Source organism: Kitasatospora sp. Xyl93 (assembly GCF_055383135.1).
Genome location: NZ_AP029185.1, coordinates 7,440,956 through 7,669,255 on the forward strand (window position 1 = coordinate 7,440,956; position 228,300 = coordinate 7,669,255).

185 protein-coding genes and 3 pseudogenes (2 of these 188 only partly in view) are annotated in these 228,300 nt (G+C 74.9%); 97 read left to right on the forward strand and 91 right to left on the reverse strand.

All coding sequences use genetic code 11. From position 1 onward, the window contains the following. Window positions 1-1,035, reverse strand: partial view of a cytochrome P450 gene (locus tag ACZ5GH_RS32345; RefSeq protein ID WP_387753825.1) — the 5' portion only. It extends 180 nt beyond the left edge of the window; 1,035 of the gene's 1,215 nt are visible here — the first part of the coding sequence; its start codon is at window positions 1,033-1,035; its stop codon lies off the left edge, out of view. Between the two features lie 518 nt (window positions 1,036-1,553). Between ACZ5GH_RS32345 and ACZ5GH_RS32350 the strand changes: the two genes are divergently transcribed. From ACZ5GH_RS32350 to ACZ5GH_RS32360, 3 genes are read left to right on the forward strand one after another with little or no spacing between them, the layout of a single operon-like run. After that, window positions 1,554-2,639 (forward strand): S-(hydroxymethyl)mycothiol dehydrogenase, encoded by a 1,086-nt coding sequence (locus tag ACZ5GH_RS32350; protein WP_387753823.1) that lies wholly within the window; start codon window positions 1,554-1,556, stop codon window positions 2,637-2,639. Beyond that, window positions 2,636-3,271, forward strand: a complete 636-nt coding sequence (locus ACZ5GH_RS32355) for an MBL fold metallo-hydrolase (protein ID WP_387753821.1) — start codon at window positions 2,636-2,638, stop codon at window positions 3,269-3,271. The genes ACZ5GH_RS32350 and ACZ5GH_RS32355 overlap by 4 nt, the downstream gene beginning before the upstream one ends. A gap of 59 nt (window positions 3,272-3,330) precedes the next feature. Next, complete coding sequence (locus ACZ5GH_RS32360) at window positions 3,331-3,732, forward strand: pyridoxamine 5'-phosphate oxidase family protein (RefSeq protein WP_387753819.1); 402 nt, start codon at window positions 3,331-3,333, stop codon at window positions 3,730-3,732. 43 nt (window positions 3,733-3,775) lie between these two features. On the opposite strand, the gene ACZ5GH_RS32365 is transcribed toward ACZ5GH_RS32360, so the two are convergent. From ACZ5GH_RS32365 to ACZ5GH_RS32385, 5 genes are all read right to left on the reverse strand, one after another. Continuing rightward, window positions 3,776-4,528, reverse strand: a complete 753-nt coding sequence (locus ACZ5GH_RS32365) for an SDR family oxidoreductase (protein WP_464336052.1) — start codon at window positions 4,526-4,528, stop codon at window positions 3,776-3,778. Between the two features lie 125 nt (window positions 4,529-4,653). Further along, window positions 4,654-5,979 carry an MFS transporter gene (locus ACZ5GH_RS32370; protein ID WP_464336053.1) on the reverse strand — a complete coding sequence of 442 codons (1,326 nt, stop codon included), beginning with the start codon at window positions 5,977-5,979 and terminating at the stop codon, window positions 4,654-4,656. A gap of 3 nt (window positions 5,980-5,982) precedes the next feature. Beyond that, window positions 5,983-6,618, reverse strand: a complete 636-nt coding sequence (locus ACZ5GH_RS32375) for a DUF5825 family protein (RefSeq protein WP_387753812.1) — start codon at window positions 6,616-6,618, stop codon at window positions 5,983-5,985. After that, entirely contained in the window at window positions 6,618-8,525 is a 1,908-nt protein-coding gene (locus tag ACZ5GH_RS32380; RefSeq protein WP_464336054.1) for a RiPP maturation radical SAM C-methyltransferase, read from the reverse strand. The genes ACZ5GH_RS32375 and ACZ5GH_RS32380 overlap by 1 nt, the downstream gene beginning before the upstream one ends. A gap of 164 nt (window positions 8,526-8,689) precedes the next feature. After that, on the reverse strand, window positions 8,690-9,535 hold the full coding sequence (locus ACZ5GH_RS32385; protein WP_387753808.1) for a ferritin-like domain-containing protein: 846 nt from the start codon (window positions 9,533-9,535) through the stop codon (window positions 8,690-8,692). Between the two features lie 385 nt (window positions 9,536-9,920). Between ACZ5GH_RS32385 and ACZ5GH_RS32390 the strand changes: the two genes are divergently transcribed. Next, the gene (locus ACZ5GH_RS32390; protein ID WP_464336055.1) at window positions 9,921-11,315 is read left to right on the forward strand and encodes an FAD-binding oxidoreductase; all 1,395 of its coding nucleotides are present in this window, start codon (window positions 9,921-9,923) and stop codon (window positions 11,313-11,315) included. Between the two features lie 15 nt (window positions 11,316-11,330). Here ACZ5GH_RS32390 and ACZ5GH_RS32395 read toward each other — a convergent pair whose 3' ends face one another. The 6 genes from ACZ5GH_RS32395 to ACZ5GH_RS32420 form a co-directional block, all read right to left on the reverse strand. Further along, window positions 11,331-12,068, reverse strand: coding sequence for a methyltransferase domain-containing protein (locus ACZ5GH_RS32395; RefSeq protein ID WP_387753804.1), 738 nt, complete (start codon window positions 12,066-12,068; stop codon window positions 11,331-11,333). A 140-nt stretch (window positions 12,069-12,208) separates the two neighbouring features. Then, window positions 12,209-13,411 carry an MFS transporter gene (locus tag ACZ5GH_RS32400; RefSeq protein WP_464336056.1) on the reverse strand — a complete coding sequence of 401 codons (1,203 nt, stop codon included), beginning with the start codon at window positions 13,409-13,411 and terminating at the stop codon, window positions 12,209-12,211. Between the two features lie 141 nt (window positions 13,412-13,552). After that, on the reverse strand, window positions 13,553-13,798 hold the full coding sequence (locus ACZ5GH_RS32405; RefSeq protein ID WP_464336057.1) for a hypothetical protein: 246 nt from the start codon (window positions 13,796-13,798) through the stop codon (window positions 13,553-13,555). Between the two features lie 151 nt (window positions 13,799-13,949). Beyond that, on the reverse strand, window positions 13,950-15,407 hold the full coding sequence (locus ACZ5GH_RS32410; protein ID WP_387753798.1) for a glutamate-cysteine ligase family protein: 1,458 nt from the start codon (window positions 15,405-15,407) through the stop codon (window positions 13,950-13,952). Then, entirely contained in the window at window positions 15,404-16,936 is a 1,533-nt protein-coding gene (locus tag ACZ5GH_RS32415; RefSeq protein WP_387753796.1) for a flavin monoamine oxidase family protein, read from the reverse strand. The genes ACZ5GH_RS32410 and ACZ5GH_RS32415 overlap by 4 nt, the downstream gene beginning before the upstream one ends. 101 nt (window positions 16,937-17,037) lie before the next feature. Then, window positions 17,038-17,505 (reverse strand): DUF6308 family protein, encoded by a 468-nt coding sequence (locus tag ACZ5GH_RS32420; RefSeq protein ID WP_464336058.1) that lies wholly within the window; start codon window positions 17,503-17,505, stop codon window positions 17,038-17,040. On the opposite strand from ACZ5GH_RS32420, the gene eccB reads away from it, so the two are divergent. From eccB to ACZ5GH_RS32460, 8 genes are all read left to right on the forward strand, one after another. Continuing rightward, complete coding sequence (gene eccB / locus ACZ5GH_RS32425; RefSeq protein WP_387753791.1) at window positions 17,441-18,934, forward strand: type VII secretion protein EccB; 1,494 nt, start codon at window positions 17,441-17,443, stop codon at window positions 18,932-18,934. The genes ACZ5GH_RS32420 and eccB overlap by 65 nt on opposite strands. A gap of 85 nt (window positions 18,935-19,019) precedes the next feature. Further along, window positions 19,020-19,346 (forward strand): hypothetical protein, encoded by a 327-nt coding sequence (locus ACZ5GH_RS32430; protein WP_464336059.1) that lies wholly within the window; start codon window positions 19,020-19,022, stop codon window positions 19,344-19,346. A 32-nt stretch (window positions 19,347-19,378) separates the two neighbouring features. Further along, a complete protein-coding gene (locus ACZ5GH_RS32435; protein WP_387753785.1) occupies window positions 19,379-19,678 on the forward strand; it encodes a WXG100 family type VII secretion target in 300 nt (99 codons plus the stop codon). 19 nt (window positions 19,679-19,697) lie between these two features. After that, entirely contained in the window at window positions 19,698-20,063 is a 366-nt protein-coding gene (locus ACZ5GH_RS32440) for a hypothetical protein (RefSeq protein ID WP_387753782.1), read from the forward strand. Between the two features lie 100 nt (window positions 20,064-20,163). Further along, a complete protein-coding gene (locus ACZ5GH_RS32445; protein WP_387753779.1) occupies window positions 20,164-22,536 on the forward strand; it encodes a hypothetical protein in 2,373 nt (790 codons plus the stop codon). A gap of 177 nt (window positions 22,537-22,713) precedes the next feature. Continuing rightward, window positions 22,714-23,163 (forward strand): YbaB/EbfC family nucleoid-associated protein, encoded by a 450-nt coding sequence (locus tag ACZ5GH_RS32450; protein ID WP_387753776.1) that lies wholly within the window; start codon window positions 22,714-22,716, stop codon window positions 23,161-23,163. Then, window positions 23,156-23,455 (forward strand): hypothetical protein, encoded by a 300-nt coding sequence (locus ACZ5GH_RS32455; RefSeq protein WP_387753773.1) that lies wholly within the window; start codon window positions 23,156-23,158, stop codon window positions 23,453-23,455. The genes ACZ5GH_RS32450 and ACZ5GH_RS32455 overlap by 8 nt, the downstream gene beginning before the upstream one ends. A 124-nt stretch (window positions 23,456-23,579) precedes the next feature. Then, window positions 23,580-40,802 carry a WXG100-like domain-containing protein gene (locus ACZ5GH_RS32460; protein ID WP_464336910.1) on the forward strand — a complete coding sequence of 5,741 codons (17,223 nt, stop codon included), beginning with the start codon at window positions 23,580-23,582 and terminating at the stop codon, window positions 40,800-40,802. Between the two features lie 69 nt (window positions 40,803-40,871). Here the strand turns inward: ACZ5GH_RS32460 and eccD are convergent, their stop codons facing one another. Beyond that, window positions 40,872-42,221 carry a type VII secretion integral membrane protein EccD gene (eccD, locus tag ACZ5GH_RS32465; protein WP_387753767.1) on the reverse strand — a complete coding sequence of 450 codons (1,350 nt, stop codon included), beginning with the start codon at window positions 42,219-42,221 and terminating at the stop codon, window positions 40,872-40,874. Between the two features lie 246 nt (window positions 42,222-42,467). On the opposite strand from eccD, the gene eccCa reads away from it, so the two are divergent. From eccCa to ACZ5GH_RS32500, 7 genes are all read left to right on the forward strand, one after another. Continuing rightward, on the forward strand, window positions 42,468-46,430 hold the full coding sequence (eccCa, locus tag ACZ5GH_RS32470) for a type VII secretion protein EccCa (protein ID WP_464336060.1): 3,963 nt from the start codon (window positions 42,468-42,470) through the stop codon (window positions 46,428-46,430). Then, the gene (locus ACZ5GH_RS32475; RefSeq protein WP_464336061.1) at window positions 46,430-48,850 is read left to right on the forward strand and encodes a hypothetical protein; all 2,421 of its coding nucleotides are present in this window, start codon (window positions 46,430-46,432) and stop codon (window positions 48,848-48,850) included. The genes eccCa and ACZ5GH_RS32475 overlap by 1 nt, the downstream gene beginning before the upstream one ends. Before the next feature lie 223 nt (window positions 48,851-49,073). Beyond that, the gene (locus ACZ5GH_RS32480; protein ID WP_464336062.1) at window positions 49,074-50,153 is read left to right on the forward strand and encodes a PLL family lectin; all 1,080 of its coding nucleotides are present in this window, start codon (window positions 49,074-49,076) and stop codon (window positions 50,151-50,153) included. A gap of 172 nt (window positions 50,154-50,325) precedes the next feature. After that, window positions 50,326-50,763, forward strand: coding sequence for a hypothetical protein (locus tag ACZ5GH_RS32485; RefSeq protein WP_464336063.1), 438 nt, complete (start codon window positions 50,326-50,328; stop codon window positions 50,761-50,763). A gap of 79 nt (window positions 50,764-50,842) precedes the next feature. Beyond that, a complete protein-coding gene (locus ACZ5GH_RS32490) occupies window positions 50,843-52,327 on the forward strand; it encodes a hypothetical protein (protein WP_464336064.1) in 1,485 nt (494 codons plus the stop codon). Between the two features lie 134 nt (window positions 52,328-52,461). Further along, on the forward strand, window positions 52,462-55,827 hold the full coding sequence (locus tag ACZ5GH_RS32495; RefSeq protein ID WP_387753751.1) for a right-handed parallel beta-helix repeat-containing protein: 3,366 nt from the start codon (window positions 52,462-52,464) through the stop codon (window positions 55,825-55,827). After that, complete coding sequence (locus tag ACZ5GH_RS32500) at window positions 55,824-57,170, forward strand: S8 family serine peptidase (RefSeq protein ID WP_387753749.1); 1,347 nt, start codon at window positions 55,824-55,826, stop codon at window positions 57,168-57,170. Before ACZ5GH_RS32495 ends, ACZ5GH_RS32500 begins: the two co-directional genes overlap by 4 nt. A gap of 112 nt (window positions 57,171-57,282) precedes the next feature. On the opposite strand, the gene ACZ5GH_RS32505 is transcribed toward ACZ5GH_RS32500, so the two are convergent. Next, entirely contained in the window at window positions 57,283-57,789 is a 507-nt protein-coding gene (locus ACZ5GH_RS32505) for an ArsR/SmtB family transcription factor (protein WP_387753747.1), read from the reverse strand. A 57-nt stretch (window positions 57,790-57,846) separates the two neighbouring features. Between ACZ5GH_RS32505 and ACZ5GH_RS32510 the strand changes: the two genes are divergently transcribed. Then, entirely contained in the window at window positions 57,847-58,758 is a 912-nt protein-coding gene (locus ACZ5GH_RS32510; protein WP_464336065.1) for a S41 family peptidase, read from the forward strand. A 39-nt stretch (window positions 58,759-58,797) separates the two neighbouring features. Here the strand turns inward: ACZ5GH_RS32510 and ACZ5GH_RS32515 are convergent, their stop codons facing one another. Further along, window positions 58,798-59,889 carry a vWA domain-containing protein gene (locus ACZ5GH_RS32515; RefSeq protein WP_387753741.1) on the reverse strand — a complete coding sequence of 364 codons (1,092 nt, stop codon included), beginning with the start codon at window positions 59,887-59,889 and terminating at the stop codon, window positions 58,798-58,800. Between the two features lie 234 nt (window positions 59,890-60,123). On the opposite strand from ACZ5GH_RS32515, the gene ACZ5GH_RS32520 reads away from it, so the two are divergent. From ACZ5GH_RS32520 to ACZ5GH_RS32535, 4 genes are all read left to right on the forward strand, one after another. Further along, window positions 60,124-60,702: a TetR/AcrR family transcriptional regulator gene (locus ACZ5GH_RS32520; protein ID WP_387753738.1), complete on the forward strand. Its 579-nt coding sequence runs from the start codon at window positions 60,124-60,126 to the stop codon at window positions 60,700-60,702. A gap of 161 nt (window positions 60,703-60,863) precedes the next feature. Continuing rightward, window positions 60,864-61,391 (forward strand): dihydrofolate reductase family protein, encoded by a 528-nt coding sequence (locus ACZ5GH_RS32525; protein ID WP_464336066.1) that lies wholly within the window; start codon window positions 60,864-60,866, stop codon window positions 61,389-61,391. 210 nt (window positions 61,392-61,601) lie between these two features. After that, window positions 61,602-62,345: a GNAT family N-acetyltransferase gene (locus ACZ5GH_RS32530; protein ID WP_464336911.1), complete on the forward strand. Its 744-nt coding sequence runs from the start codon at window positions 61,602-61,604 to the stop codon at window positions 62,343-62,345. A gap of 99 nt (window positions 62,346-62,444) precedes the next feature. Continuing rightward, entirely contained in the window at window positions 62,445-62,927 is a 483-nt protein-coding gene (locus tag ACZ5GH_RS32535) for a nitroreductase family deazaflavin-dependent oxidoreductase (RefSeq protein WP_464336912.1), read from the forward strand. Window positions 62,928-63,308: 381 nt separating this feature from the next. Here ACZ5GH_RS32535 and ACZ5GH_RS32540 read toward each other — a convergent pair whose 3' ends face one another. After that, window positions 63,309-64,835: a S8 family serine peptidase gene (locus tag ACZ5GH_RS32540; protein ID WP_464336067.1), complete on the reverse strand. Its 1,527-nt coding sequence runs from the start codon at window positions 64,833-64,835 to the stop codon at window positions 63,309-63,311. 135 nt (window positions 64,836-64,970) lie between these two features. After that, entirely contained in the window at window positions 64,971-65,861 is an 891-nt protein-coding gene (locus tag ACZ5GH_RS32545) for a helix-turn-helix transcriptional regulator (protein ID WP_464336068.1), read from the reverse strand. A 167-nt stretch (window positions 65,862-66,028) separates the two neighbouring features. On the opposite strand from ACZ5GH_RS32545, the gene ACZ5GH_RS32550 reads away from it, so the two are divergent. Continuing rightward, a complete protein-coding gene (locus ACZ5GH_RS32550; RefSeq protein WP_464336069.1) occupies window positions 66,029-66,808 on the forward strand; it encodes an NAD(P)H-dependent oxidoreductase in 780 nt (259 codons plus the stop codon). Between the two features lie 77 nt (window positions 66,809-66,885). On the opposite strand, the gene ACZ5GH_RS32555 is transcribed toward ACZ5GH_RS32550, so the two are convergent. Next, window positions 66,886-67,971 (reverse strand): hypothetical protein, encoded by a 1,086-nt coding sequence (locus tag ACZ5GH_RS32555; RefSeq protein ID WP_464336070.1) that lies wholly within the window; start codon window positions 67,969-67,971, stop codon window positions 66,886-66,888. A 272-nt stretch (window positions 67,972-68,243) separates the two neighbouring features. Here ACZ5GH_RS32555 and ACZ5GH_RS32560 point away from each other — a divergent pair, with 272 nt between their 5' ends. Continuing rightward, a complete protein-coding gene (locus ACZ5GH_RS32560) occupies window positions 68,244-68,621 on the forward strand; it encodes a hypothetical protein (RefSeq protein ID WP_387753720.1) in 378 nt (125 codons plus the stop codon). A 293-nt stretch (window positions 68,622-68,914) separates the two neighbouring features. Further along, window positions 68,915-69,544 (forward strand): sigma-70 family RNA polymerase sigma factor, encoded by a 630-nt coding sequence (locus ACZ5GH_RS32565; protein ID WP_464336913.1) that lies wholly within the window; start codon window positions 68,915-68,917, stop codon window positions 69,542-69,544. Between the two features lie 145 nt (window positions 69,545-69,689). Here the strand turns inward: ACZ5GH_RS32565 and ACZ5GH_RS32570 are convergent, their stop codons facing one another. After that, entirely contained in the window at window positions 69,690-72,572 is a 2,883-nt protein-coding gene (locus ACZ5GH_RS32570) for an AfsR/SARP family transcriptional regulator (protein WP_464336071.1), read from the reverse strand. A 363-nt stretch (window positions 72,573-72,935) separates the two neighbouring features. Here ACZ5GH_RS32570 and ACZ5GH_RS32575 point away from each other — a divergent pair, with 363 nt between their 5' ends. Continuing rightward, window positions 72,936-75,575 carry an AfsR/SARP family transcriptional regulator gene (locus ACZ5GH_RS32575; RefSeq protein WP_387753714.1) on the forward strand — a complete coding sequence of 880 codons (2,640 nt, stop codon included), beginning with the start codon at window positions 72,936-72,938 and terminating at the stop codon, window positions 75,573-75,575. Window positions 75,576-75,842: 267 nt separating this feature from the next. Then, on the forward strand, window positions 75,843-78,299 hold the full coding sequence (locus tag ACZ5GH_RS32580) for an ATP-binding protein (RefSeq protein WP_464336072.1): 2,457 nt from the start codon (window positions 75,843-75,845) through the stop codon (window positions 78,297-78,299). A 108-nt stretch (window positions 78,300-78,407) separates the two neighbouring features. Here the strand turns inward: ACZ5GH_RS32580 and ACZ5GH_RS32585 are convergent, their stop codons facing one another. Then, the gene (locus ACZ5GH_RS32585) at window positions 78,408-79,700 is read right to left on the reverse strand and encodes a serine hydrolase domain-containing protein (RefSeq protein ID WP_464336073.1); all 1,293 of its coding nucleotides are present in this window, start codon (window positions 79,698-79,700) and stop codon (window positions 78,408-78,410) included. Window positions 79,701-80,052: 352 nt separating this feature from the next. Between ACZ5GH_RS32585 and ACZ5GH_RS32590 the strand changes: the two genes are divergently transcribed. Next, a complete protein-coding gene (locus tag ACZ5GH_RS32590; RefSeq protein WP_387753706.1) occupies window positions 80,053-80,949 on the forward strand; it encodes an alkaline phosphatase family protein in 897 nt (298 codons plus the stop codon). A gap of 10 nt (window positions 80,950-80,959) precedes the next feature. Here ACZ5GH_RS32590 and ACZ5GH_RS32595 read toward each other — a convergent pair whose 3' ends face one another. Further along, window positions 80,960-82,333, reverse strand: coding sequence for an MFS transporter (locus ACZ5GH_RS32595; RefSeq protein WP_464336074.1), 1,374 nt, complete (start codon window positions 82,331-82,333; stop codon window positions 80,960-80,962). 85 nt (window positions 82,334-82,418) lie between these two features. Here ACZ5GH_RS32595 and ACZ5GH_RS32600 point away from each other — a divergent pair, with 85 nt between their 5' ends. Then, on the forward strand, window positions 82,419-83,030 hold the full coding sequence (locus ACZ5GH_RS32600; protein ID WP_464336075.1) for a MarR family winged helix-turn-helix transcriptional regulator: 612 nt from the start codon (window positions 82,419-82,421) through the stop codon (window positions 83,028-83,030). Here the strand turns inward: ACZ5GH_RS32600 and ACZ5GH_RS32605 are convergent. The 4 genes from ACZ5GH_RS32605 to ACZ5GH_RS32620 form a co-directional block, all read right to left on the reverse strand. After that, a complete protein-coding gene (locus tag ACZ5GH_RS32605) occupies window positions 83,012-83,374 on the reverse strand; it encodes a hypothetical protein (protein WP_464336076.1) in 363 nt (120 codons plus the stop codon). The two genes, ACZ5GH_RS32600 and ACZ5GH_RS32605, sit on opposite strands and share 19 nt — an antisense overlap. Before the next feature lie 30 nt (window positions 83,375-83,404). Further along, entirely contained in the window at window positions 83,405-83,566 is a 162-nt protein-coding gene (locus ACZ5GH_RS32610; RefSeq protein ID WP_464336077.1) for a hypothetical protein, read from the reverse strand. A gap of 220 nt (window positions 83,567-83,786) precedes the next feature. Further along, window positions 83,787-84,854 (reverse strand): trypsin-like serine peptidase, encoded by a 1,068-nt coding sequence (locus tag ACZ5GH_RS32615; RefSeq protein ID WP_464336078.1) that lies wholly within the window; start codon window positions 84,852-84,854, stop codon window positions 83,787-83,789. Between the two features lie 145 nt (window positions 84,855-84,999). Then, window positions 85,000-85,482: a nuclear transport factor 2 family protein gene (locus tag ACZ5GH_RS32620; RefSeq protein WP_387753696.1), complete on the reverse strand. Its 483-nt coding sequence runs from the start codon at window positions 85,480-85,482 to the stop codon at window positions 85,000-85,002. Window positions 85,483-85,582: 100 nt separating this feature from the next. Between ACZ5GH_RS32620 and ACZ5GH_RS32625 the strand changes: the two genes are divergently transcribed. The 3 genes from ACZ5GH_RS32625 (at window position 85,583) to ACZ5GH_RS32635 (ending at window position 86,786) form a co-directional block, all read left to right on the forward strand. After that, window positions 85,583-86,146, forward strand: a complete 564-nt coding sequence (locus ACZ5GH_RS32625) for a TetR/AcrR family transcriptional regulator (RefSeq protein WP_464336079.1) — start codon at window positions 85,583-85,585, stop codon at window positions 86,144-86,146. Between the two features lie 288 nt (window positions 86,147-86,434). Continuing rightward, a complete protein-coding gene (locus tag ACZ5GH_RS32630; protein WP_387753690.1) occupies window positions 86,435-86,578 on the forward strand; it encodes a hypothetical protein in 144 nt (47 codons plus the stop codon). Further along, the gene (locus tag ACZ5GH_RS32635) at window positions 86,571-86,786 is read left to right on the forward strand and encodes a hypothetical protein (RefSeq protein ID WP_464336080.1); all 216 of its coding nucleotides are present in this window, start codon (window positions 86,571-86,573) and stop codon (window positions 86,784-86,786) included. The genes ACZ5GH_RS32630 and ACZ5GH_RS32635 overlap by 8 nt, the downstream gene beginning before the upstream one ends. 4 nt (window positions 86,787-86,790) lie before the next feature. On the opposite strand, the gene ACZ5GH_RS32640 is transcribed toward ACZ5GH_RS32635, so the two are convergent. Then, on the reverse strand, window positions 86,791-88,056 hold the full coding sequence (locus ACZ5GH_RS32640; RefSeq protein WP_464336081.1) for a DUF5685 family protein: 1,266 nt from the start codon (window positions 88,054-88,056) through the stop codon (window positions 86,791-86,793). A gap of 250 nt (window positions 88,057-88,306) precedes the next feature. Between ACZ5GH_RS32640 and ACZ5GH_RS32645 the strand changes: the two genes are divergently transcribed. From ACZ5GH_RS32645 to ACZ5GH_RS32655, 3 genes are read left to right on the forward strand one after another with little or no spacing between them, the layout of a single operon-like run. Further along, window positions 88,307-88,870, forward strand: a complete 564-nt coding sequence (locus tag ACZ5GH_RS32645; RefSeq protein ID WP_387753682.1) for a helix-turn-helix domain-containing protein — start codon at window positions 88,307-88,309, stop codon at window positions 88,868-88,870. Then, window positions 88,867-90,411 (forward strand): MFS transporter, encoded by a 1,545-nt coding sequence (locus ACZ5GH_RS32650; RefSeq protein WP_464336082.1) that lies wholly within the window; start codon window positions 88,867-88,869, stop codon window positions 90,409-90,411. The genes ACZ5GH_RS32645 and ACZ5GH_RS32650 overlap by 4 nt, the downstream gene beginning before the upstream one ends. 28 nt (window positions 90,412-90,439) lie before the next feature. After that, window positions 90,440-91,135: an alpha/beta fold hydrolase gene (locus tag ACZ5GH_RS32655; protein WP_387753677.1), complete on the forward strand. Its 696-nt coding sequence runs from the start codon at window positions 90,440-90,442 to the stop codon at window positions 91,133-91,135. A 19-nt stretch (window positions 91,136-91,154) separates the two neighbouring features. Here the strand turns inward: ACZ5GH_RS32655 and ACZ5GH_RS32660 are convergent, their stop codons facing one another. After that, entirely contained in the window at window positions 91,155-92,660 is a 1,506-nt protein-coding gene (locus tag ACZ5GH_RS32660) for a DUF2252 domain-containing protein (protein ID WP_387753674.1), read from the reverse strand. Between the two features lie 138 nt (window positions 92,661-92,798). Between ACZ5GH_RS32660 and ACZ5GH_RS32665 the strand changes: the two genes are divergently transcribed. Then, a complete protein-coding gene (locus tag ACZ5GH_RS32665; protein WP_387753672.1) occupies window positions 92,799-93,242 on the forward strand; it encodes a ribosomal maturation YjgA family protein in 444 nt (147 codons plus the stop codon). Window positions 93,243-93,249: 7 nt separating this feature from the next. Here ACZ5GH_RS32665 and ACZ5GH_RS32670 read toward each other — a convergent pair whose 3' ends face one another. Then, window positions 93,250-94,032, reverse strand: a complete 783-nt coding sequence (locus ACZ5GH_RS32670) for an SGNH/GDSL hydrolase family protein (RefSeq protein ID WP_464336083.1) — start codon at window positions 94,030-94,032, stop codon at window positions 93,250-93,252. A gap of 215 nt (window positions 94,033-94,247) precedes the next feature. Here ACZ5GH_RS32670 and ACZ5GH_RS32675 point away from each other — a divergent pair, with 215 nt between their 5' ends. Next, on the forward strand, window positions 94,248-95,141 hold the full coding sequence (locus tag ACZ5GH_RS32675) for a 4Fe-4S domain-containing protein (protein WP_464336084.1): 894 nt from the start codon (window positions 94,248-94,250) through the stop codon (window positions 95,139-95,141). Between the two features lie 219 nt (window positions 95,142-95,360). After that, window positions 95,361-96,188, forward strand: coding sequence for a dimethylargininase (gene ddaH, locus ACZ5GH_RS32680; protein ID WP_387753663.1), 828 nt, complete (start codon window positions 95,361-95,363; stop codon window positions 96,186-96,188). On the opposite strand, the gene ACZ5GH_RS32685 is transcribed toward ddaH, so the two are convergent. From ACZ5GH_RS32685 to ACZ5GH_RS32705, 5 genes are all read right to left on the reverse strand, one after another. Further along, window positions 96,175-96,894: a LutC/YkgG family protein gene (locus ACZ5GH_RS32685; protein ID WP_464336085.1), complete on the reverse strand. Its 720-nt coding sequence runs from the start codon at window positions 96,892-96,894 to the stop codon at window positions 96,175-96,177. The two genes, ddaH and ACZ5GH_RS32685, sit on opposite strands and share 14 nt — an antisense overlap. After that, a complete protein-coding gene (locus ACZ5GH_RS32690; RefSeq protein ID WP_464336086.1) occupies window positions 96,891-98,336 on the reverse strand; it encodes a lactate utilization protein B in 1,446 nt (481 codons plus the stop codon). The genes ACZ5GH_RS32685 and ACZ5GH_RS32690 overlap by 4 nt, the downstream gene beginning before the upstream one ends. Beyond that, window positions 98,333-99,097 carry a (Fe-S)-binding protein gene (locus ACZ5GH_RS32695; protein WP_387753654.1) on the reverse strand — a complete coding sequence of 255 codons (765 nt, stop codon included), beginning with the start codon at window positions 99,095-99,097 and terminating at the stop codon, window positions 98,333-98,335. The genes ACZ5GH_RS32690 and ACZ5GH_RS32695 overlap by 4 nt, the downstream gene beginning before the upstream one ends. 215 nt (window positions 99,098-99,312) lie before the next feature. Next, on the reverse strand, window positions 99,313-100,494 hold the full coding sequence (locus ACZ5GH_RS32700) for a globin domain-containing protein (protein ID WP_464336087.1): 1,182 nt from the start codon (window positions 100,492-100,494) through the stop codon (window positions 99,313-99,315). A 74-nt stretch (window positions 100,495-100,568) separates the two neighbouring features. Next, window positions 100,569-101,066, reverse strand: a complete 498-nt coding sequence (locus ACZ5GH_RS32705; protein WP_387753649.1) for an RrF2 family transcriptional regulator — start codon at window positions 101,064-101,066, stop codon at window positions 100,569-100,571. Window positions 101,067-101,374: 308 nt separating this feature from the next. Here ACZ5GH_RS32705 and ACZ5GH_RS32710 point away from each other — a divergent pair, with 308 nt between their 5' ends. Beyond that, the gene (locus tag ACZ5GH_RS32710; RefSeq protein ID WP_464336088.1) at window positions 101,375-103,024 is read left to right on the forward strand and encodes a YVTN family beta-propeller repeat protein; all 1,650 of its coding nucleotides are present in this window, start codon (window positions 101,375-101,377) and stop codon (window positions 103,022-103,024) included. A 169-nt stretch (window positions 103,025-103,193) separates the two neighbouring features. Here the strand turns inward: ACZ5GH_RS32710 and nagB are convergent, their stop codons facing one another. Continuing rightward, entirely contained in the window at window positions 103,194-103,976 is a 783-nt protein-coding gene (gene nagB / locus ACZ5GH_RS32715; RefSeq protein WP_387753645.1) for a glucosamine-6-phosphate deaminase, read from the reverse strand. A 300-nt stretch (window positions 103,977-104,276) separates the two neighbouring features. Further along, complete coding sequence (locus ACZ5GH_RS32720) at window positions 104,277-104,684, reverse strand: hypothetical protein (protein WP_387753642.1); 408 nt, start codon at window positions 104,682-104,684, stop codon at window positions 104,277-104,279. A gap of 375 nt (window positions 104,685-105,059) precedes the next feature. On the opposite strand from ACZ5GH_RS32720, the gene ACZ5GH_RS32725 reads away from it, so the two are divergent. The 3 genes from ACZ5GH_RS32725 (at window position 105,060) to ACZ5GH_RS32735 (ending at window position 108,577) form a co-directional block, all read left to right on the forward strand. After that, window positions 105,060-105,821 (forward strand): serine/threonine protein kinase, encoded by a 762-nt coding sequence (locus ACZ5GH_RS32725; RefSeq protein ID WP_464336089.1) that lies wholly within the window; start codon window positions 105,060-105,062, stop codon window positions 105,819-105,821. After that, complete coding sequence (locus tag ACZ5GH_RS32730) at window positions 105,818-107,386, forward strand: serine/threonine-protein kinase (protein WP_387753637.1); 1,569 nt, start codon at window positions 105,818-105,820, stop codon at window positions 107,384-107,386. The genes ACZ5GH_RS32725 and ACZ5GH_RS32730 overlap by 4 nt, the downstream gene beginning before the upstream one ends. A gap of 90 nt (window positions 107,387-107,476) precedes the next feature. After that, window positions 107,477-108,577: a calcium:cation antiporter gene (locus tag ACZ5GH_RS32735; protein ID WP_387753634.1), complete on the forward strand. Its 1,101-nt coding sequence runs from the start codon at window positions 107,477-107,479 to the stop codon at window positions 108,575-108,577. Window positions 108,578-108,935: 358 nt separating this feature from the next. On the opposite strand, the gene ACZ5GH_RS32740 is transcribed toward ACZ5GH_RS32735, so the two are convergent. Continuing rightward, window positions 108,936-109,967 (reverse strand): LPXTG cell wall anchor domain-containing protein, encoded by a 1,032-nt coding sequence (locus tag ACZ5GH_RS32740; RefSeq protein ID WP_387753632.1) that lies wholly within the window; start codon window positions 109,965-109,967, stop codon window positions 108,936-108,938. Window positions 109,968-110,400: 433 nt separating this feature from the next. On the opposite strand from ACZ5GH_RS32740, the gene ACZ5GH_RS32745 reads away from it, so the two are divergent. From ACZ5GH_RS32745 to ACZ5GH_RS32775, 7 genes are all read left to right on the forward strand, one after another. Beyond that, window positions 110,401-111,744, forward strand: a complete 1,344-nt coding sequence (locus ACZ5GH_RS32745; RefSeq protein WP_464336090.1) for a geranylgeranyl reductase family protein — start codon at window positions 110,401-110,403, stop codon at window positions 111,742-111,744. A gap of 212 nt (window positions 111,745-111,956) precedes the next feature. After that, on the forward strand, window positions 111,957-112,613 hold the full coding sequence (locus ACZ5GH_RS32750) for a TNT domain-containing protein (RefSeq protein ID WP_387753627.1): 657 nt from the start codon (window positions 111,957-111,959) through the stop codon (window positions 112,611-112,613). 175 nt (window positions 112,614-112,788) lie between these two features. Then, window positions 112,789-113,388 carry a GNAT family N-acetyltransferase gene (locus tag ACZ5GH_RS32755; protein WP_387753624.1) on the forward strand — a complete coding sequence of 200 codons (600 nt, stop codon included), beginning with the start codon at window positions 112,789-112,791 and terminating at the stop codon, window positions 113,386-113,388. Between the two features lie 169 nt (window positions 113,389-113,557). Then, window positions 113,558-114,004, forward strand: coding sequence for an HAD family hydrolase (locus tag ACZ5GH_RS32760; RefSeq protein ID WP_387753621.1), 447 nt, complete (start codon window positions 113,558-113,560; stop codon window positions 114,002-114,004). Between the two features lie 65 nt (window positions 114,005-114,069). Beyond that, entirely contained in the window at window positions 114,070-114,483 is a 414-nt protein-coding gene (locus tag ACZ5GH_RS32765) for a DUF3040 domain-containing protein (RefSeq protein ID WP_387754067.1), read from the forward strand. A gap of 4 nt (window positions 114,484-114,487) precedes the next feature. Next, entirely contained in the window at window positions 114,488-114,784 is a 297-nt protein-coding gene (locus ACZ5GH_RS32770; RefSeq protein WP_387753618.1) for a PRC-barrel domain containing protein, read from the forward strand. Between the two features lie 11 nt (window positions 114,785-114,795). Further along, window positions 114,796-115,380, forward strand: coding sequence for a type 1 glutamine amidotransferase domain-containing protein (locus tag ACZ5GH_RS32775; protein ID WP_387753616.1), 585 nt, complete (start codon window positions 114,796-114,798; stop codon window positions 115,378-115,380). A gap of 35 nt (window positions 115,381-115,415) precedes the next feature. Here the strand turns inward: ACZ5GH_RS32775 and ACZ5GH_RS32780 are convergent, their stop codons facing one another. Next, window positions 115,416-116,270 (reverse strand): ATP-dependent DNA ligase, encoded by an 855-nt coding sequence (locus tag ACZ5GH_RS32780; protein WP_464336914.1) that lies wholly within the window; start codon window positions 116,268-116,270, stop codon window positions 115,416-115,418. A gap of 99 nt (window positions 116,271-116,369) precedes the next feature. Next, window positions 116,370-117,242 (reverse strand): annotated as a pseudogene (gene ligD, locus ACZ5GH_RS32785) (non-homologous end-joining DNA ligase); the annotation flags it as partial. Window positions 117,243-117,502: 260 nt separating this feature from the next. Between ligD and ACZ5GH_RS32790 the strand changes: the two are divergent. Continuing rightward, window positions 117,503-117,937, forward strand: a complete 435-nt coding sequence (locus tag ACZ5GH_RS32790) for a CBS domain-containing protein (RefSeq protein ID WP_387753613.1) — start codon at window positions 117,503-117,505, stop codon at window positions 117,935-117,937. Between the two features lie 181 nt (window positions 117,938-118,118). Next, window positions 118,119-118,703, forward strand: coding sequence for a pyridoxamine 5'-phosphate oxidase family protein (locus tag ACZ5GH_RS32795; RefSeq protein WP_401104264.1), 585 nt, complete (start codon window positions 118,119-118,121; stop codon window positions 118,701-118,703). A gap of 73 nt (window positions 118,704-118,776) precedes the next feature. Here ACZ5GH_RS32795 and ACZ5GH_RS32800 read toward each other — a convergent pair. Further along, a pseudogene (locus ACZ5GH_RS32800) lies at window positions 118,777-119,100 on the reverse strand (transglycosylase family protein); the annotation flags it as partial. Window positions 119,101-119,651: 551 nt separating this feature from the next. Between ACZ5GH_RS32800 and ACZ5GH_RS32805 the strand changes: the two are divergent. The 4 genes from ACZ5GH_RS32805 (at window position 119,652) to ACZ5GH_RS32820 (ending at window position 124,517) form a co-directional block, all read left to right on the forward strand. Then, window positions 119,652-120,245: a universal stress protein gene (locus tag ACZ5GH_RS32805; RefSeq protein ID WP_387753608.1), complete on the forward strand. Its 594-nt coding sequence runs from the start codon at window positions 119,652-119,654 to the stop codon at window positions 120,243-120,245. A gap of 179 nt (window positions 120,246-120,424) precedes the next feature. Next, window positions 120,425-121,879 (forward strand): MocR-like pyridoxine biosynthesis transcription factor PdxR, encoded by a 1,455-nt coding sequence (gene pdxR / locus ACZ5GH_RS32810; RefSeq protein ID WP_464336091.1) that lies wholly within the window; start codon window positions 120,425-120,427, stop codon window positions 121,877-121,879. A 170-nt stretch (window positions 121,880-122,049) separates the two neighbouring features. Continuing rightward, window positions 122,050-122,565: a hypothetical protein gene (locus ACZ5GH_RS32815; protein WP_387753603.1), complete on the forward strand. Its 516-nt coding sequence runs from the start codon at window positions 122,050-122,052 to the stop codon at window positions 122,563-122,565. A gap of 545 nt (window positions 122,566-123,110) precedes the next feature. Next, entirely contained in the window at window positions 123,111-124,517 is a 1,407-nt protein-coding gene (locus ACZ5GH_RS32820) for a family 2B encapsulin nanocompartment shell protein (RefSeq protein WP_387753601.1), read from the forward strand. Window positions 124,518-125,544: 1,027 nt separating this feature from the next. Here ACZ5GH_RS32820 and ACZ5GH_RS32825 read toward each other — a convergent pair. After that, window positions 125,545-126,186: a hypothetical protein gene (locus tag ACZ5GH_RS32825; RefSeq protein WP_464336092.1), complete on the reverse strand. Its 642-nt coding sequence runs from the start codon at window positions 126,184-126,186 to the stop codon at window positions 125,545-125,547. Window positions 126,187-126,399: 213 nt separating this feature from the next. Here ACZ5GH_RS32825 and ACZ5GH_RS32830 point away from each other — a divergent pair, with 213 nt between their 5' ends. After that, window positions 126,400-127,167 (forward strand): bestrophin-like domain, encoded by a 768-nt coding sequence (locus tag ACZ5GH_RS32830; protein WP_387753595.1) that lies wholly within the window; start codon window positions 126,400-126,402, stop codon window positions 127,165-127,167. Between the two features lie 170 nt (window positions 127,168-127,337). Beyond that, on the forward strand, window positions 127,338-127,895 hold the full coding sequence (yidD, locus tag ACZ5GH_RS32835) for a membrane protein insertion efficiency factor YidD (protein WP_387753592.1): 558 nt from the start codon (window positions 127,338-127,340) through the stop codon (window positions 127,893-127,895). Between the two features lie 57 nt (window positions 127,896-127,952). On the opposite strand, the gene ACZ5GH_RS32840 is transcribed toward yidD, so the two are convergent. Next, the gene (locus ACZ5GH_RS32840; protein ID WP_464336093.1) at window positions 127,953-130,277 is read right to left on the reverse strand and encodes a glycosyl hydrolase family 18 protein; all 2,325 of its coding nucleotides are present in this window, start codon (window positions 130,275-130,277) and stop codon (window positions 127,953-127,955) included. A 284-nt stretch (window positions 130,278-130,561) separates the two neighbouring features. On the opposite strand from ACZ5GH_RS32840, the gene ACZ5GH_RS32845 reads away from it, so the two are divergent. Together ACZ5GH_RS32845 and ACZ5GH_RS32850 are read left to right on the forward strand one after the other, a co-directional pair. Beyond that, window positions 130,562-131,239, forward strand: coding sequence for a class I SAM-dependent methyltransferase (locus tag ACZ5GH_RS32845; protein WP_464336094.1), 678 nt, complete (start codon window positions 130,562-130,564; stop codon window positions 131,237-131,239). A 102-nt stretch (window positions 131,240-131,341) separates the two neighbouring features. Next, on the forward strand, window positions 131,342-132,421 hold the full coding sequence (locus tag ACZ5GH_RS32850; protein ID WP_464336095.1) for a TolB family protein: 1,080 nt from the start codon (window positions 131,342-131,344) through the stop codon (window positions 132,419-132,421). Here the strand turns inward: ACZ5GH_RS32850 and ACZ5GH_RS32855 are convergent. Further along, a complete protein-coding gene (locus tag ACZ5GH_RS32855; RefSeq protein ID WP_464336096.1) occupies window positions 132,418-134,655 on the reverse strand; it encodes a hypothetical protein in 2,238 nt (745 codons plus the stop codon). The two genes, ACZ5GH_RS32850 and ACZ5GH_RS32855, sit on opposite strands and share 4 nt — an antisense overlap. A gap of 378 nt (window positions 134,656-135,033) precedes the next feature. Between ACZ5GH_RS32855 and ACZ5GH_RS32860 the strand changes: the two genes are divergently transcribed. Beyond that, a complete protein-coding gene (locus tag ACZ5GH_RS32860; RefSeq protein ID WP_387753578.1) occupies window positions 135,034-135,621 on the forward strand; it encodes a TerD family protein in 588 nt (195 codons plus the stop codon). A 126-nt stretch (window positions 135,622-135,747) separates the two neighbouring features. Here the strand turns inward: ACZ5GH_RS32860 and ACZ5GH_RS32865 are convergent, their stop codons facing one another. Continuing rightward, window positions 135,748-137,406: an ABC transporter permease gene (locus tag ACZ5GH_RS32865; protein WP_464336097.1), complete on the reverse strand. Its 1,659-nt coding sequence runs from the start codon at window positions 137,404-137,406 to the stop codon at window positions 135,748-135,750. After that, complete coding sequence (locus ACZ5GH_RS32870; protein WP_464336098.1) at window positions 137,403-138,329, reverse strand: ABC transporter ATP-binding protein; 927 nt, start codon at window positions 138,327-138,329, stop codon at window positions 137,403-137,405. The genes ACZ5GH_RS32865 and ACZ5GH_RS32870 overlap by 4 nt, the downstream gene beginning before the upstream one ends. Window positions 138,330-138,425: 96 nt before the next feature. Between ACZ5GH_RS32870 and ACZ5GH_RS32875 the strand changes: the two genes are divergently transcribed. Continuing rightward, window positions 138,426-138,935: a GbsR/MarR family transcriptional regulator gene (locus ACZ5GH_RS32875; RefSeq protein WP_464336099.1), complete on the forward strand. Its 510-nt coding sequence runs from the start codon at window positions 138,426-138,428 to the stop codon at window positions 138,933-138,935. Window positions 138,936-139,061: 126 nt separating this feature from the next. Here ACZ5GH_RS32875 and ACZ5GH_RS32880 read toward each other — a convergent pair whose 3' ends face one another. Further along, a complete protein-coding gene (locus ACZ5GH_RS32880) occupies window positions 139,062-140,465 on the reverse strand; it encodes a lytic transglycosylase domain-containing protein (protein WP_464336100.1) in 1,404 nt (467 codons plus the stop codon). Between the two features lie 545 nt (window positions 140,466-141,010). On the opposite strand from ACZ5GH_RS32880, the gene ACZ5GH_RS32885 reads away from it, so the two are divergent. Continuing rightward, window positions 141,011-141,421 (forward strand): hypothetical protein, encoded by a 411-nt coding sequence (locus ACZ5GH_RS32885; RefSeq protein ID WP_387753569.1) that lies wholly within the window; start codon window positions 141,011-141,013, stop codon window positions 141,419-141,421. A gap of 18 nt (window positions 141,422-141,439) precedes the next feature. Beyond that, the gene (locus ACZ5GH_RS32890; RefSeq protein ID WP_464336101.1) at window positions 141,440-141,745 is read left to right on the forward strand and encodes a hypothetical protein; all 306 of its coding nucleotides are present in this window, start codon (window positions 141,440-141,442) and stop codon (window positions 141,743-141,745) included. 12 nt (window positions 141,746-141,757) lie between these two features. Here ACZ5GH_RS32890 and ACZ5GH_RS32895 read toward each other — a convergent pair whose 3' ends face one another. From ACZ5GH_RS32895 to ACZ5GH_RS32905, 3 genes are all read right to left on the reverse strand, one after another. Beyond that, window positions 141,758-143,371 carry an alpha/beta fold hydrolase gene (locus tag ACZ5GH_RS32895; protein ID WP_464336102.1) on the reverse strand — a complete coding sequence of 538 codons (1,614 nt, stop codon included), beginning with the start codon at window positions 143,369-143,371 and terminating at the stop codon, window positions 141,758-141,760. A gap of 106 nt (window positions 143,372-143,477) precedes the next feature. Next, complete coding sequence (locus ACZ5GH_RS32900; RefSeq protein WP_464336103.1) at window positions 143,478-144,119, reverse strand: NAD(P)-dependent oxidoreductase; 642 nt, start codon at window positions 144,117-144,119, stop codon at window positions 143,478-143,480. Between the two features lie 44 nt (window positions 144,120-144,163). Continuing rightward, complete coding sequence (locus ACZ5GH_RS32905) at window positions 144,164-145,123, reverse strand: EamA family transporter (protein WP_387753557.1); 960 nt, start codon at window positions 145,121-145,123, stop codon at window positions 144,164-144,166. Between the two features lie 111 nt (window positions 145,124-145,234). Between ACZ5GH_RS32905 and ACZ5GH_RS32910 the strand changes: the two genes are divergently transcribed. After that, on the forward strand, window positions 145,235-145,732 hold the full coding sequence (locus tag ACZ5GH_RS32910; protein WP_387753554.1) for a MarR family winged helix-turn-helix transcriptional regulator: 498 nt from the start codon (window positions 145,235-145,237) through the stop codon (window positions 145,730-145,732). Between the two features lie 138 nt (window positions 145,733-145,870). Here ACZ5GH_RS32910 and ACZ5GH_RS32915 read toward each other — a convergent pair whose 3' ends face one another. Further along, a complete protein-coding gene (locus ACZ5GH_RS32915) occupies window positions 145,871-146,725 on the reverse strand; it encodes a methyltransferase domain-containing protein (RefSeq protein ID WP_387753551.1) in 855 nt (284 codons plus the stop codon). Window positions 146,726-146,754: 29 nt separating this feature from the next. Here ACZ5GH_RS32915 and pdxR (ACZ5GH_RS32920) point away from each other — a divergent pair, with 29 nt between their 5' ends. The 5 genes from pdxR (ACZ5GH_RS32920) (at window position 146,755) to ACZ5GH_RS32940 (ending at window position 151,178) form a co-directional block, all read left to right on the forward strand. Then, window positions 146,755-148,323, forward strand: a complete 1,569-nt coding sequence (gene pdxR, locus ACZ5GH_RS32920) for a MocR-like pyridoxine biosynthesis transcription factor PdxR (protein WP_464336104.1) — start codon at window positions 146,755-146,757, stop codon at window positions 148,321-148,323. A gap of 104 nt (window positions 148,324-148,427) precedes the next feature. Further along, entirely contained in the window at window positions 148,428-149,648 is a 1,221-nt protein-coding gene (locus tag ACZ5GH_RS32925) for a glycoside hydrolase family 3 N-terminal domain-containing protein (protein WP_464336105.1), read from the forward strand. Between the two features lie 302 nt (window positions 149,649-149,950). Then, window positions 149,951-150,409: a hypothetical protein gene (locus ACZ5GH_RS32930; protein ID WP_387753544.1), complete on the forward strand. Its 459-nt coding sequence runs from the start codon at window positions 149,951-149,953 to the stop codon at window positions 150,407-150,409. A gap of 237 nt (window positions 150,410-150,646) precedes the next feature. Beyond that, window positions 150,647-150,988, forward strand: a complete 342-nt coding sequence (locus ACZ5GH_RS32935; protein WP_049656769.1) for an ArsR/SmtB family transcription factor — start codon at window positions 150,647-150,649, stop codon at window positions 150,986-150,988. Between the two features lie 43 nt (window positions 150,989-151,031). Continuing rightward, on the forward strand, window positions 151,032-151,178 hold the full coding sequence (locus ACZ5GH_RS32940; RefSeq protein WP_387753541.1) for a DUF6126 family protein: 147 nt from the start codon (window positions 151,032-151,034) through the stop codon (window positions 151,176-151,178). Between the two features lie 31 nt (window positions 151,179-151,209). On the opposite strand, the gene ACZ5GH_RS32945 is transcribed toward ACZ5GH_RS32940, so the two are convergent. After that, window positions 151,210-153,786: a cytochrome P450 gene (locus ACZ5GH_RS32945; RefSeq protein WP_464336106.1), complete on the reverse strand. Its 2,577-nt coding sequence runs from the start codon at window positions 153,784-153,786 to the stop codon at window positions 151,210-151,212. Window positions 153,787-154,128: 342 nt separating this feature from the next. Between ACZ5GH_RS32945 and ACZ5GH_RS32950 the strand changes: the two genes are divergently transcribed. From ACZ5GH_RS32950 to galE, 5 genes are all read left to right on the forward strand, one after another. Then, window positions 154,129-154,893: a sigma 54 modulation/S30EA ribosomal C-terminal domain-containing protein gene (locus ACZ5GH_RS32950; protein ID WP_464336107.1), complete on the forward strand. Its 765-nt coding sequence runs from the start codon at window positions 154,129-154,131 to the stop codon at window positions 154,891-154,893. 52 nt (window positions 154,894-154,945) lie between these two features. Beyond that, on the forward strand, window positions 154,946-155,407 hold the full coding sequence (locus ACZ5GH_RS32955) for a hypothetical protein (RefSeq protein ID WP_387753532.1): 462 nt from the start codon (window positions 154,946-154,948) through the stop codon (window positions 155,405-155,407). A 391-nt stretch (window positions 155,408-155,798) separates the two neighbouring features. Further along, window positions 155,799-158,000 (forward strand): RICIN domain-containing protein, encoded by a 2,202-nt coding sequence (locus ACZ5GH_RS32960; RefSeq protein ID WP_464336108.1) that lies wholly within the window; start codon window positions 155,799-155,801, stop codon window positions 157,998-158,000. Between the two features lie 206 nt (window positions 158,001-158,206). After that, window positions 158,207-158,839, forward strand: coding sequence for a hypothetical protein (locus ACZ5GH_RS32965; protein WP_464336109.1), 633 nt, complete (start codon window positions 158,207-158,209; stop codon window positions 158,837-158,839). 129 nt (window positions 158,840-158,968) lie between these two features. Continuing rightward, a complete protein-coding gene (gene galE / locus ACZ5GH_RS32970) occupies window positions 158,969-159,985 on the forward strand; it encodes a UDP-glucose 4-epimerase GalE (RefSeq protein ID WP_387753525.1) in 1,017 nt (338 codons plus the stop codon). Between the two features lie 13 nt (window positions 159,986-159,998). On the opposite strand, the gene ACZ5GH_RS32975 is transcribed toward galE, so the two are convergent. Together ACZ5GH_RS32975 and ACZ5GH_RS32980 are read right to left on the reverse strand one after the other, a co-directional pair. Beyond that, the gene (locus tag ACZ5GH_RS32975; RefSeq protein WP_464336110.1) at window positions 159,999-160,706 is read right to left on the reverse strand and encodes a lysozyme family protein; all 708 of its coding nucleotides are present in this window, start codon (window positions 160,704-160,706) and stop codon (window positions 159,999-160,001) included. Between the two features lie 71 nt (window positions 160,707-160,777). Next, the gene (locus ACZ5GH_RS32980) at window positions 160,778-160,984 is read right to left on the reverse strand and encodes an antitoxin (RefSeq protein ID WP_464336111.1); all 207 of its coding nucleotides are present in this window, start codon (window positions 160,982-160,984) and stop codon (window positions 160,778-160,780) included. Window positions 160,985-161,174: 190 nt separating this feature from the next. On the opposite strand from ACZ5GH_RS32980, the gene ACZ5GH_RS32985 reads away from it, so the two are divergent. The 3 genes from ACZ5GH_RS32985 to ACZ5GH_RS32995 all read left to right on the forward strand — a co-directional run bounded on the left by ACZ5GH_RS32985 (window position 161,175) and on the right by ACZ5GH_RS32995 (window position 164,504). Next, window positions 161,175-161,870 carry a DUF6542 domain-containing protein gene (locus tag ACZ5GH_RS32985; RefSeq protein ID WP_464336112.1) on the forward strand — a complete coding sequence of 232 codons (696 nt, stop codon included), beginning with the start codon at window positions 161,175-161,177 and terminating at the stop codon, window positions 161,868-161,870. Continuing rightward, a complete protein-coding gene (locus ACZ5GH_RS32990) occupies window positions 161,863-163,509 on the forward strand; it encodes an LCP family protein (RefSeq protein WP_464336113.1) in 1,647 nt (548 codons plus the stop codon). The genes ACZ5GH_RS32985 and ACZ5GH_RS32990 overlap by 8 nt, the downstream gene beginning before the upstream one ends. A gap of 128 nt (window positions 163,510-163,637) precedes the next feature. After that, a complete protein-coding gene (locus tag ACZ5GH_RS32995) occupies window positions 163,638-164,504 on the forward strand; it encodes a GNAT family N-acetyltransferase (RefSeq protein WP_464336114.1) in 867 nt (288 codons plus the stop codon). 172 nt (window positions 164,505-164,676) lie between these two features. Here the strand turns inward: ACZ5GH_RS32995 and ACZ5GH_RS33000 are convergent, their stop codons facing one another. Then, a complete protein-coding gene (locus ACZ5GH_RS33000; RefSeq protein ID WP_464336115.1) occupies window positions 164,677-165,666 on the reverse strand; it encodes a zinc metalloprotease in 990 nt (329 codons plus the stop codon). A 453-nt stretch (window positions 165,667-166,119) separates the two neighbouring features. Here ACZ5GH_RS33000 and ACZ5GH_RS33005 point away from each other — a divergent pair, with 453 nt between their 5' ends. After that, complete coding sequence (locus ACZ5GH_RS33005) at window positions 166,120-168,306, forward strand: SdrD B-like domain-containing protein (RefSeq protein WP_464336116.1); 2,187 nt, start codon at window positions 166,120-166,122, stop codon at window positions 168,304-168,306. Between the two features lie 66 nt (window positions 168,307-168,372). Here ACZ5GH_RS33005 and ACZ5GH_RS33010 read toward each other — a convergent pair whose 3' ends face one another. The 5 genes from ACZ5GH_RS33010 to ACZ5GH_RS33030 form a co-directional block, all read right to left on the reverse strand. Continuing rightward, window positions 168,373-170,109, reverse strand: a complete 1,737-nt coding sequence (locus tag ACZ5GH_RS33010) for a leucine-rich repeat domain-containing protein (protein WP_464336117.1) — start codon at window positions 170,107-170,109, stop codon at window positions 168,373-168,375. Between the two features lie 269 nt (window positions 170,110-170,378). After that, a complete protein-coding gene (locus ACZ5GH_RS33015; protein WP_464336118.1) occupies window positions 170,379-171,011 on the reverse strand; it encodes an HAD family hydrolase in 633 nt (210 codons plus the stop codon). Between the two features lie 277 nt (window positions 171,012-171,288). Next, entirely contained in the window at window positions 171,289-172,512 is a 1,224-nt protein-coding gene (locus ACZ5GH_RS33020) for an FAD-dependent monooxygenase (RefSeq protein ID WP_464336119.1), read from the reverse strand. Beyond that, entirely contained in the window at window positions 172,509-175,574 is a 3,066-nt protein-coding gene (locus tag ACZ5GH_RS33025; RefSeq protein ID WP_464336120.1) for a LodA/GoxA family CTQ-dependent oxidase, read from the reverse strand. The genes ACZ5GH_RS33020 and ACZ5GH_RS33025 overlap by 4 nt, the downstream gene beginning before the upstream one ends. Window positions 175,575-175,870: 296 nt before the next feature. Further along, window positions 175,871-176,536: a DUF4232 domain-containing protein gene (locus ACZ5GH_RS33030; RefSeq protein WP_464336121.1), complete on the reverse strand. Its 666-nt coding sequence runs from the start codon at window positions 176,534-176,536 to the stop codon at window positions 175,871-175,873. 570 nt (window positions 176,537-177,106) lie between these two features. Here ACZ5GH_RS33030 and ACZ5GH_RS33035 point away from each other — a divergent pair. Together ACZ5GH_RS33035 and ACZ5GH_RS33040 are read left to right on the forward strand one after the other, a co-directional pair. Then, complete coding sequence (locus ACZ5GH_RS33035; protein WP_464336122.1) at window positions 177,107-178,486, forward strand: erythromycin esterase family protein; 1,380 nt, start codon at window positions 177,107-177,109, stop codon at window positions 178,484-178,486. Between the two features lie 187 nt (window positions 178,487-178,673). Next, on the forward strand, window positions 178,674-179,567 hold the full coding sequence (locus ACZ5GH_RS33040; RefSeq protein WP_387753489.1) for an SDR family oxidoreductase: 894 nt from the start codon (window positions 178,674-178,676) through the stop codon (window positions 179,565-179,567). A gap of 97 nt (window positions 179,568-179,664) precedes the next feature. Here ACZ5GH_RS33040 and ACZ5GH_RS33045 read toward each other — a convergent pair whose 3' ends face one another. From ACZ5GH_RS33045 to ACZ5GH_RS33055, 3 genes and pseudogenes are all read right to left on the reverse strand, one after another. Next, window positions 179,665-180,501: an ABC-2 transporter permease gene (locus ACZ5GH_RS33045; RefSeq protein WP_464336123.1), complete on the reverse strand. Its 837-nt coding sequence runs from the start codon at window positions 180,499-180,501 to the stop codon at window positions 179,665-179,667. Continuing rightward, a complete protein-coding gene (locus ACZ5GH_RS33050; RefSeq protein WP_464336124.1) occupies window positions 180,498-182,060 on the reverse strand; it encodes an ABC transporter permease subunit in 1,563 nt (520 codons plus the stop codon). The genes ACZ5GH_RS33045 and ACZ5GH_RS33050 overlap by 4 nt, the downstream gene beginning before the upstream one ends. Continuing rightward, a pseudogene (locus tag ACZ5GH_RS33055) lies at window positions 182,057-183,004 on the reverse strand (ABC transporter ATP-binding protein). The gene ACZ5GH_RS33050 and the pseudogene ACZ5GH_RS33055 overlap by 4 nt, the downstream one beginning before the upstream one ends. 124 nt (window positions 183,005-183,128) lie before the next feature. Here ACZ5GH_RS33055 and ACZ5GH_RS33060 point away from each other — a divergent pair. The 4 genes from ACZ5GH_RS33060 (at window position 183,129) to ACZ5GH_RS33075 (ending at window position 186,546) form a co-directional block, all read left to right on the forward strand. After that, a complete protein-coding gene (locus ACZ5GH_RS33060) occupies window positions 183,129-184,436 on the forward strand; it encodes a sensor histidine kinase (protein WP_464336125.1) in 1,308 nt (435 codons plus the stop codon). Beyond that, complete coding sequence (locus ACZ5GH_RS33065) at window positions 184,433-185,110, forward strand: response regulator transcription factor (protein WP_387753478.1); 678 nt, start codon at window positions 184,433-184,435, stop codon at window positions 185,108-185,110. The genes ACZ5GH_RS33060 and ACZ5GH_RS33065 overlap by 4 nt, the downstream gene beginning before the upstream one ends. Window positions 185,111-185,308: 198 nt before the next feature. Then, window positions 185,309-186,001, forward strand: coding sequence for a VOC family protein (locus ACZ5GH_RS33070; protein ID WP_464336915.1), 693 nt, complete (start codon window positions 185,309-185,311; stop codon window positions 185,999-186,001). 59 nt (window positions 186,002-186,060) lie between these two features. Then, window positions 186,061-186,546 carry an iron chaperone gene (locus ACZ5GH_RS33075; protein ID WP_387753475.1) on the forward strand — a complete coding sequence of 162 codons (486 nt, stop codon included), beginning with the start codon at window positions 186,061-186,063 and terminating at the stop codon, window positions 186,544-186,546. Window positions 186,547-186,643: 97 nt separating this feature from the next. On the opposite strand, the gene ACZ5GH_RS33080 is transcribed toward ACZ5GH_RS33075, so the two are convergent. The 8 genes from ACZ5GH_RS33080 to ACZ5GH_RS33115 form a co-directional block, all read right to left on the reverse strand. Further along, the gene (locus ACZ5GH_RS33080) at window positions 186,644-186,865 is read right to left on the reverse strand and encodes a helix-turn-helix domain-containing protein (RefSeq protein WP_387753472.1); all 222 of its coding nucleotides are present in this window, start codon (window positions 186,863-186,865) and stop codon (window positions 186,644-186,646) included. Beyond that, on the reverse strand, window positions 186,865-187,356 hold the full coding sequence (locus ACZ5GH_RS33085) for a DUF2975 domain-containing protein (protein WP_464336126.1): 492 nt from the start codon (window positions 187,354-187,356) through the stop codon (window positions 186,865-186,867). The genes ACZ5GH_RS33080 and ACZ5GH_RS33085 overlap by 1 nt, the downstream gene beginning before the upstream one ends. 145 nt (window positions 187,357-187,501) lie before the next feature. Further along, window positions 187,502-187,891, reverse strand: coding sequence for a D-ribose pyranase (gene rbsD / locus ACZ5GH_RS33090; protein WP_464336127.1), 390 nt, complete (start codon window positions 187,889-187,891; stop codon window positions 187,502-187,504). Continuing rightward, window positions 187,888-188,793, reverse strand: coding sequence for a ribokinase (locus tag ACZ5GH_RS33095; RefSeq protein WP_464336128.1), 906 nt, complete (start codon window positions 188,791-188,793; stop codon window positions 187,888-187,890). Before ACZ5GH_RS33095 ends, rbsD begins: the two co-directional genes overlap by 4 nt. A gap of 81 nt (window positions 188,794-188,874) precedes the next feature. Further along, window positions 188,875-190,821 (reverse strand): ABC transporter permease/substrate-binding protein, encoded by a 1,947-nt coding sequence (locus tag ACZ5GH_RS33100; RefSeq protein WP_387753458.1) that lies wholly within the window; start codon window positions 190,819-190,821, stop codon window positions 188,875-188,877. After that, window positions 190,811-192,331 carry a sugar ABC transporter ATP-binding protein gene (locus ACZ5GH_RS33105; RefSeq protein ID WP_387753456.1) on the reverse strand — a complete coding sequence of 507 codons (1,521 nt, stop codon included), beginning with the start codon at window positions 192,329-192,331 and terminating at the stop codon, window positions 190,811-190,813. Before ACZ5GH_RS33105 ends, ACZ5GH_RS33100 begins: the two co-directional genes overlap by 11 nt. Continuing rightward, window positions 192,328-193,344, reverse strand: a complete 1,017-nt coding sequence (locus ACZ5GH_RS33110) for a LacI family DNA-binding transcriptional regulator (RefSeq protein ID WP_387753453.1) — start codon at window positions 193,342-193,344, stop codon at window positions 192,328-192,330. Before ACZ5GH_RS33110 ends, ACZ5GH_RS33105 begins: the two co-directional genes overlap by 4 nt. 175 nt (window positions 193,345-193,519) lie before the next feature. Beyond that, a complete protein-coding gene (locus tag ACZ5GH_RS33115) occupies window positions 193,520-194,329 on the reverse strand; it encodes a nucleotidyltransferase domain-containing protein (protein ID WP_387753450.1) in 810 nt (269 codons plus the stop codon). Window positions 194,330-194,450: 121 nt separating this feature from the next. Here ACZ5GH_RS33115 and ACZ5GH_RS33120 point away from each other — a divergent pair, with 121 nt between their 5' ends. Next, window positions 194,451-194,873: a DUF4259 domain-containing protein gene (locus ACZ5GH_RS33120; RefSeq protein WP_387753447.1), complete on the forward strand. Its 423-nt coding sequence runs from the start codon at window positions 194,451-194,453 to the stop codon at window positions 194,871-194,873. A 22-nt stretch (window positions 194,874-194,895) separates the two neighbouring features. On the opposite strand, the gene ACZ5GH_RS33125 is transcribed toward ACZ5GH_RS33120, so the two are convergent. Next, window positions 194,896-196,182, reverse strand: a complete 1,287-nt coding sequence (locus ACZ5GH_RS33125; RefSeq protein WP_464336129.1) for an MFS transporter — start codon at window positions 196,180-196,182, stop codon at window positions 194,896-194,898. 142 nt (window positions 196,183-196,324) lie between these two features. Between ACZ5GH_RS33125 and ACZ5GH_RS33130 the strand changes: the two genes are divergently transcribed. Beyond that, complete coding sequence (locus ACZ5GH_RS33130) at window positions 196,325-196,768, forward strand: winged helix-turn-helix transcriptional regulator (protein WP_387753441.1); 444 nt, start codon at window positions 196,325-196,327, stop codon at window positions 196,766-196,768. A gap of 98 nt (window positions 196,769-196,866) precedes the next feature. On the opposite strand, the gene ACZ5GH_RS33135 is transcribed toward ACZ5GH_RS33130, so the two are convergent. Further along, the gene (locus ACZ5GH_RS33135; RefSeq protein ID WP_387753439.1) at window positions 196,867-198,132 is read right to left on the reverse strand and encodes a DUF6777 domain-containing protein; all 1,266 of its coding nucleotides are present in this window, start codon (window positions 198,130-198,132) and stop codon (window positions 196,867-196,869) included. A 530-nt stretch (window positions 198,133-198,662) separates the two neighbouring features. Here ACZ5GH_RS33135 and ACZ5GH_RS33140 point away from each other — a divergent pair. Continuing rightward, window positions 198,663-200,033, forward strand: a complete 1,371-nt coding sequence (locus ACZ5GH_RS33140) for a streptophobe family protein (RefSeq protein WP_464336130.1) — start codon at window positions 198,663-198,665, stop codon at window positions 200,031-200,033. 77 nt (window positions 200,034-200,110) lie between these two features. Here ACZ5GH_RS33140 and ACZ5GH_RS33145 read toward each other — a convergent pair whose 3' ends face one another. The 5 genes from ACZ5GH_RS33145 to ACZ5GH_RS33165 all read right to left on the reverse strand — a co-directional run bounded on the left by ACZ5GH_RS33145 (window position 200,111) and on the right by ACZ5GH_RS33165 (window position 205,171). Next, window positions 200,111-200,557: a hypothetical protein gene (locus ACZ5GH_RS33145; protein ID WP_464336131.1), complete on the reverse strand. Its 447-nt coding sequence runs from the start codon at window positions 200,555-200,557 to the stop codon at window positions 200,111-200,113. A 139-nt stretch (window positions 200,558-200,696) separates the two neighbouring features. Continuing rightward, window positions 200,697-201,071, reverse strand: a complete 375-nt coding sequence (locus ACZ5GH_RS33150; protein WP_387753431.1) for a DUF1304 domain-containing protein — start codon at window positions 201,069-201,071, stop codon at window positions 200,697-200,699. Then, a complete protein-coding gene (locus tag ACZ5GH_RS33155) occupies window positions 201,068-202,066 on the reverse strand; it encodes a serine/threonine-protein kinase (protein ID WP_464336916.1) in 999 nt (332 codons plus the stop codon). Before ACZ5GH_RS33155 ends, ACZ5GH_RS33150 begins: the two co-directional genes overlap by 4 nt. Window positions 202,067-202,152: 86 nt before the next feature. Continuing rightward, window positions 202,153-202,713 (reverse strand): hypothetical protein, encoded by a 561-nt coding sequence (locus ACZ5GH_RS33160; RefSeq protein ID WP_387753429.1) that lies wholly within the window; start codon window positions 202,711-202,713, stop codon window positions 202,153-202,155. 7 nt (window positions 202,714-202,720) lie between these two features. Continuing rightward, window positions 202,721-205,171, reverse strand: coding sequence for an ABC transporter ATP-binding protein/permease (locus ACZ5GH_RS33165; protein WP_464336132.1), 2,451 nt, complete (start codon window positions 205,169-205,171; stop codon window positions 202,721-202,723). Window positions 205,172-205,329: 158 nt separating this feature from the next. Here ACZ5GH_RS33165 and ACZ5GH_RS33170 point away from each other — a divergent pair, with 158 nt between their 5' ends. Beyond that, window positions 205,330-206,679, forward strand: coding sequence for an acyltransferase (locus ACZ5GH_RS33170; protein WP_464336133.1), 1,350 nt, complete (start codon window positions 205,330-205,332; stop codon window positions 206,677-206,679). Between the two features lie 70 nt (window positions 206,680-206,749). On the opposite strand, the gene ACZ5GH_RS33175 is transcribed toward ACZ5GH_RS33170, so the two are convergent. From ACZ5GH_RS33175 to ACZ5GH_RS33225, 11 genes are all read right to left on the reverse strand, one after another. Continuing rightward, the gene (locus tag ACZ5GH_RS33175; protein WP_464336134.1) at window positions 206,750-207,535 is read right to left on the reverse strand and encodes a DUF3050 domain-containing protein; all 786 of its coding nucleotides are present in this window, start codon (window positions 207,533-207,535) and stop codon (window positions 206,750-206,752) included. 61 nt (window positions 207,536-207,596) lie between these two features. After that, window positions 207,597-208,565 carry an alpha-ketoacid dehydrogenase subunit beta gene (locus ACZ5GH_RS33180; RefSeq protein ID WP_464336135.1) on the reverse strand — a complete coding sequence of 323 codons (969 nt, stop codon included), beginning with the start codon at window positions 208,563-208,565 and terminating at the stop codon, window positions 207,597-207,599. Continuing rightward, entirely contained in the window at window positions 208,562-209,674 is a 1,113-nt protein-coding gene (locus tag ACZ5GH_RS33185; RefSeq protein WP_387753415.1) for a thiamine pyrophosphate-dependent dehydrogenase E1 component subunit alpha, read from the reverse strand. The genes ACZ5GH_RS33180 and ACZ5GH_RS33185 overlap by 4 nt, the downstream gene beginning before the upstream one ends. Then, the gene (hppD, locus tag ACZ5GH_RS33190; RefSeq protein WP_464336136.1) at window positions 209,671-211,677 is read right to left on the reverse strand and encodes a 4-hydroxyphenylpyruvate dioxygenase; all 2,007 of its coding nucleotides are present in this window, start codon (window positions 211,675-211,677) and stop codon (window positions 209,671-209,673) included. The genes ACZ5GH_RS33185 and hppD overlap by 4 nt, the downstream gene beginning before the upstream one ends. Before the next feature lie 82 nt (window positions 211,678-211,759). Next, window positions 211,760-213,016, reverse strand: coding sequence for a beta-ketoacyl-[acyl-carrier-protein] synthase family protein (locus ACZ5GH_RS33195; protein WP_464336137.1), 1,257 nt, complete (start codon window positions 213,014-213,016; stop codon window positions 211,760-211,762). 73 nt (window positions 213,017-213,089) lie between these two features. Next, entirely contained in the window at window positions 213,090-214,706 is a 1,617-nt protein-coding gene (locus ACZ5GH_RS33200; protein WP_464336138.1) for a class I adenylate-forming enzyme family protein, read from the reverse strand. Window positions 214,707-214,914: 208 nt separating this feature from the next. After that, window positions 214,915-215,484 carry a beta-ketoacyl synthase N-terminal-like domain-containing protein gene (locus ACZ5GH_RS33205; RefSeq protein WP_387753406.1) on the reverse strand — a complete coding sequence of 190 codons (570 nt, stop codon included), beginning with the start codon at window positions 215,482-215,484 and terminating at the stop codon, window positions 214,915-214,917. Between the two features lie 11 nt (window positions 215,485-215,495). After that, window positions 215,496-216,653 (reverse strand): beta-ketoacyl synthase N-terminal-like domain-containing protein, encoded by a 1,158-nt coding sequence (locus ACZ5GH_RS33210; RefSeq protein ID WP_387753403.1) that lies wholly within the window; start codon window positions 216,651-216,653, stop codon window positions 215,496-215,498. Further along, on the reverse strand, window positions 216,650-216,916 hold the full coding sequence (locus ACZ5GH_RS33215) for an acyl carrier protein (protein WP_387753400.1): 267 nt from the start codon (window positions 216,914-216,916) through the stop codon (window positions 216,650-216,652). Before ACZ5GH_RS33215 ends, ACZ5GH_RS33210 begins: the two co-directional genes overlap by 4 nt. Then, entirely contained in the window at window positions 216,913-217,188 is a 276-nt protein-coding gene (locus ACZ5GH_RS33220; RefSeq protein WP_380449672.1) for a phosphopantetheine-binding protein, read from the reverse strand. The genes ACZ5GH_RS33215 and ACZ5GH_RS33220 overlap by 4 nt, the downstream gene beginning before the upstream one ends. Window positions 217,189-217,273: 85 nt before the next feature. Then, on the reverse strand, window positions 217,274-218,701 hold the full coding sequence (locus tag ACZ5GH_RS33225; RefSeq protein ID WP_464336139.1) for a class I adenylate-forming enzyme family protein: 1,428 nt from the start codon (window positions 218,699-218,701) through the stop codon (window positions 217,274-217,276). Between the two features lie 180 nt (window positions 218,702-218,881). Here ACZ5GH_RS33225 and ACZ5GH_RS33230 point away from each other — a divergent pair, with 180 nt between their 5' ends. From ACZ5GH_RS33230 to ACZ5GH_RS33245, 4 genes are all read left to right on the forward strand, one after another. Then, window positions 218,882-219,982 carry an alpha-hydroxy acid oxidase gene (locus tag ACZ5GH_RS33230; protein WP_464336140.1) on the forward strand — a complete coding sequence of 367 codons (1,101 nt, stop codon included), beginning with the start codon at window positions 218,882-218,884 and terminating at the stop codon, window positions 219,980-219,982. Window positions 219,983-220,091: 109 nt separating this feature from the next. Then, window positions 220,092-220,868 carry a class I SAM-dependent methyltransferase gene (locus tag ACZ5GH_RS33235; protein ID WP_464336141.1) on the forward strand — a complete coding sequence of 259 codons (777 nt, stop codon included), beginning with the start codon at window positions 220,092-220,094 and terminating at the stop codon, window positions 220,866-220,868. Between the two features lie 26 nt (window positions 220,869-220,894). Next, entirely contained in the window at window positions 220,895-221,830 is a 936-nt protein-coding gene (locus ACZ5GH_RS33240) for an alpha/beta hydrolase (RefSeq protein WP_464336142.1), read from the forward strand. Next, entirely contained in the window at window positions 221,827-223,113 is a 1,287-nt protein-coding gene (locus ACZ5GH_RS33245; RefSeq protein WP_464336143.1) for an aminotransferase-like domain-containing protein, read from the forward strand. The genes ACZ5GH_RS33240 and ACZ5GH_RS33245 overlap by 4 nt, the downstream gene beginning before the upstream one ends. 102 nt (window positions 223,114-223,215) lie before the next feature. Here ACZ5GH_RS33245 and ACZ5GH_RS33250 read toward each other — a convergent pair whose 3' ends face one another. The 4 genes from ACZ5GH_RS33250 to ACZ5GH_RS33265 form a co-directional block, all read right to left on the reverse strand. Then, the gene (locus tag ACZ5GH_RS33250; RefSeq protein WP_464336144.1) at window positions 223,216-223,980 is read right to left on the reverse strand and encodes an ABC transporter permease; all 765 of its coding nucleotides are present in this window, start codon (window positions 223,978-223,980) and stop codon (window positions 223,216-223,218) included. 43 nt (window positions 223,981-224,023) lie between these two features. Further along, a complete protein-coding gene (locus ACZ5GH_RS33255) occupies window positions 224,024-224,998 on the reverse strand; it encodes an ATP-binding cassette domain-containing protein (RefSeq protein WP_387753382.1) in 975 nt (324 codons plus the stop codon). Between the two features lie 227 nt (window positions 224,999-225,225). Further along, window positions 225,226-226,371, reverse strand: coding sequence for a glycosyltransferase (locus ACZ5GH_RS33260; protein ID WP_464336145.1), 1,146 nt, complete (start codon window positions 226,369-226,371; stop codon window positions 225,226-225,228). Further along, window positions 226,368-226,667: a hypothetical protein gene (locus ACZ5GH_RS33265; protein WP_464336146.1), complete on the reverse strand. Its 300-nt coding sequence runs from the start codon at window positions 226,665-226,667 to the stop codon at window positions 226,368-226,370. Before ACZ5GH_RS33265 ends, ACZ5GH_RS33260 begins: the two co-directional genes overlap by 4 nt. A 142-nt stretch (window positions 226,668-226,809) precedes the next feature. Between ACZ5GH_RS33265 and ACZ5GH_RS33270 the strand changes: the two genes are divergently transcribed. The 3 genes from ACZ5GH_RS33270 to ACZ5GH_RS33280 all read left to right on the forward strand — a co-directional run. Further along, window positions 226,810-227,742: a 3-oxoacyl-[acyl-carrier-protein] synthase III C-terminal domain-containing protein gene (locus ACZ5GH_RS33270; RefSeq protein WP_387753375.1), complete on the forward strand. Its 933-nt coding sequence runs from the start codon at window positions 226,810-226,812 to the stop codon at window positions 227,740-227,742. 127 nt (window positions 227,743-227,869) lie between these two features. Continuing rightward, window positions 227,870-228,160, forward strand: a complete 291-nt coding sequence (locus tag ACZ5GH_RS33275) for a phosphopantetheine-binding protein (protein WP_387753373.1) — start codon at window positions 227,870-227,872, stop codon at window positions 228,158-228,160. 4 nt (window positions 228,161-228,164) lie between these two features. Then, window positions 228,165-228,300, forward strand: the 5' end (the start) of a protein-coding gene (locus ACZ5GH_RS33280) for a hypothetical protein (protein WP_387753370.1). It continues 650 nt past the right edge of the window; the window shows 136 of its 786 coding nt (coding positions 1-136); its start codon is at window positions 228,165-228,167; its stop codon lies beyond the right edge, outside the window.

The following is a 228,300-nucleotide window of genomic DNA, read 5'->3' on the forward strand; positions in this document are numbered from 1 at the left end:
GGTGAGCGTGGGCGCGGCCAGCGGGGAGAACAGCTCGGTGCGCAGGTCCTGGGTGAAGACCGACGGGTCGTGGTTGGCGGCGGCGGCGTCGGCGGCGACCACGCTGCCGGCCGGGATGACCACGCCGCCGATCTCGACGTCCTCGACGGTGCGGCGCATCAGTCCGGGCATGTGCTCCTGGGCGTCGCCGAGCGGGACGGCGCGCAGCAGCTGCTCGGTCGCGGCGGCGGCGCCGGCCTCGTCGGCCGCGAGCCGCTGCCAGGCCTCGCGGCCGTCCTGGAGCAGGTAGACCAGGGCGTTGCCGAGGCTGGTCATGGTGGTCTCGTGCCCGGCCACGACCAGGCCGATGACCAGCGCGACCAGCTGGCCCTCGGTGATCGAGCCGTCCTCGGCGGCGGCCGCGAGCAGACTGCTCACCAGGTCCTCGCCGGGGGCGGCGCGGCGTTCGGCGATCACCTCGGCGCCGAAGGCGGCGAACTCGGTCATCGCGGTGACGATCTCGTCGGCGCTGTGGGCGGTGATGGAGAGCGCGTGGTCGCTCCAGTGCGCGAGCCGGTTGCCGTCCAGGTTGTCCAGGCCCATCAGCCGGCTGATCACCGCCACCGGCAGTGGGCGGGAGTAGCCGGCGATGATGTCGGCGGGGGAGCCGTGGTCGATCAGCTCGTCGATCAGCGACTCGACCACCGAGGCCACCCAGGGCCGCCAGCGTTCGATCGCGCGCGGGGTGAAGGCCCGCTGCACGGTGCGGCGCAGCCGCTGGTGCTCGGTGCCGTCGATGTTCAGCATTCCCTGCGGGTCGTCCAGGATGTTGGGCGTGACCGTGATCGGCGGGGCGTCCGGCGCGTAGAGCGGGGCGCGGCCCAGCCGCGGGTCGGTCAGCACCTGGCGCACGTCGGCGTGCCGGCTGACCAGCCAGACCGGCGTGCCGGTGGGCAGCGCGGCGAGGCGGGGCGGACCGGGTTCGAGCCGGCGCATGCAGTGCAGCGGGGGGAGCGGGGCGGTACCGGCGCTGGTCGCACTGTTCTCGGTGGACATCCGTACTCCAGACTCCAGAGCGGTGGGCCGCGGGGTGCGGCCCGACGGGGGGTGGATCCGGGGATGGTGCAGGGGGACGGGTGGTGCGGCCGGCTGGCGGCTCGACACGGGCCGGGTGCGGTCGGGCTCCTACGGGGGGTGGCGCGAAATGTGCGGGGGCGTACGGTCGGAACGCCCGCGGCGCGGTCGGCGCGCGGTCGCGCGCCGACGGGTGGGGCGGGTGTGCTGAGCGTGGTCGCGTGGACCGTCTCAGCTACGACCGTACGTGGGCGGCGGGTCGCCCGTCTGCGGCACTTCCAGCCAACGCCGGTGCTTTCCGGGCACTTCGAGGCGCACTGACAGGCGCTCATCGCCACCCGCGCGCCCCCACTCGTACGGCCGCGCCGGACCTTCGGCGGGTACGCCCCGCCGGAGCCCGGCCCGGGCGGGCGATACGCTTCGTGGGCAGTAGGTCTCGCAGTCTTTTGTCGCAGGTCACGCCGGTGCAGAGCCGCACCGGCCGACGGAGGTGGAATCGGATGCCCCAGCAGGTCAAGGCAGTCATCGCGCGCGCCAAGGGCGCGCCCGTGGAGGTGACCACGATCGTGGTGCCGGACCCTGGCCCGGGCGAGGCGGTGGTCCGGATCCAGGCGTGCGGCGTCTGCCACACCGACCTCCACTACCGGGAGGGCGGCATCAACGACGAGTTCCCGTTCCTGCTCGGCCACGAGGCCGCGGGCATCGTGGAGTCGGTCGGCGAGGGCGTCACCGAGGTCGAGCCCGGCGACTTCGTGGTCCTCAACTGGCGCGCGGTGTGCGGCCAGTGCCGCGCGTGCGAGCGGGGCCGCCCGCAGTACTGCTTCAACACCCACAACGCCGAGCAGCGGATGACGCTGCTGGACGGCACCGAGCTGTCCCCGGCGCTGGGCATCGGCGCGTTCGCCGAGAAGACCCTGGTCGCGGCCGGCCAGTGCACCAAGGTGGACCCGGCCGCCGAGCCGGCCGTCGCCGGCCTGCTGGGCTGCGGCGTGATGGCGGGCCTCGGCGCGGCGATCAACACCGGCAACGTCGGCCGGGGCGACTCGGTCGCGGTGATCGGCTGCGGCGGCGTCGGCGGCGCGGCCGTGATGGGCTCCCGGCTGGCGGGCGCCGCGAAGATCATCGCGGTGGACATCGACGACCGCAAGCTGGAGACCGCCCGCCGGCTGGGCGCCACCCACACCGTCAACTCCCGCACCACCGACCCGGTCGAGGCGATCCGCGAGCTGACCGGCGGCCACGGCGCGGACGTCGTGGTCGAGGCGGTCGGCCGGCCGGAGACCTACAAGCAGGCCTTCTACGCCCGCGACCTGGCCGGCACCGTCGTCCTGGTCGGCGTGCCGACCCCGGAGATGACGCTGGAGCTGCCGCTGCTCGACGTCTTCGGGCGCGGCGGTGCGCTGAAGTCCTCCTGGTACGGCGACTGCCTGCCCTCGCGGGACTTCCCGATGCTGATCGACCTCCACCTCCAGGGCCGCCTGGACCTCGGCGCCTTCGTCACCGAGACCATCGAGCTCGACCAGGTGGAGCAGGCCTTCGAGCGGATGCACCAGGGCGACGTCCTGCGTTCGGTGGTGGTCCTGTGAGCGAGGGGACGCGCATCGACCGGCTGGTGACGGCCGGCACCTTCGAACTCGACGGCGGCAGCTGGGAGGTGGAGAACAACGTCTGGATCGTCGGCAACGACGAGGAGGCGGTGGTGATCGACGCCGCGCACGACGCCGAGGCCATCGAGGCCGCGCTCGGCGGGCGCCGGCTGCTGGCGATCGTCTCCACCCACGCGCACAACGACCACATCGACGCGGCCCCGGCGCTCGCCGCCCGCACCGGTGCGCCGATCCTGCTGCACCCGGACGACCTGCCGCTGTGGAAGCTCACCCACCCCGAGCGGCTGCCGGACGGCGAACTGGCCGACGGCCAGCGGATCGAGGTGGCCGGCACCGAGCTGACGGTGCTGCACACCCCGGGCCACGCGCCGGGCGCGGTCTGCCTGTACGCGCCCGCGCTGGGCACCGTCTTCACCGGCGACACCCTGTTCCAGGGCGGCCCGGGCGCCACCGGCCGGTCGTTCTCGCACTTCCCGACGATCGTCGACTCGATCCGCGGGCGGCTGCTGACGCTCCCGGCCGAGACCGTGGTGCGCACCGGCCACGGCGACCCGACGACCATCGGCGCCGAGGCCCCGGCCCTGCCGGAGTGGATCGCCCGCGGGCACTGACGCTCCACCGGTACGGCCCCCGGGGAACGACCGTTCCCCGGGGGCCGTACCATCCGATCATGGCCCATGACCCGCGCGACCTCGACGAACCGTTCCTCGCCTTCTGGCGGGAGCGGCACATCTCCACGCTGACCACCACCCGCCCGGACGGCACGCCGCACGTGGTGCCGGTCGGGGTGACGTACCAGCCGGAGACGGGGACCGCCCGGGTGATCACCAGCCGCACCAGCCGCAAGGCCCGCAACGTGGCGGAGGCCGGGCCCGAGGGCCTGCGGGTCGCGGTCTGCCAGGTGGACCGGGCCCGCTGGTCGACCCTGGAGGGCGTGGCCGTCGTCCGCGACGAGCCCGAGCAGGTCGCCGAGGCGGAGCGCCGCTACGCCGAGCGCTACCGCGAGCCGCGGGTCAACCCCGACCGGGTGGTCATCGAGATCACCGTCGACCGCGTCCTCGGCCGGGCCTGAGAGCGCCCGGGCGGGACGGGATCGCCCGCGGCCGCCGGGCCGCTCAGTACCGGGCGTCGGTGGGGTCGATGGTGAGCTCGGTGACCCGGGCGTGTCCGGGCCGGCTCATCGCCCACTCGACGGCGGCCGCCACGTCCTCGGCGAGCAGCGGGTGGTACGGCCAGTCGGTGACGTCGTGGACGCGCGGGGCCGCGGCCCCGGAGAGCACCGAGGCGAACTCGGTGTTGGTGGCGCCGGGGGAGACCAGGCAGATCCGGCAGCCGCCGGCCGGCCGTTCCTCCTCGGCGAGCGAGCGGACGAAGCCGGCCAGGCCGTGCTTGGTCGCGGCGTAGGCCGCGTAGCCGGGCGAGGGCCGGGTGCCGAACAGGGAGCCGATCAGGACCAGGTCCCCGCCGGTGGCGTCCAGTTCGGGCAGCAGCCGGCGCGTGACGACCATCGGGGCCAGCAGGTTGACGCGCAGCTGGGACTCCCAGGGCGCGCAGTCGGCCTCCCGTACCGGGCCGTAGCCGCGGCCGTGCCCGGCCGCCAGCACCGCGCCGGCCAGCGGACTCGGCAGGGCCGCGAGGACGTTTGTCAGCGCGTCGGACAGCTCGTCGGTGCGCTCCAGGTCGAGGGGCACCGCCACGGCGGCGGTGCCGTGCCCGGCGGACAGCTCCGTGGCCAGCGCCTTCAGGCGGTCCTCGCGCCGGGCGATCAGCACCAGGTCGTGTCCGCGGGCGGCGAGCCGGCGCGCGGTGGCCGCTCCGATGCCGCTGCTCGCTCCGGTGACGAGCACGGTTCCCGTTGTGCCGGGCATGCGTCCTCCTGCTTCTTCGGTGACGGACTCGGGGGGCTTCGGCGCAGGCCCCGGGACTCGGGCCCGGGGCCTCGCACCTCAGGACTCGCGTCAGGCCTCACGCCTCACGCCTCAGGCCTCAGGACTCAGGACTTCTTCGCCTCGGCCGCCCGCTCGATCCCGGCGAGCATGTCGCGCGGGAACCAGAGGCTGCTCGCGCCCGCCAGGGCGACGGCCGCGGCGCCGACCAGCACCGGCACGATGCCGACCCGGGAGGCGAGCCACCCGCCGACGAAGGCGCCGACCGGCAGGGTGGCGGTCAGCACGGCCCCCAGGAAGGCGTTGACCCGGCCCAACAGGTGCGCGGGGGTGACGAGTTGGCGTCCGGTGGTCATGGCGATCGACCAGACGGTGGCCAGCAGCCCGAACAGCAACTGGTACAGGACCAGCACCGGGAACGGCAGCCCGAGGGAGGCCGCCGGGATGAGGAAGAGGGCCGCCCCGGCGCCGACGGCGCACAGCCGGATGGCCCGGGCCATGCCCAGCGCCCGGGTGACGGAGGTCGCGGCCAGCACCCCGGTGCCCATGCCGACGGCGTACGCGGCGTAGACCGTGCCGAGCTGCCACGGGGGCAGCTGCAGCTCCCGGTCGGCGTACAGGATGAACAGCCCGCCGCCGGCCCCGCCGCCGAGGTTGAGCCCGGCCGCGGCCAGCGCCTGGCGGCGCAGCAGGGTCTCGCGCCGGATGACCGCGAAGCCCTCCTTCAGCGCCTCGACGCGGGAGCGCGCACCGCTGCCCGCCTCCTGCGCGGACCGGTTCAGCGAGGCGGGCAGCGCGAGGAACAGGGCCCCGCCGACGAGGTAGGCGGCGCACTCCACCAGCAGCGCCGGGGCCGGGTCGATCACGCCGATCAGGATGCCGCCGAGCGCCGGCCCGCCGATCAGGCCGATGGTCCGGGCCCCGGTGAGCGAGGAGTTGGCCGGCAGCAGGCGTTCCGTGGGCACCACGCGGGGCAGACAGGACTGCAGCGCGACGCTCTGGGCGGAGCTCAGCGCCCCGGAGGCGGCGGCCGCGGCGAACAGGTGCGGCCAGGTCAGGCCGTCCAGCGCGGCCGCGAGCGGCACGCTGCCGATGGCGGGGACCTGCAGCCAGGAGACCGCGACCAGCATCCGCCGCAGCCGGGCCCGGTCGACGGCGACGCCGATCAGCGGGCTGAGCAGGACACCGGGCAGGTAGGTCATCGCCATCAGCGCCGAGGAGCCCAGCGGGCCGGCGTGCAGGTGGGCGATGGCCAGCAGCGGCAGCGCCAGCGCGGTGACCTGCCGCCCCACCGAGCTGGTCATCTGCTCGGTGACCAGCAGCAGCAGCGGCCGGTGCCGGCGCAGCGGTACGGATTCCGGGGCCGGGGGCGGCGTCGCGGGCGGGCCGGACTCCGCGGGTACGGACGACTCCTCGGCCGTGGAAGATCCCATGTATCAGACTCCTGTGTCGGGCACGGTCCAGTGGCGGATGCGCGGAGGCAGTGTCACCGCCCAGCCCCGGGTGACGAGCACCAGGCCCTCGGACGCCAGTACGGACACCGCCTCACGGCCCGTACCGCTGAGGTCGTCCAGGGCGGTGGGGGTCAGGCAGGTCCGGAAGGTGGCCACCAGGTCGGGGTGGTCCAGGGCGAAGCGGGCCGAGGCGTCCGGGTCCCGGCGGTCCCTGACCTGGAGGAAGCCCGGGCCCTGCCGGTAGTAGAACCGCCCGTACCCGTACGTGGCGCGCCAGTCGGCCAGCGCCCGTCCGGCCGCCGGGCCCGCCGGGGCCGCGTCCCCGGTACCCCCGGACGCGTCGGCGGGCGGCGGCAGGTGGTGCAGGTGGTGGAGGGCGAAGTCGGCGGCCGCCGGCTCGCGCAGCACCGGGTCCCCCGGCGCCAGGGACCAGTGCACCGGGAGGACGTGGCTCTGGCACTCGCGCAGCAGCCGGACGGCCTCGGCGGCGGGCCGCCCGCCCGCGCCGAGCGGGACCGGCTCGGTGAGGACGACCAGCCGGCCGTCCATCCGGTACGGCAGCGCGTCCGGCAGCTCCGGCCGGTCGGGCGCGGCCAGGGAGGGCTTGGCGATCGGCATCACGCCACCTCCTCGGGGGTCGGTACGGCGGCGAGGAGCGGGGCGTCCTGGCCGAGGGCGCGGACCGGAACCGCCCGGGTGGGCAGCGCGAGCAGGGTGTCGCCGTCCTTGAACACCAGTCCGTGCGCGAGGAGTTCACGACCCCAGGAGGTGAGCTCGGCCAGTGGGACGTGGTGCCCGGCCTCGGCCAGGCGGCGGTGCAGGGCGGGGATCGTCCGGCCGTGGTCCAGTTCGCGGAACGCGGCGGCCCGCCAGTGGGTCAGCCGGTGGGTGCGCCGCGGCCAGCCCTCGCGTTCGTCGTGGACGAGCAGGTCGCCGTCCTCGCCGCCGTCGCCGTCCGCGGCCGGTTCGAGCAGGAGCCGGGAGGACGGGTAGGCCTCCGTCCAGCGGTCGATCTCCTCCACCAGCCGTCGTTCCAGCTCGCCCTGGATGCCGGTGGCCGGGGCGTCGAACAGGTAGACCAGTTCCTCCAGTTCCTCCCGCGGCAGCTGGTAGACGTGCTGGTAGATGTCGGCCGGGCGGCGCTCGGTGAAGCCCAGCGCGGGGTTGGTGAAGTGCGGGCTGAACCGCTCCAGGGCGATGCGGGTGGCACCGCCCGGCGGCTGGAGGTGACGCAGCGCCGGCATCTGGTCGATGATCTCCGTGTAGTCCTCGTCGCGCTCGCCCGGGAACCCGTAGAGGTAGTTCCAGACGCAGGTGAGCGCGTGGTTCTCGCACTCCCGCATGGTACGGACGTTGCGGGCGCCGGTGACCCCCTTGTCCATCAGGCCGAGCACCCGGCTGTTCAGGCTCTCGATGCCGGGCTGGACGTGGGTGACCCGGGCGCGGCCCAGCAGGGCGATCTGCTCCTGGCTGAGGTTCGACTTCACCTCGTAGTGGATGCGCAGGTCCCACTCGCTCTCGGCGGCCCGTGGCAGGAAGTCACGGAAGTAGTCCATGCTGATGATGTTGTCGACCGTGATGACGTCGAGCAACTTGTGCCGGTGGACGAGCCGTTCGATCTCGGACCAGAGCTGCTCGCCGCTCTTGGAGCGGAACTCCATCAGGCTGCCGTTGAGCCCGCAGAAGGTGCAGTGGTGCTTCTCGCCCCACCAGCAGCCCCGGGCGCCCTCCACCACGAGCTTGGGTTCGACGAACTCGGCCACCGGGGAGGCGTCGAAGGACTCCTGCCAGGCGTCGAAGTCGGGGCTGGGCAGCAGCCCGACGGGCACGGTGCCCTTGGCCTCCCGGTTGGCGCGCGAGGTGTCGCCGTCCCACCAGCAGACCCCGGGGACGTCCGCGGGGGCGGTGCCGCGCTCCAGGTGGGCGAGCAGCGCCGGGAACGCCCTCTCGGCCTCGCCGCGCACGACGTGGTCCAGGAAGCGGTGGTTGCGGTGCAGGGCGTGGCCCATGACGCTGTCGCAGTTGCTGCCGCCCAGCACGGTGACGACCTCGGGCCGCAGCCGCTTGATCTCCCGGGCGAGGGCCAGCGAGGGCACGTTCTGCAGGAAGGTGGTGGTCATGCCGACCACGTCGGGGTCGCCGGCGAGCACCTCACGGGCGGCCTCCGCGATGAACCGGGCGGCGTGCGGCCGCATCCGCAGCAGGCTGTCGATCGACGACCCGGTGCGCTCCGCGTAGGCGGTCAGCTGCTCGGTGCCCCAGTGCTCGTCGTCGTACAGGCAGCCCGAGAAGACCCAGTCGCCGAAGCCGTCGAACACCTGGTCGTCGGCGACGGTCATGTACTCCATCGGGGTCAGTTCGCCGTCGCTGTGCTCCAGCAGGAACTCGGCCCAGCGCAGCCACCCGTGGTACTCGGTGACCTCGTCCGCCGGCCGTTCCCGGGTGACGAGCGCGTGCAGGAGACCGACCTGGAGCGACGGCATCTCCAGGGCCTGCCACGGCATGGAGACGAGCGCGATACGCATTCCCTGGCCTTTCGGACTCGCGGAACAGTGGAGAGGCGGCCGTACCACCGGGGGTACGGCCGCCTCGGTACAGATGCGCGCTTACTTGGCGGCGCGGCGTGTGCTCACGCTGTACTTGTTGGCCGCCTTGGTCTCAGCGCGGACGGCAACCTTCTTGATCTCCATCACACCTCCATGTGTTCTCGCGGGGATTTGCGGCGCCGGGACAGTTCTTGCCGGTCGTCCCGGACGTTCAGGAGCACCCGCATGCGGGTGGCGTGCCGCGCCCGGAGCCAGGCGGCGACACGGGGTGCCGGCGTACCGGGCAGCAGCCGGTGCACCAGCTCGGACAGCTTGTCCACGTCGTTGTGCCTCAGCACCACCTGTTCGGCGGCGAGCAGCAACTCGGCGGGCAGGCGGCGCAGTCGGTCCGCACCGGGTCCGTGGGTGAGGTAGGCCATGCCGAGCGCGACGTGGCGGGACTCGTCCCGGCGCACCAGCCGGTACACCTCGCCCAGGCCGTCCCCGCGCAGGCCCTCGTCGAACCAGCGGAACTCGTCGGCGGCGAAGCCCTCGGCCAGGGTGTGGGCCAGGAAGCGGGCGGTGTAGTCGTCCAGCGACCACAGGTCGTGCGACAGCTCCTCGACGGCGTCCCCCGGGTCCTTGACCGACCCGGCGACGGCGTGCGCGTAGCGGTGGAAGACGGCCGAGTGCTTGGCCTCGTCGGCGACCGCGGTGGCGAGCACCAGCTTCATGTCGCCCTCCGGGCAGGCGTGCAGCAGACCGGCCGCCACGTCCATGCCGACCTGCTCGGCGTAGGTGCTGCCGCTGGCGATCAGCCAGGAGAGCTCGGAGGGCGGGGCCGGGTCGGTGCGGTCCCGCAGGGCCCGGTGGACCACCTCGGCCGGCTCCCAGTCGTGCGAGCGGGCGTCACGGATGAAGCGGTGGTGCAGGTCGGGGACGCCGCGGGTGCGGTAACGGGCCACGCCCGACGGACGCGGCCCGCCCGGAGCACCTTCGGTCCCTGCCATCCCTCACCCCGTCGCCGCCGCGCCGACCGATGTCATGTCCGGGGAAGCAAAACACGGCGACCCCGATTGTTCGAACGCTTTCGTCGCTCCGTCCCCGCAAACGCGCCAAGATCCAGCGGGCGGACGCTCCTTGCGCGGCGCGCCGGGAGATCCACGGATGACCAGCGGAGATCACCGGCGGGCGGACCGACGGAACGGTCGGTCCCGGCGGGTTCAGGTCGGCCCGGAGGATGGCCGAAACCCGACCTGTGGCCAGGAATTCACCCCCCTGCGGCCGGTGGTCCACCTATCGTGTGTGCGCCATGCATCGGTCACGGGGGGCGGCGCACCGGCTGACGGAGCCCCTCGCCCGGCCGTGACGCCGTGAGGGAGAGGGGCCGCCACCATGCCGCAGGACACTCCGGAGGACGTCGCGCCGCAGGCGGCACCGCCCGGGCACTGGCTGAGCCCCGGCGACGCCGGGTACGACGAGGCCCGCGCCGTGTGGAACGGCATGCACGACCGCCGCCCCGCCCACATCGCCCGCTGCCGCAGCGCGGCGGACGTCGGCGAGGCGCTGCGCTTCGCGGCGGCCCACGGCCTCGACGTCACCGTCCGCGGCGGCGGCCACAACGTCGGCGGCAGCGCCGTCGCCGACGGCGCCCTGATGATCGACCTGTCGCCGATGCGCGCCGTCACCGTCGACCCGCGGGCCCGCACCGCCGAGGCCCAGGGCGGCTGCCTGCTGCGCGACCTCGACCAGGCCACGGCGCCGTACGGACTGGCCTGCCCCGCGGGCGTGATCTCCCACACCGGTCTGGGCGGGCTCGCCCTCGGCGGCGGGTACGGCTGGCTCGCCCGGCGCTGGGGCCTGACCTGTGACCACATCCTCGCCGCCGAGGTCGTCCTCGCCGACGGCTCGGTCGTCGAGGCCACCGAGGAGAGCCACCCCGAACTGCTGTGGGCGCTGCGCGGCGGAGGCGGGAACTTCGGCGTGGTCACCCGCTTCACCCTGCGGCTGCGCCCGGTCGGGCCGGCCCTGTTCAGCATGGGCGTCTACGCCCTGGACGACGTCCCGGACGCCCTGGCCGCCTACCGCGAGTACACCGGGCGGCAGCCCGTGGGCCTGCACACCGTCGGCGGGCTGAAGCGCGCGGGCGAGCAGGAGTGGATACCGGAGCACCTGCGCGGGCGGCCCGCGCTGCTGCTCCTGGCGGTGTGGACCGGGGACGAGGAGGAGGGCCGGGCGCGGACCGAGGAGCTCTACCGGGAGGTCGCGCCCGCGGCCCGGATCAGCATCCCGATGTCGTACCCGCAGCTGCAGGCGCTCGGCGACAGCAGCGAGCCCAGGGGCGACCGCTACTTCGTCAAGTCCTGCTACGTCGAGGACCTCTCGCCCGAGGCCGTCTCCCGGCTCGTCGAGGCGACCAGGGCCAACCCGTCCGCGCTCTGCTCGATCGACTTCGAGTTCCTGCGCGGGGCCATCGCCGACGTCCCCGAGGAGGACTCCGCATTCCCCGGCCGCGCCGCGCCCTTCCAGGTGACGGCGGAGGCGCACTGGACCGACCCGGAGCAGGACCCGGAGCACATCGCCTGGTCGCGCGCGACGGTGGAGGCCCTGCGGCCCTTCGGCACCGGCGGGGCGTACGCCAACTACGTGCAGGGCGAGGGCGACCGCAGGGCGCGGGAGATCTACGGCCCGGAGCGCTACGCCCGGCTCGCGGCCGTGAAGAAGGCGTACGACCCGGCGAACGTCCTGCGCGGCAACCTGAACATCCGCCCCGAGGGTGCGGCGGAGTAGCCGGCGGCCCCTCGCTCAGCGCGGCGCGCAGCCGCCCGGCCCGGCGACCAGCCAGTGCGCGGGCAGCTCGATCCGGGCGCCGTCGGGCGTGGACTCGGTGGTGGCCAGCGGCAGTTCGCCGGTGGCCAGGACGTCGAGGCCGGCCGCGCGGAACAGCTCGGGGAACACCGAGTCGGCGACCTCGGCGGGGGTGAGCCCGTGGGCGAACACGGGGCGCAGCTTCGGGGGCGGGCCGGCCGGGCCGCGGGCGAGCTCGCCCAGCACGCCCTTGGCCGCCTCGGCGAGCTCGAACACGAAGGCCCGGCCGCGTGCCCCGAGCAGGACGCCGATGGCCTCGACCACCCGTGGGCGGTCGGCCGGCTCGCTCTGGTGGATCACCCCGCGCACGTACACGTTGGCGTCGCCGAGGCGGCGGTGGAGCGCCCGGACGGCCTCGGCGTCGGTGGCGTCCAGCCGGGTGAACTCGGCCCGCCCGGCCGGGTCCCCGCGTCGGGCGCGGTCCAGCGCCGCCCCGGACAGGTCGACGCCGAGGGCGAGCGGGAAGCGTTCGGCGAGGAAGCGGGTCTGGGTGCCGTTGCCGCAGCCCAGGTCGACGACGGGCAGCGCCGGGTCCGCCAGGTGGGGGCGGAACAGCGTGAGGTGGCGTTCGGCGCTGAGGGCCGGGTCGGCGTCCCAGATCACCGAGCCGGGTTCCTCGGGCGCGTCGCGCCAGAAGCCCTCCCAGGCGTCCAGGTACCGACTCGTCACGCTCATGGCGGAGACCTCCGGGTTTCACTCAGGGTGTCTGGCTCGTGTCTATCGGTACCCGGCCGGGGCGGCAAGCGCGGCCGGGCGGCCGGTGGTCGGCGCGCGCGGGGCGGCGCGCGGCGGGCGCGCACGGCGGCGCGCGGGGGTCAGGCCTCCGGGCGCGGCAGGCGCAGCAGGTAGAGGCCGGAGGCGGCGGCGAGCGCGGCCATGCAGGCGGCGAAGACCAGGCCCGCGTGCGCCAGGCCGAGCGGCCCGGTGAGCAGGCCCACCCCGATGACCGGGATCGAGATGCCGAAGTAGGCGACCACGAACAGGGCCGAGAGCGCGCCGCCGCGGTGCGCGGCGGGAGCGGCGGCGGCCACCTCGCCGACCGCCCCGCGCAGGCCCATGCCCTGCCCGGCGCCGCCCACCAGGGCGCTGAGCACCAGCGGCGGCAGGCTCTTCCAGGCGAGCGAGGCGGCCAGCAGGGCCATTCCGGCGATCAGCACCAGGCAGCCCAGCGGGATCGCCCGGGCGGTGCCGAGCCGGGGCACCAGGAGCTGGCCGACGGTGGAGGCGAGGAAGGCCGTGAAGACCACCAGGCCGACCAGCGCGCGGTTGTGGACGCCCAGGCCGGAGCCGAGGAAGGCGGGGCTGACCGAGGTGAACAGGCCCAGCAGGGAGAAGCCGGCGAAGGCGGCGACCCCGGCCGGCACGAACACCCGGCGGACCTCCGGCGGCAGGGTCGGCCGGGCGGCCCGGGCGGTGCGCAGCGGGCGGGCCCCGGAGACCGTCTCCGGCAGCAGCAGGGTGAGCGCGAACGAGACGGCGAGCAGCCCCAGGTGCACGGCGAACGGCAGCACCAGCGGGTGCGGCGCGTACTGCGAGAGCAGGCCCGACAGCAGCGGTCCGCAGCCGAGCCCGCCCATGTTGGCGGCGGTCGCGACGAAGCTCGCGCGGGCCCGGTGCCCGGGCGGGGCGAGCTCCAGCACGTACGCCGTCCCGGTGCCGGTGAACAGGCCCGCCGAGAAGCCGGACAGCAGCCGGCCCAGGCAGAGCAGGGCGACGCTGTCCGCGGCCAGGAAGACCACCGCGCTGGCGGCCGAGCAGGCCAGCCCGCAGAGCAGCACGGGCCGGCGCCCGACGGTGTCCGAGACGTTGCCGACCAGCAGCAGGACGCCGATGACGCCGACGGCGTACACGGCGAACACGACCGTCACCGTCAGCTCGGAGAAGCCGAGCTCCTCCTGGTACAGCCCGTAGAGCGGGGTGGGCAGCGTGGTGCCCGCCATGCAGACGGCGAAAGCGGCGGCGGCGACGAGGTGGCCCACCCGGGCGACACCAGGCCGGGCAGTCCGACGATCGGTCATTCGCCCACCATAGGCGCGCGGCCCGGGGCCGGCCCGCGCGTCCGGGGGAGCGCTGCGCCGAATGGCCGTCCGCGGGCGGCCCGTTGGCGGTCGGGCCGCGTCCGGGCGTCGGGGCGTTCGGGTGTCCGGTGTCCGGGCGGCTCAGCGCTCCGGGTGCCGGCCGGCTTCGAGGGCGGGGGTGCCGTCCCGCTGGGGCGCGGGCCGGCACCGGGCGCGCGGTCCGGCCGGGCGGGTGTCCGGGCGGGGCGTGCCCAGGGCGCCGAGCACGGTGTTGTCGAGCGGGCCGGCGGCGAGGCGGTCCAGGACCCGCGCGCAGGCGGTGCGCAGTCCGTGGCCGTGGCGGCGCACGTCGGGGACGACGGAACGGAACGCAGCGAGGACGGACATGCGGCTCACCTCCGGGGCGACCTGCCGGTCTTGCAGGTGCGGTCCGTTCAGCTTCCACCCGCCCGCCGGTGCCGGGGCCCGGATTGACGGGCTGCTGACACCCCGCTGACGAACTGCTGACGCGGGGTGGTGCGTGTCCCCCCGGCCGGCCTCAGACCCGGTGCGCGGCGACGTAGCGGGCCGGGTCGCCGCGCAGGTCGCCGTGCCAGCGTTCCCGGCACTGCTCGGCGAAGGTCCGGCCGGTGGCGAGGACCTCGTCCAGCGGGTCCAGGTATCCGAGGACGTGCGGCGGTTCGAGGCCGGCCGCGATCCGGGCGGCGAGCCCGGCCCGGGCCAGCCGCAGCAGTTCGGCGGCGAGCGGGCGGACCGGGTCGCCGCCGAGGCGGGTGGCCAGGCCGAGGGCGGGCAGTTCGGCGAGTGCGGCCCGGTGGTCGCGCAGGGTGTAGCGGCCGAGCAACTCCCAGGCGGCGGAGAGGGATTCGGGGTGGTAGCTGAGCCCGGCCCAGAGCGCCGGGACGGCCGGGATGTGCGGGTACGGCGGGCCGTCCGAGGCGCGTAGCTCCAGGGTGTTGCGGACCCTGGTGTTGGTCCAGAGCTGGTTGAGGTGGGCGGCCCAGTGCGCCGGGGTCGGCCGCGACCCGTCCGGGTAGCCGTGCCGGAGCAGGTCGGCGAAGGTGCGGTCGGGGGGTGCCGGGTGGTAGCGGCCGTCCGGGGTGCGGTAGTGGATCAGCGGGATGCCGAGCGCCCAGTCGACGACCTCCTCGACGGTGACGCCGGGGCGCAGCGCGGGCGGCAGCACCCCGCCCCGGCGCGGGTCCATCCGCAGCCAGGCCCAGCACCGGTGGGACAGCAGGCCGCTGTCTGAACTCCCCGCCTGAAGAGGCGAGTTGACGAGCATGGCGGAGACCACCGGGGCGGCGGCCATCTGCATCCGCAGCTTCCGGGTGAAGTCGTCGGGGGAGAGGTAGTCCAGGGTGACCTGGGTGGAGAGCGACAGCGCCATCACGTACCGGGCGCGGCCGCCCGGCTCGCCCAGCCCGGCGAAGTAGTCCCGCATGATGGCGCCCCGGGTCATCGGCACCCACTGCATGTCGGCGAGCCGGTCGAACGGCAGGTACGCGCCGGGCAGCAGGGCCAGGCCGAACCGCCCGACCAGCTCCGCGAGTCGCTCCAGTGCGGCGCGCATGTCGTCCACCGCCTTGGCGACGGACGGGACGGGCGTCGAGGAGTACTCCAGCTGGCCGCCGTGCTCCAGGGTGATCTGGCTGCCGTCCGGGAGCAGGATCCCGGTCAGCCGACCGGCGTCCTCCAGGCGTTCGCCGCCCCACCGGGCCAGCACCGCCTCCAGCACGGCCAGCACGCCGCGCTCGCCGAAGTAGCGGGCGGCCAGCCCGGTGACCGGGTCCACCAGGCCGCACTCGACCTCGATGCCGACCAGTTCGCTGCGGCCGGGGCGGAACGGGGCCAGCAGCGCGGCCCGGTCGAGTGCGGGCGCGGGGTCGGTCGCCGGGGCGGAGTCGGGTGGGGGGTCAGCGGCGGGCGCCGGCGCGGGGTCGGGCTCAGGGGCGGGCGCCGGGCCGGGCGCACGGTTGGGATCGGCGACCGTCACACCGCCCCCACCCGGGTGCTGACCCGGGGGTGCCCGGCCCGGTCGAGCAGCGCGCCCACCGCGCCCAGGGCGGACTGCGCCGCGCCCTGGCACCAGGCGTGGGCGCCGGACAGGTGCTCGCCGGCGAAGAACACCCGCGGCCGCTCCGCCGGGAACGGGGAGCCGAGCACGGTCAGGTAGCGGGTGTGCTCGCCGGGCGTCAGATGGGCGAAGGCGCCGCCGCCCATGCCGGTCTGCACGTCCCAGTTGCAGTGCACGATGTCGTCCACGTCCCCGGTGATACCCGGGTGGAGCCGTTCCAGGCAGTCCAGCACCAGGGCGTCCCGGTCGGCCTGCTCCAGTGCGGCGAAGCGGCGGGCGTTGGCGCCCCACAGGTAGGCGCCGAGCAGCGCCGTCGGCTCGGCCGAGCGCAGCGGGTCGCGCACCGCCCAGCGCGGGCGGGAGCTGCCGTTGACGCCGTCCTTCACCCGCACCGCGTTGTCCGAGGGGTACCAGCACTGCTGGATCGGCAGGTCGGTGAAGCTGCCGCCGCCGTGGATGCCGTCCTCCAGCTCCCAGCGGCGGCGGGTGAGGTGCAGGACGGTCTTGATGCTGCTCGCGTAGCTGATGCCGCGGATGGCGTGCCGCTGGGCGTGCGGCAGGCCCGGGGTGACGGTGATCCGGTCGAGCGCGGGCGCCGGGACGCAGCACACCACGTAGTCGACGTCCTCGCGCAGCGGGGCGCCGATCCGCCGGCCGCGGAGCCGGACGCCGTCCGTGGTCAGCGCGAGTTCGTCGATCTGGGTGGAGAGTTGGAGGGTTCCGGGGCGCAGCGCGGCGACGAAGGCGTGGATCAGCGCGTCCAGCCCGTCGACCAGCTCGACCTGCCCGCGGTGGAACAGGCCGAAGTAGTCGACCAGCACCTCCAGCAGCGAGGACTGCTCGTAGTGGGCGAGGCCGGTGGCGTGGCCGACCAGGTCCCAGGCGTCCTGCGACAGGTGCTCGTGGACGAACTGCCACAGCGACACCGAGGCCGCCCGCTCCAGCGCCGGGTCGTCCCAGTGGCCCTCCAGGGTGCGGCGCTGCTGCTCCACGGTCAGGGTGCGCCACACCGAGCCGAGCAGGTGGTCCAGCAGTGGGGCCGGGGCCCGCCGTTCGGTCGGGCGCAGCTCGTACGCGGGGAACAGCGCCGCCACGTCCTGCACCCGGACCCGGCGGCCGCGCAGGTGGTAGTAGGCGCGCGGGTTGGCGTTGACGAACGGGCGGGTGGCCAGCCGGAAGCGGGAGACGTAGTGCAGCACGCAGTGGTGGTTGCCGGGGATGCGCATGGCGCCGAGGTCCACGTGGGTGCCGTCCCAGAACCGGTGGGTGCGCACCCGGCCGCCGGGCCGGTTCGCCCGCTCGTACACGACGACGTCGAACCCGCGGCGCTGCAGCTCGTAGGCGCACACCAGGCCGGCCACGCCCGCCCCGACCACCGCCACCCGGCCGCGGGCACCGGCCACCGGCTCCTCCAGCGAACGCGGGAACGCAAAGCTCGTCTCGAACATCGGCACCGTACCCCTCTGAGGCGGGACCCCCGCCCCAGCCTCGGCCAGACACCCCGCGCCTGCCACTTCGCCGCACCGATGCGGGTGACGGGCGCGGGGCCTCAGCCCGCCGCGGTCCGCCCGGCCTCGCCCTGGTGCATCCAGGCGATGACGTCCAGCACCCGCAGCACGCCGATGTCCTCGCCGATCCCGGCCTCGGCACGCAGCCGCGCCAGCCGGGCGCGGAACGCCCCGCCGTCGGCGCGCAGCGCGTCGGCCGGCGCGGACCAGAAGGTGGTGTCGACCTTCGGCCGCCGGAACACGGCCTTCACCCGGACGTCGTAGACGGGCGCCAGGTGCGGCCGCTTGCGGGCCAGCAGCTTGCCCGCGACCACGGGGCCGGCGCCGCGGGCGGGCCGGGGCGGTGAACCGGGCCGGTGGTGGGGGCCGTAGGTCCGTAGTGGGCGCGCCGCGGTGCGGCCGCGTGGCAGCGGGTGGGTCCGCGAGGAACCGGGGAGGAACTGGATGCAGTCCCGACGCGACCAGGTGCAGGCGCACCTGTTCGTGATGAGCAGGGTGGCCTCGGGCATGCTGCGGGCGGAGCCCGACGCGCCGGACACCCCGACCGGGCGGACCACCCGGGGCACCTTGACGGGCCTCGCGGTGGGGGTGCTGATCGGGCTGGGCGTCACGGTGTACGGGGTGATCCGGCCCGGCGGCGGCGACGGCTGGGCCAAGCCCGGCACGCTGGTGGTGGTCGAGGAGACCGGCGCCAGGTACCTGTCGGTCGGCGGGCAGCTGCACCCGGTGCTGAACGACACCAGCGCCAGGCTGCTGGCCGGTGAGCAGATGACGGTGCGCCAGGTGAGCCGGGCGTCGATCGCGGACGCGCCGCGCGGCACGCCGGTCGGGATCGTCGGCGCCCCGGACGGGCTGCCGCCCGCCGCGGACCTGGCCGGCGGCACCTGGCTGGTCTGCGGCACCGTCCGGCCGGGCCCGACCGGCGCCCCGGCGCCCCGGCTCGGACTGCTGGTGGACCCGGCGGCCGAGGGACGGGCGCTGACCCCGGGCCAGGGCCTGCTGGTCACCGTCCCGGACGGCTCGACGCACCTGCTCTGGCAGGGCCAGCGGCTGCGCGTCGACACCGCCAACCAGGCGCTCCAGGCGCTCGGTTACGGCGGTACGGCCCCCTTCCCGGTGCCGGCCGGCGTGCTGAACGCGCTGCCCGCCGGGCCCGACCTCGCCTCGCCCGCCGTCCCCGGGCGCGGCGAGGCCGGCCCGGCGCTGGGCGGGAAGCCGACCCGGATCGGCCAGCTCTTCGAGGCCCCGGGCGGCGCCCACTACCTGCTCACCAAGGGCGGTCTCGCGCCGCTCACCCCGACGCTGTACAAGCTGCTGCTCGGCGACCCGCGCACCCAGAAGGACGCGTACGGCGGCGCCGCCCCGGTGCCCGCGTCGATCGGCGCGATGGACCTCGCGGGGCACACCGCGCCCGGCGGCCCGCCCTCCGCGGGGCTGCCCGAGGCGCCGCCGGCGCTGGTCGCCCCGCTGCCCGGCGAGGGCGTCTGCGCCGACCTGCACACCGCGGGCGCCGCCCCGACCACCGCCGTCACCGTGCTGCCCGCCGCCCAGGCGGAGGCGGGCGGCCCCCCGGCGGTGCCGGCCGGAGCGCCGGGCGGGGCCTGCGCGGTCGCCGACCGGATCGCCGTGCGGCCGGGGCGCGGCGCCCTGGTGCGGGCGCTGTCGGGCGCCGGGGCGGGAGGCACGGAGTACCTGGTGACCGAGGGCGGGGTGCGCTACCCGCTGCCCTCGGCGGCGGCCGCCAAGCAGCTCGGGTACGGCGGGGCCACACCGGTCTCCGTCCCGGCCGCGGTGGTCGCCCTGCTGCCGTCCGGGCCGAGCCTGGACCCGGCGGCGCTGGCCGACACCGCGGCGCCGACCGCGGGCGGAACCGCCGCGCCGGCCCCGGCGGCCCCGAGCAGCGCGGCCCCGGCGGCGGGTCCGTCGGCGTGCGGCTGAACCACCGTCCGCAGCAGGGCCGTTGGTCCGATCAGACGTCTCGGCCGGGCAGTCCGTCCGGCGAGCGCAGGGAAGGGAGCAGAACATGACCACACCGGGCATGTTGACCAAGGAAGACGAAGCGATCCGCCAGGTCCTGGCGAGCCTGGAGCAGCAGATCGAGCACATGGTGACCGCCGGCCGCACGGTCGAGCGGATCAAGGAGGAGATCGCCGGCGGCTACATCTCCGGCGCGAGCACCGTCTTCCAGGAGAAGGTCGCGGACTGGATGACGCGTTACCAGCAGGTCATCGGGGCCTTCGAGCGCTTCGTGCAGTCCACCCAGGGTGCCAACGCGATCCTCACCCAGGCCGAGGACGACGCGCGCGCCCACGCCGCCGACGGCATCTACAACGGCCTGCAAGGCGCCTGACGGACCACCACCAGTAGAGGACGGGTACCCCCATGGACTTCGGCAACATCCAGCTCCACCACGAGACCGTGTCGCAGGCGGCGGGTGAGCTGCGCCAGGCCGGCAACATGATGCGCAGCAACCTGGACGAACTCATGAGCAAGCTGCGGGGCGTGATCGACGGCGGGCACTTCCAGGGTGTCGCGGCCGGCGCCTTCGAGGAGCTCTCGCGGGTGGTCGCGGCCAACGAGTCCGCCATGGACGACGACATCACGGCGGCCGCGAACACCCTCAGCACGATGCACGACATCATGCGCGAGTCGGACACCCAGGCGGGGAAGCAGTTCGCCTGACGAGGAGGGGGGTCCGCGCATGAGCGGCGACACCACCAAGATCACGATCGCCTACCTGGAGGGCCGCCTCGCCGAGCTGCGGAACTTCCAGACGTCCGTGAACGACCAGACGGTGGCCTGGCTGAAGGCGCCGGCGGCGCTGAAGGCGGGCCAGGACGCGTTCCCGTCCGCCAAGGCGCTGAAGCAGGCCTACCTCGCCTACGCGAAGAGCGTGGGAGACGGCATCGCGGCCGTCGAGAAGACGATCGGCGACATCGTCAACGACCTGCTGAAGGCCGGACGGACGCTGCACGAGGGAAACGACGAGGCCCTCACGGAGGCCCAGCTGCTGGAGGTCCTCCACGACGTGCTCACCGGCGTCGCCCCGACCACCAAGGTCCCCTGACGCCAGGAGCCCGCCGTCGGCGCCGCAGGGCCACCCGGCCTTCCGGCGCCGGCGGCACACCGCTGCCCGACAACCGTTCCACCCCGCCCGGAGGATGACCATGGCCGACCAGACGAGCTACACCTGGGAATACATGCTGAAGGTGTTCGCCGCGACGGACCACATGGACGGCGTCGTGCAGCGCACCGACGTGACCAGCCCCCAGTGGATCCAGGCCCGCTACCTGATCACGGACACCAAGGGCAACAACGACAAGCGCAAGGTCCAGAACGGCATCGCCAAGGGCGACGCCGGGTACGACATGTGGGCCGAGTGGGTGTACCAGGTCGAGGGCGGCGGCACCTACAGCACGATCCTGGGCGTGACCTGCAACTGGCCCTCCTGGGACGGCAAGAGCGGGGAGCCGAGCCAGTGGACCAAGTTCAAGGCCGCCCCCGGGGACATCCTCGGTCCGTCGATCTGGGGCAGCTGCACCGGCAACGAGGCCACGGCGCCCCCGACGTTGTGGGACGCCAGCCGGATCATCGGCGAGATCGACACCTTCTTCGTGGACCAGCGGAAGCAGGTGAACACCTGGTTCAACGACGTGGGCGGCTCGGACAGCGACTTCCAGGGCAGCGCGGCGGGCCGGTTCAAGGAAGTGCTGTACGGCCTGGAGAACGAGTTCATCGCCATGCACTACGGGCTCAGCGGCGATCTCGGTGCGTACAAGGACCTGCCCAAGGAGCCGCCCACGAACCCGCCCAAGGCCGACGCCGGTGGCAACCCCATCGTCACCAAGCTGAAGGAGGCCGGGGACGCCCTGAAGCAACAGCAGTCGGACATGTACTACAAGGGCTACGAGGCCTGGATAGGGAACTCCACGCTGGAGAGCTCCGGCGCGAGCAACGAGCACGGCGAGCACTGGCAGTACACCGACGGCTCGGCGGGCGGCAGCTTCGCCTCGCCGTACACGTGCGTGCACTTCGCGTTCACGGAGCTGGTCAAGGACCTCACCGCCGTCCTCACCCTCACCACGCTCAACTACGAGGACGGGAGCGTCTCGGCCGACGCCACGGTCTCGGGCGGCGGGACCGTCCTGGCGACCACCAAGGACGGCGTGGACAAGGGCGCCCTGGACGCCTTCGTCACGAAGCTGGAGGCCAAGGCGAAGGAGAAGTGGAACAGCTGGGCCGCCGAGAAGCTCGACAAGGCCGCGGCCGATGCCGGGAAGGCCCTGGCCGCCGCCTACGACGCCGCCAGCAGGCTGTTGATACCGATCAGGCCGGTGACTCTCGACCTGCCCAAGGACAAGGTCGACCCCCCGAACACTCCTGATGGCAAGGACGGCACGGGCGGCGACGGGTCGAAGACCGACGTCAAGGGGCCGCCGAACATCGGCGGCACGGGCGGGGGCGGCGCCGGCGGCGGTGGCACCGGCGGGATCGGGGGCATCGGCGGCGGGACCGGCGGCAAGGGCGGCGGGAAGACCGGCGGCATCGGGGGCATCGGCGGAACCGGTGGCGGCGGACCCACCGGCCTGGTGCCGCTGCTGGACAAGGACGGCAAGCCGCTGCTCGGCAAGGACGGCAAGCCGCAGATGGTCCCGCCCGGCACCCGGGTCAACGACAAGGGCCAGCTGGTCGACAAGGACGGCAAGCCGCTGCTCGACAAGGACGGCAAGCCCCGGACCGTGCCGCCGGGCACCGTCGTGGGCCAGCCCGGGTCGGGCAACTCCACCACCGGGTCGGGCAGTACGGGCACCGGCTCGGGCACGCCGTTCAAGGTGCCGCCGGGCTCGAAGAAGAACGACGACGGGACGGTCACCGCCCCCGACGGCACGCTGGTGAGGGACTCCAACGGCAACCCGGTGGTGCTCGGCAAGGACCGGACCATCGCCGAGGACGGCACCGTCCGGGACGCCAACGGACGGCCGGTCTCGCAGTTCGAGCAGCTGCTCACCGACGAGGAGCATGCCCTCGCCGGGCGCGTCGGGGACGTCCGCACCGGCGGGGGCGGCAGCTGGAGCGGGCTGCCGGGCTCGATCGGCGGTGGTGGCATCTCCTTCGGCTCGGGCGGTTCCGGCGGGGCCGGCTCCGATCTGTTCGGCGAGCCGCGCGGCGGTGCGGCCCCGAAGACCGTCGGCGGCGTCTCCTCCGGCCCGGCGGGCCTCGGTGTCGGCGGCCGGCTGGCCGAGACCATGGGCGTCAGGCCGACGGCCGAGCTGGCCGCCGAGGAGGCCGCCCTGAACCGCGCCACGGCGGCCGGCCGGACCGTGGCCGCCACCGCCGCCGAGGAGGCCCAGCTGATGGGCCGGGGCATGCCCACGATGGGCGGCATGGGCGGCCCGATGATGCCGCCGATGGGCGCCGGCGCCGGAGCCGGCGCGCCCGGCCAGGGCGAGAAGGAGCGGCAGCGCACCACCTGGCTGTCCGAGGACGAGGAGGTCTGGGGCACCGACTCGGGCGCGGTCACCGGCGTCATCGGCCGCTGACGGACCGACCGTTCCGCCCTGGCCCCGCCACCCCGGCCGGCCCGATCCGGCCCGGCGTCGAACCTCCGGCCGTGCCCTGTCCGTAGAGAGAACCGTACGACCCACAGCCGGTGCGTCCCGGGCCAGACCTCCTGGACCCGGGACGCACCACCGGGAAGAGACGGGAGACGCGGGCGGATGACGTTCTCGTACGCCGAACAGATCGACCAGGCGATGGCCGCCCTGGCGGAACAGCAGGCCAAGATGGCCGATACGGTCAAGGAGTTGCAGGCGGCCACCGCCTCGGCGACCAGCAAGGACCGGATGGTGACCGCCACGGTCGGCGCGCAGGGCCAGGTGGTGTCGCTGGTCTTCCACACCACCGCGTACCGGACGATGGCTCCGGCCCAGCTCGGGACGGCGATCGCCGACGTGCTGAACACCGCCCGGGCCGACCTCGGCGAGCGGCTGGCCGAGGCCATGGGGTCGTTCAGCGGCCTGGGCGAGACCCTGCGGGCCTCGATGACCGGCGGCAGCGAACTGGACGAACTCTTCGCCCCGCTGCGGGAGATGCGCCCTGGGTACGCCGAGGCGGAAGCCGCGGAGGAGCGGCGCAAGCGCGACCGGCAGGAGGAGTTCCGTGGGTGACCGGCTGAACGTGGGCGCGGACCTGGACGCCAAGTTCAAGAAGTTCGAGCCGCTATCGGAGATCCTCGGCGACATCGGCGCCCGGTGCGACGAGATCAACCTCTTCAACAAGGAGTCGGCCGGGAACGACGAGATCGGCAAGACGTACCACGAGAACGTGGACGGGGCGACCGCCGACCTGGTCAAGCTGTTCAAGACGGTGAGCACCGAGGTGGAGAAGCTCGGCCTCAAGGGCCGGCGGACCTCCGTGATGCTCCACAACGCGGACGAGGACGCCAGGCGCCACGCCTGACGGGCCCGCCCGGCCTCCCCGCCCGACCCCCTTCCGCCCCGCTTCCCGTCCCCACCGGCTCCCGCCCGCGGCCGTTGCGCCGCCCGAGCTTCCCGAACGCCAGGAGTGCGCCCCCGTGTCGATCATGCTGCCGCCGGGCTTGGCGAAGTTCTTCAGCATCGTGACCGGTATGAAGTGGCCGGAGGCGGACGAGGACCGGCTGCGCGCGGCCGGGGACGACTACCTGGCCATCCACGCGGAGATCCCCGAACTCCGGGAGTGGCTGCGGCGGTTGCTGGCCACCGTCCACGACAACGACGACTTCGCGGGCGAGGCGGCCGACCGCTTCTACCAGCGGGTGCTGCCGCTCATCGGTGGCACCGGCGGTACCGACTACGTGACCGCGGCGGGCCTGATGGCCAAGCAGTTGGGGGACTTCGCCCACAAGGTCGCCAACCAGGTCGAGTACGCCAAGTGGATGATCATCGCCCAGCTCATCCAGCTGGTGGCCCAGATCGCCTGGGCGATCGCCATGTCGCCGATCACCTTCGGCGGCTCGCTCGCGGAGATCTTCGTCGCCTACGAGACCGCGGGGGCGGTGATCAAGCAGGTCTTCATCTGGCTGTTCAAGCAGCTCCTCCTGCACGAGTTCCTCTCCATCACCACCGCCATGGTGATGGACGGGATCATCCAGGGCATCCAGATCGGCAAGGGCCACAAGGACGAGTGGGAGAAGGAGTCCTTCATCCAGGCCGTCGAGATGGGAGCGATCAACGGGCTGCTCACCGGCCCGCTGGAGCTGCTCACCTTCGGTCTCGGCAAGATGTTCGGACGGATCTTCGGGCGCGGCCTCAGCAAGGACCTCCAGGCCGACCTCAAGGCGCTGGCCGGCTCCGAGTTCAAGAAGCTGTCCGAGAACGAGCTCAAGTCGCTGAGCGGATCCGAGCTGAGGGAGGTCGTCGCCCTCCTGCGGAAGAACGAGACGAACCTCACCATCAAGGAGGCCATCGCCCAGGTCAAGCAGAACGTCGCGAAGGACCTCGGGAAGAGCGCCGCGAAGGCCGGCGAGAAGAAGGTGCAGAACAACGCCCTCAAGGAACTCGCGGACGGTGTCCGGAAGGACGTCGTCCGGGAAGGCGGGGAGAGCGCCTTCAAGGGCGCCGGCAAGGACGCCGTCGAGAACGTCGCGCAGAAGCTCAGCAAGGTCGAGAAGCTCACCCAGCAGATGGGGGACGCCTTCGAGCAGCACCTCGTCAAGCAGGGCGTCGACGCCGAACTCGCCAACGCCGCAGGGAGGTTGGTCGGATCGCGGCTCGCCAGCGAGGGTGCCCGGCACGCCATCGACCTCGGCGCCTTCACCAAGCTGACGACGACGCTGGTCGAGGCCAGCGGGAAGCTGGAGTCCGGCACGCTCAGGACCGAGCTGCGGGGCGTCACCCAGCAGATCGGCCAGCTGCAGAACGAGTTGAAGCACCTCAGCGGCAGCTCGCTGGACAGCGGGATGAGGGACCTGGGCTTCCTCCGGGCGGAGCAGCAGCACCTCACGGAGACCGTCCAGGCCGCCCGGGACCTCGCCGGGCGGGCGGTGGGCCTGATGGACGGCCTGCACCCGCAGACCGCCGGGCAGTTCCTGTACAAGCTCGGCGAGGGCGTCGGCAACTACCTCAAGGGCGGCGTCCAGAACGTCGTCTCCGAGGGCGCCTACAACCTGACCTTCGGGGAGAACCACGAGTTCACCGTCAGCGTCGAGAGCTTCTACGGCGGCGTCGCCATGGGGGCGCTCGGCCACCTCGGGCACATCGCCGGCGGCCCGCTGCGGCTGAAGCTCGCCGACCTGCACCTGCCCAACTACGCGCGCTTCCCGCTCGCCGTGGTGTCCACCCTGATGGGCCACCCGACCTCGCTGTGGACCTCCCACCCGGGGGCGCCGGCGAGCGCGGGCGGGCCGCCGAAGGGGATCTTCGTCGGCGACGAGCCGCATGTGAACGGTCCGCTGGACGGCTCGCGGCCGGAGAACCTGAAGACCGACTCCGACGGCTCCTCGCAGCCGTCCCGGGAGAGCGCGGCGAAGTCCCCGGCGACCACCCCGACGAGGACGACCGGCGGGGACGACGCGGCGAAGGCGCCCGCCGGCTCGTCCAGGACCACCGACACCTCCACGCCGGAGCCGCCGAAGCGGAGCACCACGGTCGGCGGCCCGAAGGAGGAGCCGGGGCGCACGCCGCAGGAGGAGCACACCGCGACGGTGCCGGCCCCGGCGCACGCCACGGCGTCCTCGACCGACGTCCCGCGGCCCGCCCACGTGCCGACCGACACGTCCTCGACGGACGTCCCGCCGCCGGCGCACGTGCCGACCACCGGCAGGCACGAGGAGCAGCCGCAGCAGCAGCACGTCGACGGAGGAGACCGGACCGTCCACGAGCCGCGGAGGCCGGACCCCCGGCCGACCGAGCCGCAGCCGCAGCCGGACCTCCGGCCGGAGCCGAAGCCGACCGGGCACCAGGAACCGGCCGGGACGGGCGGCACCGAACGCCTGCAGTACCTCGACGTCGGCGACGACTCCCACATCCCGCCGACCGTCGGCCACTTCCTGCCCCGCACCGGACCGGAGCGGCAGCCCGGATGGGTCGCGGGCGACGCCGAGCCGAGCCCCCACCTGCTGGAGACGCTGGAGAAGCTGCCGGTCGACCCCGCCCGCTACACCGTCGTGATCCACACCGACGGCAGCGGCGAGCCGATGCCGGCCGGGGAACTCGCCTCCGTCATCCGGGGACTGGCCGATCTCGGACACCTGTCGGGCGGCCGCCGCACGATCGAGTTCGTCGCCTGCAACCTCGACAGCGGCCCCAACCCCGGCTACGTCAGGCAGGTGATGGAGCAGGTCTGGTCGAACCCGAAGCTCGCCGACCTGAAGGCGGTCGCGGCCGACGGCCCGGTCTGGGTGGCGCCCGGCTTCCAGGGCAAGACCGCTGTGACGGGACCCGGTACCGGCCACGTGATCGTCGCGGACAAGGTCGGCTTCAACACGGACGGCCGCCCGACCGTCGTCGGCGGCGGTGAGTGGCACACGTACTCCAAGGGGCCCGACGGCGGCGAGCCGACCGTGACCAGGACCGCATCGCAGCGGCCCGCGGAGTACGAGCACCAGCCCGCGGGCGACGTGAGCCCGATGGACACCGCCGTGCGCTTCGGTACGGACCCGGAACCGGCCGCGTACCACTACACGGACGCCCCCGAGCACATCCGGGCCGAGGCGGACGGGGTGCGGGCCGAACAGTGGCGCCGGACCCAACGGGACCTCCAGGACCAGTACGAGGCCAAGCTCTCCGAGGCGGCCGAGGAGCTGCGGACGGACCCGGACGGCAGCGGCCACCGGCGCGAGGACGAGGCCGAGCGGCTGCTGGAGGAGGCCCTGGACGCCCCGGGCCGGTTCCCGGAGGACGCGCCGGCCGACCTGCGCGGAGCGGTCCACGAGCGGGCCCGCACGATGATGTACGAGTCCCTGGCCGCCCGGCCGGAGGACCGGCAGCGGATCCTCGGCGACCTCGACGGCCTGGTGCGGGTCGCCGCCGTCCGCGAGGCCGCCGTCCGGGTGGCGGTGCAGCACTTCGACCGGGCGCTGGCCGCCCGGAACGCCCCGCGGATCACCGACGGCGGGACCGGCGTCGCCCACACCCCCGACCACGCCCCCGCGTCCGTCGTGGAGCTCGTCCGGCAGGACTTCCGGGCGCGCGCGGACGCGGAGGCCGCCCGGATCTACGCGGACGCGGACAGCCTCACCACCGAGGCCAACACCCTGGCCGGCCAGGCCCTGCGACGGCTCACCGAGCACGCGCGCGCCGAACTCCTCCTGGAGACCGACCGGGCGAAGGCGCTGGCCGAGGTCGAGGCTCGGGTCGGGCGGGCCGCCGGCGACTGGTACGAGCGACTCTCGCCGACCGACCGGGAGATGCTCGCCGCCGTCGGCGTGACGGAACGCGTCGACCTGTCGCCGAGCAGCGTGCAGGCGATCCGGGAGCGGCTGCACGAACGCGTCGTCGCCGACTTCGAGCAGGCGGCGGGCCCGCGTGACGAGGCGACCGGCAGGCGCCGGGGCCACGACGAGGTCAGGGAGCTGTACGCCCGATCGCAGGCCGAGAATCCGTCCGCCCTGCCGCACGAGTTCGCCGTGCAGGCGGTCCGCGAGGCCGCGATCAACCGGGCCGTCGCGGAGGCGGAGAGGGCGGCCGACAGCTGGGCCGAGGACCTCGCGCGCAAGGAGTTCGCCGAGAAGTTCGGCGCCGACGAGTCCGACGTGCTGCGGGCCAAGGACACGGTGCTCCGCGAACTCGCCGGGGAGATGGACCGGGCCGCCACCGAGCGCGTCGGCGAGCCCGCCGCGCTCCGCGCCGCCCTCGACCGGCTCGTCGACCCCGCCGCCCTGCACGACCGGCTCACCCACCAGGCCGCCCGCCTCGCCGTCCGCCGGCAGGCCACGGCCGAGGCCCAGGCGGCCGCCCGCGAGCACGGCCTGACCCCGCACGCCGCCGACCGCCTGACCGAGGGCCACGGCGACCGGATCGCGCGCGCCTTCGACGAGTCCTTCCGCTCGCACGAGGACCTCGCCGGCCGCCAGGAGCACTGGCAGAACACCCGCGACGAACTCGTCAGGGAACTGCGGGAGCACGCGGCCTTCGAGCGGGAGGCCGCCCCCGCCCTGCGTGAGGCCGCTAGGGGCTTCGACGGGCTCGCGGCGCGCCACACCCTCAACGAGGCCCTGACCGACCACCTCAAGCGCGAGTACGGTGACGACTTCGTCGCCCGCTACCGCGAACTCTGGACCCTCGACCACTTCGACGCGGCCGGGTGGAACGCCCACCAGCGCGCCCACGAGGACGCCTTCGGCCGCCGGACGACGGAGTCGGAGACCGGGAGGAGCGACGACCAGCCGGTGGAGGCCGGCGCCCTCACCGTGGTGAACCGCCCGGGGGAGGAGCAGGGGAGCAGCTCGGGGGACCGGGCCGGGGACCGGCCGGTCGAGCGGGACGACCACGGGGCCGCCGACCTGATCGCCGACGCGCTGACCTCCCGGAACACCACGCCCGAGCCGACCGACCTCCTGGTGCCCGCCCAGGCCCCGCCGGCCCCGCCGGTGGCCCTCCCGCCGACACCCCTCGGCCCCGAGGCGCGGACCGAGGTCCTCGCCCGGGCCAACCGGCTGATGGGCGGGGTCGACGGTCGCCCGGGCCTGTACATGTCCTCGGGCCGGCAGGTCGGCTTCGACGAGGCCGGCCACAACATGCTGGCCGACGTCAAGGCCCTGGCGGACCGGCTGTTCGACCTCGGCGCCCTCGGCGCGGAGGCGAAGGGCCTGGTGGACCAGCGGTACCAGAAGGCGGAGGTTTCGGCATCGCGGCGCCGGAACGCGCCCGGGCAGTCCGTCCAACCGGTCGGTCACGGCACGAGGTTGCTGAGGGACGACCTGGCGCTGGTGGGTCCCGTCGTGGACGCGGCGGCCGACCTTCTCGGTGGCCCGCTCCGCCCCTTCCACGCGGACCGGCTGGGCCTGCGGATCGGAGACGAGGTCGGTCCCGGGGCGGCCAACCGGCCGGAGGACATCACCGCCCTCGCCACGAGCCTGCACGGCCGGGGCCGACTCGACCGGGCCACGTACGAGCGGCTGACGGAGACCCCGACCGACGCGGAGGCCCTCACCCGACTGCACGGGGAGACGTCGAGGCTGGTCGCCGACCACCTGGCCGGGCGCCTCGATCTGCCGGCCCCGGAGAGCGGCCACCGGCTGGTGGCCGCGATGGGCCGACCGGGCCAGCGGATGACCTGGCAGGTCGACGGTACGGGCAGCGACTTCCAGAAGTGGGCGACCAACGGCGGGAAGGTGCCGCTGCTCACCGAGGACACCACGCTCAACTGCTGGGAGTCGATCCTGCTGACGGCCCACCACGCCGGACTGCTGTCCGAGGAGTGGATCCGGGCCGCCTACGCCGACCACGACGCGCCGGACTGGCACAGCCGTCTGCGCGACGCGCTGTTCCCGCGCGGCCGCGTCCGGTACCAGGAGCCCGTCACCGAGAACGGCGACGACCGCACGAGCCCGGTTCCGCGCGCAGGCGACATCGTGGTCTCCGCCATCAGCGAGGACCTCGATCACGTGGCGCTCGCCACCGGTCGCGTCGATGACCAGGGCAGTCCCCTGGTGTGGAGCTTCGGCGTGGCCAGCGAGCCTGCCGGGGCGTTCGGCGCGGACGACGTCGTGCTCGTCGCCGTCGACGCGGTCGGCCTGAGCCGGGCCGACTTCGGACCCGGCCCGTGGTTCCTGGAGAACAGGGAGCCGGCGGCCTCCGTGCCGCCCCCGCAGCCGCCCACCCCGGTCCGCACGGTCGGCCACAGCACCCCGGACCCGGAGCCCCCGGTGCCCCGGCCGGGGGAGGGCCGCAGGGCGCCGCGCTTCGTCGTGGAGTCGTCCTTCGACGTGCGGCGGTTCGAGCACGACGGCGGCCCGGTCACCGACCTGACGGTGCGGATCGCCTTCCGCGACGGCGGGCACGATTCGGCCGGGGTGTGGAACAAGCTCGTCCAGGGTGTGGAGGAGTACCTCAACAAGCCCGGCTACACGCTGTCCAACGGCGACCGGATGCACGTCACGGTGCTGCCGGCCGAGCAGGGGCAGAAGGCGCACCTGACCGTGGACCTGATCGGGCGCGGGCGGCCGATGGACCAGAAGTCGTGGTGGCCGGACGCCGCCCCGATCGACTACGCCCACGAGGTCGGCCACCAGCTCGGACTGCGCGACGAGTACCGCGCGCCCGGCCTCACCCACCGCCCCGACGTCAAGGGAAGCCTCCTCGGCAACCACCACGCCCCGGCCCCCGACGGCCTGAGCCAGGGCGGCCTGCGCGAGCGCCACCTGTCGCTGATCTCCAGGATCGTCGGCGAGGTGGAGCGGCCCCCGACCTCCGGCCCGAAGGACCTGACCTGGCAGCAGGCCCGCGACGCGGCGGCGCCGCAGGAGCGCAGCCACGTCTGGGTGGACCCGGTGTCGCTTCCGAGGGCGACCGACGCGGCCGCCGTCTCCCCGCAGGTGCTCGACAGCCGCCTCCAGCTGGACCAGCGCAGGCTCATCAAGCAGCCCGGGTACGCCTCCGGCGACCAGTTCGCCCTGGTGGTGGCGCTGCGTCAGGACCGGAACCTGCACGTGATGATCGCGCGCGGACCGGAGCCGGGGGAGCCGGGGCACGACAGCAAGGACAAGTCCCGGGAGATCGAAGCGCTCTACCGCGACAGCGGCGTCCTCCCGGAACAGATCCACATCGTGCGCGTGCCGAACATGATCACGCGGGACCTCTACCCGGTCCTGGAGGCCCACGCCTACCAGCTCGTGACGGAGGAGTGGAACTTCCAGCCCCACCACGTCGACGAGGTGGTCAGGAACATCACCCACGGCACCCACCGCGTCGCCGAGTCGTTCTCGGTGGAGGCCCGGGACGACCTCCGTACGGCGTGGGGGATGGACACCGCCCACGACGGGGAGATCGTCAGGTGGCTGGACCACCGGCAGATCCGGCTTCCCGAGCCCGGCACGGGCGGACGCGTGCTGGTGCTCTGGTCCCGTTTCACCGGCAAGAAGAGCCAGTGGGCGGACGTGCAGGGCCGGATGGAGCACGACACCAGCTTCCAGGGCACGCGGCAGCTCCTGCGCTCCCTCGGCCACGACTTCGCGACGGTGATCATCACGGGGGACCCCCATCCCACCCGCAGTGGGAAGTGGGACGAACTCGTCGATCAGATGCGGACGGAACTCCCGAACACGGCCCTCCACCAGGTCACCGGCTTCTGGAACGAGAGGGGTGAGCACACCGGCTGGATGGGGGCGAACCGGGCGGCACAGCTGAGGCTGTACGACTACCTGAACCGCAACTACGACCTCGAACACCTCGGGGCCCGCTCCGGGAACCTGGAGGCCGCGGCCCTGATCGGCCATCGCGTCACCTACCTGGAGGAGGAGGGCGCCAGCGGGTCCGTTCGCATGGAGAACTGGCACGCGCTGTACCCGCGGACGCCCGGGAGCAGCAACAGGTTGGGCGGGTTGGCACCGGGCTACGAGCGTGCGCTGATCCCCGATCCCCCGACGGCGTCCGGCCGGTACAGCATCCCGTTCGACCAGAAGCGCCCGCAATTCGAGGGCATGAAGGTCGACCGCTACGCGTCGCCGGGCCGGAACGCCTGGTCGCGCAAGCCCGCCGACGTCTACGCGGAGGAGCGGGGCTTCGACTTCACCGCGCTCGAGTCCATCCGGGGGTCGCTGGGCCTCTGGAGCCATGACACGGCGGAGGCGCGGGAGTGGCACGCCTACTACCGTGTCGCCCACCTGACCGGGCGGTACGCGAAGCTGCGCGCGTGGGTCACCTCGTTCCACGGAGCGGAAGCGGAGCGGCACGCGGCAGAACTCCAGCCGTACCGTTCCGAGGCGGAGGGTCTGCTGGGCGAACTGGACGGTCTCTTCCACGCTGAGGGGGCAGGGAGCCACCAGGAGCAGTACGACCACCTCGTCGAGCACGCACTGCCCCGCCTGCCGGACCTCTGGCGACTCGCCCGGGACCAGGCCAACACCTGGGCCGTGGCCGAGGAGGGCTACCGGATCGTCGACGTGGAGCGTGACGGCGACTGCCTGTACCACGCGGTCGGCCGGGCGCTGAACCTGCCGGACGACCCGAGGCAGCTCCGTCAGCGGGTCACCGGGTGGGTCGACGCCAACCAGGAACTCGTCCGGTCGTTCGCGGGGCCCTTCGGATCAACCCTCGGAGACCTCAGGTGGACGGTCCGGACCCCCGGGGCGTGGGCGGGGGCGGCCGGCGACCTGGTCCCCCGGGTCGTCGCCTCGGCCCTGGGCGTACGCCTGAGGATCTTCGACGGGTACCAGTGGCACAACCTGGATCCGCTCGACGGCCATGTGCCCGCGGGGGGTCCGGAGACGATGCCCGTGGTCGAGCTCTTCCTGGGCGAGAACCACTACTCGGTCATGGAGCGGATCACCGCGGAGCCGGAGGGCACCGGCGACCACTCGGCCATGGACCTCGACCGGAAGCGCGGCCACGAGAGCGGTTCGGACGACGAGCGCCCGGACGCGCGGAGGGTCAAGTCGGCTCCCCCGACCGGGCAGGACGGGCTGGTCGTCGCGGCGCACCCGCCGGTGGGGCTGGGCGGCGGGGAGATGCCGGTGCCCGGGCCGCTGCACGAGCGGGTGCAGGCGCTGGAGCACCTGTCGTCGGAGGAACGGCGTCTCTTGGCGGAGGACGGCGCCTTCCTGGAGAGCCTGCGCGAGCTCGCACCGGAGGACTACGCGCAGGCGGCGGCGAGGCTGCTCGTCGACGTCGATCCCCGGACCCAGCAGCCGGTCGCCGCACGCCGGACGGCCGAGGAACTGGTCGCGCGGATGCTGGCGGACAAGGAGGTCGCGGAGCGGCTGGTGGCGTCGGGCGTGCGGATCGGTGTGGTGCCGCGCGACGTTCCGATCACGGAGATGCCCGGCTTCACGGCGTCCGAGCACGGCACCGCCGACGGCCGTGACTGGTCGCTGGTCCGGGGATCGAGCGGTGACGGGCTGGTGCTGATCACCGAGGAGAACCTGCTGGGCGCGCGGACGACGATCGGGCCGCACCTGGAGCACGCCGAGGGGTACTCCGTCTCCGCCCACGAACTCGCCCACGCGATCCACGAGTACGGGCTGACGGACGGGCAGAAGGAGCTGATCGGGAAGGCGTACCGGGAGCGGAGCGTCTCGGACGCCCTCGCGGAGCTGTTCGGTGAGCAGCCCCTCACGGCCTGGCCGGACGGCGACGTGGCCGGCAACTACTCGGCGCGCGACGAGCACGAGTTCTTCGCCCAGCTGGTCACCGCGTACTTCGGGCACAACCACGGCAACGACCCGGCCACCGGGCAGGCCCGCAACAACGGCGCCGCGTGGGTGCGCGAGCACGCGCCCGAGCTGGTGCCGCTGCTGGAGCACCTCTTCGGGGCCGACCCGCGGGCGGACCGTCCGGAGCCGGCCAACCAGATCGGCCGGACGGAAGCGGAGGAGGAACTGTTCGGAGGCTTCCGGGAGTTCATGGAGTCCGTGACGGAGAACGTCGTCACCGAGCACGTGGTGACGGAGAACGTCGTCACCGAGCACGTGGTGACCGAGCCCGTCGTCACCGAGCACGACACCGTCCCCGTCCACCTGGTGGACGAGATCCAGCAGATCCTCAACCCGACCGCCCCCGTGCACCCGCCGGTGGCCGAGCAGCCGCCCCTCGTGGTCGCCCCCGCGACCGTCGTCACGCAACCGGCGCCGCCGCCCGTGCCCGCCCCGCCCGCCCGCTTCGGTGACCGCGGGCTGGCCGCGTACGACGTGCTGGTGCACCTGGAGAGCCCCCGGCCGGCGGACTTCGACGCCCTCGTGGGCCGGTTCACCGAGGCGCTGCACGGCGACCGGGAGGCCGCGCGCACGCTGGCCCGGAGCCTGCTCGGCGGCGAGACGCTGCGCTCGGCGGTGTCCGCGCTGTCCCGGGGGGACGTGCGGGAGGTGTCGTTCCAGGCGGGCCGGTGGTCCGGGGAGGTCAGGATCACCGCCGAGGTCGGCCGGGGCCGGCACCTCAAGGCGTTGAACAGCTTCGAGTTCGAGTACGGTTCGGAGCAGCAGAGCACGGTCGGCACCGTCGCGGACCGGCTCAAGCAGGCGAACCTGGGCGCGCAGTTCAAGGCGAAGTTCGGCAGCTCGGGGGACGTCACCGCGACCTTCGGCTACCAGCGCGGCTGGATGGACGGCACCACCACCACCGACGCCAGCCGGACGCTGGCCCGGGGCAAGACCACCGAGGCGGCGGAGCTCTTCGAGACTCCCTTCACGCTGAGGGTGGAGTTCCTGGACGCCCGTCTGGAGGGCGCGCCGGGGACCTGGCGGGCACCGGAGCCGATCGACTTCCCGCTGACCGGCCACGTCGCCGTGCCGAAGCGCGAGACGGCCGACGCCGAGCAGGCGGTCGAGGCCCACTTCGCGGTGCCGGTGGAGGTGTCCAGGCACCGGCGGCTGGCCGGCTCGCACATCGTCACCGACGTCTGGCCCCTCGACCCGCCCCGGCGCACCCCCCAGGTGGACGAACAGGGCCAGGTGCCGCTGCAGGACCTGAACGCGCGGACGAACGCCCGGGCCATGGAGAAGTTCGTGGCCGCCTTCGAGGGTGCGGCCGAGCGCTACTTCGGCGGCCGCTGGCCGGAGTTGCGGAACAGGCTGCTGTCCGAACTCGACCTCGGAACGCTGCACCAGGAGCTCAAGGGGACGATGTCCGGCCAGAAGCTGACCATCGTGGACGAGAGCCTGACCGGGGCGGCCGCGGTGATCACCATCGGTGGCGGGGCGGTCGCCAGGATGCGGCAGGTCCACACCCTGCCGTCCACCGAGTTCAACATCGCCACCGCCACCACCCGTTCGCACGTCGAGCAGACGACCACGAGCAGCGAGCGGCAGGTGCTGCCGTCCATGGCCGGCAACGGGACGGCCAAGGACGGCGGCGGCGGTGCCGGGCTGGGCGTCAAGACCGGACGGGACGGCGTCGGGCTGCAGGGCTCCGGCTCCGACCTGGGGAACGGCACCAAGACGAAGCGGCCCGCGGTCCTGTTCGAGGGGACGGCCGACCTGACCGTCACCTTCGGCTGGCGCGGCGGGTCCTCCGCGACGGCGGACCGGGAAGCCCACGTCCAGCTGGGCTTCCGCACCGTGATCGACCAGGACGAGGCCGTCCTGGTCACGGCGGCCGACCAGACCGTGGCCGGCACCCGGCCGCCCGAGTTCGTCGCCGAGGGCCCGCTCGCCCCGCCCACCGGCCCCGTCCAGCTGCCGCAGGGACCGCTGCGGGCCCCGACGGACGAGGTCTGGTCGGGCCTGCCCGACACCACCGTCGTGCGGGACCTGCGCGACGTCGCCCCGCTGCACGCCGAACTCGACCGCGTCGGTGCGGTGCTGCTCGGCGCCAAGACCTGGCGGCAGGTGCGCGAGGACGTCCTGCAGTCCCACTCGCACGCCGCCGTCAGCGCCCACCTCGTCGGCATGTCGCGCGGCTCCGCGCTGCGCGGTCCCGAGGTCACCGCGGGCCCGCTGAAGGACCTGCACCTGGCCACCACCGTTCGGCTGCGCCGGATGACCCACCTGCGCGGGCAGGCGGGCGCCGAGCTCAACCCGATCCGCGAGAACAGCACCTTCGACTCGTCCCGCCACCTGCGCTCCGACACCGTCAACGGCCAGCTCCAGGGCGCCGGCAAGGGAGTGCTGCACACCGACGAGAATCTGCTGACCTCCTCGGGCAAGCCCTTCGACTACACCCTGCAGGGCGGCGTCACGCCCTCCGTGGAGTCCCGGGTCCGCGACGGCTGGCGCGGCGGGGAGTCGGGCAAGAGCTACGCCAACGGCAAGTACGGCAGCCCGCAGGAGCTGTTCCGGGCCGAGTTCGAGGTGCTGCTGAAGGTCAACGGCAGGGACTACGGGCCGGTCCCGCTGGTCGCCGAGCTGAGCCTGGAGCAGGCGCACACCCTGCCGCGCGAGCTGGACGGCAACCGGCTGCGGAGCTTCACGGCGCCGGAGGTCCTGCCGGTCCCGGAGGGGCAGCAGCACCTCACGCACCAGGGCGACGGCCGGACACCGCCGCTGCGCCTCGGCCAGTCGGACGTGGTGCTCAGCCTCGGCCGGGGCGACACCGCGGTGCTGCGGACCGTCCTGGACGCGCTGCGGGAGCACACCGGCCGGCCGGTGCCCGCGAACGTCGAGGCGCTGCTGGCCCGCTCCATCGACGCGGACGGCCTCAAGTCCGCGCTGTCCGGGCTCAGCCGCGGCGGCGAGATCCGGGTGCCGGTCGACGTCAAGGGCTGGAAGGGCACCATCGTGGTCGAGGGCGACCTGCTGCGCCCCCGGGCGCGGGAGGACCTGGTCAACGGGTTCGAGTTCGAGTCGGGCAGCCAGCAGCGCACCTCCACCGGCATCACCACGGACTCGCGCACCCGGGTGCGGGTGCGCGGCCGGCTCACGGCCGCCGTTCCGCACGCGGACCTCGCCGTGGAGGTCTCGCACTCCCGCGACTTCGTCAAGGGCGTCTCGATCGACCGGATGGGCGGCACCAACAGCCGGAGCAAGAGCACCGAACCGGCGCGACTCACCGACGCGGACGCCGTGTTCAGGATCACCTTCGAGCCGTCCAGGTGGTCGGACGCGATCACCGCGCCGGACCCGGTCACGGTGCCGGCCGTGGTGGCGGCGCCCCACCGCGCCGCCGAGCAGGTGCCGCGGATGCTGCCGAGCCACCGCTTCGGCTCCTCCGACGTGGTCACCGCCGTCCACCTGAACGCGGACCGCAGCGGGACGGTGCGGCAGTTGGTGGACGCCCTGGGCGAGCGTCCCGTCGGCGACGGGCGCACCGCCGCGGCCTTCCTGGGCAAGGACTGGTCGGGCATGGCGAAGAAGCTGGCCTCCGCGCTGGACTTCGACCGGCTGCAGATCGACCTCAAGCCGGTGATGGCCGGCCACCCCCTCGTGGTGGAGCACGGCAGGAGCAGGGCGCTGATCACCGCGGAGGTGAGCGCCCTCACCCCCACCGGGCGGCCGCCGGTGGTCGAGTTCAACATCGGGAGCGGCCACCAGACCTCGCTCACCAGCGCGGACGGCGGGACCAACACCGGCGGCGGCCGCGGCACCGCGTTCACCCTCAGCGCACTCGGCACCACCAGCGTGCTGCCGGGCGGGGCCGTGGCGGTCGTCGGTCTCAGCGGCACGGGCGCGAAGGGCGTGGACCGGCTGCAGCACGGCAGCGACTCCTCGGCGAGCGGGACGGCCGTCAAGAGCAAGGTCGCCGCGGTGGCCCACCAGGCCGCGGTGGTGCTGAAGGTCCGCTTCGAGCACAAGCCGTTCGTCCTGCTGCACCCGGCGGACGCGATCCGTCCCGGCGGCACTCCGCCGCCCTCCGGGCCCGCCCGTTCGGTGCTCGGGACGGTCCAGCGGAGCCTGAGCCGCTTCGGCGACCGGATCACCGGGCTGGGCCGCTACCGGCGCACCCTCGTCGAGGCCACCGTCCACGCCGACGTGCTGATGGAGACCGGCCGGGACCAGGCCGTCGTGCCGTCGCGCTACGGGGCCCCCAAGGAGGGGTTCCCGCCGCTGCGCGCGGCCGAGCCGGTCACCGCCCAGGTGCTGCGGCGGCCGCCCGCGGACCTGTTCACCCAGGGGCCGCGCGACATCGGGGTGCTGCGTTGGGTCGACGACACCTCCGGGATGCGGGACCTGCTGTCCGTGTTCGGGTCGAGCTTCTTCAAGGGGAGCACCTGGTCCTGGCTGGAGTCCGTCGCCCGCAACACCCACAGCCACGCCCAGCTGTCCGCGCTCTTCGGCTCGGTCGCCCGGGGACGGGAGGTCCCGGTGCTCCCCGACGCCGACGGAGAGCGCCGCGACGTGGTGGCGCAGGACGGCGGGAGCATCGTCACCCCGTCGGCCGGCAAGCGCCTGTTCGTCGACGACGCCGACGTCACGGCCACCGTCTCGATCGTCCAGCTGGAGTACCAGCGCGACAACACGGCCGCCGCGCTCAGCCCCGCCAACGACGCGGGCGGCGGCGGGCGCCGCACCCGGCTGGACTGGTCGCTGTGGAACGTCCAGGGCCAGGCCGGGGCGAAGGCGGGCACGGGCGGTGCCGACCTCACCGGCAGCGGGATCCTCGGCGGGGGCATGCGGTGGCGCGAGGGGCCGTCCACGGGCGCCTCGGGCAAGACCGTCGCCGGGGCCAAGTTCCCCACGCCGACGGCCCGGTACACCGGCTACGCCGAGGTCCAGCTCACCTTCCGCGACGGGGACCGGACCCTCACCGAGAAGGGTCTGGTGCCGATCGAGATGGAGGTCCCGCTCGACCGGACCGGCGAGCTGGCCTCGGACAGCAGCCGGCGGGTGCTCTTCACGGCGCTGCACCCCGAGGGCGAGGCGATCACCCGGGGCTCCGTCCCCGACGCCGTCGCCGACGTGCTCGCCACCCCGCTGGACGGGGCGGGGAACGGGGTGCACTGGCTGGCGGACCCGGCCGAGCGCGAGGCCTCGGCGGACCTGCGGGCGGCGCTGGCCGGCCTGCCGCACGACGACCCGTACTTCACCGTGGTCTTCCACGGGCGGCCGGAGGACGGCGCCCCGACCTGGCGCGGCGGGGAGCTGACTCCGGAGCAGTTCGCGGGGGCGCTGCTGCGGCTCGCCGAGGGGGGCCAGTGGCAGGGCGAGCCGCTGCGCTTCCTGTCCTGCAACAGCGCGGTCGGCGGGGCGGGCTCCTTCGCGGGCCGGACCGTGCAGGCCCTGCACGAGCAGCTGGACGCCCGTCGCACCGAGGCCGCCCTCACCGGGCAGCCGCTCAGCGGGAACCTGGCCCGGCTCACCGAGCTGACGGCCTACGCCGGCAACGGCTCCGTCTACCTCACCGGTGGCAGCGACCCCCGGGCCGTGGTGGCCCGCAACGTCGGCTTCACGGCCGACGGCCGCCCCCTGGTGGACGGCCCCGGCGACTGGCTGCGCCTGCGCGTCGAGAACGACGAGGTCCGCACCACCCCGCTGGGCCAGGAACTCCTCCACGAGGGCCAGGAGCCCGTCCCCCGCACCACCGGGGACGACCCGATCGACCCGGACCGGCCCGGCCCGGTGAAGCTGGTCGGCGGGCCGAACGCCGCGCCGTCCCCGGCGCAGGCCCAGCCGGCGGCCCACCTCCAGGGCGTAACCAAACACGCCGCCCCGACCGGGCAACTGCTACGCCTGGTCAACCCCGCCGACCCGGGCGGGGCCGCTCCGACCCTCGGGCAGAGCGTCTCGGCGACGTTCGCGCTCTACCAGTCGTTCCGCGGCAACGCGGCGGTGGCGGATCTGGCGAAGTTCACGGCCCTGCCCGCGCAGATCTCCGACCACCTCCGGACGTACGGCACGGGGGATGAGGCCCTGGGGACGCTGGAACGGCAGCTCCGGGTCGCGGGGCCGGGGAGCTTCGGGTTCGTCGTGCTCGGGAACGACCGGGTCGTCGCCCTGCTCCACGACAAGAGCGGTGGCCTCCACTGGGCCGATGCGTACCGGCGGGAGCTGTGGGTCCCCGGTGACGGGCGGCCCGACGGATTCCGTGCCGACACCCTGGTCCGGGCGACCACCTACGACAGCTACGGCGACGCCCTCGTGGGGGAGGTCCGCCTCAAGGAGAGGATCAGGGAGCTGGTCGCGAACCTCGACACCTCGCAGCAGGGCGTGACCTTCGCCATGGCCGGGCTGAAGGTGAAGTCACCGTTCACGGAGCAGGGGAAGACCACCCTGCAGGATCGGTCGCACATCTTCGCTCCCGTCATGAACGGGTCCGCCGTCGTGCGGTCGAATGACGGGGCCAACCCGCTGAAATCGGCGTCCGGGGACGCGGCGAACAAGTGGCGGACGGACATGACGGCGAAGGTGCTCACCCCGGTGGTCACGGGCTACGGCGAGGCCGGGAGGCTGCTGAGGGAGGCCGCGGCCCTGTGCGAGGAGGTGGACACCGGGCTGGGATGGGGAGCGGTCGGCAAGGACGAGCTCCCGTCCTGGGGCGAGAAGCTCGACCTCGTCGGGCGGACGGTGACGGCGGCCGTCGAGGCGGCCGAACGGGCCAACGCCGGGACGGTGGCCAGCAAGACCGGAAGCTACGGCCAGAAGGTCGATCCGAAGCCGTTCGAGGAGGCCGTGGAGAACGCGGAGGCGGTTCGTACGGCCATGGCGAACCTGGCCGGGGCGAGTCGGAGTCTGATGCGGCTCGCCGGATCCGACGCGGCACCCGAGGCGGTCGGCACGGCCACCGGCGAGGTGGCCCTGACGGCCAAGAAGGTCATGGAGGCGGTGAACAAGCTCGGGACGAACCAGAGGTCGATGGCGAGGCTGATCCAGTCCGTGATCGACCAGTCGTCCCGGCAGAGCACGATGGGCCACCAGCTGAACGACGCCGAGGTCATCCTGATGGAGGGCGTCTACGACAAGCTGCTGTCCTGGGGATTCGACCGCAAGCTCGGCGTCCACGCACGCGGGACGCTGATCGTCGCCTCCTCGAAGGGGACCTGTGACAGCTGCAAGTTCGTGGTGGAGTCCTTCAACACGCACCTGCCGCACGTCGAGGTCGTGGTCGTCTACGCCAAGCCCGAGGAGAGCAAGTACTCGGACAACGGTCGGCAGCTGGTGGGCCGTGACCTGTCCATGGGATGGCGCTCGGTGCCGGTCAGCATCTGGTACGGCTACGGCAAGGACCGCGAGACCGTGATCACCCTCGCCGACGGCAGGAAGTTCTACTACCTCCTGCCCGCCCTGGCCGGGACCAACTGAGCGGGGAGCACAAGTCGGCCCCGGCCGGAAGGACTCCGGCCGGGGCCCGTCGGGGCGGTGCGGGGCGGCTCAGCCGGCCAGGCCGCGCAGGCGGTGGTAGACGCCGCAGGCCTGGAGGGCGAGCGGCAGCAGGGACAGCGCGCTGAGGGTGTGCAGGATGTCGGCGGCGCGGCCCCAGTAGGGGAGCAGGCGGCGGCCGGGGACGGTCCAGGCGGCGACGAGGAGGGCGGCGGTGAGGGTCAGCAGGACGGCCACGAGCAGCAGCCGGTCCGCGGTGGTGGCGCCGGTGGCGGCGCGGGCGAGCAGCACCAGGCCGCCGAGGACGCCGGGCAGCAGGACGGCCAGGCGCTGGCGGATGCTGCCGACGGCCCGTCCGTGCAGCAGGAGCAGCAGGCTCAGCGCGCCGGCCTCGGCGGGGCCGGCCCAGCCGTCGGCGAACGGCAGGGCCACCAGGCAGACGGCGCTGACGGCGCCGATCGCGGTGTGCAGGGCCATCAGGTAGTCGTCGGCGACCAGGGCGCGGGGGAGCACGGTGGCGGCCGGTACCGGGTCGATGTTCTCCTGGAGCTCCTCCGCGTTGCGCGGCAGCATCGGCAGCCGCAGTCCGGACAGCCGGAAGGCCAGCGAGGGCACGAAGGCGCCGACCAGGACGGCCGCCACCGCGACGACCGCGACCAGCTGGGCGAGCGTCAGCCCGGCGAGCACCAGCACCCCCGACAGCACCCCGAGCACCGCCACCAGCGCCACCCCGAGGAACAGCGGCGCCGCCGCGCCGACCGCCGCCAGGGCCAGCACCGCCGCCCCGGCCCCGGCCGAGGAGGCCGACAGGATCCGGGCACCGAGCAGCTCGCCGTCGTCCGGCCCGTTCGGCAGCAGCAGGGCGGCGAGCGCCAGGTACGGCACGGCGGCGGCGCCCAGCGCGGCCCCCGCGCCCGCGTCGGACATCGCCCGGGAGGCGCTGGCCGCGCCGAGCAGCAGCAGGACGGCGACCGCCGCGGCGGCGGCCTGGCGCGGGGCGGCCGCGCCGGGCAGCGCCAGCAGCACCCAGCCGGCTGCCAGCGCGGCCAGCGCCAGGGCCACCGCGAGGACGCGGGTGAGTGCGGGGCGCCAGGTATCGCCGCGCTCCTCCATGCCGGTGGCGACGCCGTCCACCAGGTCGTCGAAGTGCACGGTCGGCAGTGCCTCGTGACGGGCCCGCAGGTACAGCGCGTCGCCGTCGTGCAGGCCGAGCGCCTCGGGGGTGCGCTCCTCGTCCAGCGGCTCCTCGCCGAGCCGCTGGAGCACCCAGCCGCCGTGCTCCAGGCCCTCCTCGGCCAGCTCGGGGCCGGCGTGCCCGAGGACGGCGGGCAGCAGGTCGGCCAGCGGCACGTCGGCGGGGACGGCCAGTTCGAAGGCCGTCCCCGGCGCGTGGAACCTCAATCGGCACAGTCCTGCCACGACACTGCTGCTCACGCCGGTCCTCCGGTTCGGTGGGGTGGTGCTTTCTCCGCCCGGATGAACGGCCTGCCCGGCGCGCCGCGTTCAACCGCCGACGTGAACCCGGGGACCGGCGCTGTCCGTGGGTGTGAACGGGACGGGCGCCGCGGTGGGGAGCCGCAGGTGCGGCGCCCGTCCTCCCCGAGCAGCCCGGGACGGTGAGCAGCCCGTCCCAGTGAGGAGCCCTGTGTGAGCGTGGAGCTGATCAACCGGACGCCCCGGCGTCCGGGGCCCGAGATGCCGGACGGCGAGATCCAGCTCCAGGAGCCGCCCGGCCTGCCGGAGAAGCAGAGCGGCATGGCCAGCGTGATCGCCATGGCCCCGATGGCACTCGGCTCGCTGTCGATGGTGTTCATGTTCCTGCACCCCGGCGGGGGCGACGGCCGCAGCGGGATGCTCAGCTACGTCGCGATGGGCATGATGGCGCTGTCCGCCGTCGGCATGCTGGTCACCCAGCTGATCCGCGGCTCCAGCGACCGCAAGCAGCAGCTGCGCGCCGAGCGCCGCGACTACCTGCGCTACCTCTCCCAGATGCGCCGCCAGGTGCGCCGCTCGATCGACGCCCAGCGCAAGGCCCTGGCCTGGCGGCACCCGGAGCCGACCGAACTGGGCGCACTGGTCGGCACCACCCGGCTGTGGGAGCGGCGGGCCGCCCACCCCGACTTCAGCGACGTCCGGATCGCGCTCGGCGCCCAGCGCCTGGCCACCCCGCTCGCACCGCTGGCCACCAAGCCGGTGGAGGACCTGGAGCCGCTCTGCGCCCACGCGCTGCGCCGCTTCATCCACGCCTACGGCACCCTCGCCGACCAGCCGATGGCGATCCACCTGCGCGGCTTCGCCCACCTGCTGCTGCGCTCCGACGACCCCGAGGCCGCCCGCGCGCTGGTGCGGGCGGTGCTGGCCCAGCTCGCCGTGGTGCACGGCCCGGACGAGCTGCGGGTCGCCGTGGTCACCGACACCGAGCGGCGGGCCGCGTGGGAGTGGGCCAAGTGGCTGCCGCACGCCCTGCACCCCACCGACACCGACGGCGCGGGCCCGGTCCGGCTGGTCGCCGGAAGCCTCGGCGAGGTCGAGCAGCTGCTCGGCGAGGAGTTCACCGGCCGCCCCGGCTTCGAACCGGACGCCGTACCCGACCGGGACGAGCCGTTCACCGTCCTGGTCCTGGACGGCCCCGGCGCGCACACCGGCAGCCGCGCCGCACTGACCGGCTACCGCAACGCCGTCCTGATCGACCTCTCCGACTCCCTGGAGTGGCGCGCGGCCCGCACCACCCTGCGGCTGCGGATCGAGGAGGGCCGGCTCGCCATGGTCGGCTCCGACCGCAACCGCAAGGACGTCGTCACCGAGCTCGGCCGGCCCGACGCGCTCCCGCTGCCCGCGACGACCCGGCTGGCCGCCCGGCTCGCCCGCTACCGGATCGCCGACGGCGTCGACGCCGCCGAGCCGCTCGCCACCGACTTCGACCTCACCGCCCTGCTCGGCATCCCCGACCTGCACGCCCACGACGTCGAGGCGCTCTGGGCCCAGCGCGGCATCCCCCAGCGGCTGCGCGTGCCGCTCGGCCTCGGCCCGGACGGCCGGCCCGTCGATCTGGACCTCAAGGAGTCCGCCCAGGGCGGCATGGGCCCGCACGGCATGCTGATCGGCGCCACCGGCTCTGGCAAGTCCGAGCTGCTGCGCACCCTGGTGCTGGCGCTCGCCGTCACCCACTCCTCCGAGGTGCTCAACTTCGTCCTGGTCGACTTCAAGGGCGGCGCGACCTTCCTCGGCCTGGACACCCTGCCGCACACCTCCGCCGTGATCACCAACCTGGCCGACGAGGCCGCCCTGGTCGACCGGATGCGCGACGCCCTGCACGGCGAACTCGTCCGCCGCCAGGAGGTGCTGCGCGAGGCCGGCTACGCCTCGCTGCTGGACTACGAGACCGCGCGCGCCGCCGGCACCGCGCTGCGCCCGCTGCCCACGCTCTTCGTGGTGGTCGACGAGTTCTCCGAACTGCTGTCCGCGCACCGGGACTTCATGGAGCTCTTCGTGATGATCGGCCGGCTCGGCCGCTCCCTCGGGGTGCACCTGCTGCTCGCCTCGCAGCGCCTCGACGAGGGCCGGATGAGCGCACTGGAGTCCCACCTGTCCTACCGGATCGGCCTGCGGACCTTCTCCGCCATGGAGAGCCGCGGCGTGCTCGGCGTCCCGGACGCCTACCAGCTGCCCTCCCAACCCGGCAACGGCTTCCTGCGCAGCGACATCTCCACCCTCACCCGGTTCAAGGCCGCCTACGTCTCCGGCCCGTACCGCCCCAAGCGGCGCGCCGCCCAGCAGGCCGCCATCGCCGGGCAGGTCGTCGCGTACGGCACCGACTACGTGATGCCCCGGCAGCGGCCGGTGGCGGAGACCGAGACGGAGGAGGAGCCGACCTCGGCCGGCTCGCTGCTGGAGGTCGCGGCCGGCCGGCTGCGCGACGCAGGACCGCCCGCCCACCGGGTCTGGCTGCCGCCGCTGGACGTCCCGCCCACCCTCGACGAGCTGCTGCCGCCGCTCGTCCCGCACCCCGAGCGCGGCCTCACCACCGAGGACGAGGCCCGCCACGGCGCCCTCGGCCTGCCGGTCGGCGTGGTCGACCGCCCCTTCCACCAGCTGCGCGACCTGCTCACCGCCGACCTCTCCGGCGCCGGCGGCCACATCGGCATCGCCGGCGCCCCGCAGAGCGGCAAGAGCACCCTGCTGCGCACCCTGATCACCGGCCTGGCGCTCACCCACACCCCGCGCGAAGTCCAGTTCTACTGCCTGGACTTCGGCGGCGGCACGCTGTCCGCGCTGCGCGGCCTGCCGCACGTCGGCGGGGTCACCGGCCGGCACGACGGCGAGCGGGTGCTGCGCACGGTGGCCGAGGTCAACGGGATCATCTCCCGCCGGGAGCAGTACTTCGCCGAGCTGGGCATCGACTCCGTCGCGGCCTTCCGCCGCCGCCGGGCCGCGGGCGGACTGCCCGACGAGGCGCACGGCGACGTCTTCCTGGTGATCGACGGCTGGAACACCCTGCGCCAGGAGTTCAACGACCTCGTCCAGTTGCTCACCCTGATCTCCCAGCGCGGCCTCAACTACGGCGTCCACCTGGTCATCGCCACCACCCGCTGGGGCGAGGTCAGCAGCGGTCTGCGCGACCAGCTCCAGACCCGCTTCGAGCTGCGCCTCGGCGACTCCGTCGACTCCGTGATCAACATGCGGGCCGCCGCCAAGGTGCCCAAGCTGCCCGGCCGCGGCCTCACCGACGAGCAGCTGCACTTCCTCACCGCACTGCCCCGGATCGACGGCTCCGGGCGCACCGACGACCTCGGCGAGGGTGTCGCCGACCTGGTCGACGCGGTCGCCGCGCACTGGACCGGGCCGCGCGCCCCCGAGGTCCGGATGCTCCCGCTCACCCTGGACGCGGCCCGGCTGCCCGCCCCCGAGGGCCGGCTGCGGGTGCCGATCGGCCTGGAGGAGACCGAGGTCTCGCCGCTCTGGCACGACTTCGAGGAGAACCCGCACCTGCTGGTCGTCGGCGACAGCGAAGCCGGCAAGACCAACCTGCTGCGGCTGATGATCAAGGCCATCACCACCGCCTACACCCCGGCCGAGGCGAGGATCATGCTCGTCGACTACCGGCGCGGCCTGTACGACGCGGTTCCGGAGGAGTACCGGCTCGGCTACGCGGTGGCCGTCGACAAGCTCCGCCAGATCGTGGACGGCGCGTCCCGGGCGATGAAGAACCGCATCCCGCCCGCCGATATCACCCCCGCCCGGCTCCGGCTGCGCGACTGGTGGACCGGCCCCGAGCTCTTCGTCCTCGTCGACGACTACGACCTGGTCGGCTCCAGCAGCGGTGCCCACCCCTTCGCAGCCCTGCTGGAGGACCTCTCCCAGGGCGCCGAGATCGGCCTCCACCTGGTCGTCGCCCGCGGCGCCAACGGCATCGGCCGGTCGCTCGGCGACCCGCTGATCCGCAAGCTCCAGGAGGTCAACTCGCCCACCCTGCTGATGTCCTGCCCGCCGTCCGAGGGCTACCTGTTCGGCAACCTCAAGCCCCGCCAGTACCCGGCCGGCCGCGGCCTGTACATCACGCGGCGGCGGTCCGTGCTGGTGCAGACCGGGCAGCTGGCGGAGGAGGAGTGATGGGCACCACGACCCTGCGGGCGCTCGGCCCGCACTACGTGATCGCCCCGCCCGGCGCGGAGGCGGACGGACTGGCCGAGGCGCTGGCGCCGGTGCGGGCGGAGCCGCGGGCGCTGCTGCTGCTCGCCGCCGCCGCGGACGCGGCGCCCGTCCTGCTCGGCTCGCTGGACGAACTCGCCCGAGCGGCGCGTGAGCGGGACGCCGAGGTGCTGGTGCTGGCCGCCTCCGGGCTGGCGGCGGTCGGCCCGGACGGCCGGCGGCCCGCCGAACTGCTCGCCCGGCGCGCCGGGTTGACGGTCGTCGCGCCGGACACCGTGGTCAGCGTCGAGGCGGACGGCACCCTGCCCGCCGTGGACGGGACGTGGTGGCGCTGCCGTCCCGGCGGGGGAGCGGAGCCGCTCGGCGGCCGCTGGCCCGCCGCCGCGACCGTCACCCCGCTGGCCGACGGGGCGTACTGGGTGACCGAGGCGGCGGTCGGGCCGGTCCGGCCCGCCGTGCTGGACCGGGCCGTCGCGCCGGCGGACGGACTGCTGCTGGTTATCGGCGAGCCGGCCGGGCCGCTGCCCAGTGGAGCCCAACTTGCCGACGCGGCTTCGCTGTTGCAGGAGAAGGCCGGGCGGGGGGAGCGCCTCGTGCTGAGCGCGCCGTGGGCCGCTCCGGTCGAACTCATCGAACTGGCGGCGGTGCTGGCGGCCTCGCTCGGCCAGGAGGTGCGGGCCGCGGTCGGCGTGCCGGTCGGCACGGCGGGGGCGTCCGGGTTCGGCGCGCGGCACGTCCACCCGACGGCGGACGGCGGCGAGGGCTGGGAGCCGTACCTCACCGAGCTGGCCGCCCGCCCGCGCGAGCGCACCGTCACCGCCGTCGGCTGGCGCACTCGCCCCGACCTGCCCGCCGCCCCCGGGGCGGCGCGCTACCCGGCTTTCCCCGGCTGGGAGTTGGAGGCGGTGGCGGCCGGCCTGTGGCTGCGCCCGGCCGCCACCCCGGACCGCGGGCCCCGGCTGCGCCGACCGGACCCGGCGCAGCCGGTGCTGGTCGTGGGCACGCCGGGGCGGCCGGTTCCGGAGACGGTCTGGGACCACCTCGGTGCGGTGCTGGGCTCGCTGCCGCCCGGGCCGGTACGGCTCGCGCTCTCGGTGGCGGGGGCGCTGGACGTGGGGTCGGCGGCGGTGGGGCGGTTCTGCGCGCGGCTGTACGGGCTGGACTGGGTCGGGGCGGAGGCGGGGGGCGAGGTTGCGTCGGTGGCCGAGGCTGTGGTGGGGCCGGAGGCGGTGGTGGTTTCCGAGTCCGAGCCCGAGCCGATGGTCGTACCCGAGCCCGTACGCGAGCCCGAGGCTGAGCCGGTGGCGGCTCCGGAGGCCGAGCCCGAGCCCGAACCCGTGACGGTTCCGGAGCCCGCCGCGATGGTGGCGACGTCGGGCGGTGCGTTCGTGGCGGAGACTCCACGGGAGGTCGACGAAGGGCCAATGTTGGCCCCTGAGGCCGTTCCGGAGGAGCCCGCGGCTGAGGAGCCGGTCAACGAGCCCGACCCGGTTCCTGAACCTGAGCCCGAGCCCGAGCCGGTACCCGCGGCCGAGCCCGAGCCTGCGCCGGTCCCCGAGCCCATGGTGCCCGCCGTCACGCCCCCGCCGCCGCCCCCGTCCCCGCCCCCGTCCCCGTCCCCGTCCCCGGCACCGCCGGTGCCCTCCACGCCCTCCACCCCCGCCGCGGACGGCGCGGCCCTGGCCGCCCAGCTCGGCCCCGCCTACCAGCGCCTGGCGCGGCGGGCCGAGGACGTCGCCACCCGGCTGCCCGCCCTGCGCGCCCGGGCGGAGGACGGTGAGCAGGGCGCCGAACTGGTCGCCGTCCTGCTGCAGCACGGTGATCCCGGCCCGCTGGCCCCGCGGGCCGAGCTGCTCGCGGCGGCCCGGTCCGGCGCGCCCGGCCCCTACGGTCCGTACCTGCGCTGCCTGGCCGCCGGGCTGCGGCGGCTGCCCAGCCACTACGGCGGCGTGCTGGTCGCCGGCCCGGCGCGGGCCTGCGACCTCGCCGCGTACGCCCCGGGCACGGTGCTGACCGAGCCGGCCCCGGTGACCGGCCTGGCGGCGCCCGGGGTGGACCTGGGGGAGGACGTCGGGATCGAGTTCGCCATCTGGTCCGTCGGCGGCCGCCGCAGCTCGGCCTTCGGCGAGCCGGGCGACCAGCCGACGGTGATCTTCGCCCCGGGCACGGCGTTCGAGGTGGTCGAGGTCGAGCCGGCGGACCCGGACGAGGGCCGCCCGCCCCGGGTGCTGCTCCATGAGATCGGCGGCGTCCGCCCGGGCCCCGACCGGCTGCGCACCTGGCTCGCCCGCCGCGACGCCGTCGCCCCCGCCGACCGCGTCCGCCCCGCCGACCCCTCCCGCTACGCCCTCGCCCTCGGCGCCGACTCCGGCACCGGGTGACCGTCGGGACGACGGATCCCGACGCCTCGTCGGTCGGTGCGCGCGCCGCGGCGAGGAGGCGGCGCGGCCCGGTGCGCTGGGGGGCATCCGCCAGTGCGCGCACTGGCAACCACCGTGACCACGACGGACGAGACTCCTCACGCGAACGCTCCGTACGGAACGTCGAACGCCACGTACGGAACGTCGGACGTCGTAGGTAAACGGCAGGGAGGTCGTTGTGTCCTTGGTTCGTCAGCGTATGGTCCGCGGTTGGCGCGCGGTGCTGGCCGCGTTCGCCGGGGTGGTGCTGGTCCTGGCCGGCACGCCCGGTCCGGCGCAGGCCGCGGAGACGGAGTGGATCAGTCTCGACGGAAACCAGTCACGGGTGCTGTCGGCGGTGTACTCGGTGACGATCGGCGGTGCCACGTACGACGTCGCCCGGGGCACGGACAACAACATCTGGTTCCGCTACAACGGCGGGAGCTGGCACCCGCTCGGCGGGAACAACGCGTCCCGGACCACGTCGCCGCCGCGCATCGTCGAGTACCCGCCGGGGCGCGCGATGGTCGTCATCCGGGGCACGGACGGGGAGATCTGGTACAGCCAGGCGAACAGCGGGTCCCTGAACTCCTGGACGGACTGGGTGCGGCTCCCGGCCGGTGCCAACGCGATCGGCAGCCCGATCCTCACCATCAGCTCGGCCACCCGGGACCTCATGATCGAGGCACCGAACTCCTACCGGCGCATCAACACCACGTTCCTGCGGAACTACAACGGAACGCTGACGTCCAGCGGCTGGCGGGTGGACTCGCACGCGCTCCTCGGCACCAACGCCACGGACATCGAGGGTGACAGCCAGATCGCCGTCTACGGCACCCATTACTACGAATCGGTGCTGCGCAGCTTCTTCACGGGAACCGACCACCGGGTGTGGCGCGAGACGACGAATCCCACGACCGGCGCGGTCCGGGACCTGTCCGAGGTGAACGGTGGTGCCGAGTGCGCCAGCGGCGTGGGGGCGGCGCGGCTCGGGAACCAGACCACCGTGGTCGGCCCCGGTCAGCCGGGCTACGCCGAGCAGCAGCGCGTCATGATCTCCTGCATCGGGAACGACGGGTACGTGTGGGAGAGCACCTCGAACGACGGCGGCAACACCTTCGACGGCTGGCGCCGCCCGGCCGGTGCGCTCGCCCCGTCGAACTCGACACCGGCGGTGTTCCCGACGCCCCTGGGGTACCTCTCGTGGACGATCACGATCAGGTGGAACGGCGCCAGGAGCAGCCTGTTCCCCGACAACGCGGCGGTCTCGAAGCGCATCTGGTAGCTCTGCCGGAAGTCCCGCGCGAAGCACGGCCGGAAGTCCCGTGCTTCGCGCCGTGCGGTGGATCCTCCCGGCGACCGCCGACGGGTGGCACCCGGGTGTTCCGGTGAACCGCGGGGAGGTGGTCGTCCGTCGGAGGGAGCGTAGGGATGTGGCCGGCGGGAGGAGTACGGGGATGGGCGAGACGGTGCGGGGCGGGTTCCGGCTCGCGGCGGTGTTCGACGCGGTGGATCCGGTGACCGGGCCCGGGTTCGCGCCGGACCGGCCGCGACTGGCGGTCGGTCCGGAGCGCGAGTCCGTCGCCCGGTACCTGCGGGCCGGGGCGGCGGTGTTGCTGACGCCGATGCTGATGGACGACGTGGTCGACCCGGGCCGGCGCGGTGTCGTGCCGATGGGTTTCCGCACCGACGGCCGGTGGGTCTGGACCGACACCGTCACGTACTACCTGGAGGAGTACGGGCTGGCGCCCGACCCGGAGCTGCTCGCGCACGTGCGCGAGCAGGGGGACGGGCCGTGGGCGGAGCCGTCGGCGGAGCTGCTGGAGCAGGCCGTGTCCTTCGTGCTGACCCCGCCGGAGGCGGCCGAGGGGCCGGTCTGGACGGTCGGGTCCTGAACCGCCTCGACGCGGCTGAACCGGTTCGGGCACGCCGTCCGTACCTCCCCACAGGAGTGTCGTCGAACGCAGGGGATGCATGGTGGGCGAGGAGCAGCGCGGCGAGCCGGAGCGGAGGTCGGGCGGCTTCCGGCTCCCGGCGGTGAACTGGGCGTTGGCGGCCGAGGCGGCGCCCGAGGAGGAGTCCGCGAGCGCCGCGACCGCGGTGCTGCCCGCGCCGCCGGCCGCCGGGGCGGGCTCCGGGGCCACGGGCGGCGCGACGACGGGTTCGCGGACCGCGCCGCGGCCCGAGGCCGGGCCGGAGACCGAGTCCGAGTCCGAGTCCGAGTCCGAGTCCGGGGCGAAGCCGGAGGCCGGGGCCGGGATCGGCCCGGCGACCGTCCCGTCCCCCGCCGCGAACCGGGCCGCCTCGGCCCCCGCTGGGCCCGAGGCGGTGGCGCTCGCCGCCGCCGCGGCCGCCGAGCCCGGCGGTGAGGGCGCCGCGGACCCGGGGCCGCGTCCGGGCAAGGTCTCCCGTCCGATGATCGCCGCGGCCGTCGCCGTCGGCCTGGTGCTGGTCGGCGCCTCCGTGGTGGTGACCCAGCTCGGCGGCAACGACCCCAAGCACGGGCCCGCGCAGGCCGACGTCCCGCCCGGTTACGGGCAGGGCGGCGACGGCGGCAGCGGCTACGTCCCCGGATTCGACGCGCACGGCGGCAGCATCGATCCGGTGAACCCCACGCCCGACGGTCAGCCGGGCGCGGTGGTCCCGCCGGTCGACGGTTCCAGTTCACCGCCTCCGGGCGACCAGCCGGCCGCGGCCCCGAACGGGACCGGCGGCGCGGGCGCCGTCGTCCGGCCCGGTGGCGTGGCCGCCCCCGGCGGCGCGGCCAACCCCGGTGGCGGCGGTTCCGCCGGCGGGACGGACCGCTCCCAGGGCGGATCGGGCTCCGCCTCGGGCGGTTCGGGCGGCTCCGCCGCGAACCCGGCCCCGAACCAACCGGCCCCGAACCAGCCGGCGCCCCAGCAGCCCGCGCCGAACCAGCCGGCGCCCCAGCAGCCCGCGCCCCCCGCCGCCAAGCCGCCCGCACCGGTCACCGTGATCGCGGGTCCGTACTGCAAGTCCGGCGGCCAGTACAAGGCCAACGGCTGGTACGACCAGGGCAGCAGCGGCTGGAACACCAACTCCGGCGGCTACGGCGGTGACGGCTGCACCGGCAACTACGTCTCGATGCCGATGTCCGGGGACGCCAACAAGGACGACAGCGGCAACTCGGTGGTCTGGACCTTCACCGTGGACAAGGTCACCAGCTGCACCCTGTCCGTCTACATCCCGGCCAGCGGCGACGTGAAGCAGGTCGGCGGCAGCCCGAGCACCTACACGGTGCAGAGCGGCGGCGGCCAGGTCGGCGCGTTCTCCATCAACCAGACCGGCAGCAGGGGCAGTTGGGTGAACCAGGGGCCGTTCACCTACCGCGGCCCGATCTCCCTGACGCTGCACAGCCGCGGCCTGGACTGGTCGGGCAGCACCAAGACCTACGCCCACCACGCCGCCGCCGCGGTCCGCGCCACCTGCACGGCCTGACCCCGGCCCCGGCGCCCGGACCCGCCGGGCCAACCGAACCGACCGAACCGAACCACCGAACCGACCGACCCGAACCACCGAACCCCACCGAACCACCGAACCACAACGCCCCACGACGAAGGGAACCCCAGGCAATGTCGCGCCCGGTGCTGACGGTCTGCGCGGAGCAGCGGGAGCCTGGCTCCTACCGCACGATCGGCGAAGCCCTCCAGGCGGCCCGCAGCGGCGCGGTGATCTCGGTCCGCCCCGGCCGGTACGACGAGAACCTGGTGCTCACCAAGGTGGTGAGCATCACCGCCGAGGACGTCCGGGGCAGCGTGCGGATCAGTCCGCGGCGCGGTTCGGTGGTCCAGGTGCTCACCGAGGCCGTCCAGCTCACCGGCCTGGTGCTCCAGGGGCAGGACGACGACCTGCCCGCCGTGGACGTCCCGCGCGGCCAACTCGCCATGCAGGACTGCGAGGTGATCGGCAACGCGTGGACCGCCGTGCTCACCCGCCAGCAGGGCGAACTCGCCATGCGCGGCAGCCGGGTGACCAACCCGGCCGGCGCCGGGCTGGTCGAGACCTCCACCGGTGCCAGCGTGATCGAGGACAGCGTCATCGAACACCTCGGCACTTCGGCGGTGGTGATCGGCGAGCGGGCCAACCCGACCGTACGGCGCTGCGTGCTGCGCGACGCGCGCGGCAACGGCCTGTGCGCCAACGGCGAGTCCCGCGGCCTGGTCGAGGACTGCGAGATCTCCGCCACCGACAAGCCCGCCGTCGCCCTGGAGGAGCAGAGCACCACCCGCCTGCTGCGCACCGAGGTCCGGGACAGCGCGCTCGGCGTCTTCGTCGGCTCCACCGCCCGGGTCGTCCTGGAGGACTGCACCGTCACCGCCGTGCGCGGCCACGGCTACGTCCTCACCAACGGCACCGACCCGCTGCTGCGCCGCTGCCGGGCCGTCCGCCCGCAGGGCCACGGCCTGCACATCGCCGGCCGGGCCCGGGGCACCCTGGAGGACTGCGAGGTCACCGCCCCCGCCCAGGCCGGCATCCACGTCGGCGAGTCGGCCGGGCCCAGCCTGGTGCGGGCGGTGGTGCGCGACGCCGGGACCGACGGTGTCGAACTCACCGGGGAGAGCGCCGCCGAGTTCGACCGGCTGGAGGTCCGCGACGCGGCCGGCGTCGGCATCGTGGTGCGCGAGGGCGCCAACCCGCTGCTGCGCCGCAGCACCGTCACCGCCGCCGGCGGCCACGGGATCGAGGCGCTGCACGACGGGCGCGGCCGGCTGGAGGACGTCACCGTCATCGACGCCGGCCGGCACGGCGTGCGGATCGCCGACGGCGCCAACACCTACCTCGGCGGCAGCCTGGTGCGCGGCAGCGGATCCTGCGGGATCTCGGTCGGCCCCGAGGGCATCGCCACCCTGCGCGACGTCGAGTCCACCGACAACGCCCTCGACGGGGCGAGCGTCGAGGACGGCGGCGAACTGACCGCCACCCGCACCCGGCTGCGGACCAACCGGCGGCACGGGCTGCACCTGCTGCCCGGCGCCCGCGCCACCCTGACCTCCTGCCAGCTCGTCGACAACACCGTGGACGGGCTGCGCTCCGAGTCCACCGAGCCGGTCCGGCTCACCGACTGCGTGGCCGCCGAGAACCAGGGCGCCGGGCTGCGGCAGACCGAGCCGACCGAGCGCCTCGCGCTGGAGAACCTCGACAGCCGCGACAACCGCTCGCCGGACGCCCACGGCACCGCGGCCGTCGCCACCACCGAGCCCGGTGCCGTCCCCGCCGTCGACGGCGCGGACGCCGCGGCCGAGGGGGCCGCCGGGCCCGGCTCGGTCCCCGCCGAACCGCAGGGCCCGCAGGCCGTCCTGCAGACCCTGGTCGGCCTGAAGGGCGTCAAGGAGCAGGTCGCCACCCTGGTCAACCTCAACAAGCTGGCCCGCCGCCGGGAACAGGCCGGGCTGCCCGCCCTGCCGATGAGCCGGCACCTCGTCTTCGCCGGCCCGCCCGGCACCGGCAAGACCACCGTCGCCCGGCTCTACGGCGCGATCCTCGCCGAACTCGGCGTGCTGCGCAGCGGCCACCTGGTCGAGGTCGCCCGGGCCGACCTGGTCGCCTCGATCATCGGCGGGACGGCCCTGAAGACCACCGAGGTGGTCAAGGAGGCGCTCGGCGGGGTGCTGTTCATCGACGAGGCGTACACCCTGTCGGCGGGCTCCGGCGGCACCGGGCCGGACTTCGGCCGGGAGGCCATCGACACCCTGGTCAAGCTGATGGAGGACCATCGCGACGACCTGGTCGTGATCGTCGCCGGGTACGAGGCCGAGATCCGCGAGTTCCTGGCCTCCAACCCGGGCCTGGCCTCCCGGTTCAGCCGCACTGTCGAGTTCGCCAACTACAGCGACGACGAGCTCACCACGATCGTCGAGCACGCCGCCGGCGGCCACGGCTACGAACTCGCCGAGGGCACCCGCGAGGCACTCGCCGCGCACTTCGAGCGGATGCCCAAGGGCGCCGACTTCGGCAACGGCCGGGCCGCCCGCAAGGTGTTCGAGGAGATGGTCGACCGGCAGGCCTCCCGGCTCGCCGAGCTGGAGCACTTCGACAACGAGGCGCTCACCCGGCTGCTGCCCGCCGACGTCGGCGAGGAGGCCGCCGCGGCCGCCGCCGGCGAGGAACGGGCCGAGGAGCCCGGCCTGCTCGACCGGCTGCGCGCCATGGTCGGCCTCGCCGCCGCCAAGGAGCAGGTCGAGGACCTGGTCAACCTGACCAAGCAGACCAGGCGCCGGATCGAGGCCGGACTGCCCGCCGCCACCATCAGCCACCACCTGGTGTTCTCCGGCCCGCCCGGCACCGGCAAGACCACCGTCGCCCGGCTCTACGGCGAACTCCTCGCCGAACTCGACGTGCTGCCCTCCGGCCAGCTGATCGAGACCGCCCGGGCCGACCTGGTCGGCCGCTACATCGGCCACACCGCCCAGCTCACCCGGGACGCCTTCGAACGCGCCCGCGGCGGCGTGCTGTTCATCGACGAGGCGTACACCCTGACGCCCCGCAACGGCTCCGGCGGGGACTTCGGCCAGGAGGCCGTCGACACCCTGATGAAGCTGATGGAGGACCACCGCGACGAGGTCGTGGTGATCGTGGCCGGCTACCAGGAGGAGATGCGCGGCTTCCTCGCCTCCAACCCCGGCCTGGCCTCCCGGTTCTCCCGGGAGATCACCTTCGACCACTACGCGGACGAGGAACTCGTCACCATCGTCCGGGTGCAGGCCGAGACCGCCGGCTACACCTGCGCTCCGGAGACCCTGGCCGCACTCGGCACCCTGTTCGGCGCCGTCCCGCGCGACCGCTCCTTCGGCAACGGGCGGTTCGCCCGGCAGGTGCTGGAAGCGATGATCACCCGGCAGGCGGGCCGGCTGTCCCGGCTCGACGTGGCGGACCTCGACGAGCTCAGCCTGCTGCTGCCGCAGGACATCCCGGTCGAGCGGATCGGCAGCTTCGCATGAGGACGGCGGCCCGGGCCCGGGCGGTGGCCGGGCTGCCGACCGGTCGGCTGTCGGCTGGTCGGCTCCCGTCCGTCGGCCGTTCGGCCCTCCGGCTCCCGTCCGTCGGCCGTTCGGCCCTCCGGCTCACGGCCGTCGGGCTGCTGACCGCCGGGACGCTGGCCTCCGGGCTGGTCCCGGCGGGCACCGCCGCGGCCGACGCCCCCGACGCCCTGCCCGGCGTCAGCCAGCAGCGGCGCGACGCGAGCGGCCGGCCGGCCGGCTGCCTGCCGCCCTCCACCAAGGGCACCCAGCTCACCCCCTGGCCGCAGACCTTCCTGCGGCCCGAGCGGGTCTGGCCGCTCAGCCGCGGCGAGGGCGTCACCGTCGCCGTCCTCGGCTCCGGAGTCAAGGACGGCAGCGGCCTGCTGGCCGGCCGGCTCGACCTGGCCCCGCTGCCCGGCGGCCCCGACCCCGCCCAGGACTGCGTCGGCCACGGCACCTTCCTGGCCGGCCTGATCGCCGCCGACCAGCGCGAGGGAGCGGGCTTCGCCGGCCTGGCGCCGCGCGCCCGGATCCTCGCCGTCTCCGTCACCAACGACGCCGGGACCGCCTCGGCGGACCTGCTGGCCCAGGGCATCACCACCGCCGCCGACCGGGGCGCGCGGGTCATCGCGGTCGCCGTGGCGCTGCCCACCGGCACCGACGCCCTCGCCGCCGCGGTCCGTACGGCGCGCGCCAAGGGGGCGCTGGTCGTCGCGCCGGCCGCCCCCGACACCGCCCCGACCGACGCCTCCGGAACGGTCAAGCCCGGCCCGGCCTACCCCGCCGCCTACCCCGAGGTGCTCGCCGTCCGAGACCTCGCGCCCGGCGGCGCGCTCCCGGACGGCCCCTCGGCCGTCCCGGTCGGCGGCCGGATCGACCTCGCCGCCCCCGGCGACGCCGTCACCGGCCCCGGCCCGGCCCCCGGCGGCTACTACACCGGCGCCGGCCCCAGCTTCGCCACCGCCTTCGTGGCCGGCACCGCCGCCCTCGTCCTCGGCTACCGCCCCGACCTGACCGCCGACCAGCTGGCCCAGCGCCTGGAGACCACCGCCTACCGCAGCCCCGGCCCCCAGTACGGCCACGGCACCGTCGACCCGGTCGCCGCCGTCAGCCGCCTCGCCGCCCCCGCGGCCCCGGCCCCGCCCACCCCGGCGGCCGCCCCCACCATGCCGGCCGCCCCGCCCCCGAGCGACACCGGCACCCAGGCGAGCCTCATCGCCCTCTCCTCCGTCGCCGTCGTCGCCCTCGTCGCGGCGGCCGGCGCCGTCGCCCCCCGGGCCCGCGCCCGCGGCTGGCGCCCGGGCCGGGCGGAGGAGAGCTGACGGGGCGCCGCTCCCACGCCCGGCCCCGTCCGGCGCGGTGGCCCGCCCGCAGGTCGGCTCCGGGGCTCAGGGGCTCACCGGCCGTGCCGCGGGGCGGAGTTCGGCAGGCCGCCTACGCCCCTGCCTGCCGGTAGAGCGTCACCAGGACGCCGTGCACCGGCTCGCCGTCCGGATCCTCCTCCGTCTCGTCGACCAGTGCGGCCAGCGCCTCGGCGAGCCGCGCCGCCTTGGCCGGGCTGAGCCGGAGGTGGCGCAGCGACAGGAGGTGGTCGACGGGTGAGCGGTCCAACTCCTGGGCGACGGCGCCGAGCAGCGCGGCGGTGCCCTCGGCCTGCGGTTCGGCGACGAGGAGCCGCTCGGTGGTCCGCCGGTAGTACTTCTCGGTGCCGCCGCGCACCCGTCGTGTTCCCGCGTCCTGGACCAGTCCCGCCTCGCACAGCACCCTCAGGTGGTGGGAGACGCTGCCCTTGTTCACCCCCAGCTGGGCGGCGAGCCGACTGATCGTCGACGGACGGCCGCCCAGGGCGAACAGCAGGCGCTGGCGCAGGGGGTGGGCGAGTGCGGTGTGCTGCGGGGACGTGTCGATCCGCTGGACGGTCTCGTCTGGTCGGTGGCTCACCCGATCAAGCGTTAAGTACGTTTGACGCTTTGGCAAGCCGCTGGTCTACTCCCTCCCATGACCTCCACCACATCGCCGTCCGCGCTGGACACCGTCGCCGTCGTCGAGTCGATCGCCGACCTGGTCGCCGAGAACTACGTCTTCCCCGATGTCGCCCGAGAGCTGGCGGCGCTGCTGCGGAGCCGCAGCGCCGAGGGCGCCTACCGGGCCGGATCCGCCGAGGAGTTGGCCGAAGCGGTCACCGCGGACCTGCGGTCCGTCAACGGCGACCTGCACCTGGCCCTCAAGCACCACGAGGCACCGGTGCCGAGCGAGCGGGGCGCGGCGGTACTCGCCGCGATGCGCAGGGACTTCGAGGCCTCCCTGAGCGGTGTGCCGCGCGTGGAACTCCTCGACGGCGGCGTCGCGGTGCTGGAGATCGCACCCAAGATGTTCCCGCTGGACTGGGCGGCGCAGCCGCTGGCCGCGGCGCTCTCCCTGGTGGCCCCCGCCCGCGCCCTCATCCTGGACCTGCGCCGCAACACCGGTGGCGATCCGGGCACGGTCGCCTTCGTCTGCGGCTACCTGCTCGACGGCCGCACCCACCTCAACACCCTGCTCTCCCGGCAGGGCAAGGTGGCCGAGCAGTCCTGGACGCCCCCGTTCGTGCCGGGCGCCCGCTTCGGCGGCAGCAAGCCGCTCTACGTGCTGACGAGCGGAAACACCTTCTCCGCGGCCGAGGAACTGGCCTACGACCTGCAGCAGCTCGGGCGCGCCGAGATCGTGGGGGAGGCCACCCGGGGCGGTGCGCACCCGCGCGAGGGCTGGACGGTGCACCCGCACCTGGAGCTCAGCGTGCCCGTCGCCCGCGCGGTCAACCCGGTCTCCGGCACCAACTGGGAGGGCGCCGGCGTCCAGCCCGACGTGCGGTGCGACGCCGGCGCGGCGCTCGACCGCGCGCTGTCCCTGGCCGTGGCGCGCCTGGCCTGAGCCCCGGCCACCCGTCGTCGCTCCCCCCGGGCCGGGTGCCTACAGGACGACGAGCAGCTTCGTCCCCGGCACCAACTTCCGGTTGACGGAGGTCGACTGGACGAACACGGTGTACGACGGGTTGTCGCCCGGCTTCACCGTGGCCTCCGACGCGGGCAGGCCGAGCAGCTGCCGGGCCGCGGGGCCCGAGAACACCCTGCCCGTCATCCGGCCGGTGGCCGGGTCCTTCTCCGCCACGGCGAGCTGCTTGCCGCCCTGGATCTTCTCGCGCTTGGACAGCTCGTAGAAGGCGCAGCCGGTCTTGTACGCGTGCCCGGCGGTGGTGACGAAGTCGCGGATCGGCATCGGCTGGTCGACCGGGATCAGGATGTACTTGCCGGTGTCCAGGGCGTCGAGGTTCGCCTTCACGTCCGCGGTGCTGAGGTCCTGGCCCATGGCGAACAGGTTCCTGGTGCCGCGCACGCCCTGCTCGCGGCCCCGCAGGAAGCTCGTGGCGGCCGACTTGACGGTGCCGATGGCCTCCTCGACGCCCTTGGTGGAGTCCGCGTCCCAGATCGCGATGTTGCCCGCCGGGAAGCCGTACTCCTGGGCGGTGCGCTTGGCCAGGGAGTTCGGGACCAGGATCGCCGAGGTCCAGTGGTCGGGGAGGTCGTCCATGGCGCCCTGGATGCGCTCCATCCAGCCGCGCAGGACGGCGGCGCCCCGGCCGGCACCCATGCGGGTGTGCATCTGGCCGCTCTCCGAGCAGCCGGAGGCGTTCTCCTCGCCGTCGGTGACGACGACCTGGAGGAACGAGTGCTCCCCGTACCCCTCCCAGATGTTCTTCAGGTCGTCGACGGACTTCACGGCCGCCTCGATCAGCGCCGTCGCACCGTTGTCGACCTTGTAGAGGCCCCGCAGGGACGGCAGGTGCTTGACGTCCATGTCCCAGACCAGGTTCTGCACCTCGTGGTCGAAGGCGTAGAGGCTGATGCGGGTCTCGTGGCCGAGCCGGTCGGACTCCTCCTGCAGGCCCTTCACGAACTCGTCCACCACCCGGACGAGTTGCGCCTCGTGCTGGCGCATCGAGCCGGACTTGTCGACCACCAGCGAGACGTGGTTGACCTTGTGCTTGATCCTGTTCGCAGACATTGCCTTACACCCCTTCTCCGACGCCCGTACGACGTCCCCGGCGCCTCCCCGGCGCCCCCTCCAACGTTGATCCCACACTACGAGGAGGCACTGACACCCTGTCCCGGCCCGGGACCTGCGGACACCGACCACCGACCACCGACCACCGATCGCCTGGGGCCGGTGGCGGCGGACCTTTAATAAATGAGCAATCATTTACTAACGTGCTACAGTCGGTCCTGAGAGGAGGGATCGATGCCACGACCCCGCGTCACCAGCGACGCCGACATCCTTGCCGCCACCGGGCGCGCCATCGGCGCCCACGGCCCCGGCAGGCTCACCCTGGCGCAGGTCGGCGCCGAGGCGGGCGTCTCCCCGGCGACCCTGTCGCAGCGCTTCGGGTCCAAGCGGGGCCTGTTGCTGGCGTTCGCCGCGAACGCCGCCGCGGACGCCGCCGCGCCGTACCGGAGGGCGCGGGCCGAGCACGGCTCGCCCCTGGCGGCGCTGCACGCGGTCGCCGCGGAGCTCGCCGGTCTGATGTCCACCCCCGAGGAGCTGGCCAATCACCTCGGCATGCTCCAACTCGACCTGTTCGACCCGGAGTTCCGCGTCCATGCCGCCGCGCACACCCGCGCGGTGGAAACGGCGCTGCGGGAGCTGCTCGCCGAAGCCGTCGCCAAGGGCGAGCTCCCGTCCGGCACCGACGTGCCGCGCCTCGCCCGCGCCGTCAAGATCACCACGGACGGCTCCCTGCTGCGGTGGGCCCTCACCGGCGACGGCGATCCCGCCGCGCTGCTCCGCGACGACCTCGACCACTTGCTCGGGCGTGTCTGACAATTCCCGCCGGGTGCGCGACGCCGGGGCACGCACCTCGCCGCGTTGTCGTCGGTCGCCAATGCTCCGCAGTGGCTCCCTCCTCCGCCTTGCGATGCACGCACCCCAACGCCGCGCCCTGATCCGACGCGAATTGTCAGACACGCCCTAAGGAGGACCTCATGACCTTCACCGCCACCGTCTTCATCGGCACCAGCCTCGACGGTTACATCGCCCGCCCCGATGACGACATCGAATGGCTGACCTCGCGCGGCGAGAAGGCCGGCGACCTGGGCTTCTTCGAGTTCCTCGACTCGGTCGACGCCGTGGTCATGGGCCGCAACACCTACGAGAAGGTGATCGGCTTCGGCGAGGAGAACTGGCACTACGGCGACCGCCACGTGGGCGTCCTGAGCACCACCCTTCCCGAGGACGCCGACCCGCGCGTCACCGTCTACCGGGACCTGGACACCCTCTTCGCCGACCTCGACCGGCGCGGGACCAGGCACGTCTACCCCGACGGCGGGCGCCTCGTCCAGAGCTTCATCCGCGCCGGTCGCGTCGATGCGTTCATCATCAGCGTCGCCCCGGTCCTGATCGGGGCCGGTCACCGGCTCTTCGGCGAGCTGACCCAGGACGTCCCGCTTCGCCTCGACTCGATTGCCGCCGTCGGCGGCTTCGCCCAACTGCGCTACACCGTGGAGAGGTGACGGATCATCCGGCCGCCCCTCGGCGATGCCGCGCGAGTGCCGACCGACGGATCGCGCCGGGGCCCGGTCCGGGTGGCGAACGGGTAGGGTACGTTCCTGCCGATCTCGGCAAGTCCCTCCTCCACAACCATCTTGACGTTTGGGGCTACGGTGACCCACCTTCCGGATTCCATCGAATCGGCCCGGCAGCTCGCCGTGGGCTGGCGCGCCATGGTGCTCGACCGCGACGCCGGGGCGGACGTGCGGGACCTCCCCGGCATAGCCGTGCGCTGGGCCGACTGCCGGTTCGCGTTCTGGAACTGCGTCACGCTGACCGACGTCGGCGCGGATGCGGAGCTCGTCGGGGAGCGGCTGCGGCAGGCCGCGGACATCATGCGCGGCAAGGAACACCCGGGCTTCCTCTGGCTGTTCGAGGACCTGCTCACCGACGAGGCCCGCGCGGCGCTGCCCACGGCCGCCGACGAGGCGGGCCTGCAGTTCGCCTTCCCCGGGACGGGCATGGCGGGGGACATCCTGCCCGTCCCGGAGCCCGCCCACCCCGAGCTGACCTTCGTCCGGGTGACGACCGACGAACACCTGCGGGCCTACGCGGACATCAACTCCCTCGGCTACGGCTTCCCCCTGGAGGACGGCCGCGACGGACTCCTCGGATCCGCCCTGTGGAAGAAGGACGTCCACGCCTACCTGGCCCTGCGCGACGGCGTCCCGGTCGCCTGCGCCGGCACCGTGGAGACGGACGGCCGCCTCTTCGTCGTCCTGGTCGCCACCGACCCGCGGTGGCAGCGCCGGGGCTACGGCGAGGCGGTCACCCGCAAGGCCCTCCACGAGGGCGCCCGCGCCACCGGACTGACCCGCGCCACCCTGCACGCGACCGTCGCCGGAGCGCCCGTCTACCCGCGCATCGGGTTCGAGGCGAACTCGCCGATCCACTTCTACGCCCTGAAGGCCTCCTGAGCCCTTGACCTGCGGAGACGCACAGCCGGGTGCGACGCCGGGAGCCTGTTGCCACACTTGGTCCCGACACGGGCCTTCCACGGAAGCGGGGTGAACGCGATGCCTGTCGAGGGCGACTACGAGCCGAGCCCGGCGCGGTGGGTGCGCGAACAGGTCGAGCTGTACGAGAGGTCGGGTGGCACGCAGGGCACGACGCTCTGGGAGACGGGCCTGCCGGTCGTCGTCGTCACGATGCGCGGCGCGAAGAGCGGCAGGACCCGCAAGGTCCCGCTGATGCGCGTGGAGCACGAGGGGCGGTACGCGGCGGTGGCGTCGAAGGGCGGCTTTCCGCGCCATCCGGCCTGGTACTTCAACCTCAAGGCCGATCCGCGGGTGGTTCTCCAGGACGGCCCGGAGCGCCGGGCCATGTCGGCCCGTGAGCTCACCGGGGAGGAGAGGGAGCGGTGGTGGCGGCGCGCGGTCGCCGCGTATCCGCCGTACGCCGAGTACCAGGAGAAGGCCCACCGGGTGATCCCGGTCTTCGTGCTCGAACCCGGGCATCCGGCCGGGCCGGCGAAGGCCCCGGCGCCGACGGGGGACTGAACCTCGGAGCCCGCCCGGCCTCCGGTCGATCCACGGCCTTCGGGCCTCCCGGGCGGTGTGCCGGAAACGCCACCGGGCACCGCCGCGGAGGGTCCGCGAGGGTGCCCGGTGGCGTTTCGAGCGCCGGCCGCCGCGCCGTGGACCCGGCGGCGGGCCCGGCCTGTTCAGCCCACGGCGACCCCGTCGGCCCCCAGGCCGGCCACTTCGCCGACGGGCTCCAGCGACTCCACCGAGGGCGCGGCGCAGCCCACCGGCTCCACGGCGTGGAAGCCGACCTCCGGCCCGACCCGGGCGGCTCCGCGGGGATCGTCCCGGAAGACGGGGGCGTCGGCGGGGAGCAGCTCCGCACGGAGCAGCCCCGCCAGGCCCGTGCGGTGTCGGCTACTCGACGGCGCGCAGGGCGTTGACGATGCCGAAGCCGTAGAAGCCGTTGACGCGCTCGCCGCCCGCGCAGGTGGCGTCCACGACGCCGTCGCCGTTCCCGTCGTACGGGGTGGCCGGACATCCCGGGTTGTCCGCCTGGGCCTTGAGCAGGGCCCGCAACTGGGCCGGGGTCGCCCGCGGGTGGGCGGACTTCAGCAGTGCGGCCACACCGGAGACGTGGGGCGTGGCCATGGACGTGCCCTGCTGGTAGCCGTACTGGTTGTTCGGCAGCGTCGACAGGATGCCGCCCTCCTTGGACGGGGTGTCCGCGGCCTGGTACATGTCGCCGCCCGGCGCCGCGACGTCGATCACGCCGAGGCCGTAGTTGGAGTAGTACGACTTCGTGTTCCTGGCGCTGGTCGCGCTGACCGTGACGACGCCGGGCAGTTGTGCGGGCAGTTGCCGGCAGGTGTGCGGGTCGATCGTCCGGCTCGTCGGGGTGGAGTCGTTGGGGCTGCGGCGGTCGGTGACGGCGTCGGAGTCCAGGTCGTGGTTGGAGTTGCCGGCTCCGGCGACGTTGAGGGTGCCCTGGCGCTGCGCGTAGAGCTGGGCGCGGTCGACCGCGTCGACGACGGCCTTCTGGTCGGGGTCGTCCAGGCAGTTGTACTGCCACGGGTCCACGTAGTAGCTGTTGTTGGTGATCTGCACGCCGTGGTCGGCGGCGAACACGAAGGCGCAGACGACGCTCTCGGCGTAGATCAGCTGGCGCGGGGTGGGCTGGGAGACCGTGATGCCGGAGACCCGCACGCCGGGCGCCACGCCCGCGACGCCGACGCCGTTGCGGGCCGCGGCTATCGTGCCCGCCACGTGCGTGCCGTGGAAGTAGTCCGGGCTCGCCGGCCGCCAGGATCCGTAGCCGGTGTCGGCCTTGCCGCTGACGCAACTCGCGGACTGCGACGGGGAGAAGTTCGCGGCGAGGTCCGGGTGGGTGTCGTCGACGCCGGTGTCTATCACCGCGACCGTGACGTCCCTGCTGCCGGCGTTGACCTCCGCGGCCTTGTCCGCGCCGATCGTCCGCAGGTCCCACTGGTCGGCTTCGAGGGGCTCGGTGCCGGCGCCGGACGCCTGCTCGATCCTCGCGGCCCCGGCCTCGGAGAGGTACCGCACCGCACCGTCGTCGGTCGTCCCGGCCGCGCTGAGCGGCGCGGTCCGGGTGGCACCCGCCGACCGCACTCCGCGCACCGCGCGCAGCCGCTCGCCGAAGCCGGGGGCGGCCGAGTGGGCGACGATGACGCCGATCCTGTCGTAGGTGACGACGACGGTGCCGCCGGCCGCGGTGACGGCCCGCTGCACCGCCGCGATCGTGTGACGGTCGGTCTCGGCGTTGATGACGTACGCCAGCGAGTTCGGGCCCTCGACCTGTGCGGCGGACGGTATTCGGGGCGTCGCCGAGGCCGACGCGGGGAGGAGTCCGAGCGAGGCGGTCAGCGACAGCGCGATCGGTACGGCCAGGCCGAGTCGGAGTAAGGAACGTCGTCGAGCCATGTGGTCTCCACATCATCCGTGTGCGGGACCCGCCCGAGGACAGAGTGGCTGCCGGGCAGGGAGAGGACGGGTGGTGCAGGAGTGAAGCTATCCCGCCGCCTCGCCAACCATCAATGACCCGGTGGGACTTGATCCCTACCTGACGCGGTTGGTGGCGGCGCGCGGACCGCGGGCGCCCGCACCTGCGCCCACGCCCACACCTGCGCCCGCGTCCACACCCGCGCCCGTGTCCAGGCCCGCGAGCAGGCGGAGCCCTTCCTCGGCGGGGCTGCCGGGGGCGGCGGACAGCACCAGGAGTTCGATGCCCGATTCGTCCGGCAGCGCGAAGTTCTCCTGGTGCAGCTCCAGCAGCCCGACCATCGGGTGCCGGTAGGCCTTGCGCCCGTGGGTGCGGGCGCGCACGTCCGCGCGGGCCCAGAGGCGCCGGAAGCGTTCGCTGCCCATCGCCAACTCCCCGATGAGGGAGGCCAGTCGGGGGTCGTCGGGGTACTGCCCGGCGGCCAGGCGCAGGTGGCCGACCACGTCGAGGGTGCAGGCCTCCCAGTCCGCGTAGAGGCCGCGTTCGGCTTCCTCGAGGAAGATGTGCCGGGCGGTGTTCAGGCCCGGTGCCTGGCGGCCGAGGAGGAGTCCGGCGAGGCGGTTCGCGGCGAGGACGTCCAGACGGTGGTTCATGATCAGCGCGGGGGCGTCGGCGACCAGGTCGAGGACGCGCAGCAGCTCCGGCCGGACCCGGCCGCCCGGGGTCTTCGCGCGCCGGCGGCGCTGCCGCGCGAGGCGGTAGAGGTGCCCGCGTTCGGTCTCGTCGAGGTCGAGGACGCGGGCGAGGGCGTCGAGCACCTGCTCGGAGGGCTGGGTCGCGCGGCCCTGCTCCAGCCGTACGTAGTAGTCGACGCTGACGCCGGAGAGGTGCGCGACCTCCTCGCGGCGCAGCCCGTCGACCCGTCGGCGGCTGTCGGTGGGGATGCCGACGGCCGCCGGATCGACCCGGGAACGCCGGGTGCGCAGGAAGCCCGCAAGATCGTCCATGCCCTCCAGTATGGCCTCGGCCGCGCCCGCGAGGGTGGCCCTGCCGGTACCAGGAAGTCCGGTCCGACGGAAGCGGCGCCCCTGAACGCCGGGCGCCGCGGCCTCCAGGATCGAAGGCATCCGATCCGAAGCATCCGATCCGAAGCATCCGATCCCGAGGAGTCCCCGTGAAGACCCTGATCGTCCACGCCCACCCGGAGCCGAAGTCGCTCAACGGCTCGCTGAAGGACCTCGCGGTCTCCACCCTGGAGGGCGCCGGACACGAGGTGCGGGTGAGCGACCTGTACGCGATGAACTGGAAGGCGGTCGTGGACGCCGCGGACTACGGCCCCCAGGCCTCGGACCCGCTGAAGGTCGCCCGGGACTCGGGCCGGGCCTTCGAGGCCGGCACGCTCTCCCCGGACGTCCTCGCCGAGCAGGAGAAGCTGGTGTGGGCCGACACGGTCGTCTTCCAGTTCCCGCTGTGGTGGTACACCATGCCCGCCATCCTCAAGGGCTGGGTGGACCGGGTGTTCACCTACCGCTTCGCGTACGGCGTCGGCGAGCACAGCGACACCAAGTACGGCGAGCGCTTCGGCGAGGGCACCCTCGCGGGCAGGAGGGCCCTGCTGTCGGTGACCGTCGGCGGTCCGCGGTCGCACTACGCCGCTCGCGGGATCAACGGCCCCATCGACGACCTGCTGTTCCCGTTCCAGCACGGCATCCTCTACTACCCGGGCGTCGAGGTGCTGCCGCCGTTCGTGCTCTACGGCACCGACCGGCTGACCGAGGAGGACTACCCGGAGATCGCCAGGGCCTGGGAGCGGCGCCTGCTCACCCTGGAGACGACCGAGCCGATCGCCTTCCGGCGGCAGAACTTCGGCGACTACGAGATCCCCTCGCTGCACCTGAAGGAGGGACTGGAGCCCGCAGGCCGCACGGGGTTCGGGCTGCACGTGCGGGGCTGACCGCAGCCGGCCCGTCCCACGGGTCGGCAGGCCCCGGCCCCGGCCGCCGGGTGGCCGCTGTCGTCGTGCCGGGCAGCTCAGCCCTGGCGGTCGGCCATGGCGTCGCCGACCAGGGCGGCGAGTTCGAGGTAGTCGAGGAGGGCGCGGGGGCGCAGGCCGGCGGGGGTCGCCCGGGGGTGGGCGGGGAGGGTGAGGGCGCCGCGGCAGCGGCTGCGGAAGTGGGGGAGGAGGTCGCGGTCGGCGATCGGGCGGTCGGTGGGCGGGGCGGGGACGAAGGCCGCGGCGGCCCCGCGGACCAGGCCGTCGTGGCCGAGGGCGGTGAGGTGGTCGAGGAGGGTGTCGGCGGTGCGGGCCCCGGTGGCGGAGGCCCGGGCGCAGAGGACGAGGTGGTCGGCCTGGTCCGCGGCCGCGAGCTGGACCTCGGCCGGGGCGCCGGTGGTGTCGGTGAGGACGACCGGGTAGTGGCCGGCGGCCTCGCCGAGGGCCTCCCGCAGGGCGGTCGGGTCCGGCCGTACGGACCGCAGGACGAGCCGGCCGCCGGTGCGGCACTCGCTGCCGACGGGCCCGGTGGTGGAGAGCACGAGGACCGGGTCGGCGCGGTGTTCCGCGAGCAGGGCGCCGAGGACGGCGGCGACCCCTTCGGCGGTGCCGCCGAGGACGGCGGTCCGGTGGTGGTCCCGTAGCGGCACCCGGATGCGTTCGAGCAGGCGTTGCCGCCGGCTCTCCCCGCCGCCGGGGAGGGCGAGCCGCCGGGCGCGCGGGCGGTCCGGGCCGGGGTGCTGTACGGGCGGAGCGAGCGGTGCGGACAGAACAGGTGGAGCGAGAGGTGCGGGCGGCGCGGGCAGAACGGGCGGCGCAGGCAGTACGGGCGGCGCAGGCGGTACGGGTGGCAGGGGCGGCGGGCCGGGGGCCGTCCGGGTGCCGCCGAGGCCGGCGGGCGGCTCCGTCGCGGGGGCGGCCGGTCGCGGTGCCGTCGACAGCGCTTCGGCGGTCGACACCCTGGTGAACAGCTGCCGTTCGGCGGCCGGGATCAGCACGGTGCCCAGCGGATCGAGCGGGCGTCGGGGCAGGAGGGCGACCGGCTCGGGCCAGGCGGCCGGCGAGTAGTCGGGTGCGGCCGGGGCGGTGCAGCCCGTGCCCGCGGTGCCGTCGGAGAAAGCCATCGGATGACCTCCCGGTCCAGGGTGCGTCGGACCGGTGCCTCCGGTTCGGCCGGCCCGTACAGCCGGGACTACGGCTGAAGGAGTCCCTCCGGTTCACTGAACCGCTCGCGGCGGAGGGCCCGTTGAGCGGGGCAGGGCGCACCGGGCGCCCCCTGAGATCGGGAGGGGCCGCATCGAAAAACCCTCCGCCCGAGCGGCTACCGATCGGTACCGTCGTTCGGTGGCACCCGGCGCCCGTCGAGTGCCACCGAGTCGGAAGGAGCGTGAGTCCCGTGAACGGGACGGGGGAGGGACGCGGCACGGCCGCGGACGAGCCGGAGGCGCGGGAGTTCATCGCGGCCCTGGTGCGGTCCGGGGCGCCGAGCGTCGCCGGGCCGGCCGGGCTGGCGGTGCCCGAGGCGGCGGCGGACGAGGTGATCGCGCTCGCCCGGCGGCTGGCGCTGCGCGCCGTGCCGGAGGGGCGGTTGTGGCCTCGGCCCGCGCCGGGGCTGCTGGGCATGGCGACGGCGCTGGTGGTGGACGAGCACCCGTCCGCGCCGCGCTGGTCGGCGGCGGAGCGGCAACGGCTGGCGACCTGGGTCGCGATGCTGATCGAGCACCGCGGCGAGGACGGGGTGCGGGAGCTGCTCCGGGCGCTCGCCGGGGACTGACGCCGGCGGGCCGTACGGCGCCCGGCGGGGGGCCGGGCGCCGTCGTGGCGGTGCCGGAAGGGGCCGCGGCTCACGGCCGCTAACGGCCGGCCAACAGTCGTCGGCGCCCGCCAACGGTGGCACCCGGAGCCGGGCCGCGTGCTCCGGACGGGGGCGTTGGCGGATCCTTGGTGCGGACTTGGCGGCCTCCGGCAGGGTGTTTTCCGCAGCCACCGCCGGGGTGTCCGGTCGGTGCCCAGCATGTTCCTGCCCGTGCTGCGCCCCCTGCCCGACCTGAGAGGTAGCGCGTGTCGATGCCGTTCGTCGCCCAGCCCACGTCCGTCACTCCGCCGTCCGAGGGTCCGGCGGCCGCGCCGGAGGCCGCCGCCCCGGCCCGTCCGACCCTGGACCCGGACACGCTCGCCGAGATCCACCGGCTGCACGGCGGCTACCTGCTGCGCGCGCTGCTGCGGGCCACCGGCGGGGACCGCGGCAAGGCCGAGGACATCCTCCAGGAGACCCTGCTGCGCGCCTGGCAGCACCCGGAGGCGCTGGCCGCGGGGCCGGAGGCGAGCCGGCCGTGGCTGTTCACGGTCGCCCGGCGGATCGCGATCGACCACTACCGGATGGCCGCCGCCCGCGCCAAGGAGGTGATCGGCGAGCCGGTGGAGGACAAGCCGGTCGCCGACGACCCGTACGAGCGGGTGGTGGTGGCCCGGGACATCGCGCTGGCGCTGCGCCGGGTGCAGAAGCACCACCGCGAGGTGCTGGTCGAGCTGCACCTCAAGGACCGCTCGGTGCTGGAGGCCTCGGCCCGGCTGGGGGTGCCGCCGGGGACGGTCAAGTCCCGCAACTTCTACGCGATCCGGGCGCTGCGCCCGGTGCTGGCGGCGGAGCACGGGTACGGCCCGGCGGAGCGCGGGGCCGCTTCGGCCGCCGGCTGACGGTACGGCGGCCCGGCGGCTACGGCGGTACGGCGGACGGAGGCTCGGCGGTACCGCGGCACGGCCGGCTCCGGCTGTCCGTCCGCCGGCGGCCAGGTCCGCTCCGGGCCGCCCCGGCCGCCCGCCCGTCCGGGCCCGCGCGCGCTCAGCCGTCCTCCGGCCGCTGACCGGTGCGCAGGTCGAGCGACTCCTCCAGGCTGGTGGTGTACCCGCTGACGTACCCCGCCTGGCGGTCGTGCGAGCGGAAGCGGTCGAGCGCCGTGCGCAGCCTGCCGCGCACCTCCGTCTCCCGCCCCCGCGCCAACAGGTGGGCGGCGTAGGACTGTTCGGCCAACGCGTGCAGGTACAGCAGGCCGGCCTCCTCGCACGCGGCGAGCAGCCGGTGCCAGACGAGGTCGGCGGCGTCGTCGCGGACGGCCGGCGGGAGGGCCTGCGCCTCGGTCAGCAGCGACCACAGGTGGACCTGGGTGACGGGCCTGGGCGGCAGCAGCTCCCGGGCCTCGCGGGACCGCCGCTGGGCGCCCTCCCGGTCCCCGACGGCCAGGCTCACCCAGCCCTGGTGCACCTTGGCGTCGACCAGCCGGCGGCGGTCGCCGGACTCCAGCGCGAGCGCGGTGGCGGAGGCCGCCAGCCGCTCGGCCTCGGCGGAGTGGCCGAGCATCGCGGTGACCAGCGCCAGCGTGGCGAGCGCCCGGACGCGGGCGGACGCGGCCGCGGGCCCGGCCGCGGACTCGGCGGCGGCCACCGCCCTGCGGGCCGCCTCCGCGGACTCCTGCCGGCGTTCCAGCGCGACCAGCGCCTGCGCCCGGCAGTTGAGCAGCAGCGCCACCGCGACCGGGTCGCCGCACCGTTCTGCCGCCGCCTGCCCCAGCCGGGCGCAGGCGAGCCAGTCGGTGAAGCGGCTGGCGCCGTAGTAGAGCGAGCCGCAGGTCAGCGCGAGCCGCCAGGCGCGGTCCGGGTCGGTGTCGGGGGACGCGATCAGCGCGGAGACCGCCGGTTCCTCGGCGTCGAACCAGTCGAGCGCGGTGCGGATGTCGACGGCGGCCGGTACCGCCTGGTCCGGACCGGCGGGCGGGGCGGTGTCCTCCTGGCCGGGGTCGAGGAAGGCGCCGCAGTGCCGCAGGGCGGCGAGGTAGTGGTCGGCCAGCCGTTCGTGGAGCAGCCGCCGGTGCCGTTCGGGCCGCTCGGCGAGCAGTCCGGCGCCGTACAGCCGGACCAGCTCGGTGCGGGCGTGGCGGCCGGGGGCGGCGCCGGTGAGCAGGTGGTGGGAGGCCAGTTCGCCGAGCGCCCGGTGGGCGGTGGCGGCGCCACCGCCCAGCAGCGCGGCGCTCGCCGGGGTGTCCACCTCGCGGCCGGGGTGGGCGGCCAGCGCGGTGAGGAGTTCGGCGGCGGGAGCGGAGAGCCGGCGGTGGGTCAGCCGGAGCCGGGCCGTGACGGAGAGCGTGCCGTCGGCGTCCAGGACGGCCAGTCTGGTCCGCTCGTCGGCGAGTTCGGCGACCAGCTCGGCGATCGTCCAGTCCGGCCGGGCTGCCAGCCGGGCGGCGGCGATCCGCAGGGCGAGCGGCAGGTGGTCGCAGAGCCCGGCGAGCCGGGCGGCGGCCTCGGGCTCCGCGCGCACCCGCTCGGGCGTCAGGGCGCGTTCCAGCAGGTGCAGGGCGTCGTCCTCGGGCAGTGCGGCCAGGCGCAGCAGGGTGGCGCCCTCCAGCGCGACCAGGCCCTCCAGGGGGCCCCGGCCGGTGACCACGGCGGTGCCGGCCGGGCCGGCCGGTAGCAGGTCGGCGACCTGGTCGGCGTCGTCGGCGTCGTCCAGCAGGACCAGCAGCCGCCGGCCCCGGGTGCGCTCGCGGTAGAGCTCGGCCCGGTCGGCGCGTCCGGCGGGGATGCCGTCCTCCGGGACGCCGAGCGCGCGCAGGAAGCCGGCCAGCACGGCCCCGGGCCGGGCCGGGCCGCCGGGGCCGCCGGATCCGGTGGGTCCGTCCGGTCCGTCCGGTCCGTCCGGTCGCTCCAGGGCGAGGCCGTGCAACGAGGCGTGGAGCAGGCCGTCCGGGAAGCGGTCGGCGGCCCGGTGCGCCCAGGCGGTGACCAGGGCGCTCTTACCGACCCCGGCCGGGCCCACCACCAGCACCGGCCCGTCCCCGGCGCGGCCGGTCCCGCAGGCCCGGTCCAGGCGGGCGAGGTCGATGGTGCGGCCGACGAAGTCCGGGTGGCGGCGGGGCAGTTGGCGCGGCACCGATGGAGGCGGCAGCGCCGGTCCGGGGGCCGGGGAGGCGAGCGGCAGGGGCTCCGCCGTACGGTCGTCGGCCAGCACCTCGGCGAGCGCCGCCCGCAGCGCCGGGCCGGGGTGGATGCCCAGCTCCTCGTCCAGCCGCACCCGGGCCTGGTGGTAGGCGGTCAGCGCCTCGGCGGGCCGGCCGGCCTGGTGCAGGCAGCGCATCAGCAGCGCCACCAGTTCCTCGCGCAGCCCGTCCGCCCGGACGCCCTGCTCCAGCACCGGCACGGCCGCCGCCCCGGTGCCCTGGCTGAGCCGTAGCTCGGCCCAGCGGAGCAGGGCGGCGGTGCGGGACTGCTCCAGCCGGTCCACCGCGGCGGTGCGGAGCGGGGTGTCGGGCAGGTCGGCCAGCGCCTCGCCGCGCCACAGCCGCAGGGCCTCCTCCAGCAGCGCGACCGCCGCGGGGCGGTTGCCGAGCCCGGCCTGCCGGTCGGCCGTGCCGGTGAGCTCCTCGAAGCGCAGCGCGTCCACCGCGCCGGCCGGCCCGGCCAGCAGGTAGCCGGAGTCCCGGGTGTGCAGCTCGAACGGGGTGCCGGCGAGCACCTTGCGCAGCGCGGCGACGTGCCCCTGCACGGCCGCCCGCGCGCTCGGCGGCGGCTGCTCGTCCCACAGCAGCTCGCACAGCTGGTCCACGGTGACGAGGTGCCCCAGCCGCAGTGCCAGCAGCGCCAGCACCGCCCGCCGCTGCGCGCCCGCCACACCCGCGAAGCCCGCCGCCCCGACCCGCAGCTCCACCGGCCCGAGCAGCCGAATCCGCACCAGTACCCCCACCTCACCGCAAACCGCGCATCGCACCCGAAGCGGCCTCGGGCCTCGGGGTGGAGCAGTGTAGTGCGAGAACATGTCCGGTCCGCGCGGATCGGCCGCTCCTGCCCTCGATGGACGTGCGCGGGGCGGCCGGAGGTTGCACCGGCGGACGGGCGACCGGTGGGCGTGCAGGTTGTGCGGGCGTGCGGGCGTGCGGGCCGGCGGGTGGACCGGAAGGCCGTGTCGGACCGCCTCGGTACGGTGCCCGAGGAAGCGCCCGGCCCGGTGGGCAGGCCCCGGCCGGGCGAGGAGCGCCTGGTCGGACCTATCCTCGATCAGGCCGGGCAGTCGAGGGTGGGGGAGGGGAACGGGCGCGTGCACATCGATCTGCTCGGACCGGTGGTGGTGCGGCGGGAGGACGGGACGGCGGTGACGCCCTCGGCGCCCAAGCGCCGGGCGCTGCTGAGCGCGCTCGCCGTCCAGCTGAACCGGACGGTGACCACCGAGGAGCTGATCGAGCTGGTCTGGGAGGGCTGCGCGCCGCCCACCGCGCGGGCCGCCCTGCAGGGCCACGTCGCGGCGCTGCGCCAGCTGCTGGACGGCCCCGGGCTGGAGCTGGACACCCGAGGGTCCGGCTACCTGCTGGCCGGCGAGCCCGACCGGATCGACGTGCTGCGCTTCGGCCGGCTCTGCGAGCAGGCGGGCGTGCTGCACCCCGACCCCGCCGCCCCGTCCGGCGTGCCGGACGGCGCCTCGCCGGACCCGGCACTGCCGCTGCTGCGCGCCGCGCTGGACCTCTGGCGCGGCCCGGCGCTCGCCGACTGCGGCTCCGCCCTGCTGCGCGAGCGGACCCTCCCGTACCTGACCGACCTGCGACTGCGCGCGCTGGAACGGCTGGCCGACGGCCTGCTCCTGGCCGGCCGGGGCGGCGAGCTGGCCGCCGAGCTCGCCGGGGCGGCCGACGACCACCCGGCCCGGCAGTCGCTGGCCGCCCGGCTGGTGCGCTGCCTGGAGCAGGACGGGCGCGGCGCCGAGGCACGGGAGCGCTACGAGCGCGCGGTGGCCCGGCTCGGCCGGCCGCCCGGTCCGGAGCTGCGCCGGGCCGGCGAGCAGTCCGGCGCCCGGCACGCCGCCGACCGCCGGTTCGTCGGCCGGAGCGCCGAACTCGCCCGCCTGGACCAGGTGTTGCCCGCGGCGCGGGACGGCCGCCCGATCCTGGTCACCGGGCCCGCCGGGGTCGGCAAGACCAGCCTGGTCCGGCAGTGGACGGCCCTGCGCGGGGACGCCTACTTCCCGGACGGCGTCCTCCGCGCCGAGCTGACCGGCTTCGGCCCGGACGGGCCGCGCGAACCCGCCGAGGTGCTGGGCGAGTTCCTCACCGCCCTCGGCGACGCCCCGGACGCGCTGCCCGCCGAACCCGAGGACCGCGCCCGCCGCTACCGCGAACTGGTCGGCGGCCGCCGGATGCTGGTCGTCCTGGACGACGCCGCCTGCTACGAGCAGCTCGCCCCGCTGCTGCCCGACCCGCCGGCCACCGACAGCGAGCCCGCCCCGGTCACCGTCGTCACCAGCCGCAGCCGGCTGCGCCACGTGCTGGTCCGCACCGGCGGCATCCCGCTGCCGCTGGGCGTGCTCGGCCCCGACGAGGCCGCCGCCCTGCTCGCCCGCACCCTCGGTGCGGAGCGCACGGCCGGTGAGCCGGAGGCCGTCGCCGAACTCGCCGAGCGCTGCGACCGCCTGCCGCTCGCGCTGCGGCTGGCCGCCGCCCGGCTGGCCGCCCGGCCCGACTGGTCCGCGGCCGACCTCGCGGCCGAACTCGCCGACGAGCAGACCGGCCTGACCGCCCTCTCCGGCACCGGAACCGCCCACGGCCCGCTCGGCCTCACCACCGCGCTGGACCGGACCCACCGCACGCTGGAGCCGGACGCCGCCCGGCTGTTCACCCTGCTCGGCCTGCACCCCGGCGCGGAGATCGCCGCCGACACCGCCGCCGCCCTCGCCGACCTCCCGCCCGCCGCCACCCGCACCCTGCTGACCCGCCTCGACGCCGTCCACCTGCTGGAGGAGACCAGCCCCGGCCGGTACGCCCGGCGCGAGCTGGTCCGCCGCCACGCCGCCGCGCAGGCAGCCGAACTCCCCTGCGACGACCGGTACCTGGCCCTCGACCGGCTGATCGCCCACTACCTCGACGTCACCGCCGACTGGACGGCCGGGGGCGGCGCGGCGGCCGACGGCGAGGCGCGGGCGGCGGCCTGGTTCCGCCGCGAGGAGAGCGCCCTGCGGGCCGTGGTGCTCTGCGCCGAGCAGAAGGGCCGGGCCGCCGCGGCCTGGCAACTCGCCCACCGGACCAGCCTGTTGTACGAGGCCACCGGCCACGACCGGGCACACTGGCGGGCCGTGGTGGAGGCCGGTCTGAGCGCCGCGTACGCGGAACGGGACGAGGCGGCGGTCGCCCGCCTCGCCACCGACCTCGCCGTCCTGCACGTCGACCGCGCGGCCCACCGCACCGCCGCCGACACCCTGGAGCGGGCGGTCGAGGCCGCCGACCGGGCCGGCGACGCGGTGCTGCGCCACCACTGCCGCAGCCGGGTGGCCGCCGCCCTGCTGCGGGCCGGCCGGTACGAGCGGGCGCTGCCCATGCTCGGCGACCTGGTGGCCGCCGCCCGTACCCCGGCCACCGACCACCTGCTGGTCCGCTCGCTCACCGACCTCGCCGACGCGCTGGTCCTGGCCGGCGAGCCCGAGCCCGCCCTGCGCCACGCCGACGAGGCGGTGCGCGCGGCCACCACCCGCTCCGGCGGCGCCGAGGCCGTCCTCGCCACCCACAGCCGGGCCCGCGCGCTGCACGCCCTCGGCAACCGGGACGCCGCGCTCTCCTCGGCCCGGCTCGCCGTCGCCCTCGGCCGCACCGTCGGCGACCCGGCCCTCGAAGCCCGCTCCCACGGCCTGCTCGCCGACCTGCTGGACGCCCTCGGGCGCACGGCGGAGGGAGCGGAAGCGAGACGGCTGGCATGAGCGCCCGACGGCCGCCGGTGGCGGAAAACCGCTGTTCGACCAGCGGAACCACAGGCGGAACTATCGGCGGTTCGACTCCCGCGGAACCGCCCCCGGCCGGCCGCCCCGCCCGGGTGCGGCTCTCCTGACCTGGGCGGATACCCTGGAGGAGGGCCGGGTACGAGGAAGTTGTCCGGCCGGGCATACTTCTGCCTGGGACGAACCGCCGCAGGCGGCTCCAGGCAGAAGTGCGGAACTGCGCAGGACCGAACGAGTGGGGGGCGGGGCATGACGGCCGGGGGCGGCACGGACACGGACACCAACGGGTTCAGCCGTCTGCTGGCCGGGCACCGGGTGGCGGCGGGCCTGACCCAGGAGGAGCTCGCCGCGTCCGCCGGGGTCAGCCTGCGCGCCCTCGGGGACATGGAGCGCGGCCGCACCCGCGGACCGCAGCGGCGCACCGTACGGGCCCTGGCCGAGGCGCTCGGGCTGGACGATCCGCAGGCCGAGGCGCTGGACCGGGCCGCCCAGTCCGGCCGCCCGCGCGGGGTGCGGCCCGGCCCGGTGCCCGCCGGGAGCCCCGCCCGGCCCCGCGGCTCCGCCCCGCGCGAGAGCGTCGTGGGCGAGGACACCCTCCTCGGGAACGCCGTCGTCGGGAACACCGCCGGCCAGGAGCCCGTGGGGCAGGACGCCGCCGGCCGGGACGCGGACCCGGACGCGCCGCGCGCCGACGCCCCGTCGGCGGTCCCCGCCGAGGCCGGTCAGAGCGCCCTCGCGCTGCCCCGCGACATCGCCGACTTCACCGCCCGCGAGGAGGCCCTCGCCCTGCTCGCCCGGATGGCCGAGGACGAGCGTCCGAGCCACCCGCGCGTGGTGCTGGTCAGCGGTCAGCCCGGCCTCGGCAAGACCTCCTTCGCCCTGCACGCCGCCCACGCCCTGGCCGAGCGCTTCCCGGACGGTCAGCTCTCCCTGGACCTCGGCGGCATGTCCCCGCAGCCGCTGCCCGCCCGCGACGCGCTCGGCCAGGTGCTGCGCGCCCTGGGCGTCGCCGACGCCGCGGTTCCCGCCGGGACGGAGGAGCGGGCCGGGCTCTACCGGGCACTGGTCCGCGAACGGCGGCTCGTGCTGGTGCTGGACAACGCCGCCGACGAGAGCCAGGTGCGGCCGCTGCTGCCCGGCTCCGGCCCGGCCGTGACCATCGTGACCAGCCGCAACCTGCTGCCCGGCCTGGAATCGGTGCACCGGCTGAACCTGGACGTGCTCTCCCCGGCCGAGGCGGCCGCCCTGCTGGCCCGGATCGCCGGCCGGGAGCGGATCGAGGCCGCGCCCGACGCCACCGCCGAGCTGGCCGGGCTCTGCGGCTACCTGCCGCTCGCGCTGCGGATCGCCGGGCAGCGGCTGGTCGCCCGCCCGCAGCAGCCGGTCGCCCACCTGGTGCGCCAGCTCGCCGCCGAGGAGAACCGGCTGGACCTGCTGGAGACCGGCGACCTGGCCGTCCGCCCGGCCTTCGAGCTGTCCTACCGGCGCCTGCCCGCCGAGTCCCAACTGGTCCTCCGGCGCTGCGCGTTGACCGCGGGGAAGGACTTCACCGCGGAGATCGCCGCGGCCTACGCCGGCCGGTCGGCGGCCCGCACCGAGCTGGTGCTGGAGCAGCTCGTCGACGCCGGGCTGATGCAGGCGGCCACCCCGGACCGCTACCGGCTGCACGACCTGGTGCGGCTCTACGCGGGCGAGCGGCTGGCCGCCGACGAGACCGCCGAGGAACTGGCCGAGGCCCGCACCAGGGCCGGCCGCTGGATCCTCGGCCGGGCGGCCGAGTTCGGGCTGCGGTTCGACCCCGACCACGCCGCGGACGACACCGGCACCGGCGGCTCCGCGCCCGCGTACCTCACCGAGGCCGCCGCCTGGCTGGAGTACGAGCACCCGGAGTGGCTGGCCGCCCTGCACCAGGCGCAGCAGGCCGGCCGGTACCGGGAGGTGGTGGACACCGCCGAGGCGATGCACTGGTTCTCCGACCGGCTGCTGAGCTGGGGCATCTGGGCCGAGGTGTTCCACCTCTCGGTGGACGCCGCCCGCGCGATCGGGGACACCCGGGTCGAGGCGGTGCACGTCAACTACCTGGCCTGGACGTACGTCACCTGCCTGCACCGCTACCAGCGCGGCATCGAACTGGCCACCGAGGGGCTGGAGCTGGCCCGCGCGGTCGGCGACCGGGAGCAGCAGGGCTGGGCGCTCACCTACCTCGCCTCGGGCCTGCGCTACCTGCAGCGGCACCGCGAGGCCACCGACGCCTTCCACCGGGCGGCGGACGCCTTCGCCGAGGTCGCCAACCGCTCGGCGATGATCGGCCGGCTGGTCACCCTGCGGGGCGCCGCCAACTGCCTGCGGGAGTCCGGCCGGGCCGAGGAGGCGGTGGAGTCGCGCCGCCGGGCCCTGGCCGGGACGCTGGAGCTGGTGGAGCGCTGGTCCTCGCCGCTGATCCACATGCTGGCGGCCATGACCGCGCACGAACTCGGCCTGGACCGCGCGGCGCTGAAGCGCTGGCCGGCCGCCGAGAAGGCCTACCGGCAGGCCCTGGTTCACTTCGAGGCGGTGGGCCGCCCGGACAGCATGACCAAGACGCTGACCGAGCTGGGCACCGCGCTGATCGAGCAGGGCCGCGCCGAGGAGGCCCGCGAGCTGCTCACCGAGGCGCTCACCGACCTGAGCGCGGAGGGCCCCCGCTCGGCGGGCGCCCGGCACTGACCGGCGTCGCACGGGGGCCGCTCCGCAGGGGGAGTGCCCCGCACGGGGACCGCGCCCGCCCCCGGTCGGGACCGGGAACGGGCGCGGCGTGGAAGGCCGTACGGCCGGTCAGATCCGGGTGTCCTCCACCACGGGCAGCGAGTTCACCGGCAGCGCGTCGGCCGGCGGCGCGTCGACCGGGGCCGAGGACGGCGCGAAGGCCGTCTTCGGGGCGACGGCGGGTTGCTTGCCGCAGAAGGCCGGCTCCAGGGTGTTCATCAGCCCCTGCGTCACCGCGCCGTTGTTGGAGGCGTTGGCGAAGACCACCACGCTGCGCCGCCCGTCCGGGGTGGTGAAGGACTGGCTGTTGAAGCCCTGGACGATGCCGCCGTGGCCGTAGACGTCCCCGCAGGAGAGCGAGATGCGGCGCAGGCCCAGGCCGTAGGAGATCTTCGCGGTGGGCGTGGGCAGGGCGGCGGTCATCTGCTGCAGCGAGGCGTCCGAGACCAGCCCGCCGTCGCCGCCGGCCATCAGCGCGGAGAGGAAGCGGTCCATGTCCTCGGCGGTGGAGATGACGGCTCCGGCGCTCCACACCCAGGAGCCGGTCTGCTCGGTGGAGTCCAGCAGCGGCTTGGCGCGGTCGTCGTTGGTGAGGTAGCCGGTGACGTGGGCGCCGCGGATCTCCCGGTCGGGCACGACGAAGGAGGTCCCGCGCAGGCCGAGCGGCTGGATGATCCGCTCGTTCAGCACCTCCGGGAACGGCTGGCCGGTGAGGTGCTCGACCGCCAGGCCCATCAGCACGTAGTCGGTGTTGGAGTAGGAGTAGCGGCTGCCGGGGGTGTACTGCACGCCGTGCCTGACCGACATCGCCACCAGCTCGCGCGGGTCGTACACCGTGTTGCGGATGCGCGCCTCGAACGCGCTGGTGGTCTCCTCGCCGGCCTGCTCCAGCAGGTCGTTGGTGTGGTCGAAGATCCCGGCCCGGTGCTCCAGCACCTGGCGGCCGGTCATCGTCCAGCCCTCCGGCAGGGTGCCCTCGGGCAGGTACTCCCGCAGCGGCCGGTCGAGGTCGATCCGGCCCTCCTGCACCAGCTGCATCACGAGAACGGCGGCGAACATCTTGCTGTTGCTGCCGACCCGGAACCTCCACGAGGAGTTCATCGGGGTCCCGTCCAGGTCGGCCAGGCCGACGCTGACCGAGCGGGTCCGCTCGACGGCACCGTGGTCGCGGATCACCGCGAAGGCGCCCGGGGCGCCGGCCGTGGTGGTGGCCTGCAGGGCGGTGCGCACACCGGCGAGGTCGGGGGCGGCCGCGTCGGTGGTGTCCTGGCCGGCGGCCGCGGCGGGCAGTGCACCGGTCGCCACCAGGACCGCGCCGGCGGCGGCCACCGCGAGCGGGCGCAGAAGGCTGGTCTTCGCCATGTTCCTCGGTTCTCTCGTCAGCTGACGCGGCGTCGGACCGCGCCGTTCGAAGATCACTATCACCGGCCGGGGCGGGGATGGCAATGTGAACCGGTTCGCCCGCATTTCCCGTTGTCGGTGGTGGTTTCGACGGTCTCACCGTCCGTTTTCCGCTCCGGGGCCAAGGTTTCACCTTCCGACGGCTACCGACGTCAGGCGGCACGCCCCATGCTGTTCGGGCGCCGCCGCGCACTCCGGTGCGCTCGCCCCACCGGCTTCCCCCTCACCGACCACGGAGCCTCCCCTCCCGACGGCAGGCACCTCCGCTCCCGCACCCCGGCTCGCCGGGCCGTCTCCTACCCGAGGAATTGTCATGACTTCGACCACGAAGCCCCTGAACCCCCGCTCCCGCCGGACCGCGACCGCGATCGGCTCCGCCGTCGCCCTGGTCGCCGCCTCCGCCGGCTTCTGGGCCGCCACCGCCACCACCGCCCGGGCCGCCGCGCTGCCCACGCCCGACCACATCGTCGTCGTGGTGATGGAGAACCACGCCTACACCCAGGTCATCGGCAGCAGCAGCGCCCCGTACATCAACAACACCCTGAAGGCGGGCGGCGCCAACCTCACCCAGTCCTACGGCATCACCCACCCGAGCGAGCCGAACTACTACGCGCTGTTCTCCGGCTCCACCCAGGGCCGCGTCGACGACAGCTGCGTGAAGGTCGGCGGCTTCCAGAGCGCCAACCTCGCCTCCGAGGTCATCGCCGCCGGCAAGACCTGGGCCAGCTACAACGAGTCCCTGCCCGGCGAGGGCAGCACCGTGTGCAGCAGCGGCAGCTACGCCCAGAAGCACAACCCGTGGTTCGGCTTCGGCAACGTCCCGCTCAGCTCGGCGAAGACCTTCGCCCAGTTCCCGACCGACTACACCACCCTGCCGAACGTCTCCTTCGTGGTGCCGAACCTCTGCAGCGACATGCACGACTGCTCGGTCGGCACCGGCGACACCTGGATCAAGAACAACCTGGGCGGGTACGCCGCCTGGGCCCGGACCCACAACAGCCTGCTGGTCGTCACCTTCGACGAGGACAACAAGCTGTCCGGCAACCGCATCCCGACCGTGGTCTACGGCGCCCACGTGACGCCCGGCAGCAGCAGCGCCACCACCTACAACCACTACGACGTGCTGCGGACCCTGGAGGACCTGGCCGGCACCACCGGCCACGCGGGCAACGCGGCCTCCGCCGCCGACATCACCGGCATCTGGAACTGAGCCGCGGTGATCAGGCCCTGACCCCGGTCTGATCCTGGTTCGGATCCTCGGCCGGCGTCCGACCCGGGGCCTGATCCGAGGCCCGATCCGGGGCCTGAGCGCGAGCCCGGGCCGGTGGCCGTTCGGTCACCGGCCCGGGTGCCGTCCCGGCCGTGGCTCCGGCCTCGGCTCCGGTCGCGGTCGCGGTCGCCGGGCGGTCGCCGTACCGCCGGACGCCCGGCACCGCCGCCGTGCCCGCGCAGACCAGCGTCACCAGCCCCGCCGCCACCAGCAGCGGCGCCCGGCTGCCCCAGGCGTCGGCGGCCAGCGGCGCCAGGACGTACCCGAGCGGGGCGCCGGCCAGCGAGAGCAGCCAGTCGTACGAGGTGACCCGGGCCAGCACCCCGGGCGCGAACTCCTGCTGGACCACCGTCTGCCAGACCGGGTTGAGGAACCCCAGCCCGGCCAGCGCCACCCCGTGGGCGGCCACCGCGACCGGCGCCGGGGCCGGCAGGGCGAGCGCGAGCAGCGGCAACCCGTACAGCGCGAGGGCGAGGTTGCCGGCCAGTACCGGGCGGCGGGGCCGCAGCCGTCCGGCGACCAGCGAGCCGGCCAGCAGGCCCACCGCGCCCGCCTGGGTCAGCGCCACCCAGACACCGTCACCGCCGAGCCGGGTGGCGGCGATCAGCGGGCCGAGGGTGAGCAGCACCGCGTTCGCGGCGTTCCACGTCCCGTGGGCGATCAGGCTCGTCCAGTACCAGTTCCGGGAGCGCACCTCGCTCCAGCCCTCGGCGAGGTTGCGGCGCAGCGAGCGCGGTTCGACGGGGAGGCGGTCCACCCGGAGCCGGGTGAGCAGGGCGGCGCTCAGCACGAAGGTGGCGCCGTCCAGCACGAACGCCCAGCCGGGGCCGGCGGTGTACACCAGCAGTCCGGCGAGCGCCGGGCCGCCGAACCGGGCGGCGGCGGTCGCGGAGCCGAGCAGGGCGTTGGCGCGCAGCCGCAGCTCGCCCTGGACGGTGGCCGCGACGAGCGGCGCGGCGGTGGGCATGGCGAAGGCGGAGGCGATGCCGCCGACCGCCGAGGCGATCGCGATGTGCGGCAGGCTCGGGTGGCCGCCGAGCAGCTCCAGGCCGACCAGCAGCTGGGCGACGGCCCGGACCAGGTCGGTGACGAGGGCGACCAGGCGCGGGTCGAAGCGGTCCCCGACCACGCCGCCGAGCGGCAGCAGGAACAGCCTCGGCACCATCGCGCAGCCCAGGACGAGGCCGAGCGCGCCGGCGGAGCCGGTGGCGCGGGTGATGGCGATGGCCAGGGCGGCGGGGACGACGGCGTCGCCGAGGGTGGAGAGCGTTCGGCCGATGAAGAGCAGGCGGAAGCCGCTCAGGCTCAAGGGGTGTCGTGTCACGGGCCGCAGCTTATTTCGGTGACGAAATTTCGGCAACGAATATTTTGGTGACGTCAGTTCTGCCGCGGGTTTGTACACTCCTCCCATGGCCGAGCACCCTTCCGAGCAGCGCACTCCGTCCCGCGACCGGGCGGAGCGCCGCGATCGGACGGAGCCCGGCGAGCGGACGGAGCCTCGCGACCGGACGGGGCCCCGTGGTCAGGCGCAGCGCCGCGACTGGACGGACGGCCACGTCGAGCGCTGGCAACCGGCGCTGCCCGGCCTGGACCCCGACATCGAGGCCGCCGTCACCCGGATGTCCCGGCTCACCCGCCACCTCGGCCGAGTCCGCGAACAGGGCGTCGCCGACTACGGCCTGCACAAGCACGAGTTCGACACCCTGCACGTGCTCGCCGGCCGCGGCGGCCACGCCGCCCCCTCCGACCTCCGGGCCGACCTCGACCTCGCCCCGGCCTCGGTCACCGGCCGGCTGGAGACCCTGGAGCGGCGCGGCTTCGTCCTGCGCTCGCCGTCCACGGAGGACCGCCGCAAGGTCGACATCGTGCTGACCGACGCCGGGCGCGCCGCCTGGCGGGAGGCCCTGGACGTGGTCGGTCGGGAGGAGCGGCGGCTGCTGGGCGTGCTGTCCGCGGACGAGCGGCGCACGCTGGCCGACCTGCTGCGGAAGGTGATGCTCGCTCAGGACGACGTGGGGTAGCCCCGCCCGTCCCCGGCGGCCGGGGTCGACCCGCGGCGCCCGTCCCCGGTGTCCACGGGGACGGGCGGTTCGGCCTCGTGCCGGTGCCGGACGGCGTGGCGGCCCGGCCCGGGACGGGCGGGGCTGCCCGGTGCCGGCGATCCCCCGTGGCAGGACGACGTGCCGCGGTTCGCGCCGACCGACCACGGGCGCAGCGCCGACTGCGCGCTGGAACGCCGGTGCTCGGTGTGCGGGCTGTTCGTGGAGCGCGGCCCGGTGTGGCGGGTGGTCGGCGCCGCCGAGAGCGCGGCGACCGCCGGGGCGCTCGCGGCGGGGCAGCCGTACCGCAACCTCGCGCCCGCCATGGCGGGCCCCGGCCACCGGGCCTGCATGCTCTACGCCGCCATGGTCTGCCCGTACCTGGCGCGCCCCGACGCCCGGCGGCGGGCGAGCGCCGGGGAAGCGGCCGACGAGCGGGCCTCGGCCGCCGTCCGGGGTGCGGCGCGCGGCGGTACGGGCGCGGTGGTCGGGTTCGGCGACCACGAGTACGCGGCCACCGAGACCCGGGTGCTGTTCCGTTTCCCGGACCTGGTCGGGTTCCTGCCGCACGAGTCGGCCGACGAGCACCTGGCGGAGCTGCGCGCACGGTTGGCGAAGACCTCGTGGGCCCGGTGGGCGCCGTGGTCCCGGCCGGGCCGGACCGCCCGGGTCGGACTGCCGGGGCGGACCGCGTGGCCCGCCCCGGCAGTCCGACCCGGGCGGGTCACACCGGCGGGGTCAGACCGCCCGGGACTGCGCCCAGTCGTGGAGCCGGTGGGCGCTGTCACCGAGGCGGGTGGCGTACAGGGTGCCCGCCGGGCCGCCGGCGAGCTCGTCGGTGGTGGTGGTGACGCCGACGACGGTGCCCGTCCCGGTGGCGGGGTCGAAGCGGGCGAAGTGGGGGCCGCCGCTGGCCCCGTGCGACATGTCGCAGGGCCCGCCCCACAGCAGCGGGGCCTTGGGCCCGGGCCGGGCCGGACCGGCGCAGTGGATCATGCGCGAGCCGGTGTACCTGCCGCTGGGATCGTTCAGCCGGTCCTTGGGGTACCCGAAGGCGTGGGTGAACTCGCCCTCGGCGGGCGGGGCGAACGCGATCCGCTGGCTCCCGGTGACGTCCGCGACCCGCCGCCCGTCGGCCGACCGGTTCGCCACCAGCACGCCGGTGTCGAAGCCGGCCACGGCGACGTCGTCCGACCGGGTGCCGCCCGGATCGGCGTCCCAGCGGGAGGAGGTGGCCATGGACCTGATGGTGAAGCCGCCGAGCGGCTTGGTGCCGTTGCGGTAGCCGGGCACGAAGTAGAGGTTGTGGTTCCAGGTGTCGTCGGTCGCGGGCGCCCCGACGCCCCGCAGGCAGTGCGCCGCCGTGACGAGGGTGCTGCGGTTCGCGCCGGTGACGACCGTCGCGGTGCAGCTGCCGTCGTAGCCGTCGGAGAAGGTGAAGAAGAGCCGCCCGACGCTCCGGTCCACCGCTCCGCCGTGGGTCCAGACGGACCCGGGGTCCGGGGTGTCGGCGGGCAGCGGCCGGGGGTCGTCGGGCGTGTCGTCGTCCTCGGGCACGGGGGTGATCTCGGGGACCATGGCGCCCGCTAGCTTCATCCGGCCGGGCGTCCAGTAGGCGTCGATCCGGGCGCGCTCCTGCGCGGTGGTGGCGCCGGAGTGCGTCGTGACGGTGTCCCGCTCGGCGGCGACGGCGGCGCTCGGCAGCAGCACCGCCGCCGTGGTCGCACTCAGCAGGAGGGCGCTCACGGCGGCGATCCCGCGGGGCAGGGCGCGGCCGGTGGTTGGGGTTCCAGGTGTCTTCGGCATGTGCGGCACGGTAGGCGCGGGACGTCAGGATCGTGTGTGGGCCGCGTCTCGGCCGGCCGTCGGGAGGATCAGCTTCCGGTAACGGCGTCTCGGCCGGGTATCGGTCGCCGCCGCCCCGGCGGCGGCCCCGGACCGGCGTCCGGGATCAGAGGCCGAGTTCGGTGAGGCCGGGGTGGTCGTCGGGGCGGCGGCCGAGCGGCCAGTGGAACAGCCGCTCGTCGGGGGTGATCGGCAGGTCGTTGATGGAGGCGTGCCGGTGGGCCATCAGGCCGTCGCGGTCGAACTCCCAGTTCTCGTTGCCGTAGGAGCGGAACCAGCGGCCGGCCTCGTCGTGCCACTCGTAGGCGAAGCGGACCGCGATGCGGTCGCCGCCGTACGCCCAGAGCTCCTTGACCAGGCGGTAGTCCAGCTCGCGCTGCCACTTGCGGGTGAGGAAGTCGGCGATCCGCTCGCGGCCGGTGACGAACTCGGAGCGGTTGCGCCAGCGGCTGTCCGGCGTGTAGGCGAGGGCGACCCGCCGGGGGTCGCGGGTGTTCCAGGCGTCCTCGGCGGCCCGGACCTTCAGGCGGGCGGTCTCGTCGGTGAACGGGGGCAGGGGCGGGCGCTGCGCGGTGCCGGTCTCGGGCATGGGTGCTCCTCGGAATGGGTGCTCCGCCGGTGAGAACGATCGTTCTCATCGCTGTGGCTACGATAGGAGAACCATCGTTCTCACGCAAAGGGCACGGAAGATGGAGCAGGAAGACCCCCGGACCCGGATCCTCGACGCGGCCGAGGAGCTGTTCTACGGCCAGGGCATCCAGGCCGTCGGCATGGACGCCGTCCGGGCCGCCTCCGGCATGACCATGCGCCGCCTCTACCAGCACTTCCCGTCCAAGGGAGAGCTCGTCGAGGCCTACCTGCTGCGCCGCGACGGCCGCTGGCGGGCGAGCCTCGCCGGGTACGTCTCGCGCACCGGGGGCTCCCCCCGGGAGCAGCTGCTCGCGGTCTTCGACTGGCTCGGCCGGTGGTTCGCCGAACCCGGCTTCCGGGGCTGCGCCTTCGTCAACTCGCTCGGCGAACTGGGCGCCGTCAGCCCCGCGGTGGTGGCCGCCGCCCGGCACCACAAGGCGGAGTTCGGTGGCTACCTCGCGGCCCTGGCCGAAGCCGCCGGAGCCCCGCCCGCCACGGCCGTCCACCTGACCCTGCTGGCCGAGGGCGCGATCACCAGCGCCGCCGTGCACGGCGATCCGACGGCCGCGGCCGACGCCCGGGAGGCCGCCCGGGTGCTGCTGGAGGCGCTGCCCGCCCGGTAGCGCGGTGATCCGGCAGTCCGGAGCGCGGCAGCGAGGCGACGCCCCCGGAGGCCGCGAGCCGCCCGGCGGTCCCGGTGCCGATGCCGACCGTCCGGCCTGCCTCGGTCAGCAGGGCCACCGGGGCCACCAGGGTCACCGGGGCCACCGGGCGGGGGAGTTCCGGTGTCGGGCGGTGCTGATGGAGCGTCATGGAGCGCGAGCGTCACGGGCCGAACCGCAGGCGGCACGTGCTTTTCGCCCGAACGCGCGTTTATCGCCCATTGATCGACAGCGCCTAGCCTCGGACGCATGGACGAGAGAGCGGCCGAGCGGCCGGGGGCGTTGCCCGAGGGGCGGATGACGGAGCAGGACACCGAGCGGTTCCGGCAGTTGCTGGCGCGGCTGGAGGACTCGCTGGCGGTGGACCGGAAGGCGGCGGGGCGTGATGCCTGAGTGCGTCGAGCTGGGCCCGCCGGCGGTGCTGCCGGTGCCGGTGCTGCCGCTGTGGCGGCGCGCCGAGGCCGAGGGGTACCGGGACGCGGACCGGCCCGGGGTGCTGCGGGGGCACCCCGGGCCGGTGGTGGCCGGTCGGGTCGGCCAGGTCGGCCAGGTCGGCCGGTCCGGTCAGGACGGGAGCGCCGGCGCGGAGCCGGCGGGCTGACCGGTCAGCAGCTGCAGTCGCAGCAGCAGCCGTCGCAGCAGTCGCACCCGTCGCAGCAGTTGCAGCAGTCGCCGCAGCCGCTGCAGTCGGGGCAGTTGCCGCACTCGCAGCAGTCGTGCCGTTCGCAGAAGCCCTGGCGGCGCTCGCGGGAGAACGGGTCCTCGTGGTCGCAGCAGAGCAGCTGGCAGGTGCAGGCCATCAGCGCCCACATCGCGCACCCGGCGAGCAGGTTGCGCGGGTTCGGCGGCTTCTGGCCGGGCGGGCTGAAGCCGGGGCCCTGCGGCACCCACGGCGGGACGGGCGCCTGGTTCGGGTCCTGGCCGGGCGGTGCGTGGTGCGGCGGCGCCTGGTGCGGGTGTTCGCCGGTGGCGGTGCCCGGCGCGTCCGGGCGGCGGCAGCTCGCGGTGTGCCGGGCCTGGCCGAAGACCCGGTCGACGGCCCGCTCGGTCTCGTGCGCGAGCAGCACGTGCACCAGGGCGCGGTCGGTCAGCTCGACCTCGCGCAGCGCGAGCCGGATGCCGTGGACGGCGTCGCGGCAGAGCCGCTCGGCCTCGGCGCGGTCGGTGCCGGTGGCGGTCAGCGGGTTCCAGGCGCCCGAGGCCGCGTCGGCCGCCTGGTCCTCGGCGGCGTCGAGGAGGTGGGCGAGCCGGCCGAACAGCCGCCCGGCCTCGGCCAGCGGGGCGGCGTTGCCGGGGCGCCCGGCGATCACGGCGGTGTGCGCGAAGGCGGCCGAGGTGGCGGTCTCGGTGGGCTCGGTGACCAGCAGGACGGAGCCGCCGGGCCGCAGCGAGCGCTCCAACTCGCCCTGCCGGGAGGCCGCGTCGAGCAGCACGGCGGTGTCGAAGCCGATGGCCGAGGCGCTGCCCGCGCTCTGCCGGTCCCAGCGCCGGGTGACGGCCCTGGCCCCGGCGGCGACCGGGCGGCGGGCGAAGACGCCGTCGCGGTCCTCGACGTGGTCGCGGATCTTGACCGAGGCGAGCGCCAGCGAGACGGCGGCGGCGAGCCGGGCGCCCTCGCCCTTGGCGACGGAGGCGGTCCGCATGCCGCGCAGCGGGCACGGCCCGGCGGTGCGGCGCCAGGAGGCGTCCTCCTGGGCGGCCTGGGCCTCGACCAGCACGGAGATGATCAGACCGTCGTAGTTCGTCGCTGTCCGGGCGAGCTGTCCGTGGTCGTCCCGCAGTGCGAGGCAGAGCCCGCACAGGTGGGCCATCCAGGAGGTCTGCAAGCGCTCGGACAATCGGTGCCTGCACGGTTTGATGATGCCGAACACGCTGGTCCCCCTCGCCTCACGGGCCGCCGACCGGCCCCGATTCGCCGCACATCATATGATCAGCGCCCGTTTCGGGCCGAGCACCCGTCAAACCGTGACCCGGCGGCCGACGGCGGCCCGGCCGCGGCCCGCACCCCGGCCCGGGCGCCGCGTACGCCGGGGTGCGGCAGCCGGAGGGAGGCCTCCGGTGGTCGGAGTCCCGCGCCCGACCCCGATGAGTGGATCTCATATCCGGGATAGCATCGCGGATATGGGAATCGAAACGGCCGCCGACGAGCGGCTGGCGCAGCGGCTCGCCGAGCTGAGGCTGGAACGCGGATGGACCCTGGAGGAGTTGGCACGGCTGGCGGACGTCAGCCGGTCGACGCTGTCCCGGGTGGAGCGGGCCGAGGTCAGCCCGACGGCCGCGCTGCTCGGCCGGCTGTGCGCCGTGTACGGGCGGACCATGTCGCGGCTGCTCGCCGAGGTGGAGTCCGGCCCGGCCCGGCTGGTGCGGGCCGGGGAGCAGCAGGTCTGGCGGGACGGGACGACCGGGTTCGTCCGCCGCTCGGTCTCGCCGCCGCACGGCTCGCTGCGGGCGGAGATCATCGAGGGCCGGCTGCCGGCCGGTGCGGACATCGCCTACGACCGCGCCTGCACGCCCGGCCGGGAGCACCACCTCTGGCTGTTCGAGGGGAACCTGGAGCTGACCGTGGACGGCGAGCCGCAGCCGCTCGGCCCCGGCGACTGCCTGCGCTACACCGGCGGCACCAGCCGCTTCCGCAGCCTCGGCCCGGAGCAGGCCCGCTACGCGCTGGTGGTGGTCGAGCCGTGAGCGCCGCCACCGGGCCGATAGCCGACGAGCCCGACGAGGCCGAGGAGCTCCAGCAGCCCGACGAGCCCGGAAAGCCCGGGGAGGCCGAGGGGCCCAAGGAGCGCTTCGACGCCGCCGGGCGCCGGGTCCTGCTGGTCTGCGTCGCGGGCGGCTTCACCACCCTGCTCGACCAGTCCGTCCTCAACACCTCCATCCCCGCCCTGCGCGAGACCCTGCACGCCGGCCCCGCCGACCTCCAGTGGATCGTCGCCGGCTACTCGCTCGCCTTCGGCCTCGCGCTGATCCCCGGCGGGCGGCTGGGCGACGTCAAGGGCCGCAAGTGGTTCTTCGTCACCGGCCTCGCCCTGTTCACCCTGGTCAGCCTGGTCTCGGCGACCGCCATCGAGCCCGGGGTGCTGATCGCCGCCCGGCTGCTCCAGGGCGCGGGCGCCGGCCTGGTCAACTCCCAGATGATCGGCACCCTCCAGGACGTCTTCGACGGGCAGCTGCGGGCCCGCGCCCTCGGCATGTACGCCGTCACCGGCGGCCTCGCCTTCGCCCTCGGCCCGCCGGTCGGCGGCGCCGTGCTGGCCCTGGCCGGCCCCGAGGACGGCTGGCGGCTGACCTTCCTGCTCAACGTCCCCTTCGGCCTGGCCACCGTCGCCCTGGCGGTCCGTCACCTGCCGAGGCCCCGCCCCAGCGCCCGGCACGCGGACCTCGACATCCTCGGCCTGCTGCTGGTCGGGGCGCTCACCCTGGCCCTGATGCTGCCCTTCGTCCGGCCGCCCGGCTGGGCGGGCTGGCTCGCCTTCGCGGCCGCCGCCCTGCTGCTGCTCGGCGCGCTCGCCTGGTGGCAGCGCCGCTACGCCCGCAGCGGCGGCCACCCGCTGATCCACCCGGCCCTCACCCGCTCCGCGCCGTACGCGCTCGGGACGGCCACCGCGATGGCCCAGTTCGGCTCCTCGCTCGCCGCCTCGCTGGTCCTGACCATGTTCCTCCAGGACGGCCTGGGCCTCTCCCCGATGGGCGCCGCCCTGGTCGCGCTGCCCTCCGCCGTGGCCATGGGCGTGGCCTCCGCGCTCGCCTGGCGGGTCGTCCAGCGCTTCGGCCGACGCACCGTCACCGCCGGGATGGTCGGCTCCGCGCTCGCCATGCTGCTCAGCGGACTGCTCGCGCACTGGGCGCCCGCCGCCGTCCTGCCCTGGCTGCTGGCGCTGCTGCAACTGCTCGCCGGTGCCTCGGTCGGCCTGATGGGCTCCACCAACCAGGCGTACGTGCTGCGCCACGCGCCCGCCGAGGCGGCCGGGGTGGGCGGGGCGATCTTGCAGATGGCCCAGCGGATCGCGGCGGCCGTCGCGATCTCGGCCCTGTCCGGGGTCTACCTGCGGGAGACCGCCGCGGGCGGCGGGCACCGCTCGGCCTATCTGACGGCGAGCGCGGTGTGCGCCGCGGTGGCCGGGCTGGCCGTCCTGGCCTCGGTGTTCGCCGGCCGGGCCACGGCGCGGGAACAGCGCGAGGGCGAACCGGCCGCGATGAGCCGAGGGCGAACGCCGGTCCGCTAGCCGGTGGTCGGTGCGTACCGTGGCGGGCATGACCCACGACGTACGGAACCTGACCGTGGACCTGCCCGAGGTGACGCTCGCCTACCGCGAGAGCGGCCGGACCGGCGGCCCGCCGCTGGTCCTGCTGCACGCCCTCGGCGAACGCGCCGCCGACTGGGACACCGTCCTGCCCGACCTCGCCCCCGGCCACCACGTGTACGCGCTCGACCTGCGCGGCCACGGCGACAGCGCCCGCACCGCCTCCTACTCGGTGGAGGCGATGCGGGACGACGTGCTGGCCTTCCTCGACGCCCTCGGGCTCGCCCGGGTCGACCTGGTCGGCCACTCGATGGGCGGCGTGGTCGCCTACCTGCTCGCCCAGGCCGCGCCGGAGCGGATCGACCGGCTGGTCCTGGAGGACATCGCCGCGCTGTACCCGCGCCCGGCCGGCCCGCTGCCCGAGGAGCCGGACCCGGCGGTGCACTTCGACTGGGCGATGGTCCGGGCGGTCAAGGCCCAGTTCGACGACCCCGACCCGGCCTGGCGGGAGGGGCTGGCCCGGATCACCGCCCGCACCCTGGCGGTGGCCGGCGGGCCGACCAGCCACGTCCCGCAGGAGCGGATCGCCGAACTCGCCCGACGGATCCCGGACTGCCGCCTGGTCACCGTCGAGGCCGGGCACCTGGTGCACGGTGCCCGGCCCGCCGAGTTCGTCGCCGCGGTGGCGCCGTTCCTGGCCCGTTGAGCCGCGGCCGCCGGGTGGGTCAGACGCCGTGCTCGGCGGGCAGCCGCCCGTTGCGCACGGCCGTCAGCAGGTCGGCGTGGTCGGCCTCGGTGCGGTCCGCGTAGGCCACGGCGAAGGCGGCGACCGCCTCGTCCAGCGCCTCGCTCTTGCCGCAGTACCCGGCCAGCAGGCCCGGGTCGGCGGTGTGCGAGTGCGCCCGGGCCAGCAGGGCGCCGGTGATCCGGGCGTAGTCGTCCAGCTGGGACGGCTGCAGCGCGGCCGGGTCGACGCTGCCCTTGCGGTTGCGGAACTGCCGCACCTGGTAGGGGAGTCCGTCGACGGTGGTCCAGCCCAGCAGGGTGTCGCTGACCACCTGCATGTGCTTCTGCCCGAGTACCACCCGGCGGCCCTCGTGCCCGTCCGCCGCCGGCCGCGACCCGCTCGGCAGGTACGGCAGCAGCGCGGACGGACGGGCTTCCTTCACCTGCAGCACCAGCGGCTGGTCCCGGTGGTCGGTGAGCAGCACCACGTACGAGCGGGTGCCCACGCTGCCGGTGCCGACCACCCGGAACGCCACGTCCTGCACCCGGTAGCGGGACAGCAGGGTGCGCACCTCGGCCGGCACCGTCTCCACGTACGGGCCGAGCGCGTGGGCGACGGCGCGGGCGGTCGCGTCGGTCACCTCGGTGAGCACCGGGGGCGCGGCCGTGAAGCGCCAACCGCCGTCCGCGGTACGGTCGGTGTTGCGCGCGGCGAACCGCGCACTGGTGTTGCCGAGGGCCTTCGCGCCGACCTTGCGCAGCACCTCGGTGAGGTCGTGGGCCTCGGCGAAGGAGACCAACTGCTCGTCCGCGACGGCGTTCCAGGCGTCCAGCGTGGGCAGCTTGGCGAGCGTGCGCACGGTCCGGCGGTACGAGCCGGCCGCGTGCTGGGCGGCCTCCCGCGCGATGGACTCGCCCGCCCCCGCCTCCCGGGCGGCCAGCACCAGGCTGGCGGCGAGCCGCTTGAGGTCCCACTCCCAGGGGCCGGGGACGGTCTCGTCGAAGTCGTTGATGTCCAGCACGATCTGGCCGCGGGCGTCGCCGTACAGGCCGAAGTTCGCGGCGTGGGCGTCCCCGCACAGCTGCGCGCCCACCCCGGTCACCGGGGTGCCGGCGAGGTCGGCGGCCATCAGGCCGGCCGAACCGCGCAGGAACGCGAACGGGCCGGCCGCCATCCGGCCGACCCGGATCGGCACCAGCCGGTCTATTCGGCCGGTGTTGGAGGCCTCCAGCGCGGTCACGGCCGTCGGCCGGTCGGGCGCGGGCGTGAACTCCGCGTGCCGCTCCCGGGGCAGCCGCGTCCGCAGCTCCTTGCCGCGCTCCCGCGCCCGCCCGTCCTGCGCCGGGGCGAACCCGGCCACCGCGAACCCGCGCCGGGTCCGTCCGTCCCGCCCCGCCGCCGACTCCGGCCGCGCCCCGGCCACTTCGGCCCCACCCACGTGCGCCACTCGTCCCGCCCGTCCCTTCCGGTCCTCACCCCGCCCGCGACCTGCGCGGACGTTCATCGGGGGGAGTGACGATACGGCGTGGTACGGCGGTTCCGGGGGCCGGGGGTCCGCTTGCGGGGGCGCGGGAACGCTCCCTCCGACGCTGCCCCCGGCGCCCCGCACCCTCCACCGGGGCGACCGGGTACCGTGGGCCGGATGAACGATCTTGGGGGGAACGGCCTTCGGGCACGCCGGCGCACGCGCCTGGCTGCCGCCGTGGCGGCGGTGCTGACCGTGGCGGCCGGACTGGGGGTGCGGGCGGTGCTGGGCGGGGAGCTCGCCAAGTACGCCGGGGACGCGCTCTACACCGTCCTGCTGTACGCGCTGCTGGTGCTGGCCGCGCCGAGGGTCCGCCCCGGCCGCGCCGCCGCCGTGGCCGCCGCGCTCAGCTGGGCCGTGGAGCTGTTCCAGCTGACCGGCCTGCCGGACGACTGGGGGCGGCGGAGCACCCTGGCCCGGCTGGTGCTGGGCTCCACCTTCAACCCGCCGGACCTGCTCTGGTACCTGGTCGGCGCCGGCTGCGCCGGGGTGCTCCACCGGGTGCTGCGGACCTCCCGAGTCGCAGCAACCGGCGGAGCCGTCCGGGACGGCGCGGGCTGACCCGGCGTCAGAGCGGAAGCAGGTCCGGCCGCTTGGGCTCGACGTGGTCGCCCGAGGACTCCCCGCGCAGGCGCCGGCCGACCCAGGGCAGCAGGTGCTCGCGGGCCCACTGGATGTTCTCCCGCCGCTGGTCGGAAGGGGTGAGCACGCGGGTGTCCGGCCAGGGGGCCTCCGGGTCCTGCTCGGTGCGCAGGCCCAGCGAGCGGGCGGCCAGCAGGGCGACCCGCTGGTGGCCCTCGCCGGACAGGTGCAGGCGGTCCTCGCTCCACGCGCGGCGGTCCTGCACCGCGCGCAGCGACCACAGGTCGGCCACCTTGCAGCCGTTGCGGTCGGCGACGGCGCGCATGTGCCCGTTGTAGGTGGCGATCTTGCCGCGCAGGTGCTTCAGCAGCGGCACGTCCTTGGTGTCGAAGCCGGTGCAGATCAGCACCGTCCCGGCGTTCTCGGCGAGTTGGACGACGGCGGCCTCGAAGCGCTCGGCCACCTCGTCCGGGTCGCTGCCCGGTCGGAGGATGTCGTTGCCGCCCGCGCAGAAGGTGACCAGGTCGGGCTGGAGGCGCCGGACCTCCGGCACCTGCTCGGCGGAGATCTGGTCCAGCAGTCGTCCGCGCACCGCGAGGTTGGCGTAGCGGAAGGCGCCCGGCGGGCGTCCGTCGGCGAGGAGTCCGGCGAGGCGGTCGGCCCACCCGGCGAACCTGCCGTCGACGCCCGGGTCGTTCAGGCCCTCGGTGAAGCTGTCGCCGAGGGCGGCATACGAATCGAGGTCAAGGGTCTCCTGGAGATTCGGCATGAAAGAGATAGTTCACCCAATCAAGTGACCTACGCCACCGTAGGTGGCTCCGGCGGCACGTGAGATGGGCCACGTACCCCCGTCGGCCGCTCCGCCCGCAGATGGACGGCTCCCGGAAAGCACAAGATCACCACCCCCTTCCGCTTTCCGGCCCGCCCGGCGGATGCTCGAAGGGAGCGGCCGCTCCGGCCGCCGTCCGTCTGGGGAGGACATCCATGACCACCGACCCGCGCGCCGACGTGTCCGAGAACTGGTCCATCGACGACCGGTGCACCAACTGCGACGTGGCCCGGCAGCTCGCGCCCGACCTGGTCCGCGAGCACGAGGGCCGCTCCGAGCTGGTCCGCCAGCCGCGCGACGCGGCCGAGCGCGGGCAGCTGCTCGCCGCCGCCCACGCCTGCCCGACCCGCTCCATCCGTCCCGGCACCGGGCCGCTGGACCCGGCCGAGGACCCGTTCCCGCTGGCCCTCGCCGACGACCTGCTGCTGCTCGGCCAGAACTCCCGCCACACCGCGGGTGCCAACTCCTACCTCTGCCGCCGGCCGGCCGGCTGGGTGATGGTCGACACCCCGCGCTACAGCGAGGCCCTCGCCGCCCGGTACGCCGAGCTGGGCCCGGTCACCGACGTCCTGCTCACGCACCGCGACCACGCCGCCCACGGCCGGGCGTACGCCGACCGGTTCGGCGCCCGGCTCTGGATCCACGAGGGCGACCTGGACGCCGTGCCCGACGCCGACCGGGTGCTGCGCGGCACCGCGCCGACGGAGATCTCGCCCGGCCTGGTCGCCCACCCGTTCCCCGGCCACACCAGGGGCAGCGTGCTCTACCTCGCGGACGAGCGGTACTGCTTCAGCGGCGACAGCCTGTACTGGTCCCGCGCCACCGGGGACATCGAGGTGGCGGAGTCGGTGACCTGGTACTCGATCGAGGAGCTCGCCGCCTCGCTGCGGCGCGGCGTCGGCGTGCTGCGCTTCGAGTGGCTGCTGCCCGGACACGGCGGCCGGGGCCGGATGTCCGCGGCGGAGGCGGACCGCCGGCTGCGGGCGCTGGCCGAGCGGTGCGGGGAGCTGCGGCCGAGGCCCGTGGACTTCGGCGCGGTCCGCTGGTAGCGGACGGAGCCCGTCCGCCGGCCGTGGCGGAGGAGGCGGCGCAGGAGCGGTGCGCCGGTGCCTGCGCCGGGTGCGCGGGGGCATGCGACCGCTGAGAGCCGCCGCCCGGGTGTGCGCATGGTCCCGCCGGGGCAACCGCCTTGGGAACGAAGGTGTTCGGCCCTGCGAACCCCGAAGCTCCGTGCGACGAACTCCCCGCGATCCAAGGATGGTTGAGCCATGCTCACGCAGACTCCGGAGCGCCACGCCCGGCCGCGGCGCTACCTGATGTGCCGGCCGACGCACTTCACCGTGGACTACGCGATCAACCCGTGGATGGACCCCTCCCAGCCCACCGACACCGCGCTCGCCCTGCGCCAGTGGGAGCAGCTCTACTGGACGTACCGCCGGCTCGGCCACACCGTCGAGCTGATCGACCCGGTGCCCGGCCTGCCCGACATGGTGTACACCGCCAACGGCGCCACCGTGCTGGGCGGCCGGGCCCTGGTCGCCTCTTTCCGCCACCCGCAGCGGGCCGCCGAGTCGCAGGCGTACCAGAGGTGGTTCCGCGAGCGCGGCTACCGCGAGGTGCGCCTGGCCGGGCACGTCAACGAGGGGGAGGGGGACCACCTGCTGGTGGGCGGCCGGGTGCTCGCCGGGGCGGGCATCCGCACCTCGCGCGCCGCGCACGCCGAGGTCGGGGAGATGTTCGGCGTCCCGGTGGTCAGCCTGACCCTGGTCGACCCGCGCTTCTACCACCTGGACACCGCGCTGGCGGTGCTCGCGGACGACCACATCATGTACTACCCGGAGGCCTTCGACGCCGACAGCCGCTCGGTGCTGCGCGCGCTCCACCCGGACGCGATCCTCGCGGACCGGGCCGACGCCGAGGTGTTCGGGCTCAACGCGGTCTCGGACGGCCGCCGGGTCCTGCTGCCGGAGGCCGCCAAGAACCTGGCCGGCCGCCTGGCCGAGCAGGGCTACCAGCCGGTCCCGGTGGACGTCTCGGAGCTGCTGAAGGGCGGCGGCGGGGCGAAGTGCTGCACCCTGGAGCTCAGGCCGGAGTGACGGGCCCCGGTCGGGCCTCCGGGCCGGTGACCAGCAGCACCTCCAGGGTGCGCGGGCCGTGCACCCCCTCCACCCGGTCCAGCTCGATGTCGCTGGTGGCGGACGGCCCCGAGATCCAGGTCTGCGGCCGGACCGGATCGAGCCGCGGCAGGGCGAGCGGCACCGAGGCGACGACCTGCTCCGGTGCCCGCACCACGCAGACGTGGTGGTCGGGCACGAGCGAGAGCAGCCGCCGCCCCTGGCCGGGGCCGGCGTCCAGCACGATCGTCCCGGTCTCGGCGACGGCCAGCGCGCAGCCGGTCACCACACTGTCCACGGCGTCCAGCCGGGCGGCGGTCAACGTCCCGTCGTCCGGGAGGAGTTCGACCCCCGCGGCCTCGGCAGCGGTGAGCCAGGCGGTCGGCAGCCCGGCCGGTACCGCGACCGTCCGGCTGCCCCGTTCGGCCAGCAACCCGGCGATCCGCCGGGGCAGTTCGTCCTCGGCGCAGCGGTGCACCAGGGCCCGGTAGTCGGCCAGGTTGCGGTGCAGCAGGTCCAGCACCGCCGCCCGGTCGTCGGTCGGGACGTGCGCCGTCAGGTAGTCGCGCGGCAGCGGCCGTTCGGCCACGTCGGAGGTGCCGCCGAGCGCGGCCCTGATCCGGCCGAGGACCAACTCCCGGGAGCCGCCGGGCCGGTGGGGGAGGCGGGGGCGGTCGGACGCGGTCATGTGCGGTTCCTCCGCCACCAGTCGCGGAACGGTTCGGCCGGAACCTCCGGCAGGTCCCGGGTGTCGGTCCAGGCCCGCCCGGGCCCTCGCAGCCGGCGCGGATGCAGCGACCGGGTGCGGCCGGCCAGCCACTCGGCGGCGGTGAGCGCCGCCGGGTGGTCCAGCACGAACCCGGCGGCCGCCATCGCGGCCCGCTCCAGCGGGTGTCCGCCCTGCTCGGCGACCCGCTCGCGCAGGTGCACCAGTACCTCGGGGATGTCGATCGCCACCGGGCAGACCTCGTAGCAGGCCCCGCAGAGCGAGGAGGCGTACGGCAGCGAGGCGTCCACCGCACCGGCGGTGCCGCGCAGTTGGGGCGTCAGGACGGCGCCGATCGGCCCCGGGTAGACCGAGCCGTAGGCGTGCCCGCCGGCCCGCTCGTACACCGGGCAGACGTTGAGGCAGGCCGAGCAGCGGATGCAGCGCAGCGCCTGGCGGCCGACCCGGTCGGCGAGCGCGGCGGTGCGGCCGTTGTCCAGCAGCACCAGGTGGAACTCGGACGGGCCGTCGCCCCGCGTCGTCCCGGTCCAGAACGAGGTGTACGGGTTCATCCGCTCGGCGGTGGAGGAGCGGGGCAGCAGTTGGAGGAAGACCTCCAGGTCCCGCCAGGTCGGCACGACCTTCTCGATCCCGACCACCGAGATCAGGGTGCGCGGCAGGGTGAGGCACATCCGGCCGTTGCCCTCGGACTCGACCACCACCAGGGTGCCGGTCTCGGCGACCATGAAGTTGGCGCCGGAGACGGCGACCTCGGCGCGCAGGAACTTCTCCCGCAGGTGCAGCCGGGCGGCCTCGGCGAGTTCCGCGGGGGAGTCGGTGAGGCCCTCGGGCGCCGGGCGGCCCCAGGCGGCCATCCGGTCGGCGAAGACCTCCCGGATCTCCGCCCGGTTGCGGTGGATCGCCGGTACCAGGATGTGCGAGGGGCGGTCGTCGCCCAACTGGACGATCAGCTCGGCGAGATCGGTCTCGTAGGCGGCGATCCCCTCGGCGGCCAGCGCCTCGTTGAGCTCGATCTCCTGGGTGGCCATCGACTTGACCTTGACGACCTCCGTCGCTCCGGCGGCCCTGACCAGGCCGGCGACGATCCGGTTGGCCTCCTCGGCGTCGGCGGCCCAGTGCACCGCGCCGCCGGCCGCCGTGACGGCCTCCTCCAACTGGACCAGGTAGCGGTCGAGATGGCGCAGCGTGTGGTCCTTGATCGCCTTCCCGGCGGCGCGCAGCTCCGCCCAGTCGGCGAGTTCGGCGACGGCCCGGGCCCGCTTGTCGCGGATGGTGTGGGTGGCGTGCCGCAGGTTGGCGCGCAGCCGCTCGTTCCGTACGGCCTCGGCGGCGGCCCGGGGGAAGGCGGGCATGCCGAGGAAGGTGCCGGCCGGGTCTGCGGTGCGCTCGCTCCGCTCGCTCATGCGGACGGCCTCCAGGGGTGCTCCTCGGTGCTGGCCAGGATCTCCGCCAGGTGCAGCGGCCGCAGCGGCGCGCCCTTGCGGCGCAGGGTCCCGCCGAGGTGCAGCAGGCAGGAGTTGTCGGTGCCGCAGAGGATCCGGGCGCCGGTGCCGAGGGCGTTGGCGATCTTGTCCTCGGCCATGGCCGCCGAGACCGCGGCGTTCTTGACCGCGAAGGTGCCGCCGAAGCCGCAGCACTCCTCGGCCCCGGGCAGCTCGACCAGTTCCAGGCCCCGGACGGCGGCCAGCAGCCGGCGCGGGCGCCCACCGAGGCCGAGCAGGCGCAGGCCGTGGCAGGACGGGTGGTAGGTGACGGTGTGCGGGAAGTGCGCGCCGACGTCCTCGACGCCGAGCACGTCGGTCAGGAACTCGGTCAGCTCGACCACCCGGGGCACCAGCGCGCCGGCCAGGTCGGCGAGTTCGGTGCCCCGGCCCTCGGCGGCGGCCCGGGCGCCGATCCGGGGGTAGTCGTTCCGGACCATCGCCACGCAGGAGCCCGAGGGCGTCACCACGTGGTCGTACCCGGCGAAGGCCTTCGCCGTCCGCCGGACCAGCGGCTCGCAGGCCCTGCGGTAGCCGGTGTTGTACTGGGGCTGCCCGCAACAGGTCTGCCCGGCGGGGAAGTCCACCGTCACGCCGAGCCGTTCCAGCAGCCGGACGGTGGCCACCGCGGTGGCGGGGAACAGCGCGTCGTTGACACAGGTGGCGAACAGTGCGACCCGCATCCGGGCTCCCTCCTGCCGAACCTCCGCGAACCGGACTCTCTCGAACCGGCCTCCCCCGCACCGGAGTCCGGCGAACCGGACTTCCGCCGAACGGCGCCGGTCCGCTCGTGATCGTACCGAGCGGACCGGCGCCGCGGTGGGACCTCGGCGGCGGAACGTCAGGCCCCTGGACCTCAGGCCCTCGGACCGCAGGCCCCGGGGCCGGGGCGCGGGGATCAGGCGCCGAGCCAGAGGTCCGGGCCGAACACCTCGTAGTGGATGTCGGCCGCCGCGACGCCCGCGGTCAGCAACTGCTCGCGGACGGCGCGCAGGAAGGGGAGCGGGCCGCAGAGGTAGGCGGTGGTGCCGGCCGGGACCTCGACGGTGGAGAGGTCCACCAGGCCGGTGCGCTCGGCCGGCCACTCGCCGAGCGGCTGCTCGTAGAAGACGTGCGAGGTGGCGTTCGGCAGCGTCGCGGTGAGCCGCGCCAGCTCGGCCCGGAAGGCGTGGCTGAGCTGGTCGCGGTCGCCGTGCACGGAGACGACCTGCCGGGTGGAGCCGGTGGCGGCCAGGTGGTCCAGCATGGCGGTCATCGGGGTGTTGCCGATGCCGGCGGAGGCGAGCAGCACCGGGCCGTCGCCGTCGGCGAGGGCGATGTCGCCCAGCGGGGGCGCCAGTTCGACGGGGTCGCCGGCCTTCAGGTGGTCGTGCAGGTGGCTGGAGACCTCGCCGCCGTCCTCGCGCTTGACGCTGAAGCGCAGCGCGCCGTCGGCGCCGCCGGAGAGGCTGTACTGGCGGATCTGGTGGGCGCCGTCGGGCAGTTCGGTGCGCACCGAGACGTAGTGGCCGGGGCGGAAGGCGGGCACCGGGCGGCCGTCGGCCGGGCGGACCAGGTAGGTGGTGACGGTCTCGGTCTCCTGGACGCGGGCGACGACGGTGTAGGTGCGCCACAGGTCGGCCGGGTCGCCGCCGGCGGCCGCCTCGGCGCGCAGCCGGTCCTCGACGGCGATCAGCGCGTTGGCCATCAGCCAGTAGACCTCGTCCCAGGCGGCGGCGACCTCGGGCGTGACGGCGTCGCCGAGCACCTCCACGATGGCGGCGAACAGGTGCTCGTGGACGATCTTGTACTGGTCGTTGCCGATGCCGACAGAGACGTGCTTGTGGGCGATGCGGGCGAGCATCGCGTCCGGCCGCTGGTCCGGGTCGGCGACCAGGGCGGTGGCGAAGGCGGCTATCGAGCCGGCCAGGGCCTCGCGCTGGCTGCCGTTGGCCTGGTTGCCCCGGTTGAAGAGGTCGCGCAGCAGCTCGGGGTGCGCGGCGAACAGCCGGTCGTAGAAGCGCGGGGTGATGTCCCCGATGGCGGCGCCCACGACGGGCAGGGTGGCCTCGATGACCTCGGCGGACTTCGCGGACAGCATCAGACGGGCTCCTAACTGGTATCTGAGATTCGTATTAAAGGCCGCGAGGTGGAGCGCGGCCCCGGGTGGGCTGGTCAGCCGGTGGGTGCGGTGGAACCGGTGGCGCGGGCGGTGCCGTCGGTACGGGCGGTGCCGGCGGGTCCCGCGGTGAGGCTGAGCAGGACCGGGCCGGTGGGGGAGGCCACCAGGTCGGCGATGGAGAGGTGGTCGAGCGCGGCGAAGAACGCCTCCTGGGCGCCCCGCAGCGCCCCGCGCAGCCGGCACGCGGCCCGCAGCGGACACGGCGGGTCGTCCTCGCAGCCGACCACGTCGCCGACCCCCTCCAGCTCCCGCAGCAGCAGCCCGAGCGAACCGGTCCGCCCGGCGAAGGTGAGCATCAGCCCGCCGCCGCGACCTCGCCGGGCCTCCACCACCCCCAAGTGCTGCAGCCGGCTGACCACCTTCGCCGCGTGGGTGTACGGCACACCGACCGACTCGGCCACCTCGCGGGTGGTCGGGTTGTCGCCCTCGCCCAGGACGGCCAGTCGCATGGCGATCCGCAGGGCGATGTCGGTGCTCTTGGTCAGCCTCACGTTCGGAACGCTATCCGAATGCGACTCTGCAACTCCAATTTCCTGCACGACTTCGATCGAGACGCTGGTCACGTCGTCCCGGGAGCCCTCGACCGGCCGGGTCCGGGCGCCCGCCGTGGTGGGCTCCGGCCGGGGGCCGCCCCCGTGCCGGGCCCCGGCGGTCGCTCGCCCCGTGATCGGAAACGAACAGTTGGCGACATTACCCACCACTACCTGACGTCGTGTCAGGGCTGCTTCTACGCTTCCCCCGGCTCCGAACCCACCACGCACCACGCATGTCCGGACCTGCCGAGCAGTTGGAGAGACCCGTGAGAAGAATCCGTACACCCCGTCGTGCCCGGACGGCCGTGGTCGCGATAGCCGCGACCACGGCCGCCCTGCTGTCGCTGCCCGCGACGGCCGGGGCCGTCACGCCGCCGCCGACCGTCGCCGCGCACCTGGCGGTGGCGCCGTACCCGGCGGGCGTCGCGCTGACCCCGGACGGCGGCCACGCCTACGTGACCAGCCAGAGCAGCGGCGCGGTCAGCGTGCTGGACACCGCGGCCGCCACCGTGTCCGGCACCTTCACCGCCGGGAGCGGCTCGTACGCCGTGGCCGTGTCGCCCGACGGGCGCCGGGCCTACCTGACGCACCACCTGGACGGCACCGTCAGCGTCGTGGACACCGCCACCGACACCGTCACCGCGACCGTCCCGGTCGGCGCCCAGCCCTGGGGCCTGGCCCTCTCGCCGGACGGCTCGCGCGCCTACGTGGCCAACGCCGGGGCCGGCACCGTGAGCGTGCTGGACACCTCGTCCGCCACCGTGACCGCCACCGTCCCGGTCGGCGCCGAACCGCACGGGCTGGCCGTCTCCGCGGACGGGGCCCGGCTGTACGTCGCCGCCTCCGGCGACAAGGCGGTCACCGTGGTCGACACCGTGAGCAGCACGGTGAGCGGCACCGTCGCGGTCGGCCACGGCGCCTTCGGCCTCGCGCTCAGCCCGGACGGCACCCGGTTGTGGGCCGCCGACGGCGACGACGGCACCGCCGCCGTGATCGACACCGCGGCCGGCACCGTCCTCGGCACCGTCGCGGTCGGCTCCGGCCCCTACGCCGTGGCGCTCTCCCCGGACGGCGCGGCGGCCTACGTCTCCAACTACGCCGACGACACCCTGAGCGTGGTGGACACCGCGAGCCGGACAGTCACCGCGACCGTCCCCGTGGGCACCGGCCCGTACAGCCTGGCGCTGACCGCCGACGGGCGGCACGGCTACCTCGCCGACTTCACCGGCGGCGCCGTCGACGTGGTGCACTTCCCGCCGCCGGTGCCGGACGTCACCGCGATCAGCCCGAACGGCGGCTCCGGGGCGGGCGGCACCACGGTGACCGTCACCGGCACCGACCTGGCCGGCGCCACCGCGGTGACCTTCGGCGCGGCCGGCGCCGCCCCCTCGTTCAGCTGCACCAGGACCATCTGCACCGCGACCGCCCCCGCCACCACCGTCACCGGGCCGGTGGACGTACGGGTCACCGCGCCCGGCGGCACGAGCGCGGCCGTCGCCGCCGACCGCTTCACCTACACCGCCCCCGCCGCCCACCTGGGCGTCGAGCTCACCGCGACCCCGGTGGCCGGGCTGTTCTCCAGCCGGGTCGACTACACCGTCACCCTCACCGGGCAGGGCCCCGACCCGGTCCTCTCGGCCACCGTCGCCGCCGACCTGCCCGCCGGGCTGACCGCGACCTCCGGCGACTGCACCGTCTCCGCCGGGAAGCTCGGCTGCGCGCTGACGGCGCCGCTGGCCAAGGGCGCGAGCACCACCCGGCACTTCTCGATCGGGGTCGGCCTGTTCTCGCTGCTCCGCAGCTGGGACGTCACGGTGGCCCGCACCGGCGGAGCGCCCGTCGACCCGTCGCCCGCCACCAGCCGGGCGACCCGCAGCTGCACGGCGGTGCTCGGGGTGCTGATCACCTGCAAGTAGCGCCCGGCCCTGCACGTGGCGCCGGCCCCGCCGCGGGCGGGCGGCCGACCGGGCCCCGCCGAAACCTTTCGGCGGGGCCCGGCCCGGTGGTGCGCGGGCTCGCTCAACGCGTACTCAGCGCGTGCTCAGTGCGTGCTCGACGCCCGCCCGGTGCCCGCCGGGCGTCAGCTCAGAGCTTCTGCCAGACCGGCTTCGCCGCGTAGGTGTCGCGGAAGTAGTCGGCGAGCTTGAGGCGGGAGGCAGCCGCCTCGTCCACCACCACGGTGGCGTGCGGGTGCAGCTGGAGCGCCGAGGCGGGGACGACCGCGGACAGCGGGCCCTCGACGGCGAGCGCGACGGCCTCGGCCTTGGCCTCGCCGGTCGCGAGCAGGACCAGGTGGCGGGCCTCCAGGATGGTGCCGATGCCCTGGGTGATGACGTGGTGCGGGACCTCGTCGATGCTGTCGAAGAAGCGGGCGTTGTCCACCCGGGTCTGCCGGGTCAGGGTCTTGATCCGGGTCCGGGAGGAGAGCGAGGAGCAGGGCTCGTTGAAGCCGATGTGGCCGTCCGTGCCGATGCCGAGCAGCTGGAGGTCGACGCCGCCGGCCTCGGCCAGCGCACGGTCGTAGGCGGTGGCGGCCGCGGCGATGTCGGACGCGTTGCCGTCCGGGCCCAGGAAGGACTCCTCGGTCAGGCCGAGCGGCTCCACGACCTCGCGCAGCACCACCGAGCGGTAGGACTCCGGGTGACCGGCGGGCAGGCCGACGTACTCGTCCAGCTGGCAGACCCGCGCCCTGGTGGCGTCCAGCCGGCCGTCGCGGACGCGTTCGGCCAGGGCCTGGTAGATCGGCAGCGGGGTCGAGCCGGTCGCGACGCCGAGCAGGGCGTCGGGCTTGTCGGTCAGCAGATCGGTGATCGCCGCGGCGATGAGGTCGCCGGCCGCACGGGCGTCAGGGACGATCACGATTTCCATACTGGGTCCACCGTTCTGAGGCGAGGCTGAGGTCTAGACCTCCGAGGTCTAGACCAGTTTGCCGTGAAGGGGTGCCCCAGGTCCACCCGGCTCCGGTGCCCGGACGATCTTCCGTCCACCGCCGCCGGCCGCCCTTCCGCCTGGTGGGGCGCCGAGGCCGGCCGTCGGGACGCGACGTCCCGGCGGCCGGCCCCGGTGGGGGTGCCCGCTACGGCTTCCCGCTCCCCGGCCGTCCGGACGGCTGCCCGGTCGTACGGACGGTGTGGGGGTGGCGGGTGCGGCGCTTCGGCGGCGCCGCGGTCAGAACGGCCTGGTGCAGGTGGTGACCTGCTGGGAGACGTCCAGCGCCGGGCCGGCGGTCGCGCAGATCAGGCGCGGCGCGGTGGCGGTCACCCGCGGGGTGACCGCCGTGGCGGAGCCGAACCGCACGGTGGTTGCGGAGGCGACCGTCTCCCACGGACTGCCCCAGGCCTCCTGGGTCCGGATCTCGACCCGAACCATCGTCAACTGGCCCGGGTCCGCGCTGACCTGGGCGACGCCCACGATGCCCTCGCCGTCGGCCTGGTGCGATACGCAGGGCTGGTTGAGCACCGCGGCGCAGGCCACGGCGTCGGTGCCGGACGTCGCCGGGGCCGCTATGGCCGGAGCCGCCGTCAGGCCGGTGATCCCTGCCGCCGCCAGTGCCAGAGCTGCGATCCGAGCGCGCATAATGCGAACCTCCTTGGAAATTAAGGGAATCTCACTCCTTGAGATGAGTCTTGCACACATCGTGGATGTCGTGCTGTGTGCGTTGCGTCACACTCATGGTGACCGTTCAACTACATCCTGCAACCATTCGCCCTCTGTTCGGCGCACGGACAACTCCCGTCCTGACGGATGATCAGTTGCTCGGGGTGGTGCCATCCGTCGCCCCGCCGTCCCCCCGCCGTCCACCCGCACCGAGGGCTCGGCCATCCGCTCCAACTCCCCGACGTCCAGCGGTTCGTAGGCCTGCTCGAACCGCGCCCTCACTCGTCCGGGTGGCGGTGCGTCTGCGGAGCGGATCGGACGGATACCATCGACCCGATCCCACGGAGGTGCCGCGTGGACACGGTCATCGTCCAACTTCCCTGCCCCGGGCCCGGGATGGCGCCCGCCGACGCCCCCGGCCTGCTGCGGATGGGCCCGGGCGAGGCCGCGGTGTTCGGGCGCGGGGAGCCCGGCCGTCCGGTCCCCATCCCGCTGCCCGACCAGGGCGTCTCCCGCCGGGCGGGGGAGGTGGTCGCGGCCGAGGACTACTGGCGGCTGTCCAACTTCAGCACCTCGGCCACCTATGTGGTGGAGAACCTGGAGGGCGCGGGCGAGCACGTCAAGGTGGCGCCCGGCCGGCTCGGCGCGCCCGTCCCGTTCGAGCTCTCCCGGGTGCTGCTGCCCGCGCTCGGCGAACCCGCCGCCTTCAAGGTGTTCGCCCCGCAGCACGCCTACCTCGACGGCCCGCCCGGCCGCGCCGACGGCGAGCGCACCGTCAGCCCGTTCGCCCTGGACCCGACCGCCAAGTACTTCCTGGTCCTGCTCGCGCTCTGCGAGCCCCGGCTGCGCTCGCCCTCCGCCGCGGCCGTCCCCGGGGTGACCGAGGTGCTCGCCCGGCTGCGCGCCCTGCCCGGCTGCCGGGGACTGAGCCGCTCGGCGGTGAACTACCACATCGACTACCTGGTGGAGACCAAGCTGCGGCTGCGCGAGCCGTACGAGGAGGGGGCGGGCGGCGGCAAGCGCGAGGAACTGGTCGCGCTGGCGCTGAGGTTCGACCTCGTCCGGGAGGAGCACCTTTCGCTGCTCCCGTCCCGGCGCGCGGCCGCCCGGCCGTGACGCCCGCCGCCCCGCCCGGGCCGGAGCCGACGGCGGCCGGGTCGGCGCCGGAGCCGGAGTCGCCCGAGCCGACGCCGCCCGGGCCGGAGCCGCCCGGCGGTCCGTCCTTCGCGGTCCCGGAGGGGTACCCGATCGCCGGCTACCGGCTCGGCGCCCTCCTCGGCGCGGGCGCCTGGGGCAGCGTGCACGCCGCCGAGGGCCCCGACGGCAGCCGGGTCGCCGTCAAGCTCCTCGGCGCGGCCCGGTTCAGCCCCGGCCAGCGCCGGACGGTGGCCCGGATGGCCCGCAGCGAGCAGCGCTTCAGCCGCCGCGCCGACCACCCCCACCTGATCCGCACCCTCGCCGTGGTCACCGTCGAGGACCCGGACCACCCGGCGCTGGACGGCGCCGTGGCCCTGGTGATGGAACGCGCCGCCCGCAGCCTGCAGGACCTGCTGGCCGGGGCCCGTCCCGGTACGGCGGTGCCGGGCGCCGAGCGCATCCTCACCGAGGTCTGCGCCGGGCTGACCCACATGCACCGGGCCGGCTGGGTGCACGGGGACCTGAAACCGGCCAATGTCCTGCTGATGCCCGACGGCACCGCCAAGATCGCCGACTTCGGCCTCACCGCCGAGCTGGAGGGCACCCACGCGTACGCGCCGCCGCTGGGCTCGCCCGACCACGTCCCGCCCGAGTGGTGGTCCGAGCGCACCGGCGCCCGGGGAGTCGCGGTGCGCCCCAGTGCCGACGTCTGGGCCTTCGGCGTGATCGCCCACCAGCTGCTCACCGGTGGCCTGCACCCCTTCCTCGGCGCCACCGCCCGGGCCCGCTCGCTGGCCGCCCAGGCGTACGCCCGGGGCGCCGCGCCGCTGCGGCTGGACGAGGCGCTGCCGGTGCGCTGGCGGCCCGTGGTCGCCGCCTGCCTCGCGCCCGGACGGGAGGAGCGGTCCCGGACCGAGCCGGCCGTGCTGGTGGCCCGGGCCGTCGCCCGGCCCGCCCGGCGCCGCCGCGCCGCCGTCCGGGCCGGGGCGGGCCTGGCCGCCTGCGGACTGGCCGTCCTCGCCCTGGCGGGCGGGCCGGAGCCCGGCGGGCCGGGTGCCGCCCACCGGGCGGTGCCCCCGCCGCCCGGCGCGATCCCGGCCGGCTCGGACGTCCCTACGGCCTACCGGGGCATGATCGAGACCGCGGCGCGGCGCTGCCCGGAGCCGGAGGTCACCCCGGTGCTGCTGGCCGCCATGCTGAAGGCCGAGAGCGGCTTCGACCCGAACGCGGCCCGCCCGGAGACCGGCGAGTACGGCATCGCCATGTGGACGCCGTCCGTCTTCGAGGCCTGGGGCAGGGCCGCGACCCACCCCGGCCCGAAGTCGTACTGGGACCCGGGCGACGCGATCGCCGCGATGGGCAACTACGCCTGCTGGCTCGACCAGCGGCTGAGGCGCCACGGCTTCACCCGCGACCTGCCCGCCCTGGTCGCGGCGGCGTACCGGACCAGCGACAAGACCGTGACGGCCGAGGGAGGCGTGCCGGAGCGCGTTCGGAAACATGTCGACACGGTGCTCCAGTACCTCCACGACTACGGCGGGTGAGCGGAGAAACGGGATGAGTTGTGCCACAACGGCACGAATCGCGGCGCGGGCACCCGGAGGACGGGCCTCCGGTCTGGGATCCTCGGCGGCATGATCACGAAGCTCCGCTCCGCTGCCGCGCGATGGACCGTCGTCGTCCCCGTGGTGTCGTTCCTCGTCCTCGCCCTGACCTGGCACAAGAACCTGCCCGGCTGGGTGGTGGCGGTGGTCGCCTGCTTCCTGGTGGGCGCCGTGCTGTCCGCCGTGCACCACGCCGAGGTCATCGCGCACTGGTCGGGGGAGCCCTTCGGATCACTGGTCCTCGCGGTGGCGGTCACCGTGATCGAGGTCGCGCTGATCGTGACGCTGATGGCCGACGGCGGGGACAAGTCCTCCACGCTGGCCCGGGACACCGTCTTCGCCGCCGTGATGATCACCTGCAACGGCATCCTCGGACTGTCCATCCTGGTCGCCGCCGTCAGGTACCGGACCGCCGTCTTCAACGCCGAGGGCACCGGCGCCGCGCTCGCCTGCATCGCCACCCTGGCGACCCTCAGCCTGGTGCTGCCGACCTTCACCACCAGCTCGCCCGGCCCGCAGTTCTCGACCACCCAGCTCACCTTCGCGGCCACCGCCTCGCTGGTGGTCTACGGGCTGTTCGTCGCCACCCAGACCGTCCGGCACCGGGACTACTTCCTGCCCGTCACCCCCGAGGGCCGGGTGCTGGACGAGGAGGACCATGCCTCCCCGCCCACCCTCCGGGCCGCCGGGGTCAGCCTGCTGCTGCTGGCCGTCGCCCTGGTGGCGGTGGTGGGCCTGGCCAAGGGCGTGTCGCCGACCATCGAGAAGGCGGTGGACGACGCCGGGCTCCCGCACGCCGTGGTCGGCGTGGTGATCGCCATGATGGTCCTGCTGCCGGAGACCATCGCGGCGCTGCGCGCGGCCGTCCGCAACCGGGTGCAGACCAGCCTCAACCTCGCCCTGGGCTCGGCGCTCGCCAGCATCGGCCTGACCATCCCGGCGGTCGCGATCGCCTCCAGCTGGCTCTCCGGCCCCCTCGTCCTCGGCCTCGACCCGGCGCACATGGTGCTGCTGACCCTGACGATCGTGCTGCTCACCCTCACGGTCATCCCGCGCCGGGCGACCCCGCTGCAGGGGGCGGTGCACCTGGCGGTGCTGGCGGGATACGTGGTGCTGGCGCTGAACCCGTGACGGCCCGCCGGCCGTAGTCGGGAGTGGAAGCCCCTGGCCCGTTCCCCCCGTGCGGGCCAGGGGCTTCCGGCGTACCCGGGGCCGGGCCGGACGGGGCCGGTGGGGCCGACGCGTCCGACGGGGCCGACGGTGAACCCGGGAGGGGGCGGCGGCCGTGGTTCCGGATGAGGGCCCTGGCTCACCCCCGTGGCCAGGGCCCCTCGTCGAGCCGGGCGCGACCGCCGGTGAACCCCCGAGGGGGTGCGCGCCGTGGAACGACAGGGAGCCCCTGGTCCCGCAGCTGCTCGCGGGACCAGGGGCTCAGTGGCGTCGCGGCTCAGTCGCGGCGCGCTGCCCGGGACGCGCCCGGGCGGGTACCTCAGGAGCTGGTGCGACGACGGCGGGCGTAGACCACCGCGCCCGCGCCGCCCAGCAGCAGCACGGTGCCGGCGCCCGCGTAGAGCAGGGTGCCGTCGCTACCGGTGGTGGCCAGCTTCTTGCCGTCCGAGGGGGCGCCCGGGATCGGGGTGGGGACGCTGACCTTGTCGGGCATGACCAGCGGCTGCTCCGGGTTGACCGGGGTCTCGGTGGTCGGGACGTGCACCGGCACGGTGGCGGTCGGCGCGTCCGACGGGGCCGGGCTCGGGGCGCCGGTGGTGGTCGGCTTCCCGGTGGGCTGCTCGGTCGGCTTCTCGGTGACCGGAGGCGTCACCGGGGCGGTCGCCGCCGGGGTGGTCGGGGTGGCGCTCGGCGTCACCGGGGGCTTCGGCGTCTCGGTGGGCTTCGGGCTCCCGCTCGGCGAGGCCGGAGTCGTGGCCGGGGTGGTGGCGGGCGTCGTGGCCGGGACCGACGGGGTGTGCGAGGGCACCGCGGTCGGGCTGGTCGGCGGCGTCTTCACCGGGGTCGGCGTCACGCTCGGAGAGGGCTTGCCGGTCGGGGTCGGGGTCGGGCTCTGGCCGCCGCAGTCGACCTTGAAGACCTTGTGCTTGGGGTTGTTGAGCTTGGCGTCCTTCGGCAGCTTGCCGTCCACCAGCTCGACCGACTGCCAGTAGAGCTTGTAGTGGCCGTCCGGCAGGTGGATGTCCTCGGTGCGCACGTGGCCGTGCGGGTCGACCGGGATGTCGCCGAAGGCGGCGAGCGTCTCGCCCTTGGGGCCGACGGTGGAGATCGCCCAGATGACGTCCTGGTTGGCGTCGAAGCCGAAGGAGTCCAGGTAGAAGGTGCAGACCTTGGGCTCGTTGCGCACGTCCTCCTGGCCGGTGCCGGCGTCGTGGATCTTGACGGTGCCGTTGTTGCCGGGGGCGCCGCCCTTGCCGCCCGCGGCGGCGTGCGCGGCGGGGGCGAGCAGCATGAGCGCGGCGGCGGTCGGGACGGCCACCAGGGAGCGCGCGGCGGTGGAGCGGAGGTGCATCTGACTTCCATCGGGTACGGCAGGCCGGGACGGGCCCGCGCGGCGGCAGGGAGCCTCTGGTCGGCCGTTCGGCGGGAGCCGGTGTCGTGCGACGGGAGGGGCACAAAAGTTCCCGCAGCCGGGAACGTGACGCAAGGTGGGTTTGGCCGAAATGCATCGCTCCAGGCGATTGGTCCGACTAGTTCATTACAACGATCTGATTACCCGGTTGTCGGGGCTTCGTGTGCGTTCGAGCCGGTTGGCCGGTCAACTCCGGGACGCGGTCCGGCGGGTGAACCCGGACCACCGCGGTGGCCGGTATTGACCGGTTCGCGGCGGCGGCCTGCGTGTCGGGGCGGCGGGCGGGTGCCGGGGTTCTCTATCGTCCGTCCGGAACCGCCCAGTCCGACGCTTCCGTCGCGCGGACAGCCGATCCGACCCGTGGGAGAGTGCGATGCCCGGTCCAGAGCAGACCGTCCGGCCCGAGCAGGCGGCCCGGCCCGAGGAGGCCGCCGGGGGCGGGGAGACCCTCCGGGCCGCGGAGAGCGCCGACGTGATCGTGGTCGGCGCCGGCCCGGCCGGCTCCACCGCCGCCGCCCACCTGGCCCGGACCGGACTGGACGTGCTGCTGCTGGAGAAGTCCGCCTTCCCGCGCGAGAAGGTCTGCGGGGACGGCCTCACCCCGCGCGTCGTCAAACAGCTCGCGGACCTCGGCATCGACGTCTCCGAGGAGGCCGGCTGGCTGCACAACCGGGGCCTGCGGCTGATCTCCGGGCACCGCTCGATCGAGTTCGACTGGCCCGAGCTCTCCGCCTACCCCGGGTACGGACTGGTCCGGCGCCGCGCCGACTTCGACGAACTGCTCGCCCGCAGGGCCGCCTCCTCCGGTGCCAGGGTCGTCGAACGCGCCAATGTGACGGGCCCGTTGCTGGACGAGCGGACGGGCCGGATCACCGGCGTCACCGCCAAGCTGGGCGAGGAACGCCGGCCGGTCGCCTACCGGGCCCCGGTCGTGGTCGCCGCCGACGGCAACTCCACCCGGCTGTCGGTGGCGATGAAGCGCTACCGCCGCACCGACCGCGCGATGGGCGTCGCGTACCGGACGTACTTCACCACCCCGCGGCACGACGACCGCTACCTGGAGGCCTGGCTCGACCTGCGCGACCCCAAGGACCCGGCCCGGCGCCTGCTGCCCGGCTACGCCTGGGTGTTCGGCATGGGCGACGGCACCGCCAACGTCGGACTCGGGGTCCTGGACACCGCCAAGACCGAGGTGGACTGGCGCGAGCTGCTGCGCCACTGGTGCGACGGCCTGCCGCCGGAGTACGGCTACAGCCCCGACGCGGTCACCGAGCCGATCCGCGGCGCCGCCCTGCCGATGGGCCTCAACCGCCAACCCCACTACGCCGACGGCCTGCTGCTGGTCGGCGACGCGGGCGGCACGGTCAGCCCGGGCACCGGCGAGGGCATCGCCTACGCGATGGAGTCCGGCCGCTACGCCGCCGAGACGATCGTCCAGGCCCTCGCCCGCCGCACCGACCGCGGCCGCGAACTCGCCCTGCGCGCCTACCCGCAGGCGCTGCGCTCCGCCTACGCGGGCTACTTCGCCCTCGGCCGCCTGGCCGCCGACCTGCTGGGCCGCCCGAAGCTGCTCGGCGCGGCCGGGGCCGCCGGGCTCGGCCACCCGGCGCTGCTGAAGGTGGCGTTCCGGCTGATGGTCAACCTGACCGAGCCGAACTCCAAGGACGCCCTCGACCGGCTGCTCCACCTGCTCGGGCGGGTCGCCCCGGGGAGGTGACCCGGCGGCGCCGGACCGCTCATCCTCGCGGGTGGGCGGGCCCGGCGTCCCGGGTTCGGCCGAATCCGCGGGGTCGAACGCTCGGATGTACGGGTCATGTTGACGAATGATCAGATGATCCGATTGCCTGGTGTCGAACCAGCCACGGAGGGTGAGCACACCGCGCCTCCGCGGCTCCTTTCTCGACCGCTGACCCGTTCGACGGAGACACCGTGCGCCTTCGCCTTCGCCTGCTCATAGCGCCGCTCGCCGCGGCCGCCGCCCTGACCGCCGTGAGCACTCCCGCCGCCGTAGCGGCCCCGGCGGCCACCCCCTCCGACCAGTGCTCCGCCGCCTTCCGCGACGACGACGCCCGCCTCGGCCCCGCCGACCTCCCGACCACCGGACCGGTCGGCCGCCAGCTCGCCGGCTACCAGCGCACCGGCGGCGCGAGCGCCCAGGACTTCCTCGCCGAGTACTACGACCCGGCCGGCAACGGCGGCAAGGGCGGCTGGACGTACCCGCCGGCCGACGGCTACGTCATCCGGCCCGACGGCACCCCGATCGAGTTCGACCTCACGCTCCACCCCGACCAGAACATCGACCGCTACGGCAGCGAGTACGGCGCCTTCCTCGCCCCCGAGGGCCTGCCATACGCCAACCGCGCCATCCCGCCGCAGAGCCTGGACGGCAACCCGCCGGCCGCCTGCAACTACCACGACTACAAGGTGGTCAAGGCCTTCACGGTGCACGCCGGCCCGATCGCGCCGTGGTTCAACCAACCCGGCTGGGGCCTCCAGTACCAGCTCGACGGCGCCCTGCTGCCCGGCGGCCCGGCCAGGCTGAACGTGCTCTGGCTGGTGGAGAACGGCTACCTGGCCCGGATCTGACCCGCTCCGCCCCCGTACGGCGGCGTCCGGCGCGCGGTGCGAACCGGCCACCGGGCGCCGCCGCCATGCCGGGACCGCCGGACGTCGCGCCGGGACCGCCGGACGCCGAACCGCGGCGCCCCGACGACGGATTATTCGCTGGCGGACGCCGGGCGGCGGGGGATAGGAAGACCGGATGACCATCAGCGATCCCGTCACCGACCGGCGCGTCTTCCGCCCCACCGTCCTCGACCTGGGCGATGCCACGCTGCGCCCGTGGGGCCGTGGCCTCGACGTGCCCGGCGGCGTCGTGCCCGCCCTGGTCGCCGCCTCGCAGGACCCGGCCGTCGCCCGCTGGAGCCCGCTCGGCGCCACCGGCCCGGTGATCCCCGAGACCTACCTGGACCGCTGCGAGGAGCGCTGGGCCGCCGGCACCGCGGCCTCCTTCGCCGTCCTCGACGCCGCCGACGGCAGCCTGTGCGGCAACGTCTACCTGGGGTGGACCGACCGGGAGGACGGGGTGGCCATGATCGGCTACTGGCTGGTCGCCGCCGCCCGCGGCCGGGGCCTGGCCTCCCGGGCCGCCACCGCCGTCACCCGCTGGGCCGTGGAGCACGCCGACGTCCGCCGCGTCGAGCTCTACCACGCCGTCGCCAACGAGGACTCCTGCCGGGTCGCCGAGCGGGCCGGCTTCCCCTACGAGGGCACCCTGCGCGGCTCCTACACCTACGGCGGGGGCGTCTACGTCGACGAACACCTCCACGCCCGGCTGGCCTCCGACCCGTTCCCGCACTGAGGGCCCGCCCCCGGCCCCTGGACGCACGGGCCCCTGGACGCGCGGGCTCCTGGACGCGCGGGCTCCTGGACCCACGGGGCCGCGGGCCGCAGGCTGCGCGCGAGGCGGGGGAGCGACCTAACCTGGAAGGGAGCGTCCGGTGTGTCGCCCGCGAACGGAATCGGTGGTCATGACGGTGATCTCGGCGGCCCTCTTCGGTACCGACTGGTGGCAGCCCGCACTGCCCGGCGGTACCGAGTTGCTGCGCGAGTGCGCCGCCCGGGGGTGGACGGTGGTGCTGACCGGCCCCGGGCCGGCGGGGGCGCCGGCCCTCACCGTGGCCGATCCCGGGGGCGATCCGGTGCGGGCCGCGCTGGACCTGGTGGACGGCAGGCCCTCGCACGCCGTGGCCGTCGCCGGGAGCGTGCGCGAGGTCCGGGCGGCGCGGCGGGCCGGAGTGCCCTGCGTCGCCCTGGCGGCGGGCCGGGACACCGGCCCGGAACTGCGGGCGGCGGGCGCGGCCGAGGTCCACCGCGACGCCGCCGCGCTGTTGGGCGTCCTGGACGACAGCCTGCTCGCCCGCCCCCGGGCCTTCGGGCCCGTCGGCGCCGGAACAGCCGGCGCCCCGAACGGTTAGCGCCCGCCCGTACCGGGCAACCGCCGGGTGCGAGCACGTCACCGGAGGTGTCGGAGGTGACCGAGATGGACGGCCCCGCGTTGAGCGGATGGGAGCGGCGGCTCCTCGAGGAGATCGAGTCCGATCTGCGCCAGGACACACGGCTCGACCGGAAGTTGAGCACGATGGGCGCCAAGCCGCCCAGCCGGGCCCGGGGCGTGCTGCGCGCGGTCGGCCGCAGGATCTCGGCGGGGGTGGTGCTCACCGCCCTGGTGATGACGGTGATCTGCCTCGGCGTGGGCGTACGGACCCCGGTCACCTCCGTGCTGGTCGCGCTCGGCGTGGTCTGGGTGGCCACGGTGGCGGCCGCGGTCGCCACCGCCGAGCTGCTGCGCCGCCGCAGGGCGGCCCACGGCGGCCCCGGACCCGTGGACCCGGCACAGGCCCGGGAACGCCGGGAGCGCCGCGAGCGGCGCCCATGGGACCGACCGGAGGCGTGACGCGATGACCACCGAGCTGTGGGAGTACCGCCCGGGCTCCCACCCCGCCGCCGACCTCGCGTTGGTCGGGTACGAGGTGCACGCCACCGACGGCCCGGTCGGCCGGGTCGTGGAGGACACCGGGGACCACCTGCTGGTCGACGCCGGGCCCTGGGTGCCGGGCACCCGGCTGCCCGTCCCGGCCGGGCTGATCGCCCGGCTCGACCACCTGGACCACGCCGTCCACCTCGACTGCCCGCGCGCCAGGTTGAGTTCCGTTCCGCCCGCGGCCGTCGACCTGACCGCCCCGCACCCGCGCTGAGCGACCGGACCATGGGCTGGCCCGCCACCACGCTCACCGGCCGGACGATCGCCTTCCTGGTCGCGCCGTACGGGGTCGAGCAGGCCGAACTGGCCGACCCCTGGCAGGCGGTCGCCGAGTCCGGCGGCACCCCGCGGCTGCTGTCCACCGCCGAGGGCCGGGTCCGGGCCGTCCGGCACCTCGCCCCGGGCGACACCTTCGCCGTGGACGTCCTGGTCGCCGAGGCGGACCCGGCCGACTACGACGGGCTGGTCCTGCCCGGCGGCGTCGCCAACCCCGACCAGCTGCGGCTGGACCGCCCGGCGGTCGCCTTCGTGCACGCCTGCTGCGCCGCCGGCCGGCCGGTCGCGGCGATCTGCCACGCGGCCTGGACGCTCATCGAGGCCGACGCCGTGCGCGGGCGCACCCTCACCTCCTGGCCCAGCCTGCGCACCGACCTGGTCAACGCCGGCGCGCAGTGGGTGGACGAACCGGTGCACGTCTGCCACGACGGCCCCGGCCCGCTCGTCACCAGTCGCAAGCCGGGCGACCTGCCGCTGTTCGACGACGCCTTCGTGACGGAGTTCGCCCACGCGGCGACGAAGCGGCGGCGGTGACGGCGGGCGCGTCGGCCCTCCCGTCGGTCCTTCTGTCAGTCCCCCCGGAGCCGGACGAAGGTGGCGGCGGGCGGCCGGCCCGTGAGGGTGAGTTCGGCGCGCACGGGAGAGGTCAGCGGGTGCACCGGGCCGTGGTCGGGGTCGGTGGCGGGCGGGCCGAGCAGCGGGCGGACGATCTCGGCGACCTCGCGGGACTGGACCGGGGTGAGCCGCGGGGTGGTCAGGAACACCCGGCCGTCGTCGAGCCGCAGGACCAGCGCGTGCGGGTGGGCGGCCGGGCCGGTGACGGCGCGGACGGTGGCGTCGAGGGTGTCGCTGCGGCGGTACTTGACCCAGACCCGGCCGGCGCCGCGCGGGCGGTAGGGGGAGGCGGCGGCCTTGCAGACCAGGCCCTCCACACCGGTGTCGGCGAGCCGCTCCATCCACTCCAGCGCCTCCGCCCGGTCCGTGGTGGCCATCACCGGCTGGACCGGCGGCGGGACGTCGGCGAGGGCGGCGAGCAGCAGCCGGCGCCGGTCGGTGAGCGGCAGCCGGCGCACGTCGCGGCCGGGCAGCGCCAGCACGTCGAAGGCGATCAGGCCGAGCGCCACCTCGGGCGCGGCCGCGCGGGCCTGGCGGGTGCGCAGCAGCTCGCCGAAGGCGAACCGGCCGCCGCGCCAGGCGACCAGCTCGGCGTCCAGCACCAGCCCCTCGGGCAGCCGGGCGACGGCCGCGGCGACCGCCGGGAACTCGGGGGCGAGGTCCCGGCCGCTGCGGGACTGGAGGTAGGCGGGCTCGTCGCCGCGGGCGAAGGCGACGCAGCGGAAGCCGTCCAGCTTCAGCTCGTACAGCACGCCCCCGCCGCCCAGGCCGTCGGCGGGCGGGACGGCGGTCACGGCGGCCGGGCGCATCACCTCGACGGGCGGGTGCAGCACCTGGCGCGCCGACTCCGCCCGGCGCGGCCGCGGCTGCTGTGCCGGTGCCGGTGCCGGTCCGGACGCCGAGGGCGCGGCGGGCAGCGGCCGGGCCCGCTCCCGCTCCAGCAGCGGGGCGAGCAGGTCGCCGTGCGCGGCCAGCCGGTCCGGCACCTCGGCGAGGGTGAAGACCAGGTCCCGCTCGGCGGCGGCCCGTTCCAGCTCCGCCCACTCCAGCGGGGTGGAGACGGTCGGCAGCGGCCGGGCGCGCAGGGTGTACGGGGCGGCGGTGGTCTTCTTGGCGTTGTTCTGCGACCAGTCGACCAGCACCCGGCCCCGGCGGCGGGCCTTGGCCATCGTGTGCACCACCAGGTCCGGGTGCTCGGCCTCCAGGGCGGCGGCCAGCGCCTTCGCGTACGCGGAGACCCGGGCGCTGGGCGTGGGCTCGATCGGGACCAGCAGGTGCAGGCCCTTGGAGCCGGACGTCTTCACCCAGGCCGCCAGACCGTCCGCGGCGAGCCGCTCGCGCAGCAGCAGCGCGACCGTACGGCAGCTCAGCACGTCGGCGCCCTCGCCGGGGTCGAGGTCCAGCACCAGCCGGTCGGCGAGGGCGGGCGCGGCCGCGTGCCACTGCGGGACGTGCAGCTCCAGGCAGCCCAGGTTGGCGACCGCCAGCAGGGCCGCGCCGTCCTCCAGCACCACCTGGCGCAGCTCGCCGGTGCTGCTCGGCACGTCGACCGTGCGCACCCAGTCCGGGGTGCCGGGCGGCGGGTTCTTGGCGACGAACACCTCCGCCTCGACCCCGTCCGGGCAGCGCAGGAAGGAGACCGGGCGGTCGCGCAGGTGCGGGAGCAGCGCGGTGTGCACGGCGGCGTAGTAGCGCAGCACCTCGCCCTTGGGGGTGCCGGTGCGCGGGTAGTACACCTTGTCGAGGTGGGAGAGGGCGAGGGTGCGCCCGTCCACCGTCATCTGCGGCACGGTCCGCCTCCGGGTGCGTCGCGGGTCGTCCTGCCTCCCACTCTGCGGCCGTCCTGCGCGCCCCGCCCCCGGATGTCCCCGGCTTCGCCGCCCCGGCCCGTCCGCCGCGGGCCAGGGGTCGCGGGCCGCGGCGGGGTTGCTTATGGTGATGGCGCGGTCACCGCGCTCCCGCTCGGACGGCGGGAGCCCGGGAGCACCGCCGGGGGGACGCGGGGGGACCGGCGGGGGGAACCATCGACGAAGGAGTCCCCGTGACCACTGCCCGAGACATCATGCACACCGGCGCCCAGTGCATCGGCGCCCACCAGACGCTGGCCGAGGCCGCGCAGATGATGCGCGACAAGAACGTGGGCGCGCTGCCGATCTGCGGCGACGACCAGAAGCTGAAGGGCATCATCACCGACCGCGACATCGTGCTGCGATGTATCGCGGAGGGCAAGGACCCGGCCCGGATGACGGCCATGGAGCTCTCCGGCCACCTGCACTGCGTGCGCGCCGAGGACAGCATGGACACCGTGCTGCGCAAGATGGAGCAGCACCAGATCCGGCGCATCCCGGTGATCGACGGGGAGCGGCTGGTGGGCATGATCAGCGAGGCCGACCTGGCGATGGGGCACCGCGACGGCCAGCGGTTGACCGACCAGCAGATCATCGAGTTCATGGACAGCGTCTACATGATGCGGTGACCGGTCGGCGCCCGCGCGCGCCGTCCCCGCCCCGCCCCCGTGACCGGCCGGTCCCCGTACCGGCCGGGCCCGGGGGTGCGTCGTGCGGCCCGGCCCGTCCAGGAGTCGTGCGGTCGGGCCGGGCCGTCCAGGGTTCGGACCCTTCTTTCCCGTCCGCCGGGACGCGGGCACAATTCGGCCCATGGGACAGCAGTACGAAGGCATCGACGGCCGACTGCGCCGGTTCATCGAGCGCCAGCCGGTCTACTTCGTGGCCACCGCTCCGCTGGCCGCCGACGGACACGTCAACCTCTCCCCCAAGGGCCGCTCCGGGACGCTCGTGGTGGTCGACGAACTCACCCTCGCCTACCTGGACTTCGGCGGTTCGCAGGCCGAGACCGTCGCCCACCTGCGGGAGAACGGCCGGATCACCCTGATGTGGTGCTCCTTCGAGGGCCCGCCGACCGTGGTGCGGGTGCACGGGCGCGGCGAGCCGGTGTTCCGCGACGACCCGCGGTTCGCCGGGCTGCTCGGCCGCTTCGACCCGGCTGCGGACGGCTCCGGCCTGCGGGCGATCGTGCTGGTCAGGGCCGAGCGGGTGAGCGACTCCTGCGGGTACGCGGTACCGTTCATGGACTACCGCGGCGACCGCGACCTGCACGCCCGGTACTTCGACCGCAAGGACGAGGAGGAGTTCGGCGCCTACTGCGAGCGCAAGCCGCTGGTCGGCACCAGCCTCGACGGCCTGCCGGCCGTCCCGCTGCCGCTGCCGCCCCGGCCGTCCTGAGGCCGGGCGCGGAACGCGACGAGGCCGCCGCACCCCGAGGTGGGGTGCGGCGGCCTCGTGGCACGCGGTCCTACTTGGTCAGACCGGCCTTGACGGAGCAGACCGGCCAGGCGCCGGGGCCCTGGGCGGCGAGCACCTTCTCGCCGATGGCGATCTGCTGCGCCTTGCTGGCCTGGTGGGCCTGCGGGGCGTACGCGGTGCCACCGAAGGCGGCCCAGGTGCTGGAGGTGAACTGCAGGCCGCCGTAGAAGCCGTTGCCGGAGTTGATGGCCCAGTTGCCGGTCGCCTCGCAGGCGGCGACCTTGTCCCAGACCGAAGCCGGCGCGGCGGAGGCACTGGTGGCCGTGACGAGGCCGGCCACCGGCAGGGCGGTGAGCGCCCCGGCCATCAGAGCCATCCGGACGCGGTTGCGGCGCTTCGGGGTGGCAGTGGTGGTGGCAGCGGCGGTCTCGTTACGGAAGGTCATGGATTTCCTTTCGGAGGGCTTTACGAGCGCGCGGAACCAGGCCCTCGGAAGGCCGTCGGTTTCGGGGACACGTCACTCGCGTGGTCCTGCACCGTCCTGCCCGGGGGCGGTTGGCCCGGCCGGAGCGGATCGCTCGGTGCAACGGGTTCGAAGTTACGGGGGTGGCCGTGGCGGTTTCAAGGATTCGAAGGTTTAGCCACGTCAGAGGGCTGTTACCGGGCGTAAAGATCAAGGAAATGGGGCGATTTAAGCCGATTTCCCACCTTTTCCAAGATCAAATCGGCGCTGGAAGTGGCCCGCGCCACTCCGAACGGGCCCGGAAACCGCTGTGAGGCCGCCCACACGGTCGACGGTGCGTGACGACCCGCCAGCCACCGGTGCCGATTCCGCCGCCCCGGCTGTCGGCCCGGGTGGCCCCCACCACAGCCCTCACCCGGAGCGCCCCCTGCCGTCACTCCCGGTGGCGGGCATAGCCTCGGCCCATGAGCAACGAGAGCGATGCGGCGGACACGGCGGACGCGGGAGAGGCGGCCGCCGGTGCGGGTGGGGCGGCGGGCACCGGTGGGGGAGGAGCGGCCGCGGCCGGGGTGCCGACCGGCGCCCAGGACCACGAGGCCGCGGCCGCGCCCGCCGGCTTCGAGCTGGGCACCGACGGCCCCAGCGTGGTCCTGGCCGGCCTGGACGGCTCCGACTCCTCCTGGCGCGCCACCGCCTACGCCGCCGGACTGGCCCGCCGGCAGGGCGCCGTCCTCGCCGTGGCGTACATCCAGCCGATCCTCGGGGCGGCGACCGCCCTGGCCGGGGCCGCGGTGGAGGAGACCACCCAGGAGATCGCCGAGGAACTGCTGGCCGCGCTGCGCGAGGCCGAGCAGCGGGTGCGCGAGGTGTGGAAGGTGGAGTGGCGCTTCCTGACCAGGCGCGGCGACCCGTACACCGGCCTCGCCAAGCTCGCGGACGAGCTGCGCGCCGACGCGGTGGTGGTCGGCGCCTCCGAGCAGGCCGGGCACCGGGTGATCGGTTCGGTGGCGGTCCGGCTGGTGAAGGCCGGCCGCTGGCCGGTCACCGTGGTGCCGTAGCCGTAGCCGTAGCCGTAGCCGTAGCCGTAGCCGTAGCCGTAGCCGTAGCGGTGGCCGCGGCGCTGCAGCCGTGGGCCGTGGGACGTGAGCAGCGCGGTCGTGCGGCCGCGCGGGCCGTGGTCGGTGAGCGGGCAGCCGCCCGAAGGGGGCCGGGGCGGCGGCCGGTAGGGTGCGTGACCATGACGGACACGCGGGGCACGCACCCCTCCGAGCCCGCCCACCCGACCGGCAACGACCTGCACCTGGACCTCCCCGCCACCGGCGGCCGCCGCGCCGCGCTGATGTCGGCGCTGCGCGAGGCGATCCGCAGCGGCAGACTGGCCCCCGGCACCCGGCTGCCCCCCTACCGCGCCCTCGCCGCCGACCTCGGCCTGGCCCGCAACACCGCCGCCGAGGCCTACGCCGAGCTCGTCGCCGAGGGCTGGCTCACCGCCCGCCAGGGCTCCGGCACCACCGTCGCCGAACGCGCCGAACCCGTCCCGCGCGCCCGGGCCCGCCGGCCCTCGCGCCGCCCCGGTCCCATCCACGACCTGCGCCAGGGCCAGCCCGACGCCTCCTCCTTCCCGCGCACCGGCTGGCTCGCCGCCGCCCGCCGGGCCCTCACCGCCGCCCCCAACGAGGCCTTCGGCCCGGGCGACCCCCAGGGCCGGCGCGAACTGCGCACCGTCCTCGCCGACTACCTCGCGCGCGCCCGCGGGGTGCGCACCGACCCCGACCGGATCGTGGTCTGCTCCGGCTTCGCCCACGCGCTGCGGCTGCTCTTCGACGGCGCCTCGCCCGTCCTGCCGTCCGCCGAGCACGGCCCGCTGGCCGTCGAGGCGTACGGGCTGGGGTTCCACCGCGGGCTGCTGGCCGCCGCGGGCGTCACCACCGTGCCGCTGCCGATCGACGAACGGGGCGCCCGCACCGGCGAGTTGGCGCGGCACCCGGACGTCCGGACGGCCCTGCTCACCCCCGCCCACCAGTTCCCGACCGGAGGCCCGCTCGACCCGGGGCGCCGCGCCGCCGTGGTCGACTGGGCGCGCGGGCGCGGCGGGTTGGTCCTGGAGGACGACTACGACGGGGAGTTCCGCTACGACCGCCAGCCGGTCGGCGCCCTCCAGGGGCTCGACCCCGAACGGGTGGTCTACCTCGGCAGCGCCAGCAAGAGCCTGACCCCCGCGCTGCGGCTCGGCTGGATGGTGCTGCCCGACCACCTGGTGGACCGGGTGCTCGCCGCCAAGGGCGAACGCGAGGGCTGGGCCAGCGCCCTGGACCAGCTCACCCTCGCCGAGTTCATCGACTCCGGCGGCTACGACCGCCACGTGCGCCGGATGCGCCGCCGCTACCGGGAGCGCCGCGACCAGCTGGTGGCCGCGCTCGCCGCCCGCGCCCCGCACGTCGAGGTGTCCGGCATCGCGGCCGGGCTGCACGCGGTGCTGCGCCTGGAACCGGGCACCGAGCGTTCGGTGCTCAAGGCCGCCGCCTACCGGGGCCTGGCCGTCGAGGGGCTCGCGGACTACCGGCACCCGGCGGTGGGCGAGGAGGCGATGCCCGCCGTCGACGGCCTGGTGGTCGGCTACGCCACACCGCCGGACCACGCCTACCCGGCGGCGATCGGCGCGCTCTGCGACATCCTGCCGCCGTGCGGGTGAGGTCGGTGGCAGGGCTCCGGGAGGGCGGCGAAGCATAGGCCCCCGGGCGCACCGGCGGGGGCGGAACGCGGGCGGCGTGGTGCCCGGTGTCCGCTCGCCGCTCCTGCGTCGGTACGGACCGGAGCCGAGGAGCGGAACCCTGGCGGAAGCGGGGCCTACGCTCCTTGGTCATGCGCAGAACACATCCGAGCCGCATCGCGCTCGCCGCGTGTCCGGCCCTCGTGGCCGGTCTGCTCCTCTCCGCCGCCCCCGCGGCCCGGGCCGACGGCCGGCTGCCCCTCACGGCCGTCTCCGACCGGCAGACCACCGTCCGGGGCGGCGGGTTCACGCTCACCCTGACGCTCACCAACCCGCACGACACCCCGATCCAGTTCGTCTACCAGAGCGTCCAGGAGACCTACGGCACCGGTCGGCAGGCCGGTCTCAAGTTCACCGCGACGGCCTGCGGCACCCAGACCAACGGGTGCAGTGACAACGTCCACGGCGGCATCGCCCGCTACAACGTGCCGCTCGCCCCGGGCGCCGGCAGCACCTTCACGGTGACGTACACCGTGGCCCCCGATTCGGCCTGCGGCCCGGACGTCCGGATCGACTTCTACTCCTACCTGTACTACGAGTACCAGGGCGGCGAGTCCAACGACTCGGGCATCGTCGACATCCCCGGGACCCAGGTCGCCTGCGCCTGACCCTTGGGTACCGGCGGCACCGGCGGTGCCACCGCCGGACCGCCGCGGGCGCGCGGACCACCCCGGCGCAGGGCCCCGACTGCGCGCCCCCCGATCACCCGTCAGGTGCCGGCTTCCCCCGTGCCGGCACCTGACGGGCCGTTCGCGTTTCCCGGGGGTCCGCGCCGCTGCCGGGGCGGTGTGCCGGGTTGACGCCGGGCGACGGGCTCCGGAACGGCCCGGCCGGGCGGCGGTCGGGGCGGGAAGGCCGTTGGCAGTACGGGGATCGCAGCGGCGAACGGATGTTCCCGGAGTCCTCGGGGCCGTGGGGGCGGACCGGGCGAGATTCACCCTATCGGGGGGTAGTGGGCCTTCGTTCGGGCTCCGCCGGGTCCTGGTGATCTAGGGTTCCGGATGGGCCGCCGCGAGAGGGTGGCCGATACTTCGCGAAATTCGCCAACGCCCCCACTGACACGCGGATCTGACGGTCCGCCATGCCATGCGCCAGGGCGGGCCGGTACGCCCCTGGACGCGTGACCCGATCACAGGAATGGAGAGCCCTGCCGATGACCGTGGACACGAGCCCGGAGGCAGTGCAGGCCAAGCAGCAGAGCCTTGCGACGGCTGCTGCCCGGAACCTTGCCACCACGACCAAGTCCGCACCGCAGATGCAGGAGATCACCTCCCGCTGGCTGCTCAAGGTGCTCCCCTGGGTCCAGGCGGCCGGTGGCGCCTACCGCGTCAACCGCCGGCTCACCTACGCCGTCGGCAACGGGGTGGTGGAGTTCATCAAGACCGGCTCCCAGGTGCGGGTGATCCCGGCCGAGCTGGGCGAGCTGGCCCTGCTGCGGGGCTACGAGGACGAGGACGTCCTCGCCGCCCTGGCCGACCGCTGCCAGCAGCGGGACTTCGGCCCCGGCGAGGTGCTCACCACCCAGGGCGACGCCGCCGACAGGATCTTCCTGATCGCCCACGGCAAGGTCAACAAGATCGGCACCGGCAAGTACGGCGACGAGACCGTGGTCGGCGTGGCCGGCGACGGCGACCGCTTCGGCGAGGACGCGCTGCTGAACCCCGACGCCGTCTGGGAGTTCACGGCCAAGACCGCCACCGCCGGTGTCGCCCTGACGCTGAGCCGGGCGGACTTCGCCACCATCCGGGACAACGCGCCCGGCCTCCAGGAGCACCTCCAGGCCTTCCTGGCCCTGCCGCTCCAGGCGCAGAACGAGCGCGGCGAGGCCGAGATCGCGATGTCGGCCGGCCACCACGGCGAGTACGAGCTGCCCGGCGCCTTCGTGGACTACGAGCTCAAGCCCCGTGAGTACGAGCTGAGCGTCGCGCAGACCGTCCTGAAGGTCCACACCCGCGTCGCGGACCTGTACAACCAGCCGATGAACCAGACCGAGCACCAGCTGCGGCTGACGATCGAGGCCCTGCGCGAGCGCCAGGAGCACGAGCTGGTCAACAACCCGGAGTTCGGCCTGCTCAACAACGCCGACTTCGACCAGCGCATCCAGACCCACTCCGGCCCGCCCACCCCGGACGACCTGGACGAGCTGCTCAACCGCCGCCGCGACCCCGACTACCTGCTGGCCCACCCGCGGACCATCGCCGCGATCGGCCGGGAGCTGAACGCCCGCGGACTGTACCCCACCCACGTCGACCTCGGCGGGCAGCAGGTGCCGGCCTGGCGCGGGGTGCCGATCCTGCCCTGCAACAAGATCCCGATCACCAAGGAGAACACGAGCTCGATCCTGGTGATCCGTACCGGCGAGGACAACCAGGGCGTCATCGGCCTGCACCAGACCGGCATCCCGGACGAGTACCAGCCGTCGCTGTCGGTCCGCTTCATGGGCATCGACGAGAAGGCGATCATCTCGTACCTGGTCAGCGCCTACTACTCGGCCGCCATCCTGGTGCCGGACGCGGTCGGCGTGCTGGAGAACGTGGAGATCGCGCACACCCGCCACTGAGCGCGCGGAACGGCGAGCACGAGCCGTAACCGGTCGGCTCGAAGATCGTTTGACCTGAGGACGGACGGCCTGCCCCCGAGGGCGGGCCGTCCGCCTGACCGTATCTGATCACTTCTGGTCGCGCCTGATGAGCCTTCTGTCACGGCTGCGACCGAGTTCGACCGCTCTGCCTGTTCCGCCCCTTCCATCCGTTCCTTCGCGGCCGGTCGGCCCGAGCCCGTTCCGTCCTCCCCGGACGACCCGAGAGGTGTGTGGAGCCCATGCCCCAGCGTCGGCAGATCCGCCGGATACCGCCTGGCGGCGGTGGGGGATCGGCGCCCGGGCGGCGGGCGCGGCTGGGCGGGGCGGCGGCCGGCGTGGTCGCTCTCTGCGCGCTGGTCGGCGGGGCGACCGCGTCCGGCGCCGGGAACGCCGGCGGGTACCCGCACGGCCCGCACGGCCCGGTGGTGGACGTCTGCGTGTGCAACGAGACCGACATGTCGATGTCGGTGCGGCCGGGCGGACAGGTGACGGTCGGCGTGGACGTGGACGTGGACGTCCAGGTCGGGGTCGGCGTGGTGCCGAGCGTCGGGCCGGGGCACCCGGGGCCCCGGCCTCCGCACGGGCACCACCCCTGCCCCACGCCCAAGCCCACCCCGAAGCCGACCTGGCCTCCGAAGCCCACTGTGCCGCCGAAGCCGACCGGGCCTTCGCAGCCGACCCCGCCGCCGAAGCCCACCGGGCCCCCGATCCACTCGCCGTCCTTCTCGTCGCCCGCCGTCCCCTCGCCGCCGTTCTCCTGGCCGTCGCGTCCGGCGGGCCCGCGCGGTGGGACCGGGCAGCCGGTCGCGGCGCAGACCGGGCCCGGGCAGATCGGGCCGGGCCACGGCGGGGGCGACGAGGACGACGACTGGTACGACGACGACTGGTACGGCGGCCACGGCTGGCACCACCATCATCATCACCACCACCCCTGCCCGAGTCCGAGTCCGGAGCCCACCCCCACCCACACGCCGTCGCCTACCCCGACGCCGACGCCCACTCCGACTCACACGCCGACACCGACGCCGACCCCGACTCCCACGCCAACACCGACGCCGACGCCTACCCCGACGCCGACACTGACGCCCACTCCGACCCCGACTCCCACGCCGACCCCGACTCCCACGCCGACCCCGACTCCCACGCCGACCCCGACTCCCACGCCGACGCCGACGCCCACTCCGACCCCCACACCGACACTGACGCCGACGCCGAGCCTCCCTGCGACGCCCAGCCCTACCCCGACTCCGACGCCCACCCCGACGCCGTCACCGACCGTGCCGTCCCCCAGCCCGACCGCGGCCCCCACCCCGGCGCCCGCGACACCCGCGCCCCCGGCGTCGCCCGCCCCCGCACCGCCGCCGGCGCCCGCTCCGGCGCCCGCACCGGCGGCCCCGGCGGCCCCCGCACCGGCTGTACCCGTCCCGGCCCCGGCGGTCCCCGCGCCCGCGGCCCCCGCGGCGCCGAGTGCGGCCGCGCCCAGCCCGGCGGCCCCCAGCCCCGCGGCGTTGCCCAGTTCGGCGCGTCCGAGCCCGCTGTGGCCGACCCCGTCGGCGCGACCGGTGTTCCACGCCCCGGCGGCGAAGACCGCGCCGATGGCCCGGCGCCACCAGGGCCTCTCGATGACCACCACGATGCTGCTGGTCATGGTCCCCGCCGTGATCGCGGCGGCGGCTCTGCGACCGGGCCGTGGTGGCCGGGGACGCGGCGGCCGCTCGGGCCCGATCTGACCGCCCCCTGACGGCCCGCCGCCCGACCCGGGCGGCGGGCCGGGCGGAGCCGGCCCGGACCGACCCGACCGGGGTTCGCCCCCTTGACCCTTTACGTTCCGTCACGAGCCAATTCAGAGAAGGGAGTTGCCATGTCCGAGTGGGTGGCGTTGATCATCGCCATGGCGTCGGCCTGTGCCGTCGTGGTGGCGGTGGTGGTGCTCAGGCAGCGCCGACCGATCGAGGAGAGCAGCGACGAGACCCCGGACGTCATCGAGTACATCACGATGATGATCGGGGTGGTCTACGCGATCGTCCTCGGTCTCGCCATCGCGGGTGTCTGGGAGGCGCGCGGCGCCGCACAGGACGACCTGTTCCGCGAGGCGCAGTCGCTGCGCGAGGTGAGCGACCGCGCGGTGGTCTACCCGGTGGAGTTCCGGGACCAGGTCCGGGCCGACGTGGACGCCTACGTCTCGTACGTGGTGAACACCGAGTGGGACTACATGAAGAAGAACGGTGCGATCACCGAGAAGGGCGACCAGCTGCTCGAGAAGCTCCGGAACGACGTCGCCACCCGGCCGCCCGCCTCCGACCTGGAGGCGCAGTCCTACCAGCCGGTGATGGACCGGATCGGCCAGACCTCCGAGGCCCGCGACTCGCGCGGACAGAACGCCGGGCCGACGATGCCCGGGGTGGTCTGGCTCGGGCTGATCGGCGGTGCGGTGGTGACCGTCGGCATGCTGTTCGCGCTCCAGATCCGGCGTACGCCGCGGGAGTTGACCCTGGCGCTCTGCTTCAGCGTGCTGATCGCCTTCCTGTTGTTCATGATCTGGGACTTCGACAACCCGTTCTCCCGGAGCGTGTCGGTGACCACCCAGCCGTTCGAGGACCTCTTCCCCTCGCTCAACCTCGGCGACTGAGCGGGTCGGCGGGTCGGCGGCCGCGGTGCTGCAGGCCCGCCGTGCTGCCGGCCCGCTGGCCCGCTCAGTCACCGGCCCGCCGGACCGGTCCGGGCAGATGATCCTCGGATAATCTTGCCCGGATCGTCGGGGGCCGGTCCCCGGCGGAGCCAACGAGGGGATCGTCAGCAGTGTCCGAACCGACGCCGGATCTCGGCGCCCACTTCCCGCCGGCCCGCCCTGAGCGCGCCTGGTGGTGGCTGCCCGCCTCGGAGCGGATCCGGCGGAAGAAGCAGCGCCGGGCCTGGGAGGAGTACCGAGAGCGCTACCGCAAGGAGGACCACGTCAAGGCCAAGCGGCGCAAGCGCCTTCGGAACGAGGGGATCGACTGCTGCGGCGACGGCTGCTGCGAGATCGCCGACCCCTGCATGATCGCCCTGATCCCCGTGATGATGGTCTCCGGCGTCCGCTTCGCCCTCACCGGCGCGCGCCGGGGCCGGACGGCCGACCCGTCCGCCCCCGCCCCGCGCGGGTTCGCGGCCGGGGTGCTGTACGGCGCGGTGCGCTACTACCGCACCGAGGTCAGCCCCCGCCGTCCGGCCTGCTGCCCGTACACGCCGTCCTGCTCGACCTACGCGGTGCAGGCGCTGCACCGGCACGGCGCGCTGCGCGGGGCGCGGCTGACGGCCGGACGGCTGCTGCGCTGCCGCCCGGGCGCGGGCGGGGCGGACCCGGTGCCGCCGCGCTGAGCCGAGGTCGGCCCGCGCGGATGTTCCGCGCGGGCCGTCGCTCGCTTCGACTGCGCGTCAGCGCAGGCTGCTGTCCATCGAGTTGAGCATCGTGCCGGAGGCGTCGTCGTTCTCCAGGGAGAAGGCGAACAGCCCGCCCAGGCCCTTGCTCTTGGCGTAGGCGCCGCGCGCCTGGACGGCCTGCGGGGTGTCACCGGTCCAGAAGTTGGTGCCGTCGTAGACCCAGCTGCTCTCGGTGACCGGGTCCCAGTGGGTCTGCGCCGCGGTCGGGTTGAGCTCCTTCCAGGCGGCCAGGCCGGCCTCCTGGCTCAGCGGCTTCTTTGCCGTCGGGCCGGTCGCGCTCTGGTACAGGCCGTAGTCGGAGCCGGCCGGGACGCCGGTCCAGCCGCGCCAGTAGAACGGGATGCCCAGCACGATCTTGTTCGCCGGGAAGCCGCCGGGGATGCCGTACTCGGGCAGGCCGGTGGTGTAGGCGGCGAGCGTGGTGTCCACGTTGTACTTGCGGGTGCCCGGGGTGATCGGCGTGGTCGGGTCGGCCGGGCTGTCGTGCAGCGGGTCCTGGTGGTTGGTCGGGCCCTTGGCGTCCCACGCGCCGTGCATGTCGTAGGACATCACGTCGGCGAAGTCCAGGTAGGCGCCGATCTTGTCGGTCTCCAGCTGGGCGACCTTGTCCTGGCCGCTGGGCAGCGCGGCGGTCAGCAGGTAGCGCTTGCCCTGGGCGGAGCCGAGGGCGTCCAGCTGGGTGCGGAACTCCTTGAGCAGCAGGGTGAAGTTCTGCTTGTCGGCCGCGGAGTAGTGGTTGCCGGCGTGGCCGCCGGCCGAGCCCGGGTACTCCCAGTCGAGGTCGATGCCGTCGAAGAGGCCCGCCGCCGAGGCAGGACCGCCGGAGGCGTCACCGGCCACGCCGGTCGGCAGGTTCCCCTTGAGGAACATGTCGACGCAGGAGGAGACGAAGGCCTTCCGGGAGCTGTCGGTGGCCGCCGCGTCGGAGAAGTACTTGGAGTACGTCCAGCCGCCGATCGAGATGGTGAAGCGCAGGTTCGGGTACTTGGCCTTCAGCTGGCGCAGCTGGTTGAAGTTGCCCTTGAGCGGCTGCTCCCAGGTGTCGCCGGTGCCGTCCACGCTGGTGCCGGAGTTGTAGTCGGCCTGGTAGTCGGCGTAGGCGTCGCCCGCGCCGTCACCGGCGTTCGGGTTGGACTCGTTGGACGAGTCGGAGGCCTTCACCGCCTGGAAGCAGGTGAACCTGGTGGGGTCGATGTTGGCGAACGCGTAGTGGATGACGTCCAGCTTGCCCGCCGCACCGCTGGTGTCGACGTTCTTCGCGTGGTACGCGTTCTCGTAGACGCCCCACTGGTCGAAGTACGCCGAGCGGATCGGCCGTTGCGCGGGCGCGGCCGCGGTGGTGGTGCTCACCGGCGCGGACTGGGCGGAGGCGTGGCCGCCGGAGTAGCCCTGGACGCTGAAGGTGTAGCTCCTGCCCGGCAGCAGCGAGCTGACCGCGACCGAGGTGCCCATCGAGGTGGCGACCAGCTGGCCGTTGGACCACACCTTGTAGGCGACCGGGCCGTCACCGCTGGTGAGGGTGGACGGCTGCCAGGTGAGCACCACCGCGTCGGACGTCGTCCTGGTGACCGCGAAGCCGGTCGGGGTGGTGACCTTGCCGTCCCCGGCCGGGCCGGTCGCCGTGGCCGTCGGGGTCGGGGTGGTGGTCGTGGGGGTGCCCGTCGGGCTGCCGGTGGCGGTCGGGCTGCTGGTCGCGGTCGGGCTGGCCGTGGCGGTCGGGCTCGCGGTGGCCGTCGGGCTGGCGGTCGAGGTGGGGCCGCCCGGGCCGGTCAGCGTGAGGTCGTCCGCGTAGTACGTCCCGGTGCCGTACCAGCCGTGGGTGAAGACCGTGACGGAGGTCGTGGCGGCCCCCGTGGTGAAGGTGGTGCTCAGCTGGTTCCAGCCGGTCCCGCCCGGCGTCCAGGCCGAGGAGTTGACCCCGCCGCCGGTGGCGCCCAGGTAGACGTAGCTGCCCTGGACCCAGCCGGCCAGGGTGTACGTGGTGTTCGGCCGGACGGTGACGGTCTGCTGGCACTGGGCGGTGTCGGCGGCCGAGGCGGCGCCGCTGAGGGCGCGGCTCCCGCCGTGCACCGGGGTGGTGACGACGGAGCCGTTGGAGCAGCTCCAGCCGGCCAGGGTGCCGGTCTCGAAGCCGCCGTTGGCCAGCAGGTCGACCGGGGCGGCCGAGGCGGAGCCGAAGGTCAGGGCGATGGCCGCGCCGCTGGTGGTCAGGGTGGCGGCCAGGGCCAGGGCGGTGGCCCTTCTGCGGTGGGCGGCCCGGCGGCCGGCGCGCTCCCCGGAGGGGTGAGCGGGCCGTGCGGGCAGGACACGGTCGTGCATGCGGTGGGTCCTCCGGATGTGTGGGGGTTCCGGCGGTGCGGTGGCCCGGGGCGGGCCGAGGGGAGCCGGCCCGGGCGCGGTGGGGGCGCGCGGGCTGGTGACGCGTGCTGACGAACGGTGCGCGGACCTGCCGGGCCGTCGACCCGGACACGTCACGACTGAACAGATTGGACTGGACCAATATTCGCCGTCAAGGGTGTCCGCCCGCTGGACCGTTCCGGGCCGGGCCGGCGGCGGCCCGGTAGGTTGGCCGGACGAGCAGGCCGTCGAACGGAGGAGGCGCGATGGACAGCCAGGACTGGGACGACCGCTACGCCGCGAGCGAGCTGGTGTGGGGCTCCGCGCCCAACCGGTGGGTGGTCCGCGAACTGACCGGCCGCACCCCCGGGCACGCCCTCGACCTGGCCGCCGGAGAGGGGCGCAACGCCATCTGGCTGGCCGCCCAGGGCTGGGAGGTCACCGGACTGGACTTCTCCGCCGTCGCCCTGGAACGCGCCGAACGGCTCACCGCGGAACTGCCCGACGAGGTCGCCGACCGGCTCACCTGGCGCCACGGCGACGCCCGCGCCCTGGAGGCCGCCGCCGGCGACTACGACCTCGTCCTGGTCGCCTACCTGCACCTGCCCGCCGCGGACCGCCGGGCGGCGCTGCGCCGCGCCGCCGACGCGCTCGCCCCCGGCGGCACCCTGCTGGTCATCGGGCACGACCTGAGCAACCTCACCGAGGGCGTCGGCGGCCCGCAGGACCCGGCCGTGCTCTTCACCCCGGACGACGTCCTGGCCGACCTCGCCGACCGCGGGCTGCGCACCGTCCGGGCCGAGCGGGTGCACCGTACGGTCGGCGGCGAGCCCGGCCACCGGCGCGGCGAGCCCGGCCACCGGCGCGACGAGGGCGGCCAGGACGACCAGGGCGGCCGGGTGGCGGTGGACGCGCTGGTGCGGCTGGAGCGCAGCGCCGGCTGACGGATCCGGCGCTCCGCCCGTCCGGCGGCACCTGCCGGACGGCGGCGCCGGTTCCGCCCGGCGGCGGACGACAGCTGACGTGGCGTCAACTAGCGTGTGGGCATGAGGACTCACGCGCTCGCGGCGGTCGTGGCCGCCGTCGTGCTGCTGGCCGGATGCGGTGGCTCGGACTCCGGGTCCGGCGACCGGGAGGGGCCGGCGCCCGGCCCCACCGGTGCACCGGCGACCACCGGCGCACCAGCGGTCACCGAGGCCCCCGCCGGTGCCGAGCACCGCGCCGACGGCGCCCGGCTGCTCTACCGCGCAGGCGGTGGCCGCAGCGCGCAGAACCCCGCCTTCGCCCCGGACGGCCGCTCGGTGCTGCTGACCGAGTTCGGCGGGGGCTACAACCAGGGCGCCGCCGCCCTCGGCGTCCTGGCGCTGGACGGCGGTGCCCCGCGCAAGGTGCTGGAGGACCCCGACCGGACGGCCGTCAACCTCCCCGGCTCCAGCTGGAACGCCGCCGCCGACGCCTTCGTCTTCGCCACCGACCGGGAGTCCGGGCACGACGAGGTCTGGCTGATGAGGCCGGGCGGCGCCCCCGAGCGGGTGACCAGCCACGCCGACGGCAGCGGCTACAGCGAGCCGAGCTTCTCCCCGGACGGCGAGTGGATCGTCTTCCAGCGGAGCCGGGAGCCGGAGCACCCCGCCGCGCGGGGCGACGCGGGCGAGCAGGGCTCGCTCTGGAAGGTCCGCCGTGGGGGCGGCGCGCCCGTCCTGCTGGTGGACGGCCGGGGCACCGGCAGCGACAACCGGCAGCCGAACTGGTCCCCGAAGGGCGACCGGATTGTCTTCCAGCGGCGGACCGCCGGCGGCGAGGACTGGTCGCTGTGGACGGTGGACGCGGACGGCGGCGGGCTGCGCCGGGTCGTCGACGCGCCGGGCGAGCACACCGACCCCAGCTGGTCCCCGGACGGCCGCTTCCTGGTGTTCTCCTCCACCCTGGGCGACCTGCCGAACGCCCAGGTCTTCGCGGTGGACGCCGTCGGCGGCACTCCCGTCCGGGTGACCCGGGACGACACCGCCTACGACGGCGCACCGAGCTGGTCCCCGGACGGGCGGTGGATCGCCTTCGAGTCCGCCCCGGGCGGCGAGGCCGGGCCCGCCGCCCTCTGGCTCGTCCGGGCCCCGAGCACCCGTTAGCCGACGGTGATCGTCACCACCGAGTACTGCGCGACGGTCAGCGGCACGCTGACCGTCCCGGCGGTGACGGTGTACGGGACGGCTTTGGGCGCCGGGTCGGTGCCGTCCGGGCCGGCGACGGTGACGGCGGTGACACCCGCGCCGGCCGGGAGGGCGTAGGAGAGCGTGCAGTTGGCGGGTGTGCTGCGGAACGCCGCCGGGGTGTCGCCGAAATTGGTGAAGTTCACCAGGTGGACGACGGTGTCGGCGCCGAGCCGCCGGGCGTCCAGGAAGATCCGGCGGTCCCCGGCCAGGGTGACCGCGGGCGGGGCGGACTGCCGGACGGCGGTGAGCAGTTGGTCCGCCGAGGCCTGGTCGGTCCTGGTGAGGTAGCTCAGCCCGGGCAGCCCCTTGACGTACCAGCAGCTGCCGCTGCCGTAGGAGTTCTGCCTGCCGGCGGGCAGCGGGTCGGCCCGGCGCAGGCCGAGCACGTCGGAGAGCGCGAACTCGGCCCGCTGGCCGCCCAGTTCGTCCAGCGCGGTGGGTGCCGGGCCGGTGATCACGATCGTCCCGCCGGCCGAGACGAAGCCGCGCAGCAGCGCCGCCTCGGCGTCCGAGACCGCCTGGAGGTTCGGCAACAGCAGGACCTTGAAGCGGGCCAGGTCCTCGGCGGTCAGGCCGGGACTGGGCACGGTGTCGAACGGGACGTGGGCGTAGACCAGCGCCTTGACGGTGCCCCGGAACTCGCCGAGCCAGGGGAGGGCGGCGCAGCTCATCTCCGGGTCGTCGCCGCCCCACCAGTCGGTGACCCCGGCCGGCGCCGTGGCGTTGACGTACATCCCGTTGCCCTCGCCCGGGGCCACGTAGTCCCGGGACGGCGCCGAGTGGTAGACGCCGACCTGCGCGATCGGGGCCGGGTCGTAGAGCTTCGCCTGGTTGGTGCGCACGAAGCGGTACATCCGGGTGCGCATCGCGGCGTCCACGGTGTCGTTCTTGAACGGGGTCTTCACCTCGTACGGGTTGCAGCCGGCCGCGATCAGCTGGGACATCACCAGCGAGGCGTCGTCGGCCTGCCAGCCGTAGGAGAAGGCCCAGGCCGGCTTGGTGCCGCTGGCGGCGCGGGCGTACTTGTACATGGAGATCAGGCAGACCCAGTCGGAGGCGGTGGCGTGCCGCATGCCGTCGTAGTTGCCGAGGATGTCCACCTCCCAGACCTGGCCGACGGCGCCGGGGGCCTGGCGCAGGTAGCCGCCGTCCAGGCCGATCGAGGTGGCGTAGCGGTAGTCCATCGAGACGGTCTCGACGAAGGTGACCAGGTCGGGGTTGACCGAGCGGCCCGCGTCGGCGATGTCCAGCTGGAACCGGAGCAGGTTGCGGTGGCGCCACTCCACGTAGCGTCGGAAGACCGGGTCGGCGAAGTCCGCGGCCTTGGGCAGGGCCAGGCCGGTGTCGGCCTTGAACGCGGCCGCGCCCCAGGTGGAGGCGTCGCACCAGGAGAGCACACCGTCGAAGTAGATCGGGACGTCCGGCCAGATGCCGTCCACGCCGGTCGCGGCCACGCCCTTGATCCGCTTGAGGTAGTAGTCCCGCCAGGGCGAGTTGGGGCTGAGCCAGACGCTCTCGTCCCCCGGGTCGACCCAGACCACCACGCTGCCGTAGAACACGTTGGGCTTGCCGGCGAGGTCGCGCTGGACCCAGTTCCTGCCCTGGTCGTTCTTGTAGAAGGAACGCCCCTTCTCGCCGCCGGGGGAGATCAGCTCCAGGGACGGGTAGTACATGACGACCTTGAGGCCGGCGGCGTGGGCCAGGCCGGTGAACGTCTTCACCTCGGCCATGTGGGCGGCGAACTGGGCGTCGGTGAGCCAGTCGGAGAGCAGGGTGTCCAGCTCGATGACGCTCACCTCCTGCGCCTTGAGGGCGTCGATGTAGCCCTGCATGTCGGCGGGCTCGTTGAAGGTGCCGTCGGCGATGCGGGCGTAGCGGGCCCAGTCCGGCCAGACCTGCGCGGCGGTGGCGGTGCCGGTGCGCAGGCCGGCGTTCCGCGCGGCCGGCCGGCTGCCGTCGTACTGCGCGGTGCCGTGGTCGGTGTCCGGCGTCGCGGCGGCCCGGGCGGTGCCGCCGGGCAGCAGCCGTACGGTGGCCAGGGCGCCGCCCGCGCCGAGGCCGGCCCGGAGCAGCCGGCGGCGGCCGAGGCGGGATCTCCCGGGTCGTTCCGGTGTTGCGTGCCGTTCGGTTCCTTCGTGCTGCTCGGGCATGGTGGTCCCCCCAGCGTGAGCGGGCCGGCGCGGGTCGGCGTGGCCCGGGAACGGTCGTGAGCACTGCGAGTCGTGAGCACTGCGGGTCGTGGACGCGGCGGGTCCTGAGCGCCGCGACGGGTGCGCGGGCGGCGCGTCGGCTCCGCCGGGCGCCGTCCTGGGGCCGACCCTAGACTGTGCGCTGCTCCGGTCGTCCGGTCGCGGTCCACGGCTACGCCAGACGCCGGACCGCCGGTTCCCTCAGTGTGCGGACCGTCGTCGGGGTGAGGGCCGGGGGAGTTCGGGGTACAGGTGCTCCCAGGACGCCGTCGATGATCATAAATTCTCTACAGTGCTGTAGATTCGCGGCACGGGCGGTGGCAGAACGAGGAGGACGCGATGAGCGTTTCACTGGCCAAGGGACAGAAGATCAGCCTGGAGAAGCCGGGAGGTGGGCAGCTGAGCCTGGTCCGGATGGGTCTCGGCTGGAAGGCCGTGGAGCGCAAGGGCTTCATGGCCAAGCTGCTCGCGGCCGGCCGGGAGATCGACCTGGACGCGTCGGCGGTGCTGTTCGCCCAGGGGCGGCCGGTGGACGTGGTCTTCTTCCAGCACCTCAACAGCGACGACGGTTCCGTCCGGCACAGTGGGGACAACCTGGTCGGGGGCTCGGGCGACGCGAGCGACGACGAGTCGATCACGGTCGACCTGACCAGCGTCGCGGCCGAGGTCGACCAGATCCTCTTCACCGTCAACTCCTTCACCGGGCAGACCTTCCAGGAGGTCGAGGCGGCCTTCTGCCGGCTCGTGGACGAGACCACCGGCGTCGAGCTGGCGCGCTACACGCTCACCGGCGGCGGCCCGTACACCGCCCAGATCATGGCCAAGGTGCAGCGCACGCCGACCGGTTGGCAGATGGCCGCGATCGGCCAGCCGGCCAGTGGGCGGACCTTCCAGGACCTGATGCCGGAGCTGGTCAAGCACCTCTGAGTCACCGTCCGGGCCTTCGTCCGGCCTTCCCTCCGAGGCGCCTCCGAGGCGCTTCGGAGGGTTCCGGCGCGTGGTGCCCGGCGCCCGGTGCGCGCTGCCCGGTGCACGCCGCCCGGCGAACCGCCGTCAGTCGATGTCGCGGCGCCGGAACCCGGCCAGGGCCAGGGCGACCAGGGCGGCCGCGACCAGGGTGAGCACCACGAGCGGCGTCCAGTCCATCGCGGCCGCCGGGAGCCGGGGCACCCGGCCGTACGGGGAGAGCCGCTCCAGGCCCGCGGGGAGGTCGAGCAGCGGGCCCAGGTAGCCGATCACGAAGGCGTACGCGGGCACCAGCCAGGCCAGCGGCGCCGCCCGGGGCAGCCAGCCGTACACCGCGGCGGCGAAACCCACCGTCACCCACTGGGCGGGCGCGAAGGCCAGCGCCGCGCCGGTCAGCCGGAGGAACGCGCCCCCGTCGCCGCTGGACAGCGCGCCGGCCAGGCCGAAGCCCGCACCCGCCGCGAGCAGCACGGCGGTGGATCCCAGCAGCGCCGCCGCCAGGTGCCCGCCCAGCCAGGCGGACCGCGACACGCCGGTGGCCAGTACCGGCACCGCCCGTCCGGCGCTCTCCTCGGCGCGCGGGCGCAGCGTGGCCAGCACCGCGTGGACGCCGCCGACCACCGCGACCACCAGCATGGTCAGCGCGGCGTAGGAGTCGGCGAGGGTGTGCCCGCCGAGCCGGTCCAGCGCCTCCCGGATCCGGTCGACGTCCTTGAGCATCGAGTCGGCGCTGCCGAGTAGTGAGCCGTACATGGCGCCGACCAGCAGCAGGGCGGCCGCGAAACCGCCGAGCAGGCCGCGGTGCAGGCGCAGCGCGAGGCCGAACGGGGTGCCCAGGGCCGGGCCGCCGGTGGCCGGGCCGGGGCGGGCGGCGCGCAGGCCGGCGCCGTGGTCCCGGCGGTTGCTGAGCGCGAACCCGGCGGCGCCGGTCACGGCGGTCAGGGCGAGCGCGGGCAGCAGCGGCCACCAGCGGTCGTCCACGAAGGGGTAGCCGCGCTGCAGCCAGCCGATCGGCGAGGCCCAGGAGAGGGCGCCCGAGCCGGCGTCCCCGGCGGCGCGCAGCGCGTAGGCGGCGCCGAGCACGGCGAGGGCCAGCCCGGAGGCGGCCCGGGTGTGCGCGCTGAGCTGGACGGTGACGGCCGCCACCGCGGCGAACAGCAGCCCGGCGAGGGCGGCCGAGGCTCCGTACAGCGCCGATCCGGCGGCGCTGAGGCCGGGGATGCCGAGTGCGGGCAGGCCGGCGGCGAGCAGCAGGCCGAGTGCGAGGTCGGCGACGGCGGCGGTGGCGAGGGCGGCGGCGAGCGGGGCGTGCCGGCCGACGGCGGCGGACCGGAGCAGTTCGGCGCGTCCGCTCTCCTCCTCGCCCCGGGTGTGCCGGGTGACGGTCAGGACGCTCAGCAGCCCGGTCAGCACGGCCAGCAGGCCGAGCAGCCGGTGGCCCAGCATGGCGCCCCAGGTGTAGTCGGCCAGGTAGTGGGCCGGGCCGCTCAGGGCGAGCATCGCCGGGTTGTCCGAGCCGTGGGCGATCGAGGCGCGGTCGGCGGCGGTCGGGTACACGGTGTGGACGCTGCCGGCGGTGGCCAGGGTGACCAGCCAGAGGCCGAGCACCCAGGCGGACAGCCGGAGGCGGTCGCGGCGCAGGGCGAAGCGGAGCAGCACGGCGGTGCCGGCCAGGGTGGTGCGGGCCGCCGGGCGGCGGGGTGCGGCGGCGCGGCCGGTGGCCGGCTCGGCGGTGGTGGCGGTCATCGCGCGGCCTCGTCCTCGGCGCGGTGCCCGTCGGCGGCCGACCCGTCGCCGTAGTGGCGCAGCATGAGCTCCTCCAGGGTGGGCGGGTGGCTGATCAGGCCGCGCAGTCCGGCCGCGCTCAGCGCCCTGACGGCGGCGTCGAGTTGGGCGCCGTCCACGGCGAACCGGACCAGGTCGCCCTCGGTGCGCAGGCCGTGCACGCCGGGCAGCGTGTCCAGTCCGGCGACCGGGCGCAGGGTCCGGGCCTCGACGGTGGTGCGGGTGAGGTGGCGCAGCTCGCCGAGGGTGCCGCTCTGCACGACCCGGCCGTGCCGGAGGATGCTGACGCGGTCGCCCAGCTTCTCCACCTCGTCCAGGATGTGGCTGGAGAGCAGGACGGTGCGGCCCTCGTGCTTGGCCCGGCGCACGACGTCCTGGAAGACCACCTCCATCAGCGGGTCGAGGCCGGAGGTCGGCTCGTCGAGCAGCAGCAGTTCGGCGTCGGAGGCGAGCGCGGCGACGATGGCGACCTTCTGCCGGTTGCCCTTGGAGTAGCTGCGGCCCTTCTTGGTCGGGTCGAGGTCGAAGCGCTCGATCAGCTCGTCCCGGCGGCGGCGGTCGAGCCGGCCGCGCAGCCGGGAGAGCAGGTCGATGGCCTCGCCGCCGGTGAGGTTGGGCCAGAGTTCGACGTCGCCGGGCACGTAGGCGAGGCGGCGGTGCAGTTCGACGGCGTCGTGCCACGGGTCCTTGCCGAGCATCCGGGCGCTGCCGCCGTCGGCGCGCAGCAGGCCGAGGAGGATGCGGATGGTCGTGGACTTCCCGGCCCCGTTGGGCCCGAGGAAGCCGTGGACCTCGCCGGTCTCGACGGTGAGGTCGAGGCCGTCCAGTGCGGTGGACCGGCCGAAGTTCTTGCGCAGGCCGGACAGGGTGATGGCCGTGGTCATGCTTTTGAAGATACCGTAGTTTCAGAAAAACGTGAAGATTGAGAAGGCGTTAAAGTTCGGGAGCAGGGACGAGTGATCACCGGAAAGAGGTGCAGGGTGGTGCAGGGGACGAAGGCGGCGGAAGGTCCGGAGCGGGAGCGCGAGGACAAGGCGGTGTCGGACTTCGTCGAGCGCTTCGCGGCGGAGCTGGTGGTCGCGGGCATGGGACGGATGCCGTCCCGGATCTTCTCCTGCCTGATGGCGGAGGAGAGCGGGGTGCTCACCTCCGCCGAGCTCTCCGAGCGCCTGCGGATCAGCCCGGCCGCGGTCTCCGGTGCGATGCGCTACCTGATCCAGGTCGGTCTGGTCGCCAAGGAGCGCGAGCCCGGCTCCCGGCGGGACCGCTACCGGGTGCTCAACGACGTCTGGTTCGAGTCGCTGACCCGGCGCGACGAGATCATGCTGCGCTGGATCCGGGTGCTGCGGGACGGCGAGGCCACCGTCGGTGCCGGGACGGTGGCGGGGGAGCGGCTGGCGGAGAGCGCCGACTTCTTCGAGTTCATGATCGACGAGCTGCACGGGATGCTGGGCCGCTGGCGCGAGCACCGCGCGGCCCAGACGCGGTAGCCGCCCGCGGGCGGCGCGGAGGGAACGCGCGCGTCGTCGACGCCTCCGGGCGGTCGGGCCGACGGCGCCGGGAGTCGTGAACGGTGGTGGGGCGCGGCTCCCGGAGCGGGAACCGCGCCCCCGGGCTCACTTCGTCGGGGCGGCCGACGGCGAGAACGCGGCGCTTGGCGTGCTCCCGGGTGCGCCGCTCGGAGTGGTGGCGGCGGTCGGGGTGGCGCCGGCCGTCGGGGTGGGGCAGCCGGGGAGCGGCGTCGCGGTCGGGGTGCCGGTGGGCGTGGCGGCCGGGGACGGGGTGCCCGTCGGGGTGGGCGTGCCGGTGGGCGTGGCCGTCGGGTCCGGGCAGGCGGTGGGCGTACCGGTCGGGGTGCCCGTCGGCGTGCCGGTGGGCGTGCCGGTCGGGGTCGCCGTCGGGGAGGTGCCGCCGCTCGGGGTGGTCGTCGGCGTCGCGGACGGCGAGGCCGAACCGCCGGGCGTGGGCGTGGCGGTGGGGCTCGGGCTCGTCGTCGGCCGGGCGCTCGGCGACTGGTCCGGAGTCGGGGTGACCGGGGTGGTCGGCTGCGGCTCCGTGGTGGGCGTGCCACCGGTGCCCGCACCCGAGCCGCCGGCCGACGGGCCCGGGAGGTACGGCGTGCCCGGTGAGACCGGCGGAACCGGGGAGCCGGGACGGTTCGGGACGGTGGTCACCGTGCCGCTGCCGAAGTGCGCCATCCAGTTGCGCACCGTCCGCAGGTACTCGCCCGAGTTGTTGTAGCTGAGCACCGCCCGGTCGAGCTGGGCCGGGTCGGCGAGGTCGCGGCCGCCCGCGCACAGGTAGCGGCCGGCGCTCTCGGTGGCGTCGAAGACGTTGTTCGGGTCGGCCTTGCCGTCGCCGTTGGCGTCCACGCCCCAGGAGGCCCAGGTGGACGGGATGAACTGCATCGGCCCGACGGCGCGGTCCCAGCGGGCGTCGCCGTCGTAGCGGCCGCCGTCGGTGTCGGATATCGCGGCGAAGCCGTTGCCGTCCAGGGCCGGGCCGAGGATCGGGGTGAGCGTCGTGCCCGTCGCGTCCACCCGGCCGCCGTTGGCCTGGCCGGACTCGACCTGGCCGATCGCGGCGAGCAGCTGCCAGGGCAGGTGGCAGCCAGGCGAGCGCTGCGCCAGCGCGGCCTCCGCCTGCCGGTAGGCGGCGAGCACGGTGGCGGGCAGCGCGGGCCCGGTGGCCGCGAACGGGCCGGCCGAGGGCAGGCCGGGCAGCGCGCCGGGCGGCTGCGGGAGGTGGACGGTGCCGCCGCCGTCGGCCGGGACGCCGGTGCCGAAGGTGCCGGGGAGGTCGGTCGAGGGGCCGCCGGTGGGCAGGGCGCGGCCGGCGCCCTGGCCCGCGGCGCCGTTCGTCGGGCCGGCGTCGGCGGCCGCGACCGGGGCTAGCCCGATGCCCGTCACCTGAGAGCCGGTCAGCGCGGCCAGCGCGGCGAAGGCCGCCGCGGTTCCCGTGAGCCGCTTGCCGATCCGGAGCCTGCGCCCGCCCCCGGCCTTGCCGATCCGCGCCGTCATCCGCTACCCCTCCCCGTCGCCGCCCGGACCCTCCCGGAACGGTTGAGCTGCCGTCATCGTGCCCGTCCCACCGAGGGCCGGGCCCACCACCGGACGATTAGTATCACGACGATCTGACAGGGACAGGGTGACCGGGAGGTGGACCGGAGCCCGCCGAGGGGTTGAATCGGCACTTCAGCGGGGGTGTGGCCGGGGTCCGCGGAGTTCCGGGACCTCGGCCGTCTGTCGCTTCGTCGGCCGTGCCCGGCCGCAACTTCCTTTCCGGTACGGAAAGTTGACCGGGAGGCCAACTGCGGTGGGACGGGCGCTCCCCGGCGCCGGACCGGCGGTTCGGAGCGCGGGGGTGGTGCGTGCGCGGTGTTCCGGGCCCCCGGCGCCGCCCGTGGCCGACCCTCCTGACCTGCCGAAACGCCGGGCGCCCGGCCGGCGCCCTCTACCAGGACGGGCGTCCGGACGCCAGGGGGTCGCCCCGAGTCCGCCCTGGACGGGTGACGTTCTGGTGAAAATGGGCATGCCAGGAATCACCGCCCGGCATGCTGTGCCGCGTGACGATGCGGATGGAGGACCGGACCGTGAGCGCGAACCTGCCGGAGACCGTCGCCGAGGGAGCGGTCGTCCTGCCGGCTCCCCCTCGGGTGGTGGACGACCTGGCCCGTGACCTGACCCAGGCCGCCGCGGCCGTCCGGGCGGTGTCGCGCACCTGCCGCTCCGGCGGGGACGTCGCGGTCGCCGCGTACACCGCCGTGGTCTGCACCGCGCGGTCGGCGGCCGGCGCCCTGGAGGAGGCCGCCGCCTGGTGCCGGCAGGCCCCCGAGGCCGAGGTGCACTCGCTGGCCTGGGCGCGGGTGCCGGGCCACCGGGAGGACGTCCACGAGTACCGCGTCACCATGGCCGTCAGCTTCCCCGACGGCGACACCGGCGAGCACCTGGGCGACACCCACCACGCCTGGCGCTGAAGTCGTATCATCGCCCCCATGGTTGAGGGGGGTACGAACGAGATGGTGAACAGTCCGACCACCGATCCGGACGGCACGGCCGGCGGGGAGCGGGCCGGCGGCCCGCGGGAGCTCCCGCGGGCCGCCGCCGTCCTGGTCACCGTGCTCGCGGCGGCGTTCGGCGCCGCGGTGCTGCTCGCGGTGTTCCACTGGCTGGGGTGGTCCGTGCCGTGGATCGGCTGGATCGTCGCCAAGGCCGGGATCAAGCTCGCCGTCGGCGGCTTCGCCGGGCTGGCCGTCGCCGCAACCTGGCTCCGGGCCAGGCTGCGGGCGCGGCGGAGTTGACCGCCTCCGTGGTCAGTCCGCCTGCGGCGAGGGGCAGGTGAGGTCGCGCTCGGGTGCCCGGTCGGCCAGCAGGTAGCGCTCGACCACCTCGGTGACGCAGGAGTTGGGGCCCGGGTACTGGCCGTGGTCGCCGTTGCCGGTGACGGTGACCAGCCGGGAGCCGCGCAGCGCGCGGTGGGCGCCGAGCGCCGCCTCGTAGTACGTCGACGGATCGTGCACCGAGTTGAGCATCAGCGTCGTCGGCAGGTGGGCGCCGGTCACCTCGACCCTGGGCGCCGGGGCGGCCGGCCAGGCGGCGCAGACCGCGCTGAAGGCGAGCGTCCGGGCGCCGGCCAGCGGCCGGCGGGCGGTGTTCTCGGCGCCGCGCTCGATCCAGGTGTCCAGGTCCCTGGTCCACGGGGTGTCGTTGCAGGTCACCGCGAAGTACTCGGCGAGGAACTCCGGGCTGAGGTAGCCGTCGAAGGCCTTCGCGGCCGCCGCGCGGGTGGCCGGGTCCGCGGCCTGCCAGTCGTCGACGGTGGCCAGGATCCGGGCCAGGTCAGGAAAGTCGGACGCCCGGTAGATCGCCGACATGGCGAGGCTGTCCAGCTGGTTCGGGCCGATCGTCACCGCGCCCTCGACGACGGGCGAGTCGTGCAGCGCGGCGCGCCGCCGCTCCCAGTGCGCCCGCACCTGCTCCGGCGTGGCGCCCCAGTGGTAGGTGGCGTCCCGGGCCGCGAGCCAGGGCACGAAGTCCTCGTCGAAGCGGCGCTGGAAGCTCATCGGCTGGCCCAGCTCGTACCTCTCCCAGGTGCCGTCGAAGCCGATGTTGCTGTCCAGTACCATCCGTTCGACCCGGTGGGGGAAGAGCGTCCCGTAGTAGGCGCCGATCATCGAGGCGTAGGACGGGCCGTAGTAGCTGAGTTTGCGCTCGCCGAGCAGGCCGCGGAACAGGTCGATGTCGTGGGCGGTCTGCTCGGTGTTCAGGCGGGGAAGCAGGTCGCCGGTGCGCTCCCGGCAACTCTCGGCCAGCTTCTTGGAGTTGGCGATCACCCGGTCGATCGCGGCGGGGGACCGGTCGCGGTAGTCGCCGGCCAGGAACTCCTGGAACTCCTCCTTGGTCTGGCAGACCGCCCTGGTGCTCTCGCCGACCCCGCGCTGGTCGAAGCCGACGATGTCGTACGCGGCGGCGACCGCCGGGGCGCCGGCGGCCAGATCGGCCGGGCGCAGCAGCCCGGTGCCGCCGGGCCCGCCGGCCGCCATCAGCAGGGCGCCCTTGCGCCGCGCCGGGTCGGTGGCGCGGTGCCGGGAGACGGCGATGGTCAGGTCCGCGCCGACGCCGGGGTGGTGCCAGTCGCGCGGGACGGCCATGCTGGCGCAGTCCAGGGCGGGCCGCCGGGTGCAGGGCTGCCAGTCCAGGATCTGGCGGGTGTAGCGGGCGGGCGCCGGGTCGGCGTCGCCCGGGTCGCGGCCGGTGGTGGCGTCGGCGGGCGCGGGCAGGCCGGCCAGTACGGCGGCGGCGACGGCCAGGGCGGCGCGCCGGGCGCGGGGTGCGCGCCCGGCGGCCGGGGCCTGCTGGGTCGAGGTGTGGTGGGCCGGGGCCGGCTGGGCCGCGGCGGCCCGGGCCGGGGTCGTGGTCGTGGTCACGGGGACGATCCTCTCCGCGCCCGGCCCGGTGATCGATCATGCCCACTGCCGTCTTCGGAGTGGTGCTGGGTACACCCCCGCCGGGGCGGGGCCCCAGGGCCCGCCCTCAGTAACCGGCGGTGAAGCGGGCCCCGCGGTGGGCGGGCTCCTCGATCTCGTCGAGGAGCGCGACGGCGAGGTCCTCCATGGAGATCGCCGAGTTGCCCTCGGCGTCGACCAGCAGCTCGTCGCGGCCGGTCCGGAACCGGCCGGTGCGCACGCCCGGCTCCAGCAGCGCGGCCGGGCTCAGGTACGTCCAGTCGACGTCCGGGCCGGCGGCGCGGTAGTGGTCGAGCTGCTCGCCGCAGGCCAGGGCGATCGGCCGGATCGCGTCGGGGAAGCCGGGGCTGTCGACCAGGACGGTCCCGTCGCCGCCCGGGACGAGGAGGCTGCCCGCGCCGCCGACGGCCAGCAGCCGCACGCCGGTGCCGGCGATCCCGGCGAGCAGGCCCTTGGTCGCGACGGCCAGTTCGTGCTCGCTGCCGGGCACCGGACGGGTGGCGGTGACCACCACGTCCTGTCCGGCCGCGATCCGGGCGACGTCCTCGGGGTCGCGGGCGTCGCCGACGACCAGGGCGACGGTGGCCGGCAGGCCGTGCGGCTTCGCCGGGTCCCGGACGACGGCGGTGACCTGGTGTCCGCGGGCCACGGCCTCGGCCACGACCCGGCTGCCGACGTTGCCGGTGGCGCCGAACACGGTGATGCGCATGGGGTACTCCCTGAAGGTGGTGGAAACGGTGGGGTGGGACGGGGTCAGACGTTCTCGCGGACGGACCGCGGGGTGGCCGCCGGATCGGCCTCGGGCGCCGCTCCGGCTTCCGGCGCCGGCGTGGCTCCGGGCGCCGGCTCCGCTGCGGTGCGCGGCCGCTGGGTCTGGGCGGCGACCAGCGAGCCGAGCACGACCAGTGCGCCGAACGCCTGGAGCGGGCTGAGGTCCTGGTCGAGCGCCAGCCAGCCGAGCAGGGTGGCGACCACCGGGCTGAGCAGCGCGAGGAAGGAGACCGACGTCGGCGGCAGCTCGCGCAGCCCCCGGAACCAGAGTGCGTAGGTGACGGCCGCGCCGATCAGGCAGAGGTAGGCGTAGCCGAGCACGTTGGCGAGGGTGTAGTGGGACGGCGGTGCGCCCTCGGCGAGCAGCGTGACCGGGACCAGCAGCAGTCCGCCGGCGGTGAGCTGCCAGCCGGTGGTGGCGAGCATCGGCGCGGGGGAGACCCAGCGCTTGGAGAGGACGATGCCGGCGGCCATCACCACGGCGCCGCCGAGCGCGGCGAGCACTCCGACCGCGTCCAGCTCGGCGTTGGCCCGCAGCACCAGCAGGCTGACGCCCGCGACGCCCGCGATGCCGGACAGCACGGTGCGCAGGGTGAGCCGGTCGCCGAGCACCAGGGCCGAGAGCCCGGCGGTGACCAGCGGTCCGACGGCGCCGACGGTGGCCGCGATGCCGCCGGGCAGACGGTAGGCGGCGATGAAGAGCAGCGCCTGGAACACCCCGATGTTGAGCGCGCCGAGGACCAGCGAACGCCACCACCAACTGCCCTGCGGCAGACGGCGGGTGAGCGCGACCAGGAGCAGCCCGGCGGGCAGGCAGCGGATGACGGCGGCGAGCAGCGGGCGGCCGGGCGGCAGCAGCTCGGTGGTGGCCAGGTAGGTCGTGCCCCAGACCGCCGGGGCGAGGGCCGTCAGCAGGACGAGGGCGAGGCGATTTCTTAGCACTAAAGCAATGTATCTCAGCGCTAAGGCATCCTTCACCGGATCGAGCGAGTGATGTGGCCCACAGTTACCTCACCGCTAAGGGATTCGTCCGGCATCGCCTACCCTGAACCCGTGGCAGATCACGTGGACCGCATCGTCGCGCAGTGGGGGGCCGAGCGCCCCGACCTGGACGTCTACCCGATGGAGGTGTTCGGTCGGCTCAAACGCCTCTACCGGCTGGTGGACGCGGCGCTCAACCGCACCTTCGCCGAGCACGGCCTGGACGCCGCCTCCTTCGACGTCCTCGCCACCCTCCGGCGCAGCGGCCCGCCCTACCGGCTGACCCCCACCGGCCTGATGCGGTCCGCGATGGTCACCTCCGGCGCCATCACCCAGCGCCTGGACCGGCTGGAGGCCCGCGGCCTGGTCACCCGCACCCGCAGCGACCAGGACGGCCGCAGCCGCGAGGTCGCCCTCACCCCCGAGGGCCACGCCCTGATCGACCGGGCGCTGCCCGACCACCTCGCCACCGAGCACCGCATGCTGGCGGGCCTCGACGAGGCGCAGCGGACCGCGCTCGTCGAGGTGATGCGGACCCTGCTGGCGGACCTCGGGGACGGCCCGGAGTAGTCCGGACCGCCGGGCGGCGCGGCCCGCGGGCGCGGTCGAGACCCCCGTCCACCACCCCGCCCGCGGGCCCCGCCGCTGCCGCGGCCCGTCGTGGTCAGGACGGGCCCCGCCGGTACCGCGGCCCGTCCTGGCCGCGCCTCAGGGCCTGACCGCCACCGCCTTGAAGAAGGTGTAGTGGAACGTCCCGCCCGGCTCGGCCGCCCGGCGCAGCTCCGCGATGCCCCGGTCGAAGTCCTCCGGGGTGGTCAGCCCGGCGGCCAGCGCGTCCGCCCGGACGGCCTCGACCATCGCGACGAAAGTCCGCCGGGTGAAGCCCTCCACCAGGGCCGGGCGGGCGTCGTCGGCGTAGACCGTGCGCGGGCGGACCGCCACCCGCGCGAAGCCGGCCTCCGTGAGCAGCGGGTGGAGGCGGCGGCCGAGCAGGCCGTCCCCGCCCGCCCGGGCCTGCAGCCCGACCAGGTGGCCGACGGCGCGGCGGGCCGCCGGGGTCTCCGGGTGGAAGAACGCCGAGCCGTGGTCGCCCTCGATCACCGTGATCGTCCCGCCAGGCCGCAGCACCCGGCGCAGCGCCGCCAGCCCGGCCGCCGGGTCGGGCAGGTGCTCCAGGACGAAGCACAGGAAGACGTGGTCGAACGAGCCGTCCGGGAACGGCAGTCGGTGCAGGTCGCCGTGGTGCCAGGTGACGTCCGCGGCGGGCGCCTGCGCGGCCACCCGGGCGCGGGCCTGGTCCAGCGACGCCGCCGAGAGGTCCGCCGCCGTCAGCCGTACGCCCGGGCTGGCGGCCAGCAGGTGCACGGTCTGCGCCCCCACCCCGCAGCCCGCCTCCAGCACCCGGCTGCCCGCCGGGTACGCGGTGCCCGCGTGCAGTAGCTCGGCGAGGGTGTCGGCCTGGTCGCCGAGGCGTCGCGCCTCGGCGTCCGAGTAGCCGTGGACGTAGTCGTCGTGGTGGATCGGCGCTGCCGCTTCGGTGCTCGTGGGCGTCTCTGTGGTCATGACCCCACCCTCGCCGCCACTATGGTCCGGTGAACAGGTCCAAAGCAGAGGCATCGGGCAGGTCCAAAGAGCGGTCCGAAGAGCAGTCGGAGGAGCGGCCCGGAGCGCGGTCCGAAGGACGGCCCGAGGGGCGGCCCGCGGAGAGCGGCGCCGACTTCCTCCAGCTCGACACCGCCGACGCCCCGCCCGGCGGCCTCACCGACTGGCTCGCCCGCCGGCTGCGCGAGGCCGTCGTCGACGGGCGGCTGCCGGTCGGCGCCCGGCTGCCCGCCAGTCGGGTGCTGGCGGCCGAACTCGGCGTCTCCCGCGGGGTGGTGACCGACGCCTACCAGCGCCTCGCCGAGGAGGGGCAGGTGGCGGGCCGCGGGAGGGGCGGCACGGTCGTGGTCGCGGCCCCCGCCGTCCCCGAGGAGGCGCCGGCCGGGGAAGCGCCTCACCCGGCACCCGCGCTGTTCCGGGACGACCCCGACCCCGAGGTGTTCGACCTGCTGCGCGGCACGCCCGCCCGGATCGACCTCACCCCCGGCGTGCCCGACCTCGCCGCCTTCCCCCGCGCCGCCTGGCTGCGCGCCGAACGCGCCGTCCTCGACGGCCTCGCCGCGTCCGACCTCGGCTACGGCGACGTGCGCGGCACGCCGGCCCTGCGCCGGGCCGTCGCCCACTGGCTGGCCCGCAACCGGGGCATCCGCGCCGATCCGGACGAGGTGCTGATCGTCGCGGGTACGGCCCAGGCCCTCGCCCTGCTCGGCCGCGCCCTCGGACGGGCGGGCATCCGCGAGGCCGCGGTCGAGGACCCGGGCTCGCTCGGCGCCCGCCAGCACCTCGCCCACTGGCTCGCCGCCACGCCGCCCGTCCCGGTCGACGCCGAGGGCATCCGGGTGGACGCGCTGCGCGCCACCGGCGCCCCGGCCGTGCTGCTCACCCCCGCCCACCAGTACCCGACCGGCGTGGTGCTCGGCGGCGACCGGCGGCGCGAACTGCTGCGCTGGGCGGGCGCGGGCGGCCTGGTCGTCGAGGACGACTACGACGCCGAGCACCGCTACGACCGTCCGCCCGTCCCGGCCCTGCGCGCCGCCCTGCCGGACCGGGTCTGCTACGCGGGCAGCGTCTCCAAGCTGCTCGCCCCCGCGCTGCGCACCGGCTGGCTGCTCGTCCCGGCCCGGCTGCGGGACGCCGTCCTGGACGCCAAGCGCTTCGCCGACCTCGGCAACCCGGTGCTGCCCCAGCTGGTCCTCGCCCGGCTGATGGAGTCCGGTGACCTCGACCGCCACCTGCGGCTGCTGCGCCGTCGCCACCGCCGCCGCCGGGACGCCATGATCGCCGCCATCCGCACCCACCTGCCGGACGCCACCGTGCACGGGGCGGCGGCGGGCCTCCACCTGATGCTGACGCTCCCGGAGGAACCCGGCCGCACCGACACCGGGCTGGCCGCCGCCGCACTGGCGGAGGGGGTGAAGGTGCAGCCGCTGTCCTGGCACGCCCGGCTGCCGTACCCGCCCGGGCTGGTGCTCGGCTACGCGGCGGGCTCGGTGGCCGAGATCACCGAGGGGGTGGCGGTCCTGGGCCGGCTGGTCCGCCGCGCGTCCTCGTCCCGGTGAGGCGGCGTCGGGACATCGGATGAAACCGGCGTGGGGGGAGAGTGCCGAGCCGCCCCCGCGGGTAGGTTGACATGCCGAAGTCAAATGCCGAGCCGGGAGGCGTGATGGCCCCGTTCCGAAGTATCGCCCAGCTCGGGGTGCTGCTGGCCGTCATGGGTGCCGCGCTCGGGCCGGTTCCGCTCGGCTCGCCCGCCCCGCCGCACGGCGCTTCGAGCGCCCCGGGCACTCCGGGTGCGTCGGCGGCTCCGGGTGCGTCGGGCACTCCGGACGTTCCGGGCGCGACGAACGGGAGGGGCGCGGCGATGGCCGGCCAGGAGCAGGAGGACTCCCGGGAGCTCGCCGGGCGGCGGATCGTGCTGTCGTACTCCGGGCCGACACCGCCGGCCGGAGTGCTCCGGACGCTCCGGGAGGGGCGGGCCGCCGGGGTAATCTTCTTCGGCGAGAACGTCACCGGTCCGGAGCAGTTCGCCCAGGCGGTCGCCGACCTGAGGCAGGCCGCGGCCGAGGCGCCGCACCCGCGCACCCTGCTGCTGATGACGGACCAGGAGGGCGGCAGGATCCGCCGGCTGCCCGGCGCGCCCGAACTCTCCGCCCGCCGCGCCGGTTCGGCGGCGGACCCGGTCGGCGCGGCGGCCGCGTCCGGGGCCGGCGCCGCCCGGACGCTCGCCGACGCCGGGCTGAACCTCAACCTCGCCCCGGTGCTCGACGTCTACGACGAGCCGGACAACTTCATCGACCACTACGAGCGCTCCTACAGCCAGGACCCGGCCGAGGTGGCGGAGCTGGGCACCGCCTTCCTCACCACCCAGCAGGGTCTCGGCGTGGCCGCGACCGCCAAGCACTTCCCGGGCCTCGGCGCCGCACCCCGGGGCGGGAACACCGACGAGCGCCCGGTCACCCTGGACGTCCCGCTGTCGCAGCTGCGCACCCGGGGCGAGGGCCCGTACCGGGCGGCGATCGCGGCGGGCGTGCGGCTGGTGATGGCCTCGTGGGCGGTCTACCCCGCGCTGGACCCGGACCGCCCGGCCGGGTTCTCGCCCGCGATCATCCAGGGTGAGCTGCGCGGCCGGCTCGGCTTCGGCGGCGTGACGGTCACCGACGCCATGGAGGCCAAGGCGCTCGCCGCGTACGGCGGCACCGGAGACCGGGCGCTGGCCGCCGCCCGGGCCGGGATGGACCTGCTGCTCTGCTCCGCCCGCGACCCCCAGCAGGCCGAGGAGGCCACCGAGGCGCTGGCGGACGCCCTGGACGACGGCCGCCTGGACCGGCACGGGTTCGCCGAGGCCGTGGCCCGGGTCGACGCCTTGCGCGGCTCGCTGGGCTGAGCCGCGGCCCGGTGCCGCTCGGGCCGGTCACCGGCTGAGTGGGGAGCGGCGCGCCCGGCGGTGGTTCGGACGCGGTTCACCTGGGCTCAAGGCGGGCGTCGCCTGAGCGGGTACGGCAGTTCGACTGCTGGAAGGTGATTGCGCCATCGAAGGTCGCATTTCGGCCGAGGGTTCGATTTAAAGGGTAATCGCGGCCATGGCACAGGAATCGCATGGCAAAGTTTCTGACGTGGACCTATGAAATGTCATATGTGCCACGCCACCTGTCACAGTCCGCCCTCGTCCCTCTCCAGGAGGAACCCATGAACCGGATCGCCCGGATCGCCGCCGGCACCGTCGGCGCCGCCGCCCTGCTCTCGGCCCCCGTCCCCGCGTTCGCCGCGGCTCCGGCCGCCACCGCCACCGTCACCACCTGCGGCAGCTCCAGCCTCCAGGCCGGCCTGGCCACCTACGCCTGCGCCGACGTGACCGGTGACAGCGTCGCGATCTACGGGAAGATCGGCCTGGCGGGCCCGCCGTCCCCGGGCAGCCCGTGGCCGCCGGCGCCGAAGGAGCTGGTCACCCACCTGTCGGCCGACGTGGCCGGCGGGGCTTCGCTCGGCACCGTGAACGGCCGCACCGTGTTCCAGGTGTCCACCGTGCGGGTCGACGGCATCTCGGCCGCCGTGCCGTGCGGCTCCACCGTGCACGTGTCCTTCGAGGTCGAGGGCTTCTGGAGCGGCCAGGTGCCGGCCACGGTGAATGTGCCTGTAGTCTGCTGACGTCTCGTCACCATGACTGCCGAGCCCGGGAGTTGGCAGCGTCCCGGGCTCGGCGTTCGCATGCCCCGGCGCGGCCGCGGCCGAACGGCGGACCGCCGGGCCGGAGCCGGCCGGGGGCCGACGCACTGTGACGACTTGAAGAAATCTTCATCTGTCGCGATGATGCCTACCGGTCGCGGCATCGATTCCCGCCCGGCCGGACGACCACCGAGCCGGAACCGAGGGAGAGCGCGGACGATGCCGGTACCGCTGTACCAGGCCAAGGCGGAGTTCTTCCGCACTCTCGGCCACCCCGTCCGGATCCGCGTCCTGGAGCTGCTCCAGGACGGCCCCCGGCCGGTGCGCGAGCTGCTGGCGGAGATCGAGGTCGAGCCGTCCAACCTCTCCCAGCAGCTCGCGGTGCTGCGCCGCACCCAGCTGGTCACGGCGACCCGTGAGGGCAACACCGTGGTGTACGCGCTCAGCACGCCGGACGTCGCCGAGCTGCTGCGCGCGGCCCGCCGGATCCTGACCGAGCTGATCACCGACCAGGGCGCGCTGCTCACCGAGCTGCGCGCCCCCGGCGGTCGGCCCCGCTGAGCCGCGCCCGGCCCGTCCGCCAGATCCGAGGAGAAGCACCACCATGAGCGACAGCACCGGCGACGACAGTACGAACGAGGAGAAGCGGCGCCGCAAGGCGATGCTGATCCGCGCGGGCATCTACATCTTCGCCACGCACCTGTTCGCCGGCTTCGTGCTGCTGCTGTTCGCGCTCGGCGGCCGGAAGTAGCGGGCCGGGGGCGGGCCGCTCGCCGCCGCGCTCACCGGCGCCGCTCGCCGTCCGGCACCAGGTAGCGGTCGCTGGTGCTGGTCCAGGCCTGCACCCCGGCGACCAGCTCCCGGGTGCCGTCCAGGTACCAGCGACCGGCCGGGTGGCGGTGCAGCAGCTCGCGGCGCAGTTCCTCGCTCTCCTGCCGCAGCCGCGCCACCCGGGCGCGCACCGCGTGGACCGCCCGCAGCCGGGTGCAGCCGTGGGCCCGCTGGAGGGTGAGCACGGTGTTGAACGCGGCCCCGGCCTGCCGTTCCTCGCGCTTCAGCGAGTAGAGGTCGTTGATCAGTGTGGCGGCGTCGGCGGTGTTGGCCCGCAGCCGGTGCAGCACGGGGTCCGCGTGCAGCGCGGCCGGGGCGTCGGCGCCGTGGACCCGTTCCAGTATGTTCATGAACGGGTACAGACAACTGCCGTGCCGGCGCAGCAGCATGGTGTCCGTCAGGTCGAGGCCGAGGGCGGGGACGGTGCCGCGGGCGCGGTGGTCTGCCTCGGCGGGGAAGGTGGCCAGGCAGGCCCGCCACTCCCGGGCCGCGCGGGCCCGCCACTCGGCGGACATCGACGCGGTCTGCCGGTCCCACAACTCGCGCCAGGCGAGCAGGAGCCGACTTTCGCAGCGGCTGCCGCCGGAGGACCCGTCGAGGACCGCGACCAGCGGGTCGACCAGGGCGTGGGCCTCGCCGGGGTGGCGGCCGGGCGGGCCGTCGAAGCGGTCGTCCAGGATGGTGAACCAGCCCAGCACGTCCACCAGGAGGTCGAGTTCGGCGCCCCGCGCGCGGGGGAAGGCGTGGCCGATCAGCTCGTGCAGCGCGTAGGCGCGGTAGCGGGGCAGTTCCGACGGGGTGAGCAGGCCGCGGCGGACCACCCAGTCGGCGTGCCGGTCGGCGGCGAGCCGCAGCTCGTCGTGCGGCCGGGGGCCCGCTGGCCCGGTGGGGGCCGTGGCGGCGTCGAGGGTGCTCGCGGGGGCACTCGCGGGGGTGGTGCCGGTGAACGGGCACCGGCCCGGTGTCGGCGTGCCGGACGAGGACGGCGAGGCGAGCGGAGAAGCCGGGGAGGGCGAGGCGGCCGGGGAGGGCGAAGAGGAGGGCGACGCGCCCCCGGGTGAGGAGGCGGAATCGCCCTCGGGGGAGGCGGCCGAGGAGCCCCCGCGCGGGGAACGCGCGCCGCGCGGCGCGAGCCGTACCCGCAGGCCCTGCGCCTGGACCGTCGTCCACACCACCTCGCGGGCCCGGGCGCCCGGCACCGCCACCGGCCGCCAGCGGCGCAGGATCGCCGCGGCCGCGACGGTCAACTCGGCCCAGGCGAAGGCCTCCCCGATGCACTTGTGCTTGCCCGCCCCGAACGGCAGGAAGGACGGCCGCCCGGTTCCGCCGCCGTCCTGCCAGCGCTCGGGCCGGAAGCTCATCGGCTCCGGGTAGCGCACCGGGTCGCGGTGCAGCGCGGTGAGGCTGTACAGCAGCTCGGTGCCGGCCGGGACGCGGTACGGGCCGAGCTCGACGGGCACCTGGGCGGTGCGCATCAGGAAGGCGTTCGGCGCGTGCAGCCGCACCACCTCCTGGGTGACGCTGCGGGTGTAGGTGAGCCGGGCCAGTGCCTCGGGGGTGGGGACGCTGCCCGCGGGCAGGTGCTCGTCCAGCTCGGCGAGGATCCGGGCCTCCGCCTCGGGGTGGCGCAGCAGCTCGTCCAGCAGCCAGGTGAGCGTGGTGGAGACGGTCTCGGTGCCCGCGCCGAACATGGTGATCGCCTCGGACCGCACGTCGGCCTCGGTGAGCGGGCAGCCGGTGGCCGGGTCGGTGGCGGCGCGCAGCAGGGCGGGCAGGGTGCGCCGTCCGGCCCCGGCGCCCGCGGTGGCGGCGCGGCCGTTGACGGCCTGGTCGACCACCCGGTTGAGCACCCGCACGGCGTCGTCGAAGCGCCGGTTGACGGGCAGCGGCAGCCGGGCGAGCGCCGGGTTCGGGTAGAGGGACTGGACGATCTGGCCCTTCACCAGGTCCGGCAGCGCCCGGTGGAAGGCGACGGTGGCGTCCTCGCTGAGCCGGGCGTCGAACAGCGAGCGGGTCACGATCTCCAGCGCCAGGTGGTTCATCTCCTTGGCCACGTCGAGGACCTGGCCGGGACGCCACCGCGCGGCCCGCTCCTCGGTGACCTGCTGCATCACGGCCAGGTACTCGCCCATCCGGTCCGGGCCGAAGGCCGGCTGGATGATCCGGCGGCGGTCGCGGTGGGCCTGCCCCTCGGACATCAGCAGGCCGTCGCCGAAGGCCGTCCGGAGCGTGTCCTGGACGGCGCCGCGCGGGCAGTCGTGGGCCAGCGCGACGAGCAGGGTGTGGACCAGCCGGGCGTCGGTGACCACGCAGACGGTGCGCGGTCCGAGCCGGATCCGGACCACCCCGCCGTGACGGCCGAGCGAACCGAGGAAGCCGAGCGGGTCGCGCAGCAGGGCACCGGCGTGCCCGAGGCCGGGCAGGGCTCCGGGGGCCAGCGGGGGGACGGCGGCGCGGGCCAGCGGGGACGGGCCGGGTGCGGTTCTCGGGGGGACGATCAGCTTCCGGGTTTCGGTCAGCAGGGACATGACACTACCTCTCACCAGAGTGGCCGGCGCGGGCGATGCCGGGTGGCAGCGGCGGCCCGGCCCGGAGACGGGGGGACCGCCCAGCGCGGGCCCCGCGCGCGCCCCCGGCGGGAGGGCGCACGTTTGGCAAACGCGCCGGTTCCCCGAGCGTTGCGCCGAACGTGCGGGGATCACTCCAACGGCCGAGTGGATCGACCCTTTCGTGCGTGCTCGAAACCCCGTGTTGACCTGCGTGGATGCGTCCGTCCGGGTGGTCCCCGACCGGCCCGCGGGGCAGGGCCTTTGGACCCTCGCCGTACGGGCGTGCGAGGGACAGCATGGTGGCGGAGAAGGAGGAACCTGATGACCCGTCTGCGCCACCGGCCGGCCCTCGACGTCCGGGTGGAGATCCGCGGCGAGCTGCCGCGGGAGGACGCCGAGTACGCCCGGGTCCGGGCGCTGGCCACCGCCGCGGCGCTCGGCCCCGACGCCCACCCGCTGCGACTGCGGCTGACCCGCGTGCGGAACCGGTCGGTGGCCAGGCCCGCGCTGGCCCAGGCGGACGTCGAACTGGCCGGGGTCGGGCCGGTCCGGGTGCAGCTGGCCACCGGCACCGCCCGGGAGTCCGTCGACCTGGTCCTCGGCACGCTGGCCGGGAGGGCCGTCCGGCTGCGCGAGCAGGGCGACATCGGCTTCGCCGCCTCGTACGAGAGCGCCTACCGCCCGCAGTTCGCCGACCGTCCGCTCGCCCAGCGGCGGATCGCCCGCCACAAGGCGGTGGTGCCCGCCCGCCGCACCCCCGAGCAGGCGGAGTTCGAACTGTTCGCCCTCGACCGGCGGTTCCACCTCTTCGCGGACGCCGCGACCGGGCGGGACAGCCTGGTCCACCGCTGCTCCCCGGGCGGCGCGGTGGAGCGGTGCGCGGCGGGCACCGGCGCGATGCCGCCGCTCGACCTCGCCGAGGCGGCTCGCCGACTCTGGCTCACCGGCCGCCCGTTCGTCGGCTGGACCGACCCCGGCGACCACCGGGCGCGGGTGCTCTACCGCCGGTTCGACGGCCACTACGGCCTGATCGCGCCGGTAACGGACGGCCGGATCGGGGCAGGAACCCCCTCGGCACAGGACTGACACCGCGGCGCGACGACCACACCACGAACTCTCCACGACAGGGGCCGGAACCATGGACTGCGACGAGGTCATGCTGACCGTCCGGATCACCGCCGCCGAGCGCGCGCTGCTGCGCGAACTCGCCCGCGGGCACGGCGGCGACGTCTCCGACGTGGCGGTGGACGGACTGCTGGAGGTCATCCCCGCGCTGCACGACGACGCCTGCGTCCTGCCGCTGCTGCGGGTGCTGGCCGGGCCGGCGCCCTTCGCGCTCACCCTCTGGCTGCCGGCTCCGGTCGCGGACCTGCTGCCGCTGCTCGGTGAGCGGCTCGTGCGGACCGGCGGTCCCGCGGCCGGGCCGGCCAGTGCCGCGCTCTCGGCGGCCCTGCGGCTCTGGCTCGCCGGGGACCGGGCCGCCCTGGCGGCCGGGCTGGCGCGGTTGCACGGTGGCTGTGGCGCGGGCGCGGTGGCGGTGATCAGGCCCGGGGAGCGCCCGGCGGCCGCCGCGGCGGAGCCGGTGAAGCTCGCGGCCTGATCCTCGGGCGTTACCTGACGGACCGTCATATGCCTGTCGGATATGGCATGTCCGGGGCGGAAAGTCTCCTGGTCAGGGCACTGGTCAGGGCCCGTCGACGGGTCTAGCATTCCGTCACGGCCGACGCAGTCACCTGCCCCGGGACTCCGGCCGGGTGGCCGCCACCACCCCTGCCGGGGAGCGCGCACCCCCCGATCGCGCTCCCCGGCTCCACCCTGCCCGGAATCCTCTTCGGCCGGCCTCGGCGCGCCCCTGTCCGGTCGAACGGTCCGGCGAATTCCGCAAGAGGTTTCTGTTATTCCCGGCCACCCCTCCCGCTCTCCGGAGTGTCGGAAGGTCCGAGCCCCCCGCACCACAGGGGCACGGACCGTCGCACGAGGAGAGGAACGCGATGGGACACCGGAGCAGCGGGCTTCGGCGGCGCAGGAGCCGCAGGCTCACCCGCAGGAGCGCCCTGGTCGCCGTGGCGGTGGCGGCCGGGCTGGTGGCGGGGACGCTCGGCATCAGCACCGCGCTGGAACCGGCCGCCGTGCACGGCGCCGCCACGGCCGCGGACGCCGCCGCCGGCCGTACGGGCTCGCAGGCCGGGCTGGTCGAGGACGACGGGTCGGGGGAGACCGGCACCGCCGAGGGGGCCACCCGGGCGCCCGCCCCGAAACGGGACGAGAAGGCCGCCCCGCTCACGGCGATACCCAAGGACCAGCCCGAACGCGGGCTGGTCTACGCGGGGTTGAGCCTGCCGAGCAGCGACCGCTGCGGCGGCACCCTGGAGGTCACCGGCAGCACCCAGTGCAGCCACGGGCCGGACGTGCCGCCCAAGGGCGTGGACATCCGCCAGGACGTCCCGCCGGTCGCGGGCCCGGCCGGCCAGGCGCCCGCGCCCACCCCCGCCGCCGGTGCCCAGGCGCCCGCCGCCGCAGACTTGTTGAAGGGGGCCCCGCCCGTCCTCGACGTCACGCAGCGAGCCCTGCTGGACGGCACCGGCAGTGCCGCCGCCGACCCCGCACCGGCCGCGCCCGCCGGGACGAAGCTGGTCTGCGAGGGAGACGGCAGCGGCGGCAACCGGGTCCAGGTGGTCTACGTGCACGGCCCCGGCAACGACCGCTACGACCGGTACCTGTCCTCGTTCAAGAAGTGGGCCGCCGACGTCGACGTCATCTACAACGCCAGCGCCGCCGAGACCGGCGGGGAGCGGCACGTCCGCTTCGTCACCGAACCCGACTGCACCGCCTCGGTGTTGAACGTGCAGATCTCGGACGCCGAGATCCAGGACTTCAACGCGGGCAACCGCGCCCTGGCCGCGCAGGGGTTCAACCGCAAGGACCGCAAGTACATGATGTTCACCGACGCCAAGGTGTACTGCGGCATCGGAACCTTCGCCGGCGACGAGCGCCCCGGTCAGGACAACCTCAGCAACTTCGGCCCCTCGTACGGCCGGACCGACGCCGGCTGCTGGGGCGGCAGCACCGCCGCGCACGAACTCGGGCACAACCTCGGCGCGGTGAACAACAGCTCCCCCAACTCCAGCAAGGCCGGGCACTGCACCGACGAGTGGGACGTCATGTGCTACTCGGACGCCCCGAACTACCCGTCGATGCGGACCGTCTGCCCGGACCGCGCCCAGGACGAACGGCTGGACTGCCGCCACGACGACTACTACAACACCGCGCCCGCGCCCGGCAGTTACCTGGCGACCCACTGGAACGTCGCGAGCAACCGCTTCCTCATCGCCGGCGGCGGGAACGGCGGCGGCACCGGGCCGAGCCCGACGCCCACCCCGGGCGGAACGGCCACGCCGACCCGCACGCCGACGGCCTCCCCGACACCCACCGGCGGCCCCACCGCCACCCCGACCGCCACGCCGACCGGCACCCCGTCGCCGACCGCGACCCCGACCCGGGGGAACGGCGGCCCCGAGGTGGCCATCAGCCAGATCACGCCGAATTCCGTCGTCCTGAGCTGGCCGGCCGCATCCGCCGCCGCCGGCTACGACGTCCTGCTGAACGGCCAGGTGATCGGTACCGTCCGGGCCACCGTGGTCCGCCTGGTCCACCTCGCGCCCGCCACCTCGTACACCGTGGCCGTCGCCGTCCGCGACGCCGCCGGGGCGGTGGGCCGTCCGGGCGCCCCCGCCACCTTCCGCACCGCCGCGGACCCCGGGCGCCCGCAGCCGGACGCGCGCTACACCCTGGTCAACGGTCTCACCGGCCAGGCCGCCGACCTGTGGGGCAGCTCGCTGAACGACGGCACGGTGGCCATCGCCTACCAGCGCACCGGCTACGCGAACCAGAAGTGGCGCTTCGAGGACGCCGGCGACGGCGCGGTGCGGATCAGGTCCGCGCGCTCCGACAAGTGCCTCCAGCCCGGCGGCGCGGCCGTCCCGGGCCAGTACGTCGCCCAGCAGCCGTGCTCCGACACGGCCGCGCAGAAGTGGCGACTCACCGCCGCGGGCGGTGGGTTCACCCTGACCGCGGACGGCGGAGCGCTGGTGCTCGGGATCGGCGAGCGGTGGTACTACGGCGGCCGGCTGCTGGAGCTGCAGCAGCCGAACGGCTCGCCTTACCAGAACTGGTCGCTGTCGAAGACCTCGTGAGCGGTTCGGGGTAAGGCTGTTCCCGTGAGTCCGTGAAACCGGTCGGCCCGTACGCCGGCCGACCCTTCGACCCGAGCCGCCGACGCCCGCGGGCCCCAGGACCCCGTGGGCCCCAGGTCCGTCGCGTCGGGAACGGCCGCCGCCCACCCGGTGGCGGCCGTTCCCGGCGTCCCCGCCCCCCACACCTGCCCCGAGGACCCTCCCGCATGCGAACCCGCCCCCACCTCACCGCCCTCGCCCTCACCGCCGCGGCCGTGCTCGCCGCCGCCGCACCCGCCGCCGCCCACGGCGACAGCGTCCACCTGGACGTCACCGGGCAGCAGAACGGCCGCGTCAGCACCGTCGCCACCTGGGAGAACGACCACGACCCGGTGACCGGTGAGTTCGCCGGCACGCTCTCCGCGACGGCCTCCGACGGCCGCGCCGTCGGCCCCTGGCGGCTGGTCACCGTCCCCGGCCGGCCAGGGACGTACACCACCCGGGAGATCCTGCTTGTCGGGCACTGGCGGGTCACCGTGGACTGTGCCTTCCCCGCCCTCGGACACGGCGAGCGCGAGCTCGACGTCGACACCGTCGTGATCGACGACCCGGTGCCCCAGGGGACGGCGGCCTCGCCGCTGCCCGAGACGCCGCGGCCCGTCGAGGCGGCACCCGCCCCGCTCCGGGAGCCCGCCGGAGGGGCGGGGACCACCGCCGCCCCCGTCGCCGCCCGGGCGGCCTCGTCCGGCCGCGACCGCGCGACCACCTCCGACGCCACCACCTGGGCGGCCATCGGCACCGCCGCGGCGGCCGTCGTCCTGGTCGCCACCGGGCTCTGGCTGCGCCGCCACCGCGGCTGAGCCGCCCGGAACCGCCCGCCGGGTGCGCGCGCACGCCCCCGGCGCGGAACCGGCCGGGTGCGAACCGACGTCCCTTCCGGTCACCGGGCGCCACCGGGCGCCCGGCCGACCGTGAGGGAGCATCCGCGCATGAAGAAGGTCCTGATCACCGGTGGCGCGGGATTCATCGGCAGCACCGTGGCCTCCGCCCTGCTCGACCGGGGGATCACCCCGGTCGTGCTGGACGACCTCTCCCGGGGACGCGCCGAGTTCGTCGCGGACCGGATCTTCTACCGGGGCGACATCGCCGACGCCGCCCTGCTCGCCCGGATCTTCGCCGAGCACCCCGACATCGACGCCACCGTGCACTGCGCCGCGAAGATCGTCGTACCGGAGTCGGTGGCCAAGCCGCTGTACTACTACCGGGAGAACGTCGCCAAGACCGTCGAACTCCTGGACGCCCTCCAGCGCCACGGCTGCACCCGGGTCGTCTTCAGCAGCTCCGCCTCGATCTACGCCCCCACCCCCGACGCCCGGGTGGACGAGAGCAGCCCGGTCGACGCCGGCAGCCCGTACGCGCGCACCAAGCAGATGATGGAGCAGGTCCTCCAGGACTGGACCCGGGGCGAGGGCGCCGAGCGGCAGCGCGTCATCGCCCTGCGCTACTTCAACCCGATCGGCGCCGACCCGCAGCTGCGCACCGGCCTCCAGGACCTCCACCCCACCCACGCGCTCGGCAAGCTGATCGAGGCGCACACCACCCGCACCCCGTTCACCGTGACCGGCACCGACTGGGCGACCCGCGACGGCTCCGGCATCCGCGACTACGTCCACGTCCAGGACCTCGCCGAGGCGCACGTCGCGGCGCTGCTGCGGTTCGACGAGGTGATCGCCCCGGGCGTGGCGGACCGCTACCGGGTGATCAACGTCGGCACCGGCGACGGGACCACCGTGCGGGAGCTGATCGCCGCCTTCGAACAGGCCGTCGGCACCAGCCTGGACGTCCGGGAGGCCGGCCCGCGGCCCGGGGACGTGATCGGCTGCTACGCCGTCGTGGACACCGCGCGGGACCTGCTCGGCTGGCAGCCGCGGCGCGGCATCGCGGAGGGGGTCGCCGACGCGCTGGCCTGGCGGCGGGTCTGGTCCGCCCGGATCGGCGTCAGCTGACCACCGGACGGCGTCACTTGACGGCCTCGCCGGACTTCGACCAGTTGTCGCGCAGCCGGTCGAGGTAGGACTGCGCCTGGGAGCCGATCCTGACGCCCCGGGCGAAGGCCAGCATGTTGCCCGCGCCCGCGTTGTAGCCGAGGGCGACCAGTTCGTCCCGGCTGAGCGGCACGCCCGGGCGCGCGGGCAGTTGCCCGGCGAGGTCGTGCAGGTGCCAGGCGGCCGCCTGGATCGCCAGGTTCCGGTCGTCCGGGAGCTCCTCCCACTGCCGGGAGGCGAAGGGGCGGCCGGGCCTGGTGTCCTCGAAGGCGGCCCGGTGCATGTTGGCGATCCCGAAGGAGGCGTCCGGCTTGCCGCGCTGCCAGGCGCGTTCGAGTTCGGGGTCGTGCGGCTTGTACGCCTCGTTGTAGAGGATCGCCATCAGCAGTTGCGGGCTGACCCCGGCCTCGGCGGCGTACTGGCGCACCGGCGCCGCGTAGTCGGCCGGGTCGTAGCGGCCCGAGGGCTTCGACGGCTTCGGCGCGTTCGGCGGCGTCGCGGAGGAGCCGGCCGACGGTGCGGCGCCCGAACCGGGGCCGGACGGGGCGGTGGCGGTCGGGGAGGGGCCGGCGGAGGCCGCGTCGTCGTGGCCGTTGCCGCGGACCAGGCCCAGCCCGGCCACCACGACGACGCCGATCACCAGCCAGCGTCCCGGGCCGGACCCCTTCTTGTCCTCACTCACCGCTGCCGCCCCTCCCCGTTCGCCCGTGCGCTCGTTCGACCGCCGCGCGGCTGATCGTGCCCTGCGGCAGGTTACTCGGCGGCCTTCCGGTCGCCGTCGAGGTTGCGCAGGAAGTCCTTCGCCTTCTCGACGCCGGTGTCGATCTGCCCGCTGTACTTGCCGTCCGTGCGGCCGTCGATCGCGTCGCCGACCTTGTCCAGGCCCTGCCCGATCACGTCGCCGTGCTCGCGGGCGAGGTCGGTGGCCTTGCCCGCGAGGTTCTTCAGACTCTCAAACATGGTGACGCTCTGCTCCTCTGATGCGTTCCTGATGGTGTGCCGACGTGGGCGGGGGATCACGAACCATCCTAACGACGGCCCACCGGGCGGTTCGTCGCTGCCGGGTGACAGCGGATGACTTTGCTGAAATGGGTTGTATGCTCCAGCCCATCTTCTACAGTGATGTAGAGGCCGATCGAGGGAAGTGCGCATGGCCGGTCAGCGGGCGAGAACTCCGTACCAGGACGCGGGACCGCGCACCGAGGACCGCGCCGTGCCCGTCCAGCTCCCGTGGGCGGTCGGCGTGGTGCGCGGGCCGGCCGCCGGTGTCCCCGTGAACCTCGCCGGTGCCCCCGGGACTCCCGTCGGCACCCTCGGGAACCCCGCCGGTGCCCCCGGGGCTCCCGTCGGCCCCGGCGCGCCCCGGCAGGCCCGGGCGCCGCGCCCCGGAGCCGCCCGCCGTCGCCAGCAGGCGCGCCGGCGCGGCGGGGCGGCGACCGCGCTCTCGGCGGTCGGACTGCCGCTGCTCGGGGCGGTCGCGGACGAACTCGACGGGCCGGGCGTCGGACTCCTCTTCACGGTGGGCTCGGTGCTCGGGACGGCGGCCGCGGCGCTGCTGTGCGGCCGGGCCGGCCGGTGGTGGGTGGTGACGGCCGCTCCGGTCGTGGTGCTGCTCACCGCCTCGGGCGTCGAGTACCTGGCGCACCCCGGGAACTACCAGGGGAAGAACCTCGGCACCGGCGCCCTGCGCTGGGTGGTCGGGGCGTTCCCGGTGATGGCCGCGGCCGTGGCGGTGGCGCTCGCGGTGGTCGCGGTCCGCGCAGTACCGGCCCGCCGCCGACCGGCGCCGGAGCGCCGACGAACCGGCAGGACGGCGGCCCCGGCCGGGAGGGGCCGCCGTGACTGAGCGCGGCAGCGGCCGTACCCGCGGCCGCCGTCAGCGCGGCCGACGCGGCCGTGCCCCGCGCCGCGGCACCGACCCGCTGACCGTCGCCGGGCGCACCCTGGCCTGCACCGTCTCGGCCGCCGTGCTCGGGGCCAGCGGCTTCACCTGGTACGAGTACCGCAGCCTGGACGACGGCATGATCAAGTCCAGCGCGCTGAGCGAGGCCAGGAAGAACGCCCCGCCGCACCTCGACAAGTCCGTCAACCTGCTGCTGATCGGCCTGGACAGCCGCAAGGACATGGACGGCAACGACCTGCCCAAGCAGTTCGTGGAGGCCGAACTCCACGCCGGCTCCAGCGCGATCGGCGGCTACAACACCAACGCCCTGATCGTGCTGCACATCCCGGCCAACGGCGGCAAGGTCACCGCGCTCTCCGTCCCGCGCGACGACTACGTCCAGACCGTCGGCGCGGACGGGAGGATGCACAAGATCAAGGAGGCGTACGGCATCGCCAAGGAGGCCGCCGAACAGAAGCTGGCGGGCAAGGGGCTCTCCAAGGCGGCGGTGGAACGGCACAGCCGCGAGGCCGGCCGCTCGGCCACCATCCAGACCGTGCAGAGCCTCCTGGACGTCCCGATCGACCACTTCGCGGAGGTGAACCTGATCGGCTTCTACGACATCGCCAAGGCCGTCGAGCCGATCCAGGTCTGCCTCAACCACCCGGTGGACGACCCGATCACCGCCCGGACCGCCACCCACGAGGGCGGCGGCACCGGCCTCAGGCTCCCGGCCGGGATCAGCTCCCTCACCGCCGCGCAGGCGCTCTCCTTCGTCCGCCAGCGCCACCACCTCGCCAACGGCGACCTCGACCGCACCCACCGGCAGCAGGCCTTCCTCTCCTCCGTCGAGTACAAGCTCAAGCAGCAGGGCATCCTGAACGACCTCGGGCAGATGCAGAAGCTGTTCGCGGTGGTGAAGAAGGACGTGGTCATCGACAACGAGTGGAACATCCTCGACTTCGCCCAGCAGGCGCCCAACCTGACCGGCGGCAACGTGGAGTTCAACACCCTGCCGATCAGCGGCTTCAAGACCGTCGGCGGGCAGGAGGTCAACACCGTCAACCCGGAACTGATCCGGAAGATCGTCCGGCAGCTCTTCAACCACGAGCCGATGCCGCCCGTACCGGCCGCGACGCCCGGGGACGCGCCGGGCGAACCGGCCCCGTCGCCCACCGCCGGCCCGAGCTCGGCGGCCGGGACGGCGGTGGTCGACGTCAACGCGGCCGCGGGCGCGGGGGCGGCGGCCGACGAGTCCAGGGCACTGGCCGAACTCGGCTACCAGACGGGCCGGATCGACGACGCCCCGGCCAGGACCCGGGCCACCACGGTGGCGTACGGATCCGGGGCCAGGGCGGACGCGCAGCAGCTCGCCGCCCGCTACGGGGTGAACGCCGTCTTCTCGACGGCCGTACCCGCCGGCCGCATCCGGCTCACCCTGGCCGTCTCCCGCCCCCCGAGCCCGACGGCCGTCCCGTCGGCGGCGTCGTCGGCGGCGTCGTCGGCCGCGCCGTCCGTGGGCGACCCGTCCGCCGACCCGGCGGCCGGACTGCCGATGCAGGGGCCGGCCGTGAAGGCCGGCGGGATCCCCTGCGTGGACTGAGCCGCCCGCGCGCGGCGGTCGGCCCCGGACCGGAGAGCCGGCCGCAAGCCCCGGCGGAAGCCGTCACCGCGGCGGCCGGGCGAAATCGGGATGCGGCCGGTCGCCACGATGGGGTGGGATGCGGGGACATGACGATCGTTTTGAACGAACCCGGCGTCGACGGGCTGACCGGGGCCGTGGACGCGCTCCGCGCGTGGCAGGACGACCGGACGCCGCTGCAACTCCACCCGGGGGATCTCGGCTGGGCCTGGGCGCTGGGCGCGAAGAGGCTCGCCGCGGCCGTCCGCACCTGGAGCGCGGACGGGCGGATCGTCGCCGTCGGCTACCTGGACGGCCCCGACGTGCTGCGCCTGACGACCGCGCCGGACCTGCGACAGGACGAGGACCTGGCCCGTCGGTTGGCGGCGGACCTCGATGATCCGGCGCGCGGGGTCCTGCCGCCCGGGAAGGTCGGCCTGGAGGTCCCCGACGGCGCACGCCTCCGTGAGGTCCTCGCGGAGGCGGGCTGGCAGCCGGACGAGCCGTGGACGCCGTTGCGCCGCGACCTCTCCGAGCCGGTGGAGGGCTCCGGCCTGCGGATCGAGGTGGCCGGTCCCGAGACGGCGGAGGTGCGCACCGCGGTGCACCGCTCGGCGTTCGGCAGCCCGAGGTTCACCGAGGAGGTCTGGCACGTCCTCGCCGCCGGACCGGTCTACGCCGACGCCCGCTGCCTGATCGGCTACGACGACCGGGGCGACGCGGTGGCCGCGGTGACGGTCTGGTCGGCCGGTCCCGGTCGGCCGGGCCTGCTGGAGCCGGTGGGCGTCCACGCCGACCATCGCGGACGCGGCCACGGGGCCGCGATCTGCGTCGCCGCCGCTGCCGCGCTTCGGGGCATGGGGGCGTCGAGCGCGCTCGTCTGCACCCAGAGTTCGAACACCGCCGCCGTCGCCACCTACCGGGCGGCAGGGTTCGAACCGTCGCCCGAGCGCCTGGACCTCGGCCGACCCGCCTGACGACGTCCAGGCGGCGGTACCCCGGTGCGGTCGTGCCGGGCGAGCCGCCGGCGCGGTCGAGGCCTGGGCGGGAACGGGAGGACCGGCGGGTGCGCGGCGTCATCGCCACGCACCCGCCGGTGTCAGGGCGGCGGTCGCCGGATCGGTGCGGACCGCCGGACCGGGTCCGTCGTCAGGCCCGGTAGGCGGCCCAGGCGCTGGACATCCGGGCGACCTGACCCGGGGTGAACTGGGTCATGCAGGAGTCGTAGGTGTAGTCCATGAAGTTGTGGATCGGGTCGACTCCGGTGGCGGTGCAGGTGTCCCGGCCGGCCGGGCACTGATAGGCGGCGCTCTTCTCGGCCGGGGTGTCGGAGACGTAGTCGCCCTGGCCGCCGCAGCCGCCCTGGAAGGTGTGGTACAGGCCGAGCCAGTGGCCGACCTCGTGGGTGGCGGTGTCGCCCTCGTTGTAGTTGGCGGACGAGCCACCGGGGAAGGAGCTGTCGAGGATGACCACGCCGTCGTCGGTGGGGTTGGACTGGTAGCTGCTCGGGAACGTCGCCCAGCCGAGCAGCGACTGCCCGAGCTTGGCGGTGTAGAGGTTGAGGGCGTTGGCACCGCCCTTGCGCAGCGTGCTCTTCATCGACTTCTCGGCGGTGGAGCCCGGCGTGACGCCGCTGTACCAGGTCGCGTTGTCGGTGTAGTCGGTGGAGACCAGCTGGAACTGGAACTGGCTGGGGGTGTTGCCCGCGCCCTGGCCGCTGTAGGCCGCGTTGAGGACGGCTATCTGCTTGGTGATGTCGGTGGCCGTCAGCTTGCCGGTGGTCCCGGAGTGGACGACGTGCACGTACACCGGGATGGTGGTGGCCGTCAGCGTGCCGGGGGCGAGGTTGCCGCCCTGGGCGGAGTTCGCCAGCCGGGAGACGCGGGCCTTGAGGTCTGCGTCCATCGCCTTGGCCTGCGCGTCGGTGACGGCGTTGGGCTCCTGGCCACCGGGGCTGCCGGCGGGCTTGCGGGCCGCGGCGTCGTCGTGGCCCGCCGCCTCGACGCACTCCGTGGAGGCCGCGGCGGTGGTGGCCGTGGAGGGGGCGGCGAACTGGGTGAGGCCGAGGGTTGCGACCAGTGCCGCGGCACTGAGGAGTCTGCCGGCGGCACGCGAGGGGACGCGAACGGAACGACGCATCTGCGCTCCTGGGGGAGTCGTGGGGGACGGCGGCCGAGGGGGACCGCCGGGCCAAGGCTACGCAGAGGCGCGTGTACGCGTCAGACTCGTTCCGGTCTGGAGGTCCTGACGGCAAATCGGACATAATCCGGAAGTTCTGGCGCCCCGACCCGGCCGCACATGGAGCATCTCCCGTCATGCCTGCGCACGGTACCGGCTTCGGAATGTCCGAAAGTCGTCGCTCGCGCTGCCCGGCTCGTCCGCCCGGCCGGTCCGCCCGTGGACTCGTGAGGTCGCCCGGGTGCGGTCGCACTTGTGAGGTCGTATCCGAACTTGTTGCGATTTCCGGCCCGTTCTCCGTCACACACACCGGTGAACGTGCCCGGAAGCGCGGGCGTGGACGAGCGGCTGCGGCTCTCCTGGGGGTCCTGTCCGGATCGGGCGTCCGCCCGTCGATCACGAGAGTGGGGCCCAGTGGGGACGAGAAGACGAAGGACGGGCGTCGCGCGGGCCGCGGTGCTCGGCGTCGTGCTGACCGGCAGCGGGCTGCTGTCGGCGCCGGAGGCGTTCCCGCAGAGCGCGGACGGGACGGTGACGGTACGGGTGGTCCGGGCGGTGGACGCCTCGGGCGCGTGGACGCCCGGGCTGGAGCCGGGGCTGCCGGGGGTGAAGGTGACGCTCACCGGCGGGGGCCGGGTCCACGTCGAGGGCACCACGGCGGCCGACGGGACGGTGACGCTCGCGCCGCCGCCGCGGAGCCGGGAGCACGGCGGCGCCTACCGGGTGCGGGTGGTGAACCCGAAGCCGGGCGTGCTGTTCCCCGCCTTCGCCTCGCGGCAGGGGCTGGCCGGCGGGCCCGGCCTGTTGAGCTCGAACGAGGAGTTCGTCGACCTCTCCGACGGCGCGGACGTCTCGTACACCACGGGGCTGTGGAGCCCCGGCGACTACTGCCAGAAGAACGCGCCCGTGATGACGACCTGTCAGAACACCGCCTGGCAGGGCGGTGGGCAGCGCACGCTGGTGTCGTTCCCGTACGGTGCGCGCGGCCAGGCGGACGTGGACGTGGACGTCGCCGACGTCGCCACCGCGGCGCAGACCGGCACGCTGTTCGGCGTCGCGTGGAACAGGACCGACCGGCGGGTGTTCTCCTCGGCGGCGGCCAAGCGCACCACGGCCTACGGCCCGGGCGGCCCCGGCGGGATCTACCTGACCGACCCGGCGCAGCGGAGGACCACGCTCTTCACCACCGTCCCGGACGCCGGAGGCACGGCGCACGGGCCGGGGGCGGACGAGGCGTTCCTGGCGGTGCCGGGCAAGGAGAGCCTCGGCGGGCTGAAGGTGACGGACGACGGCCGGGACCTGTTCGTCGTCAACCTCAACGACCGCCGGCTGTACCGCTACGACGCCACGGTGGCGAGCGCGCCGGCGCCGAAGGCCGTCTACCCCGTCCCGGATCCGGGCTGCCCCTCGGCCGGGGACTGGCGCCCCTTCGGTCTGGGCCTCCAGGACGGGACCGGCTACCTGGGCGGTGTCTGCTCGGGCGAGTCGACGGGCCGGGCGGCGGACCTGCGGGCGGTCGTGCTGCCCTTCGACCCGGCCACCGGCCGGTTCGGCCCGGCCGTGCTGGACCAGCCGCTGGACTACCCGCGCGGGTCGACGGTCGGCGCGGGCCCGTGCGACGGCGCGGGCTGGTTCCCGTGGACGGACACCTACCCGGTCGTGCAGAACGGGCAGGCCTGCGCCGGCTTCCGCGCCCAGCCGGAGCCGGAGTTGGCCGAGGTCGGCTTCGAGACGGACGGCTCGATGCTGCTGGCCTTCCGCGACCGCCTCGCGGACCGGGCGGCCGGCCAGGCGGCGGCGGGCGGCGCGGTCGGCGAGGTCCTGTCGGGCGGTGACCTGAACAAGGCCTGCCCGGCGGCGGACGGCGGCTACGTGATGGACACCAACGGCGGCTGCGGGCTCCCGCCCCGGGGGAACCGCTTCTTCGACACCAGCCGGATGGGCTTCCACCGCAACGCGGCCTACGCCGGGATGGCGCTGTCCAAGGTGGAGACCACCGTCGGGATCTCCGGCTTCGACCCGAACAGCACGGCGTTCGGCTACGGCACGTCGTTCCTGCGGCGGGCGGACGGCGGACAGGACCCGGTGTCCGGGCTGCGGCTCAACCCGCCGGACGTCCCCGCGCCGTTCGGCAAGGGCGCCTCGATGGGCGACCTCGAGGTGCTCTGCGACCGGGCGCCGCTGCAGATCGGCAACCGGGTCTGGTACGACCCCGGGCGCACGGGCGTCCAGCGGCCGGGCCGGCAACCGGTGCCGGGCGCGACCGTCCACCTGTACGACGGGGCGGGCACGCTCGTCGGGACGGCGCGGACGACGGCGCGCGGCGAGTACTACTTCGACGACTCGAACGTGGACGGCGGCCTCAGGCCGCACACGGAGTACACGATCCGGCTGGACGAGCCGTCCGACTACGCCGAGGGCGGTCCGCTGCACCGGTGGGTGCCCACCAGGCGCGGCGTCGGTGACGATCCCTTCATCGACTCCGACGGCGCCGCCCCGCCGGGCGGACGGTACCCCGAGCGGGCACTGACCACCGGTGGGCCGGGCGAGAACGACCACACCCTCGACTTCGGGTTCCGGCGCTGCGGGTGCGGGCACTGACGCAGGGCGTGCGCGGCCACGGTGATCACGGAGTTGTGATCACGACATGGTGCGCCGCGACCGCACCTAGCCCTGGAAGTCGATCCGGGCGGCCGGGTGTGCGGCGGTGATCCGGTCGCGGACCGTCTGCGAAAGCCGGTTGTACCGCAGGTCGACCACCGCCAGGTCGGGGAGCGTGTCGAAATCGGCCGGCAGGTCCTTGAGTTCGTTGGAGGACAGGTCGACGGTCCGCAGCCGGCGGAACGTCCCGATCCCGGCGAAGTGCTCGGGCCCGGGCTTGTGGCGCTTGGTGTTCCTGCACCACCGGTCGATCCGGAGTTCCTCCAGCCCGGTCAGCTCCATGGCGAACAACTCCCGCAGGAAGACGTGCCCCGGCTCGGGGGTGCTGAAGCGGCTGGTGTGCCCGCTGAAGCCGAGGATCCGCAGGGCGGGCAGGCGGCCGAGGTCCGGCAGCGGGTCGCGCACCAGGCCGAGGCTGCCGCCGAGGTTGAGCTCTTCGAGCCGGGTCAGCCGGAGCAGGCTGTCGGGGACGGTGTCGAAGAAGTTGTCGCCCAGGTCGAGCCGCCGCAGGTTCGGGAAGGTGGTGACGACCTCGGGGAAGGTCCGCAGGCGGCCGTGAGTCATGGACACCTCCTCGACGCCGGTCAGGCCGTGCGCGGAGTCGGGGAACACGACGTCGGTCACGTCGGCGACCAGCTTCCGCAGCGCGACCAGACCGCCGAAGGTGTCCGGCAGGACGAACCGCGTCATCTCGGGGAGGTCCCACTCGGTCGTCGTCGCACCGGTGGTGACGGACAGGTAGGAGATGTCGAGTTCCTCCAGGGCGGTGAGCCGGCCGACAGCGGCCGGCAGGGAGAACTCGACCGTGACCCCGTCCGGGTCCCGGTTGCCGGCGACGCACAGCACCCGGAGCGCGGCCAGGTCGCCGACCGACTCCGGCAGGGCGGTCAGTCCGCAGAAGCGCACCGACAGGTGCTCCAGCCGGGTGAGCGTCCCGAGCGCCTCGGGCAGCTCGCCGATCGGGTTGCCGTCCAGGATCAGGGTGCGCAGCCACGGCATCCGGAGCACCTCGGCGGGGAACGCCCGGAGTTTGCGATCGGTCAGGTCGAGGTGCTCCACCCGGTCGGCCAGGGCCCGGGACAGGACGTCACCGGCCGACTCGGCCGCCGACCGGGCTGCGGGCCGCAGGACCGGGAGCCCGGCCCGCAGCCGGTCCAGGAACGCGTCGACGTCCAGGCAGTGGTCCTCCGCGTCGACGACCTCGGGCACGAACGCCTCCACGATGCCGTCCCCGACGGCGAAGTCGGCGTCGTCGTCATCGCCGTAGTTGTCCACCCAGCGTGCGCCGGGGGCGGAGAGCTCCATGTGGTGGTCGGAGTAGATCACCCAGGGGGTCTCGACGGTCCCGGCCACCAGGGAGCCGTGGTTGTAGTAGCCGTGGACCAGGTGGGTGAAGGCGCCGTCGTGGATGTGGATCTCCGCCTCGCCGCCCTCCAGGGTCTCCGCCTCGGTGCGACCGCCGACGTAGAGCCCGGGCCGGTCGTCGTAGAGCGCGATCGGCCCGTTGACCGTCAGGTCACCGGTGACCACGACCAGCTCGACCCCGCCCTCGGCGTCCCCGCCGCGCAGTTCGCCGACGGCGGTCAGGAAGTCCCCGTCGAGGGTGAGGTCGCCGTCGAAGAACAGCACCTCGCCGTAGCCGGGCGACGCTCCCGCACCCTCGAACACGGCGGACAACGCGCCGCCCAGGCGGGCATCGGCATCGGCATGGGACAGGGACGCGGGGACAGCGGATTCCGGCATGGCGAGAGCATAGGTCCGCGCTGTGACAGCCGTACCGGCGCACTATCCGGCGGAGGCGTGCGCCGGAGCGGGGTGGGCGACCGCGACCGGCGAGTCGCCCCCCGGTCACGGGACGAGGGAGGGGGCAGCCGGCCCGAGGGCCTCAGGGCCTTCGCGATCTGCGCCCCCGGGCACCGGGACGGGGCCGTACCCGCAGGACGGAACGGCACTGCCGGGCAAGGACTGACGGTGCGGGCCGCTGCCACCCGATCGCCCGGGCTCCCCGGTGGTCAGCGTGCACGGCCCGGAGGCACGACCCCGGACAGGGCGTCCCGGAGATCTCCGATCCGGCGGTAGTGGAGGGCGGCCATCCCCACCTCGCGGGCCGCGATGACGTTGGCCTCGGTGTCGTCGACGAACAGGCAGCGGTGGACCGGGGCTCCCACCCGCTCCGCGGCGATGAGGTAGACACGCGGATCGGGCTTCGCCACACCGATGCGGGAACTGTTCACCACGGCATCGGCGAGGTCGGCCAAGCCCTGCCGGGCGAGATCCGACTCCAACCGTGTGGTCGCGTTGGAGACCAGGGCGACCGTGGCGACTTCACGGACCCTGGTGAGGAGCGACACGACATCCTGATCGACGCGCGGCACGAGTTCGGACCAGGCGGTGACCACGCTTCGGGCGCGGTCCGTCGATCCACATGCCTCGGCGAGGTCCGTGGCCACCGCCGAACGCCATTCCTCGTCGGTGACCTCCCCCGTGATCGCGGGATGCAGGCGGGACGGTGCGAAGGCGGCTGCCGCGAAGGTGCCCGCAGGGAGTTCGTGGACATGGTCAAGGTCACCGGGTCCGGAAGTGGGCCAATGCCGCAGCACCCCATCGATGTCACAGAGCACGGCGTCGTAGGGAAGGGCAGTCACAGTGCGAACTCCGTTGCGGTGGTCGTCCGTTGGCCGGCATCAGCAGCGTAGGCGGTCCGGGCCGCCGGTGGGTGCCCTCTGTCACCGGGTGGAGCCGGGTCGCCCCCGGCGCGTACCGAAGGGGGGAACTGAACCAGCTGGGGGCACCGTGGCCCCGTTCACCCGCCCGGCCGCCGACGGCCGGTGCCCCGTCCGGGCCGCCCCTGCCGGGCGGACGCGGCCCGGACGGCGTCACGCGGCGTCACGCGGGTGTCAGGCGGGCGCCGCGCCGGGGGCGTCACGCACCGCCGCGCAGAGGCGCCCCGCCCGTTCGGCGGCGTCGCCAGAACGGGCTCGACGGCCAGCGCCGCTCCTGGTCGTACGTGTACGCGTGGTTCCTCCGGTAGGCGTCCGCGACGCCGTCCAGGAACGCCGTGTAGTCGGCGAGGGCGGCCGCCGCGCGGGCCGGGGCGGCCAGGCACGCGGCAACGGTCCGCCCGGCGCGGGCGCCGGTGTGCAGCGCGGTGAGGATGCCCTGTGAGGAGAGCGGGTCGAAGGCGAGCGCGGCGTCCCCGGCCGCCACCCAGCCCGGGCCGGCGGCCGGGCCCAGCCGCACGCCGTGGGCGGGTGCCCAGCGCGGCGAGGGGGTTGCGGCGGGGTCGTAGCCGTCCAGGCGCCGGCGGACGTGGTCGGTCCGGGTGGCGGCGTGCCAGAAGCCCTGCGGCGTGCGGAGGGCGGGGGCGGCGAGGTCGGGGTCGGTCAGGTGGGCGACCAGGCGTCCGGCCGGGACCGGGGCGGTGTACCACCAGCCGTCGGGTGCCGCCTCGACGAGCGTGCGGGCCTCGGCGTCCTCCGGGCCCGCGCCGCCGGCCGCGCGGCGGCCGGGGAGGACGGCGTAGACGGCGACGAGCCGGTCCTGCCGGTGGCGGCGGCCGTGCCGGCGGCCGATGACGCAGCTCCGCCCGGTGGCGTCGACCGTCCAGCGGGTGTGCAGCTCCGCCACGGGGCCGGCCCCACGGCCGGCCCCGCTGTCCTTTCCCTCGTCGCGACGGCTGTCCGCACCGGTGCCGTACTGACGGACGGTCAGTCGGCCGCCGGACCAGGCGAGCAGGGTGGCCCGCCGCAGCTCGGCGCCGGCCGCCACGGCCGCGTCCCGGAGGAAGGCGTCGAAGCGGAGCCGGTCGAGGTGCCAGCCGTGCCCGTACGGGTCGAACACGTGGCTGATGCCGTGCAGCGCCGGCGAACCCCAGGCGGCGTACGTGCCCGTGGACGCGGGGTGCCCGGCGGCCAGGAAGCCGTCCAGCAGCCCGAGGTCGCGCAGCAGCGGGCGGGCGGCGGGCGGCAGCGACTCCCCGATCTTGAACGCGCCGCGCCCGGTGGGCGGCGAGGGGCGCCCGCCGGGGTCGAGGAGCAGGACCCGCCGGCCGGCGGCGGCCAGGACCAGGGCCGCGACGGAGCCCGCCGGGCCGCCGCCCGCCACGACGGCGTCGACGGGCCCCGGCGGGCCCGGGCGGTCCGTCACCGGTCCCGCCGCAGACGCTTGACCTTGTCGATGTAGCCCGCCGAGACCTCCTCGTCGGGCAGCTCCGCCATGGTGACGGCGGTGGCCGTCGCGGCCCCGCCGAGCACCGGGTCGGCGCCGAGCGGTACGTGCAGGGTGACCAGGTTGCGCCGGGCCGGCGGTGCGGGCTCCGGCGGGAAGGTCACCTCGGACTCGACGAGCAGCTCCGCCGGGAGGCGGGGGTCGTCGGTGGGCCCGGGGCGGCGCTCGACCACGCCTAGCCGGCCGAAGTCCGTCACCATGGCGTTGATGGCGTCGGTGTAGCCCGGGGGGAGCCAGCGGAGCCAGGCCCGCCGGTTGCCGAACGCGGCCAGGCGTTCCCCGATCGGCCGGGAGGCGTCCATGACGATCGCGTACTCCTCCTCGGCGATCACGTGGTTGGGCACCCGGGCCGGCCAGAAGGTGGGCAGGTACGGGTCGTAGGTGCCGAAGCCGGAGAGGTACTCGTAGCCGGACCGGCAGCTCGCGGTGTCGGTCTGCCAGGGCACGGCCATCCACCTGGTCAGGTCGCCGGGCCGCTGGGCGTAGAGCGGGCCGTCGAAGGAGAGGGCGATCCGCGGGGTGAGGGTCGGGCCGTAGGCGGGCGGCGGCGGCAGCGCCGGATCGCGCAGACGCACCCGGAAGGGGCTGCTGTACAGGGTGGTGTGGCGCATCGGCCAGGTGAGTTCGCAGCCGGGGTGGAAGGCGTCGGCGAGACAGAACGAGAGCGCCGCCCGGTCCAGGGTCAGGGGCCGCTCGGCGAACGGGACCTCGTCGAGGGAGGCCGGTGGTACGGCGTGCCGGTCGTAGTCGGCGACGAAGTCCCCGCGGGCCCAGCGCCGCAGCAGGCGGTACTGGAGCGGGGAGAGCGTCACGTGCTGGCGGACCGACTGGGCCGGCACGTTCATCGCATCGCCGTACACGCCCGGCCACGGCACGGGGGAGAGGCCGTCACGGTCGTAGTCGCGGATCGTCAGCCAGACCTGACGGCGCAGCTCCCGCTGGACGGGCGAGGGGTCCGCCAGCGCGGCGAGGCGCGCTGGGGCGAGGAGGTCCTCCCGCCCGCCGTGACCCAGCTGGACGGCCACCCCCTGGTTGACCCACTGGAGGTCGCACAGGCGGCGCAGCACGGGCAGCACGTCCCGGGTGAACGACGGCCGCGGCGGCTCCGGGAGGAGGCCGGCGGTGACGAAGGCGTCGCGGACGAGGTCGTACATCGTGCGCACCGAGGTGAGTTCGGGCGCGTAGTTGGGGGGTGCGGTGACCACCCAGCCCGGTTCGACCGGGACCGGCCGCCCGTCGATGCTGACCTCGGCGGTGACCGGCCCGTCGGAGACGTCGTCGTGCCAGCCGTCGTTGTTGGCGAAGGTGTCGGCGGGGGTGTCGGTGGCGGACGCGGAGACGCCCCGGCCGCCGAGGAAGAGGAGCCGGCCGCTCTCGTCGGTCCGCAGCTCCCCGAGGTAGACGGGCCGGTCCAGGAAGGTGCCGGTGTCGAAGGTGTGCTCGGGACCGCCCGACCGGTTGCGGCCGCGCGCCGACCGGGGGCCGGGGTCGATGACCAGACGGTCGCGCCGGTCGGCCGGGACCTTGGGGTTGCGCAGGTTGCTGTCCTCGGTCTGCTCCGCCTCGGGGATGTCGAGGGCCAGCTGGAACTGGTACCAGGCGGCCTTCCGGTTGGCGACGTGCACCGTCCAGCGCAGGTCCGCGTTGTCGGCGGTCAGCTCGGCCACCGGCTCGCCGGCCGCGTTGTAGCCGTAGACGCGGAACCGGACGGCCTGCCGCTTCAGGGCACCGGTGGCGTCCTTGTAGCTCCCGGCGGGCAGCGGGGCCGGCTGGTCGACCTCGGGGGCGAGGAAGAATCCCTCCGCGCTGTCGCCGACCCTGGCCACCCCGATCGCCGGGTGCACGGCGGCCCGGACGATCCTGGTGTCGCGGCCGGGCGGCGGCGTGATCTGCTCGCGGGCCGGGCCGGGTTCGGCCGCCGGGACGCCGTTGACGTCGCGGCGCTGCTCGGCCGACGCCCGGTAGACGGTCCTGCGGACCTCGGAGATGCTGCCCACCGGGCGGTGCTCGGCGAGGGCGTGCCACGGGTTGAAGGCGAGGTTCTCGCCGTAGGCGGCCTGGCCCCGCGCCGTGATGTCCTGCTTCCGGAGGGTCAGCCGGGCCACCGTCACCGGTTCGCTCGCGGTCTCGTCCCACCGTACGGTGGCCCGGTCCAGCGGCATGCGCTGCGGGTCGGTGCGGAACTGCAGCATCAGGTCGAAGGCCGCCGCGCCCGCCGCGAGCCGGTGGCGCAGGTCGGCGGCCAGGTACGCGGGGTTCTCGTCGGGCGGCACCGCCGCCGGGTCGCCCGGCGCGCAACCGGCCGGCGCCAGCTTGTACTTGACGAAGCGTTCGGGACCGAAGGCGTAGGGGAGCACGCTCCAGTAGTCGGCGGTGAGCACGCTCTCCTCGAACCGGGCCATCGCGTCGAGGATCTCGCGGGTGACCGGGTGGTCCTGGAGGTACCGCTCGTAGTCGCCGTCGACGACACCGGCCCTGGTGAACTCGCACATGTCCTGGGCGGTGTCGACGAAGAACACGTCGTGGTTCTGGAGCAGCAGGTCCTGGGTGCCGGCCTCGGTCTCGCCGTCCAGCAGCTTCCGGCCGGGCACGCCGAACAGTTTGACGCCGATGCCGAGGGTGGTGTCGAGGTCGGGGCTGCCGGGCACGGTGTCGCTGGAGAAGCGCACCCAGGCGGGCAGGCCGTCGGGCCGCTCGTGGGCGGTCCCGAGGAACCCGACGCGCAGGTCGGGCGGCAGGTCGGGGGAGACCGTCAGCACTCCGCGGGCGACGCCGTGCGGTTTGAGGAACACCGGTCGTCTGACGGGGTCCTGGCCGCGGGACATCCGGGCGCCCTGGGTCAGGTCGACGAACATCTGCTTCAGGGCGGCGGCCGGGTCCTCGGCGCAGTCCGCCGGCTGCGGAGGGCCGGCGTTTCCCTCGGTCCTGTCGCTGCCCTGGTTCCCGTGGTTCCCGGCGAAGGGTGCGGGGGTTCCGATCATCCTGTGCTCCGATCAGTGCGGTGCCGGGCCGGTGGTCCGGAGGCGTGCGCCTGTGTCCACCCACCCGGTCCAGCGTGCACAGGCCGGTGATCCCCGGCGCGCCGAGGTACGCCCGAACCGAGCACACGGCCGGGCCGCGGCCGGGCGGCTCACTCCAATCGGCCAACAGCGGTCGCACCCCGTGGGACCGGGGGCACCGTCGTCGGGTCCCGGCCCGGGCCGGGCGGTGCCCGGCGCCCCGCCGGACACCGCCGAGGCCCCGCACCGATGCGCCGGTCCCGCGGTGAGGACGGTCCTCAGCCCTGGCCGGCGCTCCCCATCGGGCCGATCCTCACCGGGGATCCGCTGCCCTCGGTGACGGGCAGGGAGCCGGCGCCCGGCCAGGGCAGGGTGACCGACTGGGTCTCGTCCGGCGGGGTCACCACCAGGCCGGTGACCCGGACGCCGGAGCCGCCCGAGGTGTTGGCCGGGTAACTGATGCCGAAGTAGGTCGACTTGCCGTTCACCACGACGCCCTCGACGACCGGCTCGCCGGAGCGCTTCGCGGACACCGTGCCCGCGGAGGTCTTCAGGTCGACGCCCGCGTATCCGGACAGCGTGCAGTCCTTCCCGCTGTGGTTCTTCAGCTCGACCACGACGGTGTTGTCGGCGTCGCCGGTGATGGTGCGGTCCGCGGCCGTGACGGTCAGGTCCGCGGTCCGGCACTTGGCGGTCTTCCCGGCCCCGGTGGAGCCGGCTGGTGGGGTGGTGGGCGGCGTGCCGGGCTTCCCCGGGGCGCTCGAAGCCGGGCCGCCGGAGGCCGGAGCGCCGCCGGAGGAGACACCGGTGGACGCGGCCGGGGCGGGGGTCGGGGCCGTGGTCGGGGCGCCTTGGGCAGTGCCCGTCCCGTCGTCCTGGCAGGCGGTGAGCGAGAGGGCGGCTGCGACGGCCAGGGCGGCGAAGGTGAGCTTGCGGACGCGCACGGTGATTTCCTCCGGATGGGCGGCGGTGCCGGGTGCTCGGTGCGAGCGGGTTTCCGAAGACCGGGACCGCCTTCCCGGACGAACCGTTCCGCCCGGGCCGCCCCCAGGACAGTGCTGTGACACGTACGGCCGGAAACCACCCGCGCCGTCGCCCGCCGTGCCCTGCCGCACCCCGCCGGCGACCTGCCAGGATGCCGGTTCCACGGCGCCGCCGCGCACCGTCGGCGCGAGTCACCGGCCGCCGGTACAGACCCGTGACCCGGACGACCTTGACCCACGGACCGCGACGACACCGCGACCCCGACGATGCGCCGCGCTCGGTCCCGGCCCGGCGACCGGAGTGACGGGGACGGCGGTCGAGGCAGGAGGCTCGTCGGGCGCGGCCAGCCGACGCCGACCGGTCGGCGCTCGTGCCTCCGTACCCCGCTTCCGTCGTCCGACCTGACTCCGACTCACGACCGGGACCCTGGTCCCGGTCACCCGTCGATCGGCGGGTGGGGCTAACCCCCGGGCCGATCAGGGGGTGCGGCGGATGGTGCGGGGTGCCCCGGGGAAGCGAGGGTTGGGTCCATGATCACGCACAAGGCCCTGCTCGCCGCTCTGCTCGTCCCGCTCGGTGCCACCCTGGCCGTCGCTCCGGCCGCTTCCGCCTCCGCCTTCACCCCGCCCGCCCCGGCCGCCGCGACGGCCTCCGTCGACGCCGCCGCGTTCCGCTCCCCCGAGGCCGCCCTCGACCGGGTGGCGAACCCGCTGCGCACCACCGACCCCCGCAGCGGCCTGGCCGACCTGCGCCCGTTCGGCAGGATGGTCGGCGGCGCCACCGTGGTGGGCGTGGGCGAGGCCACCCACAGCTCGCACGAGTTCGTCACCCTCAAGCACCGCGTCTTCCGCTACCTGGTGGAGGAGAAGGGCTTCCGCACCTTCGCCTTCGAAGCCGCCTGGAGCAGCGGACTGCGGATCGACGCCTACCTCACGCGCGGTGAGGGCGACCTGAAGCAGATCATGGACGAGGAGTTCCAGGGCACCTACCGGTGGTGGAACAACGCCGAGACCCGCGACCTGCTCCAGTGGATGCGCGCCTACAACGTGAAGCACTCCGACGACCCGGTGCGCTTCGTCGGCGACGACAACGGTTTCGCCGGCCCCGGGCTGTACGACAGGGTGAACGCGTTCGCGGCCGCGTCCAGCCCCGAACTCGCCGCGCAGATCGCCGAGCTGTACCGAGGACTGCGGCCCACCACCAGCGCCGAGACCTACGTCAACGACTACCTCTCGAAGCCGCTCGCCGACCGAAAGGAGCTCGCCGAACGGACCGGGCGGGCGGTGGACCTGCTCAGGCAGCACCCCGGCGCCGACGCCGAAGCCCATGCCTGGGCCCTCCAGCACGCCACCGCGATCCACCAGATGACCACCCTGTACGCCTTCGACTGGGACGCCCCCCAGGACATCCCCGCCGCCATGGTCTACCGCGACCGCGTGATGGCGGACAACATCGCCTGGTGGCAGCAGCGCACCGGCAGCAAGACCATGCTCTCCGCCCACAACACCCACGTCGCCCTCAAGACCTACGCCCCCGCCAGCCACCCCCACGTCCAGGGCGAGTTCCTGCGCGAGCGACTGGGCGCCGGCTACCTGAGCGTCGGCCTCACCTTCGACCACGGCGCGTTCAACGCCTTCAACCACGACGGCGCCCCGGACAGCTTCGCCGTCGGCCCCGCCGAACCCGGCACCGCCGAGCACACCCTGGACAAGGTCCGCTACCGCGACTTCATGGTCGACCTGCGCAACGCCCCCGAACCGGCCCGCAGCTGGCTCGCCGAGCCCCACACGACCAAGAACATCGGCGCCACCTACCCCGGCATCGCGGACGCCCCCCAGATCCGCTTCGCCCAGACCCACGACGTCCTCGTCCACCTCCGGCAGGTCCAGGCGGCCCGCATGCTCAACTAGCACCGGACAGCCACCGGGCCGCCTGCCCGCCCGGGCATGGACCAGCCGCAGTTGCCTGTCCTCCATCGGCCGTCCGGTTGCCGTCGCATCGCACGGGCGCGAGACTCGACGCGGAGCGCCCCTCCAGGCGCCCGCGAGCAGGCCGAACCCGATGGTCGTCAACCAGGGAAGGGGACCGTTCGCCGTGATGAGTGATCAGCACACTCCGCGCGACCCCACCGAGCAGCACCCCACCCCGCCGTTCCCGGAGCAGTCCCAGCTCCACCCCGGCAGCGGCGAGGCCATGCGGCCGGAGCCGGATCACGGAGAGACGACCTACCGGGGCAGCGGCCGGCTGACCGGGCGGATCGCGCTCATCACCGGCGGCGACTCCGGGATCGGCCGGGCAGTCGCGCTCGCCTTCGCCCGCGAGGGCGCCGACGTCGCCTTCTGCCACCTCCCGGAGGAAGCGGGCGACGCCGACACCACGACCGCCCTCATCACGGACGCCGGGCGACGCGCCCTGCCGATCGCCGGCGACCTCCGCGACGAGGAGTTCTGCGCCCGGCTGGTGGCCCGCTGCGTCGGTGAACTCGGCGGCCTCGACGTGCTGGTGAACAACGCGGCCTACCAGATGTCCCAGCCGGACGGGCTCGCCGCGATCAGCACCGAGCAGTTCGACCGCGTCATGCGGACCAACCTGTACGGCATGTTCTGGACCACCCGCGCCGCCCTTCCCCACCTGGAGAAGGGCGCCTCGATCATCAACACCGCCTCGGTGCAGGCGTACAAGCCCAGCCCGCACCTGCTGGACTACGCGATGACCAAGGCCGCGATCGTCGCCTTCACCCAGGGACTGGCGACGCAGCTGGCCCCCGACGGGATCCGGGTCAACGCGGTCGCCCCCGGCCCGGTGTGGACCCCGCTGATCCCGGCCACGATGGACGCGGAGAAGGTCGCGCACTTCGGGGAGCAGTCCCCGCTCGGCCGGGCTGCCCAGCCCGCCGAGATGGCCCCCGCCTACGTCTTCCTCGCCTCCCAGGAGTCCTCCTACATCACCGCCGAGATCGTGAACGCCACCGGCGGCACCCCGCTGCCCTGACCGCTGCCCTGACCCGAGCTCGAAGGGGTCCGTGAAGGCCCGGCGGGCGTACCGGCGCCGGTGCCGGCGATCCGCAACGAGCGAAGCCTCGGTCCGGCTACGCGTCGCGCCCGCGCAGCAGCAGGCCGGCGACCAGCAGCGCGCCCGCGGCCCACGCGGCGAGCACGCCCAGGCCGGCCCATGGGCCGATGGGCGGCTCGTGCAGGACGAGGGTGGTCTGGACGGCCAGTCCGGCGGACATCGGCGAAACCTGCTGGAGGTGGCGCTGCCACTCCGGGTCGTGGACCACCTGGATGACGACCGGGAAGAGGTAGAGCAGCCCGAGCACGATCCCGATGGCGCTCGCCGCCTCCCGTACCGCCGTCGCCACGCCGAGGCCGATCAGGGCGATCAGGACGAGGTAGAGGACCGAGCCCACGGCCGCGCGCAGGGTCGGACCGTCCGCCAGGGACAGCGGTGCGTAGCCGTGCGCCCCGGTGAATCCGTTGCCGGGCAGGACGTGGCGGCCGGCGAGGAGGGAGACCAGGACGGCCACCGTCCCGGAGGCCAGGACGACCGCGGTGAGGACCGCCGCCTTGGCGGTGAGGACGATGATCCGGTTCGGCACCGCCATGAGCGTGGTGCGGATCATCCCGGTGCCGTACTCGCCGCTGACGGCCAGCACCGCGAGCACGGCGATGACCGCCTGCCCGACGGTGACGCCGGACAGGGCGAGCTTGACGGCGTCCTGGCCGCACCCCGCGTCCGGGCACTTCACGGCCTTGGCGGTGCCGCAGCCGACGGCCACGGTCAGCGCGACGGCGAGCAGGAGCAGCCTGCCCGTTTCCCCCGCGGTGCGCAGCTTCGTCCATTCCGCACGCAGGGCGCGGCCGAAGCCCCCGCGCCACGCGCCGTCAGCCGTGCTCGTGGGGCGCGCACCGCTCAGGAGGCTCATACGTCCCTCCCGCGCAGCCGCACCACGGCCAGACCGAAGGCGAGCGCGGCGTACCCGCTCAGCACGGCGAGGCCGGCCCAGGGCGCCAGCGGGTAGTAGCCGGTCGACGGCTCGTACACGCTGAGCACCTGCGCGTACCGCGGCACGGTCTGCTGGACGGCGAAGCCCGCGGCCGGGGTCACCCGCAGCAGCCACTCCGAGACGCCCGGGGGCAGTACGCCGGAGGTGGCGAGCAGGAAGGGCAGCACGATCGACGCGACGACGAGGGCGACCGCCGTGCCGCTGCGCCGCAGCAGGGCACCGACGCCGAGAGCGAGCACGGTGGCGGCTGCGCAGAGCAGGCCGGTTCCGACCAGGACGCGCACTTCGGTCGCCGACGTGACGGGGAGGACGTGGAAGCCCCTGCCGCGCGCGCTGCGTTCCCCGAGGGGAACGGTGATCGCGGCGGCGACCAGGCCGACGGCGGACGCGACGCCTCCGGCCACCAGCGCCTTGGCGCCAAGCACCCGCCCCCGCAGGGGAGTTGCGGCCATGGTCGTGCGCAGCAGGCCACGCCGGTACTCGCCGGTGATGAACACCGTGCCCACGGCGATCAGCACGACCAGCCCGGCGAACGTGCCGACCAGGAAGTTCTCCACGGAGAAGCCGACGCCCATGGCGGGCCCGCCGACGACCGGTGCGATGTCACCGGCCCCGGTCACGGTGAACCCGCCGCCGTCGCTCTCGGTGAAGCCGCCCCCGGTGGTGTTCGTGTAACTCCCGGAGGTGCCCGCGTCACCGCCCACCTGCGTGCCGCTCCACGCGCTCCGGGACCAGTCACCGGTGAGGTCGGGACGGCCGAAGGCGCCGGTGGCCACGGCGGGGCTGAACCCCGTGCCCGCCGGGGTGGCCTGCTTCGCCTCCGGCGACGTGGCGAACAGCCCGGCCTGTACGGTGCGCGCAAGCCCGGGCAGCCTGGCACGGCCGACCTCGGTCCAGTGGGAGCCGTCGGTGGAGGCGTAGCCGGTGAGGCTGTCGCCGGAGCGGACCAGGCGCAGCCAGCGCGGGGACTCCGGGGTGGCCGCGCCGGAAGGGCCGGCCGTGTCGTGCGTGTAGTCGTGCTGCATGCGCACGCCGTGGCCGCCGGTGGCCATGACCGCCGCGTACGGGGATCCCTGGGTGAGGCTTTCCTTCACGATGATCCCCGCCTTCGCCCAGGGCTGGGCGCCCTGGACCGGCCGGCCGGTCCCGGTGTCGGCCACACCGGTCAGGGACCGCAGGGCAACGGTGAGCGCGCCGTCCCCGGTGAGCGCCCTGTGGACGAAGTAGAAGCTGTCGTTGACGGCTTCGCCGCCGGGGCCCGTCGGGTACGAGGCGGAGTCGGCGCCGCGACCGCCGGGGGCGGGGGCGGCCGTGCCGAGCAGGCCGACCACGACCGTCACCAGGAGCGCCCCCGCCACGGCGAGCACCCAGCCGCGTACCGTACGGAACTTCGTCCACTCGGCGCGCAGCGTCCTGAGGAACCCGCTCGGCTCGGCGCGCCTGGTGGCCGGGGGACGAGGGGTGGGGGTGGCCGTCATCGCGTGGCCTCCGTCGCCGGGACGCCCCGGTACTCCACCGCGTCCCGGGTGAGCTCCAGGTACGCCTCCTCGAGCGTCGCCCGGTGCGCGGACACCTGGGAGAACGGCACCCCGTTCCGGGCGAGCAGGGCCACGACCTCCTCGTCGGGCAGGCCCGTGACGCCGAGGGTGTCGGGGCCGGTGGTGAGAACGGTGGCGCCCGCGCCGTGCAGGACCTGGGCGGCACGTGGAGGCGCGGAGGTACGCAGGGTGATTCGTCCACCGGACGCCTCGGCGAGCAGTTCGGACACGCCGGTGTCCGCGAGGACCCGGCCGCGGCCGATCACCACGAGATGGTCCGCTGTGCCCTCCAGTTCGCTCATCAGGTGACTGGAGACCAGGACGGCGCGGCCCTGCCGGGCCAGCTCCGCCAGGAATCCGCGCATCCACACGATGCCGTCGGGGTCGAGGCCGTTGAACGGCTCGTCCAGCATGAGGACCGGCGGGTCACCGAGCAGTGCCGCCGCGATCCCCAGGCGCTGGCGCATGCCCAGCGAGAAGCCCCCGGCCCTGCGCCGGGCTGCCGTGCCCAGGCCGGCCTGCTCGATGACCTCGTCCACGCGCCGGGACGGCACGCCCTGTGAGTGGGCCAGCCACAGCAGGTGGTTGCGGGCGGTGCGGCTCGGCTGCAGCGCGGAGGCGTCGAGCAGTGCCCCCAGATGCCGGAGCGGGCGACGCAGCGTGCGGTACGGCACCCCGCCGACCAGCGCCCTTCCCTACTCGGCCGCGTCAAGGCCCAGGACGACGCGCATGGTGGTGGACTTGCCCGCGCCGTTCGGGCCGACGAAGCCGGTCACCCGTCCGGGGCGCACGGTGAACGTCATCCCGTCCAGAGCCAGTCGTGGCCCGAAGCGTTTGCGCAGACCTACGACCTCGATCGTCGCCTTCGTACTCTCATCGCTCATGGCCCCACCCTGTGACGGAGCGGGTTACAGGGACCGAACGGCCCCTGTCATCCCGCTGTTAGGCGCCTCGGCCTAGCCTGGGCCGGTACGCGTCCTGGTGCGGTGGCGAGAGGGGAGCATGCGGATGGAATGGGGCCCGCCCCGAAGGCTCACGGGTCTGACCGCCCGGTTCGGCCCGCGCGGTGGCACCGCCCGGCTCGGCCCGCGCGGTCGCACGGCCCGGTTCGGCCTGCGCCGTGGCACCGCCCGCACTCGCTTCACCGCCCTGTACGTGACGCTGTTCCTGCTGTCGGGAACGGCGCTGCTGGCCATTGCGGCCGTGGTGGCATCCGGCGGATCGCGCTCCAGCCGGACCGCCCCCGACGGCGACACCGGTCTGCCCGCCACGGCGGCACGGGCCCAGGGCCGCATCGACGAGCTGGAGCAGCAACTGGCCCAGGCGCACGACACCCAGTCACGGCAGGTCCTGCTGGGCTCCGCCATCGCCCTCGGCGTCATGGCGGTGGTCTCGGTCGGCCTCGGCTGGTTCGTCGCCGGCCGGGTGCTTCGCCCGCTGCGCGTGATGACCGCGGCCACCCGCCGGATCACCGCCGACAGCCTGCACGAACGCCTGGCCATCGACGGCCCCGGCGACGAGGTCAAGGACCTCGCCGACACCATCGACGACCTCCTCGGCCGACTGGAGGGATCCTTCGACGCGCAGCGCCTCTTCGTCGCCAACGCCTCCCACGAGCTGCGCACCCCGCTCACCACGATGCGGGCCTCCCTGGACGTGGCCCTCGCCAAGCCGGGCCCGGTACCCGGGGCCATGGCCACACTGGCCGCCCGGATGCGTGCCGAACTCGACCAGGTCGACCGGCTGTTGGAGAGCTTCCTCGTCCTGGCCCGCACCCAGCACGGCGGGTTCACCGACTCGGCGCGGCTCACCCTCGGCCAACTCGCGCTGGCCGCCCTGACCGGACGGGCGGAGGACATCGCGGCCAAGGGCCTGACCGTGCGTGAGGACCGGATCGACGACTGCGCCTGGGTGCGGGGCAGCCGGACGCTGCTGCGCCGCGCGGTCGACAACGTGGTCGACAACGCGATCACGCACAACGAGCCCGGGGGCTGGATCAGCGTCGCGGTACGGGCCGAGGGAGACGACACGGGCGCGGTGTCCCTCGTCGTCGAGTCCGGCGGACCGGTCCTCGACCAGCGGCGGGTGGCGGACCTCGCGCTGCCCTTCCGCCGCCTCGGCGCCGACCGGACCGGCACCGGACGGGGCAGCGGCCTCGGCCTCTCCATCGTCGCGGCCGTCGCCCAGGCCCACCACGGCGCCCTGCACCTGCGCGCCCGCCCCGACGGCGGCCTGCGCGTCACCGTCACCCTTCCCCGTACGGACGGCAGGGCGACGGCGCAATCCCCGGACACGGAGACGGGCGTGGCACGTTGAGGGTCCTGGTGGTCGAGGACGCCCGCCCCCTCGCCGAAGTCGTCGCCGAAGGGCTGCGCGACCAGGGCATGGCCGTGGACGTGGCCCACGACGGGCTCGCCGCCGCGGCCAAACTGGACGTCAACGCGTACGACGTCGTCGTGCTCGACCGGGACCTGCCGGGCATCCACGGCGACACCCTCTGCCAGATGATCACCGAGCGGGACGGCCGCGTGATGGTCCTGATGCTGACCGCCGCCGACTCACCCGGTGACCGCGTCAGCGGCCTGACCCTGGGCGCCGACGACTACCTCGCCAAGCCCTTCCACTTTCCCGAACTCGTCCTGCGGATCCGTGCGCTGGCCCGCCGCCGCCCCGCCGCCCGGTCCCGCACGTTGAGCACGGCGGGCATCGAACTCGACCCGATGCGCCGCACCGCCAGCCGCGACGGCCGCCAACTCGATCTCTCCGTCAAGGAGTTCGCGGTACTCGAAGCCCTCCTGGACGCGAGTCCCGCCTTCCTCAGCACGGAGAACCTCCTCGAACAGGTCTGGGACGAACACGCCGACCCGTTCACCAACACCGTCACGGTGACCATCAGCCGCCTGCGCCGCAAACTCGGCGCCCCTCCGGTCATCGCCACCACCCCCGGCGTGGGGTACCGGATCATCGGCCCCGCCGTCCCACCCGGCTGAGAGACGTATCTCGCAGGAAACGGCTCCCCACCACCGAGCCGGCCGGTAGGCCGCCGCCCGGGGCCTTTTCCGGCGCCAGGCGGCGGATGCGGCGGCCGGCCATGCCGGTGTGGAGGCCATGCCGGTGTTCATGGCGAAGCAGGTCGCAGGACCGGTCAGGAATCGAGAAGCACGGGCCGCCGCACGGGGCCTAGCGTGATGGTCATGGCAACCACCGCTTCCCCCGTCACCACCGCTTCCACCGCAGCCCTCACCTCCCTCGCGTCCGTCACCATCGAGGTGGCCGACCTGGAGGCCGCCCACCGCTTCTACAGCGCCTTCGGCGTGGACACGTACGTACGCCTACGGGCGTCCGAGGCGCATTCCACCGGTTTCCGCGGCTTCACCCTGGCCCTCACGGTGTCCGGGCCGGCCACCGTCGACGCCTTCGTGGCCGCCGCCGTGGACGCCGGCGCCACGGTGCTCAAGCCCGCCGCGAAGTCGTTGTGGGGCTACGGCGGCGTCGTCCAGGCCCCGGACGGGACGATCTGGAAGGTCGCGACCTCGGCCAGGAAGGACACCGGCCCCGCCACCCGCGAGATCGACGAGGTCGTCCTGCTGCTCGGCGTCGACGACGTGAAGGCCACCAAGCGGTTCTACGCCGGCCGGGGCCTGACCGTGACCAAGAGCTTCGGCGGCAAGTACGCCGAGTTCGCCCCCGGCCAGTCCAGCCCCGTCAAGCTGGCCCTGTACAAGCGCCGCGGTCTGGCCAGGGACCTCGGCGTCCCCGCCGACGGCACCGGCTCGCACCGCATCGTCCTCGGCGGCACCACCAGCCCCTTCACCGACGCGGACGGGTTCGCCTGGGAAGCCGCCGCGCCGATCGCCCCGGCGCCGTCCGCGGCGTCCTGACCCCCGGCTGTCAGCTCCCGCCGCCACCCGCCTCCATCCCTGTTCGAGAGGAACCCGCCATGCAGACCACGAAGACGTCCGCCGAGACCTCCGGCACGACTGCCGAGCAGTACAACGGTTTCACCGCCGAGGAGCGGGCCGCGATGAAGGAGCACGCGCGGGATCAGAAGAAGGCGGCGGCGCGGCGCGGTTCGTCCCGTGTGGAGAGGGAGGCGGCGGCGGAGCGGGACGTGCTCGCGAAGATCGCCGAGATGCCGGAGGCGGACCGCATCCTCGCCGAGCGGATCCACGCCATCGTCAAGGCCGCCGCTCCGGGCCTCGCGCCCAAGCTCTGGTACGGGATGCCCGCGTACGCCAGGGACGGCAAGGTCGTCTGCCACTTCCAGAGCGCGGAGAAGTTCAAGTCGAGGTACGCCACGCTCGGCTTCAGCGACGAGGCGGCACTCGACGACGGCGCCATGTGGCCGACCGCGTACGCCCTGAGGGAGCTGACCGCAGCCGACGAACAGCGCATCAGCGCGCTGGTCAGGAAGGCGGTCAGCTGAGGCCGGCGTGGTGGTCGCGGGCAGCGGTGCGAGAGTTCACGGGATCCGGGGCCGCGAAGGCTCGGCACACGCTCGTGCCGCCGGAGGCAGGCGCGGTTCATTCGCCCGCGGTGTCCTCGGCCTCCCAGCGGAGCAGGTCGCCCGGCTGGCACTCGAGCACCTCGCAGAGCGCGGCGAGCGTCGTGAAGCGCACCGCCTTGGCGCGGCCGTTCTTGAGTACCGCCAGGTTGGCGGGTGTGATCCCCACACGCTCCGCGAGCTCGCCCACGGACATCTTCCGCCTGGCCAGCATCACGTCGATGTCGACGGTGATCGGCATCAGATCACCTCGTCCAACTCGGCCCGCATCCGCGACGCTTCGACGTCGCGGGCGACGGCCTGGGCGAGCAGCGTCCGCAGGACGAGCACGATGAGCGCGACCCCCAGGACGGCCACGCCGATCCCGCCCATGATGACGGTGACGCCGGGGTCGTCCCGCTGGCCGGGCGCGTTCAGGGCGGTGACCGCGAACCACAGGAGAGCAGCCGCGACGATGGCGCCGATGATGACGTCCACGTACCGGAAGGCGGCGTGGGAGAACACGGTCCCGCGTCGCACCATCGTCACCAGTCGCCATACGCAGACCAGGGTGACCTGGGCCGTCCCGAGGCCCAGGACCGTGATCACACGCAGCGGGGTCAGCGGGAGCGACCCGTCCTCCGGGTCGCTCCCGCTGACCAGGACCCACACCATCAATGCCTGTACGAGCACGGTGCCGGTGAGCACCACCGCGAGCACGGCGCGCAGGGCGCGCACTGCCAGCTTTCCCATGACTTACCCTTCCATCGAGCTACGATAGCAATCTATCGATTTTCGATAGACGGGGCAAAGGTGGGATCGCAGGGGCGGGCGGTCGGCGGTTTCGCGCCGTACCGGGATGCCGCCGGGGCACGGCGAGGTGGTCCGGCGGCCCGACTCAGAAGAACACTCCGCACCGCAGCAGGACGTTCGCGTACGGCCGGGCCTCCCCGGTGCGCACCACCAGGCGCGCCCCCGCGCTCAGCTCCTTCAGCGTTTCGTGCGGCACGTACGCGAGCTCGGCGAAGGAGCCGGTCAGCAACCCGTGCGCGGCGGGGTTCGCCTCCCGTACCTCCTGCGCCGCGAGCGCGCCCTCGATCACCAACTCGTCGAGGAGCCCGGTCAGGACGTCCTGGAACGACGGAATCCCCGCCCGGAAGGCGAGGTCGACCACCCGGGGCCCGTCCGGGACCGGCATCCCCGCGTCACACACGAGCACCCGGTCGCCGTGCCCCAACTCGGCGACGGCTCCGGCGAGATGGCGGTTCAGGATCCCGCCCTTCTTCACAGCGCCTCGACCTCCTCGGCGGTGGGGAACGACTCCTGCGCCCCCCGCCGCGTCACGGCGACGGCGCCCACCCGGGCGGCGTACGCGGCGGCCTCCGCGAGCGGGGCCCCCGCGCCCAGCTTCCAGGCCAGGGCGGCCGTGAAGGAGTCGCCGGCACCCGTCGTGTCGACGGCGTCGACCTTCACCGGCGCGACCCGGACGACCTCCCCTCCGGCGGACGCCACCAACGCGCCCTGCGAACCGAGCGTCACCACGACCGATTCCGGCCCGCTCGCCAGCAGGTCCCGCACCCATGCGGCGGGATCGTCGCCGACGGCCCCGCCGCCGAGGATCACCCGGGCCTCGTGCTCGTTGACGATCAGCGGGTCGCAGGCCGCCAGGACCTCGGCCGGCAGTGCCCGCGGGGGAGAGGGGTTCAGCACGAACCTCGTGCCGGACGGCAGTTGCCGCACGACCTCCACGACCGACTCCAACGGGATCTCCAACTGCGCCGAGACCACTCGCGAGGCGCGGAACAGGGGCCCGGCGGCCCGGACGTCCTCCGGCGTGAGCCGTCCGTTCGCGCCGGGCGACACCACGATGCTGTTGTCCCCCGACGGGTCGACGGTGATCAGGGCGACGCCGGTCGGGGCCCCGCCCACCAGGACGCCCTCGGTGTCGACCCCCGCCTCGCGCTGCGACTCCAGCAGCAGCCGTCCGTTCGCGTCGTCCCCGACCCGCGCGAGCAGCGCGGTGCGCGCCCCGAGCCGCGCGGCGGCGACCGCCTGGTTGGCACCCTTGCCGCCGGGATGGACGGCGAGGTCCGACCCGAGCACCGTCTCCCCGGCGCCGGGCCTGCGCTCGACACCGATCACGAGGTCGACGTTGGCCGACCCCACCACCAGCACGTCGTAGTCGTACATCACACTCCCCAATCAGGAAATCCGGAACGGGGCGGCCGGAGCCCCGCTCGCGCGGGCACCCCGGCCACCCCTTTACCCGTCTCAGCCGCTGAACCCGGCCACGTTCTCCTTCGTGACCACCTTCACCGGCACCTTGATGGTCTCCTCGACCTTCTCCCCCTTGATCGCCCTGACCGCGTTGTCCACGGCGATCTTCCCGAGCTGCGACGGCTGCTGGGCCACGGACGCGTACAGCGTCCCCTGCTCGACCGCCGTCAGCCCGTCGGGAGTCCCGTCGAAGCCGACGACCTGCACGGACTCGCCGGCCCTGGACCCGAGCGCCTTCGCCGCGCCGAGCGCCATCTCGTCGTTCGCGGCGATGACGCCCTGGACGTCCGGGTGCGCCTGGAGCAGGTTCGACATGACGTCGAGGCCCTTGGTCCGGTCGAAGTCGGCGGGCTGCTGCGCGACGACCTCGATCCCCGGATACGCCTGGAGCCCCTTGGCGAAGCCCTCGGCCCGCTCGCGCGCGGCGGAGGTACCGGCCAGCCCCTGGAGGACCACGATCCTCCCGCTGCCACCGAGCTTGTCGGCGAGAGCCTTCGCCGCCTGCTCACCGCCGGCGACGTTGTCGGAGGCGACCAGTGCGTTCACACCGGCCTTGTTGACGCCGCGGTCGACGGCGATGACCGGGATCCCCGCCTTGCCCGCGGCCGCCACGGGGTTGCCCGCCGCGTCGGAGTCCACCGGGTTGACGACGATCGCCCCGAGCCCCGAACTGGTGAAGTTCTGCAGCTGGTTGGCCTGCTGCGAGGCGTCGTTCTGCGCGTCGGTGACCGTCAGCTGCACTCCCAGCCGCTTCGCCTCGGCCTGCGCACCCGAGCGGATCTGCACGAAGAACGGGTTGTTGAGCGTGGAGAGCGAGAGGCCGACCTTCTGGCTGCCGGACTTCGCACCGTCGTGCAGGAACGACGTCGCACCCACGACCGCCACCGCGACGAGGGCCGCGAGCCCGTACGTGGCCACCTGCTTGCCCCGTCCGCCGCCGGGCCCCCCGACCGCCGCGGGTGCGGCCCCGGCCCTGCGCCGCACCGTGTCGAGCAGCACGGCCAGCGCGATGACGACACCGATGACGACCTGCTGCCAGAACGCGGAGACGTTCAGCAGGTTCAGCCCGTTGCGCAGCACCGCGAGGATGAGCGCGCCGATCAGCGTCCCCGAAGCCCGGCCCGTGCCCCCGGCGAGGGAGGCGCCGCCGATGACGACGGAGGCGATGGCGTCCAGCTCGTACCCGGTGGCGGCCTGCGGCTGCGCGGAGGACAGCCGGGAGGCCAGGACCACGCCGGCGACCGCGGCGAACGCACCGGACAGCGCGTAGATCGCGAGCTTCTGCCTGGGCACCCGCAGGCCGGAGAGCCGGGCCGCCTCCTCGTTGCCGCCGATGGCGTACATCGAGCGGCCGAGGTACGTACGGCCGAGGACGAACGCCGCGACGAGGCCCATGGCCGCCATGACGAGCACCGGCACCGGCAGCCACCCGCCGAGCGTGTCACCCAGGTGGGAGACCGAGGCCGGGAACGCGATCGGCGATCCGTCCGAGATCACCAGCGCCAGACCGCGCCCCACCGACAGCATCGCGAGCGTCGCGATGAACGGCGGCAGCTTGCCGTACGAGACCAGGAAGCCGTTCACCAGGCCGGCGGCCACGCCCGTCGCCAGCGCCAGCAGCACCGCGACGGCCACCGGCACCCCGTGCGACGTGGCGCTCCACGCCAGCACGGTCGCCGACAGCGCGGCCACCGAACCGACGGACAGGTCGATGCCCGCCGAGACGATCACGAAGGTGACGCCGAAGGCGAGGACGGCGGTCACGGCCGCCTGGACGCCGACGTTGAGCAGGTTGTCGGTGGTGAGGAAGTCGCCCGACAGCGCCGACATGGCGACGAGGAGGACGATCAGCGCGGTCAGCGCGCCGTTGTCGAGCAGCAGACGGCGCAACGTCGCGGCGCCACCGGCGCCCGTACCGCTCTTGAGCGTTTCAGCGGCCACGGGTGGCCTCCAGTTCGGTAGTGGGGTTGCTCACGGCCAGCGACATGACCGCGTCCTGCGTGGCCTCCTCGGCGGACAGCTCGCCCGCGATCCGGCCCTGGGCCATCACCAGCACCCGGTCGCTCATCCCGAGCACCTCGGGCAGATCGCTGGAGACCATGAGGACGGCGGCCCCGGCGGCCGTCAGGTCGTTGACGAGCCGGTAGATCTCGACCTTGGCGCCGACGTCGATGCCGCGGGTGGGTTCGTCGAGGATCAGCACCCTGGTGTCGGCCAGGAGCCACTTGCCGATGACGACCTTCTGCTGGTTGCCGCCGGACAGCGTGCGCACCCGCTGACCGAGCCCGGCCATCCGTACGCCGAGTCGCCCGGCGATCCTCGCGGCGGCGTCGCGCTGGCCCCCGAGGTCGACGATCCCGCCCCTGGTCGCGGACCTGAGGGTGACCAGTCCGAGGTTCTCCTCGACCGACTGGTCGAGCACCAGCCCCTGACCCTTGCGGTCCTCGGGCACCAGCCCGATGCCCGCGGTCATGGCGGCGCCGATGTCGTGCGGCTTCAGGCAGGCTCCGGAGACGCGGACCGTGCCGCGGTCGTACGGGTCGGCCCCGAAGACGGCCCGGACCACCTCGGTACGGCCCGCCCCGACCAGCCCCGCCACGCCGACGACCTCGCCGGCCCGCACCTCGAAGCTGACGTCCTGGAAGACACCGTCCCGGGACAGTCCCTCCACGGACAGCAGCGCGGCGCCCGGGACGGTCCGCTCGCGCGGGTACTGCTGCTCGATGGACCGGCCCACCATCAGCCGTACGAGCTCCTCCTCCGGCGTGGAGGCGGGCACCTGTCCGACCGACCTGCCGTCCCGGATGACCGTGACCCGGTCCCCGAGGGCGGCGATCTCCTCCAGGTGGTGCGTGATGAAGACGATCCCGACGCCGTCCTCGCGCAGCCGGCGCACGATCACGAACAGCTTCTCGACCTCCTCGGAGGTCAGCACGGCCGTCGGCTCGTCCATGACCAGGACCCGCGCGTCCAGGCTCAGCGCCTTCGCGATCTCGACCATCTGCAGGCGCGCGATGCCGAGTTCACGTACCCGCGCGCGGGGCGAGACGCTGACGCCGACGCGCTCCAGGAGCGCTGAAGCGTCCGCCTCCATCCTCTTGCGGTCGATCATCCCGAACCGGCGCGGCTGGCGTCCCAGGAAGATGTTCTCGGCGACCGTCAGATCGGGGACGAGGTTGAACTCCTGGTAGATGGTGGCGATCCCGAGCCGTTCGGAGTCCCGCGCACCGTGGATGCGGACCTCCTCGCCACCGACCAGGACGCGGCCCTCGTCGGGTGCGTGGGCACCGGAGAGCACCTTGATCAGGGTGCTCTTCCCCGCGCCGTTCTCACCGAGCAGCACATGGACCTCGCCCCGCCGCAGGTCGAAGTCGACGCCGTCCAGCGCGACCACCCCGGGGAAGGTCTTCCGCACGCCCTCGATGCGCAGCAACTCGTCCGCGTCGCTCACGACCGGCTCCTCTCCGTTGCGGGGACCTCGCCGCACGAGCGGCGGACGACGAGGCGGGCGGGGAGCGTCACGGAGCGCGGCGCCCGCCCCTCGATGCGGTCCACGAGCGCGCGCACGGCGGCCCGGCCCAGCTCGCCGGTGGGCTGGGCGATCGCGGTGATCGGCGGGTCCGTGTGCACGAACCAGCGGATGTCGTCGAACGCGGCGAGCGCGATGTCGTCCGGCACCCGCAGACCGCGGGCGCGTACGGCGTCCAGGGCACCCAGCGCCATCAGGTTGTCCGCCGCGAACACGACCTGCGGCGGCTCGGCGAGGTCGAGGAACCGCTCGGTCGCCCGCCGGCCGCTGGCGGCCTGGAAGTCGCCCTGGCCGATGTACTGGTCCGGCAGGTCGAGGCCGCACTCCTCCAGCGCCTCGCGGAACGCCTCCACCCGCTCCTGCCCGGTCGTGGTGGCCGCCGGCCCGGCGATGATCGCCAGCCGCCGGTGCCCCAGCCGGTGCAGGTGCACGACGAGGTCCCGTACGGCACCCCGCCCGTCCGCCCGCACCACCGGAACGTCGACGCCGGGGATCCACCGGTCCACGAACACCATCGGCGTCCCGGCCCGGGCGGCGTCCAGCATCAGCGGCGACCCGCCGTCGGTGGGCGAGACCAGCAGCCCGTCGATACGGCGGTCCAGCAGCGTCCGCACGTGGTGGTCCTGCAGTTCGGGCCGCTCGTCGGCGTTCCCGATGATCACGCTGTACCCCAGCGCCCGCGCCTCCTCCTCCACGGAGCGCGCGAGCTCGGTGAAGTACGGATTGAGCACGTCGCTGATCACGAGGCCCAGGGTGTGGGTCTGATCGGTACGCAGCGACCGTGCCACCGCGTTGGGCCGGTACCCGAGCGACGCGACGGCGGCCAGCACCCGCGCCCGGGCGTCCTCGCTCACCGAAGGGTGCTCATTCAGGACACGCGAGACAGTGGCGGCGGACACGCCTGCCTCGGCGGCGACGTCCTTGATGCTCGTCACAGCCGCCCCACCTCCTTGTGGAATCGATTACATCGATGCGTTTCGACGATTGGAATCGATTACATGGCCGTCGGGCAAGCCCTGGGCCGGTGGCTGAAACCTGATCGTGATGAACGCCGTGCCGACGTCCTCACCGTCCCGGTGGCCCGGGCGGCGGAGTGGCCGTCGGACGCCGTTACGGGCGGGGCGCCTTCACGCCGTGGACGGCGGCGTACTCGGCGGCGAGCCAGGGGCCCAGGTCGTCGATGAGTACGGCCAGGGCGGTGCGGTCGACGGTGGGGGTGCGGGCGGTGTCGGCGGCCAGGCGCAACTGGCCGGCGCGGTCCGGGTAGTAGCCGGCGAAGGCCTCGGCGGAGGTGGCGAGGTCGCTCGTCCAGCCGCCCCAGCGGGGCATGACCAGGGTGAAGCCGGTGCGGACCAGGCGGCGGGAGACGACGCGGGCGAGGCGGCGCAGGTCGGCCTCGGTGCCGGCGGTGGCCAGGCGTTCGCGCCAGTGCGGGAGGGCCAGGGCGAGGTCGCCGTTGGTCTCCCGGGCGAGCAGCGAGGTGGGGCGGTAGCGGGGCAGCCGGGTGGCGAGGTCCTCGCCGAGCAGCGGGGTGCAGAGGCAGGCGACGAACCAGCCCAGGTCGTGGCGCTCCAGCTCGCCGAGCAGTGTGCCGGTGCCGAAGAGCAGCACGCCGACGCCGTCCACCTGGGCGAACCCGGCGTCGAGCGAGGCTTCCAGGGCGTCGGCGGCCGCCCGGTCCGCGGCGGTGGGCTCGTGGTGCAGGGCGAGCAGCAGGTCGAGGTCGGAGACGCCGGGGGTCGCGGTGCCGCGCGGGATGCTGCCGTAGAGGTAGGCGCTGTGCAGCCGCTCCGGACCGAAGGCCCCGCTGATCCGCTCGCGGGCGGCGGTGACCACCGGCGCGAACGCCGGCGGCACCCGGTCGAGCGAGCCCTCCCGCGCGATGTACCCGTCCCGGTCGAGCCCCTGCGTGGTCGTCATGACCGTACGATGCCCCATCAGTGCCGCGCTGACCAGCGAATATCCGTCGGCCCGGCGGATTGTCAGTGGGGTGTGCAAGCATCCGTCGCACACGAACACGAGCGGCGTGAGGGGATCGGCAATGGGCACCTGGGACATCGGGCACTTCGACAACGACACGGCGGCGGACTTCGGCGGCGGCCTGGACGACGCGGCGCCGGGCGAGCGCGAGGCGCTGCTGCGGTCGGCGCTGTTGTGCGCCGTCCGGGCGGAGGACTTCCTGGACTCGGACGAGGCGGGCGAGGCGGTCGCCGCCGCCGCGCTGGTGGCGGCGCAGTGCCCCGGCGGGGCGGCGGTGACCACGGCCTACGGCCCCAAGGAGCCGCTGCCGCCGCTCGCCGAAGAGCTGCGCCCGCTCGCGGTGCAGGCGCTCGACCGGGTGGTCGCTGAGGAGTCGGAGCTCGCCGAGCTGTGGGACGAGACGGCGGAGGGCCCGGCGTGGCGGGAGGGCATACGGGTGCTGCGCCAGGTCCTCGCCACGGCCGCGCCGGCGGAGGGGAGTTGAGCGGTGCGGAGCCGGGCGGCGGTCACCGGCGGGCCGCCGCCCACCAGTAGCCGAGCGCGGTGAGGCTGGTGGCGGCGCCGAGCAGGCAGACGGCCGTCCAGCCGCCGTGGTCGTAGGCGACGGTGGACAGGATCGCGCCCGCGCCGCACCCGGCGGAGTAGAGCAGCATGTAGCCGGCCGTCAGGCGGCTCTGCGCCTCGGGGCGGACTTGGTACAGGAGGTGCTGGTTGGCGACGTGGACGGACTGCAGGCCGTAGTCGATCACCACCATGGCGAGCACCAGCCACCAGACCGAGTGCGGCAGCAGGGCGGCCGGGAGCCAGCCGACCAGCATCGCCGAGAGGCCGGTTCCGGCGGTGCGTTCGGCCCGGCCGCGGTCGGCCTGGCGGCCGGCGTACCCGGCGCCGAGGGCTCCGGCGGCGCCGGCGAGGCCGAGCAGCCCGATCTCGGTGTGGCTGAGGTCGAAGGGCGGTGCGGCGAGCGGGAGCACCATCGGGGTGAGCAGCACGGTGATGGAGGTGAAGCTGAGCAGCGCGAGGACGGCTCGGACGCGGAGCACGCGCTCCTGGGCGAAGAGCACGAACACCGAGCCGACCAGGCGCGGGTAGCCGATCCGTTCGGCCGTCCGGTGCCGCTCGGACGGGACAGCGGCCGCGACGGCGAGGGCCATGGCGGCGGTCGCGACGGCGGAGGCGACGTAGACGGCGCGCCAGCCGGCCAGGTCGCCGATGGTTCCGGCGACAGTGCGGGCGAGCAGGATGCCGACCACGATGCCGCTGGTCACGGTGCCGACCACGCGGCCCTGGTCGCCCGGCGCGGCGAGTTGGGCGGAGTAGGCGACGACCACCTGGGCGACGACCGCGAGGACGCCGACGGCGGCCATCGCCGCGAGCAGCAGCGGAGCGGAGGGGGCGAGTGCGACGGCGAGGAGGGCGAGGGCGGACAGCCCGAGCTGGGCGGTGATCAGGGTGCGGCGGTTGACGTGGTCGCCGAGCGGCACGAGCAGCAGCAGGCCCAGGGCGTAGCCCGTCTGGGTGAGGGTGCCGACCAGGCCGATGGTCGCCGGGGCGATGCCGAAGTCCCGGGCGATCAGGTCGAGCAGCGGCTGCGAGTAGTAGACGTTGGCGACGGCGAGGCCGCAGGCGACGGAGAGCAGCCAGGCGATGACGGGTGACAGGCCGCGCGGTGGGGCCCCGGAGGCGGTCTCGGACGTGACGGCCGTGTCGGACGTGGCAGCAGTCACGGAGCCGGCAGCGGTCAGGGCGGTGTCGGACGTGGCGGAGGTGGCGCTGCGGGCGGGAGAGATCATGGGCGGGACTCCCTCGAAGGGCGCGGTGGTTTCAAAGTGCTACCGCAGCACCATGGCATATTCTGGTTTTGATAAGCAACCACGTCATGATCGGTACGCTGGGCGCCGACCGGTGACGGGCGACAGCTGAGAGGTGGGAGAAGTGCCGAGACGCACCACGCACGAGGAATCGACCTGCCCGGTCGCCCGTCCGCTCGACGTCGTCGGCGACGGGTGGACGCTGCTGATCGTCCGTGACGCCTTCGACGGGCTGCGCCGCTTCGGGCAGTTCCAGAAGAACCTCGGCCTGGCCAAGAACATCCTGTCCTCCCGGCTGGCCAACCTGGTCGCCAACGGCGTGTTCGTTCTCGCGCCGGCCGCCGACGGCAGCCCGTACCAGGAGTACGTGCTCACGGAGAAGGGGCGCGCGCTGTTCCCGGTGATCACGGCGCTGCGGCAGTGGGGTGACCAGTGGTTCTTCCAGGAGGGTGAGCCCCGGGCGCGCCTGGTGGACCGCGAGTCCGGCGCCCCCGTCGCGCCGGTCGAGGTGCGCTCGGCGGACGGCCGGGTGCTCGGGCCCGAGGACGCGCGGGTACTGCTTCCCTGAGGCGTGCCGCTGCCACCGGCCGGAGGGTGGCCGGTGGCAGCGGGGGTGGTGGCGCGTCGGGCCGGGTCGGCTCCGCACCGGTTCGGTTCCGCGTCGGGTCAGCTCTGGGTGGCGGCCGACGCGGTCGGGCAGGGCGGCAGGGTGGACGGGGCCGTGGTCGCGCAGGTCGCGGTCGGGGTGTTCGGGCCGGTGGCGGTGGTCGTCGTACCGGTGGTCGTCGTGCCCGCGCTCGTCGTGCCGGTGCCAGTCGCCGTCGGGGCGCTCGAGGTGGTGCCGGTCGGTGACCGGGTGGCCGTCGAGGTGCCGGTCGAGGAGGAGGGCGTGCCCGTCGTGGCGGTCGACCCGGACGGCTGGCCCGAACCGGTCGAGGACGTGGCCCCGGAACTCGTCGCGCCCGACGAGCTCGGGCCGGACGAGGTGGCCCCGGAACTGGTCGCGCCCGAGGAACTCGGCCCGGACGACGTGGCGCCGGAGGAACTCGGCCCGGACGAGGTGGCCCCGGAGGTGGTGGCGCCGGAGGCCGTCGCCGAACCCGAGGGCGTGGAGGGCTTCCAGGGGCCGGGCGCCGGGATGCCGGGCACCAGCGGCCCCTTCGGCGGCTCGACGTGCCGGTCCACGATCTCGATCCGTCCGGTCAGCCGGGCGAACCACCCGCCGGTCTCGATGTTCACCAGGACGATCTCGGTCACCGGCCGCGGGGCGGGCACGACCACGACCAGCGTGGTCGGCTGGAAGCCCGTCCACGGCTTGCCGGTGTACTTGGCGTTGCTCACCAGCTTCGGCGGCTTCAGCGGGTTGCCGCAGGAGCAGCGCACCCGAGGCACGCCCTGGGAGTCCACCAGGACGGCCGTTCCCGCCTGGAGCGCGGACTGGTACTCGACCACCGCGCCGCTCTTGTAGCTGTGGTTGGTCACCCGGGTGTCCACCCGCAGGTAGGCGGAGGTCAGCGAGCGCAGGTAGCCGGGGATGTCGGCCTGCGCGATGCCGGCCGCCGAGGCCCAGGCACGCCCGGCGTCCCCGGTCGAGACCATCCCGATCAGGCGCTCGGTGTCGCAACTCGGCTTGTTCATCGTCCCGCCGTACAGTCCGGCGGAGCCGCCCTCGACGCTGTGGAGCGCCGCCGGCGAAGTGCTCTTGGGCGAGGTGCCGCCCGGCTGCTGCGCCGTCGGGGTGGCGGGGGCGGGTGCGGGTGCGCTCACCCCCTGGGTCTCCACCGACGGGGTGAAGGGGGCCGGCCCGGGGTCGGCCGGGGTCTGCAGGGCGACCTCGTTCGCGGTCGGCACGCTCGTGTCGTGGCCGCCCTTGTTGTTGCTGGTGATCAGCACGGTGGCCACCACGGCCGCCGCCACCGCGCCCGCGGCCACGGCCAGCCCCTTCCGGGAGCGCCACCACGGTGTGCGCGCGCCGCGCCCGGGGCCGCCCGCCGACGACCCGCCGGGCCCGCCCGGCCGCCCGCCGCCGCCTGAGCCGGAGGCGCCGGAGCCCCCGAACGGACCTGAGGGCGGCGGAGGCGTGGACGTCGGTCCGGACGCACCCCCGCCGGACGGTGGACCGGCCAGCGGCCCGGAGGGGGGACCGGACGGGGGACCGTGCGGGGGTTCGCCGGCCGCGCCGGACGGAGGCGGTTGGGACGTCATCGATGCTCCGTTTCGCAGGTGGCCGGCCGAACGGCCGACCCGGGAAGCTCCTGCCACTGGCTTCCCTTTGTCCCCCGCCGACCCCTTCGTCGCAACAGCAGGTGCTCCGGGCGTCGCCGAGCGTGGCCACCGAACGTCGGCCACCCTGGAAACCCCACCGGAAGCCGGTCGGCAGCCGGACGGGAGTCCTCCGGCGGTCGTTCGAGCCCGGGCCCCGGGCCGGATCCGGGGCACCCCGCGAGCGACGAGGAGGCGGCATGCAGCAGCCCACCACCCGGGCCGCGGGCCCGCCCGGCGCCGTGCGCGGCTGGCTGGACGCGCTCGCCGTCGTGCTGGCCGGGCTGGTCGCGATGGCGGCGGTGGCCGCGCTCGGCCTCTGGCTGGCCGGCGCCGACGATCTCCCGGACGGCGGCTTCCCCGCCGTACTGGCCGCGACGCTCGCGCTCGCCGTCGGCGGCGACGTCCAACTCGACGGCGGAGCGGGGAACGTCGCGTCCATCGAGGCCGGGATCAGCGCGATGCCGCTGAGCGTCTCGGTGGTCGGCGCGGTCGTGATGGCCGAGGTGTTCCTGCGTCAGCTGCGCTTCCGCGCGGTCGCGGGCGGCGGTGAACTGCTCGGGCGGATCGGCCGGACGGTGCTGGTCTGGCTGCTCGCCCTGGTGCTGCTCACCGTCGGCGCCCGGCACAGCTTCGTCGTCCCGCTCGGCGGCGACCTCGCGCAGTCGCTCAGCGGCGCGCTCGGGCTCACCCCGGAGGTCGGCTTCCACGCGGACGGCCCGACCACCGTCGGCATCGGGCTGGCCTGGCTGCTGCTGGTGCTCGCGGTCACCTTCGCGGTGTCCCGGCGCGCCCCGCTGCCGCCCGCCCTGGTGCGCTACCAACTCGCCGTCCGGCCGGCCGCGTTCGCGCTCTGGACGGTCCTGCTGGCGTACCTGGCGATCGGCGCGGTGGCCGGGGTGCTGACCGCGGTCGTGCACGGCAACGCCCGGCAGACCCTGGCCGTGGTCCTGCTCGCGCTGCCCGACCTGGTCTGGCTGGCCTTCGGCGTCGGGCTCGGCGCCGAATGGCACGGCCGGCTGGTCGGCGCGCTCGGCCTGCCCGTCCCCAAACCGCTCAGCACGGTGCTGCGCGCCCCCGGGGGCGGCCCGGCGACCATCGACCTCGGCACCCTCGCGGAGCAGGACGCGCGCAGCTGGTGGCTGCTGCCGCTGGCCGCCGTCCTGCTGCTGGCGGCCGCCTTCCTGGCGGCCAGCCGCTCGCCGCGCACCGTCCGGCTCTGGCAGCACGCCGTCCGGTTCGGGCTCGCCACGGCCGTCACCGTGCTGCTGGTCGGCCTGTGGACCCGGGTGGACGCCGACTACGGGCTCTCCGTGCTCGGCGTCGGCCTGGGCCAGGGCGGCCTGGGCGACCTGCTGGGTGCCGTGCTCGGCGGCGACAACCCGCTGTCCGGGCTGGGCAGCGGCAGCCTCACCCTGCGCCCGGTGCTCTGGACGGCGGTGCCGCTCGCGGCGGGCTGGGGGCTGCTCACCGGCGCGCTCGGCGCCCTGCTCGCCACCCGGGTGCGGCACCGCGGCGAGGTGCCGGCAGGCGAGGCGTCGGCGGGCAAGGCGTCGGCGGGCCCGGGGTGACGGACCCGGGGTGACCGGCGCGAGCTGCCGAGCAGGGGGTGGCCGGTGCGCGGGCCGGCAGGCGGCGCGGCCCCGGCTCAGAACAGCCGGTGGCCCTGCACCCATCTGGTCTTGCGGCCGTCCGTCCGGATCTGCCGGAGCTTCCCGACGCCGTCGTGCATGCTCGCCCCGAACAGCAGCGACGGGCCGACGATCACGCCCGCGGCCGCCAGGCCGAGGAGCAGGCCGATGTTGTCGACCGTCTGGTCGTCGCCCTCCTCGACGGTTCGGCCGCCCAGCTGGATCAGCAGGGGGACGGTGGCCAGCAGCGAGAGCACCAGCAGCCAGCCCACCACCCGCTGGACCCGCTGCTTGACCCGCGCCCTGGCGGCGGTCTCCACCCGGACCGAGAACGACCGCGTGCAGCGCGGACAGATCAGGCCGATCTCCTGGTTGCCGCCGGTGGGCCGGGGCGAGCCGCCCTCCGGCAGGTGCGCGACGTGCCAGTTCACCTTCGTCACGGTGGGCCCGTGCTCGACGCTCACTCGGCAACCGAGACCGACGACGTACCGGTCGGTGATCGGGATCCTGACCACTGCTGTCCGCCACCCCCAGCCTCCGCGACCTTCGCGGGGTAGGCGGAGTGTAGCCCCGCCGGACGGCGGTGAAACCGGTGACGCGGAGTCAGAAAACCTCGGCCAGAAGGATGACGGCCGCCGGGACGGCCTGACCGAGCGCCCCGCGCCACAGCCTGGGTTCCGAGACGAACAGGGTGGTCCCGCCCGCGACCATGAACGCGGCGATGTAGAGCACCATCGCCCGCCCCGCAGCCGGGTGCCCGGTGTGCAGCAGGACCAGGCCGGTGACCAGGCCGAGCGCCAGGAACAGGTTGTAGAAGCCCACGTTGACGCGCCACAGCCGGACCTCCGGGGCGTCCGCCGTGCTGCCGGTCAGCAGGCGGCGCACCCGTGGATGCCCGTACAGGAAGCTCTCCAGCGGCCAGACGATCAGGTGGACCGCCGCGGCGACCACCGCGAAGACCTGACTCAGGGCGTTCATGGCGGACGGCTCCCTCCGGACGGGTACGGCGGCGGGTGGACGACCGCCGCGGCCCAGGCGGGCGGCCGCGGCACCGCCGGAGGGTCGGCGGCGAGCGCCGGGACCACCCGGGTGGGCGGCCCGTCCGCGCGCCACGGCTCCGGCGCGCCGGCGGTGCTCGCCGCGCGCAGCTCGGCGACGAACCCCAGGCAGCTCGGGTACCGCTCCCCGGGCCGCTTGGCCAGCGCCCGGGCCACCACCGCCTCGACGCCGGCCGGCAGCTCGGGCCGGTGCTCGCGCAGCCCGGGCGGCGGGTCGTTGAGGTGCGCCCAGAGCAGCGCGAGGTCGCTCTCCCGGCGGAACGGCGGGGCGCCCGCGAGCATCTCGAACACCACGCAGCCGAGGCCGTACTGGTCGCAGCGCCCGTCCAGCGGCTTGCCGGAGATCTGCTCGGGTGCGGCGTAGTCGAGCGTGCCGACGATCTGGCCGACGCTGGTCAGGCCGCTGAGCGAGAGGGACTTCTTGGTCAGGCCGAAGTCCGCCAGGTAGAGGTGCTCCGGGTGCTCGCTGTCCGTTCCGGCGGCGACCAGCACGTTGCCCGGCTTGACGTCCCGGTGCACCAGGTCGTGGCCGTGGGCGGCGTCCAGCGCCGAGGCGATCTGGAGCGCGAGCCGGACGGCCCGCCCGACCGGGAGCGGGCCGGAGCGGTTGATCAGGGCGCGCAGGTCGCCGCCCTCGACGTAGCGCATCGCGAGGAACAGGATGCCGTCCTGCTCGCCCGCCTCGAACACCGGGATGATGTGCGGGTGGTCGATCGCGGCGGCGGCCTCCGACTCGTGCATGAAGCGCTGCCGGAACACCTCGTTGCGGGCCAGCTCCGGGGCGAGCAGCTTGATCGCGACGGTCCGGCCGAGCCGCAGGTCCTTGGCCCGGTAGACCACGGCCATGCCGCCGCGCCCGATCTCCTGCTCCAGCCGGTAGCCGGCGACCTGCCGCCCGACCAGCCCGGAGGGCAGGACGGGGGCGTCCCGCCCTGCGGTGGACGGGTCGACGGCAGGCCTTCCGGCGGTGGGTCCCTCGGCGGACGGCCGGTCGGCGGAGGTCACGGCTCACCGGTCCGGGTGGGGGCGGACGGGCTGTGCACGGGCGGCGGGCCGGTCCGCGGGGAGGCGGGCGCCACCGGGTGGTCGGTGGCCGCGTACGTCTGGAGCTGGAGCCCGTCGCCGTAGCACCAGCGGTCGTGCACCGGATCGAACAGCCAGACCGCCTCGCCGTCGACCACCAGGCCGATCCGCAGGCCGCGGGTGCGCTCCCGGAAGGCCTCCAGGTCGAGGGCGCCGGTGGCGAGGTCCTCCAGCAGGGCGCGGTAGCGGGCGAGTGCGCCCCCGGCCTCGGCGAGCGCCGGGCGCGGGTCGGCGGTCCGCGCGGGCGGGGCCCCGGCGGTGGGCGGTGTCTGCGGCAGGGCGACCAGCAGCCGGCCGTCCACCCAGGCGGTCCAGCCGTTGGAGCAGAGGATCCGGGCCCAGTCGCCCCGGCGGTCGAGCAGCCGCAGCGGCAGCAGCGGGTCGAGGCGGGTGGCGGGCCGGCCCGGGTCCGGTGCCTCCCAGGAGGCCAGCCCGTCCGGCGGGGCGACATGGGTGGGGCGGAAGGCGAACTCGTCCATGGGCGGGTCACCGCCGCATGATGCTGGGCTCGTGCCGCCGCAGCAGGGCCAGCATCACCAGGCCGTACAGCAGCGACAGCGCGGGCAGCAGCACCATGCTCAGCAGCCAGCCGGAGCGCTGGTGGCGGAACATCGGGTCGGCGGTGATCGCGTTCGGGAAGATGCCGTGCAGCTCGACGGTGCGCGCCATCGCCGACAGGCCCCAGCGGGACGGGATCAGCCAGGCGAACTGCTCCAGCCCCGGGACGCCGTGCAGCTTGAGCATCAGACCGCTGAAGACGATCTGCACCACCGAGAGGAGCACCAGCAGCGGCATGGTGGCCTCCTCCTTGTCCACCAGCGCCGAGACCACCAGGCCGAGCATCATCGCCGAGAAGGCGAGCAGCGCGACCGCGATGATCAGCTCGGGCAGCTGCGGCATCACCACGCCGGTCGGCACCGCGAAGGACAGGTCCACCCCGGCCAGGCCGACCACGGTCAGGACGACGGCCTGGGCCACCGTGACCGTGCCCAGCACCACCACCTTGGAGACCAGGTAGGCCGATCTGGAGAGCCCGACCACCCGCTCCCGTTGGTAGATCGCGCGTTCCTTGACCAGTTCGCGCACCGAGTTGGCGGATCCGGTGAGCAGCCCGCCGATGCAGAGCGTGAGCAGGCAGTTCACGGCGTTCTCGGGGGAGAGCCGGGAGCCGGCCATCGCCCGGCACATCAGGCCGATCACGAAGGGCAGCACCACCATGATGGTCAGGAAGAGCCGGTCGGCGGCCAGCACGGAGGTGTACCGGCGCACCAGGGTGCCCAGTTGGGAGAACCAGCTCTGCGGCTTCTCCCGGCCGATCGCGGGCGCGACCGGCTCAGGCTGGGACGCGTACGGCTGCGGGACCGGCTGCGGGGCCGGCTGCGGGGCCCGGTGCGGCGCCGCCCCGTCGTCGGCCGCGACGTAGCGCGCGTACTGCGGGGACTGCCGGAACCGATCCTGCCAGGCCGCGTGGTCCTCGTTCTCGAAGGCCTCGAAGGCCTCCGGCCACTCCTCGAAGCCGAAGAACTCCAGCGCCTCGCCGGGCGGCCCGTAGAACGCCGTCCGCCCGCCCGGGGCCAGCACCAGCAGCCGGTCGCAGACGTTCAGGCTGAGCACGCTGTGGGTCACCACGACCACCGTCCGGCCGTCGTCGGCCAGCCCGCGCAGCATCCGCATCACCGAGCGCTCCATGCCCGGGTCCAGGCCGGAGGTCGGCTCGTCGAGGAAGAGCAGGGACGGCTTGGTGAGCAGCTCCAGCGCGACGCTGACCCGCTTGCGCTGGCCACCGGAGAGGCTGGCGATCACCTGGTCGGCCCGGGCGTCCAGGCCCAGCTCGTGGATCACCTCCAGGACCCGGGCCTCCCGCTCCTGCGGATCGGTGTCGCCCGGGAAGCGCAGCTCGGCGGCGTAGGACAGGGCGCGGCGGACGGTGAGCTGGGTGTGCAGGATGTCGTCCTGCGGCACCAGGCCGATCCGGCGGCGCAGCTCGGCGTAGTCGCGGTAGAGGTCGCGGCCGTCGTACAGCACCGTGCCCTCGTCGGCGGGGCGCAGCCCGGTGAGGGCGTTGAGCAGCGTGGACTTGCCGGCGCCGCTGGGGCCGGCCACCGCGAGCAGCGCCTTCTCGGCGAGCGGGAAGCCGACGTCGTCCAGCAGCACCCGGTGGTCGGGGCCGACCCGGACCACCAGGTTGCGGACGTCCAGGGAGATCTCGCCGGTGTCGGTGTACTCGACCAGTCGGCCGTCGGCCAGGCAGAGCGCGGAGTGGCCGATGCCGACGATGTCGGCCGGGCCGACCGGGGCCCGGCGGACCGGGCGGCCGTTGAGGTAGGTGCCGTTGTGGCTGTCCAGGTCGACGATCTCGTGGCCGCCGTCGGGCAGTTCGCGCAGCTCGGCGTGGTGCCGGGAGACCACCAGGTCGTCCAGGACCAGGTCGTTGTCGGGCGAGCGGCCGATCCGTACGGTGTGCCCGGGCAGCTGCAGGACGGCGCTCGGGCTGCGGAAGGTGCCGGAGAGCTGGGGGGCGACCAGGGACGGGCGCTCCCGCGCCGCGAGCACGGGATCCGCGGCGCCGTCGAGGGCGGAGGCCGAGGAGGCGGAGGCGGGCGCGGGCGCCGGATCGGCCGGGTCGGCGAAGGTCACGCAGGGGCCGGCGGCCGGATCGCCGAAGCGCAGCCGGGTGCCCGGACCGACGTCCTCGCTGCTGACCCGCAGCCCGTGGTCGTAGGTGCCGTTGGTGCTGCCGACGTCCTCCACCCGCCAGTGCCCGTCGGTGGCGCGCAGGATCGCGTGGTGCCAGGAGACCCGGGGGTCGTCCAGCACGATCTCGCTGGTCGGGTCGCGGCCGAGGCGGTAGGCCCGGGCCGGGTCGATCAGCTGCGAGTCGGTGTCGGTGACCAGTACGAGGGGCGGCGCGGAGGGTGCGCCGGGGCGCTCTCCCATGCTCGGCATTCTATCGCCGCCGCTGCCGGCGCGGCGCTCGGAAGGCCGTACCGGAGTGCGGGATTGGACTGGACCACTGCCTCCGTACGCCACTATCGTTCGGCGTGCCCGCGGATCGCGCGGCGCCGGAGGTCGTCGACTGCTTCGGAACGGAAACCATGAGCATCTGGCCGCAGTTGCGACGGTCCCGGACCGTCCGGGCCCGACGCGCCACCGACCGGGTGCTGCGCTGCGGGCTGATGGACACCATGCTCGCCGACCTCGCCGTCTCGGTCGTGCTCTGCTTCGAGCACCCGCTGGACGACGAGCGGCTCGCCGCCGGCCTGGCCCGCGCGTTGGAACGGGTGCCGGTCTTCGCCGGACGGCTGCGCACCGTCGAGGGCGTCCTGGAGGCGGTCTGCGACGACACCGGCGTGCCGTTCGAGGTCTACACCGTGGAGGGCACGCTCGCCGAGGCGATGGGCCGGGTGACGGCGCCCGGCTCCGGACTGGTCGCCCCGCTGGACGCCCCCGCCGCGCGCCACGGCGGCGTCCCGCTGCTCACCGTGCGGATGACCCGCACGGCCGACGGCGGGACGGTGCTCGGCTGCTCCTGGCACCACGCGGTCGGCGATCTGCACAGCTTCATGCTGCTGCTGCGGAGCTGGTCCGCGGCGGTCGAGGGTGAGCCCCTGCCGGAGGCCGAACTGGTCGACGACCAGGACGAGTTGCTGAACGAAGTGCTCCCGGCCGAGGACTGCGGGCGGCCCGGGTTCCGGGTGCCCTCGGCGGCGGAGGCGGAGCTGCTGGCCCACGAGGTGGCGGTCGGCCCGCGCGCCAACCGGATCGTCCAGATCGCCTTCACCGACGCCGAAGTGTCCCGGATGCGCGAGGAGTTCGGTGCCGCGGCTGGTCGGCCGCTCTCCGCCGGGGACGTGCTCTGTGCCCATCTCGTCGGCACGCTACGGGAGTTGGACGGTGACGACGCCGAGCGGATGCTGACCGTGCCGGTCAACGCGCGCCGCTGGCTGGGCCTGTCGCCCGCACTGGTGGGCAACCTGCTGAGCGAGGTCCATCTGCCGTACCGCCCCGCGGACGGCCCGGCGGTACTGGCCGACGCGCTGCGCACGGCGGTCGAGGAGTTTCCGGCCGCGCACCTCAACCTCCGCGCCAACCTGTGGTTCCTGGCCACCCTCGGCCGCTCACGGCTGGGCGACTGCGTGCCGCTGGGCTTCGACCCGGGCGCGCGCCGGTTCAGCTTCTCCAACTGGAGCGGCTTCGGCGCCTATGCGGTGAGCTTCCAGAGCCGGCGCCCGGTGTTCTTCAGTCCGGCCGCCAACTACCCGATCCCCTGGGTCAGTTGGACGGTCGAGGGGTTCCGGGGCGAGGGCCGGCTGGCCACCGTGGTGCTGCCGGCCCGGCTCGCCGCCCGGGTGCGCGGGGCGCAGGGCCGGGCGGCACTGCACCGCTTCCGGCGGGCCGAGGACCGGCCGCCCGCCTCGGAGGCCGTCCTGCCCAAGGTGATCTGAGCCGCTCCCGGCGGCCACGGACGCCGTGGTCGCCGGGAGCGGCCGCCGCGCGACCGTACCGTCGCGGGTGTCAGAAGGAACGCTCGATCGCGCTCCACAGCTGGAGCCGGGCGCGCAGTGCGCTGCGGACCGTCTCGGCGCAGGAGTCCCACTTGGCCTGGTCGTCGCCGCACAGGTCGATCAGCATCTGCATCGCCATCGGGGTGTGCTGCTCGCCGTCCACCTCGATGTGGCGGGCCAGGTAGTCCTTGAAGACGGTGAGCGAGCCCTCGGGGTCGTCGATCCGGACGACCTGGGTGAACATGTCCGGGATCAGGTCCTCACGGCCGAAGGCGAAGGCGGCGGCCCGGCCGTGCACCGGCGCGTTCTCCACGATCGACCAGGTGGTGGAGGTGAAGTCCAGGGCGGGCTGCGGCACTCCGGCGCGCTTCAGGGCGTCCGGCACGGCGGTGCCGGAGCCCAGCAGGGCCAGGAAGTCCTCGATCGGGCGCGGGTCGGCCCCGGCCTGCCGCATGCCCTCCAGGTAGAGCTCGAAGTGGCTGGTGTAGCCCTCGCCGAGCTCGTCGCTCTCCTCGACCAGCACGATCTCGTTGATCAGCCGGCGGCTGGCGGTCGGGCCGTTCGGGACCCACGGCACGTCGACGCAGGTGAGGTCGCGCTGGAGGCTCTTGAGCAGCGACATGAAGTCCCAGACGGCGAAGACGTGGCTGCCGAGGAAGGTGCGGACGCGCTCGATGCCGGTGAGTGCGCGGTACACCGAGTGCTCGACCACCTCGCGGCGCAGCGGGTCGACGGCCTGCTGGAGGCTGGTCAGCCCGGGGTGCGAGCGGTCCCAGTGGTAGCGGTTCGTGGACAATGCGACTCCTCGGTCGGGTCATGGGAACATGGGGGGCCTGCGGGGGCGTGAATCCGTGCGGTCAGCGGTGCTTCATCACGAGGTCCAGCGCGTGCCGCAGCTGCTCGCGGCCGGGCTGGACGGCGCGGTCGAGGGCGGGGGCGAACGGCAGTACGGCGCCGTCCGGGCGGGTGATCCGGCGGGGCGGGGCGGTCAGGCGCATCTCCTCGGCGGCGGTGGCCAGCACCTCGGCGCCGAAGCCGCAACTGCGGTTGGAGTCGTCCAGGACGACCAGGCGTCCGGTGCGCTCCAGCGAGTCGGCGAGCGCCTGCCAGTCGAAGGGGTACACCGTGCGCGGGTCGAGGACCTCCACCGAGAGGTCCGGCGCCAGCTCCTCGGCCACCGCGAGGGCGTCGTGCACCAGGTGCCCGAGGGCGACCACGGTGACGTCGGTGCCCGGCCGGTGGATCCGGGCCCGGCCGAGCGGGACGGGGGCGAGGTCCCAGGTGACGGTCTCGCGCACCGGCATCGCGGCGGCCGGCGCGAACACCACGACCGGGTCCGGGTCGCGGACCGCCGAGCGCAGCAGCCCGTAGGCGTCGGTCGGGGTGGCGGGCACCACGGTCTTCACCCCGGCGTGCGCGAACAGGCTGTACGGGTGGTCGGAGTGCTGCCCGGCCCAGCCGTCCCGGGAGCCCGAGCCGGGCACCAGACAGGTCAGCGGGACGGCGGCCTGGCCGCCGGTCATCAGCGAGAACTTGTGGGCCTGGTTGACGAGTTGCTCGAAGACCAGGAACAGCAGGGACGGGATCTGGAACTCCAGCACCGGGCGCCGGCCGGCCAGGGCGGCGCCGACCGCCATCGAGGTGAAGGCCTGCTCGGACAGCGGGGTGTCGACGATCCGCTCCGGCCCGAAGCGGTCCAGCAGGCCGAGGGTCGGCCCGGCCAGGCCGGCGCCGATGTCCTCGCCGAAGACGCAGACCGCCGGATCGGCGGCGAGTTCGTCGGCCAGCGCCCGGTTGAGCGCCTTGGTGTACGAGAGCCTGGTCACGAGGTCACTCCCGCCCTGGGCCGCAGCCCGTCGGCGTACAGGTGGTCCAGCGCGCCGGCCGGGTCCGGGTGCGCCGAGGCGAGCGCGAACTCCTCGGCGGCGGCGAGCTGTTCGGCCACCGAACGGTCCAGGTCGGCGACCGTGGCCGGGTCGAGCAGGGCGGCGGCGCGGGGGAGCGGGTCGCGCTCGCGCCACGCCCCGACCTCCTCGGCGGAGCGGTAGCGCAGCTTCATCCGGCGCTCCATGGTGTGGTGGCCCTCGTAGCGGTAGGTGCGGCAGTTGAGGAAGCCGGGGCCGCGGCCGTTCCGGGCCCGCTCGACGGCGCGCAGCGCGGCGGCGCGGACGGCTTCGGTGTCCATGCCGTCGACCTCCTCGGCGGGGATGCCGAAGGCGGCGGCCCGGCCGGCGGCACTGCCCGCGACGGCGGTGGCGGCGGGCAGGGTGGTGGCGTAGCCGTTGTCCTCGCAGACGAACAGCACCGGCAGCCGCCACATCGCGGCGAGGTTGAGCGACTCCAGCAGGACGCCCTGGTTGAGCGCTCCGTCGCCGAAGAAGGCCACCGCGACCGCGGTCCGGCCGACCGGCGCGGGGTCGGCGGCGGAACCGGCGGCGGTCACCCGGTCGGGCGCCGCCCGTTCGAGTGGTGGGGCGGCCGAGGCGGCCCGGGCCGCCCACGCGGCGCCGACCGCGATCGGGGCGCCGGCGCCGACCATGCCGTTGGCGCCCAGGATGCCGAGCGAGAAGTCGGCGGCGTGCATGGAGCCGCCCCGGCCGCCGTTCGACCCGCCGACCCGTCCCAGGAGCTCGGCGAGCAGCCGGTGCGGCGCGGTGCCCCGGGCGAGCACGTGGCCGTGGCCGCGGTGGGTGCTGGTGAGCCGGTCGCCCGGGCCGAGCGCCGAGCACACGCCGACCGCGACGGCCTCCTGCCCGATGTACGGGTGGATGCCGCCGGGGACCGCGCCGGACTTCACCAGGCCGAGCGCCAGCTCCTCGAAGCCCCGGATCAGCCGCAGCATCCGGTAGCGCTCGGCCGGGGTGTCCAGCGGGGCGGGACCAGGGCCGCCGGGCGGCACCGCGTGCCCGTCGGCCGTGTGCGCGGGAGCGGTCACGGCCGTCCCCGCCAGACCGTCGGGCAGAACCGCGGGTCGGCGTAGTCCGGGCGGCCGTCGTCCGTGCGGCGCACCAGCACGTCGTGGTTGTACACCACCGGCTCGCCGTCCGGCCGGTCGTGCCGGCGGTACTCGTTGGCGCCGTCCTGGAGGTGCAGCGAGACCGCCCGGCGCGGGTGGGAAGCCAGGTTGGGGCCACTGCCGTGGTAGGTCAGGCAGTGGTGGAAGGACATGTGGCCGCGCGGGATCAGCATCGGGACCTTCCGCACCCGCTGCCCGTTGTGCGCCGCGTTGGCGGCCAGGATGCCCTCCAGCTCGGAGCGGTCGCGGTCGGCGAAGTGCCGGGTGGAGTCCTCGCCCGAGGGCAGCTCCCGCCAGCGGTGGCTGCCGTCGACCATGGTGATGGTGCCGTTCTCCTCGCGGCAGTCGTGGAACGGGATGAAGGCGGTGAGCATCTCCTCCGAGGTGCAGGTCTGCCAGTAGTGCTTGTCGAAGTGCCAGGGCACCCGGTTGCTGGGCTCCTCGGGCACGGGGGGCTTGTAGATGAGCGTCGACTGGAAGATCCGGATCTCCTCGGCGCCGGCGAGCAGCGCGGCCACCGCGCCGATCAGCGGCTTGCGCAGGATCGCGCCGATCGCGTCGCTCTCGAAGTGCACGTAGTCGTTGTGCCGCTGGACCGGCCCGTCCCCGGGCCGCCAGGAGGCCAGCCGGGGCGGCCGGACGGGCAGTTCGCGGTCGCGGTGGCCGGCGTAGTACCGCTCGGTGGCGGCCTGGAGGGTGTCCAGTTCCTCGTCGCCGAGGAGCTTGCGGGAGAGGTACCAGCCGTGCTCGCGGTAGTGCGCCACCTCCTCGGGGGTGGGCAGCAGGGCGCGCTCGGCCTCGGTGAGATGGAATGCGGGGGCGGCGGCCATCGGACGGGCCTCCGTCGGATGTGCGGGAGCGGGCCGGTCGACGGTGGTGGGGCGGTCGAGGGCGATGGGGCCGTGCCGGTCGACGGCGGTGGGCCGGTCTGCGCCGGTGGGGCCGTGCCGGTCGACGGCCTCGTAGAGGGCCTTGATGTTCGCGGTGCCGAAGGTGCCCGCCCCCTGGCGCTCGATCAGTTCGAGGAAGAAGGTGCGCCGGGGGTGCGTGGAGCGGGCGAAGATCTGGAACAGCCGGCCGCCGTGGTCCTGGTCGACCAGGACGTGCAGGTCGCGCAGGGTCCCCACCGGGATGGCCGGACCGCCGAGGCGGTCGGTCAGGGCGTCGAAGTAGGCGGCGGGGGTGGTCAGGAACTCCACGCCGCGCTTCCGGGCGGTTCGGACGGCGCCGGCGATGTCGCGGGTTCTGAAGGCGAGGTGCTGGACGCCGGCCCCGCCGTGGGCGGCGAGGAACTCGTCGATCTGGCCGGGCCGGCGGGTGGGGTCGGGCTCGATCAGGGTGAAGGTGACGCCGCCGGAGGCGCTCTGCACCACCTTGGAGTCCATCGCCTGCTCGCCGACCTCGATGTACTCCTCGAAGACCGTGCGGAAGCCCAGCGCGGTCTCGCAGAACCGTACGGTGGCCGCGAGGGTGCCGGCCGGCAGGCAGACGGCGACGTGGTCGAGCCCGTCCAGCAGCCGGGGCTCGGGTGCGGTCTCCGGTGCGGGCTCGGCGGCGGGCAGCGGCACCAGGCGCAGGGCGGTGTCGCCGAAGCCCTCGATCAGCGCGCCGGCCCGGTCGAGCACCCGGGCGCCGTGCCGTTCGGCCCGCTCCAGCGCGGCCGCCGGGTCGGTGCAGCCGAGCGCGAGGACGGCCACGCCGTCGCCGTGCCGGGCGACGTACTCGGCGACCGGGTGCTCCGGGTCGGTGGCGGAGGTCAGCCGCAGCCGGATGGTGCCCTGGCGCAGCCCGACGGTGCGGGTGCCGTCCGGCGCGGTGGCCGGGGCGTCGGCGGTGAAGCCGTAGTCGGCCTGGAGTCCGGCCGCGGTCTTGTCGGCGTCCGCGCAGTGGAACTCGACATGGGTGATGGTCTGGATGGACAACGGGATCTCCCCCGGAGGGATGGCGGATCGAGGATCGGCGGGCTGCCGCCGCGCGGCGGTGGGCGGCGGCAGCGGACGGTGACTACCGGGCCGAGCGGGTGGAGGCCGGGCCGAGGACCAGGCTGAGGTTGTGGCCGCCGAAGGCGAAGGCGTTGCTCAGCGCGGCGCGCACCGGGCCGGTCCGGGCGGCTCCCCGGACGTGGTCCAGGTCGCAGGCCGGGTCGGGATCGGTCAGGTTGAGGGTCGGCGGCAGCGTCCCCCGCGCCACCGCCAGCGCGGTCACCACCGCCTCCAACGCGCCCGCGGCGCCGAGGAGATGGCCGGTGGCGCCCTTGGTGGAGCTGACCACGGGCGGCCGCGCGCCGAACACGGCGTGCAGCGCGGCGGTCTCGGCCACGTCGCCGAGCCGGGTGCCGGTGCCGTGGGCGTTCACGTAGTCGATGTCGCCCGGGGCCAGGCCCGCGTTGGCGAGTGCGGCACGCATCGCGTCGGCGGCGCCGGTGCCGTCCGGGCGCGGCGAGGTCGGGTGGTGGGCGTCGGTGGAGGCGCCCCAGCCGAGGACGTCCGCGTACCCGGCGGCGCCGCGCGCCTCGGCGTGCTCGGCCCGCTCCAGTACGAGGACGGCGCTGCCCTCGCCCAGCACGAAGCCGTTGCGGCGGGCGTCGAAGGGCCGGCTCGCCTGCTCCGGATCCTCCCAACCCTGTGCCAGGGTACGGGCGTTGGTGAAGGCGGCGGCGATCGTCGGGTGCAGCGAGGACTCGGTGCCGCCGCACACCACCACGTCGGCGTCGCCGGCCCGGATCAGCCGCAGCCCCTCGGCGATCGCCTGGGCGCCGGCCGCGCAGGCCGTCACCACGGCGGAGCTGTAGCCCCGGATGCCGTGCTTGATGGCGATCCGGGCGGCCGCCATGTTGGAGAGCATCCCGGGCAGCAGGTACGGGCTGACGCCGGGGCGGCCGCGTTCCAGCCGGCGGTGCGACTGCTGCTCGAAGGTCTCCAGTCCGCCGCCGCCGGTGGCCAGCACCACGGCGGTGCGGTGCGGGTCGGCGTCCCGGCCGACGGCCAGGCCGGCGTCGGCGAGCGCGTCGTCGGCGGCGGCCAGGGCGAGCAGCACGAAGCGGTCGACGCAGCGGGTCTCGGTGGGCGGCAGCACCTCCCGGCCGTCCACGGCGGGGGCGATCCCGGCGGCGGGCAGCCAGCCGTGCGCGGGGTGGCCCTCGGGGACGGCCCGCAGGCCGGAGCGGCCGGCGGTCAGCGCCTCGAACACCTCGGCGGGTTCGCGGCCGAGCGGGGAGACCAGGCCGATACCGGTGACGACGGCGCCGGGTCGCGGGGTCATGCGCCCACCTCGCTTCGCTCGGCGGCCGCTTCGCGCAACGCGCACCTCCGGACGGTTCGCCCGCTTCGCCCGTTCACGCGCCCACCGCCGCGAGGTGGTTCTCCCGCAGCAGGACCTTGCGGACCTTGCCGGTCGGGCCGAGCGGGATGTCGTCGGGGGAGACCACCAGCACCTTGCGGACGGTCGCCGCGGCGGCCTCGTCCAGGGCGGCGACGACCGCCGCGGTGCGGTCCGCGGCCTCGTCGGCGCCCGCGGCGAGGAGCAGCAGCACGTCGGTGACCACGCGGTCGCCGTCCCGTACCGCGACCACCGTGCAGTCCAGCACGTCCGGGCAGGCGGCGAGTACGCGCTCCTCCGACATCGCGGTGAACAGCCGTCGGCCGTCGGCGAGTTCGACCGAGTCGACGGCCCGGTCGACGTGGTAGTAGTAGCCCTCCTCGTCCCGGTACATCAGGTCCCCGGTGAGGAAGCGGCCGCGCAGCCGGGTGCGGAAGGTGGTGGCCGAGTCGTTCCAGTAGCCGAGTGCCAGGGTGGGCGAGGCGGTGGCGAGTTCGCCGACCTCGCCGGGCCCGAGCGGCTCGCCGTCGGGGCCGACCACCTCGCAGTCGACGAAGGCGTGCGGGCGGCCGACGCAGCGGCCATAGCGCTCGGTGCCGGGGCCGTGGGTGATGAAGAAGTGGGAGTGGCCCATCTCGGTGGAGCCGAGGCCGTCCACGAACAGCGAGCCGGGCACCCGGGTGCGGCCGTCGCGAGTGACGGTCTCCCGGCTGCCGGTGGCGATGAGGCGGCGGATGTGCACCTCGTGGGCGCAGTCGCCGGTGTTCCACCAGAGCGCGACGGAGGTCAGGTCGCGGGCGGCGAGGTCGTGCCGGGCGAGGTCGGCCCAGGTGGCGGCGAAACCGATCACCCCGGTGGGCCGCCATCGCTCGACGGCCGCCAGCACGCCGTCGCCGGACTGCCGGGAGAGCACGGCGAGTTCGGTGTGCGAGCTGAGTGCGAGGTTGAGGGCGATCAGGGTGGCGGCGTGCGGGGCGGGCAGTGCGCTGAGCATCCGGTCCTGGCCCTGCGGGCGGGGCAGCCGCAACCGGTGGCGGATCGCCGCGTACAGGCTCGCGTGCGAGTGGACGACGGCCTTGGGCATCCCGGTGGTGCCGGAGGAGTGGGTGATCGCCACCGGGTCCCCGGACCAGTGCCGGTACGGCTCCGGGGCGGCGTCCGGGTCGCCGGTGCCGAGGGTGGCGATCTCGGGCAGCAGCGGCGCGCCGGTCTGGTGGCCGGCCAGCGCGGCCAGGTGGGCGGGGTCGGCGAGGACCCCGGCCGCGCCGAGGCGGGCGATGTAGCGGGCGGCGCGCTCGCCGTCCAGGTTGGGGTTGAGCAGTGCGGGGACGGCGCCGAGCCGGGCCAGGGCGAGGAAGGCGAGCACGTGGTCGGCGGCGTCGCTCGCGTACACCACCACCGGGTCGCGCCGGGTGATGCCCAGGCCGTGCAGGGCGGCGGCACGGGCCCGGACGGCTCGGTCCAGCTCGCGCAGGGTGAACGGCTGCCAGGCGGGGTGGTCGTCCACCGGGGTGTCGAAGCTGAGCAGCGGCACGTCCAGGTCGAGCCCGAGGGCGATCCGGGCGGTCAGGACGTTGCCGGCGCCCACGTCGGGGTCGTCCGCGAGCTGGGTGCGGAGGCTGCGGATGGTCACGGGGGTGGGTCCCTCCCTCGGGGCCGGTGGACGGCCCGGGCGGCTGATCGGGTGGCGGGTCGGCCGCGCGGGGCGGCGAGGCGGTGTGCCGCGCGGGCGGCCGGGGCGGTGTGCCGCTCGGGCGGCGGGTGTCGGGTGCGAGGCGATGCCCGGGAGGGGCGCTGGTGTGCCGGGTGCGGCTGCGTCAGGCGCCGGGCCTCGATGGTTCCTACGGCCGGCGGTGCCCGGGTGGTTCAGCCCGGTCGGGTTCCGTGCCCGGACCGGCGAGCAGGACGGCGGCGGCCCGGTGGTCCCCGTCGGGCGTCCGCTCGACGGCCACGGCCAGCACCAGGTCGGCGTCGCCGTCCTCGAGCAGCAGTGCGGCGAGTTCGAACGCCTCGGCCGGGACGCGACCGGGGTCGGCCTCGGCCGGGCAAACCGCCACGACGGGGCCGGTCAGGCCCCAGCGCGCGGAGACGTGCCCGAGGACGGCGTTCGGGTTGGACTGGAAGAACAGCAGCGGGCCGGTCCGCTGTCCGGGTTCGGCGCTGCGTTCGATGGCCCGCGCGGTGTCGAGGTCGCCGCTCGCGCTGGCGAGCAGCAGGGCGGTCCGTCCGGGGGCGGGCGGATCGCCGTGGTGGGCACGCAGACAGCGCTCGGCGGTGTCGGCGACCAGCGGGTTGAAGCCGGAGGCGGCGAAGCCGGGCAGCGGTGGCGGCGGTCCGTCCAGGCCGGGGGCGGGGCGGCGGGCCTCGGCGAGGATCCGCAGTCCGTGGGTGTGGTCGGCAGAGGTGGTCATGGCGGTGGCTGTCATCCCGGGGCCAGCAGCAGCGCGGTGTTGGCGCCGCCGAAGGCGGAGTTGAGGCTGAGGGCGTACGAGGGGCGGGCGGCGCGCGGGCCGTCCAGGACGAGGTCCAGCGCGAGGTCCTGGTCCGGGCCGAGCCAGCCGGCGTTGACCGGGAGCAGTCCGGTGCCCAACGCGCCGACCGTGACGACGAGTTCGAGCAGTGCGGAGGCCTCCAGGGCGTGCCCGTGCACGGACTTGCTGGAGCTGACCGGCAGGCGGTCGGTGTGCGTGCCGAACACCCGCCGCAGGGCGCGGGCCTCGGCCCGGTCAGCGAGGGTGGAGCCGGTTCCGTTGGCGTTGACGTAGCCGACCTCGGCCGGATCGACGCCCGCCCGCGCGAGCGCGGCCCCGATCGCCCGGGCCGCCCCGTCCCCCTCCGGTTCCGGGCGGCAGACGTGGTGGGCGTCCCCGGCCCGGCCCCACCCCGCCAGCCGGGCGAGCGCGGGTGCGCCGCGCCGTTCGGCGGCGGGGGCGGATTCGACCAGGACGGCGGCGGCCGCGTCGGCGAGCAGGGTGCCGGTGCGGCCGGCGCTGAACGGGCGCGCCTCGCCGTCCCGGGCCAGCGCCCGTCCGGCGTCGAAGACCGCGAAGACGCCCGGTTCGACGAGGTGCCCGGCCGCGACCAGGACCCGCTCGTGCCGTCCGGCGGCCACCAGGGCGCCCGCGTCGGCGACGGCGGTCGCGGCGGCCACGCAGGCGCCGTTGTAGACCCGGGTGACGCCCGGCGCGCCCCAGTCGGACCGGACTCCGGCGGCCACCGCGTCGGCGGTCGCGCGGGTGTGTCCGTCGCTGTGCAGGGCGAGCAGCACGGGCAGGCCGGCGCCCTCGGCGGCGGTCAGCCCGGCCTGTCGGCAGGCCTGGCCGATCGCGTCGAGCACGGCCCCGGCCAGCGGGTGGCGGCGGGCCGGCGGGCCGGTGTCGGGGAACAGCGCGGCGCGGGTGGTGCGGCGGGCGCTCACGTCGAAGCGGGTGACCGGGCCGAACAGGGACTTGCCGTGGGCGGTGGCCTCGGTCAGTGCGTCGAGCCCGCGCCCGGCGGCGCTGAGCACCCCGGCACCGGTGAGCACCGGGCGGCCGGGCGCCCGGCCCGGCGGCCCGGAGCCGGTGCGGGCGGGGATCACGGCCGTGCGCCCGCGCGGTCGGCGAGGACGGCCTCGCGCAGCAGGCCGGTGGCGTCGTCGACGGTGCGCACCGCGCCGAAGCGGTCGTCGTCCAGGTCCAGCTGGAGCCCGTACCGCTGCTCGAACTCGGCGACGAGCCAGGTCAGTTCGAGTGAGCCGAGGTCCTCGGGCACGGTGTCGACGGCGCGCTGCCCGAACGCCGCCAGCATGGTCAGGACCTCGGCCCGGTCCGGCAGGCCGTCGGGGAGCGGGGAGCCGGTCACGCGGCGCTGCCGGAGGTGGTGGCGAGGGCGTCGATCCGGCGGGCGACGTCGGCGGTGAACTCGTCCAGCGTCATCAGCGCGGTGGTCTCCATCTCGTCCAGGTCGAACTTGATCCCGAACTCGTCCTCGACCTGCACGGACAGGTCGGCCAGCGCGAGCGATTCGAGGTCCAGCCCGGCCGGGCCGAGGTCGGTGTCCCCGGTGACCTCGGAGACGTCGTACTGCATCTCGGCGAGTGCGGCCAGGACGAAGGCGCGGATGCGGTCCTGCATGGTGGTGGGCTCCTTGTCGGGGTGGTGGTGCGGACGGAACGGGGTGCGGCCGGCGACGGCCGCGCACGGGTCAGTCGGGGGCGGGTCAGTCGGGGGCGGCGGCGGTCGCGCGCAGGGCGGCCGGGTCGCGCAGCAGTTTTCCGGTGGCGGTGCGGGGGAGCCGGTCCAGCCGGGCGAGCCGGCGCGGCCGCTTGTAGGCGGCCAGGCGGCGGGCCAGCCCCTCCTGGACGGAGGCGAGTTCGGCCTCCGGCTCGGTCGCCAGGTAGGCCTCGATCGCGCCGCCGTCGAAGACCACGACGGCCTCGCGGACCTCGGGCAGCGCGGTGAGCGTCTGCTCGACCTCGGTGAGGTCGACCTTCAGCCCGCCGATCGAGACCTGGGAGTCCAGTCGGCCGAGCACGGTGACCAGGCCGTCGGCGGCCAGCTCGGCCGCGTCCCGGGTGTGCAGCCAGCCGTCCGACCAGCGGGTCGGATCGTCCAGCCCGGGGTACGGGGAGGACGTCGCACCGATCTGCAACTCACCCTTCACCAGGCGCAGTTCCATGCCGTGAACGGGCCGCTTGGCCGGGTGGAGCGTACCGGAGAGGTCGGTGGCGATGACCCCGGTCTCGGTCATGCCGTACATGGTGCCGAGCGGGACGCCGTAGCGCTCGGTGAACAGCGCGGGCAGTCCCGGGCGGACGAGTTCGCCCGCCACGACCATCCGCCGCAGCCGGGGCAGCGGCGGGGGAGCGACCGCCCCCGCCAGCAGTTCGGCGTGGAACGGCACCCCGATCAGGGTGGTCGGCCGGTCGCTCGCGGCGACCTCGGCGAGGATGCCCGCCGCCGTCATCCGCTCCGGCACGGTGAGCGCGACCCGGGCGTACAGGCTGTTGAGCAGCCCGCCGACCAGGCCGAGCACATGCACCACCGAGGAGAGCAGGACGACCCGCTCGCCCTCGCCGGGGAACTCCACCAGCCGTCGGTAGCAGTCGAGTTCGCGCAGCAGGTCGGACGCGGTGCGGGCGATGACCTTGGCCGGACCGGTGGATCCGGAGCTGAGCTGGATCAACGCGTGCCCGGTGCGGGCCGGGCGCCCGTCCGCCAGCGGAACGGCCACCGGCTCGACTTCGGAGAAGCCGCGCAGGGCCGCCGCGGACCGATGGGCGGAGCCTACCAGCACCTGCGGGGCGAGCCGCGCCACCGCGGCGTCCACCTCGTGGTCGGTCAACCGGTGGTCGAGCAGGGCGACTTGGGCGCCCAGTCGCCAGCATGCCAGCAGCACCGCGACGAACGCCACCGAGGGCGGCAGCCGTAGCGCCGCCGTCCCGCCGGGGCCGAGCCCGGCGGCCGCCAGCCGGTCGGACTGCTCCGCGACCAGGGCGCGCAGGGCGTCCCGGTCGAGCGGTGCGCCGAGGCGCAGGCACTCCTCGCCGCCGGGGCCGGCCAGCAGCAGCCGGTCGACCCAGGAGTCCGGGGCGTCCGAGTGCGGCAGGAGGGCAGCCGGAAGTACGGAGGGGGAAAAGCCGGTCAACGCGGCTCCACACAAGTGAGGGGATTTGACATGAACGCCGTTAAAACAAACCCAACGGTCAATTCCGTGGCCAGACCATGGCACAGACGTTTGGTCAAATCAAGGTCTATACCAATGTGGTCGTTGCTCCTACGCTGCCCAACCAGGACCGGCCCGCGCGTGGCCGTCCTGGAACGAGGAATGCCCGTGGGAGCTCTCACGCTCGCCGGGATCGAGCGTGCGGCGCACGCCCGACTCCCCCCGGAAATCCGGGATTTCATCGAAGGCGGCAGCGGTGCGGAACGCACCCTGACGGCCAATCGGGAGATGTTCGGCCGCCATGCGCTGCGCCCGCGCACCCTGGTCGACGTCTCCGCCTGCGACCCCGCTCTGACCCTCCTCGGCGCGCCGCTGCGCCTGCCGCTCGGAATCGCCCCGATGGCCTACCACCGGCTGGTCGACCCGGAGGGCGAGACCGCCACCGCGCGCGCCGCCGGCCGGGCCGGAGCCCTGCTGGTCGCCGGGATGTTCGCCAGCCGGACGGTGGAGGAGATCGCCGCGGCGGCCACCGGCCCGCTCTGGCTCCAGCTGTACTGGCTGCGCGAACGTGCCGCCCTGGCCGCCCTGGTGGAACGTGCCGAGGCGGCCGGCTACCGGGCGCTGGTGCTGACCGTGGACGCTCCCAGGATCGGCCGACGGCTGCGCGACCTGCGCAACGGCTTCGCCGTCCCGCCCGACGTCCGCGCGGTCAACCTGGACCAGTCCCTGATGGCCGCCAGCCACCACGCCACCGGCGGAAGTTCGGGCATCGCCGAACACGCCCGCGAGCAGTTCGACCCCACCCTGACCTGGTCCGACCTGGCCTGGCTGCGCGAACGCACCCGGCTGCCGCTGGTCCTCAAGGGCGTCCTCACCGCCGAGGACGCCCGGCTGGCCGTCGAGCACGGTGTCGACGCCGTCCTGGTCTCCAACCACGGCGGCCGTCAACTCGACGGGTGCGTACCGGCCTTGGCAGCCCTGCCCGAGGTGGTCGAGGCCGTGCCCGCCGAGCTGCCGGTGCTGTTCGACGGCGGCGTGCGCAGCGGCACCGACCTCGCGATCGCCCTCGCCCTCGGCGCCCGCGCCGTGCTGGTCGGCCGCCCCGCCCTCTGGGGCCTGGCCGCCGACGGCGAGGCCGGGGTGCACCGGGTGCTCGACCTGCTGCGCGAGGAACTGGAGCACACCATGGCCCTGTTGGGCCGCCCCCGGCTCGCCGACCTGGACCGCACGGCCCTGGCGCCCTGGCCCTGCCCGGCCGGCTGACACCCGAACCCCCGAGCGGCCGACCGAATCCGGGCCCCGGCCCCCGCGGGCGCGGCCGTTGAACCGCGCCGTACCCGAACCGCGTTCTCCCATCAGGAGGGTCCGACACATGACCGAGCAGAGCGAGAGATTTCCGGGCTGGGACTGGGACGACCCCGACGGGCTGGCCCCCCGGCTGGACGCCTTCAGCGCGCGGGTCGCCACCTGCGACACGCTGCAGGCGTACCCCGGCGGTCTGCCGCGCGACCACATGGGCCTCCGGGAACTCGGCATCACCGGCATCGAGTTCGCCGCCTTCCGGACCGCCCACCCGGAGGGCCTCGGCACCGACCTCGCCACCCTGCGCAGCCCCGACACGGCGACCGAGCCCGGCACCCTCTACCGGGTCGACGGCGACCGCTGGTTCACCCGGCTCGACATCGCCGAACCGCTGCCCTTCGCCGACGACAGCGTCGACTGGGTGTACGCCGAGCACCTGATCGAGCACGTCACCATGCCCGTCGCCGTCAACTGGCTGCGCGAGGCCCGCCGGGTGCTGCGCCCCGGCGGCGTCCTGCGCCTGACCACCCCCGACCTCGCCCGCTACCTGGTCGGCTACGCCACCGACGACGGCTTCCTGGCCAGGCACCGGCGCCGGCTGACCACCCTCGGCTTCGGCCCGCCGATGCCCGCACGCCCGGCCTTCCTGGTCAACCAGATCTTCCGGTACTTCGGGCACCAGTGGATCTACGATGGGGACGAGCTGCGGCACGTCCTCACCCAGGCCGGCTTCGACCCCGACCGGATCCGCCAGTGCGCCTACCGGCAGGGCACCCGGCCGGACGTCGCCGACCTCGACACGGCCTTCCGCACCGACGAGACCATCTACGTCGAGGCGGACCGCTGACACCTCCGCACCGAACGGACCCGCCCATGCCCCTGCACCCCCAGGCCGAGGCGCTGCGCGCCCGGCGCGCCGGCAGCGGTACCCCACCGCTCTACACCCTGACCCTCGCCGAGGCCCGGGCCGCCGACCTCGCGGACATCCGCGCGGCGGCCGGCACGCCCGAACCGGTCGCCGCCGTCGAGGAGCACCGCATCCCCGGCCCCGGCGGCGAACTCGCCCTGCGGCTCTACCGCCCCGAGGCGTCCGGCCGCCGACTGCCCGCCCTGCTCTACCTGTTCGGCGGCGGCTGGACGCTCGGCTCGCCCGACACCAGCGACGCGATCTGCCGCCGGCTCACCAACGCCGTCGGCTGCGTCACCGCCTCCGTCGGCTACCGGCTCGCCCCCGAACACCCCTTCCCGGCGGCGCTGCACGACTGCCGCGCCGCGCTGCTGCACCTGGTCGAACGGGCCGAGGAGTTCGGCATCGACCCGGACCGGCTCGCGGTCGGCGGCGACAGCGCCGGCGGCAACCTCACCGCCGCGCTCACCCTCCTGCTGCGCGCCGAGGGCGGCCCCGCCCTGCGCCACCAGCTGCTGGTCTACCCCAACACCGACCACGGCGCCGACACCCCGTCGCTGCGCGCCCACGACGACCCGGCGCTGTTCAACCGCCGCTCGGTGGCCTGGTACTGGGGCCACTACCTGGCCGACCAGGGCGACGGTGCCAGCCCGTACGCCTCCCCGCTGCGCGCCGCCACCCTGGCCGGACTGCCGCCCGCGACCGTCCTGACCGCCGAGTACGACCCGCTGCGGGACGAGGGCGAGCAGTACGCCGAGGCGCTGCGCGCCGCCGGGGTCCCGGTGGAGCTGCGCCGCTACCCGGGCATGCCGCACGGCTTCTTCGCGATGACCGGCACCCTGGACGCGGCGGCCGAGGCCCAGGCCATCGCGGCCGACCGCCTCCGGAGGGCGCTGCGGTGAAGCTCTCCCTGGACGACCTGCACGCCTCCCTGGCCGATCCGCTGCTCGACGCGATGACCTTCCTCAACGAGGTCACCACCCGCTACCCGGACGCCGTCTCCTTCGCCCCCGGCCGCCCCTACGAGGGCTTCTTCGAGCCCGAGGACGTCGCGGGCCACCTGGAGACCTACCTCGCCCACCTGGCGGACCGCGGCCTCGGCCGGGACGCGGTGCGCACCGCGCTGTTCCAGTACGGCCCGACCAAGGGCGTCATCAACGAGCTGGTCGCCCGTTCGCTGGCCAACGACGAGGGCCTGACCGTCGATCCGGAGGCCCTGGTGGTCACGGTCGGCGCCCAGGAGGGCATGCTGCTGACGCTGCGCGCCCTGTGCGCCGGACCGGACGACGTCCTGCTGGTCAGCTCGCCCTGCTACGTCGGCGTGACCGGCGCCGCCCGGCTGCTCGACCTGACCGTCCGGCCCGTCCCCGAGGGCGGGGACGGCGGCCCCGACCCGGCGGCGGTCCGGGAGGCCGCCCGCGCGGTGCGGGCCGAGGGGCGCCGTCCGCGCGCCCTCTACGTCGTCCCGGACTTCGCCAACCCCTCCGGCGCCAGCATGCCGGTCGCGGCCCGCACCGCGCTGCTGGAGGCGGCGGCCGAGGAGGGCGTGCTCGTCATCGAGGACAACCCGTACGGCTTCTTCTCCCGGACCCCGGGGCCGCGGCCCACCCTCAAGGCGCTAGACCGCCGCCGCCAGGTCGTCTACCTGGGCTCGTTCGCCAAGACCTGCTTCCCCGGGGCCCGGGTCGGCTACCTGGTCGCCGACCAGGAGGTGGCCGGCCCCGACGGCCGGCGCGGCCTGCTCGCGGACGAGCTGGCCAGGCTGAAGAGCATGACGACGGTCAACACGCCCGCGCTAAGCCAGGCCGTCATCGGCGGCATGCTGCTGGCCCACGACTGCAACCTGCGGGCCGCCAACGCCCGTGCCACCGCCCACTACGCGGCCGGCATGGACACCCTGCTGCGGGAGCTGGACCGGCACTTCCCGGCCTCCGTGCGGCGCCGGCTGGGCATCTCCTGGACCCGGCCGGACGGCGGCTTCTTCGCCGTGCTGACGGTGCCGTTCCTCGCCGACGAGGCGGCCATGGAGCGCTGCGCCCGCGACTTCGGCGTGCTCTGGACGCCGATGGCGCCGTTCTACCCGGCGGGCGGCGGCGAGCGGCGGCTGCGGCTGTCGGTCAGCTCGCTGACCCAGGCGCAGATCATCGACGGTGTGGCGAAGCTGGCGGCCTTCATGGCCGCCTGAGCCCACGGGGACGGCCGAGGGGCCCGGCTCATCGCGAGCCGGGCCCCTCGACCGTGTGTCTGCGCAGCGTTCCCGCGCCGTGCTCCTGCGCCGTTCCGTCCGTCAGCGCACCCGGGTGGAGAACAGCCGGGCCGACCAGTACACCGCCAGGACGGTCATCACCGCGACCACCAGCAGCCCCTGCCAGACCGCGCTGTCCCCGGCGTGCCCGGAGAACAGCGCGCGCATGCCCTCCACGGCCCAGTAGAAGGGGTTCCACCTGGCGGCCTGCTGCAGCCACTCCGGTGCCAGGGTGAGCGGCAGCAGCACCCCGGAGAGCAGCGCGATCGGCTGCGCGATGGTGTTGACCACCGGCGACATCGCCGCGTCGGTCGGCACCATCAGCGCGATGCCGAAGGAGATCGCCGAGGTCATCAGCGCCAGCAGGCCCAGCAGCAGGTAGGCGAGCAGCAGGTTCAGCGGGCTCACCCGCAGCCCGAACGGCAGCGCGATCAGGGTGATCAGGACGGCCTGCACCAGCAGCGCCACCATCTCCCGCATCGCCCGTCCGAGCAGCAGTGCCAGCCGGCTCACCGGGGTCACCCGGGAGCGTTCGATGATGCCGGCCTTGAGCTCGCCGAGCAGGCTGAACCCGGTGAACAGCCCGCCGAAGATGCACAGCACCGCCAACAGCCCCGGCACGTACACCTGGTAGGCGTCGGCGTAGCTGCTCGCGCCCTCCGGGCCGAGCACCTTCTTGAGCAGCGGGGCGAACAGCAGCAGGTAGAACACCGGCTGGATGATGCCGACGGCGATCCAGATCGGGGTGCGGATCATGAGCAGCAGCTGGCGCTGGAAGACCAGCCAGGTGTCGCGGGCGAGCTTCACGGTCTCCCCAGGGAGGTGTGCGGGTCCGGGTGGTTCGGCGGGGTCAGGACTGCCGGAGCGAGCGGCCGGTGCGGGCCAGGAACACGTCGTCCAGGCTGGGCCGTTGGAGCTGCACGGTGCCGGGCGTCAGGCCCGCCGCGTCCAGGGCGCGCAGCAGCCGCGGGATCGCGGCGGCGCCGTCCTCCAGGTACAGCCGCAGCCCCTCGTCGCCGTTCTGCTCCAGCCGGTGCAGGTACGGCTGGGGGCGCAGCACCTCGGCCGCGCGCTCGAAGGCGGCCTCCCCGCCGTCCAGTCCGACCAGGACGACGTCGCCGGAGATCTCGCGCTTGAGCACCTCGGGGGTGCCCTCGGCCACCACCCGGCCGTGGTCGACGATGGCGACCCGGTCGCAGAGCGCGTCGGCCTCGTCCAGGTAGTGGGTGGTGACGACCACCGTCATGCCCTCGGTGCGCAGGCGGCGGATCTCCTCCCAGACGTACGCCCGGCTGGCCGGGTCCAGCCCGACCGTGGGCTCGTCCAGGAACAGCACCCGCGGCTGGTGGATCACCCCGAGCGCGATGTCCACCCGGCGGCGCTGGCCGCCGGAGTAGGTGGCGCACGGGCGGTCGCCGAACTCGGTGAGGTCGAAGGCCTTGAGCGCGTCCGCGGCCGCCTGGACGGCCTGGGCCTTGGCCGCGCCGTACATCCGGGCCTGGAGCACCAGTTCCTCGCGGCCGCTGACGTTGTCGGTGGTGCCGCCGCCCTGGGCGACGTAGCCGATCCGCCGCCGGACCCCGGCGGGGTCGGTGAACAGGTCGGCCCCGGCGATGACGGCCTGTCCGCCGTCCGGGCGGATCAGGGTGGCCAGCATGCGCAGGGTGGTGGTCTTCCCGGCGCCGTTGGGGCCGAGGAAGCCGTAGATCTCCCCGGCGGCGACCGACAGGTCGATGCCGCGGACGGCGTCGACGGTGGGGTCCTCGCCGCCGCGGCGGGAGGTCTTCTTGCGGTAGGACTTGCGCAGTCCCGTGGTCTCGATCAACCGGAACTCCCGTGCGGGGATGGGCTGCCACGGCACCTGGGAAGGCGGGGCTGGGCACCTGCGGAGGGCGGTGCTGCTGCGACACCCTAGGGTGAACCCCGCCCCGGAAACAATGGCCTAGACCAATGGACGTGGGCTCTGCCGGTCTGCTAAGGGGCGGGGCCGAAGGGGCGGGTCCGGGCCGGTCGGAGGCCGGTCCGAGGAGGGGGAAGGCCGTCCGGGCCCGCTCAGCCGAGTGCCTCCAGGCGGTCCGCCGCGGCCGCCGCGCCGCCCCCGGCCAGCAGCTCCCGCCCGACCTGAACCGCCCGCTCCCGGTGCCCCGTGGTGTCGAGTACGGCCCGCAGCGCGTCCGCCAGCCGTTCCGGCGTGACGCGCGCGAACGGCACCCGCGGCCCCGCGCCCGCCGCCGCCACCTGGCGGGCGACGACCGGCTGGTCGTGCCGGATCGGCGCGGTGACCAGCGGCAGGCCGTGCGCCAGTGCCTCGCCCACGGTGTTCATCCCGCCGTGGCAGAGCACCGCATCCAGCTCGCCGCGCGCCATCAGCTCCAGCACCGGCGCCCGGTCCACCGCCACGGCCCGCGAGGGGAGTTCGGGCAGCAGCTCGCGCGGCCCGGCGAACACCGGCTGCACGTCCTCGCCGTACAGCTCCAGCGCCCGCGCGGACCGGGCCAGGAAGTCCGCGCCCAGCCCGCCGGCCAGCGTGCCCATGGTGACCAGCACCCGCCGCCGGCCGGGCAGCAGCCGCTGCCACGGGAAGTCCGGATCGTGCGGTCGGGCCGGGATCACCGGGCCGACGAGCGCGTGCTCCGGCGGCGGGGCCGAGCCGGTCAGCGCCGGGCCGGTGGTCGCCAGCAGCAGGTGGGGGGAGAAGCGCGGGTCCAGGTACTCCGCGGCGGGCAGTGCGGCGCGCTCCCACAGCCCGCGCAGCAGCCCGGTCATCCACGCCTCGACCTGCGGCAACGCCCGGTAGGGGCGGCCCAGTTCCATCGCCCCGGGGGCGAAGGACGCCCACGGCAGCGCGTGCCGGTGGGCGACCAGTGCGCCCGCCGGGGTGTGCTGGTCGACCAGCAGCACGTCCGGCCGCCACTCCCGCACGATCGCGTCCAGCGGCTTCAGGGTGAAGCGGGTGTACGGGACGATGAAGCCCTCCCAGAGCGAGCGCAGCGCGGCCAGCCCGTGTCCGCCCTGGGCCCGGAACGCCCGGGTGCCGGTGCCGAGCACCTCGGCGCGCGGGCCGAGCAGCGGGCGCAGCACCGACTCGGTGCCGGTCCAGGCCACCTGGTGTCCGCGGGCGGTCAGTTCGGCCGCGATGCCCGCCGCCGGGTTGACGTGTCCGGTCAGGGGTGGCACCACCAGCAGGTACCTGGTCATCGGGTGTCCTCCTCGGGGAGCAGTCGCTGCACGTCGGCGACGGTCAGGGCCTCCAGGGCGGCCAGGTCCAGCCCGGCGCGCAGCGCGGCGAGGTCGGCCCGCGGGCCGAACCGCTCGCGCAGCCGCTCGGCCAGGTCGGCGAGTTCGTCCTCGTCCAGCAGCAGGTCGCCGTCCAGCCGGGCGTCCGGGGTGACGTGGCGCGCCCAGCCGGGCGGCGCACCGGCCACCTCGACCAGCAGGGCCACCAGCTCCTGGTTCAACGGGGCTCCGGGGTAGCGGGGTTCAGGGTTCGGCATGAGAGATCTCCCACCTGCTCGACGGCACGGGGGTGAACGCGGCCGCGCTGGAAGGCGGTTGACGGCTTCCGGGGGGCGGCGGCGACGGAGGAGGGCCCGAGATCACTTGTGCGACCCGGCGGGCGTCGGAATACTAGCCCGCGTGACCGCACTGGAGGCAGTGGCCGTTCACCTCCCCCCGCACGCCGTTCCGATCGAGGCTGTGGGCGAGCGCATCGGCCTGACCCCACGTCAACTCCGTCTCTTCCGCCGCTTCCACGGCCTGGACCAGCTGCGCCTGGACCCGGCCGGGACGCTGCCCGACCTGCTCGACGCCGCCCTGGACGACCTGCCGGAGCTGCGCGGACGCGAACACGACATCCGCTTCGTGATCCACGCCCGCAGCATGCCGGTGGCGGTGCCCCACCCGCTCAACCCGCTGCACGACCTGCTCGACACCCGTGGACTGGCACACGCCAACGCCTTCACGGTGACCCACCACGCCTGCGCGGTGGGCCTGCTGGCCATCGACCTGGCCGGCCGGCTGCTCGCGTCCGACCCCGACCCGGCGGCGCTCGCCCTGGTGCTGACCGGCGAGAAGACCTTCACCAGGGACGCCCAGGTGGTGCCCGAGACCGGTATCTTCGCCGAGGGCGCGGCCGCCTGCCTGGTCAGCGCCGGCGGCGAGCGCCACCGGATGCTCTCCTTCGTGGTGCGCCAGCGCCCGGAGTTCGACGGCCGGCTGGCCGAGGACCCGGACCTGCTCGCCCGCTACCAGCGCGAGTACCCGAACGTGATGGTGGAGACCATCGAGGCCGCCCTGGACCAGGCCGGTCTGGACCTCTCCGACCTGGCCGCGATCCTGCCGCACAACGTCAACCAGGCCTCCTGGCGGATGATCGCGCGCCGGATCGGCTACCCGGTCGAGAAAGTCGTGCTGGACAACGTGCGGTCGGTCGGGCACAGTTTCGCCTCGGACAGCCTCATCAATCTCCACACCGCCATCACACGGGGGCTGCTCCGCCGCGGCGACCACTACCTGATCGCCGCCGCCGGTGTCGGAGCGACCTTCTCCGCGATGGCGATGCGGTACTGACGGCCCGCCGGTCGCGTCGGCGGCCGCCGTCCGCACCGCGACGTCGGATCCCCGCACCACCTCTAGAGCCCCCGGGCGCCCGCAGGCCCCGGAGCACACATCCCACGTACGACGGGACGGGACACCCATGTCAGAAGCCGTGGTCCAGACCACTGACCCCGAACTGCGCGAGCGCGTCCTGCACGGCATCGGCGAGCTCCTGCCGCGCGTGCTCAAGCGCGAACTGCCCGAGATCCCGCAGGACGCCTGCCTGTTCGACGACCTCGGGCTCACCTCGGCCGGCACCATCGAGCTGATCCTGGAGCTGGAGGAGACGCTCGACATCCAGGTCGACGTCGAGCAGATCACCGAGGACGACCTGCGGTCGGTCACCAGGCTGGCCGACTACGTCGCCGGGCACGTCATCCCCGAGGACTGACCGGGTGGCCCCCGGCCCCACCGGCCTGCGGATCACCCGGGCGCTGGCCCGCCGCTCCGACGGCCGTTCGGAGACCTCGCTCGACCCGGACCTGCGGGTCTTCGTCTCCGACCTGGTCCGCCCCTACGGCCTGCCGCTGC

Coding starts and splice junctions, on each gene's coding strand:
- ACZ5GH_RS32350 (WP_387753823.1), top strand. CDS start 1,554: ATGCCCCAGCAGGTCAAGGCAGTCATCGCGCGCGCCAAGGGCGCGCCC.
- ACZ5GH_RS32360 (WP_387753819.1), top strand. CDS start 3,331: ATGGCCCATGACCCGCGCGACCTCGACGAACCGTTCCTCGCCTTCTGG.
- ACZ5GH_RS32365 (WP_464336052.1), bottom strand. CDS start 4,528: ATGCCCGGCACAACGGGAACCGTGCTCGTCACCGGAGCGAGCAGCGGC.
- ACZ5GH_RS32370 (WP_464336053.1), bottom strand. CDS start 5,979: ATGGGATCTTCCACGGCCGAGGAGTCGTCCGTACCCGCGGAGTCCGGC.
- ACZ5GH_RS32375 (WP_387753812.1), bottom strand. CDS start 6,618: ATGCCGATCGCCAAGCCCTCCCTGGCCGCGCCCGACCGGCCGGAGCTG.
- ACZ5GH_RS32380 (WP_464336054.1), bottom strand. CDS start 8,525: ATGCGTATCGCGCTCGTCTCCATGCCGTGGCAGGCCCTGGAGATGCCG.
- ACZ5GH_RS32385 (WP_387753808.1), bottom strand. CDS start 9,535: ATGGCAGGGACCGAAGGTGCTCCGGGCGGGCCGCGTCCGTCGGGCGTG.
- ACZ5GH_RS32390 (WP_464336055.1), top strand. CDS start 9,921: ATGCCGCAGGACACTCCGGAGGACGTCGCGCCGCAGGCGGCACCGCCC.
- ACZ5GH_RS32395 (WP_387753804.1), bottom strand. CDS start 12,068: ATGAGCGTGACGAGTCGGTACCTGGACGCCTGGGAGGGCTTCTGGCGC.
- ACZ5GH_RS32400 (WP_464336056.1), bottom strand. CDS start 13,411: ATGACCGATCGTCGGACTGCCCGGCCTGGTGTCGCCCGGGTGGGCCAC.
- ACZ5GH_RS32405 (WP_464336057.1), bottom strand. CDS start 13,798: ATGTCCGTCCTCGCTGCGTTCCGTTCCGTCGTCCCCGACGTGCGCCGC.
- ACZ5GH_RS32415 (WP_387753796.1), bottom strand. CDS start 16,936: ATGTTCGAGACGAGCTTTGCGTTCCCGCGTTCGCTGGAGGAGCCGGTG.
- eccB (WP_387753791.1), top strand. CDS start 17,441: ATGCAGTCCCGACGCGACCAGGTGCAGGCGCACCTGTTCGTGATGAGC.
- ACZ5GH_RS32420 (WP_464336058.1), bottom strand. CDS start 17,505: ATGCCCGAGGCCACCCTGCTCATCACGAACAGGTGCGCCTGCACCTGG.
- ACZ5GH_RS32430 (WP_464336059.1), top strand. CDS start 19,020: ATGACCACACCGGGCATGTTGACCAAGGAAGACGAAGCGATCCGCCAG.
- ACZ5GH_RS32435 (WP_387753785.1), top strand. CDS start 19,379: ATGGACTTCGGCAACATCCAGCTCCACCACGAGACCGTGTCGCAGGCG.
- ACZ5GH_RS32440 (WP_387753782.1), top strand. CDS start 19,698: ATGAGCGGCGACACCACCAAGATCACGATCGCCTACCTGGAGGGCCGC.
- ACZ5GH_RS32445 (WP_387753779.1), top strand. CDS start 20,164: ATGGCCGACCAGACGAGCTACACCTGGGAATACATGCTGAAGGTGTTC.
- ACZ5GH_RS32450 (WP_387753776.1), top strand. CDS start 22,714: ATGACGTTCTCGTACGCCGAACAGATCGACCAGGCGATGGCCGCCCTG.
- ACZ5GH_RS32460 (WP_464336910.1), top strand. CDS start 23,580: ATGCTGCCGCCGGGCTTGGCGAAGTTCTTCAGCATCGTGACCGGTATG.
- ACZ5GH_RS32475 (WP_464336061.1), top strand. CDS start 46,430: ATGGGCACCACGACCCTGCGGGCGCTCGGCCCGCACTACGTGATCGCC.
- ACZ5GH_RS32485 (WP_464336063.1), top strand. CDS start 50,326: ATGGGCGAGACGGTGCGGGGCGGGTTCCGGCTCGCGGCGGTGTTCGAC.
- ACZ5GH_RS32490 (WP_464336064.1), top strand. CDS start 50,843: ATGGTGGGCGAGGAGCAGCGCGGCGAGCCGGAGCGGAGGTCGGGCGGC.
- ACZ5GH_RS32495 (WP_387753751.1), top strand. CDS start 52,462: ATGTCGCGCCCGGTGCTGACGGTCTGCGCGGAGCAGCGGGAGCCTGGC.
- ACZ5GH_RS32500 (WP_387753749.1), top strand. CDS start 55,824: ATGAGGACGGCGGCCCGGGCCCGGGCGGTGGCCGGGCTGCCGACCGGT.
- ACZ5GH_RS32510 (WP_464336065.1), top strand. CDS start 57,847: ATGACCTCCACCACATCGCCGTCCGCGCTGGACACCGTCGCCGTCGTC.
- ACZ5GH_RS32515 (WP_387753741.1), bottom strand. CDS start 59,889: ATGTCTGCGAACAGGATCAAGCACAAGGTCAACCACGTCTCGCTGGTG.
- ACZ5GH_RS32520 (WP_387753738.1), top strand. CDS start 60,124: ATGCCACGACCCCGCGTCACCAGCGACGCCGACATCCTTGCCGCCACC.
- ACZ5GH_RS32525 (WP_464336066.1), top strand. CDS start 60,864: ATGACCTTCACCGCCACCGTCTTCATCGGCACCAGCCTCGACGGTTAC.
- ACZ5GH_RS32530 (WP_464336911.1), top strand. CDS start 61,602: ATGGTGCTCGACCGCGACGCCGGGGCGGACGTGCGGGACCTCCCCGGC.
- ACZ5GH_RS32535 (WP_464336912.1), top strand. CDS start 62,445: ATGCCTGTCGAGGGCGACTACGAGCCGAGCCCGGCGCGGTGGGTGCGC.
- ACZ5GH_RS32540 (WP_464336067.1), bottom strand. CDS start 64,835: ATGGCTCGACGACGTTCCTTACTCCGACTCGGCCTGGCCGTACCGATC.
- ACZ5GH_RS32545 (WP_464336068.1), bottom strand. CDS start 65,861: ATGGACGATCTTGCGGGCTTCCTGCGCACCCGGCGTTCCCGGGTCGAT.
- ACZ5GH_RS32555 (WP_464336070.1), bottom strand. CDS start 67,971: ATGGCTTTCTCCGACGGCACCGCGGGCACGGGCTGCACCGCCCCGGCC.
- ACZ5GH_RS32565 (WP_464336913.1), top strand. CDS start 68,915: ATGCCGTTCGTCGCCCAGCCCACGTCCGTCACTCCGCCGTCCGAGGGT.
- ACZ5GH_RS32580 (WP_464336072.1), top strand. CDS start 75,843: ATGACGGCCGGGGGCGGCACGGACACGGACACCAACGGGTTCAGCCGT.
- ACZ5GH_RS32585 (WP_464336073.1), bottom strand. CDS start 79,700: ATGGCGAAGACCAGCCTTCTGCGCCCGCTCGCGGTGGCCGCCGCCGGC.
- ACZ5GH_RS32590 (WP_387753706.1), top strand. CDS start 80,053: ATGACTTCGACCACGAAGCCCCTGAACCCCCGCTCCCGCCGGACCGCG.
- ACZ5GH_RS32600 (WP_464336075.1), top strand. CDS start 82,419: ATGGCCGAGCACCCTTCCGAGCAGCGCACTCCGTCCCGCGACCGGGCG.
- ACZ5GH_RS32605 (WP_464336076.1), bottom strand. CDS start 83,374: ATGGCGGGCGCGAGGTTGCGGTACGGCTGCCCCGCCGCGAGCGCCCCG.
- ACZ5GH_RS32615 (WP_464336078.1), bottom strand. CDS start 84,854: ATGCCGAAGACACCTGGAACCCCAACCACCGGCCGCGCCCTGCCCCGC.
- ACZ5GH_RS32620 (WP_387753696.1), bottom strand. CDS start 85,482: ATGCCCGAGACCGGCACCGCGCAGCGCCCGCCCCTGCCCCCGTTCACC.
- ACZ5GH_RS32625 (WP_464336079.1), top strand. CDS start 85,583: ATGGAGCAGGAAGACCCCCGGACCCGGATCCTCGACGCGGCCGAGGAG.
- ACZ5GH_RS32630 (WP_387753690.1), top strand. CDS start 86,435: ATGGACGAGAGAGCGGCCGAGCGGCCGGGGGCGTTGCCCGAGGGGCGG.
- ACZ5GH_RS32635 (WP_464336080.1), top strand. CDS start 86,571: ATGCCTGAGTGCGTCGAGCTGGGCCCGCCGGCGGTGCTGCCGGTGCCG.
- ACZ5GH_RS32645 (WP_387753682.1), top strand. CDS start 88,307: ATGGGAATCGAAACGGCCGCCGACGAGCGGCTGGCGCAGCGGCTCGCC.
- ACZ5GH_RS32655 (WP_387753677.1), top strand. CDS start 90,440: ATGACCCACGACGTACGGAACCTGACCGTGGACCTGCCCGAGGTGACG.
- ACZ5GH_RS32660 (WP_387753674.1), bottom strand. CDS start 92,660: ATGAACGTCCGCGCAGGTCGCGGGCGGGGTGAGGACCGGAAGGGACGG.
- ACZ5GH_RS32665 (WP_387753672.1), top strand. CDS start 92,799: ATGAACGATCTTGGGGGGAACGGCCTTCGGGCACGCCGGCGCACGCGC.
- ACZ5GH_RS32670 (WP_464336083.1), bottom strand. CDS start 94,032: ATGCCGAATCTCCAGGAGACCCTTGACCTCGATTCGTATGCCGCCCTC.
- ACZ5GH_RS32675 (WP_464336084.1), top strand. CDS start 94,248: ATGACCACCGACCCGCGCGCCGACGTGTCCGAGAACTGGTCCATCGAC.
- ddaH (WP_387753663.1), top strand. CDS start 95,361: ATGCTCACGCAGACTCCGGAGCGCCACGCCCGGCCGCGGCGCTACCTG.
- ACZ5GH_RS32685 (WP_464336085.1), bottom strand. CDS start 96,894: ATGACCGCGTCCGACCGCCCCCGCCTCCCCCACCGGCCCGGCGGCTCC.
- ACZ5GH_RS32690 (WP_464336086.1), bottom strand. CDS start 98,336: ATGAGCGAGCGGAGCGAGCGCACCGCAGACCCGGCCGGCACCTTCCTC.
- ACZ5GH_RS32695 (WP_387753654.1), bottom strand. CDS start 99,097: ATGCGGGTCGCACTGTTCGCCACCTGTGTCAACGACGCGCTGTTCCCC.
- ACZ5GH_RS32700 (WP_464336087.1), bottom strand. CDS start 100,494: ATGCTGTCCGCGAAGTCCGCCGAGGTCATCGAGGCCACCCTGCCCGTC.
- nagB (WP_387753645.1), bottom strand. CDS start 103,976: ATGGAAATCGTGATCGTCCCTGACGCCCGTGCGGCCGGCGACCTCATC.
- ACZ5GH_RS32720 (WP_387753642.1), bottom strand. CDS start 104,684: ATGCGCGCTCGGATCGCAGCTCTGGCACTGGCGGCGGCAGGGATCACC.
- ACZ5GH_RS32735 (WP_387753634.1), top strand. CDS start 107,477: ATGATCACGAAGCTCCGCTCCGCTGCCGCGCGATGGACCGTCGTCGTC.
- ACZ5GH_RS32740 (WP_387753632.1), bottom strand. CDS start 109,967: ATGCACCTCCGCTCCACCGCCGCGCGCTCCCTGGTGGCCGTCCCGACC.
- ACZ5GH_RS32745 (WP_464336090.1), top strand. CDS start 110,401: ATGCCCGGTCCAGAGCAGACCGTCCGGCCCGAGCAGGCGGCCCGGCCC.
- ACZ5GH_RS32755 (WP_387753624.1), top strand. CDS start 112,789: ATGACCATCAGCGATCCCGTCACCGACCGGCGCGTCTTCCGCCCCACC.
- ACZ5GH_RS32760 (WP_387753621.1), top strand. CDS start 113,558: ATGACGGTGATCTCGGCGGCCCTCTTCGGTACCGACTGGTGGCAGCCC.
- ACZ5GH_RS32765 (WP_387754067.1), top strand. CDS start 114,070: ATGGACGGCCCCGCGTTGAGCGGATGGGAGCGGCGGCTCCTCGAGGAG.
- ACZ5GH_RS32770 (WP_387753618.1), top strand. CDS start 114,488: ATGACCACCGAGCTGTGGGAGTACCGCCCGGGCTCCCACCCCGCCGCC.
- ACZ5GH_RS32775 (WP_387753616.1), top strand. CDS start 114,796: ATGGGCTGGCCCGCCACCACGCTCACCGGCCGGACGATCGCCTTCCTG.
- ACZ5GH_RS32780 (WP_464336914.1), bottom strand. CDS start 116,270: ATGCGCCCGGCCGCCGTGACCGCCGTCCCGCCCGCCGACGGCCTGGGC.
- ACZ5GH_RS32795 (WP_401104264.1), top strand. CDS start 118,119: ATGGGACAGCAGTACGAAGGCATCGACGGCCGACTGCGCCGGTTCATC.
- ACZ5GH_RS32805 (WP_387753608.1), top strand. CDS start 119,652: ATGAGCAACGAGAGCGATGCGGCGGACACGGCGGACGCGGGAGAGGCG.
- pdxR (WP_464336091.1), top strand. CDS start 120,425: ATGACGGACACGCGGGGCACGCACCCCTCCGAGCCCGCCCACCCGACC.
- ACZ5GH_RS32815 (WP_387753603.1), top strand. CDS start 122,050: ATGCGCAGAACACATCCGAGCCGCATCGCGCTCGCCGCGTGTCCGGCC.
- ACZ5GH_RS32820 (WP_387753601.1), top strand. CDS start 123,111: ATGACCGTGGACACGAGCCCGGAGGCAGTGCAGGCCAAGCAGCAGAGC.
- ACZ5GH_RS32825 (WP_464336092.1), bottom strand. CDS start 126,186: ATGACCAGCAGCATCGTGGTGGTCATCGAGAGGCCCTGGTGGCGCCGG.
- ACZ5GH_RS32830 (WP_387753595.1), top strand. CDS start 126,400: ATGTCCGAGTGGGTGGCGTTGATCATCGCCATGGCGTCGGCCTGTGCC.
- ACZ5GH_RS32840 (WP_464336093.1), bottom strand. CDS start 130,277: ATGCACGACCGTGTCCTGCCCGCACGGCCCGCTCACCCCTCCGGGGAG.
- ACZ5GH_RS32845 (WP_464336094.1), top strand. CDS start 130,562: ATGGACAGCCAGGACTGGGACGACCGCTACGCCGCGAGCGAGCTGGTG.
- ACZ5GH_RS32850 (WP_464336095.1), top strand. CDS start 131,342: ATGAGGACTCACGCGCTCGCGGCGGTCGTGGCCGCCGTCGTGCTGCTG.
- ACZ5GH_RS32855 (WP_464336096.1), bottom strand. CDS start 134,655: ATGCCCGAGCAGCACGAAGGAACCGAACGGCACGCAACACCGGAACGA.
- ACZ5GH_RS32860 (WP_387753578.1), top strand. CDS start 135,034: ATGAGCGTTTCACTGGCCAAGGGACAGAAGATCAGCCTGGAGAAGCCG.
- ACZ5GH_RS32865 (WP_464336097.1), bottom strand. CDS start 137,406: ATGACCGCCACCACCGCCGAGCCGGCCACCGGCCGCGCCGCCGCACCC.
- ACZ5GH_RS32870 (WP_464336098.1), bottom strand. CDS start 138,329: ATGACCACGGCCATCACCCTGTCCGGCCTGCGCAAGAACTTCGGCCGG.
- ACZ5GH_RS32880 (WP_464336100.1), bottom strand. CDS start 140,465: ATGACGGCGCGGATCGGCAAGGCCGGGGGCGGGCGCAGGCTCCGGATC.
- ACZ5GH_RS32890 (WP_464336101.1), top strand. CDS start 141,440: ATGGTTGAGGGGGGTACGAACGAGATGGTGAACAGTCCGACCACCGAT.
- ACZ5GH_RS32900 (WP_464336103.1), bottom strand. CDS start 144,119: ATGCGCATCACCGTGTTCGGCGCCACCGGCAACGTCGGCAGCCGGGTC.
- ACZ5GH_RS32915 (WP_387753551.1), bottom strand. CDS start 146,725: ATGACCACAGAGACGCCCACGAGCACCGAAGCGGCAGCGCCGATCCAC.
- ACZ5GH_RS32925 (WP_464336105.1), top strand. CDS start 148,428: ATGGCCCCGTTCCGAAGTATCGCCCAGCTCGGGGTGCTGCTGGCCGTC.
- ACZ5GH_RS32930 (WP_387753544.1), top strand. CDS start 149,951: ATGAACCGGATCGCCCGGATCGCCGCCGGCACCGTCGGCGCCGCCGCC.
- ACZ5GH_RS32935 (WP_049656769.1), top strand. CDS start 150,647: ATGCCGGTACCGCTGTACCAGGCCAAGGCGGAGTTCTTCCGCACTCTC.
- ACZ5GH_RS32940 (WP_387753541.1), top strand. CDS start 151,032: ATGAGCGACAGCACCGGCGACGACAGTACGAACGAGGAGAAGCGGCGC.
- ACZ5GH_RS32945 (WP_464336106.1), bottom strand. CDS start 153,786: ATGTCCCTGCTGACCGAAACCCGGAAGCTGATCGTCCCCCCGAGAACC.
- ACZ5GH_RS32950 (WP_464336107.1), top strand. CDS start 154,129: ATGACCCGTCTGCGCCACCGGCCGGCCCTCGACGTCCGGGTGGAGATC.
- ACZ5GH_RS32955 (WP_387753532.1), top strand. CDS start 154,946: ATGGACTGCGACGAGGTCATGCTGACCGTCCGGATCACCGCCGCCGAG.
- ACZ5GH_RS32960 (WP_464336108.1), top strand. CDS start 155,799: ATGGGACACCGGAGCAGCGGGCTTCGGCGGCGCAGGAGCCGCAGGCTC.
- ACZ5GH_RS32965 (WP_464336109.1), top strand. CDS start 158,207: ATGCGAACCCGCCCCCACCTCACCGCCCTCGCCCTCACCGCCGCGGCC.
- galE (WP_387753525.1), top strand. CDS start 158,969: ATGAAGAAGGTCCTGATCACCGGTGGCGCGGGATTCATCGGCAGCACC.
- ACZ5GH_RS32980 (WP_464336111.1), bottom strand. CDS start 160,984: ATGTTTGAGAGTCTGAAGAACCTCGCGGGCAAGGCCACCGACCTCGCC.
- ACZ5GH_RS32985 (WP_464336112.1), top strand. CDS start 161,175: ATGGCCGGTCAGCGGGCGAGAACTCCGTACCAGGACGCGGGACCGCGC.
- ACZ5GH_RS32995 (WP_464336114.1), top strand. CDS start 163,638: ATGACGATCGTTTTGAACGAACCCGGCGTCGACGGGCTGACCGGGGCC.
- ACZ5GH_RS33000 (WP_464336115.1), bottom strand. CDS start 165,666: ATGCGTCGTTCCGTTCGCGTCCCCTCGCGTGCCGCCGGCAGACTCCTC.
- ACZ5GH_RS33010 (WP_464336117.1), bottom strand. CDS start 170,109: ATGCCGGAATCCGCTGTCCCCGCGTCCCTGTCCCATGCCGATGCCGAT.
- ACZ5GH_RS33025 (WP_464336120.1), bottom strand. CDS start 175,574: ATGATCGGAACCCCCGCACCCTTCGCCGGGAACCACGGGAACCAGGGC.
- ACZ5GH_RS33035 (WP_464336122.1), top strand. CDS start 177,107: ATGATCACGCACAAGGCCCTGCTCGCCGCTCTGCTCGTCCCGCTCGGT.
- ACZ5GH_RS33040 (WP_387753489.1), top strand. CDS start 178,674: ATGAGTGATCAGCACACTCCGCGCGACCCCACCGAGCAGCACCCCACC.
- ACZ5GH_RS33045 (WP_464336123.1), bottom strand. CDS start 180,501: ATGAGCCTCCTGAGCGGTGCGCGCCCCACGAGCACGGCTGACGGCGCG.
- ACZ5GH_RS33050 (WP_464336124.1), bottom strand. CDS start 182,060: ATGACGGCCACCCCCACCCCTCGTCCCCCGGCCACCAGGCGCGCCGAG.
- ACZ5GH_RS33060 (WP_464336125.1), top strand. CDS start 183,129: ATGGAATGGGGCCCGCCCCGAAGGCTCACGGGTCTGACCGCCCGGTTC.
- ACZ5GH_RS33070 (WP_464336915.1), top strand. CDS start 185,309: ATGGTCATGGCAACCACCGCTTCCCCCGTCACCACCGCTTCCACCGCA.
- ACZ5GH_RS33075 (WP_387753475.1), top strand. CDS start 186,061: ATGCAGACCACGAAGACGTCCGCCGAGACCTCCGGCACGACTGCCGAG.
- ACZ5GH_RS33080 (WP_387753472.1), bottom strand. CDS start 186,865: ATGCCGATCACCGTCGACATCGACGTGATGCTGGCCAGGCGGAAGATG.
- ACZ5GH_RS33085 (WP_464336126.1), bottom strand. CDS start 187,356: ATGGGAAAGCTGGCAGTGCGCGCCCTGCGCGCCGTGCTCGCGGTGGTG.
- ACZ5GH_RS33095 (WP_464336128.1), bottom strand. CDS start 188,793: ATGTACGACTACGACGTGCTGGTGGTGGGGTCGGCCAACGTCGACCTC.
- ACZ5GH_RS33115 (WP_387753450.1), bottom strand. CDS start 194,329: ATGACGACCACGCAGGGGCTCGACCGGGACGGGTACATCGCGCGGGAG.
- ACZ5GH_RS33120 (WP_387753447.1), top strand. CDS start 194,451: ATGGGCACCTGGGACATCGGGCACTTCGACAACGACACGGCGGCGGAC.
- ACZ5GH_RS33125 (WP_464336129.1), bottom strand. CDS start 196,182: ATGATCTCTCCCGCCCGCAGCGCCACCTCCGCCACGTCCGACACCGCC.
- ACZ5GH_RS33140 (WP_464336130.1), top strand. CDS start 198,663: ATGCAGCAGCCCACCACCCGGGCCGCGGGCCCGCCCGGCGCCGTGCGC.
- ACZ5GH_RS33150 (WP_387753431.1), bottom strand. CDS start 201,071: ATGAACGCCCTGAGTCAGGTCTTCGCGGTGGTCGCCGCGGCGGTCCAC.
- ACZ5GH_RS33160 (WP_387753429.1), bottom strand. CDS start 202,713: ATGGACGAGTTCGCCTTCCGCCCCACCCATGTCGCCCCGCCGGACGGG.
- ACZ5GH_RS33165 (WP_464336132.1), bottom strand. CDS start 205,171: ATGGGAGAGCGCCCCGGCGCACCCTCCGCGCCGCCCCTCGTACTGGTC.
- ACZ5GH_RS33170 (WP_464336133.1), top strand. CDS start 205,330: ATGAGCATCTGGCCGCAGTTGCGACGGTCCCGGACCGTCCGGGCCCGA.
- ACZ5GH_RS33195 (WP_464336137.1), bottom strand. CDS start 213,016: ATGACCCCGCGACCCGGCGCCGTCGTCACCGGTATCGGCCTGGTCTCC.
- ACZ5GH_RS33205 (WP_387753406.1), bottom strand. CDS start 215,484: ATGACCACCTCTGCCGACCACACCCACGGACTGCGGATCCTCGCCGAG.
- ACZ5GH_RS33220 (WP_380449672.1), bottom strand. CDS start 217,188: ATGCAGGACCGCATCCGCGCCTTCGTCCTGGCCGCACTCGCCGAGATG.
- ACZ5GH_RS33230 (WP_464336140.1), top strand. CDS start 218,882: ATGCCCGTGGGAGCTCTCACGCTCGCCGGGATCGAGCGTGCGGCGCAC.
- ACZ5GH_RS33235 (WP_464336141.1), top strand. CDS start 220,092: ATGACCGAGCAGAGCGAGAGATTTCCGGGCTGGGACTGGGACGACCCC.
- ACZ5GH_RS33240 (WP_464336142.1), top strand. CDS start 220,895: ATGCCCCTGCACCCCCAGGCCGAGGCGCTGCGCGCCCGGCGCGCCGGC.
- ACZ5GH_RS33260 (WP_464336145.1), bottom strand. CDS start 226,371: ATGACCAGGTACCTGCTGGTGGTGCCACCCCTGACCGGACACGTCAAC.
- ACZ5GH_RS33265 (WP_464336146.1), bottom strand. CDS start 226,667: ATGCCGAACCCTGAACCCCGCTACCCCGGAGCCCCGTTGAACCAGGAG.
- ACZ5GH_RS33275 (WP_387753373.1), top strand. CDS start 227,870: ATGTCAGAAGCCGTGGTCCAGACCACTGACCCCGAACTGCGCGAGCGC.